The organism is Leptolyngbya sp. PL-A3 (assembly GCF_039962325.1).
Taxonomy (GTDB): domain Bacteria; phylum Cyanobacteriota; class Cyanobacteriia; order Elainellales; family Elainellaceae; genus Vacuolonema.
In genome coordinates, this window is record NZ_JAMPLB010000007.1 from 1 (window position 1) to 202554 (window position 202554).

153 protein-coding genes, 2 tRNA genes, 1 pseudogene and 2 riboswitches are annotated in these 202554 nt (G+C 50.5%); of the genes and pseudogenes, 94 read left to right on the top strand and 62 right to left on the bottom strand.

Annotation, left to right across the window (positions count from 1 at the left end):
• Positions 1–138: 138 nt before the first annotated feature.
• The 4 genes from NDI52_RS07565 to apcA all read right to left on the bottom strand — a co-directional run bounded on the left by NDI52_RS07565 (position 139) and on the right by apcA (position 3192).
• Positions 139–1320 (bottom strand): FtsW/RodA/SpoVE family cell cycle protein, encoded by a 1182-nt coding sequence (locus NDI52_RS07565; protein ID WP_190774800.1) that lies wholly within the window; start codon positions 1318–1320, stop codon positions 139–141.
• A 379-nt stretch (positions 1321–1699) separates the two neighbouring features.
• Positions 1700–1903: a phycobilisome linker polypeptide gene (locus NDI52_RS07570; RefSeq protein ID WP_190774799.1), complete on the bottom strand. Its 204-nt coding sequence runs from the start codon at positions 1901–1903 to the stop codon at positions 1700–1702.
• Positions 1904–2142: 239 nt separating this feature from the next.
• The gene (gene apcB / locus NDI52_RS07575; RefSeq protein ID WP_190774798.1) at positions 2143–2628 is read right to left on the bottom strand and encodes an allophycocyanin subunit beta; all 486 of its coding nucleotides are present in this window, start codon (positions 2626–2628) and stop codon (positions 2143–2145) included.
• Between the two features lie 78 nt (positions 2629–2706).
• Positions 2707–3192 (bottom strand): allophycocyanin subunit alpha, encoded by a 486-nt coding sequence (gene apcA, locus NDI52_RS07580; protein WP_190774797.1) that lies wholly within the window; start codon positions 3190–3192, stop codon positions 2707–2709.
• Between the two features lie 561 nt (positions 3193–3753).
• Here apcA and NDI52_RS07585 point away from each other — a divergent pair.
• From NDI52_RS07585 to NDI52_RS07595, 3 genes are all read left to right on the top strand, one after another.
• A complete protein-coding gene (locus tag NDI52_RS07585; protein WP_190789418.1) occupies positions 3754–4917 on the top strand; it encodes a GuaB3 family IMP dehydrogenase-related protein in 1164 nt (387 codons plus the stop codon).
• 775 nt (positions 4918–5692) lie between these two features.
• Complete coding sequence (trxA, locus tag NDI52_RS07590; RefSeq protein ID WP_190774795.1) at positions 5693–6016, top strand: thioredoxin; 324 nt, start codon at positions 5693–5695, stop codon at positions 6014–6016.
• 277 nt (positions 6017–6293) lie between these two features.
• Complete coding sequence (locus tag NDI52_RS07595) at positions 6294–7361, top strand: TIGR00730 family Rossman fold protein (RefSeq protein WP_190774794.1); 1068 nt, start codon at positions 6294–6296, stop codon at positions 7359–7361.
• A 418-nt stretch (positions 7362–7779) separates the two neighbouring features.
• On the opposite strand, the gene NDI52_RS07600 is transcribed toward NDI52_RS07595, so the two are convergent.
• Entirely contained in the window at positions 7780–10869 is a 3090-nt protein-coding gene (locus NDI52_RS07600) for a TIR domain-containing protein (protein ID WP_190774793.1), read from the bottom strand.
• Between the two features lie 444 nt (positions 10870–11313).
• Between NDI52_RS07600 and NDI52_RS07605 the strand changes: the two genes are divergently transcribed.
• Positions 11314–12474, top strand: coding sequence for a cysteine desulfurase family protein (locus NDI52_RS07605; RefSeq protein WP_190774808.1), 1161 nt, complete (start codon positions 11314–11316; stop codon positions 12472–12474).
• Between the two features lie 105 nt (positions 12475–12579).
• Here NDI52_RS07605 and NDI52_RS07610 read toward each other — a convergent pair whose 3' ends face one another.
• Entirely contained in the window at positions 12580–13785 is a 1206-nt protein-coding gene (locus NDI52_RS07610; RefSeq protein WP_190774792.1) for a SpoIID/LytB domain-containing protein, read from the bottom strand.
• Between the two features lie 380 nt (positions 13786–14165).
• Here NDI52_RS07610 and NDI52_RS07615 point away from each other — a divergent pair, with 380 nt between their 5' ends.
• The 9 genes from NDI52_RS07615 (at position 14166) to NDI52_RS07655 (ending at position 19604) form a co-directional block, all read left to right on the top strand.
• Positions 14166–15122, top strand: coding sequence for a ribonuclease Z (locus tag NDI52_RS07615; RefSeq protein ID WP_190774791.1), 957 nt, complete (start codon positions 14166–14168; stop codon positions 15120–15122).
• Positions 15123–15272: 150 nt separating this feature from the next.
• A complete protein-coding gene (locus tag NDI52_RS07620) occupies positions 15273–15857 on the top strand; it encodes a biotin transporter BioY (RefSeq protein WP_190774790.1) in 585 nt (194 codons plus the stop codon).
• A 375-nt stretch (positions 15858–16232) separates the two neighbouring features.
• Complete coding sequence (gene lspA, locus NDI52_RS07625; protein ID WP_190774807.1) at positions 16233–16709, top strand: signal peptidase II; 477 nt, start codon at positions 16233–16235, stop codon at positions 16707–16709.
• A gap of 382 nt (positions 16710–17091) precedes the next feature.
• Positions 17092–17427 carry a rubredoxin gene (locus NDI52_RS07630; RefSeq protein ID WP_190774806.1) on the top strand — a complete coding sequence of 112 codons (336 nt, stop codon included), beginning with the start codon at positions 17092–17094 and terminating at the stop codon, positions 17425–17427.
• A 44-nt stretch (positions 17428–17471) separates the two neighbouring features.
• The gene (locus tag NDI52_RS07635) at positions 17472–18488 is read left to right on the top strand and encodes a photosynthesis system II assembly factor Ycf48 (RefSeq protein WP_190774789.1); all 1017 of its coding nucleotides are present in this window, start codon (positions 17472–17474) and stop codon (positions 18486–18488) included.
• A 330-nt stretch (positions 18489–18818) separates the two neighbouring features.
• Positions 18819–19064, top strand: coding sequence for a cytochrome b559 subunit alpha (psbE, locus tag NDI52_RS07640; RefSeq protein WP_190774788.1), 246 nt, complete (start codon positions 18819–18821; stop codon positions 19062–19064).
• Between the two features lie 15 nt (positions 19065–19079).
• Positions 19080–19214 carry a cytochrome b559 subunit beta gene (gene psbF, locus NDI52_RS07645; protein ID WP_190774787.1) on the top strand — a complete coding sequence of 45 codons (135 nt, stop codon included), beginning with the start codon at positions 19080–19082 and terminating at the stop codon, positions 19212–19214.
• A 9-nt stretch (positions 19215–19223) separates the two neighbouring features.
• Entirely contained in the window at positions 19224–19346 is a 123-nt protein-coding gene (locus NDI52_RS07650) for a photosystem II reaction center protein L (RefSeq protein ID WP_190774786.1), read from the top strand.
• Between the two features lie 138 nt (positions 19347–19484).
• Complete coding sequence (locus NDI52_RS07655) at positions 19485–19604, top strand: photosystem II reaction center protein J (RefSeq protein WP_190774785.1); 120 nt, start codon at positions 19485–19487, stop codon at positions 19602–19604.
• Positions 19605–19848: 244 nt separating this feature from the next.
• Here NDI52_RS07655 and NDI52_RS07660 read toward each other — a convergent pair whose 3' ends face one another.
• The 4 genes from NDI52_RS07660 to NDI52_RS07675 all read right to left on the bottom strand — a co-directional run bounded on the left by NDI52_RS07660 (position 19849) and on the right by NDI52_RS07675 (position 23210).
• Complete coding sequence (locus NDI52_RS07660; protein ID WP_190774784.1) at positions 19849–20586, bottom strand: hypothetical protein; 738 nt, start codon at positions 20584–20586, stop codon at positions 19849–19851.
• On the bottom strand, positions 20579–20806 hold the full coding sequence (locus tag NDI52_RS07665) for a DNA-directed RNA polymerase subunit omega (protein ID WP_190774805.1): 228 nt from the start codon (positions 20804–20806) through the stop codon (positions 20579–20581). Before NDI52_RS07665 ends, NDI52_RS07660 begins: the two co-directional genes overlap by 8 nt.
• A gap of 344 nt (positions 20807–21150) precedes the next feature.
• The gene (locus NDI52_RS07670; RefSeq protein ID WP_190774804.1) at positions 21151–21657 is read right to left on the bottom strand and encodes a pentapeptide repeat-containing protein; all 507 of its coding nucleotides are present in this window, start codon (positions 21655–21657) and stop codon (positions 21151–21153) included.
• A 152-nt stretch (positions 21658–21809) separates the two neighbouring features.
• A complete protein-coding gene (locus NDI52_RS07675; RefSeq protein WP_347280056.1) occupies positions 21810–23210 on the bottom strand; it encodes an LCP family protein in 1401 nt (466 codons plus the stop codon).
• A 474-nt stretch (positions 23211–23684) separates the two neighbouring features.
• On the opposite strand from NDI52_RS07675, the gene NDI52_RS07680 reads away from it, so the two are divergent.
• Positions 23685–24734: a mannose-1-phosphate guanylyltransferase gene (locus tag NDI52_RS07680; protein ID WP_190774783.1), complete on the top strand. Its 1050-nt coding sequence runs from the start codon at positions 23685–23687 to the stop codon at positions 24732–24734.
• Positions 24735–25396: 662 nt separating this feature from the next.
• Here NDI52_RS07680 and NDI52_RS07685 read toward each other — a convergent pair.
• Positions 25397–26200: an E3 ubiquitin ligase family protein gene (locus NDI52_RS07685; RefSeq protein ID WP_190774782.1), complete on the bottom strand. Its 804-nt coding sequence runs from the start codon at positions 26198–26200 to the stop codon at positions 25397–25399.
• A gap of 509 nt (positions 26201–26709) precedes the next feature.
• On the opposite strand from NDI52_RS07685, the gene fni reads away from it, so the two are divergent.
• The 3 genes from fni (at position 26710) to NDI52_RS07700 (ending at position 28975) form a co-directional block, all read left to right on the top strand.
• A complete protein-coding gene (fni, locus tag NDI52_RS07690; protein WP_190774802.1) occupies positions 26710–27750 on the top strand; it encodes a type 2 isopentenyl-diphosphate Delta-isomerase in 1041 nt (346 codons plus the stop codon).
• 179 nt (positions 27751–27929) lie between these two features.
• Complete coding sequence (locus NDI52_RS07695; RefSeq protein ID WP_190774781.1) at positions 27930–28652, top strand: pyridoxine 5'-phosphate synthase; 723 nt, start codon at positions 27930–27932, stop codon at positions 28650–28652.
• Entirely contained in the window at positions 28649–28975 is a 327-nt protein-coding gene (locus NDI52_RS07700) for an MgPME-cyclase complex family protein (RefSeq protein WP_190774780.1), read from the top strand. The genes NDI52_RS07695 and NDI52_RS07700 overlap by 4 nt, the downstream gene beginning before the upstream one ends.
• Before the next feature lie 334 nt (positions 28976–29309).
• Here NDI52_RS07700 and NDI52_RS07705 read toward each other — a convergent pair whose 3' ends face one another.
• Complete coding sequence (locus NDI52_RS07705) at positions 29310–29699, bottom strand: hypothetical protein (protein WP_190774779.1); 390 nt, start codon at positions 29697–29699, stop codon at positions 29310–29312.
• A 201-nt stretch (positions 29700–29900) separates the two neighbouring features.
• Between NDI52_RS07705 and queA the strand changes: the two genes are divergently transcribed.
• On the top strand, positions 29901–31022 hold the full coding sequence (queA, locus tag NDI52_RS07710; RefSeq protein WP_190774778.1) for a tRNA preQ1(34) S-adenosylmethionine ribosyltransferase-isomerase QueA: 1122 nt from the start codon (positions 29901–29903) through the stop codon (positions 31020–31022).
• 281 nt (positions 31023–31303) lie between these two features.
• On the opposite strand, the gene NDI52_RS07715 is transcribed toward queA, so the two are convergent.
• On the bottom strand, positions 31304–31687 hold the full coding sequence (locus NDI52_RS07715) for a hypothetical protein (protein WP_190774777.1): 384 nt from the start codon (positions 31685–31687) through the stop codon (positions 31304–31306).
• A 449-nt stretch (positions 31688–32136) separates the two neighbouring features.
• Here NDI52_RS07715 and NDI52_RS07720 point away from each other — a divergent pair, with 449 nt between their 5' ends.
• Complete coding sequence (locus NDI52_RS07720) at positions 32137–32958, top strand: Cof-type HAD-IIB family hydrolase (RefSeq protein WP_190774776.1); 822 nt, start codon at positions 32137–32139, stop codon at positions 32956–32958.
• Between the two features lie 379 nt (positions 32959–33337).
• Here NDI52_RS07720 and NDI52_RS07725 read toward each other — a convergent pair whose 3' ends face one another.
• A complete protein-coding gene (locus NDI52_RS07725) occupies positions 33338–34264 on the bottom strand; it encodes a hypothetical protein (RefSeq protein ID WP_190774775.1) in 927 nt (308 codons plus the stop codon).
• Between the two features lie 490 nt (positions 34265–34754).
• On the opposite strand from NDI52_RS07725, the gene NDI52_RS07730 reads away from it, so the two are divergent.
• The 3 genes from NDI52_RS07730 (at position 34755) to NDI52_RS07740 (ending at position 37207) form a co-directional block, all read left to right on the top strand.
• Positions 34755–35456: a Crp/Fnr family transcriptional regulator gene (locus tag NDI52_RS07730; protein WP_190774774.1), complete on the top strand. Its 702-nt coding sequence runs from the start codon at positions 34755–34757 to the stop codon at positions 35454–35456.
• 146 nt (positions 35457–35602) lie between these two features.
• A complete protein-coding gene (dtd, locus tag NDI52_RS07735; protein WP_190774773.1) occupies positions 35603–36061 on the top strand; it encodes a D-aminoacyl-tRNA deacylase in 459 nt (152 codons plus the stop codon).
• Positions 36062–36481: 420 nt separating this feature from the next.
• Positions 36482–37207 carry an HAD family hydrolase gene (locus tag NDI52_RS07740; RefSeq protein WP_199307899.1) on the top strand — a complete coding sequence of 242 codons (726 nt, stop codon included), beginning with the start codon at positions 36482–36484 and terminating at the stop codon, positions 37205–37207.
• 428 nt (positions 37208–37635) lie between these two features.
• On the opposite strand, the gene mreD is transcribed toward NDI52_RS07740, so the two are convergent.
• The 3 genes from mreD to NDI52_RS07755 all read right to left on the bottom strand — a co-directional run bounded on the left by mreD (position 37636) and on the right by NDI52_RS07755 (position 40074).
• On the bottom strand, positions 37636–38211 hold the full coding sequence (gene mreD / locus NDI52_RS07745) for a rod shape-determining protein MreD (RefSeq protein WP_190774771.1): 576 nt from the start codon (positions 38209–38211) through the stop codon (positions 37636–37638).
• A gap of 15 nt (positions 38212–38226) precedes the next feature.
• A complete protein-coding gene (gene mreC, locus NDI52_RS07750) occupies positions 38227–38979 on the bottom strand; it encodes a rod shape-determining protein MreC (RefSeq protein WP_190774770.1) in 753 nt (250 codons plus the stop codon).
• Between the two features lie 90 nt (positions 38980–39069).
• Complete coding sequence (locus tag NDI52_RS07755) at positions 39070–40074, bottom strand: rod shape-determining protein (RefSeq protein ID WP_190774769.1); 1005 nt, start codon at positions 40072–40074, stop codon at positions 39070–39072.
• Positions 40075–40590: 516 nt separating this feature from the next.
• Here NDI52_RS07755 and NDI52_RS07760 point away from each other — a divergent pair.
• Positions 40591–40953: a single-stranded DNA-binding protein gene (locus NDI52_RS07760; RefSeq protein ID WP_190774768.1), complete on the top strand. Its 363-nt coding sequence runs from the start codon at positions 40591–40593 to the stop codon at positions 40951–40953.
• A gap of 456 nt (positions 40954–41409) precedes the next feature.
• On the opposite strand, the gene NDI52_RS07765 is transcribed toward NDI52_RS07760, so the two are convergent.
• The 6 genes from NDI52_RS07765 to NDI52_RS07790 all read right to left on the bottom strand — a co-directional run bounded on the left by NDI52_RS07765 (position 41410) and on the right by NDI52_RS07790 (position 47084).
• Positions 41410–42057 (bottom strand): TraX family protein, encoded by a 648-nt coding sequence (locus tag NDI52_RS07765; RefSeq protein WP_190774767.1) that lies wholly within the window; start codon positions 42055–42057, stop codon positions 41410–41412.
• A gap of 130 nt (positions 42058–42187) precedes the next feature.
• Positions 42188–43696 carry a cryptochrome/photolyase family protein gene (locus NDI52_RS07770; RefSeq protein ID WP_190774766.1) on the bottom strand — a complete coding sequence of 503 codons (1509 nt, stop codon included), beginning with the start codon at positions 43694–43696 and terminating at the stop codon, positions 42188–42190.
• A 462-nt stretch (positions 43697–44158) separates the two neighbouring features.
• Positions 44159–44503 (bottom strand): DUF3082 domain-containing protein, encoded by a 345-nt coding sequence (locus tag NDI52_RS07775; RefSeq protein WP_190774765.1) that lies wholly within the window; start codon positions 44501–44503, stop codon positions 44159–44161.
• Positions 44504–44752: 249 nt separating this feature from the next.
• Positions 44753–45700, bottom strand: a complete 948-nt coding sequence (gene ispE, locus NDI52_RS07780) for a 4-(cytidine 5'-diphospho)-2-C-methyl-D-erythritol kinase (protein WP_190789420.1) — start codon at positions 45698–45700, stop codon at positions 44753–44755.
• Positions 45701–45776: 76 nt separating this feature from the next.
• A complete protein-coding gene (gene rsmA / locus NDI52_RS07785) occupies positions 45777–46736 on the bottom strand; it encodes a 16S rRNA (adenine(1518)-N(6)/adenine(1519)-N(6))-dimethyltransferase RsmA (RefSeq protein WP_190774764.1) in 960 nt (319 codons plus the stop codon).
• Between the two features lie 12 nt (positions 46737–46748).
• Entirely contained in the window at positions 46749–47084 is a 336-nt protein-coding gene (locus tag NDI52_RS07790) for a hypothetical protein (RefSeq protein ID WP_190774763.1), read from the bottom strand.
• A gap of 298 nt (positions 47085–47382) precedes the next feature.
• Between NDI52_RS07790 and NDI52_RS07795 the strand changes: the two genes are divergently transcribed.
• Positions 47383–47775 (top strand): alr0857 family protein, encoded by a 393-nt coding sequence (locus NDI52_RS07795; RefSeq protein ID WP_190774762.1) that lies wholly within the window; start codon positions 47383–47385, stop codon positions 47773–47775.
• 33 nt (positions 47776–47808) lie between these two features.
• A riboswitch (TPP riboswitch) is annotated at positions 47809–47908 on the bottom strand.
• Positions 47909–48486: 578 nt separating this feature from the next.
• Here the strand turns inward: NDI52_RS07795 and NDI52_RS07800 are convergent.
• Positions 48487–50607, bottom strand: a complete 2121-nt coding sequence (locus tag NDI52_RS07800; RefSeq protein ID WP_190774761.1) for a TIGR00300 family protein — start codon at positions 50605–50607, stop codon at positions 48487–48489.
• A gap of 286 nt (positions 50608–50893) precedes the next feature.
• Entirely contained in the window at positions 50894–52324 is a 1431-nt protein-coding gene (locus tag NDI52_RS07805) for a hypothetical protein (RefSeq protein ID WP_190774760.1), read from the bottom strand.
• A 790-nt stretch (positions 52325–53114) separates the two neighbouring features.
• Here NDI52_RS07805 and NDI52_RS07810 point away from each other — a divergent pair.
• The 3 genes from NDI52_RS07810 (at position 53115) to NDI52_RS07820 (ending at position 56564) form a co-directional block, all read left to right on the top strand.
• Entirely contained in the window at positions 53115–55565 is a 2451-nt protein-coding gene (locus tag NDI52_RS07810) for an Ig-like domain-containing protein (RefSeq protein WP_190771675.1), read from the top strand.
• A 507-nt stretch (positions 55566–56072) separates the two neighbouring features.
• Positions 56073–56234 (top strand): hypothetical protein, encoded by a 162-nt coding sequence (locus NDI52_RS07815; protein WP_190771674.1) that lies wholly within the window; start codon positions 56073–56075, stop codon positions 56232–56234.
• Positions 56235–56309: 75 nt separating this feature from the next.
• Positions 56310–56564, top strand: coding sequence for a hypothetical protein (locus NDI52_RS07820; protein ID WP_190771678.1), 255 nt, complete (start codon positions 56310–56312; stop codon positions 56562–56564).
• Here NDI52_RS07820 and cpdA read toward each other — a convergent pair.
• Positions 56547–57323 (bottom strand): 3',5'-cyclic-AMP phosphodiesterase, encoded by a 777-nt coding sequence (cpdA, locus tag NDI52_RS07825; RefSeq protein ID WP_190771673.1) that lies wholly within the window; start codon positions 57321–57323, stop codon positions 56547–56549. The two genes, NDI52_RS07820 and cpdA, sit on opposite strands and share 18 nt — an antisense overlap.
• A gap of 336 nt (positions 57324–57659) precedes the next feature.
• Between cpdA and NDI52_RS07830 the strand changes: the two genes are divergently transcribed.
• Positions 57660–57730: transfer RNA gene (locus NDI52_RS07830), tRNA-Cys, on the top strand.
• Positions 57731–57858: 128 nt separating this feature from the next.
• On the opposite strand, the gene NDI52_RS07835 is transcribed toward NDI52_RS07830, so the two are convergent.
• Complete coding sequence (locus NDI52_RS07835; RefSeq protein ID WP_190771672.1) at positions 57859–60222, bottom strand: tetratricopeptide repeat protein; 2364 nt, start codon at positions 60220–60222, stop codon at positions 57859–57861.
• A 187-nt stretch (positions 60223–60409) separates the two neighbouring features.
• Here NDI52_RS07835 and NDI52_RS07840 point away from each other — a divergent pair, with 187 nt between their 5' ends.
• The 3 genes and pseudogenes from NDI52_RS07840 to NDI52_RS07850 form a co-directional block, all read left to right on the top strand.
• A complete protein-coding gene (locus tag NDI52_RS07840; protein WP_242035853.1) occupies positions 60410–61390 on the top strand; it encodes a ferritin-like domain-containing protein in 981 nt (326 codons plus the stop codon).
• Positions 61391–61392: 2 nt separating this feature from the next.
• Positions 61393–62043 carry a polyprenyl diphosphate synthase gene (gene uppS, locus NDI52_RS07845; protein ID WP_190771671.1) on the top strand — a complete coding sequence of 217 codons (651 nt, stop codon included), beginning with the start codon at positions 61393–61395 and terminating at the stop codon, positions 62041–62043.
• A gap of 137 nt (positions 62044–62180) precedes the next feature.
• Positions 62181–62339 (top strand): annotated as a pseudogene (locus NDI52_RS07850) (undecaprenyl diphosphate synthase family protein); the annotation flags it as partial.
• 129 nt (positions 62340–62468) lie between these two features.
• Here NDI52_RS07850 and NDI52_RS07855 read toward each other — a convergent pair.
• From NDI52_RS07855 to NDI52_RS07870, 4 genes are all read right to left on the bottom strand, one after another.
• On the bottom strand, positions 62469–62960 hold the full coding sequence (locus NDI52_RS07855; protein ID WP_190771670.1) for a metallophosphoesterase family protein: 492 nt from the start codon (positions 62958–62960) through the stop codon (positions 62469–62471).
• A gap of 143 nt (positions 62961–63103) precedes the next feature.
• The gene (locus NDI52_RS07860; RefSeq protein ID WP_190771669.1) at positions 63104–64621 is read right to left on the bottom strand and encodes a DUF1802 family protein; all 1518 of its coding nucleotides are present in this window, start codon (positions 64619–64621) and stop codon (positions 63104–63106) included.
• A complete protein-coding gene (locus NDI52_RS07865; RefSeq protein WP_190771668.1) occupies positions 64621–66549 on the bottom strand; it encodes an AAA family ATPase in 1929 nt (642 codons plus the stop codon). Before NDI52_RS07865 ends, NDI52_RS07860 begins: the two co-directional genes overlap by 1 nt.
• A gap of 56 nt (positions 66550–66605) precedes the next feature.
• Complete coding sequence (locus tag NDI52_RS07870; protein ID WP_190771667.1) at positions 66606–67283, bottom strand: hypothetical protein; 678 nt, start codon at positions 67281–67283, stop codon at positions 66606–66608.
• Between the two features lie 1129 nt (positions 67284–68412).
• Between NDI52_RS07870 and NDI52_RS07875 the strand changes: the two genes are divergently transcribed.
• The 8 genes from NDI52_RS07875 to NDI52_RS07910 all read left to right on the top strand — a co-directional run bounded on the left by NDI52_RS07875 (position 68413) and on the right by NDI52_RS07910 (position 79097).
• Positions 68413–69270 carry a class I SAM-dependent methyltransferase gene (locus NDI52_RS07875; RefSeq protein WP_190771666.1) on the top strand — a complete coding sequence of 286 codons (858 nt, stop codon included), beginning with the start codon at positions 68413–68415 and terminating at the stop codon, positions 69268–69270.
• Between the two features lie 220 nt (positions 69271–69490).
• Positions 69491–70210, top strand: a complete 720-nt coding sequence (locus tag NDI52_RS07880; RefSeq protein ID WP_190771665.1) for an HAD family phosphatase — start codon at positions 69491–69493, stop codon at positions 70208–70210.
• Positions 70211–70436: 226 nt separating this feature from the next.
• Positions 70437–70509, top strand: a tRNA-Ala gene (locus NDI52_RS07885).
• Between the two features lie 212 nt (positions 70510–70721).
• Positions 70722–74966: a DEAD/DEAH box helicase gene (locus NDI52_RS07890; protein ID WP_348256382.1), complete on the top strand. Its 4245-nt coding sequence runs from the start codon at positions 70722–70724 to the stop codon at positions 74964–74966.
• Between the two features lie 225 nt (positions 74967–75191).
• Positions 75192–75554, top strand: coding sequence for a hypothetical protein (locus NDI52_RS07895; RefSeq protein ID WP_190774820.1), 363 nt, complete (start codon positions 75192–75194; stop codon positions 75552–75554).
• On the top strand, positions 75551–76456 hold the full coding sequence (locus NDI52_RS07900) for an SPFH domain-containing protein (protein WP_190774821.1): 906 nt from the start codon (positions 75551–75553) through the stop codon (positions 76454–76456). The genes NDI52_RS07895 and NDI52_RS07900 overlap by 4 nt, the downstream gene beginning before the upstream one ends.
• 562 nt (positions 76457–77018) lie before the next feature.
• Positions 77019–78569, top strand: coding sequence for a gamma-glutamyltransferase (gene ggt / locus NDI52_RS07905; protein WP_190774822.1), 1551 nt, complete (start codon positions 77019–77021; stop codon positions 78567–78569).
• 105 nt (positions 78570–78674) lie between these two features.
• On the top strand, positions 78675–79097 hold the full coding sequence (locus tag NDI52_RS07910; RefSeq protein WP_190774823.1) for a hypothetical protein: 423 nt from the start codon (positions 78675–78677) through the stop codon (positions 79095–79097).
• A gap of 207 nt (positions 79098–79304) precedes the next feature.
• Here NDI52_RS07910 and recF read toward each other — a convergent pair whose 3' ends face one another.
• The 3 genes from recF to NDI52_RS07925 all read right to left on the bottom strand — a co-directional run bounded on the left by recF (position 79305) and on the right by NDI52_RS07925 (position 83885).
• Positions 79305–80432 (bottom strand): DNA replication/repair protein RecF, encoded by a 1128-nt coding sequence (recF, locus tag NDI52_RS07915; protein WP_190774903.1) that lies wholly within the window; start codon positions 80430–80432, stop codon positions 79305–79307.
• 155 nt (positions 80433–80587) lie between these two features.
• A complete protein-coding gene (locus tag NDI52_RS07920) occupies positions 80588–83428 on the bottom strand; it encodes a cation-translocating P-type ATPase (RefSeq protein ID WP_190774824.1) in 2841 nt (946 codons plus the stop codon).
• Positions 83429–83558: 130 nt separating this feature from the next.
• Positions 83559–83885 (bottom strand): hypothetical protein, encoded by a 327-nt coding sequence (locus NDI52_RS07925; RefSeq protein WP_190774825.1) that lies wholly within the window; start codon positions 83883–83885, stop codon positions 83559–83561.
• 143 nt (positions 83886–84028) lie between these two features.
• On the opposite strand from NDI52_RS07925, the gene NDI52_RS07930 reads away from it, so the two are divergent.
• On the top strand, positions 84029–84919 hold the full coding sequence (locus NDI52_RS07930; protein WP_190774826.1) for an NAD(P)-dependent oxidoreductase: 891 nt from the start codon (positions 84029–84031) through the stop codon (positions 84917–84919).
• Between the two features lie 134 nt (positions 84920–85053).
• Here the strand turns inward: NDI52_RS07930 and NDI52_RS07935 are convergent, their stop codons facing one another.
• Positions 85054–87234 (bottom strand): transglycosylase SLT domain-containing protein, encoded by a 2181-nt coding sequence (locus NDI52_RS07935; RefSeq protein WP_190789415.1) that lies wholly within the window; start codon positions 87232–87234, stop codon positions 85054–85056.
• Between the two features lie 190 nt (positions 87235–87424).
• Here NDI52_RS07935 and NDI52_RS07940 point away from each other — a divergent pair, with 190 nt between their 5' ends.
• Entirely contained in the window at positions 87425–88900 is a 1476-nt protein-coding gene (locus tag NDI52_RS07940; RefSeq protein WP_190774828.1) for a leucyl aminopeptidase, read from the top strand.
• A 71-nt stretch (positions 88901–88971) separates the two neighbouring features.
• Entirely contained in the window at positions 88972–89796 is an 825-nt protein-coding gene (locus NDI52_RS07945) for a PHP domain-containing protein (RefSeq protein WP_190774829.1), read from the top strand.
• 82 nt (positions 89797–89878) lie between these two features.
• Here the strand turns inward: NDI52_RS07945 and NDI52_RS07950 are convergent, their stop codons facing one another.
• Positions 89879–90406: a M23 family metallopeptidase gene (locus NDI52_RS07950; protein WP_347280057.1), complete on the bottom strand. Its 528-nt coding sequence runs from the start codon at positions 90404–90406 to the stop codon at positions 89879–89881.
• A gap of 992 nt (positions 90407–91398) precedes the next feature.
• On the opposite strand from NDI52_RS07950, the gene NDI52_RS07955 reads away from it, so the two are divergent.
• The 28 genes from NDI52_RS07955 (at position 91399) to NDI52_RS08090 (ending at position 126025) form a co-directional block, all read left to right on the top strand.
• Entirely contained in the window at positions 91399–92955 is a 1557-nt protein-coding gene (locus tag NDI52_RS07955) for an alpha-amylase family protein (protein WP_242045987.1), read from the top strand.
• A gap of 449 nt (positions 92956–93404) precedes the next feature.
• Positions 93405–94394 (top strand): UDP-N-acetylglucosamine 4,6-dehydratase (inverting), encoded by a 990-nt coding sequence (pseB, locus tag NDI52_RS07960; RefSeq protein ID WP_190774830.1) that lies wholly within the window; start codon positions 93405–93407, stop codon positions 94392–94394.
• A complete protein-coding gene (pseC, locus tag NDI52_RS07965; RefSeq protein ID WP_190774831.1) occupies positions 94391–95557 on the top strand; it encodes a UDP-4-amino-4,6-dideoxy-N-acetyl-beta-L-altrosamine transaminase in 1167 nt (388 codons plus the stop codon). Before pseB ends, pseC begins: the two co-directional genes overlap by 4 nt.
• Positions 95558–95630: 73 nt before the next feature.
• A complete protein-coding gene (locus NDI52_RS07970; protein WP_190774832.1) occupies positions 95631–96326 on the top strand; it encodes a WbqC family protein in 696 nt (231 codons plus the stop codon).
• 2 nt (positions 96327–96328) lie between these two features.
• Complete coding sequence (locus NDI52_RS07975) at positions 96329–97261, top strand: glycosyltransferase family 2 protein (RefSeq protein ID WP_190774833.1); 933 nt, start codon at positions 96329–96331, stop codon at positions 97259–97261.
• Entirely contained in the window at positions 97258–97887 is a 630-nt protein-coding gene (locus NDI52_RS07980; RefSeq protein WP_190774834.1) for a class I SAM-dependent methyltransferase, read from the top strand. The genes NDI52_RS07975 and NDI52_RS07980 overlap by 4 nt, the downstream gene beginning before the upstream one ends.
• Before the next feature lie 50 nt (positions 97888–97937).
• Entirely contained in the window at positions 97938–98600 is a 663-nt protein-coding gene (locus NDI52_RS07985; RefSeq protein WP_190774835.1) for an acetyltransferase, read from the top strand.
• Between the two features lie 10 nt (positions 98601–98610).
• Entirely contained in the window at positions 98611–99519 is a 909-nt protein-coding gene (locus NDI52_RS07990; protein ID WP_190774836.1) for a hypothetical protein, read from the top strand.
• Between the two features lie 6 nt (positions 99520–99525).
• Positions 99526–100362 carry a phytanoyl-CoA dioxygenase family protein gene (locus tag NDI52_RS07995; protein ID WP_190774837.1) on the top strand — a complete coding sequence of 279 codons (837 nt, stop codon included), beginning with the start codon at positions 99526–99528 and terminating at the stop codon, positions 100360–100362.
• A gap of 109 nt (positions 100363–100471) precedes the next feature.
• A complete protein-coding gene (locus tag NDI52_RS08000; RefSeq protein ID WP_190774838.1) occupies positions 100472–101242 on the top strand; it encodes a class I SAM-dependent methyltransferase in 771 nt (256 codons plus the stop codon).
• 21 nt (positions 101243–101263) lie between these two features.
• Positions 101264–101626, top strand: coding sequence for an EamA family transporter (locus NDI52_RS08005; RefSeq protein WP_190774839.1), 363 nt, complete (start codon positions 101264–101266; stop codon positions 101624–101626).
• A 167-nt stretch (positions 101627–101793) separates the two neighbouring features.
• A complete protein-coding gene (locus tag NDI52_RS08010) occupies positions 101794–102657 on the top strand; it encodes a class I SAM-dependent methyltransferase (RefSeq protein ID WP_190789413.1) in 864 nt (287 codons plus the stop codon).
• An 83-nt stretch (positions 102658–102740) separates the two neighbouring features.
• Complete coding sequence (locus tag NDI52_RS08015; protein WP_190774841.1) at positions 102741–103358, top strand: class I SAM-dependent methyltransferase; 618 nt, start codon at positions 102741–102743, stop codon at positions 103356–103358.
• Entirely contained in the window at positions 103346–104482 is a 1137-nt protein-coding gene (gene rffA, locus NDI52_RS08020) for a dTDP-4-amino-4,6-dideoxygalactose transaminase (protein ID WP_190774842.1), read from the top strand. The genes NDI52_RS08015 and rffA overlap by 13 nt, the downstream gene beginning before the upstream one ends.
• Positions 104475–106082 (top strand): hypothetical protein, encoded by a 1608-nt coding sequence (locus NDI52_RS08025; RefSeq protein ID WP_190774843.1) that lies wholly within the window; start codon positions 104475–104477, stop codon positions 106080–106082. Before rffA ends, NDI52_RS08025 begins: the two co-directional genes overlap by 8 nt.
• A 105-nt stretch (positions 106083–106187) precedes the next feature.
• Complete coding sequence (locus NDI52_RS08030; protein WP_190774844.1) at positions 106188–106709, top strand: hypothetical protein; 522 nt, start codon at positions 106188–106190, stop codon at positions 106707–106709.
• 71 nt (positions 106710–106780) lie between these two features.
• Positions 106781–108553 (top strand): N-acetylneuraminate synthase family protein, encoded by a 1773-nt coding sequence (locus NDI52_RS08035; RefSeq protein WP_190774845.1) that lies wholly within the window; start codon positions 106781–106783, stop codon positions 108551–108553.
• 20 nt (positions 108554–108573) lie between these two features.
• Positions 108574–109116, top strand: coding sequence for a GNAT family N-acetyltransferase (locus NDI52_RS08040; protein ID WP_190774846.1), 543 nt, complete (start codon positions 108574–108576; stop codon positions 109114–109116).
• Positions 109117–109164: 48 nt separating this feature from the next.
• The gene (gene pseI, locus NDI52_RS08045) at positions 109165–110217 is read left to right on the top strand and encodes a pseudaminic acid synthase (RefSeq protein ID WP_190774847.1); all 1053 of its coding nucleotides are present in this window, start codon (positions 109165–109167) and stop codon (positions 110215–110217) included.
• 187 nt (positions 110218–110404) lie between these two features.
• Complete coding sequence (locus NDI52_RS08050; protein WP_190774848.1) at positions 110405–111436, top strand: hypothetical protein; 1032 nt, start codon at positions 110405–110407, stop codon at positions 111434–111436.
• Positions 111437–111633: 197 nt separating this feature from the next.
• Entirely contained in the window at positions 111634–113892 is a 2259-nt protein-coding gene (locus NDI52_RS08055; RefSeq protein ID WP_190774849.1) for a hypothetical protein, read from the top strand.
• Positions 113893–113894: 2 nt separating this feature from the next.
• The gene (locus NDI52_RS08060; RefSeq protein ID WP_190774850.1) at positions 113895–115661 is read left to right on the top strand and encodes a glycosyltransferase family 4 protein; all 1767 of its coding nucleotides are present in this window, start codon (positions 113895–113897) and stop codon (positions 115659–115661) included.
• 18 nt (positions 115662–115679) lie between these two features.
• Positions 115680–117293: a glycosyltransferase family 4 protein gene (locus tag NDI52_RS08065; RefSeq protein ID WP_190774851.1), complete on the top strand. Its 1614-nt coding sequence runs from the start codon at positions 115680–115682 to the stop codon at positions 117291–117293.
• A 44-nt stretch (positions 117294–117337) separates the two neighbouring features.
• Positions 117338–118228 carry a glycosyltransferase family 2 protein gene (locus NDI52_RS08070; RefSeq protein ID WP_190774852.1) on the top strand — a complete coding sequence of 297 codons (891 nt, stop codon included), beginning with the start codon at positions 117338–117340 and terminating at the stop codon, positions 118226–118228.
• A gap of 5 nt (positions 118229–118233) precedes the next feature.
• Positions 118234–118695, top strand: a complete 462-nt coding sequence (locus NDI52_RS08075; RefSeq protein ID WP_190774853.1) for a hypothetical protein — start codon at positions 118234–118236, stop codon at positions 118693–118695.
• Between the two features lie 92 nt (positions 118696–118787).
• On the top strand, positions 118788–120560 hold the full coding sequence (locus NDI52_RS08080; RefSeq protein ID WP_190774854.1) for a hypothetical protein: 1773 nt from the start codon (positions 118788–118790) through the stop codon (positions 120558–120560).
• 137 nt (positions 120561–120697) lie between these two features.
• Positions 120698–123187 carry a glycosyltransferase gene (locus tag NDI52_RS08085; RefSeq protein WP_190774855.1) on the top strand — a complete coding sequence of 830 codons (2490 nt, stop codon included), beginning with the start codon at positions 120698–120700 and terminating at the stop codon, positions 123185–123187.
• A gap of 210 nt (positions 123188–123397) precedes the next feature.
• On the top strand, positions 123398–126025 hold the full coding sequence (locus tag NDI52_RS08090; protein WP_190774856.1) for an adenylate/guanylate cyclase domain-containing protein: 2628 nt from the start codon (positions 123398–123400) through the stop codon (positions 126023–126025).
• Between the two features lie 150 nt (positions 126026–126175).
• Here NDI52_RS08090 and glnA read toward each other — a convergent pair whose 3' ends face one another.
• Positions 126176–127597, bottom strand: coding sequence for a type I glutamate--ammonia ligase (glnA, locus tag NDI52_RS08095; RefSeq protein WP_190774857.1), 1422 nt, complete (start codon positions 127595–127597; stop codon positions 126176–126178).
• 659 nt (positions 127598–128256) lie between these two features.
• Here glnA and apcB (NDI52_RS08100) point away from each other — a divergent pair.
• Positions 128257–128766, top strand: coding sequence for an allophycocyanin subunit beta (gene apcB / locus NDI52_RS08100; protein ID WP_190774858.1), 510 nt, complete (start codon positions 128257–128259; stop codon positions 128764–128766).
• 95 nt (positions 128767–128861) lie between these two features.
• Here the strand turns inward: apcB (NDI52_RS08100) and NDI52_RS08105 are convergent, their stop codons facing one another.
• The 6 genes from NDI52_RS08105 to rpsT form a co-directional block, all read right to left on the bottom strand.
• Positions 128862–129482: a hypothetical protein gene (locus NDI52_RS08105; protein ID WP_190774859.1), complete on the bottom strand. Its 621-nt coding sequence runs from the start codon at positions 129480–129482 to the stop codon at positions 128862–128864.
• A gap of 427 nt (positions 129483–129909) precedes the next feature.
• Positions 129910–133947, bottom strand: coding sequence for a DNA-directed RNA polymerase subunit beta' (locus NDI52_RS08110; RefSeq protein ID WP_190774860.1), 4038 nt, complete (start codon positions 133945–133947; stop codon positions 129910–129912).
• A 97-nt stretch (positions 133948–134044) separates the two neighbouring features.
• Entirely contained in the window at positions 134045–135934 is a 1890-nt protein-coding gene (locus NDI52_RS08115) for a DNA-directed RNA polymerase subunit gamma (protein ID WP_190774906.1), read from the bottom strand.
• A 125-nt stretch (positions 135935–136059) separates the two neighbouring features.
• Complete coding sequence (gene rpoB, locus NDI52_RS08120; RefSeq protein WP_190774861.1) at positions 136060–139359, bottom strand: DNA-directed RNA polymerase subunit beta; 3300 nt, start codon at positions 139357–139359, stop codon at positions 136060–136062.
• A 413-nt stretch (positions 139360–139772) separates the two neighbouring features.
• Complete coding sequence (locus NDI52_RS08125; RefSeq protein ID WP_190774862.1) at positions 139773–140597, bottom strand: TatD family hydrolase; 825 nt, start codon at positions 140595–140597, stop codon at positions 139773–139775.
• Positions 140598–140820: 223 nt separating this feature from the next.
• On the bottom strand, positions 140821–141120 hold the full coding sequence (gene rpsT / locus NDI52_RS08130; RefSeq protein ID WP_190774863.1) for a 30S ribosomal protein S20: 300 nt from the start codon (positions 141118–141120) through the stop codon (positions 140821–140823).
• A gap of 653 nt (positions 141121–141773) precedes the next feature.
• Between rpsT and hisD the strand changes: the two genes are divergently transcribed.
• Positions 141774–143099, top strand: coding sequence for a histidinol dehydrogenase (hisD, locus tag NDI52_RS08135; RefSeq protein ID WP_190774864.1), 1326 nt, complete (start codon positions 141774–141776; stop codon positions 143097–143099).
• Positions 143100–143286: 187 nt separating this feature from the next.
• On the opposite strand, the gene NDI52_RS08140 is transcribed toward hisD, so the two are convergent.
• The 3 genes from NDI52_RS08140 to NDI52_RS08150 all read right to left on the bottom strand — a co-directional run bounded on the left by NDI52_RS08140 (position 143287) and on the right by NDI52_RS08150 (position 144542).
• Positions 143287–143682: a hypothetical protein gene (locus tag NDI52_RS08140; RefSeq protein ID WP_190774865.1), complete on the bottom strand. Its 396-nt coding sequence runs from the start codon at positions 143680–143682 to the stop codon at positions 143287–143289.
• A 168-nt stretch (positions 143683–143850) separates the two neighbouring features.
• Positions 143851–144132 carry an ATP-dependent Clp protease adapter ClpS gene (clpS, locus tag NDI52_RS08145; RefSeq protein ID WP_190774866.1) on the bottom strand — a complete coding sequence of 94 codons (282 nt, stop codon included), beginning with the start codon at positions 144130–144132 and terminating at the stop codon, positions 143851–143853.
• A gap of 215 nt (positions 144133–144347) precedes the next feature.
• Complete coding sequence (locus tag NDI52_RS08150) at positions 144348–144542, bottom strand: hypothetical protein (protein WP_190774867.1); 195 nt, start codon at positions 144540–144542, stop codon at positions 144348–144350.
• 406 nt (positions 144543–144948) lie between these two features.
• On the opposite strand from NDI52_RS08150, the gene NDI52_RS08155 reads away from it, so the two are divergent.
• The 4 genes from NDI52_RS08155 (at position 144949) to NDI52_RS08170 (ending at position 151368) form a co-directional block, all read left to right on the top strand.
• Positions 144949–145287: an STAS domain-containing protein gene (locus tag NDI52_RS08155; RefSeq protein ID WP_242035851.1), complete on the top strand. Its 339-nt coding sequence runs from the start codon at positions 144949–144951 to the stop codon at positions 145285–145287.
• A gap of 82 nt (positions 145288–145369) precedes the next feature.
• A complete protein-coding gene (locus NDI52_RS08160; RefSeq protein ID WP_190774868.1) occupies positions 145370–148078 on the top strand; it encodes a TIGR03960 family B12-binding radical SAM protein in 2709 nt (902 codons plus the stop codon).
• 579 nt (positions 148079–148657) lie between these two features.
• Positions 148658–150724, top strand: a complete 2067-nt coding sequence (locus tag NDI52_RS08165; RefSeq protein ID WP_190774869.1) for an Rne/Rng family ribonuclease — start codon at positions 148658–148660, stop codon at positions 150722–150724.
• Positions 150725–150729: 5 nt separating this feature from the next.
• Positions 150730–151368 carry a ribonuclease HII gene (locus NDI52_RS08170; RefSeq protein ID WP_190774870.1) on the top strand — a complete coding sequence of 213 codons (639 nt, stop codon included), beginning with the start codon at positions 150730–150732 and terminating at the stop codon, positions 151366–151368.
• A gap of 351 nt (positions 151369–151719) precedes the next feature.
• Here NDI52_RS08170 and NDI52_RS08175 read toward each other — a convergent pair whose 3' ends face one another.
• The gene (locus NDI52_RS08175) at positions 151720–152151 is read right to left on the bottom strand and encodes a hypothetical protein (RefSeq protein ID WP_190774871.1); all 432 of its coding nucleotides are present in this window, start codon (positions 152149–152151) and stop codon (positions 151720–151722) included.
• 485 nt (positions 152152–152636) lie between these two features.
• Between NDI52_RS08175 and NDI52_RS08180 the strand changes: the two genes are divergently transcribed.
• Positions 152637–154277: a CTP synthase gene (locus NDI52_RS08180; protein ID WP_190774872.1), complete on the top strand. Its 1641-nt coding sequence runs from the start codon at positions 152637–152639 to the stop codon at positions 154275–154277.
• 270 nt (positions 154278–154547) lie between these two features.
• On the opposite strand, the gene NDI52_RS08185 is transcribed toward NDI52_RS08180, so the two are convergent.
• A complete protein-coding gene (locus tag NDI52_RS08185; RefSeq protein WP_190774873.1) occupies positions 154548–155099 on the bottom strand; it encodes a DUF4278 domain-containing protein in 552 nt (183 codons plus the stop codon).
• Positions 155100–155130: 31 nt separating this feature from the next.
• Positions 155131–155211, bottom strand: a riboswitch (Glutamine riboswitch).
• Between the two features lie 459 nt (positions 155212–155670).
• Positions 155671–156858, bottom strand: coding sequence for a 2-isopropylmalate synthase (locus tag NDI52_RS08190; RefSeq protein WP_190774874.1), 1188 nt, complete (start codon positions 156856–156858; stop codon positions 155671–155673).
• 1058 nt (positions 156859–157916) lie between these two features.
• Between NDI52_RS08190 and NDI52_RS08195 the strand changes: the two genes are divergently transcribed.
• Positions 157917–166577, top strand: coding sequence for a type I polyketide synthase (locus NDI52_RS08195; RefSeq protein WP_190774875.1), 8661 nt, complete (start codon positions 157917–157919; stop codon positions 166575–166577).
• 70 nt (positions 166578–166647) lie between these two features.
• Here the strand turns inward: NDI52_RS08195 and NDI52_RS08200 are convergent, their stop codons facing one another.
• Both NDI52_RS08200 and NDI52_RS08205 read right to left on the bottom strand, forming a co-directional pair.
• Positions 166648–167571: a lysylphosphatidylglycerol synthase domain-containing protein gene (locus NDI52_RS08200; RefSeq protein ID WP_190774876.1), complete on the bottom strand. Its 924-nt coding sequence runs from the start codon at positions 167569–167571 to the stop codon at positions 166648–166650.
• 254 nt (positions 167572–167825) lie between these two features.
• Positions 167826–168842 (bottom strand): TOBE-like domain-containing protein, encoded by a 1017-nt coding sequence (locus NDI52_RS08205; RefSeq protein ID WP_190774877.1) that lies wholly within the window; start codon positions 168840–168842, stop codon positions 167826–167828.
• Positions 168843–169359: 517 nt separating this feature from the next.
• Here NDI52_RS08205 and efp point away from each other — a divergent pair.
• Both efp and accB read left to right on the top strand, forming a co-directional pair.
• Complete coding sequence (efp, locus tag NDI52_RS08210) at positions 169360–169917, top strand: elongation factor P (protein WP_190774878.1); 558 nt, start codon at positions 169360–169362, stop codon at positions 169915–169917.
• 83 nt (positions 169918–170000) lie between these two features.
• A complete protein-coding gene (gene accB / locus NDI52_RS08215) occupies positions 170001–170492 on the top strand; it encodes an acetyl-CoA carboxylase biotin carboxyl carrier protein (protein ID WP_190774879.1) in 492 nt (163 codons plus the stop codon).
• 467 nt (positions 170493–170959) lie between these two features.
• Here the strand turns inward: accB and NDI52_RS08220 are convergent, their stop codons facing one another.
• The 8 genes from NDI52_RS08220 to NDI52_RS08255 form a co-directional block, all read right to left on the bottom strand.
• Positions 170960–171826, bottom strand: coding sequence for a hypothetical protein (locus NDI52_RS08220; RefSeq protein WP_190774880.1), 867 nt, complete (start codon positions 171824–171826; stop codon positions 170960–170962).
• A gap of 123 nt (positions 171827–171949) precedes the next feature.
• A complete protein-coding gene (locus NDI52_RS08225) occupies positions 171950–173383 on the bottom strand; it encodes an MBOAT family protein (RefSeq protein ID WP_190774881.1) in 1434 nt (477 codons plus the stop codon).
• Between the two features lie 763 nt (positions 173384–174146).
• On the bottom strand, positions 174147–174572 hold the full coding sequence (locus tag NDI52_RS08230) for a hemerythrin family protein (protein WP_190774882.1): 426 nt from the start codon (positions 174570–174572) through the stop codon (positions 174147–174149).
• Positions 174573–174686: 114 nt separating this feature from the next.
• Positions 174687–174890 (bottom strand): hypothetical protein, encoded by a 204-nt coding sequence (locus tag NDI52_RS08235; RefSeq protein WP_190774883.1) that lies wholly within the window; start codon positions 174888–174890, stop codon positions 174687–174689.
• Positions 174891–174907: 17 nt separating this feature from the next.
• On the bottom strand, positions 174908–175792 hold the full coding sequence (locus tag NDI52_RS08240) for a DUF4388 domain-containing protein (protein WP_190774884.1): 885 nt from the start codon (positions 175790–175792) through the stop codon (positions 174908–174910).
• Between the two features lie 193 nt (positions 175793–175985).
• Positions 175986–176525, bottom strand: coding sequence for an ATP/GTP-binding protein (locus NDI52_RS08245; protein ID WP_190774885.1), 540 nt, complete (start codon positions 176523–176525; stop codon positions 175986–175988).
• A gap of 73 nt (positions 176526–176598) precedes the next feature.
• Positions 176599–176970 carry a roadblock/LC7 domain-containing protein gene (locus NDI52_RS08250; RefSeq protein WP_190774886.1) on the bottom strand — a complete coding sequence of 124 codons (372 nt, stop codon included), beginning with the start codon at positions 176968–176970 and terminating at the stop codon, positions 176599–176601.
• A 215-nt stretch (positions 176971–177185) separates the two neighbouring features.
• Positions 177186–177740: a protoglobin domain-containing protein gene (locus NDI52_RS08255; RefSeq protein WP_190774908.1), complete on the bottom strand. Its 555-nt coding sequence runs from the start codon at positions 177738–177740 to the stop codon at positions 177186–177188.
• Positions 177741–178419: 679 nt separating this feature from the next.
• Between NDI52_RS08255 and NDI52_RS08260 the strand changes: the two genes are divergently transcribed.
• The 4 genes from NDI52_RS08260 to NDI52_RS08275 all read left to right on the top strand — a co-directional run bounded on the left by NDI52_RS08260 (position 178420) and on the right by NDI52_RS08275 (position 183436).
• On the top strand, positions 178420–179430 hold the full coding sequence (locus tag NDI52_RS08260; RefSeq protein WP_190774887.1) for a glycosyltransferase family 2 protein: 1011 nt from the start codon (positions 178420–178422) through the stop codon (positions 179428–179430).
• Between the two features lie 654 nt (positions 179431–180084).
• Positions 180085–180804 (top strand): class I SAM-dependent methyltransferase, encoded by a 720-nt coding sequence (locus NDI52_RS08265; protein ID WP_190774888.1) that lies wholly within the window; start codon positions 180085–180087, stop codon positions 180802–180804.
• Between the two features lie 221 nt (positions 180805–181025).
• Positions 181026–181715 carry a glycosyltransferase family 2 protein gene (locus NDI52_RS08270; protein WP_190774889.1) on the top strand — a complete coding sequence of 230 codons (690 nt, stop codon included), beginning with the start codon at positions 181026–181028 and terminating at the stop codon, positions 181713–181715.
• A gap of 269 nt (positions 181716–181984) precedes the next feature.
• The gene (locus tag NDI52_RS08275) at positions 181985–183436 is read left to right on the top strand and encodes a hypothetical protein (RefSeq protein WP_190774890.1); all 1452 of its coding nucleotides are present in this window, start codon (positions 181985–181987) and stop codon (positions 183434–183436) included.
• 61 nt (positions 183437–183497) lie between these two features.
• Here the strand turns inward: NDI52_RS08275 and dacB are convergent, their stop codons facing one another.
• Both dacB and NDI52_RS08285 read right to left on the bottom strand, forming a co-directional pair.
• Positions 183498–184976 carry a D-alanyl-D-alanine carboxypeptidase/D-alanyl-D-alanine-endopeptidase gene (dacB, locus tag NDI52_RS08280; RefSeq protein WP_190774891.1) on the bottom strand — a complete coding sequence of 493 codons (1479 nt, stop codon included), beginning with the start codon at positions 184974–184976 and terminating at the stop codon, positions 183498–183500.
• Positions 184973–186208 (bottom strand): FIST N-terminal domain-containing protein, encoded by a 1236-nt coding sequence (locus tag NDI52_RS08285; RefSeq protein WP_242045988.1) that lies wholly within the window; start codon positions 186206–186208, stop codon positions 184973–184975. The genes dacB and NDI52_RS08285 overlap by 4 nt, the downstream gene beginning before the upstream one ends.
• A gap of 373 nt (positions 186209–186581) precedes the next feature.
• Between NDI52_RS08285 and NDI52_RS08290 the strand changes: the two genes are divergently transcribed.
• From NDI52_RS08290 to NDI52_RS08300, 3 genes are all read left to right on the top strand, one after another.
• Entirely contained in the window at positions 186582–186806 is a 225-nt protein-coding gene (locus NDI52_RS08290) for a Calvin cycle protein CP12 (RefSeq protein WP_190774892.1), read from the top strand.
• Positions 186807–187282: 476 nt separating this feature from the next.
• A complete protein-coding gene (gene tsaE, locus NDI52_RS08295; protein WP_190774893.1) occupies positions 187283–187795 on the top strand; it encodes a tRNA (adenosine(37)-N6)-threonylcarbamoyltransferase complex ATPase subunit type 1 TsaE in 513 nt (170 codons plus the stop codon).
• A gap of 803 nt (positions 187796–188598) precedes the next feature.
• Positions 188599–190005 (top strand): glycoside hydrolase 100 family protein, encoded by a 1407-nt coding sequence (locus NDI52_RS08300; protein ID WP_190774894.1) that lies wholly within the window; start codon positions 188599–188601, stop codon positions 190003–190005.
• Positions 190006–190084: 79 nt separating this feature from the next.
• Here NDI52_RS08300 and NDI52_RS08305 read toward each other — a convergent pair whose 3' ends face one another.
• Positions 190085–191623 (bottom strand): GGDEF domain-containing protein, encoded by a 1539-nt coding sequence (locus NDI52_RS08305; RefSeq protein ID WP_348250371.1) that lies wholly within the window; start codon positions 191621–191623, stop codon positions 190085–190087.
• A gap of 1191 nt (positions 191624–192814) precedes the next feature.
• Here NDI52_RS08305 and NDI52_RS08310 point away from each other — a divergent pair.
• From NDI52_RS08310 to NDI52_RS08340, 7 genes are all read left to right on the top strand, one after another.
• Positions 192815–193333, top strand: a complete 519-nt coding sequence (locus NDI52_RS08310; protein ID WP_348256383.1) for an outer membrane beta-barrel protein — start codon at positions 192815–192817, stop codon at positions 193331–193333.
• Positions 193334–193693: 360 nt separating this feature from the next.
• On the top strand, positions 193694–195595 hold the full coding sequence (gene sir, locus NDI52_RS08315; RefSeq protein WP_190774897.1) for a sulfite reductase, ferredoxin dependent: 1902 nt from the start codon (positions 193694–193696) through the stop codon (positions 195593–195595).
• Between the two features lie 584 nt (positions 195596–196179).
• Positions 196180–197502: an aminotransferase class I/II-fold pyridoxal phosphate-dependent enzyme gene (locus NDI52_RS08320; RefSeq protein ID WP_190774898.1), complete on the top strand. Its 1323-nt coding sequence runs from the start codon at positions 196180–196182 to the stop codon at positions 197500–197502.
• 332 nt (positions 197503–197834) lie between these two features.
• Positions 197835–199202: a GH1 family beta-glucosidase gene (locus tag NDI52_RS08325; protein ID WP_190774899.1), complete on the top strand. Its 1368-nt coding sequence runs from the start codon at positions 197835–197837 to the stop codon at positions 199200–199202.
• A 191-nt stretch (positions 199203–199393) separates the two neighbouring features.
• Positions 199394–199927: an alpha/beta hydrolase gene (locus NDI52_RS08330; protein WP_190774900.1), complete on the top strand. Its 534-nt coding sequence runs from the start codon at positions 199394–199396 to the stop codon at positions 199925–199927.
• Between the two features lie 148 nt (positions 199928–200075).
• Positions 200076–201728: an AarF/ABC1/UbiB kinase family protein gene (locus NDI52_RS08335; RefSeq protein WP_190774901.1), complete on the top strand. Its 1653-nt coding sequence runs from the start codon at positions 200076–200078 to the stop codon at positions 201726–201728.
• Between the two features lie 266 nt (positions 201729–201994).
• Positions 201995–202129, top strand: a complete 135-nt coding sequence (locus NDI52_RS08340) for a hypothetical protein (RefSeq protein WP_277874875.1) — start codon at positions 201995–201997, stop codon at positions 202127–202129.
• The last annotated feature ends 425 nt before the right edge of the window (positions 202130–202554 follow it).

The window sequence follows — 202554 nt, forward strand, 5'->3', positions numbered from 1 at the left end:
CTCTAACTGCTCCAGGCTCTCCGTCACCGTGACTTGAAAAGGACGTCCTGTCATCGCCCATCACCTCAAAGAGGACTCTTCTAGTTTGGCGCAGCTTCATATTTGTTTGGTATCAGGTTAATTTAACCTTGGTTCGGCTTAAGATTCTGGTGAGACATCCACAGCACGAGGCGATCGGGGGAAAGCCAAAACCTTTGCTTCACTACCTTCGCGAGCAACCCGAATCAACAATGCCGCAATGATCAGACTGGAAAGCATCGAACTGCCGCCATAGCTGAGAAAGGGAAAGGGCAATCCTGTCGTAGGTAATGCTCCAGTCGCTACGCCAATATTTAGCAAAGACTGTCCAACTAGTAGGATGACTGCTCCGATCGCCACTAACTGATGCACAGGCTTACGCGCTTTCAGAGCAACCTGTAAACCCAACGTTGCAAAAATCGCAAGAAACATCAGCAAGGCAATACAGCCAATAAGCCCGAACTCCTCGGCATACACCGAAAAAATGAAATCGGTATAGTGGATTGGCAAGTAGTAAAGCTTTTGCTGCGATTGCCCGAACCCGGTTCCCCACACGCCGCCCGAGCCCACAGCTAAGAGGCTTTGGATCAATTGAAAGCCATCTCCTGCGGGGTCAGCCCAGGGATGCAGGAAGGACATCACCCGCTCCCGCTGATAGTCTCGGAGACCAATACTGATGCACGCGACTAGGAAGCCGGCGATCGCCGTCCCGCCTAACTGTTGTAACGGTAGCCCCGCCGCCAGAGCAATCAGCCACAACGACATGCCACACAGTGCTGCCGTACTCAAGTTTGGCTGAAGCAGAATACTGGCCAGCAGCAGCGCAAATATTCCCAACCAGGTTAAGCGAGATGATTGCTTCAACCGATCCCACTGCCCAAAAATACGAGCACTTTGCAGAATGAGGAACGGCTTAATCAGTTCAGAGGGCTGCACGATCGCCAATGGCCCCACCGAAAGCCAACGACTGGCCCCATTAACCGATGTTCCAAGCCCCGGAACCAGGGTCAGTATCACCAGCCCCAGACATAGCAGCATGAGCCAATCTGCCATTCCCAAAATGTAGCGTAGGGGAGTATTGATCAACGTGCCAAATCCGACCAACCCGACGGCCATCCACACCAACTGCCGTTTCAGGTAGTAGAGCCCATCCCCGGTCTCAAAGTCGGCAGTTGCATAGGAGGACGAAAATAACATGATGATCCCCAGCCCCAACCAGAGAAACACTAGCCAGCGGAGAATACGGGCTTCTGTAGCCCAGCTTTTAACCGAGCCGTCAATTATGGAGAGGAGCGATCGCATGGGTTCAGCACATGCCTTTGCAAAGATTCAATGCCCCTCAGAGTAGCTCAAAAACGAAGACTGAAACAATAATAATCACAGGACTTCAGCAATTCTCATTTTGAAATCAGGCCCGAAAACCGCGCGCCTTTGGCGCGCGGTTTTCGGGCATCAAAGCCAAGAGTTCACGCCCTACGGGCGTGAACTCTTAGCTTTGATGCCCATACTGAGAATTGCTGACAGGACTTACGCTAGTTTGCTAATCAGGATATTCAGTTGATGTGTGGTGTGCCCCGTACTAAATACCTGGAAAAGCAAAAGAATGGCGTGGTACGAAGACCACGCCATTCTTTGTAAAAACCTGAGGCGGGATGGCTACCCGATCGGTCGGAGGATGAGGCTATTTCAACCCGGTGTTGGTGCCTGCTCTACCCGTAGCGAGTTCGACCTTAACAATTTTGCCGCCCATTTTCTGAATGCGTTGCTGTTCCCGGAACCAGTTATCGTAGGGAACCAGTTTTGTAAAGAAGGTATTTTGAAGCTCACGCTGCGTCCGGATGCGGGTTTGGCTCGGAACACAGGCTGTAACTTTGAACATCCTCATAGTTTTGTCTCCTGACCGGGTGAGAGCCCTTAATCGCTAAAACAACTGTAAATCGTGAGTATTCACGGAATTCTATCAAATTGCTGGGAGTCTAGAGTCAATCTAAAATCGCTCAACCTGAACAAACAAGCTTTTACCATCTAAGACTCACTCCAGACATCCCAGACTAAGGGAATGGAGATACAGACTAGAAAACGCTCAAATGATGAGGGTTTCTGCTCCGCAAACTCCGATTGAGCTTAGCTCAAGCCAGAGGAGATGTAGTCGAAGTAAACACCCATTTCCTTACCAGCATCAGCGCCCACCAGGCTAGCGGTCACTTCTTTCATGGCTTGGATAGCTTGCACGGTGGCAGCGATGGGTACACCCAGGGAGTTGTAGGTTTCCTTCAGACCATTCAGCACGCGCTCATCCAGGATGGAGGGGTCGCCAGCCAGCATGGCATAGGTGGAATAGCGGAGGTAGTAGTCGAGGTCGCGGATGCAAGCAGCATAGCGACGGGTGGTGTACATGTTACCACCGGGACGGGTGATATCCGAGTACAGCAGGGACTTAGCTACAGCTTCCTTAACGATGGCAGCAGCGTTAGCACTGATGGTGGTGGCTGCACGAACACGCAGTTCGCCAGTTGCGAAGTAGCCTTTCAGCTTATCCAGGGAAGAGGAATCCAGGTACTTACCCTGAACGTCTGAAGAGTTAATAACAGCAGTAATTGCGTCTTGCATGATTGATTTCCTTAAAACATCAAGTCAACGACAATGCTCAACGGTTGTTTTATGTAGCCTTGCAGAGGGGCGATCGCCTTACTGCATTGCACCGATGACGTAGTCGAAGTAAGAACCAGCTTCCGCTGCATCTTCACCGGACATCAGAGAGGTTGCAACGCTCTTCATAGCGCGTACACCTTCTGCAACACCATCGATGGGGGTGCCCAGGGACTTGTACATTTCGCGAACGCCAACGATACCGATTTCTTCGATGGGAGTTACGTCGCCAGAAACCACACCGTAGGTGATCAGACGCAGGTAGTAGTCCAGGTCACGCAGGCAAGTAGCGGTCATTTCTTCACCGTAGGCGTTGCCACCGGGAGAAACAACGTCAGGGCGCTTTTGGAACAGTTGGTCGCCAGCTTGCTTAACAATGCGTTCCCGAGAATCGGTCAGCACTTGAGCGATGCGGAGACGACGCTCACCAGAGGTAACAAAGGACTTGATGCGATCCAGTTCACCGGGGCTGAGATAACGAGCCTCAGCATCGGCATTCACGATGGATTTCGTGACAATACTCATTGATGGATTCCTCCAAAAGCAAGATGTACCAGAGGTAAATATAACTGGCATTCGTTATTGGGAAGACGGAGATTTCAGACTTTTCCCTGAAATAGGCCAGGTTTTCTTGTATCTCCTCTCACGGCCCTTACGCGGTTGTCCAGAAACAATGATGGACTTTGCCGTATCTAAAATCTCTCTAAGGAAAGACTATAGAACATTGCCACACCCATCCCGGGTAAGACCGGAATCGCTAGTTACGTATATCCAGCGACCTTCCGAAATTATTCTGCGGTATTCCGTTGACACTCTTAGACATGCCGCAACATTTTGTAATGTTTATCCTCATTTACAGGGATTTACAACCCTAAGGATCCTTGAAAAACCTTTTTTGGGAGAATGCGGCTCTGTCGCACTCTCCCAAAAAAAATGCAGATTTTTAGTTTTGAAAGGATTCTCAGTTGCTTTTTGAGGGGGTAATGCTGTGCCCGTTCCGAAAAACAACTCAAGCGCTTTAAGCAACGCAATGGCACCTCAAATTTGGTAGTCTAGCTCTTATTCGGTATTTGGGGTTCAAGCGCTGTGGATATTCAAATTGGCAGAGGTAAAACAGCTCGCCGAGCGTACGGATTTGACGAAATTGCACTAGTTCCGGGTCAGCGCACCCTGGATCCATCTTTGGCTGATACCCAGTGGACGATTGGTGGTATCACCCGAGAAATTCCTATCATCGCAAGTGCGATGGATGGGGTTGTCGATGTCACCATGGCAATTCGCCTTTCTCAAATGGGGGCTTTAGGGGTCCTGAACCTGGAAGGGGTTCAGACTCGCTATGAGGATCCCAATCCTATTCTCGAAAAGATCGCTTCGGTCGATAAGCACGAGTTTGTGCCCTTGATGCAGCATCTCTATTCCGAGCCCATCAAACCGGAATTGATTCAGAAGCGCATTCAAGAAATTAAGCAGGGGGGCGGTATCGCTGCTGTGAGTGCTACCCCGGCGGGTGCTGCTCGGTTTGGCAGTGCCGTTGTGGAAGCTGGAGCTGACCTGTTCTTCATTCAAGCAACTGTTGTATCGACGGATCACCTGTCACCTGAATCTATTACTCCCCTCGATTTAGCTCAGTTTTGCGAATCGATGCCGATTCCGGTTGTGTTGGGGAACTGTGTGACTTATGAGGTAGCCCTGAAGCTGATGAAAGCAGGTGCTGCTGGGGTTTTGGTCGGCATTGGACCTGGAGCTGCTTGCACCTCTCGAGGCGTTCTTGGGGTTGGTGTTCCCCAAGCTACAGCAGTAGCAGACTGTGCAGCTGCTCGGGATGACTACTTCCAGGAGACGGGGCGTTATGTTCCTGTTGTTGCAGATGGTGGCTTGGTAACTGGAGGCGACATCTGCAAATGTATTGCCTGCGGTGCTGATGCGGTCATGATTGGTTCGCCGTTTGCTCGTGCTGCTGAGGCACCCGGTCGTGGTTTCCACTGGGGGATGGCAACGCCTAGCCCCGTACTGCCTCGAGGCACTCGCATTCGGGTGGGTACCACTGGAACTTTAGAAGAAATTCTGCGAGGCCCAGCCAAGCTTGATGATGGAACCCACAATTTGTTGGGTGCGCTTCAAACCAGCATGGGCACTCTCGGAGCCAAGGACGTTCGTGAGATGCAGCAGGTGGAAGTGGTGATTGCTCCCTCGCTATTGACGGAGGGTAAGGTCTACCAGAAAGCTCAACAGTTGGGGATGGGTAAGTAGGTGTCCCAAAGTTTTGTTTGAGATGTTAATTTTCCGTGTGTAGAGTATGAAAATTAACATGGCCTCGTGTTCTTAATGGCTTTGTCCAAAGGGTCGGATCGCTGATCCCGAAAAAGGAAACCAGGCCTTACAAAACTTCACCTTTCCTGACAGGTTGATAGGTGATTTTAGCCCGTCGTGTCAGGGCAAATCTAAAGTGAGTCGCTTACAATAGGTGTAGCGGAGACGTTTGTTTCCGTTCACTCCTCACACCACACTCCGCCTGGACGTTCGTTCAGGCGGTTCCTACTTTTAAAGGAATTGTGTACCCTTGAACTTGGCGAGTACGTTTTCTATTACTACAGAGACTCACCTGGGATTTCGGAAAACTCTAGCAGCCAAATCAAAGATTAAGTGCGTTAAGTAGGTCGGCATAATTAAAACTTCGAGATAAGCCTAAGTGCCCATTTTGACGTATGCTCTGCGCACGCCAGGAAGGGCTTTTTCAAGAGGCGCAAAGGCGCGACCGTCGAAAAAGCCCTTAACCTAAACTTAGGTCACTAAGTTGAGTGGCTTATACTCAATCTTTGATCTAGCTGCTGACGTTAGTGGTTTAGATGTGGGTCATAAGAAATGGTTTGGTGTTCATGAAGTATTAAGTAAAGTAAACCTTCTCCAGGAAGAACTGTTTTCAGTGATAGCCGGAGGGGCATAGAAAGTAACCGAGCTAGAGCAGAAGTCGATTTTTGCTATGGTAAGATGGCAAGCAGATTTTTATAGGCTAAGGGTTTTAGGCATGTCATCAGCCTTGTCGGTAACAGATTCGTCCTTCAAACAAGAAGTTCTCGAAAGCGAAGTTCCCGTTCTGGTAGATTTTTGGGCTCCCTGGTGTGGACCTTGCCGAATGGTAGCCCCCGTTGTCGATGAAATTGCCGACCAGTACGCCGGTCAGGTTAAGGTCGTAAAAGTCAATACAGACGAAAATCCCAGCGTTGCGAACCAATATGGAATCCGCAGCATTCCAACTTTGATGATTTTTAAGGGCGGTCAACGCGTTGATATGGTTGTCGGTGCCGTTCCTAAGACGACGCTGGCTAGCACCCTTGAAAAGCATCTGTAAGGCTGATGAGGTCTGCTCTATCTCAGTTGTCCTGCTGCTTAGTGTAGTGTGTAGACTTTAAAGCACTTTCGAGAATCAGCTTCTTATCTGTAGAGTCCCAAGCCCTTTGGGGCTCTTTTAATATCTGTGGTCGAGCTTACGCAAGCGTGGTTTAGGAAACTCTTGAGTAATGAATGCGCTGGACAGAATGTACCATTCTCATCGTTAAGGGAGCAGGCTACAGCGCTATGGAGTCACGAATTGCTTAGAATAGGGTTCTACAACACATTTTTAATTTATGGATCCAAACTCTTCGTCGTCCTCGCTGGATGAACTTCGGGCTGAACTGGATGCTCTGATGACGGATCTGCCGAAGCTAAAGCACCGCGAACTGATCCAACAGGCACTCCGCACCCTAATTCAGATGGCCGAGGTTGAAACGGATCGTCTGGACTGGAAAATTCTAAATGGGTCCTTGCAAGATATGGGACGGGCCTTTCGGCAGTTTTATCCCTATCGCCACGTCCGTAAAGTCACAATTTTTGGCTCAGCGCGGGTTGCACCTACGACCCAGGTTTACAAAATGACGGTGGAATTTGCACGCCGTCTAACGGAGATGGGCTTTATGGTCATGACCGGTGCTGGCGGTGGTGTCATGCAAGCCGGGAATGAGGGAGCCGGTTCAGCGCACTCGTTTGGCCTAAATATTCAGTTGCCCTTTGAGCAGGGAGCCAATCCCTTTATTGCTGGCGATCGCAAACTCATCGATTTCAAGTACTTCTTCACCCGTAAGCTCTTCTTCCTGCGGGAAAGTGATGCGATCGCTCTCATGCCTGGTGGTTTTGGTACCCAGGATGAGGCTTTTGAGTGTCTGACATTGATGCAGACTGGCAAATCTTCTCCCGTACCCCTGGTACTGATTGAGCCCCCGGGTAGTGATTACTGGCAGGGATGGAACCACTATATCCAGGAGCATTTACTGAAGAATCGTTTGATTAACGCGGACGATTTGCATCTATTCACCGTTACGGACAATGTGGATGTGGCCTGTGAGGCGATCGCCAGCTTCTACCGGGTTTATCACTCCAGCCGCTATGTGGGAAATGATTTAGTTTTGCGGCTCAACAGCGAGTTAAGTGATGGTGATGTTGAATATCTCAACGATCAGTTCCACGACATCCTGGTACAAAAGAAAATCACGAAAAGCGCTGCTCTTCCTCAGGAGTATGAACCCGAGATCGAACATTTGCCACGCCTGGTCTTGGAGTTTAATCAGCGAGATTTAGGACGGCTTTACCAGATGATTGGTGTCATCAATAAGTTGGGGGCTCCTGTACCTGAGTTGACTCATCCTGAGCAAAAGTAAAAAAGTGATACGTCACACCCACTCTTTCTTACTCAACACCTAAGGAGATTTCCAGATAAGAACTTCCCCATTATTTGGAAAAAAGGCGCGGCGAAGCCGCGCCTTTTTTCCAAATAATGGGGATATTGTTTCTCAGAAATCTCCTAAAGCCTAAATTTGGTTTTGAAAAGGTAGAGCTATAAGTAACCTCAGTTCGGAATAAGCTGCAGTGCTCATTTTGGCGTGCGCTTTGCGCACGCCAAAATGAGCGTTTTCGAGTGCCGCGCAACGCGCGGCACTCGAAAACGCCCTTAACCCGAACTCAGGTTAAGTAGCTCAGCTTGATTAACCATAGATACAAAAGGTTGTACCACCAGCTTTGCTGGTGGTACAACCTTTTGTATCTATGGTTATCAGGATAACTATCCGGAAAACGAATTTATTTACAGAGACTCTGTTCTGTAACATCCAAGTCTTGATTGGACTGGAGGTAATTTTGCATCCAATCACACCCTCTCTTCAACAGGTGATCCAGGTTATTCATGTTCTTGACATCCCAAATGTAGGCTATGTCATCACTTCCGGCAGTTACTAAGCGGCTTCCATCGGGGTTGAAGTCAAGGGTGTAAACTCGCCCCCCTTGCCCCTGCAAACGAGTCATCGGCTTCCCAGTGCGGCTCCAAATTCGCAATGTGCCATCAGAACTGCCCGTAGCCAACAGTTGACTATCGGGAGTGAAGCTGAGTGCACTGATTTCATCCTGGTGCCCCTCCAGAGTGGCCATAGGAGTCCCATCCAGATTCCACAAAATGACGGTGTTATCAGCTCCCCCGGTGGCAATCAAGCTGCCGTCGGGGCTAAACCGAACCGTTTTCACCCAGCCATAATGGCCACGAAGGGTACGCAGCCGTTGCCCAAGAGTATTCCATACAATGGCCACATTATCCGCACTGGCCGAGGCTAAGGTTTCACTATCCGGCCCAAAGGTGACGTCCAGTACCCCTTTGGTATGGCCATTTAAAGCCTGCAGAAAAACGCCATCCCGGCTCCAGAGGTGAACGGTGTTATTTTGGTTGGCCGTCGCAATGTATTTGCCGTTGGGGCTAATGGCGACGGCATTGATGGGGACTGCCGTGTTGCGAGTCCAGACGATTTCACCTGAGTTTGTCCATAACACCATCTGGCGATCGCGCCCCACCGATACAAAGTATTGGCCATCCGGTGTAAACGCTACCCCCGTTACCCCAGCCCGATGGACGTTCAAGGTTTTACGCAGAGCACCATCTCGCCTCCAGATTTTGAGGGTTTTATCATCACTGGCTGTAACCAACTGGCTACCATCCGGGGAAAAGCGAACGGTATTGATAGCCCCTGTATGAGATGGGAGAAATGTCAGCAACGTTGGGTTGATCTGCCAGAGTCGGACTGTGCGATCGCCTGCTGCGGATACCAGGGTTTCGCCATCCGGATCAAATTCAATGCGGTAAATGCGGGATTGATGGGCTGGCAACGTTCGTAGAAGGGCTCCATCCGCCTTCCAAATGCGAATAGTTTTGTCCCATCCCGCAGAGGCCATCCGGGTACCATCTGGGCTGACGGCGATGCTAAAGATGGGAGTGGTGTGGGCCGCAATGCTACGAATAAGCTGCCCACCTCGTGACCAGACCCGCAGTTTTCCGTCGCTGGCACCCGAAAACACCTGTCGACCATCGGCACTAAATCGTACCGCGAATACCGCTACATCATTGTGGGGCAAAACCCGCAGGGGTGTGCCATCCAGCAGCCAAATTCGTACTGTACCATCACTGCTCGCCACCGCTACCTGCTTTCCGTCTGGACTAAACTGCACGTCGTTAACGGGGCCTCGCGATCCCCGCAGCGTTTGCGCCAGAGTTCCATCGCGCCGCCAGATCCGCACCGTATTATCTTCGCTGGCGGAAGCAAGGTACTTGCTGTCGGGCGAAAAGCTGACCCGACGAATGGCTTGCGTGTGGCCTCGGAGGGTCATCAGCAAAACCCCATCGGGCCCCCAAAGATAGATTTTGCTATCATCTCCAGCCGTGGCCAGAGTTTTGCCGTCAGGGGCGATCGCCACACTCAAAATCTGTACCCCCGGCACCTGCAAGACGGTTTTGAGGCGTCCATCCTGCCGCCAGATTCGCACCGTATTATCGGCACTAGCCGATGCAAGCCATTGTCCATCCGAACTAAAAGCCACATCCCATACGGCCCCCTGATGGCCATCCAGCCGATTGCGCTCCTGAATGCCAAAAATCGATTGCTGAAGAGCTGTGATCACCTCTGTTTGAAGGTTGGGAGGGGAATTCTTGAGTTGCTGAAACCCTACTCCTGCACTGACTGCTTGAAGCAGTGCATCGAAATACTGCCCGGAGCTGAAGAGCGCTTCCGATGCCTCTGTCAGGGTCGTCAATCGCTGAATTTCTGCATTGAATTGCGACTTTTCGGCGACTTTTCGGTTACCGCTGGCCTGGAGGTAGAGCACAAAGGAACCGATGCCGAAAGCGATCGCGAGTCCCCCCGCGATCGCCAATGTGGTTGTCCAAATCTGTTGGAGTTGGGCCGCTCGCTGTTGCTGTTCTAGTTCCTTTTGCTGCCGCCCCAACTCCGCGTTGTAGGAAGCCCAGATAAAATCTTTCTGCAACTGTAAGGATTGGGGATGCTTAGTGTGACTTTGGGACAACCATCGACGGGCATCCTCTAACTCACTCCCCCGCAGCAACAGGCTCTCATCGCGGTTGCTGTTATTCCACTCATTTGCCCGCACCAGCAGCCGGGTATGCGTGCGCACATAGGGCAAATCTGTATCTAAAACATTGAGGAGATTCCGAAGGCCGATATCAAAATCATCTTCGGGCCGCAGAAACACCCAGTTAATCTTGCTGAGTTCAGGATGAACCTCATTAGGGTTCACATCCTTGCAGACAATCGGCACCAGTCGCTTGTTGTGTTGGACGGCATGCTCAATCTCCCGAGCACAGACATCTGAAGCAACAGAATCGGGGCTGAGTACAAAGATAAAGGTATCCGCTACCTCGATACCTGTCTTAATTTCTTCCCACCAATCAGTACCAAAAGGAATGCTGTCCCAATCAACCCATACCTCGCGTCCTCGTTTTTTGAGGATATCCGCCAGGGTTTTTACAAATGTTTTGTTACGGCGGGAGTAGGAGATGAAGACATTGGCCGCTTCAGTCTGTTGATCCAGCACTTTCCAGATGTCTTTTGGCATCTGGCGACGGGACGTATGGGCCAATCTGAGGTGATAGTAAACAATGCCTTCCTTTTCAATCCGTTTAATCAGGCGCTGTGTTACTAAATCTTCCAGGCTCGTGCGAAGCTTTTCCTCATCCTGCTTGAGCCCTGTAACGGCTTCGCTCAGGGTAAACTCGCCGCGACGCATCATCCAGGAGATGAGCCCTTGGTATTCAGCTGGAATCGTGAGCAAATCGGCGACCCGAAAGCCCGTCATGTGTTGCTCCGGGAGCTTTTTGCCTGACGGCACCTCCATGAATGCACCCCTATTTGCGAGATTGGGTCAGCAGGAGAACTCACAGCTTGACCAGAAAGCAGATGACGGTTGATCCGAAGACTTACCTATATTCAAATATAAATCTCTCTGAATGCAACCCATTGGATAGTTTTTTAGAAGGGGGAATTGTGCTGCTGAGGCAGTACCGATACAAATTGTCCTTCTGAAGACGAAGCACAAAGTAAATCGAACAGGAACGCCGTTCTAAACATGTGATTGGTTGTTGTAAAGACACCTAGGACTTCGTACAAAATAAAACTCCGGATTCTTTGTGGGAGGCGCGGCTAAGCCGCGCCTCCCACAAAGAATCCGGAGTTTATTCAATTTTCATCCCTAAGCTATAGCTATTGAGATTTACTGAAGGTCATGTGCGAAGTTCACAGCCAGCACTATGCTGAAAGAGTACGCCGAGCGAGTGCACCGATGCAGGTCTATCTGGACTACAGCGCAACAACCCCTCCCCATCCTGACGCGATCGCCTACATGCAACAGGTGATGACTGAGATCTGGGGAAATCCCTCCAGTCTTCATGCTTGGGGAGAGCGAGCGTCCTTGGTTGTGGAACAGGCCCGTATGCAGGTGGGAGAGTTAATGAATGCCCCTGCAGATGCGATCGTGTTTACTGCGGGTGGAAGCGAAGCCGATAATCTTGCCATTTTTGGGGTCACTCAACACTACAGCACCCCCCGGCACATCATTATTTCCAGTGTGGAACACTCGGCTGTGTCAGAACCGGCAAAATCGCTGGAAGCCCAGGGTTGGGCCGTCACCCGCTTGCCCGTAAACCGGCAGGGACGGGTTAATCCCGCTGATCTGCAAGCCGCTCTACGTCCCGATACGGTGCTGGTTTCTATTATTTATGGGCAAAGCGAAGTAGGAACTCTACAACCCATTGAAACCCTGGGCCAAATCACGCGCGACCATGGAGCTCTATTTCACACCGACGCTGTTCAGGTGGCCGGTCGCGTTCCCTTAGATATGCAGCAGTTACCTGTCGATCTAGTGTCTCTTTCTAGCCATAAACTTTATGGCCCACAAGGCTCTGGGGCACTTTACGTGCGGCCAGGCGTGGAACTTGTGCCTTTGATCCAGGGCGGTGGTCAAGAATCCCGGCTGCGTGCGGGTACTCAGGCTGTCCCGGCGATCGCTGGCTTTGGTATCGCTGCTGCTCTGGCCCAGAAATCACTACCCACAGAAGCCGAGCGTTTACGACAATTGCGCGATCGCCTCTTCGACCAACTGGCAGATGTACCAGACTTGATTCCGACGGGCGATCGCTGGCATCGGCTTCCACATCATGTCAGCTTCTGCCTGCGTCACACCGATGAGCGGTTGAATGGTCGTACCTTGGTACGCCAGATGCATTTAGCGGGTATTGGAATTAGTGCAGGGTCCGCTTGCAATAGCGGAAAATCTGTACCAAGCCCAACATTATTAGCCATGGGATGGGGCGATCGCCAGGCCCAGGGTGGCATTCGTCTGACTCTAGGACGGCTCACCACCGAGGCAGATATTGACTGGGCAGCTCTAGTGCTCAAGCAAATTCTGGCCCGCCTCCAGCCTACTCCGGCTCTCTGTCCTTAACGAGGTCGTATCTTAAAGCGGCCTAAAGGGTTGTTTCTCGTGCACCTCGCACACGAAAAAGGCACGGTGTTTACACCGTGCCTTTTTCATTTTTGGGCTTCTGAGTTATTCAACGCGGATACGAGCCAACGTTGTGCCCTGATAGTAGTGAGACAGGATATTCCGATAATCTTGACCCTGGCTGGCCATACCATAGGCTCCATACTGGCTCATCCCAATCCCGTGACCAAAGCCACGCCCCTGAATTACAAAACCCGAAGGAGGTTGTGCCCCATCGGTCGAGGCCACTTGATTGTATTGAGGTTCTATCGAGAACAGGGTGCTACGTAGCTCAAAGGCACGTCGTACCTGATCTCCTGTCACTTGAGCCTCTCCCGCATCGCCAATCACGCGCAGGGTAACGATCCGCCCCTGAGGTGTCGTCCGTACGGGTTCAATGGCAACCACATTGCCAACACTGGGAGCCAGCTGGCCCAATTGATCCGCACTGACATTTTCTGACCAGCTAAATACTGGGGCGTTCTGGTCATAATCGGGTACTCCCCGGAGGTAAGGAAGGGGATTTTGCCACACATCCTCAACGTTTTCTGTGTGTCCACCCGAAGATGAATGGAAAACCGCATTGATAATTTGACCGTTGTAGGTCAGCACCTGGCCTTCGGTTGCCTGCACGGCTGCTTGAGTACTGGGTGCTTCTTCCTTAATTCCATCGTAGAACTGCCAACGGGTCGTATCCCCGACATCAAAAACCGTGTTGGCACTGGATTGACGTTGATACAACGCGTACGAGCGAGCCGCAACTGCCTGAGCCTTCAATGCTTCAAGAGGCCAGTTGGTGGGTACTTCCCCTCCAACTACGCTATAGAGATACTCTTCGAGATCAATATAGTTTACGGCCGTCAGACCACTGGCCGTGGGAACAACACGAACCTTCCCCCGGTACCACTTGCTGCCAATCCAGATATAGCCATCGTTTTCGGGCTCAACCCAAACAGAATCTGCCTGCCATTGCCCGAGGCGCACACCCTGACCGCCTGTTTCAGCAACCAGCCCGGTACCGCCCTGAATTTCTCCCAGGACTCGTCCTGAGCCGTCCCTCACTACAGCGTCAGTATTACCGCCAACCTCAACTTGGGAAACATCCTGCTCAATGGCGACCCGCAGTTCTAACTCAGCAGCCTGAGCCGGGTTTGCCAATGCTACTCCCAGCAGGACGGACAGGGATGCGGCTACCTGGCCTAAAGTCCGAAGACGCAGGGGAATTAAAAATTGTGGGGTTTGATTGCTCACCAGTGCCTCACTTGTTGTCATATTGGCCCGATTACTTTAGATGAAATGGGAGATGGAAAAGTGCCCAACCGTTAACCAAAAAACCTTTATTTCTTTTATCCAATCAATAGCTAGCAATAGATGTTTCATTGATTGGTTTCCTGCCTGAATCGTCTGATTCTAAAGCAGCCAGCGGCCTCAACAGGAGAACTATTGAGCCCTGATGGGAAAAGTCAATTCCTCAGGATGGTCAATGGGATGGGCGCACCCAGGTGATGACCAAAGCTCGAACTTACTATAACAGCCCCAGGAAACTTTGCTCCCCATTTATCAGGAAGGCAGCTTTTGTAATATGCAGTCAGGGGATGGGTGTGTCAGTATAAATTGGAAAGATTTCGCTGCCATTCGGAGTGAGTGACGCCTTGCAAATTACGTTTTTGGGAACCAGTTCAGGGGTGCCAACGCGATCGCGCAACGTATCCAGCATTGCCCTGCGTCTGCCCCAACGGGCCGAAGTCTGGTTATTCGATTGTGGCGAAGGAACCCAACACCAACTCCTCCGCAGCGATGTTCGTATCAGCCAGATTACCCGCATCTTTGTCACCCACATGCATGGGGACCATATTTATGGTTTGATGGGGCTCCTGGCGAGTTGTGGGTTGGCCGGTAATCCCAGCCGTATTGATATCTATGGCCCTCCTAAATTGGATGAGTATTTGAGAGCCTGTGGGCGTTACTCCCAAACTCACTTTTCCTACCCAGTTAAAGTGCATACGGTCAGTCCTGGCCTTTTGTTTGAGGATGAGAACTTTGTGGTGGAGTGTGCCCCGCTGACCCACCGGGTTCCGGCCTTTGGCTACCGGGTCACGGAAAAAGACCGCCCCGGACGGTTCAATGTAGAACGGGCTACTGAGTTGGGCATTCCTTCGGGACCAATTTACGGCAAATTGAAGCGGGGCGAAGTGGTCACGCTTCCCGATGGGCGTGTCATTAATGGAGCAGAGCTGTGTGGAGAGCCTCAGGCTGGGCGTAGCTTCGTCTACTGCACCGACACGGTATTTTGCGAAAATGCGGTAGAACTGGCCAAAGGTGCTGATGTCCTGGTGCATGAAGCCACCTTTGCTCATCAAGATGCTGAACTGGCCTATCAGCGGCTGCATTCTACCTCTACCATGGCTGCTCAGACCGCTTTGGCGGCTGGGGTCAAGCAACTTATCATGACTCACTTCAGCCCCCGTTATGCTCCGGGCAATGCCGTGGTGCTAGAAGATCTGCTGGCCGAGGCACGGGCCATCTTCCCTCAAACAGTCATGGCCTATGACTTCTATACCCATGAAATTCCACAGGCCCGCGCAGAAGAAATGGCGATCGCTCACTAAGCCCGTTTTCCGGGACTGCCATTTTTGTCTGCACTGAACTTGGGCAAACCGAACCGATCACGGGGAACGTATAATACTGGCTGACTCAAGCGTCCAATTGTGGGTGCGAAACCGAGCCAGCATCCATTTGTTGGGTTTCTATTACATGTCATGATTGCCCCCACTGATCTCCTGTGGGCGTTGATTGGTCTCATTTTGACCATCGGCGGCACGTTCCTTGAAGCATTTGTCACGAATCCGCCCTGGGCTTGGGCGCAGGATGGGCTTCATCCTCACTCCCTCGGAACTACTTACCAGATTGGGGCGGTGCTCTTGGTAGGATGCATGGGTGGCAGAAATGCGGCGGCCATTTCTCAGATGGCCTATTTGCTGTTGGGGCTGCTCTGGCTCAATATTTTTGGTCAGGGGGGCGGTCTAGATTATGTGCATGAGCCGGGTTTTGGCTATTTGCTTGGATTTATCCCGGGAGCCTGGGTTTGTGGAAATTTAGCGTTCCGGGTAGCAGTTCGATTAGAGTCTCTAGCTTTTTGTTGTTTGTGTGGTTTGTTGACGGTGCACGTCGTGGGATTGAGCTATTTGGCGATCGCCCACAGCGTTCAATGGCTGCAAGCCCCAGTTTCTCCGCTTCCCAAATTGATGATGACCTACTCGGTTTACCCCCTGCCCGGTCAACTCGTGATCCTTTGTGCCGTGACGGTCATCTCATTTGTCATGCGCCATATTTTGTTCTATTGAACCTACACCGAGCTGCAAAATGCGCTTTGCTAAAGCATTTTCAGCTTGCTTAGGCAAAGTAGTTGGATGAGTGGAGGGCGCGCCCTCCACGCTCCCACATTGCTAGGGCATGTTCTAAAGCTCGCTGAAAGAGTTGTTTTTTATGCGCTTTGCGCAAAAAACAACTCTTTCAGGCACTAGTGTCGGATTCGTTAGGGTATCAGGAGCGCGTGGGAGCAATGATCCTGATATCTCAACGAACCCGACACTAGCGCTATCGGCGAAGAAACTATGAGTTTCTTGAGAGCATATCTCATGGGAATGGGGGAGATTGATGGGAGAATGACCCTGGACTATCTATCAGCAGTTACCCTTCTAATCTTCCGCTACTCCTTTATGCGCTGGAAAAACTCCTTTTTCTGGGTTACTGCCGTGGCAGGACTGGTGATCGACCAGTTGACCAAATGGCTAGTGGTGCAGAACTTTGAACTCGATGAAAGCTGGCCCTTCTGGCGAGGGGTATTTCACCTGACTTACGTAACTAATCCTGGAGCTGCCTTTAGCCTCTTCAGCGAGAGTGGTGAGTGGTTGCGCTGGCTCTCTTTAGCGGTAAGTCTGGGGCTAGTCGCCTTAGCCGTGTTCGGTCCAACAATGCATCGATTGGAGCAGATAGGGTATGGCTGCATTCTGGCAGGGGCATTGGGTAATGGCCTCGATCGTTTTCTGGCAGGGGAAGTTGTAGACTTCTTCGATTTCCGTCTGATCAATTTCCCTATCTTTAACTTTGCCGACGTTTTCATAAACATCGGCATCTTCTGTCTGCTAGCCTCTGCCTTCTTGCCGGTCCCTCCTTCTAATCGAAAGAGCCGCTAAGAATCTCATACAAAATAAAACCCCGAATTTTTTGGGAGAGCTCGGTGGCGTCGAACCTTTCCCAAAAAATCGGGGTTTTATTAAATTCACGATCTCAAGCAGCCAGGTAAGAGAAGCATTTGCCTATGAATCCGAATTTTGCCCTCCTGACACGACAGCAATTCTCAGTATGGGCATCAAAGCCAAGAGTTCACGCCCTACGGGCGTGAACTCTTGGCTTTGATGCCCGAAAACCGCGTGGTAAAGGCGCGCGGTTTTCGGGCCTGATTTCAAAATGAGAATTGCTGCTGACGCAAAGGCAAAATTAGTCTAAAGCCCAGTTCATGGGATAATGAATAAAACAAATTGTTACGACTTCTCATCTAACGGAAAACTCCAGGCCATGAGTACAGAAGCCGTTGACTCCAAAACCCTTGACCGGTATGAATGTACCGCCTGTGGCTACGTTTATGAACCTGCTAAGGGAGACAGCCTCAGCAAGGTTGCCGTTGGCGTTCCCTTTGAAGAACTGGCCGATACTTGGCGTTGCCCCGTATGTGGTGCTCGCAAAAACCGCTTTAGCAATGTGGGGCCAGCCGGTAACCCTTCGGGTTTTAAGGAAAACTTGAACTACGGGTTTGGTTTTAATGCCATGACACCCGGTCGAAAAAACCTGGTCATTTTTGGCGCGTTGGCTGTGGCATTCCTCCTTTTCTTAAGCCTTTATGGCCTGCGTTAATGTTATTTTTCTCGTCCCTGGCGTCTAGCTCTCATCGACAGCCCATGCGTGGAACTTTTCGAAACTTAATTCAGGTCGTCGTTCTGGCGATCGCCGTCTTCTTCACCAGTGGTTGCGCTCGGGGCTTTCTCCCCTCGACGGATTACAACCCCTGGCAAGCGGTTTCCCTGCCAACTCAAGAAACACTCTCAGATGTTTCCTTTACAGGTGATCATCGCCATGGCTGGCTCGTGGGTAAAAACTCTACCCTCCTGGAAACGAAGGATGGCGGGGCTACCTGGAGCCAGCGACAGTTACAACTCGGAGATGACCAGACCTACACCTTCCGCTCTGTAAGTTTTAAGGGAAATGAAGGCTGGATTGTTGGCCAGCCCAGTATTTTGCTCCACACCACCGATGGCGGTAAATCCTGGTCACGCATTCCGCTTAGCGAGCAGTTGCCAGGTTTACCCAATACGATCATTGCTCTGGGTTCCAAGTCTGCTGAGATGACAACAGATGTAGGTGCCATCTATCAAACAAAAGATGGTGGGCGTACCTGGAAAGCAATGGTGCAGGAAGCGGTTGGAGTCCTGCGAAATATTTCCCGCTCAAACGATGGGCGGTATATTGCGGTGTCTGCCCGAGGGAATTTTTATTCCACCTGGGAACCCGGTCAGGATGCGTGGGAGCAGCATAATCGCACCAGCTCTCGACGTCTGCAAAACATGGGTTACGCACCGAATGGGCGTCTCTGGCTACTGGCGCGAGGCGGGACTGTTCAGTTCTCTTCTCCCGACAATTTAGAGGAATGGCAGGATCAAATCGCTCCGGAATTCTCTACCAGTTGGGGATTATTGGATCTAGCCTATCGCACTCCTGATGAAGTCTGGATTACGGGGGGAAGTGGGAATCTTCTGGTTAGCCGGGATGGTGGCCAGACCTGGGAAAAAGATCGAGCCGTTGAGGATACTCCGTCTAATCTTTACCGGGTCGTTTTCCTGAGTCAAGACCAGGGCTTTATTCTGGGGCAGGGAGGAACAATGCTGCGATATGTACCTGAGGGTACGGAAGCCGCTTAATCCAAAACAGTGTTCAATTTTAAGAGACCCAAAAACTGTGTTTTTTAGCGCAGTTTTTTGGGTCTTGCGGAGTTGTTTCTAAAAAGAAACTGCTCACACTTCTCTTTGTTAAGGCTGCTCTCAATTGAGGGCAAAAAAAGTCTTTGGAGAGGGGTTTGAAAAACTAGTTTTTCAGTGCTAAATATACGGAAAATCAACCCTTTAAGGGACTTTTCAAATACCCTCTAGGGAAAGGGGTTATAAATCGTCGAATTGACTTGTTTGTGATTCCCCAACTCCCGTATCATAAAGACTAATGATTGGTATATATTCCGCACTGGAGGCATCTGGATGGCCGGTACTACTGGGGAAAGACCCTTTTCAGACATTATTACCAGCATTCGTTACTGGGTAATTCATAGCATTACGATCCCTGCTCTGTTTATTGCTGGGTGGTTGTTCGTCAGCACGGGCTTGGCCTATGACGTCTTTGGCACCCCTCGCCCTAACGAGTACTATACTCAAGAGCGTCAGGAAGTGCCGATTGTGATGGATCGGTCTGCCGCTAAACAGCAAATTGAAGACTTTTTGAAATAGTGAACTAGCAGACTTATGACAAGCAATAGCCCAAATCAGCCTGTTTCTTATCCCATTTTTACGGTTCGTTGGCTGGCCGTTCACACCCTGGCCGTTCCCAGCATTTTCTTCCTGGGAGCGATCGCCGCTATGCAATTTATTCAGCGTTAGGAGTCCGCGATGCCAGAACGTCTTCCAAACCCTAACAAACAGCCTGTCGAACTTAATCGAACATCGCTGTACCTGGGGCTGTTGTTAGTTTTTGTACTGGGGATTCTATTCTCTAGCTACTTCTTTAACTAAACCCTTTGTTGATGCTTAATCACTGATTTAGCATCCCGCCCATGCAGGTTATTCAGCCCATTACAAACACTGTAATTTGCTGAATTTTTATTTCAGGCTGCTTGCTGTGTTAACCAAGTTTTAGGAGATTCATACACTATGCTATCCAGTGGCAGAATCCCCCTGTGGGTTGTGGCAACGATCGCGGGCCTCGGGGTCATCGGCATCGTTGGTTTGTTTTTCTACGGTGCTTACGCGGGCTTGGGTTCTTCGATGTAGTCTTTCCAGAGCCGCTATAGGTCAACAAAATGAGGACACTAATAGTGCCCTCATTTTTTTGCAGTATAGAAGTATAAGGGGGATGGGTGCGAGGTGTGAAATGCCCCACACCCCATCCCTGAAGAGTAAGTACCCAGGGTATCCGCTTTCCGATAGTAAGGAGCTCAAGGCTTGTACGGAAAAGGAGAAGGCCAGGCATTGCCCGGCCTTCTCCTTTTTAAGGTATCTAGCGATCGCTACAGCATCACGGCAGGAGCAGTTGTGCGTCTCCTGGCTGTGGTTCTCGGGGCGTTGCGGTAGGAACTCCTGAGTTTGGGCGACTGGGAGAAGCAGGTGATGTGTTCACTCCTGTGGGCTCTTGAGCAGAACCCGACGATGATGCCCGAGCTGCTAACGGATTGAGCAGCGTCACAATTGTATCTACCAGTTGCTCCCGTTGTTCGCGGCTCAAATTGCGAACGGCTGCAATATCGCCCTGCATAGGGTCATCTCGGAAGTTACGGGAGTTGGGGTAGGTGTCAGGGTGCATGGTCTCATTGGCACCCAGGTAATCTGCCAGCGTCAGTTTCCAATCGAGTCGGAAGTAAGGCTGACGCTGCTGAACGCCCGTGTGATAGAACATTAACCGAGTGAGCAATGTACTTTCGGGAACGGTATTCCCGTCATTGTTCACGTATTGATTTTCCAATGGCAGAAATGGAAGCCGTTCGTAGAGAACCCGAGCAGTATCGGCAATATTAACCGCAGGAAGCTGAGCCGACACAGGAGCTGTAGCAAACCAGGGCTCTATAGTGGCAAGATAACTTGGGCTGGAAACGGGACGTGAAAATGCCCATGGAAAACTAACCAGGATGCTGGTGGTCAGAGCGATCGCCAGCCAACGATAGCGTCGTAGGGAGCTACGACGAGTCAGAGAAATAGACTTTGGTTGAAATAGCTGAGGCAAGCGTACCTTCATCGCAATACCCCGGACGTTACTCACCAATAATTTCGGGTTGTGTCAATTCATCAGACATCTCAATGATGGCTCGAATGACCGGCTTCATCTTGGGGTCGTCGTAGCTATCAAATTCCTCGTAGCGGCGACGCTGGGCGCGGTTTGCTACCTGTACCGTGATCCGGTAACGGTTAGAGGCGGCATTGATCAAATCTTCGGCCCGGCGCATCAAGTGACCGGCATCGAGGGTGGAGCGCTTCAGCATAGAAGTGTGTCGCATACTTAAAAGGCTTCTCCAGTTTATAGCAATAAACTCACGAACGTCTGCCTGAGCCAGTTGATTGCCCGCGTGCGAAGCGCACAGACAATCAACTAATACTAAAAACTCACGAAAATTTACCTACAGGGCTTTTCAAGCGCTTAAAATCTGGTTGTTTTTGTGAGAGCCGCACTCCGCGCGGCTCTCACAAAAACAACCTTGGCTGATTCAAGCGCAAAGCTCTGTAAGAGTATGCTGCCATTTTTTGAAGTCCTTGACTTTGCGTGTGCAGCGCGCACGCAAAGTCAAGGACTTCAAAAAATGGCGAAGGTACTGACTGAACGTACAGTTTAAGGGCAGCCTAAACTATCTCGGGTTGCGACGTGGGTGGTTGGATTCAGGCCTTCAGCGCGATCGCACAACTTTCGCTGCTCATACCGATCCAAAATGGCATCGGTGAAATCAGCCCCGGTAATGACCACATCTTCAAAGCTGGTGCGGGTCATAGTGGCCTCTTGCAGAACTGCATTTGTCAAATCAGCCCCTAACAAAAACACCCGATCGACCAACGCACCAGTCAGGTTGGCGCCTGACATATCTGCTCTGAGCATCACAGCTTTGGTCAAAATGGCATTGGTTAGATTGGCGTTGTGCAGATTAATACCTCGCATCTCCGCTGCAACAAACGCCTTTCCCGATAGGTCGGCTCCTGAAAAATCATAGTTTTCCAGATTGGCGTTGTTGTAATTAACGGTGTCAATGGCGGCCTCAACGGGTGCCGCACCAAGCAAAACCCATAAGCATGCCATTAGGAGAATGAGCAAAACTGCTAAGCTGCGCTTTAACCAACGACCCATCGGAGAATTTGCCTGTTGCATGCCTGCGTTCCACAAACCCTACTAAACTATTGATCTTTAAAGTGCCGGGTGCCTTTCAGCTGTCTGACACTTTAAAGATTAACAGTTCAGATTTTTTTGAGGGATTCTCCATGCCTCAAAAAAATCTGATGTTACTCTACCTCCTGGCTGTGCAACTCTAGCCAGTCTTCACCGACACGAAGTGTCAGATCAGAATCGAGATCGCCCGTCGACGCTGGAATGACCTGCCCCAATTGCAGCGTAGTTTGTAGCTGCCGAGCACTGTCCAGATCGCCATTTTGGCTAATGACTTCCGTTTGAGGAAGCACTTCCGACCAATCGTGGACAACATAGACGTTGCGGAAACCTTGGTCTCGAAGATAACGGGCAACCTTATTACCCACTTCCGGGGAACCTGTTGCATTTTGGACAGCAATTCTGAGGCGATTGATATCAGTTGCTTCATAGGCTTCCCCGCCGTCAGAGGCAACCCCAAAGAACTGCTGCATGAGCCGCGCCTTCCCTTCAGGGTTCAAAATCCAATAGCTTGCAACGGATTCATCAGGACGGCTAAAGCGCCCAGGCAACAGCACCATCTGAAAGTTATCTCGCTCTAGCTGTAAGCCAAAGTTCGCCAGGGCTAACATCTCTTCCATTGACATGTTGGTGTCAATGTGGCTCTTTAGTAATTCAATAATTTGAGGGATCTTAGGGATAATTGTGGGATTTGCAACACGTTCGCGCAGGGCACGAATTAACTGCTGTTGTCGCTGTACGCGGCCAATATCACCCGTCGCATCTTTACGGAAGCGTGCAAATTGCTCAGCCTGATCACCGTTCAGCACTTGCAAGCCCGGCTCCAGATCGATGTGAAGTTTTTGAGTGTTATCGGTGTACTTCATTCGGGTGGGAACGTAAACCTCAACTCCGCCCAGCAGATCGACGAGTTCCTTAAATGCAGACGTATCTACTCGTACGTAGCGGTCAATCGTAACCCCTTCAAAATTTTCTGTGACGGTGGTAGCGGCTAGCTCTGCTCCGCCCTCCATATTGGCATGGTTGATTTTTGTGATGCCCACCCCCGGAATGCGCACTTGTGTATCACGGGGAATGGAAAGGACATTCACCTTATTGCCATCGGGGTCGACGTGAACCAGCAGCATGGTGTCACTGCGCCCAGAAAAAACCTCTGGAGAATCAGGAGGTGCTGTCAGAACCCGGTCGATACCCATCACTAAAATATTGACAGGACGGGTAACTCGGTAGCCAACTGCCCCACGCACTAACTCTTTAATGGACTGGTTGGGTGGTTCTGCTGTGGCATGAGGAGTGGGGGCAAACCACATGAGCAGCGCTGCAAGAGCTGTCGATGAGGCTGCTGTAAAGAGGAGCGCGATCGCCCAACCAATCTTTTGCGCAGTACCCACTTTGCGTTGAGTTGGCACAATTTTTGAGGAGCCGGCCAACTTTAGAGGGTCAGACGGAATCTCAGGGATTTTAGCGGTTATAGATTTATCGGACTCAAGTCCAGGGTTTTGTTTTGACCGTACCACTCCGTCTCACACCTCATTATTGCGTCTCGTGTAAATCAAATAATGATTTAACAACAGTCTATACAAATGTAAACATTAGCGCCTTGTATCTGAAGAACGAATTTCCTTAATGCGCTCATCAAACCCGGATTAACTTACCAGAATATTGCTTAACAATTGGTAGAAAGGGTGACGATTTTGAGAATGGCTAAAATGTTCCAATCTTTCCGATAACTTATTCTGAAACCTTCCAAAATAAGGGTTTATACGCAATAGCCTAAAGAGTGCCGCAGGCAACGATAAAATTACGGAAATAGCCAATCTCAATGATTTAATCCTCTAAGCAAGGCATTTGACTTCGATCTACACCTTCTGGACTCGTATTCCGTCAAATTTCGTAAAAATTTTGATAAAACCCGAGGGAAACCCCGGGTCTCCAGGCGAAACCCAGGTAGGATGTGAGGCGAACCGAATGGCAGTAGGGAAAAGGTATCCATGATTCCGATTATTCTCGCAGGCGGTAAAGGAGAACGGTTTTGGCCTTTGAGCCGGAAGCACCGCCCCAAACAGTTTTTGAGCCTTGATGGAAGTGGAACCAGCCTGATTCAGGCTACCGCAGAGCGGTTACTTCCCCTTGCTGGAGATTGGGAGCACCTCTGGGTTATTACCGCATCTCACCTCGCAGAAGGGGTACGGGAGCAATTACCCAAATTGCCAGAGGCTAACCTGTTGGTGGAAGTAGAGGGGCGAGATACCGCTCCTGCTGTAGCCTGGGCGGCTCTGGAAGCGTCTCAGCGTTATGGAGAAGATGCGGTTGTTGGTTTCTTCCCTGCTGATCATTGGATTGGAGATCAGAGTCTTTTTGAGCAAACCCTTCGAGCTGCCTCGGCTCTGGCTCAGGAGCAGGGAGCGATCGCCACCCTCGGCATTCAACCCACCTTCCCTTCCACTGGGTACGGCTACATTGAACAGGGCGACTCGATTGGTCACTACCTGGAGCTTCCGGCTTATCGCGTTCAGCGCTTTACCGAAAAGCCCGAGGTAGAAACGGCCAAAGAGTTTCTTGCAAGTGGTCGTTTCAGTTGGAATAGTGGCATGTTTATCTTCCAGGCAGGTGTAGCTCTGGAAGAGCTAAAAATCCATGCTCCCTACGTGTTGGAACCCTTGCTCAAGGAAGGCCCATCAATTTATCCAAAAATTCCCAAGCAGAGCATTGACTATGCCCTAATGGAAAAAACAGCTCGTGCTTGTGTGCTACCTGCCACATTCCCGTGGGATGATCTGGGTGATTGGAACGCTATTGAGCGATTACTCAAGAGCGATAGCCCCAATGTAGAACTGGCCCGCCATGTGGGGCTCGATACTCAGGGAGCGTTACTTTACTCCAGCGATAATGATGATCTAATTGTGACCATCGGTTTAGAAGATGTGGTTATCGTGCGAGATAACAAAGTAACCCTTGTGGTTCGTAAAGACCGCACCCAAGATATCAAAAAAGTTATTAAGACTCTGCAAGACGACCCTACCCTGGCAGACTTGCTGTAACTAATATGCTGTGCATGAAGTGCATAGCATATTAGTACAGAATAGTTAGTACATGAATAGCCTTCGCGTTAGTTAGGACATCGAGAGTCAGTAGGAGTATTGCTCCCATTCTCTCCTGATGTCCTAACTAACCTGAGTTCGGGTTAAGGGTGTTTTCGAGTGCCGCGCGCTGCGCGGCACTCGAAAACACTCATTTTGGCGTGCGCAAAGCGCACGCCAAAATGAGCACTTCAGCTTATCCCGAACTGAGGTTAACTAACGCGACACTCGCAATAAAAAGTGGGAGCGAGCCCCCCTCGCTCCCACAACTGCCTTTATCAGGCCAATCAGGAGTCAACTTCCATATCTATAGAGTAGGTGTCGACCCTTATAGCGAACCTCGCCTAGTCAGGGTACCCAAACGGGTGATTTGACTTTTGACTGGGGGAATCGTTCTTCTCTAGCGTCATGAAGCGTTGGTAGAAAGCGCTGTTTGGGTTAGGGGTATTTTTGAGGATGCATCAGTTCCTCCAGTTTGTTTGAATTGCTTTAGGAAACCAGCAATCCTCATTGTGAGCTTTAAGTGTGGGACTTTGCCCCCTTAGAGTGCGGAGTCCCACACTTAAAGCCTTGAAGCCCACCCTGGCGGGCTTCAGGGCCTCATTCCAAAATGGAAATTGCTGCTAGAAAACAGCGTTGACCAATCCAACCAGGGTCAGTACGCTCCCCAAACCAACGCAGCCAATCATAATGCGGCGCAGGAGAATCGCTTGGTCCTGTGCCGCTTTGGTGATGTCCTCAGCGGTTCTGAGGGCAACAATGAAGTGCTTATCCCGCTCTGTTGGTTTCTTCAAGACCAGGCTATTACCCTGATCCACGATGCTGGCGACGATAGTTGCCTGACGATGCAACGGCAGAATCACTTCATGATAGTGATATCCCAGGGTACGGCGGCCCATACTGGGTGTTCCCGTTGCGAGCGTGAAGCCACCAAACGAGATGAGACCCCCAGGTTGTTCGGCTCGAAACTCGTCAACAACAGTAATCGTTTCAACGTCAGCCGATTCTAAATCGACTTCAATGGTTCCGGTGCGATCGCGCAACACAAACGGTACCGATTGCTCATTCGTAGACATGGTTTCCGAACTCCGCTGCGTTTCTTCGCGGGTTTTGCCCTCGCTATCTTTGACCGTGACGCGCTCCTCGTACTCTCGGCGTACCGTCATGCGGTAGTGGGCGCAGGGCTGCTCACTGAGGGGAGCGGTGAGAGGGCGATCGCACACAATCTCTCCCGCAACTTTCACATACTCCCGCCAACTGCCGCCACCAATTTCCTGGGCAATTTCTTTCGCCATGGTTTCCAACTCCGCTACGGTAGCGGCCCGCGCCATTCGCACACAGTTCGCGCGGTTGTGCTGGTTCCGTTGGATAAAGAACAGCACTCCAGCCACAACGAATACCACAACACCTGCAACTACAAAACCCATAACCATTACCGCTCAGCGATTCAGCCTTAGCGTACCCACCTCTTTCCCAGCACCAACGGCCCTTCACAGGATGCAATGATCAGAATTTGCCCGTCGTGTGGGACTTTGCTTACAAAGCGGATAAAGTTTCACACGACGGGCCAGCAATGCTCATTTTGGAATCCAGCCCGAAAACCGCTCGCCTGAGGCGAGCGGTTTTTGGGCTTCAAAGCCGAGAGTTCGTGCCCGTAGGGCACGAACTCTCGGCTTTGAAGCTCATAATGAAAATTACTGGCGACGGGCAAATTCTGATGCAGAAATCTCCTCAGTGTGCAGTGTCAGGGCTGCACCTCAGAAGTGTGTCGCAATGTTGCCGCAATTAGTTTGGGTATCTATGCCGTGGGAGACTGACAAAGCATAATCGTATAAACCCTTGATGTAAGCCACTTATAGCTGTGTCTGACACCGTGAAGTTAAACGTTGAGGCGCTCCCTCCCCTGATTTCCCCGGAGGGGTTTGCCAATTTGCCCGTGGACTCGGAAGCCGTTACTGAAACCCAAAGCCGCAAAGCCGATCACATTCGTGTCTGCCTGGAAGACAATGTGCAGTTTCGGCAAACGACCAGTGGCTTAGAAAACTACCGCTTTCGCCATTGCGCTCTACCCGAACTGGATTGGCATGAGCTCAATATCTCCACCTCCTTTCTGGGCAAGTCACTCAAGGCTCCCCTCCTGATCTCGTCTATGACTGGGGGTACGGAGCAAGCGCGCCTGATCAACCAACGTCTGGCCGCGATCGCCCAACAGTACCGCATTGCAATGGGTGTCGGTTCCCAACGGGTTGCCCTGGAAAATCCTGAAGTCCGTCCGACCTTTGCGGTGCGGGCTATTGCCCCCGACATCCCCCTCTTTGCCAATTTAGGAGCCGTTCAACTGAACTACGGCTGCACTATCGAGTCATGCCAGCGGATCGTGGACTGGTTAGAAGCGGATGCTCTGATTCTGCACCTGAACCCCCTGCAGGAGGCGGTACAAACCGGGGGCGATCGCAACTTCCGGGGGCTATTGAGCCAAATTAAAACCCTTTGTAAGCAGCTTCCTGTTCCCGTTATTGCGAAGGAAGTGGGCAATGGTATATCGGGCTCTTTGGCTGAGAAATTGTTGGATGCCGGGATCAGCGCGATTGATGTCGCTGGAGCTGGAGGCACCTCCTGGGCAAAAGTTGAAGGGGAGCGCGCGAAAGATCCGCTTCAGCGCCGCCTGGGAAATACCTTTGGTGATTGGGGGCTACCAACTGCCGAATGCTTAACGGAAATTCGAACGGTTGCCCCCCATGTGCCGCTCATTGCTTCGGGTGGGTTGCGAGATGGTTTAGATGTGGCGAAGGCGATCGCCCTCGGAGCAACTCTGGGAGGCCTGGCCCTTCCCTTCTTGCAAGCCGCTGCGACCTCGGAAACTGCCCTCCATGAACTGATGGAAGCTCTCATTGCAGAATTGAAAACAACGCTGTTGTGTACAGGTAGTGGAACTCTGGCAGACTTGCAGCAACCTGGGGTTCTCCAGCGCATCTAGAGCTTGTCCTTCAAGACCCATGGAGAGAGTAGACGCGCTGTGCCTACTCTCTTGTGTCCTGATAGGAGTCGCGATCGCGATAAATCGCCACCCGAGTTTAAACCCAGCTTTTTCAAGCGGATCCATTGCTTCCACTGCAATGGCATCATAGAGAATGTCTTTAAAGGGGAGAGACCACTTTGCCTACTCTGGGTGTCAATATCGACCATGTGGCAACCATTCGTCAGGCCCGCCGTACGGTGGAACCTGACCCAGTGGCCGCCGCAGTTCTGGCAGAACTGGCCGGGGCCGATGGCATCACCGTTCACCTGCGGGAGGATCGCCGTCACATCCAGGAACGGGATGTGCGCATTCTGCGACAGACTGTACGCACCCACCTGAACCTGGAGATGGCTGCAACCGAGGAAATGGTGGCGATCGCCCTCGACATTCGCCCTGACTATGTCACCTTGGTGCCAGAACGGCGCGAGGAAGTGACCACTGAGGGCGGCTTAGATGTGGCTGGGCAGAAAGCTCGTATTGGCTTTGTCGTGGAGCAATTACAGGGAGCGGGGATTCCCGTAAGCCTGTTCATTGATCCCGAAGAGGTTCAAATTCAGGCCTCCGCTGCCGTTGGAGCCCAATTTGTGGAACTCCATACGGGAACCTACGCCGAAGCCCAGAACGAAGTGAGCCATGCTCATGAACTGGCCGTGTTGAGCCGGGGTTGCCAGCGGGCGATCGCCAACGGTCTACGGGTGAATGCAGGTCATGGGCTGACCTATTGGAATGTCGCCCCGGTCGCGGCTCTAGAGGGGATGGAAGAACTAAATATCGGTCATTCCATCATTAGTCGAGCGGTGCTGGTGGGGCTGGAGAGGGCTGTACGTGAAATGAAACAAGCGATTCAAGGAGCTGTATGACAACCTACTATTACCTTCTCGCAAGCGAGAAATTTCTTCTAGAGGAAGAACCTCTCGATGAGGTACTTAAGGAACGCCATCGTGATTATCAAGAAAAGGGAAAAGCCATTGACTTTTGGCTCGTGCGCCAACCAGCCTTCCTAGAAACTCCTGAGTTTGCGGCAGCTAAGGCCAAATGCCCTCAGCCCAGTGTGGCCATTGTTTCAACGAATTCTCAGTTCATCACCTGGCTACGGTTACGGCTGGAATATGTACTAACCGGGGAGTTTGAAGCCCCCAGTTCTACGATTCCTGATCCATTAGCATCCCTGGCAGCGGTGTAATTGTGTTTGCGATAGCCATTTAGGCAACGGCAAAAGGAGAGGGTGGGCGCTTAATGCCCACCCTCTCCTTTTGCTGTGGCTTGACGCGGTCTGTTTAGGACAGTGTGTTTTTGAAAAACACGCTATCTGGTTCTCAACGCGTAGCGCTATCTAGAAAATACGCTGAGGTGTTGTGCTTCCCCTGCGATCGCCGTTAATTGACAAGCAACACCGCTTATCCAATGGATAAGCGGTGTTGCTGTGGAATTCTTGAGTTGCTATTTTCTGAGAAGAAACAAATGTGGTGTGGTTTCTCCGTAACGTAGGCCTGAAGAATGGAGGGAGAAATGGCGGCTTAGGTTAATGTTTCAGGACAATATCCTAACCCTGTTACGAACTGCTTACGAAATTCTTCAATTTCCTGGCGGTTGGGTTTGCCGTGGGATACGACAGCTACCTGATAACGCCGCATGACTTCAATCGGGGATTGTCCCATCTCCAAACCCCAAAACGTCATCCGAACGCGATTTTCTGGCTCATAGGCATTGCCCAGCTCATTCAAGAAGGCTCGGAAATCACCCTCCTGCTCAGGATCCAGTAATTCTTCGAGTTTTATTTTGATGACCCAACCGTTAATCTGGTGGATTACAGTCAAAAACCGGGTCTGTAGCCAGAAGGCCTGGTGGAGGTACTCTACCACTCGCAGGGTCAAACTGGCGTTAGTGAGGTAATAGACGAATTCCATACTTCCCGATCGCTCCCAGGCCAATACTGTGCTCTACTTTTCTATTTTCTTAATAATCAAGGCAATTATGGTGAGGGGAAACACGTCACTTGTTATAGGGGATTTCACCCAATCTGCGAGAATGTTCTCCATCAAGTAAAAAATATTTTTACTTGATGGATTTCCCTTAATCTGGCTTTAAGTCTCTGTGTGTGTGTTCTGATGTTTGCTCAACCCCCTGATGATGACGACTTGAAACTGGCGGCATATCAATATCACCTGCCTCCAGAGCGCATTGCGCAAAACCCTGCTGTCCCCCGGGATAGCTCTCGGCTGCTCGTAGTTACTTCCAAAACTGAATATCAGCATCATATTTTCCGTGAACTGCCGCACCTGCTACGGCCTGGTGACCTGTTAGTGATGAACGATACCCGTGTGCTTCCAGCCCGGCTCTACGGCCGGAAAGTGGGCGGCGGGAAAGTTGAACTGTTGTTGCTCGAAGAAAAAGAGCGAAATTGCTGGCTGTGCCTGGTCCGGCCAGGACGGCGGTTAAAGCCCGGTGCCCGCATTCACTTTTTTGGCGATCGCACTCCCGTCGACGAAGAGCACGATAAGCCCCCCAAACTAGAGGCCACGGTATTAGCGGTTGACCCCGCTACATCGGGGCGAATTATCCAGTTTGAGCCACCAGCGGGGCAATCCTTGCTCTCGGTGCTGGATGAGATAGGGGTTGTCCCCCTTCCCCCCTACATCACGGGTAGCGAGGCTGCCCCTGACCAGTACCAGACGGTGTACGCAAATGAGCCAGGTTCGGCAGCCGCTCCTACTGCCGGACTACACTTTACCCCCGAGCTCCTGGAAAACTTGAAATCTCAGGGCATTGAACAGACCTTCATTACCTTGCATGTGGGAGTCGGAACGTTTCGGCCGGTCGAGGTCGACGATATTACGACCCACCGGATGCATGGTGAGTGGTTGGAGATCTCGCCCGAGGTGGTCGAAAAAATTCAGGAGACGAAAGCCCGAGGTGGGCGGGTCATTGCCGTGGGCACTACCGTAATCCGATCGCTAGAAGGGGCGGCTCAGGATGGTGGCCTTAAGCCCTTTCAGGGAAAGACTGAGTTGTATATTTACCCTGGCTATCAGTGGCAGGTCGTCGACGGTTTAATTACCAATTTCCACTTGCCCCAATCCAGCTTGATGATGCTCGTCAGTGCTTTTGTGGGGCGCAAGCGGTTGCTTAACTTATACGAGGAGGCGATCGCTCAGGAATACCGTTTTTACTCCTTTGGAGATGCCATGCTGCTTTTGCCTGAAGGCCGTTACGATTCCTCTGACACCTAAGGTAACTGCGCTTTGAGGGGGCGATCGGTTGTAGCCCCCTTCAAAAACTTAGTTAGGGCATGAGTTCGAGTTAAGGGCGTTTTCGAGTGCTGAGCAACGCGCGGCACTCGAAAACACTCATTTTAGCGTGCGCTTTGCGCATGCCAAAATGAGCACGTCAGCCTATCCTGAATTGGGGACAACTAACGCAATAAAGGCCATAGATTGCGTAAGGCTGTAGAACAAAACTGTCTAGGCCAAGGGTTTTAGCTCTGGCTTAACTTTTTGATGGGTTTTGACACCTAACTCTTCAGATCGATTCCCAAATAGGTTTTGCTGAGAAATTGGGTCAGTCGCCGCAGTGCTGAAGAATTGACCGATTGAGCTGAGGCGCTGCCTACTAACTGGGCAAAAGCCTCATCAGATAGTTCGCCAGAATGATGTCGCTGAAACGCACTAACGACGATTACTAATTCATCGACAGAGAACTGATAGCCCTTTTTAGCTGCAAATTCAGTCACAGTAGGAGCACGATCCCCAAGGAGGGCTTCGGTTTCAGCCGTATCTAATTCAGCTTCGCTGCTAATATTGCCATCGCCAACTCCAAGCAATGCTTCTAGCTCATGTTGCAGGGTAATATCTGCCGCCGTCTTGTGCATGAATTCAAGCACCTGCGTCGTACTCATGTCGGTCCCTCTGTTTGAAGTCGGCAAAATCCTAACAAGGGTTGCTTGAAAACCCTGTTAATAAAAGCTGAAATTTCCGTTCCTTATGGGTTCGCTTAAGGGCAGGCAGTCTACTTCAGGAGACCCATCGTTCGTATGACAGCGCTTTGTACCTGAATCAGCCGCGCTTGCTTTTGTGAGAACCGCGCGGAGTGCGGCTCTCACAAAAGCAACTAGATTTTAAGCGTTTGAAAGCGCTGTAGTGCTGACAGATAGTGTTCTAGACGTATGGATGGGGTGTGGTGAATGGGGCGCGAAGTATTTCCCTCACCACACCCCATCCATACGTTTGAAACATGACCAGGCTGACGTAGGCTTCTCAAAACGGGCTACAGTCATGAATGGAAAATTGAAACGTGGATGACCTAACAATTCAATTCTTCTCATTCAACTTTTTAGTTCCCAAAATAATGAAAGATATTCGGCTATTGGTCATGGATCTGGATGGCACCGTGGTCGGGCATTCCAATCAAATTGAGGCGAAAGTTTTACAAGCTATCCAGGCCGCTCAAGAGCGGGGTATACAAGTCGCGATCGCCACTGGGCGTATGTATCAATCTGCGCTTCGCTTTCATCAGGCGATCGCTTCTACCCTACCCTTGATGGCTTACCAGGGAGCCTGGATTCAAGACCCACAGACAAACGAAGTCCATCGCCACTGGACGCTTTCCCGTGAGTATGCCCATGAGCTGTTGGATTTTTTTGAGCAGCCAGAATTGCGCGATCGCCTCTCTATCCACTTCTATATCAACGACCAGCTTTACGTGCGCGAAATGTTAGAGGAAACGGAGCGCTACGTTGAGCGATCGTCTGTTGCAGCTCATGCAGTTGGCGATCTGCGCCAGCTTCTCACTGTTGATCCCACCAAAGTTCTTGTGCAAAGCTCGGATGTCGATCTGATTGATCAACTCTGGCAACTGCTCAAAAAACGCTATGCCCCAACAGATATCTACCTCACCAAGTCTGTAGATATCTTTTTGGAGGCCACGAACCCCCAAGTTAATAAGGGAACGGCGGTACGATACATCGCGGAGGAATTGCTGGGATTAGAGGCGGATCAAGTCATGACCATCGGTGATAACCTGAATGACCTGGAAATGCTGGAATATGCCGGGATTGGCGTCGCCATGGGAGATGCCCCCGAAGCTGTTAAAAGAATGGCGCAGTGGGTTGCACCCAGTGTAGAAGCGAGCGGTGCCGCCGTTGCTATTGAAAAATTCCTATTAACCTAATCTGTTTCAATAGTAGACCTCCTGCATGAATCGGTTTTGAGGGTGTGAATCGTTGCGTGGCGAAGCCACACAACGATTCACGCACGAGGTCTACTGAAGATGGGCCTAATGCTTTACGTTCCGTCTAAGCAGAACGTAAAGCATTAGGCCCATCTTCATATTGAAAAAATATTAAAGGAGCTGTTCTTTCGCCTTCTAGAGGAAGTAACCTCTTTAAATGTCAGAAAGAGCACCGACGACTGACCGTGTTTCGTCTCGGTGCTCTCGCTGGTTCGCTCCTCACACATCCGCCACTCTATCAGACGATGATTGGATTTGTCAGCTCTTATTTGAAAAAGTCATCAGAACCTGACAATAGTACACATTAGTCATGCAGGTTTCAGAGTTCACAAAGAGGCTCTATTCCCTGGATCTCCAAACTCTGCGCGAGACAGTGACGACTGAAAAGAATGAGCCCTAAACGGGCCTGAGCCAACTGAGGGGCGTGGGCTTTGATCTCGCCCAAAATGCGACAAGCTGCGTCAAATGCAAAAAAACGTTCGCTGAAATGTATTTGACTTGGGGAAAATGTGCGATCGCCCAAAACTTCAACCCCAGAGACAAGTAAGTACCGCTCACTGGGGTGAACCAGTCTCAGTTGGCCCTCTTCCTGAAGCCAGGAAAGGGGATTAGGCCAATCTATCCTCTGAGGCAAACTCTTCTCGTCTGCTGGGTAGATCTTTATAAGCCCTTCCCGCTCCCCTAGACGAAGTAATGAACAGCATCGGGCATGAGCGGCTTGCAGCGGAAATATACCCTCCAGCGACCGTCGATTGGAGGTTGCACTGTCTTCTCTACGGAAGACGGAGGGCGTAAGTTCTAGGTCTGGTAACGCAATAACTTGCTGTAACCAGCTTGCTAGAGCCCGATCGCTCACCTCAATTTGAATCAAGTGATGAGCATAGACAGTCACGCGACAATTTACCCAAATTTCAGCTCGCAGCTTGTACCCGGGATCGCTTCTTACAAGTGGTTTAGAGCCATGTGTAAGAAGGTCTACCAGCTTCTGAGCGATAGTAGCGCTAGGTATAGAGAGTAGAGGACTGAGTTGAGGGGCGATCGCCCATTGATAAATGATGGCTTCTGTTCGGCGTACACGCCTGATCGCATTAGATGCCACCAGATCAGCCATAACTTTCTCCCAAGCGCTAGCACTACTGGAAGGGAATAAGTCGCACCACTCCTGAGGCAATAGCTTCAAGGTCTCTTCCAGAATGGTGTGTACCTGCTGGTTTAGGAGAGTTTGTAATCGAATCGTGGAGTGCAAGGGGCGCTAGTACTCAATAACTTAAAGTTTGTCCATGTCAAAAAATTTTCCAGGCAAACGTAAAACATTGCCATTGCCCAATCTTGAAGTGTTGAGCATCCGCATCCGAAATTAAAAAAACTTTAAAGAGTGTTTACTCTTCATAAAGTCTTAATAAAACATTGAATTCAATCTGTGAAATTTACGTAAATTGGCGTCAATGCTGCCACAAATATCGTCAGGAATCATCCTGAGCCTGAGTTCGATTCTGTGAAAACACAGAGAAGCCTAGTATTCAACTATTAATTTTTGATGAACTGAACAGGACATATGTGTCGCAATTTATCTGGACTCCGTAATTTTCCTTACTATAGTTAAGATTAAAGGCGAATATACTGTGGTCAGTTTGGGTAAGTGTGGCTCCTTGCATATTCGGCTTCAGCTGACGAGTGTTGTTTTCAAAGTGCAGTCGCCATCGCGCACTTCTACTGATACCGACGAGTGAGTATCTATGTATCCCATCACATCCCCATCAGACTCCTCCAGACCCTTCTTGACCTGGCAACGGATCACCGATTGGGCTCAGGAGCATTATCGTTGTCGGTCTTTTACGAAAGACGAAAAAATCCCTGCTCGTCCTGGCTTGCTTTATCTAGTTGAACGGGGATCGATTCGCTTGGTGGGTGAAGCTCAGGTGAGTGCATCCAGCAGTAATTCACGCATTTCTCGTCCTTTAGAGGCTGAGGAGGCATTTTTAGGTTTTGTTGGGGCTGGGCAACCCTTTGAGATTGTGGTGCAATCGCCCTTTACCCTGCAAGCCTTCGCCCATGTTGATCAAACTTCAGTCATCTGGCTGTACTGGCACGACCTAGACCATTGGCCTCATTTTCGTCGCGAAGTGTTAGACGCCTTCCGTCATCAACACCAGCGCAAACTGCTCTGGCTTAGCACCCTAGGGCAGCGGCGGACGATTGATCGGTTGCTAGGGTTTATTACTCTGCTCATTGAAGAGTTTGGTGAGCCCTTTGACGATGGCTATTATCTTCCCTGGACTTTGACTCATGCTCAGATTGGTAGCGCGATCGGCTCCACCCGTGTTACTGTTACCCGCCTGATGGGCAAACTCCGTCAACGCGGGCTGATCTGCTCCTATGCAGATAACTTGATTGCCCTACCTTCGGATAACCCTGTCTTACAGAAGCGGCAGGCATAGGTCATCAACGAATAGCCTTATAGGGCAAAAAGAAGGTGAAAGCTTTGCTTCCACCTTCTTTTTTTGCCTGCTGCGGATTTAGTTTGATTAGAATTTAAAGTCTTTGCCGTGTGAGTTAACCTCAATTCTAAGAAGGAAATAGGACAGTGCGAGTAGTTATTCAACGGGTACGGTCATCACAAGTTGTAGTTGATGGAGAAGTCGTAGGACAGATTGGACGGGGACTAAACTTACTGGTTGGGATCGCAGAAGGGGATGCTGAGGAACAGTTGCAGTGGATGGCACGAAAGTGTCTGGATTTGCGGATATTCTCAGGAAAGGAGGGCGATCGCTTCGATTGTTCGGTTCAGGAGATTGGCGGAGAATTGCTCGTTATCAGCCAATTCACACTCTATGGCGATTGTCGCAAGGGAAGGCGGCCTTCCTTCGACCAGGCTGCTCCTCCTAGCACCGCAGAAGCACTGTACAACACCTTTGTGTTAATTCTGCGGCAGAGTGGTCTACGGGTGGAGACAGGACGATTTGGTGCAATGATGCAGGTTTCTATTGAAAATGATGGGCCTGTAACATTGCTTCTGGAACGCGAGGCGATCTTCTCATCGTAGGACTTAGCGTTGCTTACGCTACCAAGGTAGTGTTCTAGATGTGTGGATGAGATGTGGTGAAAGGGGTACGAAGTACCCCTTTCACCACATCTCATCCACACATTTGAAACAGGACCCGCTATCAGGCTCAACACGACGAGAAGGTTGGTATTGAAAAATGCTATGGCTTGCGTGTGAGAGGACGAAATTAGTGATGGAGCCAATCCTTGTGGGCCTAGGTGCTTAGGTAAAACCTGATACATAAGATTAACTTATTAGTCAAAGCAGTTAGTTTTTTTGCACCTTATGAAATTGTGATATTGTGAAGAAGTATTTAAATTTAATTCGATTCAGCGTACTCGGATGGGGAACGTAGTTGCTATTAGCCAAAGATTAATATCCATGGTTCCCGGTGCCAAGAGAACATCCACTTGCGCTCCGATGACTGTGTTCTGTGATTTTGATGGGCCAATTCTTGATGTATCTGAGCGATACTATCAGACCTATCTGTTGGCCTTGGCAGATGTTCAAGCTGACTGTCATGCTCAAGGTACCGCTCTCCCTATCCATCAATTGGATAAACAACAGTTCTGGCACATGAAACAAAATCGAGTGCCTGATCTCGAAATTGCAATGCGATCGGGTTTGCCAGCTGAGTATTTCGATGCATTTTTACAGCGGGTAACTCATATCGTTAATCAGCCTGCATTACTCCATCGAGATACTCTACAGCCTGGTGTTCGTTGGGCTCTGTCTTTACTGCACGCTCAGGGAGCGCAGCTTTTTCTAGTGACCCTGCGATGCCAACAGCAGGCTGAGCAAATTTTGCAAAGTTATGGTTTAGCTCGGCTCTTTACTGATATTCGCGGAACCCATGACAAGGATGCGGCCTATCACAATCAGGCTGAGCAGAAAAATGCTCTGCTTATGCAAGTGATGGCTGACTATGGCATTTCACCCAATGCTCATGCCTGGATGATTGGGGACACTGAGGCTGATGTACTGGCAGGCCAAGCCAACCACATTCGCACGATCGCTGTTACATCAGGCATTCGCAGCCAAACCTATCTAAATCGCTTCCAGCCAACCCGTATTCACCATGATCTGCTTTCAGCCGCTCACTACCTGGTTTACCAGACGGAAGCGTTTCCCGTGTTAGTTGGCTAAAAAATTCTCATGTATCAAAGAGAGTGTGGATAAGCCCTCACTCTCTTTGATATTGCGGAGCCATTTTGCTAATTCTTTTCAAGATAGCAACGGGCAAGCGCGGTAAGTACAGTAACGGTGGTGTGAGGCACGAGGTGCTACACCACCGTACTTAATCAATGTGCATAGCACTATAGGAATAGGATTTACGTACGCTCACCCTAGTTAAAGCATTAATGTTGTGCGGTGTACTTTGCACACCACACAACATTAATGCCAGCAATTCTCAGTATGGGCATCAAAGCCAAGAGTTCACGCCCTACGGGCGTGAACTCTTGGCTTTGATGCCCGAAAACCGCGCGCCAAAGGCGTGCGGTTTTCGGGCCTGATTTCAATAGGACAAAGGCTGAGGGGCATGCCTCACCGCCTTTAGCCTTTGCTCACGACGGTTAACCCATCTGGGCCTGTTCAATGGTCTCTATCATCTGCCACCAACGTTTCAAAGGGTAGTAGATGACCGGAGCCCACAGGCTGCTTAAAATGGCCGAACAGAGGGCAATTTGCTGATGAAACAGCCAGATTTCACCAATGGTTGGATAGGTTTCAGATACTCCCCGGATGCTGCCCAGACTGAACTGTAGAGCAACGACTGTTTCTGCGACTACAGCCATGCCAAATACAATGAGGGCAATGGAAATGAAGTCTTCCTGAATATAACGCTGCTTACGAATACGGGCTGTTAAAACAGCGACGATCGCCAGACTAACCGCATGGCTCGGATGAGGCGTTGTCATTCCGTCTTGAATCAGACCAAGAATTAGGCCTGCCAGCGCGCCTTCCCAAGCCGTGCGATTAACGCTCCAAACGACGACCCAAATTAACATCCAGTTTGGGCCAACGCCTAGCAGCTCCATGCCTGGGAACCGGGTTGGCATGATCAGCAAACAGACCAATATAGAGAAGATGGTAACAGCCCAATTGAACGATCGCCGCTGCAAAGGGGACCAGCGATAGGGGTCAAACACAGGCAGACACCTCCGCTACCAATCCTGAGATTTAGAATTTGACGTCACAATCACCCAGTCCAGATAACCAATGGGAGCTGAAAGCTCAATGACTGCTTCTGGAGCTGGGCTCTTACGCAAATCTACAGACTCTACCTGCCCAACGGGTAACCCCGCAGGCATTAAGTGACTGATAGGAGACGTTGCGACCACATCTCCCGGACGAACATCGGGCACTTTCTCAAAGAACTGCATAACCGCACGGTTGCCCGCCTGACCTCGCATAACGCCCACTACACGGGAACGGCTAATGGTTACTCCAACCTGACTTGTTGGATCTGTTACTAACAATACCCGGCTGGTATTGGGTGTCACCTGGGTTATCCGACCAACCAGGCCCCCCGTTCCAGATACCACGTCTCCAACCTTAATGCCATCATTGCTTCCACGTCCTAGAACGACTTGCTGCCACCAGTGATCCGCGCTACGGCCAATGACGGGGGCAACAATCCCCTTGGATTGGCCATCTCGATAATTAATGAGTTGGCGCAGGCTCTGGTTTTGGCTTTCCAGTTCCACAACTCGGCTTTGAAGCTCTCGAATAGTGGCATTTTCTAGAACGAGCTGTTGCGTATCTTCTTGGGGTTGAAAGGGGAGGGTCAGCAAGCGGTAAAGTTCATACACCGCTCCACCCTGAGACTGTTTCAGCCCCCAGGCAAAGGATAGCGCCAAGCCAATCAGAATTAACCGAAGCCCTTGACGACTCCACCAGCGGCGTAACGTTAACATTCCGGCATGTGCACTCTAGGGTTTGCAGATTCGAAATAAGCAGGAAGCCTGTTGGCATTAAGTTGTGTGATACCAACAGGTTTCATCAACTTACATATTGCGAGAGTGACCGCTGAATACCCGCTCCAATTGCTTGAAGTTCTCAAGAACACGACCTGTACCCAGAACTACACAGCTAAGAGGATCAGCCGCAACATGAGTCACTATTCCTGTTTCATGGCTGATGAGAGTATCTAGACCTTTGAGCAATGCACCACCCCCGGCCAGCATAATTCCGCGATCGATAATATCAGCTGCCAGTTCGGGAGGTGTACGCTCCAGGGTTCGCTTCACGGCCTCAATGATGACTGTCAATGGCTCAGCCATGGCTTCGCGAATTTCGGCGCTCTTGACAGTAATCGTGCGGGGTAACCCAGACAAAAGGTGAAGACCGCGTACCTCTAATGCAATCTCGTCTTCGTCCGTGGGGTAGGCGGAACCAATGCTAATTTTGATTTCCTCGGCCGTGCGTTCCCCAATCACCAGGTTGTGGACCTTCTTCATGTACTGAGAGATGGCTTCACTCAGTTCATCACCAGCCACTCGCACGGACTCGCTCAACACAGTACCTTGCAAACTGAGGACGGCAACTTCAGTCGTACCGCCACCAATATCAATGATCATGTTGCCTGTTGGCTCGGCAACAGGCAACCCCGCCCCAATGGCTGCCGCTACAGGTTCATCAATCAGATAAACATCACGGGCTCCTGCTTGAGAAGCCGCTTCCATAACAGCCCGACGCTCAACCCCGGTTACTCCGCTGGGAATCCCGATCACGATACGGGGTGAAACGAGGGTACGCCCTTCATGAACCCGGCGAATGAAGTGCTTCAGCATCAATTCGGCGGTATCAAAGTCGGCAATTACACCATCGCGCAAGGGGCGAAGCGCAACCACGTCACCAGGGGTACGGCCTAACATTTTCTTTGCGTCTTCACCAACAGCCAGAGGCAATTTTTTGTTTTGGTCAATGGCGACGACGGAGGGCTCTTGTAACACGATGCCCCGGCCCGAAACATAAACCAGCGTGTTAGCAGTACCGAGGTCGATACCCATGTCACGCGAAAGTGAAAAGCGATTGAAGAGTCCCACGAGTTTACCTAGCTCCTAATTGTCGTCAAATGCCTGCTCTTCAGTTTCGAGCGACCCGGCGTAAACCTTAACTGCACCACTCTACAACGTCAAGGCCCTAAAGAAGGGCAGTCGAGGTGGATTTTATTACGTTTCTTGTCAAGAGTTTACAGCACCCGATTGTCCTTTGAATGATGAATAATTGAGAAAAGTGGAAGGAACAGGGCGATCGCTCGCCCACCGGGTAATACAGCCCGTACTGAAAACTTGTCAAACCGCCGAAGTATAAATTGCTTCTCGGCTCTTCTGAATTAGTACAAATAGACTAGTATTAAAAAGAGGTAGCCTTCTAAATTTGTTGAAAGCTCTACTACGATGCCTGTGGGCAGGGCTTTGTACTATGATTCCCACAGACTTTGTACAAATCCGTAAATTTCCGCCATAATAACTGACTTTGTTGCCAGGTTTTCACCACTATTGTGCTTTTGGGGTTGAACCACGATGAGTTTGAACGTTGTAACGCTGGTGGGTCGGGCAGGTCGTGACCCAGAGGTGAAATATTTTGAGTCGGGTAGTGTGGTCTGCAATCTGACCTTGGCGGTCAACCGCCGCAGCCGCAATAATGACGAACCCGATTGGTTTAACCTCGAAATTTGGGGTAAAACCGCTCAGGTCGCTGCTGATTATGTTCGTAAGGGTAGTTTGATTGGTGTGACGGGTGCGCTGAAGTTTGACTACTGGCAAGATCGCGGCACAGGCGCTGAGCGTTCCAAGCCTGTCATTCGGGTTGATCGGTTGGAGTTGTTAGGTTCGAAGCGGGATCAGGACACTGACATGTCGGGCTACGGCAGCGACGAGTTCTAATGCAGCAGGCATCTGCACTCAACTAAGCTTTGGCAGTTCGCATTCGGGTTGGTTCTTGAGTTCCTCTCAACTGTGTCACTTAGGAGTTCAAGTTGAGGGTTATCTCACTCCTGGAGTGGAAGGTTGTATTTCAAAAGTTTGGTTGATGGTTGTGGAAAGAGCGTTTTACGTTCCCTGCCATAGCCATCAACCAAACGTCCAACGCAGTGCTAAGGATCACAAACAAAATAACCTGTAATTTTTTTGTGGAGGTGGCGAAGCCGTCTCTACAAAAAAATTACAGGTTGCGAAGTATCTGTTTCTAACAGGGCTTACGCAAGTCCGCTATATCTAGAGCATTTATGCTGTGAGTGGGGTGCAGAGCACCCCACTCACAGCATAAATGCGTAAGTCCTGTCTAAGTGAGATAACCCGAAATTTGGGGCTGAGCATCAGGCCTCAAAGTTTTTGGCGGGTCTACCCGGTTGGTTGTTGTATCTGAAGATGAATGAGACCCAATATTAATAGATGAGCTGGGTAAAACAGATAAAACCAACGGGCTTTTGCCCCTCGCTCGCCATTGGTCAGGTGAAAGATTAGGGGGGAAAGGACGGCAGGAAGTTGGTTGTACCCCCATTGGAGTTCAGTGAAGAGGTGGAGCAAAATCCAGAACAGCCACCAGAGGGCGGTAAGTTTGTAGGTGCGAATTAGGGCGATCGCTCCAATTCCATAAAACCCGTAGCTAGCATGACTAAGTTCTGCCAGCACACCTCCTCCAACCCAAATGGGTAGCTCCCATTGGGGGTATTGGCGACGCCCTCGTAGGCACAACGCACCTAAAGCCAGACTGAACAGAATGTTGAGATCGGGCTCACTAATTTCAAAAGCCCAGAGGTAAACCGGGTGTGAGATAAATCCCCAGGCAATTAAGCGCAGCAAATAGCGTGGCATGTGGTGGGTATACTGCTCGCCTTGCACCAGAAGCCAGGCAAACAGTGGAAAGCTAAATCGACCGATCACTCGCAAAATCGGCAGTTCCGGAAAGAAAATAACGCCCACATGGTCAACCACCATGAGCGCTGCCGCCAATAGCTTGATGTGGTAATTGGTTAAAGGAGGGACCATAAGGGTCTGCAGTTCCCTGTGCTGAGGAGCAAACCCGGATTGATCAAACCAAGAGGGGGTGTTGACTCAATGAGCAAAGGGTTGCTCTTCACCACGTAGTGCGAGTGGAAGACAACCATTCAAGCTCCCTCTAATGGTGTGCTGCATGCCACGCATTAGCGCGTTCCCGAATTTCTGTGAGTTCTTCAGGTGGCATTTTATCCAGGTTTTTGAGAATGAACGTCATGCGACCCTGACTGGAAAGTTTCTCGCGATGGCGAGCCAGGAAATCCCAGTAAAAGAAATTGAAGGGGCAGGTCCGATCGCCTGTCCGAGCTTTTGGATCATAGCGGCACCCTTTACAATAATCGCTCATCTTATTGACATAATTTGCCGAGGAAGCGTAAGGCTTCGATGCCAGTATGCCTCCATCAGCAAATAAGCCCATACCAATAACATTGGGCTGCATGACCCAGTCGTACGCATCAATAAAAGCGGCATGGAACCAGCTCTCTACCTCCTGGGGAGAAAACCCAGCAATCAGTGAGAAGTTGGCCAGAATCATCAAGCGTTGGATGTGGTGGGCATAGCCCATGTGCTCAATTTGCTTCAGAACCTGATGGAGGCAGTTCATATCTGCCTGGTTGGAATTCCAAAAGAATTTGGGTAAAGGTTGCGTGTGGTTGAAGAAATTGCGCTGAGGGTAATCCTCATCCATATATTGGTACAGGCCATGCATATACTCTCGCCAGCCCAGAACTTGTCGGACGAATCCTTCAACTCCATTGATGGGCAGATCATGGGTTTCCCAAACCGCCTCCACAGCCTCAATAATTTCCAAAGGGTGAAGGAGCCCAAGGTTCATGTAGGGGGACAGAAGGGCATGCCACAGAGTGTGTTCGTCAGTCACCATGGCATCTTGATAGGGGCCAAAGGTTGGTAGCCGGGTGGTAATGAAGTGATCCAGTACCCGCAGCGCGTGATCTCGGGTTACTCCCCACCGAAAGGGCTCAGCTTCTCCATAGCTAGTAAAGTCGCCGTTCTTCACCCATTCCATGACCTCCTGGGTAATGGCATCAGGCTCGAACCACAAGGGATGAGGGGTTTCTAATTTTCCCTTAGGCGGTTTGCGATTGTCTTTGTCAAAATTCCATTGCCCTCCTGCAGGTTGATCCCCACGCATGAGAACAGCAAATCGCTGTCGTCCCTCTCGATAGAAAAATTCCATCAGCAGGTTTTTGCGTTTTTTAGCCCATTCGCGAAAGGCATCGGTTGTCCAAAGAAAATGATTATTGGGTAAGTAAGTGATCGGGACCGGCAGATCCAACCCGTCCATGAGTTTGCGGAAGGGGCGATCGCTCGGCTGCATAACCTGCAGTTCCGTGATCCCCTCAGTCGCGATCCACTTCTGCAAAGGTGCTTCGAAATCCTCAGCAACCTCATAGGTTACGGGCCATCCTTGTTGGCGCAGTTCTTCTGCAAAATGGCGCATCGCTGACCAGACCAGCACCAACTTTTGCCGATGATAGGGCCGCTTTCGTACCCACTGAAGCGATTCAATGAGAATGACGGGAGTTTGGGAGGAGCGATCGCCATACTGTACTAATGCTGCCTGTTGATGGGATAGCTGATCCCCCAGAATCCAGATACCTACGGTCATACCCTTTCTGATAAGCGTTTACATATTGTAATAAGCCTTGGGCTCACGCCAATACTCCGTGGCTCTGAATTGCTTGGCATCCAAAGAAATGGTTGTGGGAAGGGGCAAAACCAGTGGTTCTCCCAGGTTCAATCAATACCTATAGCGCTGTGCATGTTGATTAACGTCAGTTCGGGATAAGCTGAACCGCCCATTATTGCGTGCGCGACGCGCACGCAATAATGGGCTTTTTCGAGTGCCGCGCGAAGCGCGGCACTCGAAAAAGCCCTTAACCCGAACTGAGGTTGATTAAGTACGGTGATGTGGGGCACTTCGTGCCCCACACCACCGTTGTTGTACTTAACGCACTTGCACATTGCTATAGAACCTATCCAAAACCGAAAACCGAATTTTGGGAGAGCGCGGTGCATACACACCGTACCCTTCCAAAATTCGGTTTTCAAATAGGCTCTGAGGTCGACTTTATTTGTCGGAGGTAGCTGGCTGGCCTTTGATCAGTAGTTGAAGTGCTAATCCAATCAGCCCCAACGTTGTGACGCTGAACGTAATAGTGCCCAAAGCTCCCATCCCAATGACCAGCGATCGCACCAATGTAGAGATCCGCACCGTTAAGTAGTTATCCGAGACGATGGGAGTTGCATCTAAGGTTTGGTGAATGGAGGTCGTTAGCATGTAAAGGCCAACGGAAAATAATGCAGAAATGACTGCCCCGGTGACGCATCGAAGCACGGTGGGAGGCTTATCAAGCGGCTCTTCCTGCGTCTTGGGCTTAGCGGTTTGCAGGTTTTGAGAAGGTTCGTTCACCATACAGCGGGGGTTCCGTTTGGTCTGCAGAATCATTCTCATCCTAGAGCAGGATGGATTCCTTGTGGGTAAATAAAAACTGGACTTATTAGCAATGTGCAAGTGCATTACGTACAGCAACGATGGTGTGGGACACTTCGTCCCCCACACCACCGTACTTAATCTGCGCAGCGCTATACCTCAGTTTGGGCTGAGAGTATTTTTGAGGGCAGCTTATGCGTCGCACTCAAAAATACCGAATTGTGGAACGTTTCAGCTTGAGGCCAACTGAATACCGGTGGGGCATAGCTCTGTGACCCAGAGTTGCAGGTCGGGGTTGGGGATGGTTTCCCGTACTCGGTCTCGAATCTGTGCAGCGGCGGCGGGGGTTGCGGCTAGGGCAAACACAGTGGGGCCAGAGCCAGACATCATACAACCTAAAGGATTGCAAGCTTGCATTGCAGCTTTTAATTCTGCAACCTGCGGGTACTCCGGGAGAACAACTTTTTCCAGGTCATTGTGAAGGTATTTGCCAATCTGGCCCGTGTCCTGGTGGCTGATGGCGCTAACCAGAGCACCGGATTGCATTGCTTGACGCTGGGTGGAAAACCGATCGCTTTCTCGAATATAAGTGTGACCAAATTGTTGGCGATAGGTTTTGTAGGCCCACGGTGTCGAAACGGAGAGGCTGCGGTATTTGCCCAGCACTACAGACAGCCCACTTAAATCCGTGAGGGGTGCTAACCTCTCACCACGCCCGGTGGCGATCGCCGTTCCCCCAGACACACAAAAAGGAATATCTGACCCCAATCGCGCCGCTAGTTCCTGCAATTCAATTTGGGTGAGACCTAAGCCCCACATCAAATCCAGACCCACCAGCACGGCGGCAGCATCCGTTGAGCCACCCGCCAGCCCCGCCCCAATGGGAATGTTCTTTTCAATAAAGATGTCTACGCCACCATATTGACTGTAGGCATCCTCAAACTCGTCTGCCATGAGTTTGGCCGCCCGATAGGCGAGATTTGAGGTGTCTGCTGGAACTTCAGGGTTATCGCATTGCACCTGGATACGAGTGGTTCCGTTGGGGCGAATCTGAATGCGATCAGCCAGGGCAATGCTCTGCATCACCATTGCGAGTTCATGGTAACCGTCAGGGCGATCGCCCAAAATTTCTAGATAAAAGTTAATTTTGGCGGGGGCGGTCAGGAGATAGGAGCGCATGGGTACTGAATCCATGACATTTTTGCAACTTTCCTATCATGCCACTGTTGGGAATGTTTATCTGAATGCTTCAGTTCTACAATGCAGGTGGGATGGGAGCGATCGCCTCTATCTCCTCCTCCGCAGGAACCTCAGGTAAAGCTGTAGAACCTTCACTTAATAAGGTATTGCTGAGATTAACCCAGTCGCTAACGCTCAGGTCCTCGGCGCGGGCCTGGGGGTTCAGGTTGAGGCGGGTGAAAAGGTCGGTGAGAGTATCGCGCTCACTCCCTTCCCCCTGAACATCCTTCACAATCCCTTTGAGGTTGTTACGAAGCATCTTACGGCGGCTGGCGAACCCCAGTTTGACGAGGGTTTCCATGTGGCGTGGATTTGTGGCCGGCGTGGGGAAGGGGCGAGGACGCAGCCGCACGACGGCGGAATCTACTTTTGGAGGTGGCTGGAACGCTCGGGCCGGGACGTCGCAAATCCAGTCTGCCTCAGCGAGGTATTGAACCCGGACGGAGAGGGCACCGAAGGTTTTCTTGCCCGGTTTAGCACAGAGGCGCTCGGCAACTTCCTTTTGCATCAGCAGCACAAGGCTATCAAAGGGGCGGGGATTGGGTTGATGAATGCTACCCAGAAGTTTTTCCAGGATGGGGCCGGTGATGTTGTAGGGAATATTGGCGACAACCTTATTGGGAGTTTGAAACGCAGGTTGGTTGGCCAGGGCTGCATCCAGATCGAGGGAGAGGAAATCCCCTTCAATCAGGTGGAATGTGGAGTGTTGAGCGAACTCTTTTTGAAGGAGTTTGACCAGATCTCGATCAATTTCGACGGAAACAACGGCCCGAGCCAGGCGAAGCAAGCGACGAGTCAGCAAGCCTGTACCCGGACCGATTTCCAGTACGATGTCGTCCGGCAACCCCTCATCGGATTGCGTAGGACGGACGAGGGCTTGACCTCCTGACAGATTCGCGGCGGAAACAATTCGCTGAAGGGCTTTCTCACTGCGTAGCCAGTGCTGAGCAAATCGTTTTCGCGGTCGGAAGGTCATGACGTAAAGTTCCTATGCAGCAAGGCTCCCTTCGCTGAGGGGCACCATCTCACCTGTCGTTGTCCACCCCAATATCATCCGTTCATGGGGCTTGATGATTTTACCTGTTAACGCGCACGTTTCTTCTTGTTGGGCGATCGCGGCCACACTGGCTCGTATTTGATCCGGCGTTAAACTGGGTCTAAACTGTCCCGATTTCTGTTGTACATAGTTCCACAACACATCTCGGATAAGGGCTTGATAACCCTGGCTGCCTGCTAATTTCTTAAGATGCTCTTTGAGATCTCGTTCCAGCCGGATGCTGGTGACTTCCATTTCGGTGGTTGGGGTGCGATTGATCGTGTACATTAGGACTCTCCTTTGTTCATTATCGACATCATTGTATTACAATTGTAGTATGATAATGAGGATATGAACAACCCAGGCAGACGAAGCAGGCCGGGAGGGCACAACCCAACAACTTGCTTCGATGATAGCGCCCTTCCCCACAAAGCGTCTCAATTTGTCCATGACCTAAACGTCAACATCTTTCGTGGATTGTCTGGAAAGACGGTGTTGAAACACGTGTCTATCTAGAACCAGATTTTGTTTGCCCGATCCCAAAACGTTGCTCTGCAAAACCGTTTTTCGGAGTCATGCCGACGTTATGTTGAAATTCACGTTTACGGAAACCGGATTCTATTTAGAGTTATTACCTGAATCGCTGGAAAGCTGGCTGCCCCCTCGCCTCACATTAATGCTGAAAGCTGGACAATCGATCACCCTGGAGCGGTGTTCAGCATCCTTTGTGTTGGCTGCTAGCACTCGCTGTCGGCGGGAGTTAGCAGCGTTGATGCGATTGGAGGATGAGGGGGCGATCGCTGTTTCCCCCTGTGATGCTGAAACTTTAGAGGTGAGCCTGCGTGGTACCTGGCTAACTTCTCGGAAGGATTTGCCTGAAGGTGTGTTTCTCGCCACACTGACCCCGCCAACTGAGGCGATGCTGTATAACCTTTGGCAGCAGGAAGCCCGCCAGAATCACATAGGGGCGCAGGGATAGAACCTGCGCCCTTTTTCGGCAGTCCAATGCAGTCCAATTGCTTAACTGCTTTCCCTTCGCCGGTACTAGCCGGTCTCAGGTTCTAAGGGTGTAATCTCAGCCTGGCGTAGCTCAGGCACCCCCAGCATTTGTCGGAATGATAGTAACACGGTACACGGTTATCTGTTCAAAAAAGTATTGGCATTGAGTGATGTGTACTGTACACATCACTCAATGCCAATACTTTTTTGAATGTTATGTACCCTGGTTGGGTGTTATGTGCCCTGCTTGGGGACGCGCCGCTCCCCAAACCCCTCGGCTGGGGGAACGGGGCGCCGTCCCCCAGACCCCCTTGCGCTAAGGGGTTATCGGTAGGAGGTGAATGTGGCGCTTCGCATCGGTGGGTGAGGATCAAGTTTGTGCACCGATGGAAAAAATGCTTTGCATCCTAATCTGATTGCGCTTTTTGTCATAACCGATCACATCACCCCAGCCTGATCAAAAACCCAACAGATGCGAAGCGGCTTGACACGACTCCTGCAAAATCTCCTTGCCTAGGGGGTCTGGGGGAGGGGCACCCCGTCCCCCAGTCGAGGGGTTTGGGGAGCGACGCGTCCCCAAGCAGGGAAAATGATACCTACCCTTATTCAAAGACAACAGAAATGCTGGACTGTGCATAAAAGCCAAACTCCCAGTGTCTTTAAAGACACCGGGAGTTGGAAAGACAGACAGTTATACCGTTTGAGCAACTTGATAAACGTGGGTAAGTTTATCGAGTTGTTGCACCAGCAGGCTCAAGAAGAGGCCAACGTCAGTAACCACGCCAACAGATTCAACAGAGCCGCGATCGCTCAATTTGGTTACCACAGCGGGGTTAATGTCAACACACACCAACTTCACACCAGCAGGGGTCATGTTGCCGACGCCGATGGAGTGCAGCATAGAAGAGAGCATCAGCACCATATCCGCACCGCGGATATGGCGAGAGTAGTCTTCCTGAGCTTTGATCAGATCCATTTGGGTATCCGGCAAGGGGCCATCATCTCGGATGGAGCCCGCCAAAGAGAAGGGCACCCCATTCTTCACGCATTCGTAGAAGATGCCGGTGGTAATCATGCCCTGCTCAACCGCATTGGCAATATTGCCGTGGCGACGAACGGAGTTGATTACCTTCAAATGGTGACGGTGACCGCCACGAACGGAGACACCCCGCTTCATATCCACACCGAGGGAGGTGCCGAGAACGGCCTGCTCGATGTCGTGGACGGCGATCGCATTTCCACCCAATAACGCCTGCACATAGCCCTCACGAATCAGGCGGGAGAGGTGCTCGGAACCACCCGTGTGAATGACGACCGGACCGGCAACCACAACGACTTTACCGCCACGATCGCGAATCTGCCGTAGTTCCCAGGCAATCTGTTCGACCACCAGTTCAACGCGGCGTTCGCTGGAGACGCCTGCGCCCATAAAGCCGAATTCCTTATCACTGCCGCTGCGCTGGTCGCGGGCTTCGGTCTTGCGAACCGTCCGAATCCCTTCGACCCCGACAACGACGCGATCGCCCTTCTTTAGATCCCGCAACAGCTTGCATTCAGCGATCAGCCCTTCTGGCGTCTCACTGACTACAATGGCCCCATCCATGCGCTGGTTCTGCACGCGCACCCACTCGCATTTGACCCGTACTTCTGTCGGGTAAATAGTCGTGACGTAGAAATCGTCAGGGGCAACGCCGTCCAGTTCTACGGTTTCCAGGGGGTTGTCGCAGACTTCCTGAGGGGGGGCAACGGCACCAACATCGATGAGTTGCGACACAATGTCTTCCATCACATTATGGTCGGGAGCCGTGACCTTAATTTCGGCCTGAGACGTACTCTGGCGTTGTTCACCCAATTGGAAGTTCAACACCTGGAAGCTACCGCCCCCTTCCACAATCAGATCCAATGCGCGATTGATCAGGCCGGAGTCAAGCAGGTGGCCTTCTAGACGAATGGTGCGGCTTTCGATGGTTGCGGCACCGTGGAGCAGGGGTTGAATGGGCTCGGTGACGCGCAGAGTCAAGCACTTCGCTGCACCACCGGCTTTCAAAAATTCTGTCAGTGGCGTTTCGACGACTTCGAAACCTGCTTGCTCCAACCGTTCACGCAATTCTGCACTGGCTTTGTTCATAATCACGGTGTGATTAATGTTCACCGTGTTGCAGGCAAAGTTTGCGGCATCGGCTTCACCCACCACAATCCGCTTAGACTCAGGAACGCGCATCTCAATCAAGCGATTGGAGTAGGCGTCAAATGCTGGGGGATAGTACATTAAGTACCCATCCGTCAGCGGGCAGAAGCAGGTATCCAGGTGATAGAAGCGCTCGTCCATCAGTCGCAGAGATAGCACTTCAATATCCAGCCACTTGGCTAGGTAGGGGTGAGAATCTAACTCAGAGCGGAAGCCGTAGCCGGCCCATAGCCAACGGCCTTCCCGATCTAATAGCGCATCCCCGGCTCCCTCAAAGGGCAAGTCTTTCGGCAGTTCATGCACCGTAAAGCCTTGTTGCAAAAACCATTCTTTGAAGAAGGGTTCTTCCCCTTGCCGTTCTTTGTGGAAGAAACGGCTGAGCACGACGGTCTTATCCAGCACTAATCCAGCGTTGGCCGTGAACACCATATCCGGCACGCCCTTTTGGGGTTGCACCAACTCCACCACGGCCCGGTCTTTGATGATGTGGTAGAGGTCTTGCCATTGTTCAACGGCGCGATCGCGCGAAGATTTGTGAATGTTGCCTTCCATCCATGGATTAATCACATAATCCACGTCGTAATGATCCGGCGCACACATGAGGAAATGAATTGAGGAAGCCATAAGGAACTTACTTGCAAGTAGATGAATTATTCAGTTGCACACCCTTCATCAGGCTCAAGCAGACTCCCGCTAAAAATGTGAGAGGATGTTCGAAAAGTCCCAGAAAGGGTATATTTCGTGTGCGTAACGCACGCAAAAATAAACTTTTCAAATATCTCTGAAGGGGCAACCTAAGAAACTATTCCAATCGAACTATTGACAGAGCCAATCTCATATTTTAGTACCCTATAACCGATACCTGGGTGGATTGCTATTTTTGTCATGAACTGCTGACATAAATATTCAATTACTTCTGTCGCATTTTTTCAGGACGAATAGCGAGCTGATGGCTTTGCGTTATTTCGTAGAAGCGATGATGGGTTTCCTGTCGCAGAGTATCTAAATCCTGCTCTGAGAGGTTTTGGATGTAATTGACTTTAAACTCTTCTAGAAGGTCAATTACTAAATTTTCCAGGTTTTCCAGCGTGTTATTTTCGTAGATCTCGCTACGGAATGTTGTTCCTACACGGTTAATCAGATTACGGGTAAGCTGTAAACCTTCGGGCTTTTCAAGGGCAGTGGTAAGACTGTCATAAGCCGTTTGTGTGAGGTCAGAAACCAGTCGCTCGCCAAGCTGGTCGGGAATGTCTTTTAGGCCCGGTACCTGAGCCAGGTTTCGGTAGAAGGGAGATTGCTCTAGTACACAACTAACACTGTAGCGAATTAAAGCTTCTAGTTCCGGACGAATATTCGGAAGGACTTGATAAACGGTAAGGGTGATCAATTGGCGGGCGATCGCTTCGGCCTCATCTACACCATTAATGTCAACGTAGCGGCGACGGTTGTTGGGGTCGAGAAGCCAGTGCGTCAGCTCTTTCTGCGATATGAGATCTTGCATTTGCTCGATCACCCGGAGCACCACTACCTCGGTTAGTTCGATGGCAAAGCTGGCGGCTAATCCACGAGTCAGACGATCGCGCACCGGAGTCAGGTTTATCAGCCGCGATTCGTGAATTCGCATCAGGGTGGATATAACTCGCAACCCACGCCAGAAGGGTAAAAACAACGGTATGTCATACCAACGCCATAGCATCGCATCGAACCAGTTTGTTCCTTTATAGCGACGGCTAAGCCGAAAGGTTCGAACTAAAAAGTCTGACGCAAAGATGACGACAAAGGGTAAATCAAGAATCCAAAACCTATTAATTAAATTTCCCCGGTTGTTGAAGCCACGGTAATAGTTGCTTGCCATTAGCGGGCGAATTTCATCGTTAAAATAGTCCAGCTCCTGATCAAATCCGGCCTGACTCAGGTAGCTTCTGCTCCAGAAGCGCTGAAAAGCATCTTTGGATGATTCCTCATCCATGTGGTCACGCATGCGATTCTTGATTCGCTCCAAAGTACCCGTCTTATCAGCGGCGGCAAACGGGTTTTCGTCGACCATGGCGACGCTGCGATCGCGCAAGTTTGTCAGAAGGGCCGCAGTTTCCTGGGCGTTCAACCCCTCCTTCTGCAACCTCTCTACCTGATTCAGGTAAGTATCTGTGTCTCGATGGGGCTCAATTCCCTTAAAAGTCGCCCCATACCATTGCGTAAACCCTGGCATATAGCGTAAATAAGAGTCTCGCCAGGGGATATAGCTCCAGTCGAAGGCGACTAACCCCAAATTGACGACGGCTAACACCGCCAACACCTTGTTAGTGGCTGTGCCTGGGGTTACTGATTTGCGCTTAAACATGGAATTTGCAGAATGTGCCATCTCCCATTGAAGTACGGAAGAGAGGAAATTTCATGGCTCTTCAGGTTCAATTCAGATCTAGGGCTTGTTTTAAGGGTTATTTTTTATTCATCCCGTGGATAAGAAATAACCCTTAGAACAAGTCCTTAGAACAGAGCAGCAATTCTCAGTATGGGTTTCAAAGCTGAGAGTTCGTGCCCTTCGGGCACGAACTCTCAGCTTTGAAACCCGAAAATAGCCCGCCGAAGGCGGGCTATTTTCGGGTTGGATTCCAAAATGAGAATTGCTGAGAACAGAGCCCAGCACTTGACCGCTTCAGTTTATTTACCTTTGAAGGTGGTAGGCGCAATCATGAAATTCTCTATTACAGGATAGGGGCTAGAAAAAAAGGACTCAACTTCTGAAATTCACAGTCTTTTTATAATTTTGAATTCTACTTACACCGAAATTCAAAACCATCAGAAGCTTCACAGCAATCCATCAATTCTTCATCAAAATCCAGGTGCTGTCTTTTCCTCTAATAGGTAACTTGGTAGAAGGAAAGTTTTGAGGGGTGTAATCACGGACTGTTGTCCTATGACGTATGACTTCTTGACAAAGCCCTCTTAAGAGCCATACGTAATTTCAGGACTCCCGATGCCCTTCATCTTGGTCTAAGACAATTTCTGCAAAGCATCTACCTTAATTGAATTGTCGCGGAGCTTTGTTCTCCCCACTATTTATTGCCATGGTTCCCTGGACGCCATTGGGCACTTTTTTTGTCATTTGATTGATCTCGGAGAAGCTAATCATGGTACTCGAAATTACGGTTACTGATCAGTCCAATTCTGCTCAACTTCCCAAAGAGCTAACGGATGTTAATGGCAAGCTATACGTTACAGCTCAAGATGCAAATGGCGATCGGGAACTTTACTTTATCGGCCCCAATGGTGCCCCTACAAAAATCAATATCAACACCGCAGGAAGCTCTTCTCCAGAATCTTTAACCAATGTCAATGGCACTTTGTTCTTTAGTGCATTGGATACATCAGGAGATAGAGAACTTTTCTATTTAGATGCTAATAACAACCCCGTCAAAGTGGGTGGTGCAAATGGCGTAAATTCGACAGGTAGCTCTTCTCCAGATTCTCTCAATAATGTGAATGGCTCGCTGTATTTCAGGGCTACAAACTCCAGCGGAGCATTGAAGCTTTTTATTGTTGACCCGGATAAAAATCTGATCGAAACACCTTTGACACTGCCGGGTGATTTCTATCAAGAGCCAGTTTTTATTGGTGATACGCCCTACTACAGCGCCCAGGATGCAACTGGTGATCAAGAACTTTATTTCCTCGGTGTAGGTTACTCGGCTAACAAAATTGACGTGAACCCAACAGGAAGTTCTTCTGCCCAATCATTAACTGAAGTCGGGTCAACTCTCTTTTTCAGAGCTAAGGATGCTGATGGAGCCTGGAAACTCTACTTCCTTGGCCCCAACAATGCACCAACTCAAGTTCCACTCAATAGTAATCTCACTCCAGAGAACTTAATTGAAGTGGATCGAACCCTTTACTTCACGGCTACAAATAGCACGACAGGTGCTCAACAGCTCTACTACTTAACCCGGAACAACGCTATTCCGGTGAGCGACAACTTTGTTGCGAATCCCATTTCATTAAATGGCATCACAGGCATAAAGGCGCTCACATCAATCAATGGGAACTTATATTTCTCCGGTACGGATGCTACGGGTGATAGCGATGTCTTCTACATCAATGACAGCAAGGTTCCCGTTAAATTGGATATCAATCCAGCCGGAAATGCTGCCCCCGATGAATTGTCTCTATTCAATGGAAACCTGTTCTTCATCGCAAATAATGGCAGCGGTGGAGGAACGTTTTATGGTCTGGTCGAACGGATCAGTGTAACGGGTGTGACCCTGCCCGACGCTAAAAGCTATGGGACAGGACAAGCCCTTAATTTCGTCGTTAACTTTGATGAGGTTGTCAATGTTGATACGACGGGTGGAGCGCCAATCTTAGGGCTTTCCCTAGATAGTGGTCCGGTCGATGCAACCTATGTTTCGGGCACCGGTACAAAACAGCTAGTCTTCAGATATACCATTACGGAAGGCAATGCTGATTTAGATGGTATTTCTGTACAGTCTCTCAATCTGAACGGTAGTGTTCTTCAAGGTAATCTCAACGGCATCCCTACTCTGACGCTTCCTGGCAACATCGATAGCAGCGGTATTCGGGTTGATACAGTAAACCCAACGCTAGCCATTGCCCCTGTTTCTTCTCTTGTTCAAGATGGACGTGTTAATCCTGCAACGGGTACCGTTACCTTCAGCTTCAGCGAGGCCATGGCAGGCTTCAACTTGTCAGATCTTCAGTTGACCCGTAATGGCGCGTCGGTGAACTTGTCGGGAGCTACGCTCTCGAATAACGGCGGTACCTATACTCTCAGTGGGTTAGCTCCTATTACAGGAGTCGATGGGAGTTACAGCCTAAGCCTGGATGTGGCGGGTTCGGGCATTACGGACGCGGCTGGCAACCCACTAACTGCTGGAGGTTCTATCTCCTGGAAACGGGGTACCACGGCTCTGCCTCCCGCTCCTCTCCGGTTTACGGGTGGATTGCGTGGCCGTACGTATAGCGGAAAGGCTAGGAATGAAACCATTCTGGGAACAACTAGAAACGATACGTTGTCGGGTGCGGGTGGTAACGATACGATTCGTGGCTATGCCAGCAACGACATTCTGAGCGGTGGCACCGGCAATGACTCGATCTATGGCGGCACTGCAAATGACCGGGTTAATGGGGGAGCTGGAAAAGATAACCTATTGGGTGAGGGGGGCAATGACCTCCTGAAGGGTGATGCTCAGAATGACAAGATTAACGGCGGCGGCGGTAACGATATGCTCGTCGGTGGTCTGGGTGTGGATACGCTGATTGGCGGAGCTGGCCGTGATACTTACAGCTATAGCCAGCTGACGGAAAGGGGCGATATCATTCGGGGCTTCCAGATCGGGCAGGATGTGATCGATCTGTCCCCCATGTTCCGGAAAGCGCCCTTTAATACGGGGGCCACAGCCTTTGCTAAGTTTGATCGGTTTGTCAAGCTAACTCAGGTTGGGGCTTCTACCGCTGTCCAAGTTGATCAGGATGGAAGTGGAGCTGGTACGACGTTTGTGACCTTAGCAACGCTAACCAACATCCAGGCTAGTGCGCTGACCAGCCGTAGTTTTGCGATCGCCTAACCTATCGCGCTGATAACGCGTTGATGGGCATAGATTGAGTGGTGTGGAGTATGAAATACCCCACACCACTTTTTTGTGTCGCACTGCGCCTTGAACCAGGAGGGCCATTTCTGGAAAGCCGAGTTCTGCGCAGCTTTTCAGAAATAATCATGAATAGACTTAGGAGGTTTCTGCATAAGAATTTACCCAGAATGTTGGTACTTTGCCCGCGAAGTGGGCAAAGTACCAACATTCTGGGGGTAATTTCATTACTGGAAATCTCCTTAGTTAGCAGATAGAAACTGCTACACGCATGCGTGTCAATATTACAGCGCTTTTCAAGCACTTAAAATCTGGTTGATTCAAACGCAAAGCGCTGTAGAACCTGGATTTTAGGCCGGAGTAGGGTGTGAGGATGACGACAATTGCCACAGTTGTGTGTGCCTCTTGGGGCCTCTGTCCTCTAACAGATGCGTCTCTAAAGACTCTCCTGATATAAGGGTAAATATTCGTTGAACGAAGAGGGAAATGCAGCCTACGCAGATCGTGCTAAAGCTGATTGCGGGTAGCTATTTTCTCTATCGCCTTAAGAGTATGGCGGGTATTGACTTGGCCCACCATTACCACGCGGTTGAGATATTCTGGCATCCTGTAGAAGTTTTACGGGATCTTATGAGGTTCTATGGGTAATTTACGAGATGGACGCTTCGCAGTAAGGGTTTATACTCTGATGTTGGGGGCTTCACCTATGTTCCAAACCCTCCGTTGAACGATTATCATAGCGACTATCTACTACCGTCAGAGGGCGGTGTTCTACGTTTCTGCAAAGGGTGCATCATGCTAGGCGATCGCGAACACTCTACGGCCAATTTGCCCATTTCAAACCCAGTTTCGACGGCTCTACGTCCAAATCCTTTCACCACCTATCGAGATCCTGATACAGGGCGCTGGGTGGTTGTTTTTCCCGCCAGTTCTCTAGGAGAAAAATCTTTAAGCCATAGTCTAAATTTGGCTCGGTAGAGCAGGAATCCGCTCAACCCGTGTGCTAAAGCGCCCATCTGGAAACAGTTCTAACAACCGAAAACCGGGCAGCACGGAGTCGGCTTCAAAGTTGTCGCTCCCTGATTTGAGCTGCACGCAGGTCGAGGGTGAGCCCAGGTAAGTAACTCCCTGGCGATCGCCCTCGAATTCCTGATGAATATGCCCAAACAGAACAATTTTGACCTGCGGGTGCTGATCGAGCACCTTATAGAAGGCATCTGCATTCTGCAACCGAATTGCATCCATGCAAGGACAATGGACCGGGCAGGGAGGATGGTGTAATACCACTAGCCCCGGCAATTCAGATGCAGCCTGCAACTGCTGATCTAGAAATGTTAGTTGGGCCTCGGCCAACTCCCCAAAAGGTTGCTCTGGAACGGCAGTATCTAATAGAACGACATTCCATCCGCCTGTCTGAAACCCTCGGGTTGTCTGAAACACTCCATCCTGCAAGATAGGCTGCATAATTGCCGGGATATCGTGGTTGCCGGGAATCCAGTAGGTGGTAGCTCCCAGCGGGGCTATGGTTTCCCGTAACCGCTCATAAGATTCAGGGGTTTCGTCCTGCGATAAGTCTCCTGTTAGCAGCACAATATCGGGCTGTCGCGGTAACGATCGCACCTGATCTGCCACGGCCTGAAGTGAGGCGGCAGACTGAATGCCCATCATGGCGCTACTCTCATCGGCAAAGAGATGGGTATCGGTTAACTGAGCAATCAAGAGGGAGTTGGAGGGCATAGGGGAACACCCATAAACAACACTTTCAGCCTACTGGATTCCGCAGCGATCTGAATTTAGTCTGTTTTAACCTCAGTTCGGGATAAGCTGAAGTGCTCATTTTGGCGTGCGCTTCGCGCACGCCAAAATGAGCGTTTTCAAGTGCCGCGCAACGCGCGGCACTTGAAAACGCCCTTAACCCGAACTCAGGTTGTTTTAGGGCTGTGGAACCTCAAGTTTTATGCCTTGTCAGGGCTCAGCGATTTTATAAAAAGAAAGGGCGATCGCTTCTATATTTTTAGGCCGCGACTTCTGATATACTAGGTAATCGTTGAGAGATACATCAATCTCCATCGCGGCGGCATAGCCAAGTGGTAAGGCAGAGGTCTGCAAAACCTTTACCCCCAGTTCGAGTCTGGGTGCCGCCTTCTGTATGTTTGTGTGCCTTTGCATGATAAATGTCGCTATTTGCGCAATCATGCCGTTTTTGGGCAATTTTTTGATGGGTTTAAATTCGCGCGATCATGTCGCTGAGACTATATAACTTCTCTGGAAATCACCTAGACTGAATCTGAAATTGAACCTTCTCAATCTGTTTTGTTGCCTGCATTTGCCCAAACAGCCGCAATGCCTGCTCGAAGGATTTCTGGCACTGTTGCAATTGACCAATCGCCCGGTAAGTGAGTCCCAGTTGAAAATAAGCATTTGCCAGATCGCAAACGGCTCCGATCGTCTCGAGTAGGGCAATCGCCTGTTGGTGGTAGCTCAGGGCAGAGTCTAAATCGTGCTGTTGGCGGCAAAATTCTGCCAGTCCATTCAGCGTCTTCGCTTTGACCTGGGTGTAATGGCTAGCTCCTGCAAATGCCAGGGCGCGATCGTACATTGCCTGTGCCCGTTCAAACTTGTGTAAATTCGTATAGGTTTGACCCAGAATTTGAATGAAATAAGCGAATCGTCCGGTTTGTTCAATCACTTTCTGGGTCAGGATGAATTGATAAGCAGTCTCCGCTAAGGAATCGGCAGTATCGAATTGTCCCAGATAGGAATGGGCGAGGGCTAAACAAACCGATGCTTTTTCTGCCCAGGGATGATGGGCGGTATTTTGCGCCAGATCGATGACCTGTTGAAAGAGTCGGGCAGCGACCTCCAGTTCCCATAAATCCATCTGATATAGCCCAATGCTGAGAAGCGAATCCACTTGCAGCATCCGCAGATAGTAAACGGTGTGCTGGTTTTGGGTGGCGGAAGAAAGCTTTTGTTGAGCAGCCTCCACAAGGCTAATGGTTTTTTCCTGGCAGGCGATCGCTTCGCTAATGCGCCCCCTGATCCAATACAAATCGCCCAGGATATTGTAAAGCTCGCTTAGTTTCGGGGGAGATTGAATGTGAGGAATGACTTGAACGATCGCAGCCAAAACAGGTTGCAGCAATCCCATGCGGTAGAGGGTGCTGCCCAGGGGTAAAAACTGCTGCCACTGATTCGTGCGGCTTTTGAGAACAACGCTGCCGGCGGCTTCAAAGTCTCCTATTTCGATGTAGTGATAGTGTGCTTCCAGGGCTTGCAGCGCATCTTGAACGGTTTCAATCGTTAACACCTGACTTGTCCAGAATTGGGCGGCTTTGCGGTGGCTAATTTCCCAGTCCAAACTGGCACGCAGTCGGACGATCGCCTCTGCTTGAATCGTAGGATGCAGCCAGTATTTGCCCTGCTCACACTCCACCAGCGATCGATCCCGCAGCGCAGTCACCACCTGTCGTCGTTGGTCGGGCGGCACATCCCAGAGTAAACACAGCACACCTTCTGAGGGAACGGCTGGCATTTCCTGATAGCGGTAGCATCCCAATCGGCAAAGCAATCGATAGGCAGCCGGATCTAAGGCTTGCAGGCGATCGATCTGACTGATCACCAAATTCCTCAAATCTCGCGTTGCCAGCAAATTCTGCTGATTTTCCTGCCAGTAGGCTGCCATGTCCCCCTGAAAATCCTCTGCAATAGCACCGCACAAAATTCCCATGGCTTTAGCATTGCCCCCATAGGCACGATGGATTTGCCCCAGGGTGAGCGGATCGATCGTCATTTGGCGGCTGAAAAACGTTTGCCATGCAGCCAGATCGAGCCGGGGCAGCTTGTAGTGTTTGACTGCCAGGTCGGGTTCACATAGTCGATCGCGACTGGTAATCAGGGTGACAGACTGGACTCTGGCATCAGACAGGACTCGCAGTAGCTCCACATAGGAGCGATGGGGCGAAATGAACCGACCTTCTGCGTCCAGCACGGGTTCCAGGTTGTCAATCAAGATGCCGATGCGTCGCTGGTGAAGCTGGCGTTTTAAGCGTCCCAGGGAAATGCCCAATTCCGTTCCTGGCTCTTGCTGGAAGTCTTGTTTTAACCACTCCTCCACAATGCGTTCTACTGAGGTAATATTTGAGGTTTCCTTTGCCATTAAGAGTTCCAGCACAGTTTCAAATCCCTGCGTCTGGAGATAGTGCTGTGCTAGCGTCGTTTTCCCTAACCCGCCTTCACCTTGAATCACAATGACTTTGCAACCCTGCTGCACCAGATGATCCAGGTGGGCGATCGCCGCTTCCCTGCCCAGGAGCGTTTCAGCTGGAGTGTGAGGCGGTAGTGCAGGAAGGACTGTTGTAGAAGCCCCAGACTGCTTGTGGAGATACCGCTCCAGAACCACGCGACAGGTACTTTTAGTAATACGTTCTCCTAATAGCCCGGACAGCACTTTCCAGAGGTGAGCACTCACGTCCTTGATGTGTCCCTCGGTATAACCAGAATGCGCTGCAATCTCCGGGTATTTTTGCCCACGCAATACCCTAGCCAAAATGTCCCTTTGTAGGGCATTAAGCTGTTTCCCAGTCTTGAAAGTAATTAACTGGTCCACCCATGCCAGCGCCGTTTCAGCTTCCATTGCGGAATCACTGCTGAAGTTTTTTGTACATTCTACTGAATCAGCCCAGTGGGTATGACTACACCGACTTTTCCGACTTTTCCGACTTCTACACCCATCTAATAGGCGACTGTTGCCGACTGACGCGAAATAGATGAATTGCTTAGGCTATGAACGATCGCACATTAATCTCGGACGAATATCCCTTATGACGATCGACCTGCCACTCATACACAACAAGTTGCATTACAATCAATCCGCTTCTTCCGATCCTTCAGGTTCTCCCACTCAGCAGGATTTAAGGAACCTACTGGACCATTATTTTTCAATCGCTCACTTAAACGATCGCCTTCAAGATTTACCCCATCAATTTCATCACCCCCAATGCCGCCCCTGGACGCCGATCGACTGGCAAGCAATTGCGCTCGATCAAATTGTGGGCATACAACCGCAAGTCTTTCTGTCAATTCTGCGGGGGGCGATTGATACTGAAGCTCCCATTCGAGGTTATACCCAAACCAGCCGCCAATATCTAGAACCGATCGATCCTCGGATGGCTCGCTTTGTTGGGGGAGTAGTGGGGGAGGACGGTCAATTGCTGGAACCGGGTCTTTGGGAAAAGGAGGAGCGGCAACATACACCAGCATTGCTCAAAGTTTATAGCCAACTCACAGGGGAGAAAGTTATTCCCCAGCCCCACCGGGTTCGAGCCTATCAAGCTGAAGCTAACCCAACCGTTGCGCTTTACCGTCATGGGCTGCACCGGGTTGCAACGGAGTATGGGGCTGCCTGCCTTTACCTCTGGTTGATGGCACATACAACTGGACCTTTGCAAGCGGTGCTACATGAACTGCTGCTGGATGAAATCAACCACATGGCAAAGTTTTGGGGCTTTGGAATTTGGGCGTATCCCAATTCATCGCTGCCTCATATTGGCTGGACTTTACTCCAAACGATGCAGGGGCGAGTTGGGTATCAGCGCGATCGCAGCAGTCTGGTCGGCACGCTCCAACGCATGACCGATGTGCTGGGATGGCAAGCCTGGTCAGCCAGAAATCGATGGACGTTTACCCTGACCTGCTTCCACGCACTAGGGCGGCTGAGTCGCTGGAACCAGCATCTCACCCCAGCTTTTTTGCAGGACTTATTGGGGGAAAGCCCCTGTCATTGCAGCAAGGAGAACTTTTAGTGATGGCGAACCAAAACTTTCTAACCTTACCGACGAATCTCGATCCGCAACGGTTGCCCTGCCACATCGCTGTGATTATGGATGGCAATGGACGTTGGGCAACGCAACGAGGATTGCCCCGGTTTGCGGGACATCGCCAGGGAGCCAAAGCGTTGAAGGAACTGCTGCGCTGCTGCAAGGATTGGGGCATTCCTACGCTCACAGCCTATGCGTTTTCTACCGAGAACTGGCAGCGCCCGCGATCGGAAGTTCAGTTTCTCATGGGTTTGTTTGAACAACTGCTCCAGCGAGAATTAGCAGAAATGCAGCGGGAGGGCGTCAGAATTGCTTTTATTGGCGATCGATCAGGGCTTTCCCCTGCTTTACAGCAAGCAATGCATCACGCCACGCAGGAAACTGCTCTGAATGACAGAATTTATTTTAATGTCGCTATTAACTATGGCAGTCGAAACGAACTGGTTAATGCCTGTCGTCAGCTAGCCCAACAGGTTCAGCAGGGAACGCTACGCCTCTCAGAAATTAATGCTGCACGGTTCGAGGAACAGCTTTATACAGCAGGACGTTCTGATCCAGATTTGCTCATTCGCACGAGCGGTGAAATGCGTCTGAGCAATTATCTGCTTTGGCAAATGGCATACTCAGAACTATATTAGACTTTATCAGTAATAGGGAAGCAAAAAGCTCAAAAGGCTTTCCTGGTAAAGCTTTCAGTCATTTTTGCCTCAAAAAGCTGGAAAAGCTCATGAGATAAGGCTTTAAGCCACTTTTTCGTCTAATTTCCGATTAAGCCTATTTTACCGATGTGTTGTTTCCCGACTTTGATCGCGAAGCACTGTATCACGCCTTGCTACATTATCAGAAACGCGATCGCCGCTTTGGAAAAGTTGCTGTGTCTATGCCGCAAAACCTTGTAAGTGACAAACAAAATGAAACGATCGGGATAGTCTAAGCAATGCTGTTGCGGTTGTCTCTTCAATAATCTGCATATCAATTGTCAGAAGGTGGAGGGTGGAAGCTCGATCGCGACTTGTCTTGAAGGCGTGCAAATTGCGCCATTTTATTGGCCCACCCACAACTGTTAAATTTCTAGTTCGACAATTTCTGCATGCACGGCTGAATCATTTAGGTGTAACTGGGCAACGGAGATTGGTAACTTAAATCTACGTGGGCCTGCACTACCTGGATTCAGAAACAAAACACCTTCGCGTTCTTCTATCAAGGGTTTGTGGGAATGGCCTGTGATGACTACCCCAATTCCTTTTTCTTTTGGGTCAAAGGTGAGTTCTTTGAGAATGTGCAGAACGTGAATGAGAACACGCCCAACTTCGATGGTTTCGTGTTCGGGGATGTGTTCGGCCCAAGCGCCTTTGTCATTGTTGCCTCGGACGGCGATGGTGGGGGCGATCGCCTGCAACCCTTCTAAAATCTCTGGTTTACCAATGTCACCCGCATGAAGGATGAGGCTAGAGCCCGCTAATGCATCGATGGCTTCTGGTCGGAGTAGGCCATGGGTATCGGATATGACGCCAATGAGCGTGTCCGTTTCTTTCGGTTGTTTGCTACTAGCCATTGTTCTGGAGGTCGCCGTTCTACTGCCACGCTAGGAAGAATACACGATGACTGGCTCACAGGTACTCGTCAGAACGGGAGACTTTTGGCTCAGTTGCTCTACAGAAATTGAGCAAGTAGTTTTGTTGTGCGCAATTGCGATGCTTACTCTACAAGTAGATCACGCAGGTAGTAGAAGCGATCGCTTTGCAGACTGGTTCCCTGAATACGGCCCAAGTAACCCACTAATGGAGAGGATAACTCAATTAGAATCTCATGCGTGGTTTCATTATCTAGAACCTTTCCATCCTGGCTGGCAAAATCTGCGTTATAGATAACACGAATTTCGGTCACTTCAAACTGTCGTCGATTCTGCTCAGTCTCGGCTAATTTTTTGACAGTTTGAATAAGATGTGAGCGAACTCTGAGTCTTTGCCAAACTTGTTGAATGTACTGATTTACCTTTTCCTCAGACTCCTCTCCAAAGGGCGTCCGTTCTAAATAAGACTTAAGCTCTAGCAAATTAATAGAGCCTGGATATTGAGACTTTAAATCAACTAAATTTTGTAATGTTTCAGGACGCATAACGTTCATTTCACTTTCAACAGCTGCTTTTTGTGCTGCTTTCGTCAATGGACCAGCCGCAAAAATAATTTTTACTGATTCTCCGAAAGTTTCTTTGCCAAGATGAGTAAGACCTAAGTTGATAAGCTGAGCTGAAACGCCATTAGGTACGCTTTCATTCTCACTGGCCTTACATTCTCCAACTAGGGAGTAAGGATAATCACAATACACATCTAATCCTCCTGCACCTCCAACCGCATCAGGGTTCAGGCTTGCTCTAGGATCATTTCGGGAATTACTAAAGCCAAGAGTAATTAAACTTTTACGTACTAACCTTTCAAATTCATTGCCATTACTCGAATTGCCAACATCAGCAATGCTCTGAATCCATTCAGCCTCAGGGTCAAATTGCTCATCATCTTGAATGCTCCATCCCAGTAACGCTCGAATCTCAGAATTAAGTTCCTGAGCGGCAGCGTTCGTTTTAGATAACAAAGCAAGACTGTTGTGTAGTTCTTCCAACTCGGGATAAGAGGGGGCTTCAAGTTCTATCAGTTGATTTTTGCGTTTCTGAAACACAGAATCTTTCAGAACAGGAAGCAGTTTGTTGATTCGTAAAGGAATGGTGGCTTCTTGCGCGATGTCTAAAGCAGGCAAGCTAACAAACTTCCCAAATTTGTCTGGGCTAACGATATTAGTGGCTACCTGTATAGGCTGAGGCAACTGATAAACTCGCAGATAAGCGAGGAAAATATGTCCCCTCTGCTTTAGTGCAGTGTGTAAAGCTGCTTCTGTCCAAACTGTTAATTGAGACAAAAGCTTTAACTCTTCTGCATCGTAAAACATTTTGTACGATTCACATTTCGCCCACACCTTCATCTCAACAGTTGCCTGTTTTCGCTCCCCTAGGGAAGCTTGGGCTAATTCTATAAAAGATGAATGATATTGTTCCTCAATCTTGAGTGAATCGTCTAGTAGCTCGCAGGGGTACAGAGCAAAGGTCCAACCCTGCTGTATCTGCATTTTTGGTATTGCAACGATCATTCGTCCATCGACCAAAGCAGCAATATCAGCAGCGGGCAGACACAATGCTCTGTCAAGTAAAACTGGTTCAGACATTAAGCAGCAGCACCATCAGTAGTCAACAATTCTGCTAAATCAGTAGCTTCGGCCTCATCAGAATCATCTGCAGGTTTACTTTCTGGTTCTGCCGGTGCTTCTGGCTCATCTTCGATGTCTTGAGGAACTTGGTAAGACGGGTCACTGAGAATTTCTAGGAGTAATTTATTGTGAATTCCCAAGCCATTAGCAGCTCCTTTTTCCTCAATAAACCTAGAGATGTCATCCTCTGTTACTCCATAGTCTGACTCGCGCTTCTGATATATGGAGCGAATAGCAAGCAGAGGCTTAATCTCCTCTTCCTTCAACTCAACAAATTCCCCACCATTCTTAACTAATGGATCAAGGTACTTCTTCTTGAAGTGGTATTTGATCGGTTTAGCTTTAGATCGTACTAAGCAGCCCCGAGTCAAATCAAACTGTTTGTCCTCATCCATCAGACGTCTGAAGCCAGCGCCTAAAGCAGCACCGCCTTCGTACTGTAAAACAGCAACTCCAATGGCAACTTCTTTGCCATTCTCCTCGCCAAGGATCTTAAAGTTAAGATAAGGATCTCTACGTCCTTTTTTCCCAACTCCTGTAGTTACGTTCTGAACTTTTACATTTTCAACAGTTTTACCAACCAAGCTTTGGAATCCTGTCAACAGAGCCTCAGCTACTACCTGGTTGTTATCTAGACCGTTTGTAATATCATCGCTGATTTCGGTAATGAAAGCCATCTCAACTGGGTTGTCCGGTTCAATAGGAACTACCGGGCCTTCTTCAAGGGGTGGCTTACAGTTTTCTCGGCACCATTTTAGAACCTCTCGAACAGTAGGCTTCTCTTTGCCAATCGTTCTAAGTTGTTCCTCATTGAAGGGATAAACAGGGTGGGGAGGAGTTATTTCCCTAGCATCGTAGTATTCCTTTAGAGAAAAGGCGATCAAATCAACTGTAGAATCGCTGTCCAAGTATTTTAATGGCAGGGCCTCGCCTGCGGTTTTCATTTTGCTGGAAAGACCTTTAGGCAATACATCTTGAATTCTTTCCTTCCAAGTGCCAGGCATCATTACACTTAAAATGACGCCTCGTTGCAAATTCTCGACTAATTCCTTGACTAGATTTGCTACGACTTGTGATTTGTGCAAACCGGCATCATTAATTTCTAAAACATCCAATTCATCAAAACAAACAACCAGCTCGTTATATTCGCTAATGAGTGATAGAATTTGAAGCACCGCATCAAAGGATTGCTTTTGTGTTGGCAATCTTAGATCATTCGCTTTGAATTGGGCTAGTTCTTTGCCTGCCAGCCAATTTGATGCGTATAAAGCTTCTTCATCTGAAAGTGTCCAGAAGATAGCCCGAACAATGTCAGGATCTTGAACAGTTTTAGCTCTACAGAATGCTTTAGTTAATTGGTTAATCCACTTTACATTCTGTTCTGTTTCACTGGCATCAAACTTTTTAACAAAATCCTTGGGGGCCATTGTTGGTAGACCAAGAGATTTAGCAGTATCGTTCGCCATTGATGCCGCAAGTTCTTGCCACTGCTTAACGCCTTGGCTTCCAATATTGCTTAAGCTTTCAGCCAGAAGCTGCTGGAATCCTTGTTTAATTTGGTTTAAGTCATTGAACTTATTCGCAAATACAAATAGAGCACCGCCTTGCGCCTGAAGACGATGGCGAATACGGCTGATAATGTGCGTTTTGCCGGTTCCATCCTGGGCAGTAATCAAAATCGAGGTTGTTGAGTAGTGCCCTGCCCGGATTTCATCCAATGCTTTAAATATGGCATCTGATGCATGGGCATTTAGGGTTTCAACATCAGGAAAACCTTTGCCCCAAACGTTATTGGCGTTTACGAAAGGGGGTTGGGCAAAAGGATTGTGGCTTTGAAGCGCAGCATTAATTTGCTCTATATCAGAGACAGCAGCAATGGCATTCATGATACTTGTTAGAAACGAGTTAAGGGATTGGGAGTCGTAGCTTAATGAACAAACGCTTACAGTCGTTTAGCGTAGTAGCGTACTCCCCCTAATGCTGTCTTGATGGAGTCTTGAGCCTTGTCAGCAGTAATATCTGGCATTTCCCCACCAATCAGCTGCAAAATGTCGCCACTTTGCATCTCCAGCAACCACTCATCAAATTGAGAGCGGGAAACCTGTTCACCAATTTCTCGACGAATTCGGTAAATAGGGACTAGATCTTCATGATTAAAGTCACGATTGAGGCGATCATATACTTCTAGTACAACAGGTTTGAAAGCCTCGTAAGAGGCGATCGCATCTTCTACAACCTTTCCGTTTGTATGCACTTTACCGTTAGTGCTAGGGCTGGTTGTACCCATTTCACGCACCCACTTCAGCAATGCATTGGCTGTTTTTGCCCCGACTTGAGACGAAAAGGCAAAATCAGCATTCTTTAAATTTTGGCTGAGTAATTCTACGCCCTTATCAGATAAAGAGATCGTGTTCTTAGTGACGGCGATCGCCCCATCGTCTGTTAGTTGATCAAGGACATTCTTATAATCCGTACTCTTCTTGCCCTTTTGAACCACCCGCTTGGTCAGTTCTCCGCGCCTAACCTCACCTCCTACTCCTCCTAACTCCCAGAGTGTGAGAAGGATGCGGGTTGTACTCTGTAACTCAGTTAGATTGACTGCTGCTGTGGTAGCTGGCATACATCAGTTATCCTAAATTTTCTGAAGAAGAGCGCTGTGGAGTGGCTCCTGATTCAGAGTACCCAAACATTTCCGTGTGATCACTATAAAAGCAATCTTTGTCGCAGAGTTTTTACATAGGTACTTGAGAACTTCACACAGATATACAGAATCCTATAGCATTACAAACTAAACCTTTAACAAGTTGAAAGGTTTACCAGTCAGTAATATGGTTCCTGGATTGATGATTCAAAATCAAATCTTCATCAAACCAGGGCGATTCTGCGATGGCTAAGTTATTTCCCCATCCACAAAATTTTAGGAAGCTGTCTGAAACATCGCCTCAAGGAATCGCGTTGATAATCCAGGACAGCAGCATATTTGCATACCCAGCTTGCAAAAAGCCAGCTTTGATTATCTCCTCTTCTCATAACGAGATCATATTCAATGAGGATAAATATCATGCTGCCAATATTGAATATTGCAACGACATATTCATTTACTTGATGTCGTTATTTTGTTTGATGTCGACATGTGTAAAGGTGATTGCATCCCCTTCTTTTTTCTCTTAAAATTTATTCCTTTCATTATCCTCTCTTATATTTCTTTGCTGTACTTCCGTATATATTTCTATTCGGCAAGTGATTAGCTGGCTAGTTTCAGTGATCGCCTATTTCATCTTTTTGCTATTTAATCTGAAGTATTGGAATGGTTTGTGGGAATGAATTTTGATGTATTGATGATTTGTGCTAAATAGTTAGACTATTGTTTTCTTGTCTCTTCCCTGGCATCAAAAAGAGTAATCTTTTAAAGAGCTTAGGGTATTGAACTGACTGGTTAACGCTGTATTGAACTCAATAACTAGATTTCTGGTTTTATGGGAAGAAGCAGAGATCTAAATCTTGTATGTCAGTGCCATTCGGTTATAGAACTACTGAATGATTTGTACATTGACCTTCCACTAAAAGTATTGCGATAGACTTACCACTCTAGTTGTTCTAATGCGCTGAACGTTACGCTTGCTTTGTGGAGTGCCTCAACTGGTCGTGCAATGAGGGGCGATCGCATCCAATGAAATAGCCTTAAACTGGCATTCCTTTCCAGAAATGTTTAAAACCAATAGAAGGTCCCTCCCACCCCTTATTTTTCTATGACAGATTCTAAAGAAACCCTCTTTGAGAAGTACCTGTCTCCGCTATTTCAGCATGTCTTGCTCGACCAGAATGCCTTAATGGCTTACTACCGGGGCAAAGATTGGGAAGCGGAGAGCGATCGCCTGCGCAATCCTACGATTCAATATCCCGATTACTACGAGTCGCAGAATTTTCATGGCATCAAAGGAGGTTATCTAAACCTTCAGGCCGCGCTCACCTACGATGCCGTTACCCAATACTTCTTGCCTCCCAACGAAGCCTGGGTACGCCAAGATCTGCTTCGCCATATTCGTTGTCAACCTCGCCGGATTGTGGATTTGGGATGTGGTACAGGCTCCACCACACTGTTGTTGAAGCAGGCATTTCCCGATGCCGAGGTAATTGGGATAGACTTGTCGCCCTACATGCTGGTTGCGGCAGCAGACAAGGCGCAAGCGGCCCAGTTGGACATCCGCTGGATTCATGGCAACGCCGAGCAGGTTCCATTCCCTGACAACAGCGTTGATCTGGTTACGGCCTCCCTGCTGTTTCACGAAACGCCCCTGGCCGCGACCCAGGCCATTTTGAAGGAAGCCTTACGACTCCTATGTTCGGGCGGAGAGATGCTGGTGCTGGATGGTAGCCAATCTACCCTCCGCAACACCCTCTGGCTAACACAGATCTTTGAGGAACCCTACATCCAGGACTATGCAGCAGGAAGCCTGGATGCCTGGATGGGAGCTGCCGGTTTCGGGGATATACGCACTGAGCCGGTGTGGATGTTGCATCAAGTGACCCGTGGCCTTAAACCTCTCTCTTATCAACGCATTCAGTTTGAAACGCCAACGATCGCGGCGGAGTGGGTTCCTGGCTAAATTTTGAATGTAGGGTTCCTACGAAGTGAGTTCAGTCAATCACGGGCAATGTCTGAAAGACCCAGTTCCTGCCTGGAATCGGCTGAGGGGTGGAGGGCGATCGCCCTCCACTCTCTCCTATATAAAAGAGAGACAAGGATCATCACTCATTTGACAAACACCCCCTAACTCGAAAAGATCAATAACAGCCCAATCGTTCCGATAGTCACCCAACAAACCCATGCTCAAGGCAGTTCTGTTTGACTTTAATGGCGTCATCATCAACGATGAACCGCTCCACGACAAACTGCTGGAGAAAATTCTCCTGGAGGAAAACCTGCGGGCCAAGCCTGGGGAGTTCTGGGAGATCTGTTTGGGACGGAGCGATCGCGCCTGTCTGGTAGAACTCCTCAATCGCCGTGGGCGCGTCGTCACAGAGGAGCAGCTCAACACGCTGATGGCCCGAAAATCCCTCTACTACCAGGCGGAGCTGGAAAAAATTGAAAAGCTTCCCACCTATCCCGGCCTGGAAGACTTTATCTATCAAATTCGCTCGGCCCATTTACCTATGGCCGTTGTCAGCGGAGCGATGCGGGCAGAAATTGAAATGGTGTTAAATCGCCTACATCTAGCCGAGCACTTTTCGGTCATTGTGGCGGGGGACGACATCACCACCAGTAAACCGGAGCCCGATGGCTACCTTCTGGCTGTAGAGCGGCTCAATGAAACGTTTCCCAACCTCAAGCTGCAACCCGCCAATTGTCTGGTCATCGAAGACACATTCCCCGGCATTGAGGCCGCCAAACGGGCAGGGATGCAGGTCGTCGGGTTAGCAACCACCTACCCTTTCCACATGATGCAGCGCCAATCCAACTGGGCGGTAGACTACTTCACAGATCTGGAGCTGGATCGCATTAAGCGGGTGTTTGCTGGAGATACAAAGGCTCCAGCCGTTGCCTAACGGCCTCTACGGCAATGGTACATGGGGTCATGGTTCAGGGTGCACCCCACTGTAAGTGAAGCGGGCAAAGCCCACTTCACTTACAGTGGGATGCACCCATGGTTCAAACCCGTGGATGGGGTGGGGTGAAAGGGGCACGTCATGCCCCTTTCACCCCACCCCATCCACAGGTCTAAAACACTACCGTACACGGGATTGGGCAAAGCTGCTAATATAGCTAGATTCCGGGGAGTTGGCGCAGCTGGTAGCGCGTTGCGATCGCACCGCAAAGGTCAGGGGTTCGAATCCCCTACTCTCCATCCACCTCAGTTCAGACTGTTTTCGGGTGCCACACCGCAGCACTTGAAAATACCCTCTGGACTCAGATTCGTGCGGCTGCACACCCCTAAAAGAATAACTGACTGCACGAATGACTGTCATAACAGGGAGAAGTACGCCACAATAGGAGATTGCGAGTTGTGAACCAGCTCGTCTGTTGTTGCTATCGGGTACAAAACCCCAGCGATCGCCCATGCCCCAGTCTTACGCTGAGATCGAAGCCATTCGTGAGCAGTTGGTCAAACAGTATCGAGCATTGTCTCCGCTTGATCAGTGCATCGTCCAGTTGTTCTCGATCGCCTACGAGCCCATGCGTCGCTCGGTGTTTACCACTTGTTTCCAAAACACAGGAATTCGAGATTCCAAAGGCAAGCCCGTCAACAAAAATCTTCTGTTAGAACGGCTGAATCAGCTATTAGCCGCTGAACTGCTCATTGACGACAAAGATCAAGATCCGCGCTGTCATCCGCTTCTGATCGAAGTGGCTACGCGAGATGCCTTGAAAGCAAAGCGGTTTGATGCTCTGGCCAACGCCGTTCAAGACAACCTGCCGATTCATGCCTACGGGAAAAACGGCCCCTACTATTTCAACAGCCCCGATCAACTGATCCGTCAGGTCCGGATTAGCTTCTATAGCCAAAATTTGAAGGTAGCTGAGCGCTATTACGAGAGTTACCTGAAATACGGCATCTATGGCAATCCGCGCCGCACGATGTTGACCCTGGAAGAGATTATTCGGCGCATTTGCAGCAATCCGTTTGACCCTGCTTGGATCAACACATTGCCAGCCGACCTGTTCAAAACGGTGATGACATCCCTGCTGAGCCAGGCGGCGTTGCAGTTGCAACCCCTGGAAGAAGCGCTACAGCTGCTACAGGCCGAGTGGGAAAAACCCGATGGCCGGAGCTCCTCTGATCTCCGGTTACAGGCGGTAGACCTGTTAGTCTTGCGAGGAGATTTGGCCGGAGCCCGGCAGGTTCTAGGCTCTGCCAGAGGGTTGCCAGGGGAGCAGGAGGCGATCGCCTACGCTACCCTCCATTTCTTTGAAGGCGAACAAGAGAAGGCGATCGCTCGCTTCGAGGAGGCCGCGCGCCGCATCAAGAAGGCGGGAACTTCCCGCACTGTAGTCTATGGAGACCCGCAGGAGTTCAGTGGCCTGGGAGATCTGGTTTACATCCTCACCCATCTGAAGGAAAATACCCCCCCATCGCTGGAGCTGGCCGCCAACCATGCCAACCTGATTACCAAATATCCGAAACATTGGCTGAAAAACGCTTGCATCTCGCTGCACCACGTCATCCAGCTACAACGGGGGAACCTGAGCCATCGGGACAGCCTTCAGAGCCAGGAAATCGAACCCTATAACCAGGGGCACAGTTTGGAAACCCTGGTGCAATGCCTGTGCCTTTACTGGGTTGACTCTGAAGGATCGAAGCGAGTCCTGACGCGTCTCCTCGAGCCGCTTTATAAGCAAGCGGCAGAGTCAGGATATACCTGGATGGCCTGGGAAGCCGCCCAAATGCTGGCTCGCCTGAAACCGAAAAGTACCTTTAAAGTTCAAGCAGAAATTCTCAAGCCCGAGCGCTATGGGCCAACCCTGGTCGAAGCCGTGCCCTTCCGGGAGTTGTGGGAATTGTCGCTGCAAGCCCTGGTCAATCTGCGATACCAACCCGTGGTCGCCGCCAAGCCTCCAGCTCCGATGAGGCTGGCCTGGTTCCTCACCTATGACTCCAGTGAAAACTATCTAATTCAGCCCCGCGAACAGAAGGTGAATGCAAAGGGTGTGTGGAGCCGAGGCCGCCCCATTGCCCTCAAGCGTTTGCGGGAAAACCGAGATATGGATTACCTGACCCCGCAGGATCATCAAGTTTGTGCTCACCTGGAGGTGGACTATTCCTACAACTACCAGGGCCAGTACCAGTTTGGAGAACGGGCGATCGTAGCTCTGGTTGGACACCCCCATGTTTATCTAGAGGAAGCACCTGAAATCCGTGTAGAAATTGTCAAGGGCGAACCCGAGCTGATTGTGAAGCGGGATGAGAAGGGTGAGCGCCTCACCCTACAATTCTCCCCGCCCATTTACGATCACGCAGCGGATGTGGCCCTGGTCAAGGAAACTCCGACGCGGTTTAAGGTGGTAGACATTACCGCTGACCATCGCCAGATTGCCACCATTATCGGCTCCCGGAATCATCTAGACGTTCCAGCGGCAGCGGAGGAGGGCGTGCTGTCGGCAATTAATGCCGTATCAAATATCGTGACCGTTCACTCGGATGTGGGCGGTGGCGTATCCGATGTTGAGTCCGTGCCTGCCGTGAGTATTCCCCACATTCACCTGTTGCCCATTGGGGAAGGGTTGAAGATGGCTTTAATGACGCGCCCCTTTGGGGAGAGCGGCCCTTACTTCCGGCCCGGAAGCGGTGGCGCAACAGTAATCGGTGAGATTGACGGCAAGCGCCTGCAAACAACCCGCGACTTAGCAGAGGAACGGGAACGAGCCGCAGAGGTGATCGCCATTTGCGCAACGCTGGAACGGTTTGAAGAGGAAAATGGGGAATGGATTCTACCCGCTCCGGAGGATTGTCTGGAGTTGCTGACGGAGCTGCATCAGGTGGGCGATCGCGCCATCCTGGAATGGCCGGAAGGCGAACGTCTGCGTGTGACCCAGACCGTCGGTTTTGGCAGCTTCAAACTCAAAATTCAGCAACAGCGGGATTGGTTTGAGGCCAGCGGTGAGTTGCAGCTACCTGATGGTCAGGTGATGGATATGAAGCGCCTGATGGAGTTGATGGCGACTACCCCTGGACGTTTCATTCCCCTGGCCGATGGGCAATTTCTCGCCCTGACGGAAGCTTTCCGTAAGCGACTGGATGAGTTTAGCCGCTTCTCAGATATGCAGGGGGATAAGGCGCGGTTTCACCCCTTGGCGGCGATCGCCCTCACCGACTTTATGGAGGAAGTGGGCGACCTCAAAACCGACAAACACTGGAAAAACCACCTTCAAAAACTCCGCGATATGCAGGAGTTTCACCCCCAACTGCCCTCGACCCTGCAAGCGGAACTGCGGGATTACCAGGTGGATGGCTTCACCTGGCTGGCGAAGTTGGCTCACTGGGGTGTTGGTGCCTGTCTTGCTGACGACATGGGCCTAGGAAAAACGCTCCAGGCTCTTGCCCTCATCCTCACTCGCGCTCCTCAAGGCCCGACACTGATTGTGGCTCCCACGTCCGTTTGCATGAACTGGATGGGGGAGGCGCAACGGTTTGCACCGACCTTGAACCCGATTCAGTTGGGCGGCGGCGATCGCCAAAAAGTTCTCAGCGACTTGCAACCCTTTGACATGCTGGTTTGCAGCTACGGCCTGTTGCAGCAGGATGATGTCGCGGAAATGCTGGCGAAAACCCAGTGGCAAACCATTGTGCTGGATGAGGCCCAGGCGATTAAGAACGTGAACACGAAGCGATCGCAGGCGGCGATGAGCCTTCAGGGTGGCTTCAAGATCATTACCACGGGTACCCCCATCGAAAACCACCTGGGGGAACTGTGGAACCTGTTCCGCTTCATCAATCCGGGTTTGTTGGGGTCGTTGGAGCGCTTCAATGAACGCTTCGCCACTCCCATCGAACGGTATCAAGATAAGGCAGCTCGCCTTCAGTTGAAAAAATTAATTCAACCGTTCATCCTGCGCCGAACCAAAAACCAGGTGTTGCAAGAACTGCCCTCTCGTACGGAAATTCTGCTCCACGTGGAGATGAGTGCTGACGAGATGGCGTTCTATGAAGCTCTCCGTCGGGAAGCAGTGGAGAAGCTCCGGGAGAGCACCGCTGAGGCCGGAGCTAAGCACTTGCAGGTTCTTGCAGAAATCATGAAGCTGCGTCGTGCTTGCTGCAACCCCCGTCTGGTGATACCCAATGCCCCCGTAAACAGTTCCAAGCTGGAGCTATTTGGCGAGGTGCTTTCGGAACTGCTCTCCAACAATCACAAAGCCCTGGTGTTCAGCCAGTTCGTCGATCACCTGCACATCATCCGCGATTATCTGCATGAGCATCAGATCTCTTACCAATACCTCGACGGCAGCACCCCGGCGAAGGAGCGCAAGAAGCGGGTGGATGCGTTCCAGGCAGGTGAAGGGGATGTGTTCCTGATTAGCCTGAAGGCGGGCGGTACAGGTCTCAACCTGACGGCCGCCGACTATGTGATTCACATGGACCCCTGGTGGAACCCGGCTGTGGAGGATCAGGCGAGCGATCGCGCCCACCGCATCGGCCAACAACGCCCGGTCACTATCTACCGCCTTGTCGCCAAGGGCACCATTGAAGACAAGATTGTGGACCTGCACCGTCAAAAACGCGACCTGGCCGACAGCTTGCTAGAAGGTGCCGACATCAGCGGCAAGATGTCTACAAACGAGTTGCTGAACCTCATCAGCGAAGGCTAAATTCAAGACACCGGGTGTTTCTTAGGATCAAAAACAAAATAACCTGTAATTCTTTTTGTGAGAGGGGCGGCTTCGCCGCCCCTCTCACAAAAAGAATTACAGGTTATTTAATACACAATCCTTAAGAACATCCGGTGTCTGCCAACTCACAGTTCGATCCAGTATCTGGTTTTACCGTCCGCAATAGCTGCCAGGGAAGGTGTAGTCATTGCCAGGAGATTACCCATGCAGCTGACGCGGATTGTCAAAAATAGAGCCTGTTTCGCCCTCAGTATTGGCCTATGGATCTGTTCCTTCTTCTATGGCAGCCAGTTAATTAATGCCACGCATCTCTGGGTCGGGCTGTTGCTATACAGCACCACCCTTGGCAGCTCTGCTCTCTGGCTCTATCTCGTGAGGAGCCACCAGATTTACGTATCTCGGCTTTCCCATCGCCTTCAACGGGCAGGCATCTCAGCTCATAAAGGCGAATTGTTAAAGCTGCCTGTTTTAGAACCATACAAAGTCGATCGCGTCTTTTCCCTCATTCAGGAGGGCGACGATTTTGAAGTTATTCAGTCTTTGTTTGCAATAGAGACAAAAGCATGAAATCAAAGTGGATGATGGTTGGTGTATCCAGCTTCTTGCTATTAAGCAGTGGATGCACAGCGGTCTTTGGTACCCGGATTGACCCTGGTTATTCAGGTTTGCTGGTGGATAACTATGGGGATGAGCGAGGGATTCAAAATGCCACTCTATACAATGGTGGACGCGTCACCTACAACCCCGTCACTCAGGATTTGTACGAGTACCCCGTTTTCTTCCGCACCTATCAGTTTGCCGATGCTGATACTGTCGCTTTTTCAGTGGGTGGTTCCAAAGCGTCGATGGATTTAGGGGTTACCTATCGCTTCCGCATTGAGCCTATCGAGGCATCCAAGCCCGATTACACTTACTTGCACCAATTCTTCCGCAACTACCGGGTAGACCCCGATGCCTTTAATGCGGGGGCGCTCCGTAATGCTTTGCGCGATTGTGCGAATGAGAGTGCTGCTGGAACGTCTCCAGTACAGATTGCAACCAATCCTTCTGGTTTTCAGGAGCCTTTGTTGACCTGTTTGCAGGGGAAGTTTCCTGAACTGGAGATTAAAGAAGTTTCGCTTCTAAATCCCCCTGTGCTGCCACCTCAAATTCAAGAATCCATCGATGCTGCTTTCAAAGCTCAGCAGGATGCTGAAACGGCACGGGCCAATGCCGCCCGTGCGGAAGCTGAAGGTAAGGCGAAAGTGGCTGAAGCTACTGCCAGCGCTAATGTGCGTCGCATCGAAGCCCAGGCTGAAGCCGAAGCCAATGCTATTCTCAGCCGCTCCATCACACCGGCATTGCTGGAACGGGAACGGCTAGAAATTGAACGGCTGCGCGCTGAAAAATGGAATGGTCAAATGGCTCCGAACATACAAACACCGAATGTTCAGCTGGGTAATCAAACAGCGACTCCCCCAGCACAGTAATCGTTTAGCTAATGTGTTGTTGAAATAAGCTCAGAAACCGGGTGTTTCTAAAAACACCCGGTTTCTTAAGTCTGCTTTCAAAGTTATTTATTCATGCGCTTCTGAGCACCTGTATAGATGCGGAAGATGCAGCAACTCGACTTTGACTAAATTGGGTTTTGCTTCGCTGAAGAGCTTGCGTAGTTAGCTTTTCAGCGAAGCAAAACCCGAAAGCCTGCTGCGCGGCAGGCAGAATTAGTCCAAACTCCAGATTCTAAGGAATGGAGCCTTCAACCTCGCGATACCTTTCCCAACCTGGCTCTATTTTTTGCGTTGATTCACCACATCCAAAACAGCTAAGGAGTCCAGAAAAGAACTTCTCCATTTTTTGGAAAAAGGACGCGGCTTCGCCGCGTCCTTTTCCAAAAAATGGGGATATTGTTTCTCATAAACCTCCTAAGTCATCTGATCCCTGGTTGAAAATTATGCTTCTTCAACCAGATTTGATATCAATGGTCATGATTCACATCGTGTCTAGACGAAGTAAGCTATTGAGACAAATCTTCAACGCCTGCCGTCTGCCATGACTCAAACCCGTGGGGCGATCGCCGCCGGACACCGCAAAACTGCCGAAGCTGGCATGGAAATTCTGGCACAGGGAGGCAATGCCTTTGATGCTGTAGTGGCAGCGGCTCTGGCAGCCTGTGTAGCTGAGTACGCGTTAATTTCTTTGGGGGGCGGTGGTTTTCTGCTGGCTCATACCAGCGACCATCACAACACATTATTCGACTTTTTCACCCAAACCCCTCAGCAACGGAATACTCTTCATCCAGACTTCTATCCAGTGGATGTCAACTTTGGAAGTGTGATCCAGGAGTTCCATATTGGGTTAGGGTCGGCAGCGGTTCCGGGTGTCGCGAAAGGCTTACTGCATGTTCATAAGAAGTTGGGACGGTTACCATTAGCGACCGTTGCTGCTCCTGCGATCCATTACGCTCGTACTGGGGTAGAGATGACCCCGTTCCAGTGTTACAGCTTTAGCATTTTGACCCCTATCCTGGCCGCCTGTCCCGAGATGGGGCCGATTCTGGTGCCGAATGGGAAGGGGCTACAGCCGGGAGATATTCTACGCATTCCAGCCCTAGCGGATACCCTGGAATTTTTGGTGGCTGAGGGCGCGCGAGGATTTTATGAAGGAGAACCCGCTCAGCAATTGGTGCGCGCCTGCCAGGAAAAAGGCGGATTCCTGACTCTGGCGGATTTGAAGGACTATGCCGTCATTGAGCGATCGCCCCTCGTTGCCGACTATCGCGGTAACACCCTTCTGACCAACCCACCCCCCAGTTCGGGTGGTACGCTGATCGCCTTCGCGCTGGGGTTACTCTCCCAGATTGATCTGGCTGCAATGCCCTTTGGCTCGCTGGAGCATCTCACCACCCTGGCCCAGGTAATGCGCCTTACCAATCAGGCCCGCGCTGATGGTTACGATCGCCAACTCTACGCCCCCGATGTCGCCGAACGCTTTCTTTCCCCCAACCACTTACACACCTACGCCCGCGCCTTGACTGGCAGCGTCAACAAGTGGGGAAGTACGACCCATATCAGCGTTATTGATGGGGAAGGTAATGCGGCCAGTCTCACCGGCTCTAATGGTGAAGGTTGCGGTTACAGCATTCCTGGAACGGGGGTAATGCTGAACAACATGCTGGGCGAAGAGGATTTGCACCCCACGGGGTTTCACCAGTGGCAGGAGAATGTGCGGATTTCCTCGATGATGTCGCCGACGATTGTGTTGCGCGATCGCCAACCCGAGCTTGTTCTTGGTTCTGGTGGCTCGAACCGCATCCGTACGGCTATTTTGCAGGTGATGAGTAACTTAGTGGATTTTGGCATGAAGGTCGAAGCCGCCGTCGAAAGCCCTCGCATTCATTGGGAGAATGGAGTATTTAGCCTGGAACCTGGCTTTGGGTTGGAGTTGGAGCCCCTTTCAGACTTTCCCTTTGACCAGGAAGTCAATGCCTGGGCTGCCAGCAATATGTTCTTTGGTGGGGTTCATGCCGTCAGTCAAGCACCCGATGGCACCCTGGAAGCCGCAGGAGATTCGCGGCGAGATGGGGCGATCGCTCTCCTGTAGCCTTACGCAATCTGATGGTGAAAGCGATCGCCCACGCTGTGCTGTCACGCTGTACTGTAAGGAAAGAACGGGAATTCTGGCTCTCCCTTCTGCCGTTGAAGCTGTATGAAATACCCTGTGCTCCGCGTCGTTCTGGTTGTGTTGCTGGCTGTGTTGCTGACCAGCTGTGGAGGGCGGTTGCCCGATAGCAGTTTGGTGGAGAAGGCGATCGCCCTTCAATTCAGCCAAACCCAGATCGAACTGGCTCAACAACTGGGCGTTCCCGCTGCTGCACAGCCTTCCTTCAACCTTGACAGCGTTAAAATTGACAGCCGCCAACCGCTCAGAATTAATGGGCTCAAAGGCTATCGCGTAGAAGGTAGCTATACCCTTAAACTCACCTATCCCGATCGCACCCTGGTGCAACGCCGCAATCCCTTCGAGGTGTATCTGCAACGCCAGGTGGAGGGCAAAACCTGGCGGTTAGCTCGTCTTCAGTTGGCTTCTGAGGAGAATGGTGACGAGTGGGTGACACAACTCATTCGTTAATTCGCTTTACAAGACTTCAGGCCTTACGTGTCGGTGTGATGCGCGCCGCACATCACATTCCATCCACACGTTTGCAACATGACCTAAACGCATAGCGCTATATATCGATGTGTAAGTGCGTTAAGTACAACAAAGGTAGGGTGGGGCACGAAGTGCCCCACCCTACCTTACTTAATCAATGCGCACAGCATTACAGAAGTCTGGAAATTAAAATTGGATGGAGACCCCACCGTGGTTGACGGTCAAGATTTGCGATGACTGGAGCCACTGCGCATCAAATGAACCCAGATGAGTTGTCGTAATCAAGGTTTGAAACCGATCTTGAATTGTATCCAGGAGTTTGTTCTGCCGATTGAGGTCGAGTTCTGCTAACACATCATCGAGCAGCAACAGCGGTGGCTCTCCAATGACAGACTCGATCAGCTTCAGTTCGGCGAGTTTGAGGGCGAGAACGAGGGTGCGTTGTTGCCCCTGAGAGCCAAACTGGCGGGCAGGCGTATGGTCGATGGAAAACTCAATTTCATCTCGATGCGGGCCCACGAGAGAGGTGCCCTGAACTTGCTCCGCGATCGCCCGCTCCTGAATGCGCTCCAGAAATGCCTGCCGAATCTGCTCGGGGTCATCGGTTTCCGCCGCTACGTTGGGCTGATACGCCACCTGGAGGTGTTCTCGCTGATCGCTGATGTTTCCATGCCAGACCGTTGCTAGCGGGGCAATGCGGGCGATCGCCCGAGCCCGGCGTCGGATCACCCGAGTGCCCAAAGTCGCGAGTTGTGCATCCCAAACGGCTAACTCTGTCGTATCAGGCTTGCGAATATCCTCGGGCTTGCTCTGCTGCTTCAAGAGAGCATTGCGCTGACGCAGCACCAGATTGTATTGCTGCAACAGATGCGCATAGACTGGCTCCAGTTGCACTAAAAGGGTATCAATCCAGTTGCGGCGATAGGTTGGCCCGCCACGGACCAATTCCAGGTCCAGGCTGGAAAATTCAACCGCACTTAAGATTCCTAAGTAGTCGATCTGACGCTTGAACGTTTGCCCATTACCGACGAGAGTACGACGACCGCTACGCCGAAACACGACCCCCAGGTCCACAGGACCCGTCTCCTTTTCCAGGGTGGCGGCAATGCGGCCCTCCTCGCACCCCTCCAGAACCAGATCACGATCGCGGCTGGCTCGGTGCGATCGCAATGTTGCCAGCAACTCCACCGACTCCAGCAGATTTGACTTCCCCTGAGCATTCTCCCCTAGGAGAATGGTTTTGGGTGCCAAAAACTGCACAAACTGATCGTGGTAGTTGCGGAACTGCCGCAGATGAAGGGTTTTCAGAAACATCCCGGGCCGAAACAGACAATATTGGGTGAGCGCAACCCTATCAGGGTACTGGAATTTGGCCTGTAATTGGTTTTTGTGAACTGTGAAGCTGGCCATTTCAATGTCGCAGCCTCATAGAAAAAGAGGGTGGAAGCAACGCTTCCACCCTCTTTGAGTTAGCTATGCTTGCGGGTGTGGTACCACCGGATGAATAACTTCTCCATCTCGACCCAAACAAACATCAGTGCGCTAAATCCAAGACAGATCATCAGCTCTGTGCCACTGAGCAAATGCGTTCCAAAGAAGTTGCGCAGGGGCTCCACGTAGATCAAGGCTAGTTGCAGGAGTGTTGTCAGGGTAACAGCCGCAAGTACATAGGGGTTCGACAAGGGATTCAACTGGATGGTCAATTGAGTATTGGAGCGAATCGCCAGGGCATGGCCCATCTGAGCAATACAAAGGGTTGTGAACACCATGGTCTTCCAGCGCTCGGGGTCGCCATCGGTTGCCAGTTGAGTGGTGTAGTAGTAGGAGATCGTCATCAAGGCGATCGCAATAATCCCCAATACAATCCCAATCCGAATCATATAAGCTCCTAACCCGCGAGCAAAAATGCTTTCCTGAGGATCGTGGGGTGGGCGGTTCATGACGTTGGGTTCGGCGGGTTCAACTGCTAGAGCGAGGGCAGGCAGACCGTCGGTCACCAGGTTCATCCAGAGAATTTGAAGTGGGGTCAGAGGCACACCGCCCGCCGCCAGAAGGGGAGAGGCGGCGATCGTTAACACTTCCCCAATGTTGGAACCCAGAATGTATTTGATGAAGCGGCGAACGTTGGTATAAACTACGCGGCCTTCTTCCACAGCCGCTACGATCGTGGCGAAGTTGTCATCCAGCAATACGGTGTCGCTGGCTTCTTTACTCACATCGGTTCCCGTAATACCCATGGCAATCCCGATGTCGGCTTGCTTTAGAGCGGGAGCGTCGTTCACCCCGTCTCCGGTCATGGCGACGATCTTGCCCTGCCGCTGGAGAGACTGCACAATCCGCAGCTTGTGTTCTGGCGAGACTCGGGCATAGATGCTGACCCGCTTCACCTCCTGATCCAGGTCTTCCGGGCTCATTTTTTCCAGTTCGCGCCCTGTCAGAACCGCATCGCCTGGTTGAGAAATGCCCAGGTCTTCCGCGATCGCCTGAGCCGTCAACTGATGGTCACCCGTAATCATGATGGGACGAATCCCGGCTGTGCGGCAGCGAGCCACCGCATCTCGCACCTCAGGACGAGGGGCGTCGAGCATATCCACCAGACCCAGCCAAACCATGCTCTGTTCTGTCTCGGCTTCAGAACCATCTGGGGGAAGTTGATTCAGGGGTTTGTAGGCAAAGCCCAATACCCGCAGACCCTTGCCAGCAAGACGGTTGTTGGTTTCGAGAATTTGTTGGCGTTGCTCCTCGGTGATGGGTTGGGGGCGATCGCCTTTAAAGATGAGTGTGCAGCGCTCCAGCACCAGTTCTGGCGAACCCTTACAGAAGAGAGTGTAAGGTGAGGGGTTATCTCGGTTGGGTAGGAGGGCCAGAGCGGCCTCTTTGCCAGTGCCCCCTGTCTCGACCATAACGCTCATGCGCTTCCGCTCGGAGGAGAAGGGAAACTCAGAAACCCGCTTCAGCTTATCGTCCAATAGATGACGATCAATTCCGGCTTTTGCGGCGGCTACCACTAAGGAACCTTCGGTCGGGTCCCCAATAATGATCCAGTTACCATTTTCTTTCTGCAATACCGCATCATTGCAGAGCATACAGGCTACCAACAGAGCGTTGAGTTCGCGATCGCTCTGAAGATCAATCCGCTGACCATCTCGCTGAAACTCGCCCTCTGGGATGTAACCGTGACCTGTGATACTGGTGGATGCGCTAATGGGGTGAGCCGCTTGCACCACCATTTTGTTCTGGGTCAAAGTACCCGTTTTGTCAGAGCAGATGGTTGTCACTGAACCCAGGGTTTCCACCGCAGGCAACTTACGAATGAGAGCATGGCGGCGCACCATGCGCTGAGTCCCAATGGCTAGAGTGACCGTGATAACAGCCGGTAAACCTTCGGGAACCACCGCCACCGCCATACTCAGAGAGACTTCTAAGAGTTCGCGGAACTGTCCCCAGCCAGAGACGAGTAAACCGACACCAAGCACCACGCCTACCAGAAGCATGGCCCCGGTCACGAGCACTTTACTGAGCTGATCCATCCGTTGTTGCAGAGGGGTCGGTTCCGTTTCGACCGACTGCAACATGGTGGCAATTTTGCCAAGCTCCGTTTTCATGCCTGTGTTGGTGACCAACACAGTGCCCCGACCATTAACAACCTCGGTGCCCTGAAACACGGCGTTGAGGCGATCGCCCACCGGAGTATCAGGCCCTAAATCTACATCGACCCGCTTGGTAACCGCATGGGCCTCACCCGTCAGGGCCGCCTCCCGGATCTGTAAACTACTGGCCTCCAGTAACCGGCCATCGGCGGCAATCTGCACTCCGGCCTCCAGTAGCATCACATCCCCGGGTACCAGATCTTTAGAGTCAATTTCAGCGAGCCGACCATCCCGGTTCACTCGCACTTTGGGCGACGACAAATTTTTCAGGGCTGCCAATGCTTTTTCGGCCCGGCTTTCCTGCATGTACCCCAAAAGACCGTTCAAGAACACGATCGCCAGAATGGCAATGGTGTCCTTAAACGGAATATCGTTGGCTTTGACATTCCCCTGACGCAGGTCAATCAAGTCCATTATCCCGGAGATGAGCGCCACCACGATCAGCATGATCAGCATGATGTTTTTGAACTGATCAATCAGAATGCTGAACGAACTACGCCCCCCGGATTCCTCGAGCTCATTCGGGCCGAAAAGTTGTTGACGCTCGGCTACTTCTGCCGATGTAAGACCCAGTTGGCGATCGCTTTGGAGTATTTCAACCGCTTTGTCGGCGGGAAGGGTGTACCAGAGCGTCGCATCATTTGGGAGAAGGGCTGTCATGAACTTAAAACCTTAATTGAGATGGATTTGGGGATACAACCTTGGATACAGGACAACCTAAAGATTTGGAGTCCGGGGTTGAAGCGTGTTGGTCGCTATTTCCTTCTTGAGGGTTGAGGTTACCTTCGACCTACTGGCGACTACCCGTCGAAAGGAATAACAATGCTTCATAGGCCCAATGATCAGGTGATACATCACTAAAAGGCAATTCTACCTGAGAAATACTGGGAGACAGGGGAACCGTAGATGAAGCAGGCTGATCAGGCGACGTGACAACGCTATTGGGAGGGGTAACTTCATCGGAGGCTGGGACGGATGCTTCTGGGACAGGTTGTAGCACTTCTATCGGGGTAGATTCGGTGTCTTGCTGGGATACTTGGGCCTCTGCTGCCATGCTGAATCCGCTCACCAGGGTGATAGCGATCGCTATCCATCCACCAAAATTCAACGCATTCATGGGATTTACCAAGTGTTGGGTGCGAAAAATAATCAAGTTCGGTCACGACTTGAACAATACTTATATTAACCTCTGGACCGATGTCCCCTGGGAGCAAGTTTACTAATGCTTACCCTGCAAAACCCTGACGCACTACCTGATCCATGCCTTCTCCTCCAACGTCCCGTCAGCTCCTGGTAACAGGGGCGAGTGGTTTTTTAGGATGGTATGTATGCCGTGCGGCGGCGGCGACCTTTCAGGTGACGGGCACTTACCATCGCCACCCGCTTTCTATCTCAGGTGTCAACAACCAATCCCTGAATCTGACAGATTTTGGGGCGATCGCGGCATTTTTCCAGACCTTACAACCGGACGGCGTGATCCATTTAGCGGCTGAGTCCAAACCTAATGCCTGTCAGATGGATCCGGAAGGAAGCCGCGCCATCAATGTTACCGCCTCCGTACAACTGGCGGAACTCTGTGCTGAAGCTGCGATCCCCTATGTCTTCACCTCAACGGATCTGGTATTTGATGGGCACCACGCCCCCTATCGAGAAGCAGATCCGGTTGCCCCGGTCAGCCTCTATGGCAAACAAAAGCTTGAGGCTGAACAAGAGATTTTGCGCCGATATCCCCAGGCGGCTATCTGTCGTATGTCGCTTATGTTTGGGGCGGCTCCAACGGCTCCCAGTTTTCTGCAAACCTTTCTGGAACAAATTCGCCGGGGGGAACCTATACGGCTGTTTACCGATGAATTTCGTTCACCGTTGAGTGGGCGCGACGCCGCCACGGGGTTGTTGCTGGCTCTGGAGAAGGCCTCGGGAATTCTGCATCTGGGTGGGGGCGATCGCCTCTCCCGCTACGAATTTGGTCTCATCATGGCAGAGGTGTTTGGCCTCCCTCAAACCCTCATTCAGCCCTGCTCCCAATCGGATGTACCCATGCCGGCTCCCCGGCCTCCAGATGTCTCGGTCGATATTAGCCGGGCACGGGCGTTAGGGTTCACACCGGGAAATGTGCGCGAGGAGTTAATCGCGATTCGAGAAGGCTGCTGATGGTTGATGCAGGCAACATCAGTCCGGGATGACACCTCTAACGAATGGAAGGAGGGCGCTGTACCCACGACCGTGCTCTCCCTCAATCGGGGTTAATCAACTTTTAGGCGTGCAACATACACATCCTATTTCGGTTACCCCTTGGCTTCCTGAATATTGATGAGTTGCTGGCCGATCGCTGGGTTGTACAACCGCAAGTAATTCCAGTAGTTGGCAAACACAGATTCTACATAGCCCTTGGTTTCTGGGTAGGGAATTTGTTCAACAAAGAGATCCGGATCATCTAAGGAGAAACGCTCGACCCAACCTGCGACGGCGCCAGGGCCAGCATTATAGCTAGCGACGGCTAGCAACGAATGCTCGTTGTAGGTGTCGTGGGTATAGTCCAAATACCAGGTGCCCAGGTTGACGTTGTCACTGGGGTTATCCAGGCGATACTCTGTAAGCCCCAGTTGGGTCGCGATCCATTCTCCAGTAGAGGGCATGACTTGCATCAACCCCATCGCTCCCGCCACAGACTCAATCTTGGGCTCGAAGCGAGATTCCTGACGGATCAGGGCTGTTACGAGCAGGGGATTAAGCTGCCGTTCCCGTGACCAGGTTCCGATCAGGTCGGCAAAGGGGAAGGGGTAGAGAGCTTCCCAGAAAGCGGGTTGTTGCTTTAGGGCCTGATACTGAGCCTGTTCTGCCGGGTCCTCCCGGTTCTGCAAGCTCGAGATCATAAAAATGCCGTTGAGGTTGTCCTGAACACCCAATCGCATCAAGCCATCGGTAAACTGCTCATCGACCGTTGGGTCTTTAGGGTTCTTAAATTCCGTTTGCCAGTAGGCGTAAGCTTCCCGATCTTGCCCCAGGCGATAAAGCTCCTTGACCACGTCTGACCCAGCGGGGGGGACGGGACGATGATCGAGGGGGCGCACTTCCGGTTGCAGGTAGCGCACAGTGGTAAAGTCGCCCACATCCCAGCCCAACATCACAGCCGATCGCCAGGCGTAGTAAGACTCGGGATAGCGCTGCAACACACGCTCGAAGGCAACCTTTGCTGCCGCCTCATTGCCCTGCTGCCGAGCCCACTTGCCTAACCAATAGGCTGCTTCTGGAGCATACTCACTGGTAGGGTTTTGCTCGACCAATTGCTGCGCCCAAATTTGGGCTCCGGCCAGGTCACCTGCTGCCATTCGACCTTCCGTCAGCACCCAGCGTAGTTCTCCCGCGGCCTCGGATGAGCTGAACTGTTTGAGCAGCGTTTCTCGTGCTTGCGTTGCGGCGTCTGGGCTGTTGAGTGCGTCTAGTAACTGTGCTTTCTTCAGCAAGGCATCCCCAGCCCGGTTCGGGAACCGCTGGATGACTTGATCCAGATAAGGCATCCCTTGCTCGGCGGGGCGAGCCAAGTCAGCCATACGCAGCAGAGCGGTGGCTGTTTCTGGAGCATCTGGAAAGGTATCAATGGTTTTCTGGTAGTAGGCCAGGGCATCGGCACGGCGATCGCCCAAGTGGGCCCCTCGTCCGGCCCGGTACAAATTCACAGCAGTTGGAGGAGCCTTGGCATACGCTTTCCCCGCTGAGTTGTAGCGCATGTTTTCCCAGTAAGCGAAGGCGATCGCCTCCCAATCTTCCGGTGTGAGCTGAGCGTTATATTCAGCCACTAACCGATCCAGAACCCCTTTGATATCGGGTAAATCTACGCCATAGCGAGCCAGGTGGAGGAGTAATGGGGGTTGGTTAGGATTTTCTGCCAGTTGGTTTAGCACCAGTTGCAGGGTGCGAGGGTGGGCCGGGAAACGGGCGATCGCTTCCTGCCAGTAGCGGCGATCGGTCTTACCCAGCACCTCCAGGGCATCCACAGTCATGGGGCTATCCGGATACTCTTTAATGAGGGTCTGCCAGGTCGCCGTAGCAGCGGCACTATCTCCGGTAGCGGTTTGGGCCTGGGCCCGGCGGGCCAGAATGACTGGTGCCAGAATTGGATAATCTTTTTCCAGCCCATCCAGGAGGGGAAGTGCGGCACCCCCACGGTTTTGAGCAATCAAATCAGCGGCTAACAAAAACTTGGCATGGGCCTGACCCACCGAGTTGGGGCGCTGGGCGATCGCCTGCAAAGTCGCTTCTCGCTCTTGAGCTTTTAGGCTTACCAGCGGTAATACCTCCGAAGGCTGACCCGAATTGTCTGCAAGTTGAGGGTTGGGTTGGGGAGCTGGCATTAGCCCTGGAAAGGGCAGTATCCCAAAACCGACAACCGTTGCAGCTACAGCCCCCAATGTCAGGGCGGAGGCACCCGCACCCGCGATAACCAGCTTGCGTCGTGATGGTGTCATGGAAGACCTGCCTAAAGACAGAGAAGCGAACCGTCAGCATTAGGGTAGCGCATGGAAAGGGCGTGTGGGTACTTGTGTAATGGCCTGATTAAGGTTGCCAACCGGACCCCGTTGTTCGTCGCCGCACATCCCCGCCGCAATGATCGATACTGGAAAGTAACAAAAGTTGAAACGGGATAGATGCAACGTTATGGAGCTACGTGGAACTGATGCCCCCCGGGCTGAGTGGCAGGGAGATTGTTTAATTGTTGGTCTGCTGGAAGATGCCGCGGAACTGACAGGCGATCTGTCAACCCTGGATGGCCGGTTGTCGGGCACGTTACAGGAATTGATCAGCGAAATTGAGTTCAAAGGCAAGCCGGAAAGCGGAGCCGTTACCCGTGTGGGTGCGAACAGCCCGGTCCGTAAAGTGGGTGTCGTTGGCCTGGGTAAAGCCGAGAAGTTGACACTGGAAGGGCTACGGCGGGCTACCGCGAAGGCCGTACGTCTGGCCCAGAAGGAAAAAGTAAAAACCTTGGGGCTGAGCCTGCCCGTATGGAATGGAGATGCGGCTGCCAGTGCGCAGGCGATCGCTGAAGCTATTGAACTCACCCTGCACCAGGACAATCGCTTCAAGTCCGGTGATGATGACAAGAAAAATCCAACGCTAGAGAGCATCGAGCTCCTGGGGTTTGCCGGACAGGAAGCCGCGTTCACCAAAGCTCGCCAGATTGCCCTCGGTGTAATTTTGGCGCGGGAACTGGTGTCGGCTCCGGCTAACATCGTGACCCCCATTACGCTGGCAGAGACGGCGGAGGCGATCGCCAAAGAATACGGCCTGGATATTGAAATCCTGGAAAAAGAGGACTGTGAGAAATTGGGTATGGGTGCCTTCCTGGGAGTCGCTCAGGCTTCCGAGCTGCCGCCCAAATTCGTCCATCTCACCTACCGGCCTGAGGGTACGCCCCGCAAGAAGGTTGCGATTGTTGGTAAAGGGCTAACCTTTGACAGCGGTGGCCTTAATTTGAAGGTGGGTGCTAGCAGCATCGAGATGATGAAAACCGACATGGGGGGAGCCGCTGCAACCTTTGGGGCTGCCAAGGCGATCGCCCAACTCAAGCCCGATGTGGAAGTCCACTTCATTAGCGCGGTCACTGAAAACATGATCAGCGGTCGTGCCATGCACCCCGGTGATATCCTCACGGCCTCCAACGGCAAGACCATTGAAATTAACAACACCGACGCAGAAGGCCGCCTCACTCTGGCCGATGCCCTGGTGTTTGCTGAGAAGCTGGGTGTAGAGGCGATCGTTGATCTGGCTACCCTTACCGGAGCTTGCATTGTTGCCCTGGGTGATGACATCGGAGGTTTGTTCAGCCCTTATCCAGAATTGGCAGAACAATTTATGGAAGCTTCCAAGTTCTCCGGCGAAAAGTTCTGGCAACTGCCCATGGAAGAAAAGTACTTCGACTCTATGAAATCGGTCGTGGCCGACATGAAGAATACAGGGTCTCGGGCCGGTGGCGCGATCTCTGCCAGCCTTTTCCTGAAGCAGTTTGTCAAGGACACCCCCTGGCTGCACCTGGATATTGCAGGCCCCGTCTGGACTGATAAGGATACCGGCTACAACAACGCTGGCGGTACGGGCTTTGGCGTGCGTACCCTGGTGAACTGGGTACTGGCGTAAACGTTTTAGTTGCATTTTCGTGTGCGTCACGCACGAAAATGCAACCCCTTCTATCTACTCTCCCCCTTCCCATGCTTGAACTGCACTGTCACACCACCTTCTCTGACGGCACATTGACTCCAACCGAATTGGTGAAGGAGGCGATCGCTTCCGGAGTCAAAGCCCTTGCCATCACGGATCACGACACCCTTTCGGGTTGGCCCGAAGCCTACGAAGCTGCTAGCGATCATGACCTGGAAATTGTGCCAGGTTTGGAGTTGAGTACGGTATGGGGGAACCGCTCTCTGCATATTTTGGGGTTTTACCCAGACCCGGAGAAGTTGGAGGGGCCGTTGGGCGATCGCCTGAATGGCCGCAAGCGCCGTGCCCAGGCCATGATCGATAAATTAGCTCAGTTAGGCTACCCCGTCACCCTACCCGAAATGGGCGAAGGCATGGCTCCCGGTCGGCCCCACGTTGCTAAGGCACTGGTGGGAGCAGGTCATGTCAAAAGCTATGAAGAGGCGTTCGATCGCTTCCTCGCTGATGGAAAAGCGGCCTATGTGCAGTACGAAAAGTTTTCAGCGATCGATGGGGTAAAGCTATTGCGCGAGTGCGGTGCGGTGCCGGTGTGGGCGCATCCCTATCTGTTTCGGGGAGGCGACGTGGCCCAGGTGCTCGGCGACCTGATGGACGCTGGCTTGATGGGGTTAGAGGTGTACCATCCAACCCACAGTCCGGGTCAGTCTGCCGTCCTGAAGGACTGGTGCAATCAGTACGGGTTGGTGAAAACGGGCGGTAGTGACTATCATGGCCCCAATACGGGCAGCAACCATGCCCCCCACCTCAATAGCTTCCATCTTCCCCTGCAACTGCTAGATGACTTGAAAGAAGCAGCGGCCAGCCTCAAAAATTAATCCAACTGAGATATAGAAAATGCGCGGCGTTTAGCGCCGCGCATTTTCTATATCGGGTTCTTCAACTGAGCGTAGTGAACGATTAGTTGGGCCGAGACGCGGTGTTTTGCTGGCTGCTGTACATAGCCCGCAAGACCATCGCAGGGTCAACCCAGTTATTGTCGTACTTCAGACCCCAATGCAGGTGGGGGCCTGTAGTACGGCCGCTCATGCCGACCCGACCGACGCGTTGCCCAGCTTGTACAGTTGATCCTTCCACAATCCGCAGGCCGCCATCTCGGTCTACCATGGCCCGCTGACCATTAGATACTTCGACACGCCCTTCCATGTGGCAGAAAATGCTGAGCCAGTTTCCGGCTTCGACGACCACGGATGTACCGCAGTTAGAGTCATCCGACACTTCGACAACCGTGCCTGTCCACCAGTTGCGGATGTAGCTGCCGCGGGGGGCTGCCATGTCCAGACCATAGTGAAACTCGTTGTAGTTGTAGCCTTCGATGGAGCGACGATAGCCAAAGGGCGAGGTGTACGCTTGAAATTGCTCCAGCGGGAAGGAAGCACCTGACCACTGGTTATCTCGGGTAACAGCGGCAATCTGGTTGGCCGACAGGTTAGACAACCCCTGACCCTGTTCATTCGGATTACCCGTGCTGACCGCCGTGCCCTGACCACCTGCAGACGGTTGAGCCTGAGCGACTTGCTGCGGCGTGGCTTGTGTGCCCTGGGGGGATTGAATTGCGCCACTGGGAGGTAGGCCCGGGGGAAGCGTTGATGGGCTTGCGCCGGTTGCTTGGGAAGTTTCATTTAGCGATCGCGCACCTACCATATCCTGATGCGCTTCCAACACCGCTACCACGGAGAGGCTTGCACCAATTGCCAACAAAATTCGGCCGAAGCGAACAGCTCGTTTGTTCATAACGCGGGTCACATCAGAAGTTGAAGAGGAAATGTCAGTAGACACCCCATACCTTCCCAAAGAAGCCAACTATCATCCGAATGATTCTGAGAATCTTGTTCGAGAAACATTGCACAGCAATGTAACGTCCCCTCGATTCCAGAAGCACTTCCATATAGTTGCACCAGGGCTGCACCTAGTTATAACGCGGTCGGTGTGCTTAGTAACGAGTTTTTTTAGGGGATAGCCGCTTTTGGGAAATCAGCACTCTCTAAGATTGCCCAACTCCCTCTAATGAAATTCACACGGGGTTCACCGAAAGATGTCAGAACTTACGCATTTGTGTTGTGGGTGGGGTACGAAGCACCTCACCCACAACACAAATGTGTAAGTTCTGGCTGTAAAACGTTACGTGCATAGAACGGGCAGCTTGCGTTTGAGAAGCCCCCTTCTGCACAGCTTTTCAAAAGCAATCTGCCCTCACCAGATTGCTCTGGGGGTCCGTAAGCCCTGTCACAAAAGTTCAGGATGCAGATACCTGTGGTCAGAGAAAACCCTGATCTCGTATAACAGAACTCTAACAGGCTATGCAGAGTACCGGGTAAGCTCACCTGACTTCAGGAAAATTTGCAGTTAGCCTGGTGCACGTTCCAGAATGGGTGGTTGAACCCCCCATGCCTGGGTGCAGTACATTTACTACCTATTCTATGGATCGTTTACCGCTGGTACACCGATTTCGCCGCGATCGCCCAGGCCTTCTGTCCCTTTGGCGCCCGTTGTCAAGCATCACACTTGTGAGTCTACTGATCACGGTGATGACCCTGGCCGGAAGCTGTAGCCTGGGCCAGGTAAATTTGGGTACAAAACACTTCTTTCGCGGGGCCACGCCTGCAGGTTTGTCAGCCGATCCATCTCCCCGTACTGTACTGGTACATCTTTTCGAATGGCGTTGGGATGACATCGCCCAGGAATGTGAAACCTTCCTGGGACCCAATGGCTATGCTGCGGTCCAAATTTCTCCACCGCAAGAACACGTGGTGTTGGCTGACGAGCAATTTCCCTGGTGGCAACGCTATCAACCCGTCAGTTACAAGCTGGTAAGCCGAAGCGGCGATCGCACCCAACTTGCTGATATGGTCCGTCGATGCCATGGTGCTGGGGTACAGGTCTATGCCGATGCTGTCATTAACCACATGGCAGGAGTTAGCTCTGGGGTTGGCAGTGCGGGTACCCGCTTTACCAAATATGACTATCCTGGCCTGTATCGGGATCCTGACTTTAATTCCTGTCGCCGTAATATCGACACTTATCAGGATTCCGACACTGTGACCCAGTGCGAACTGGTGGGTCTGGCAGACTTAAACCTGGCCTCTCCCTATGTCCAAAGCCAGATTAGCGCCTATCTCCTGGACCTCATTAACCTGGGCATTGATGGATTCCGGATCGACGCTGCTAAACACATCCGGGCAAAAGAATTGGGTATTGTTCTGGAACATCTTCGCGAACAGGTGGAACCTGACCCCTATGTGTATCAAGAAGTTATCGATCCAGGCACCGAAGCGATCAAGAAAGTAGAGTACTATCCCAACGGCGATGTGTTTGAGTTTGAGTATGGCCACATTGTTGGGGAAAGTTTTTTGGGGCTTAACAACCGAAACCTGGCCCAACTGGAAACGCTAGGAGAATCCTGGGGGTTGATGCCTGCTGATAAAGCCGTTGTTTTTATCGACAACCACGACAAACAACGAGGCCATGGCGGTGGTGGTACCTACCTGACCCACAAACAGGCCAGTCTCTACAGCCTGGCGAATGTGTTTATGCTGGCCTTTCCTTACGGCTATCCCCAGGTCATGTCTAGCTACCCCTTCACAACATCCGACCAGGGGCCGCCCGCTGATCCGGACGGTACCACCCATCGAATCTTTGCCAACGGCACGACGACCTGTGGCCAGGAGTGGGTATGTGAGCATCACTGGACAACGATTGCTCCCATGGTTCGCTTCCGCAACCGCACCGATGGTCAACCCCTGACCCACTGGTGGACTAACGGGAGCAATCAAATTGCATTTGGGCGGGGCGATCGCGGTTTTGTCGTCATTAATCGAGATGGTCGCCCCCTCACCCATCGCTTCCAAACGGGCTTACCGGCTGGCGAGTACTGCAACCTCCTAGCTGAATCTTGTACAGAGCGGCTACGAGTTGGCCGAGACGGTCAGTTCGAAGCGAGGCTGCCAGGGATGGGGGCGATCGCTCTAGTCCGCTGAGGCGGAAATCCATCACCTATGCTTTTGTGTGGGGTGCGAGGCACCCCACACAAAAGCATAGTATGCAAACTTAGGCCGCAGCCTACTAGTCCGTAGCAACTAGTACTTTGTCAAGAAATTTTCGAGGGGTCGTAGACTCCTCAAAAATTTCTTTGCAGTTGTTCCCCAGAAACCTGATGTTTGCAAAAACATTGGGCTTCTGGGTTTTTGGCTGTCTGCCAAAATAGCTGGCTGTTCATTCTCCATAACTGACCTCTTTAACCAGACTTGAGGTGCCACATAGGAGCATAATAAAACGGTTGTGCTGTGGTAGGGACAGATGACTCCTCGTCCTTAAGTAGGGCGAATAGCCATTTGCCTTCACAGCCAAATCCTTTGCCTGGTAAAGGATTCGGGACAATGTAACGGTTTGCCCCTGCATCGAGATGATCCGTTAAGGGAAGGCGCTTGTGTTTGATAATTCAGTCATTTTAATTACAGGTGGAACGGGCTCCTTTGGGAAGCAGTGCGTGAAAACGCTTCTAGAACGGTACACGCCCAAAAAGGTCATCATTTACTCGCGGGATGAGCTGAAGCAGTATGAGATGGCCCAGGAGTTCCATAGTCCCGCGATGCGGTACTTCATCGGGGATGTGCGCGATCGCGATCGCCTCATTCTCGCTATGAAGGGCGTCGATTACGTCATCCATGCCGCCGCCCTGAAGCAGATTCCCGCTGCCGAATACAACCCCATGGAGTGCATCAAAACCAACATCATGGGGGGCAATAACGTCATTGATGCTGCCCTGGAAACCGGCGTTAAAAAAGTCATCGCCCTATCCACCGATAAGGCCGTCAACCCAATCAACCTCTACGGGGCGACCAAATTAGCCGCGGACAAACTTTTTGTAGCGGCCAATAACCTCTCCGGAGAAGGTGGCCCCATCTTCTCGGTGGTGCGCTACGGCAATGTGGTGGGCTCTCGTGGCTCCGTTGTGCCGCTGTTCCAGAAGCTGGTGCAGGAAGGCGCAGCGGAAATTCCCATCACTGACCCCCGCATGACTCGCTTCTGGATTACCCTACCCCAGGGCATCGACTTCGTACTGAAAAGCTTCGAGCGGATGCGAGGCGGCGAAATTTTCGTGCCCAAAATCCCCTCCATGACCATGCTTGACCTGGCAGAAACCCTGGCCCCAGGCGTTCCCATCAAGGTCATCGGTATCCGACCTGGCGAAAAACTCCACGAGGTAATGTGTCCTCCGGAAGCCGACTATCTGACCCTGGAATTTCCCGACCACTATGTGATTCAACCCACCATTGAGTTTCCCAATCGCTTCCACTACACCGAAAATGCCCTGGGCGAACAGGGTAAGCCTGTCCCCCCAGGCTTTCAATACAGTTCGGATAATAATGATTGGTGGCTAACAGGTTCTGAATTGCTGGACATGTTGAAGTCATGACCGATTACATCCCCTACGGACGACAAGATATCAGCCCTGACGACATTGAAGCAGTGGTGCGGGTGCTGCAATCGGACTGGATTACTCAGGGGCCGGCGATCGCCCACTTTGAGCACAGGGTAGCCGACTACTGCGGTGCCAAGTATGCTGTTGCTGTCGCCAGTGCCACCGCTGCCCTCCACATCGCGTGTTTGGCGGCAGGGTTAGGGGAAGGCGATCGCCTCTGGACTTCTCCCAACACCTTTGTTGCCTCCGCCAACTGTGGCCTTTACTGCGGTGCCACCGTTGATTTTGTGGATATCGACCCCCGCACCTATAACCTTTCGGTCGCAGAACTCGAAGAGAAGCTTCAGAAAGCGGAGCAAGCCAATTCGTTGCCGAAGGTGGTCATTCCCGTTCATTTCGCGGGGCAATCCTGTGAGATGAACGCCATTCATGCTTTATCCAAACGTTATGGTTTTACCATCATTGAGGATGCGGCCCACGGCATCGGTGGTACATACAAGGGGCAACCCCTGGGTTCCTGCCAGTTTTCCGATATGACTGTCTTCAGTTTCCATCCCGTTAAAATTATCACCACCGGGGAAGGCGGAATGGTGCTGACGAATCGGGATGATCTGTACGAAAAACTGATTCGCCTGCGCACCCATGGCATTACCCGTGATCCAGCTCATCTACAAGGGGAATCCCCTGGCCCCTGGTACTACGAGCAGATTGAGTTGGGCTATCACTACCGCATGACCGATATTCAAGCTGCTTTGGGAGCCAGCCAAATGGCACGGCTGGACGAGTTTGTGGAGAGACGGAGGGAGTTGTGCGATCGCTACCAAACACTCCTCTCCGACCTCCCGATCACCCTTCCTTGGGAACATACCGATACCGAACCAAGTTGGCACCTCTACGTCATTCGCTTACATTTAGACAAAATTCAGAAAACCCACCGACAAGTATTTGAGGAACTACGAACTGCAAACATTGGTGTCAATCTCCACTACATTCCCGTTCACACCCAACCCTACTACCAACGCCTAGGCTTTACTTGGGGGAACTTTCCTCAAGCCGAGCAATACTATCGGGAAGCCATTACTTTGCCCCTTTACTTTGGCCTGAAAGAGGAGGAACAAGACAGGATTTTGCAGGTTTTGCATGCAGCGTTATCTTAATGACTTAGTGTTTCAGGTAGCTGTTAATTAGTGGATATTTGAAGTTTGACGATACAGTATTTTGACTGGAAGTATGGATAAGAAAATTGCTATTGTTCAGTCTAATTACATCCCCTGGAAAGGATATTTTGACCTGATCAACTCCGTTGATGAGTTCATCCTATTTGATGACATGCAATACACACGGCGTGACTGGCGTAATCGTAATAAAATCAAAACCTCGAAAGGAACAGAATGGCTCACAATTCCAGTCAACGTAAAAGGAAAGTATTATCAAAAAATTAATGAAACAACAGTGGCTAGTGACGATTGGGCAATGGAACATTGGAAAACGTTAACCCATAACTACAGTAAATCCAAATATTTCTTGGACATAAAAGATATGTTTTGGCAGCTTTATGAAATAGCTAGCCAGCAGCACTACTTAAGTAAAGTTAATCATCTTTTTATCACCCAGATTTGTGATTTCTTGGGTATCAAAACACAGATTTCATGGTCATCTAACTATGAAATCGTAGATGGGAAAAATGAGCGTTTGATTAGCCTTTGCAAGCAAGCAGGGGGAACCCATTATATTTCCGGCCCCTCTGCAAAAGATTATATGGATCTTAATCAGTTTACTCAGGCAAGGCTTAAGGTTACTTTTTTTGACTACTCAGGCTATCCCGAATATGATCAACGTTTTCCACCGTTTGATCACGCTGTAAGCATTCTTGATTTGCTTTTTAATGAAGGTGATCAAGCATCTAAATTTATGAAAAGTTTTTGATTATGGATCTATCAATTGTTACAACTATGTATGGTTCCGCTCCATACCTGCAGGAGTTCTATGAACGGGTTGCAGATGAAGCTCAGAAAATTACTAGTTCCTATGAAATTATTTTTGTTAATGACGGGTCCCCCGATAACTCGTTAGATATTGCTGTCAAACTTTATGAGAATGACTCAAAAGTCCGAGTTCTCGATCTTTCACGGAACTTTGGCCATCACAAGGCTATGATGACTGGCTTATCCCATGCTAGAGGAAAGCTTGTCTTTCTTATCGATTGTGATCTCGAGGAAGAACCTGAGCTGCTTGATGTGTTCTACCAAAAGCGCATGGAGCTAGACTGTGATGTTGTCTACGGAGTTCAAAAGAATAGGAAGGGCAACTGGTTTGAGAAAGTTACAGGTGCTATATACTATCGCCTTCTCAGACAACTCTCGGGTATTGATTTTCCTAAAAACGTTGTTACAGTTCGTTTAATGACCCGACGCTACGTTAAAAGCTTACTTCGGCATCGGGAACGAGAATTGGATATGGCTGGGATTTGGTACATTACTGGCTATAAACAAGTTTCCCTTACGATTATTAAACACTCGAAAGGTGAAACAACTTACAACTTTTCTAAAAAGCTTGGAATTCTGATCAATGCCGTAACATCCTTCAGTAATAGACCCCTTATCTTTATTTTCTACCTAGGTCTGCTTATCTCGTCTATTTCTGCTTATTGCATCCTAGATTTAGTTGCTCGAAAGATATTATTTGGTATCGGTCTTGAGGGATGGACATCCCTTATTGTTTCTATATGGTTTATTGGAGGTTTAATTATTTCCTTCTTAGGGATCATTGGAATTTACATCTCCAAAATTTTTATCGAGACAAAGCAACGCCCCTATTCTATTATTCGAGAAATCTATCAGCACTCCTTGAAGCAAAAATGACTAATTCTTTTGATTCTTTACAGCAGGATGTTAATACTTACTACACCGAGAAGGTACTCACCTTTGGCACAGTTCCTAAAGGCGTCGATTGGAATTCCTTAGAATCTCAAGAATTACGGTTTGATCAATTACTCAAGATTTGTGAGCAGGATTCAAGCTTTAGTCTAAATGATTTCGGATGTGGATATGGGTATTTATTTGAATACATGGCCCGACGCAATCTTTCCTTTCATTACACAGGGTTTGACCTTTCTGAAGAGATGATCAAGTTGTGCCACGCTCGCTATGGCAACTTTGAAAACTGTCAGTTTTTATCAGGAAGTGGCTTTTCTGAAATCGCTGACTACACAGTGGCTAGCGGAATCTTAAATGTCAAGCTGCAATACTCTACGCATGACTGGAAGAAGTATGTACTCTCAATTTTGCATCAACTTAATGATTTAAGTTATAAAGGTTTTTCGTTTAACGTTTTAACTAGCTACTCAGACCCAGAATATATGCGAGATAACCTCTATTACGCTGACCCTTGCTTTTACTTTGATTATTGCAAACGGAATTTTTCTAGAAACGTAGCACTTTTACACGATTACAACTTATACGAGTTTACTATTTTGGTTCGAAAGTAAAAGTGACCAAAGTTAATTATTTGTTTTCTGATCTAAAAGGGCTTTCGTAGATGAGTAAGGTTGTTATATTTGGCACTGGGGATATTGCCCAGATCGCCCATTTTTATTTAGCCCATGATAGCGAACATGAGGTTGTTGCATTTACCGTTAATCGAGAATATCTCTCGGATCGTACGTTCTGTGGTTTGCCAGTGGTTGCTTTTGAAGAGGTTGAGCAGCACTATACTCCTGGCAAATACACTATGTTTATTGCAGTCAGCTATGCAAAGCTGAACCAGGTACGAACAGAGAAGTATGAGCAAGCAAAAGCAAAAGGCTACTCACTCATCAGCTATATCAGTTCAAGGGCAACCCACTGGGGTGATACCCAAATTGGAGATAACTGCTTTATTTTTGAAGACAATACCATTCAACCTTTCGTCAAGATTGGCAATAATGTCACTCTTTGGAGCGGCAACCATATCGGACACCATGCTGAGATTGAAGATAATTGTTTCATCACATCTCATGTTGTCATTTCTGGTGGTGTAAAGGTTGGGAAAAACACATTTATTGGTGTGAACTCAACCCTCCGTGACCATATCACGGTAGGAGCCTATTGTGTCATTGGTGCAGGCTCCTTGATTCTTAAAGATACGCAGGAAAGCGAAGTTTACACAACTCCAGGGGCAGAACTTTCTAAGGTTCCAAGTCATCGCTTGCGAAAACTTTAGGAGGTCGATAATGAAGTGGAGAAAGTTGGGTTTAATATTCTGCCCAAACAATCAGTACGAGTGGATGATTTCTCATGCTGCCAATGCGGTAGCAGAACATTTAGAGGAGGATCTCTATCGCATTTACTTTAGCTGCCGAGATGCCCAAAACCGTTCTAGCATTGGCTATGTTGTTATTAACTTAAATGAACCCGATAAAATACTGGAGATTGCCAAACAACCGATTTTAAGTCCGGGCGAATTGGGCACTTTTGATGATAGTGGTGCATCTATGGGTTGCTTGGTTACGGTTGGGGAAAAGCGATATCTCTACTATCTAGGTTGGAATTTGGGCGTAACAGTTCCCTGGCGGAATAGTATTGGGTTAGCTATTAGCCCAACTTCATCAATTGCCTTTGAACGTTTTTCTCAGGCTCCTTTGCTGGATCGTCATGCCGTTGATCCCTTTTCCATTTCCTATCCCTGGGTCATCAAAGATGGTGACCTTTGGCGTATGTGGTACGGCTCTAACCTGAAGTGGGGCACCGAACAAACTGATATGGCGCACTTGCTAAAGTACGCCGAGTCTCCAGATGGCGTTAATTGGCACCGAGAAGGACGAATTGCCATTCCTTTTAAGTCGGATGATGAGTATGCCATGTCTAAACCCTGCGTCATCAAAGAGCCGGGGCTTTATCGCATGTGGTACTCCTATCGGGGAAAAAGCTATCGCATTGGATATGCTGAGTCTGAGGACGGGGTTAACTGGACGCGATTGGACGAACAGGTGGGTATTACGGTTTCTGACTCTGGGTGGGATTCAGAAACCGTTGAGTATCCAAATGTTTTTGACCATAAAGGCGATCGCTACATGGTTTACAACGGCAATGCTTATGGAAAAACAGGCATGGGTCTGGCAGTATTAGAATCCAATACATAACGTAAGATGACAGTAAATCAGCATCTAACAACAACTCAGAACTGGCTACCCGTCGCACTAGAACAAATTAGTTACGTAGGTTTTAGCGTCGTTGAAAATGTTTTAGAACCAGCTTTTGTTGAAGAGTGCCGCGATCGCCTATACACCGTTCAGCAAAAGATTTGGGCTGAGGTGGGAAAAGACAGGCTTCATCAAGCTGGGGAACTCGGCATCTTGCGTTTAATGATGCTATTTGACCCGTTTTTCCTCAAGTTTTTACAACTCCCAGAAGTTCTGTCTATTATTGATGCAACTGTATCAGAAACTTGTATCTTGCATCTCCAAAATGGATTTATTTTGCCTCCATTTCCACCAGGAGAAACGCCAAAAGTTTTCCAAAATCAGTTTCACCAGGACTTTCGGCGTGTCCTAAATGGCTACATGGCTTCCATCAACGTGATGTTTACGATTAGTGACTTTACCCATACAAATGGGGGAACATTGGTAGTTCCTGGATCCCATCAGAAACTTTCCTCTCCCGATAAGGATTATTGCCATCAAAACGCGTTACCTATCGAGTGCCCAGCAGGTTCGATGATAGTATTTGACTCAACCCTCTGGCATGCTGCGGGGATGAATGTATCAGGCCAGGATCGTTTAGGCATTAATCATCAGTTCACCCGCTCATACTTTAAGCAGCAAATTGATTACTGCCGGGCTTTAAATAACCCAGGCCTTTTTAAAGAAGGAGCATTACCCGCAAGAACCCAACAACTTTTAGGGTGGTACACCCGTGTCGTGACCAGCCTGGATGAATATTACCAACCATCTGAAAAACGCCTGTATCGTGCAGGGCAGGGATAGATCGAATCAAAAATCAGGTAAAGCCGAGCTGAAAAAAACCTTTTTCGTGTCGTTCTAATTCGACAATCAACCTTCATAAACATTCTCAAACTGCTTTCAAGAGGGATTCATGTCATCTCCCCTACCTCCCGGAACTATTCTTCAACATATGTATTTCAAGGAGCGTTTACGCTACTTGAAGCCCGGTTCTTTTATCGAGATTGGTACAGGGCATGGCATTTTATCAAGAGTGCTGTTGGAACAGGGATGGCAAGGAGTTGGGTATGATTTAAATGAGCGATCGCTCGCCATTGCCTCTCAAATTAACCAGCCATATATTAAAAGTGGTCAATATAACATTCAATGCAAAGATTGGCTCCACAGCCAACCTTTGCATACCGTTGACATGGTCATATCTTGCATGGTTCTTGAGCATTTCAATGAGGCAGATGAAAAGCGCTATTTTGACCAGTGTCGAGAGTTTCTAAACCCTCAAGGAACCGCAGTTCTATTTGTGCCATCTTCACCAAATAACTGGGGAATTGAAGATGAAATTGCAGGGCACTACAGACGATATACCTTTGAAAGACTCCATAATCGCCTGAACGAATTCGGCTGGAAGATCGAACATATAGCAGGTTTGACTTACCCACTGTCAAACCTGTTACTACCAATTTCAAACTTCCTGGTGAATCGTGCTGAGTCTCGAAAAAAAGTTTTGGATATGCAGGCAAGGACGGTGGCGTCGGGCGATCGCGATGTTCAGTTTAAAACAACCTTCCCATCCGTTCTAAACTTGCTTCTGAACGAATATACCCTTACCCCCTTCCACCTGCTTCAAAAGCTAAACCGACGCCATCCAAATTCACTGGTTACCTATGTTGAAGCAAAAGCTACTTAATCTCTTATCCAGGAGAACCTAATGAGCCACGGTTATATCTTTGCCTCAATTCTCTTTGGAGTTTTGAGTCAAATCATCGTTAAATGGCAAATGAATATGGTTGGAGCTCTGCCAGAAGGAGTGCCGGAGAAAGTTATCTTTATGCTACGTCTCCTGATTAATCCATGGATTATCCTGAGCGTATTTTTAACCTTTCTAGCAGGGCTGTCCTGGATGGCCGCAATGACTAAATTTCCGATTAGCTATGCTTACCCATTTATGAGTCTTTCCTTTGCTTTAATTCTTATCTTAGGATCTATCTTCTTCCATGAAACTCTCACCCTTTCAAAGGGTATTGGTCTTGGATTTATTATGGCAGGCATTATCATCGCCAGCCGTCAATGAATTTTGATGAGCCAGAAACCTCGAAACCTTTTGAAATCTGGAAACGAAAAATATAAAACCTTAAAAGAACATGAATTTTAAACTCATATTTTACATTGCATTAAAAACGATAGAACCATTTTTTTGATAGTCATTAAGATCGCTAGAAGCATACAAGAATTTATACTATGAAGCACTGTTGCCAATGCAGCACCCAGTTTCACAGCAAAGATTGGGAATGCCCTGAGTGTGCCTTTCGCCCCAAAAACATAGATGGGTTTTTAGCTTTCTCTCCAGAACTAGCACTATCTAGTGAAGGGTTTGAAGCTCATTTTTTTAACCTGCTTGTAACTCTTGAAAGTAATAATTTCTGGTTCCGAGCACGAAATCATCTATTAGCGTGGGCATTAGAGACCTATTTCCCAAACGCAAAGAGTTTTTTGGAAATTGGTTGCGGCACTGGTTTCGTGCTGTCAAATTTAGAGCAAACATTCCCGCACCTAAAGCTTCAGGGGAGCGAAATCTTTACCACTGGGCTGAAATTTGCGGCTCAGCGACTTTCTAGAGCCAGCTTATTTCAAATGGATGCCCGCTCAATTCCTTTCACGGAGGAGTTTGACGTGATTGGGGCATTCGATGTGCTAGAGCATATTCAGGACGATACTCGGGTTTTGAGCGAAATGTATCGAGCAAGCCAGCAAGGAATTTTACTCACAGTGCCGCAACATTCATGGCTCTGGAGCCGAGCAGATGATTATGCCCATCACGTTCGTCGTTATGAAGCGAGGGAAATCAAAACAAAAGTTGAGGCTGCCGGTTTTCGCATTGTGCGAATGACATCCTTTGTCTCCCTATTGCTACCTCTGATGCTGGTATCTCGCTTGCGAGAAAAGGGCTCAACTCAAGCCTACGATCCGGCAGCGGAATTTCGGATCGCCTCCTGGTTGAATGCTACCCTAGAGGCTGTCATGGCTATAGAGCGTCAATTAATCCAAGCCAAGCTTTCCTTGCCTTTAGGAGGTTCTCTTTTGGTTGTTGCCCAAAAGGTGTAATTTAAGCTGACGGGCCAAGCTGATATCTGGGCTTGCCAGCCTCTTCTCATACTTTGCGCAGTGCCACGTCCGCTCATAAACCTATGCCGCAAATCAACCAGGGAATTCGGGCTGTGCTTCAAGCCCCTTTCGTTTACAGCCTTTTTGGATGGTTAACGGGGGGTACCCGGGGGCGAACCATTTTGGTTCGTGACTATATTCGTCCAGAAAGTGGGGATCAAATTCTGGATATCGGTTGTGGGCCTGCCGATCTGTTGCCTTTTCTGCCAGATGTAAACTACACCGGCTTCGATATCAGCCCTGACTATATTAGTGCAGCCAGGAAACGATTTGGCGATCGCGCCACCTTCATCTGCGAGCCTGTCACTACCACTACCTTACCTAAGCAGGAGTACTTTGACCTGGTACTCGCCATCGGAATTCTGCACCATCTAAATGACGACGAAGCTATTCAGTTGTTTCATCTGGCCCATACAGCCTTGCGTCCTGGAGGCCGACTCATTACGTTTGATGGGGTCTATGTTAAAGGGCAGTCTCCCCTTGCCCGTTGGATTATTTCAAAGGATCGTGGGCAAAACGTGCGTACCACTGAAGGGTATCTTCAGTTAGCCCAACCGGTTTTTGATAGAATCTCTGTCAATATAAATCACAAACTGTTACGAATTCCTTATACCCACCTCATTCTCGAATGCACCAAATAACGATTCCCTTTAATCGTCCGTACACTGTCGGTACTGAGTTTGCTCAAATCCAGTACGCCATTGACAAAGGATGGCTATCGGGCAACGGCTATTTCACCAAGCAGTGTCATGTTTGGTTAGAGTCGCACCTTCGGTGCCGCAAAGCTTTTCTGGCCCATTCCTGCACAGCAGCATTGGAAATGGCGGCAATCCTAACGGAAGTAGAGCCGGGGGATGAGGTCATTATGCCGTCGTTTACGTTTGTTTCGACGGCGAACGCGTTTGTGCTAAGGGGGGCAATTCCCGTCTTTGTGGATATTCGCCCCGATAACCTGAATCTCGATGAGACGAAGATTGAGGCTGCCATTACGCCTAAAACTAAGGCGATCGTCCCCATCCATTATGCAGGGGTCCCCTGTGAGATGGACACGATTATGGCGATCGCCAATCACCACCGCCTCTGGGTTGTTGAAGATGCCGCACAGGCCCTCTTTGCTTCCTACAAAAACCGCCCCTTAGGCAGTATTGGGCATTTGGCAACCCTTAGTTTTCACGAAACGAAAAATATTATCTGTGGGGAAGGGGGCGCCCTTCTCGTTAACTATCCCCATTGGCTCGAACGCACGGAAATTATTTGGGAGAAGGGGACGAATCGGAGCCAATTCTTCCGAGGAGAGGTTAATAAATATAGTTGGGTTGATATTGGGTCTTCATTCTTACCCAATGAGATTAGTGCCGCGTTTCTATGGGCTCAGTTCCAGGAAGCCGAGCGCATTACCGAAGGGCGGCGTTATATCTGGCAACGTTACCATGAGGCTTTTGCAGAGCTAGAGCAAACAGAAAAATTGCGGCGACCCATCGTTCCAGAAATCTCAGAACATAACGCGCATTTGTACTATTTACTACTTCCTAGCACTGAAAAACGAAACCAATTCATTCGAGACTTGAAGACGGATGCCATTGATGCCGTCTTCCACTACGTTCCCCTCCACTCGTCTCCAGCCGGCCAGAAGTTTAGTCGTGCCCATGGAGAGCTAACCTACACCGATGACCTGAGCAGTCGCCTGGTTCGATTGCCGCTCTGGATAGGCATGACTGATGAGATGATTGATCGTGTCATTGAGGCAGTCCATCGCCATGTCTGAACCATTTAGTATGGGGGCAGCATTGCCTCCTGTACCTACCCAAGAAGTCTCCATTCAGAAGGCCCGGCTGACTACGGCAATATTTTGTGTAATGTTGGCGATCACCCTCTCCATCTGTTACACGGTGGTGCAACCCGACATACTGCGGGGCTTTGAACAGGTTCAGAATTCTGCCGCAGTCAGTGTTTGCCTACTACTGTTGCCTCAAGGTTATCGGGAATTGCGGTCTTGGTTAAAGCAATCATCCCAGACTGACGTGGGAATGGATGCAATCGTAACACTATTAGGACTGGCAGTTCTAATTGGGCTTAGTTGGCTAAGAACTTACCTGTCCGTAAACTTCATGCCGTTTTTTTGGGTTTTGGCAGTGCTTCTCCTCTGCTTGAGTCTGTGGCGATTTATGCCCACAAGGCTGGAATGGAGACACTGGGCGGTAGGGGGAATTGTTTTTGCGTTCTATACTTACATTGCCTGGGTAGTTTGGGGCTTTCGCTATATGAGTCTCCGCCCTAACGCAAGTCTTCTGGCGGCAACCCTGCATATTGACAACCTGTTCCACAGCAGTGTTGCAGCTATGATTCAAACTTATGGAGTACCGAGTACTGGAATCGATGGTCCAGTTTACCTTCCCTATCACATTGCTAGCCACTGGTTATTTGCTCAGCTTGCACCATTACTCGACTTGAGTGTTTTTCGATTCTACAATTTAGCCTATCCAATCCTGATAGTACCCATTCTCTTTCACAGCTTCTTAAACTTTGTAGTAGATTTACGCTCTTTAGATAAACTTAGTTCTTGCAAGCAAGATCTAAGAAAAGATTGGAAATTTTGGGGATTGTTGTTTCTTGGTTTTGTCGGCTTTTTACCGATTGTTCTATATTCGAAACTTAGAATTTTTCTAAGCAGCAGCATAGTTAGTCAATCTCAACTATTTGCCCTCAGCCTAGCTTTTCTTTGTCTATCCTTATGCTTAAAGTTTCTAACTTATCAGCATAAAAATAAAAATTCTATTTCAACAGGGTTACTAATACTTTGTGTTAGCTTACTTCTATGGGCTATTACGTTATCTAAAGTATCGGTTGGCTTCGTTTTGTTCAACATTGTTTTCTATAGCGTTTTACGCCTCCGGCTTTATACACATTGGCTAGTATGGGTAGGTTTAATAGCTTCCATAGGTTTACAGCTTCAGGCCTTGAGCTTTATGGGGTATTTAGGTGGTTCTCCTATGCCCTCTAACCCTGCACAACCTTTTGCCTATCTTGCTGCTATCGAGCCTGGTCTTCGAGTCTTTTGGTTTCCTATACTCTTTTTATGGTCTGTTATCTACCTCAGTCTTCGACTTCAAGCTATAGGCCTTAGCACAGTAGGTGATTTAGTCATAGCTTGTCGCACAGGTAAAATTGTTGAGGTCGAAATTATTGTTGTTGCCTGTTTCTTAGGTTTACTTCCTGGGATGTTATTGGACTTAGCGGGCGGGGCTGCTTACTACTTCATGGATTTCCAAATTTGGTTATCCCTTAGCTTTCTTTTAGGAAATCTCCATTGCTCAGATGGACTGCAAATAGTTTTGAACCCTCGCTGCAGATCTTACATATCTTAAAAGTTATGTCTTTGATAAGGGGAAACTTAGAGTAAGTTTAGTTTTTTTCGAAATTTTTTGCAGAGCTAAATCTTAACTTCAGCGGCTTGATAGTTGAGTTCACAAATGCTCAAGTACATTGGTCAGATTCCACTCAAAACTTTATTGTTTGCCTTTGTAGGGCTCCCCATCGTTATTGCTTCGATAAGTAATGTTATAGGGGCTGTAAAAGGGGTTGAAGATTCTATAGATCTTCCTAAAGCTGATCCGAAGCGAAAAGAATTGCTTGCTGCTTTGCAAAAAATTGGAACCATGCCATCTTTGGAGAAAAGAAAAACTCTTCTTTTTATTCCCCAAAGTTATAAGTTGTATTGGAAATGGTATAGGAACTGCAAGGTTTCTCCTTTTATTGCTCCTGCTATTACAGGAGTAGCATTACTTGATGGACTACCTGCAGCAAACTGTGATGCTACATTTTATGGGTATCCGTCGTATAAGTTGCGATCGCCCAATCAACCCCCTCTCAAAGCATCAGATACAAATGGTATTTGTTTGGCAGCCCAAAAACGAGGCTTTGCAAATGTTATTGTATTAGATTCTAAGAAAAACCGTGGGATTGAAGTTCGCCACTTGAATTGTAAGCAATAGAACTCACCCTAAGTTACAGAAAAGCTACCTCTTTTTCATGCCTCTACTAAATTATCAGCCTCTTGTCAAACATGCCTTATAACATTATCGAATTTGCCAATACACATGGTGGTGATCACAACTATGCAATAGAGCTAGTTAGGTCGTTTCAGAAATACACAAAAGGTTTTGGAATTAAGTTCCAGGCCTTTCATCCTGATTTTCTCGCCACAGAAAATTACCAGTGGTATGAGGTTTATAAAAAACTTTTTTTTTATGAGACCCAATGGGAACAATTAATTAGAGAAGTTGCCCAAACAAAAGATGTTTGGCTCGATATTTTTGACTCTTATAGCGTTCAAATCTTAAAAAACAATTTTCAGGCCATCTACGGTATTAAATTTCAAGCTTCGATTCTATACAACTACAGCCTGATTAAGGAAATAACAGCTCTCGATTTATCTAGTAAAAAGCTGATTCTTAATATTGCGTCATTTACCTTAGATGAAATAGATGAAATCACTCAAAGGTTCAAACGGGACTTGCAGCCTGAGGAGCTGTTGTTAGAAGTAGGATTTCAAGCATATCCTACACAAATTGAAGACTCTGGAATTGGCAAAATTAAAGCAATTAAACAATGCTTTAACTGCCGTGTTGTCTTTGCTGATCATGCAGATGGTACGACGGAGGATAGCATTTGGCTGCCTATTATGGCGATGATGCAGGGGGCTGACGTTCTTGAAAAACACGTTATGTTAGCAGACCGAGAAACTCCTTATGATTATTTCTCTAGTATCACGCCCGAAAAATATGACTCATTCATTGAAAAACAATTTGTATATGCAGGCTTAGCTGAACAGCCTTTTATTAATGCTAAAGAGAGAGAATACTTACAGAAAACGTTAATGATCCCGTTCCTAAAAACGGATGTGCCTGCGGGAAAACTACTCGCATTGAGTGAAGACTTAGTTTATAAACGCTCCGATAAAACAGGTCTTAGTGCAAGGCAAATTAAAAGCTTGCAGGACACATTTCATATCCTGGGGACAGAAAAGGTAAGTGGGGATGCTTTCTACAGCTATGACTTTAAGAAAGCAAAAATCGCGACGATCGTTGCCTGTCGGTTGAAGTCATCAAGACTACCCAAGAAAGCTTTGTTAACTTTAGGCGATCTCACCTCCGTTGAGTTTTGTCTTCGGAATGCTCTCAAATTTCAGAATGTTCATCACACTATATTGGCAACATCTGATCTAGAGAGCGATATGCCCTTAAAGGATTATTTATTTTCCTCCAGCGTTATCTTCTACCAGGGGCATCCTGAAGATGTAATTCAGCGCTACTTAGGTGTAGCACAGCAGTTAAAAATTGACATTATTATTCGGGTGACGGCTGATATGCCGTTCATTGATAATCACATCTGCCAACTATTGCTAAAATCCCATTTTGAAAATGCTGCAGACTACACTACAGCAAGTAGAGCAGCCGTCGGAACGAACTTAGAAATTATCAGTGTGCAGACCCTTGAAAAAATACATCGCCATTTCCCAACCGCTCAGCATGCTGAGTATATGACATGGTATTTTCAGAACAATCCAGAGCATTTTAGGCTCAATTTTGTTGATTTGCCTGATGAGTTAGTTAGGGATTATCGATTAACTCTAGATTATGAAGAAGATCTGCTGCTATTTAATCAGTTGCATCAGAATTTTATCGCTCAGGGCAATGTGAGCTATACCCTAACTGATATCTTTTTATTTTTAGATAACAATCCAAATGTTGCATCAATCAATAGCCATAAATCGCTTAGGTATCGCGATGACAATCAATTGATTGCTTTATTGAATGAAGAAACAAAAATTGTTTAATTACAAGGAATTGGTAAAGGATGGACTACACGGTTGATCCTGAACTTTCTCAGCCATTTCTGCAGAAAGGGCATCGGCAGGGAGTTGACTTGGACGTCTCAATCTATCTAAGACCTGCAACTGCTGAAGATGCCCGCTTGCTCTGGCAATGGACGAATGATCCTCATGTGCGAGCTGTGTCTTTTTCCACATCTCCCATTCCTTGGGAAAACCATACTCGTTGGCTGCAGCAAAAACTGACAGAGCCAGGGTGTTATTTATGGATTGCTTCCCATAACGGGAATTCAATTGGGCAGGTACGGTTTGATACAGTGTGTTCTGGGGAGGCAAATATTAGCATTAGTCTAGCGCCTGAGATGCGAGGGTATGGATATGGCAAACTCTCCCTTAAGACAGCGTGTTATCAGGTGTTCCAAGAAACGGATATTCACACTATTCATGCTTATATTAGAGTTGACAATTTAGTGTCTATTCGAGCATTTGAGGCTGCTAATTTTATACAGTCTGGTCAACTTACCATTCAAGGATGTGAAGCTTTTCACTACCGGTGTTTAAAGCCCTAGTTCCTTGTCAACCATGCCGATACTATTACTTAGTAGATTTTGCTTTTTATGAATACGGTTACTATTGGCGATCGCCCCATCGGTCCCCACTATCCTCCCTTCATCATTGCGGAGATGTCGGGGAACCACAATCAATCTCTTGAACGGGCTCTAGAAATTGTTGAGGTGGCCGCTAAAACTGGGGCTCATGCCATTAAGTTACAGACTTATACTGCCGATACCATCACGCTGGATGTGTCGGATGGAGAATTTTTTATTGATAATCCCAATAGTCTTTGGAAAGGCAGTTCACTCCATCAGCTTTATCAGCAAGCTTATACCCCCTGGGAATGGCACTTGCCCATTTTTAAGCGGTGTAAAGAGCTGGATTTAATTGTTTTTAGTACGCCCTTTGATGAGACTGCTGTTGATTTTTTGGAGGAGCTAAACGTTCCTTGCTATAAAATTGCATCTTTTGAGAATGTTCATTTGCCGCTGATTCGGAAGGTGGCCAGCACTGGCAAACCCATGATTATTTCCATCGGCATGGCTTCCATTGCCGAGCTTGATGAAACTGTCCGTACTGTGCGAGCCGCAGGATGTGAGGATATTGTCCTGCTGAAATGTACCAGCACTTATCCTGCAACTCCTGAAAATTCCAACCTCAACACGATTCCCCATCTGCGAGATTTATTCGGTGTGCAGGTGGGCTTGTCGGATCACACCATGGGTATTGGAGTGGCGGTGGCCGCGATCGCTCTGGGCGCAACGGTCGTTGAAAAACACTTCACCCTGCGGCGGGCTGATGGGGGGGTAGATTCGGCATTTTCTATGGAGCCCGAGGAAATGCAACAGCTCGTAATTGAAACGGAACGGGCGTGGCAAGCCATGGGTCAGGTTCAGTATGGGCCAACTGAAGCAGAGCAAGCGTCATTGCAGTACCGGCGATCGCTCTACATTGCTGAGAATATGGAGGCGGGCGATCGCCTCACTTCTAAAAATCTCCGAGCTGTGCGCCCTGGTTTGGGGCTTCCTCCCAAATATCTAGAAACCCTTCTCGGGAAAACCATCAATCGAGCGGTCAAAAAAGGAACACCAATGTCTTGGGACTTGATTGGCTAGTCCGGGTCTCGTAGCACCCAAGCGACTGTTTTTCCACTGCAACCATCAGTTCACCGCACCGATTGTGCCAGGGTGGATGGAGCCCGACTCATCTACCCTGGCACAATCGGTGCGGTGCAAGATGAGTCAAAAACAGCCTCTCTGCGTTCTGCGTTAGCATCAAAAACATTGCTATACAGCCCTCGTTATGTTTACCCGCCCCGTTGTTGTGCTTCAGGCTGCTGGAAATCGCCACATTGGTGTCGGTCACCTCTCCCGTACCGCCACCCTGGCCCAGGCATTGCTAAAAACAAGCTACTGGCACCGTGTTCTGGTGATCTGGGAGGCTCCACCCGAATTGGTGGAACACTTTGCCCCCAAAGGTTGTGAAGTCTTGGGCGTCGAGGATCGGGAGACGGCATTGGATTGGCGATCGCTCCTCGCTCCCCCCGGCACTTATGCCGTCCTCATCACCGACTTGATGGACCTGGAGGATAAGGATTTCCAGGCCGCCCGTGATGAAGGGTATCGGCTATTGGTGCACCTGAACGACAGCGCTAGTGGGCGTTTTTCGGCTGACATGATTGTGGACGAAGATAGCTCGAAATCCACGGCTGATCTGCCTGCATCGTTTGAGAAGGCCGCATTGATCGGATCGCCTTATCGAGTGATTCGGGAGTCAGTGCGAGACTTACGACCGGAGCAACCCTGGCAGGACGATCGCCTTCGCTGCATTCTCGTGACTCTGGGAGGCGCTGACCCTGCTAACCTGACGCTGAACTTTCTGCAGCGGCTGCGGCCCCTCTTGGACGAGGCCGATTTAGAGGTGACAGCGATCGCCGGTCCAGCATTCCATCCCAATCATCGCTATCATCTACAAAACCTGGCCCAGAAGGAGCCACGCATTCGCCTTTTGAACGCGCCATCGTCTCTAGCGGAGTTGATTGTGGAACACGACCTGACTATTACGTTAGGAGGTATCACAAGCTATGAAGTGATGTGCCTGGGGCGGCCTTGTGGAGCGATCGCTTGGGAAAACATGGCTCCTTACGTAGAACCTCTAGCGGCACTGGATTTGCTGGAGAACTTGGGAGCTGTTGAACAGGCAGCGGATACCTTACGAAGTCGTCTGATGGATCCAGCACGCTTGAGCGCGTTAGCCAGTAAAGGGTGGCAAACGATTGATGGACAGGGGGGCGATCGCATTGTTCAGCAAATTTTGCAACGGGTTCAGTCCTGATAGGATAATTCCGGGGGATGTATTCCAATTTTGCAAATTTGGAAACCCACTTGTGTGAGCGAGCTTCACCTACCTCAAACAAGTGGGATGTATTATCCTCTATGGGTTGTGAGAGAATGGTGGGGCTCAATCTGCTGAGCCTCTTGGAATCATGCTTAGCAGGATTAACTACCTATCTGTTCTTTAGCCTTTTTCCTATGTTTGAATTAACTCTGGACGAGACCCTGGCACAGCAGGAAAACCTGGAGAGTTTGTGTCAGGAATGTCCCGAGGGGAACGTTGAAATTTTTCATGGAAATGCGTTTTATGGGGGCGATCGCATTCTCAAAACCTATGCCAATCTTCCCCCGGATTACGCCTTGAAGGGAGTGGTTCCTCATGGAGTTTATTTATCAGATACTTTTATTTGGCATAAAGAAATTTTCAGTCCTTTGCCGGCTGCTTTCTACTTTTCAGAACACCTTCAGAAAAATTACGAAAATAACTTAAAGAAGCAGCATGTTCATAAACGCTTATACCCTTTAAGTTCGCCGTTTCTCTATTTACTAGATCTCTATAAAAATGCACCTAAGCCCGAGCGCGATGGCACTCTCTTTTTCCTGACGCACTCGACTCATCACATTACCACGGCATTTGATCCTCAAGTTGTTATTGATAAGCTTCATGCGTTAGAACAACGTTACCATCCTGTTACCATTTGTCTATATTGGCGAGATTTCCAGCTCGGGTGTCAAAAGCCCTTTGAAGCGGCGGGGTTTCGAGTCGTTTCGGCGGGGCATATGTACGATCCCCTCTTCATGGCGCGACTTTATCATTTGCTGTCACTGCATCGCTACGCGGCAGGCAATGATATTAGCTCTCATGTGTTTTATGCGGTTAAAACTGGGTGTCCTTATCTCTACATTGATACTGGTAATGTCACTCGTTCTGCTGCAGACCCGAAGCGTTTAGCTTTGACCTTAGCCACATTGGATGAGCCGCGTATCCAGAAAATTAAGTCCCTATTTCAGGAGCCATCCGATTCTATTACTCCGGCACAATTAGAGTTAGTAGATTATTACCTCGGAGCCCAATATTTTCAGTCTCCTGAGGGTTTAAAACAGCAATTTTTAGACCTGGAGCCCTTATACGAGTTGGGTTACAATACGCCGCATTATTTTCAGGTATCATCCCCTGAACTTTCAGCCCAATTGGATGAGGTTCCATCAGAGGTTTCTGCTAAAGAACGGCGTTTTTTATATAACTACTTTGCGAAGTTCTGGCCAGGGAATGAGGATGTTTTCGAGATTGGGCCATTTTTAGGAGGAACCTCGCGAGCGATCGCCCTCGGTATGGCGGCAAATCCTCAACGAAACCCCGAAACAAAGTTCTATACATGCGATCGTTTTGACGAGTATTACGACCCTCAACAGCTCTCCAATTTCCTTCAAACTTCATTTGAAGAAGGGCGATTACCTGCTGATTTAAAGGCAACGGTTGAAACCTCAACTAGCTTTTTGGAAGTCTTCCAACGCTTCCATGAAAATCAGCCTTACAGCGCATTCTTGGTCTCTCAAAGTCAGGCTTTGCCTGATTATCCTGAGCAGGTCGGACAGCTTGAACAAGAGTTTGAACCTCCTGATAGCCAGTTTGGTGCTGTTTTCGTAGATGGGTGCAAAAGCTGGTATGGCACCCAGTATTTCCTGCTAAAAATGGCCCCTCACGTTCATAAAGGCACCATTTTTCTATTTCAAGACTACGGATGGTACACCTGCTTTTGGATCCCCCTGGTCGTTCAACGGTTGGCTGACCATTTTGAGCCCATTGCCCATGTTGGCTCAACCTATACTTTTCGGTTAACGCAGGAGTTGCGGGTGGAAACGGTTGGCGATCGCCTCCCTGACACTTTGTCAACTATCGATAAAGGGTGGATCGATGACGCCTTTGCTGCTCTTTTCTTGCAAGCTCATGCTCGTCAAGATACGCGTGCTCTGGCCGTTTACACCTTGCAATGGGGGGCTGCACTGGCCTACCTGGGCTGTGTGGATGAAGCCAAAGCTACCCTGGTGTCCCTGCTTACCCAACCCTGGGTGAAAGAGGTTGAGCCTTTCCTGAAAAATGCGCTGATGTTTCCCACCTACACAGGGCAGCGGGATCAAATCCCGCTGTTTACCGAGCAGAACTACCATCATCTGATGCAACAATTGGGGCGTTTTACCGCTAAAAAAATTAAGGATGAGAAACTGGCCTTCAAGCAGCAACAAATTGAGAGCCTGCAAGATAAGCTGGCTCAGAAAGTGGCTCAAACCGAGAAAATAGAGCGGCAGAAACGCAATCTGGCTCGGCAGCTTCAGGAGTATCAGGATGCTCTACACGATGCTCAGACGAAGCTAGCCGCCCTGGAAAATAGTAAGTTTTTGAAAATGCAGCGACTCTGGCTTCAGGTCAAGCGATCGCTCCGAGGCGGAGACCATTAATCATGAAAGTTGCCCTACTCAGCACGAATGATGTGGACGGGGGAGCCGCTCGCGCGACCTATCGGTTACACCTTGGTCTTCAGCAAATTGGGGTGGAATCTTCATTAGTGGTGCGGAGCAAGCGATCGCCGGACCCTCAGGTTTACGCTACTGACACCGTTTACTCCGAAGAGTACGTGCGGCGAATGGGGCTGGCGGCAATTCAATCTGTTTTTATCGACCAGGATCGCTCAGACCTCACCAATACGCTCTTTTCGCTGCCTTACCCGGGTGTGGATCTAAGCCAGTTCCCCCAAGTAATGGGGGCTGATGTGATCCATCTCCATTGGGTTAGCAGATTTCAGTCTGTGACGACCCTGCAAAGGCTGCTACAGCTCGGTAAGCCCGCCGTGTGGACGCTTCATGATTGCTCAGCCTTCACAGGAGGCTGTCACTATCCGGCGGGATGCGATCGCTACCAGACCACCTGCCATGCCTGCCCTCAGCTAGCCGAAAATCCGGCAGATTTGCCAGCTTATCTGCTGCGAGATAAGCTGGCCCTGCTGCAATCTCCCATTACCGTGGTCACTCCCAGTCAATGGCTGGCCGATTGTGCCCGCCAGAGTGCTTTGTTTCGGCAGCAGCGGATAGAAGTCATTCCCTATGGGTTGGAGACCGATGTGTTTCGGCCCTGGCCTAAGGGAGAGGCAAAGCGGGCGCTGGAGTTGGATGAGGGGGCGATCGCTCTACTCATTGGAGCCAACAATGGGAACGAGCAGCGCAAGGGATTTCTGCCATTATTCAAAGCGTTGCAGCAGTGCCGTGCGAACCCGCAGTTTGAGAGCTTGATCGAGGCGGGTAAAGTAACACTGCTCTGCTTTGGGGCCCCTAGTGAAGATCTAGAAACCCTCCAAATTCCGGTGCGCTCCTTTGGCACCATTGATTCAGATGAGACCCTCAGCCAGCTCTACGCCGCAGCCGATCTGTTCATCCTGCCGTCTCTAGAAGACAACCTGCCCAACACCATGCTGGAGGCCATGGCCTGTGGGACACCCGTTATCGCCTTTGCCAGCGGAGGTATCCCTGATGCTGTTCCGGATGGGCAGACCGGAGCCCTCGTTCCACCCGGTGATTTAGAGGCCCTGGCCCAGGCAATTGTGACGTTAACCCTGGCACCTGAACAACGCCAAACCCTGGGAGAAACAGCTCGTCGTCATGTGGAAGCGAACTATGCCTTGACCCTTCAGGCCGAACGGTACCAGGCATTATATGCTGACTTACCCTCACCACCTCTGGTCGAGCGATCGCCCGCTGATCGCGATATGAGCCTCGACACGAGCATGGGGCCTCACTTTGCGACCCTGTATCCAGACCTGGCTCAAGAAGCTCTGCTGCGGGAACGACGAGCGCTAGAGAAACGCCTGGATGCTACTCAGGAACGTTGGGAAGCAGACAAGTTGCTACTCCAGCAAACCAAACAGGATCTTCACGAAACCCGTTCAGTACTCCACGAGAAGCGGCTGGAGGTGCAGAAGTTGCGGCCAGAGGTCCAAAGGTTGCAGAAATTGCGGCCGGAAGTACAAAGGCTGCGACCGGAGGTGCAAAAGCTGCGAGAGCGGTTGGCCAATCAGCGGCAGCAGGTCAGTCAGTTAGGGGAACAGTTGGTCCACACACAAGAGGAATTGGTACGATCGCAGGCTAAAATTGCGGAGATGGAAGGCAGTCGATTCTGGAAACTGCGAAATGCCTGGTTCAGGTTGAAGCAGTTGGGACGGAACTCCGAGCCGTGAAGCAGCGTTTGTGCACCAATGAAAATTGTTCAGGTCAACACCCGAGATATTCGTGGCGGAGCGGCGCTGGCGGCTTATCGCCTGCATAAATCACTTCGACAGTTGGGGCAGGATAGCCGCATGGCGGTGCGCTGGAAGGTCTCGACCGATCCCACTGTCCTGGAGGTGACCTCACAAGCGCTCGAACTGGAACTCCAGTCTCCTGAATGGCTAGCCATTCAGCGGCGTTACTTGAACCGTAATCTGACCAATCGAGCCAAAACCCTTTTTACGGCCGCATATCCAGGGTTAGATTTAACGTCGGTCGAGGCGATCGCCCAGGCCGACATTATCCATCTGCATTGGGTCAGCCAATTCATCTCCCCCACCTCTCTGAAGGCCCTGCTGGAACTAGGCAAGCCTGTCGTCTGGACGTTGCATGACATGGCTCCGTTTACTGGAGGGTGTCACTACAGCTCGGGGTGTAGTGGCTACACCGATAATTGCGCCCCCTGCCCACAATTGCAGAATGACCCCTACCATCTTCCATCCGCGGTGCTTCAAGACAAATTGGAGCTCCTAGCGCACGTCCCCAACCTGACGATTGTGACGCCGAGCCGCTGGATGGCCCAGGAGGCACGACAGAGCCGTCTCTTGGGGAACTGCCCCATTCATGTCATTCCTAACCCGATCGAAACGGATGTTTTTCGACCCCTGGGTAAACCTGCTGCCCGGCGACGTCTAGGTCTTAAACCGGGAGCGTTCACCTTCATTGCCCAGAGCAGCATCGAGTCTCGGAAGGAATTCCCCCAAGTGTTGGAGGCGATTCGCCGCGCTCTGCAGAATGGAAAGTTTAGGGCCGCTGCCAATGCTGGTAAGATTCAATTCCTCTTTTTTGGCAACATCAGCCATCCCCTGGATGCTCCTGACATTCCATATGTTCATGTGGGCTTTTGCAACTCGCCCCAAAAGCTAGCAGAACTCTACTCAGCAGCAGATGCGTTTATTCTGCCGTCGCTAGAGGATAATCTGCCCAACGTCATGTTAGAGGCTATCAGTTGTGGCACACCTCTGATTGGCTTTGATGTGGGTGGCATGCCGGATGTCATTCGGTCGGGTAAAACGGGTTGGCTTGCTCCTGTGGGCGACTTTAAGCGCATGGCAGAGCTCATCGTCGATTGTGTACTACAGCGCGAAGCCTCTGTCGCTATGCAGTCTCTCTGCCGGGAAATTGCCGAAACGGAGTACTCCATGCCCGTGATCGGGCAGCGCTTTTTAGCGTTGTATGAGTCCCTGCTCCAATCGTCTTCAAATGGGAGTTCCAGCAGTACAAGCTCTAACTCCGGGGGCACAGCGACGCTCGTGAACACAGTTCTAACGGAAACTGTCTCACCTCCGGTTCAGACTAGCCTGGCTGGCTTCAATGCCACTCTGGGTGAACACTACGAAGCAATTCATAAGCCTGTGCTGGTTCATGCGCTGCTGCACGATACTCAGGAGCTCCAAACTCAGGAACGACGCATCCAGTTTCTAGAGGCCGAAATGACTCAGAAGAACCAATTAATTGAAGCGATGGAAACCAGCAAATTTTGGAAATTGCGGGGTCTCTGGTTTCGAATTAAACGGCGTTTAGGTCTTCCTGCCGAGGAGTAATTGTATTCCCCTCTCGTGTTCGTGTTTCCCTCAACTATCCTGCTATGAAAATCACGGTTATCACGGTCTGTAAGAATGCTGAAGCTCACATTGAACAAGCCATTCAGAGCGTTGTCAATCAAACTTACCCGAATGTGGAGTATTTGATTATCGATGGGAAGTCGAGCGATCGCACCCTCGATATCGTCCAGAAATACGCCTCGAAGATTGCCCGTGTTGTCAGCGAACTTGACGGGGGAATCTATGCGGCCATGAACAAGGGTATCCGCATGGCAACGGGAGACTTTTTGTACTTCCTCAATTCTGATGATTACCTCGTTAATCATCAGGTCTTTGAGAAGTTAGCAAATTTCATCGCCCAGCAACCAAAATGTGATTTTGTGTACGGGCAAATGGAAATGCGAATTGTGCAAAATAACCGCACGATTCATCGCGTACCCCGGCCTCCTGAAGAACTGAAAGAAGCTCTTTTGTGGTTTTCGGATGGCCCTCAACATTCTGCCAGTTTCTTCGGTCGCCATTTGTTTGAGAAGCTGGGACTGTTTGATGAGACATATCGAATTTCAGCGGATTATGACTGGTTTTTACGATTGGCTCAATATCCTGAAGCTGTAGTTTGCTATTTTCCTGAAATCATTGCTTCTTTTTCGAACCAGGGCTTTTCCTGCCGCGAACAGACTCTTTCACTGACAGAGTTTTTCCGTGTTCAAAATAGTGCTCCTCTTTTCCAGCAAGACGACTGGCTTCAGCAGCGGGTTCGCTATCTTCAGCATGAAGTTATTAGCCTTCATGAGAGCTTAAGCCGAGCTGCGAAAGCTCGTCCTGTTTTTGCGAATACACCCAGAGCTAAAGCTCTTCTGGAAAAAGGTGAAGACCTTCGCAGCCAGTTAGCTGATTTGCTTCATTCCAACCGATCTAACTCTATAAATTCCTAATCGCAATGCTGAATCGCATCAAAGTTATCAAAGAGCTACTTCTAAACAAACTGGATGAGATTCTTCGTCGATTAGAACAACTCGAAGGACTCTCAAAAACGACTCAGGATATTGCGGTTTTAACCCGTCGGTTAGACAATTTTGCAGAAGCTCAATTGGAAAATGAAACGGCACTTTTAGAGGCATCAATTCGTATCTTGCAGATATTAGAAGCAAGGCCTACGCGATCCTTTCTCCTGCTAGGTAATGCTCAGGAAACAGCGGCTGCTCAGCAAACTTTAGGGATTCCATCTTCTAACCTCCAAGCGATGGGTTGGAATTGGCACGACGATCTGGAACTGTCCGTCATTTCGGATAAGACCCAGATCATTCTCTGTAAGCTTCCTACTGAACCTCACCATTGGGAAAGCCTACAAAAACTGCAACAAAAAGTTCCTGGCTCTCTCGGTATCTTTTCCCTCATGTGATTTTCTGCGCGTAAGAATTGCAGTTCTTCAAAAACTGCAATTCTTGTATCTCAAACAGTTTTCAGAAAGACGGAATGATATAGCAAAATCTTATGAAAATTGCCCTTCATTACCCCTTTGAAGAAAACTGGTTTGCTGAAGCCGAATTAGCTCGCCGTATTGAAATCGCCGCGCAACGGTTGGGCTGGCAAGCTGTCACCTGTCGCAATGCTCAGGAGATCCAGGATTTTCAACCGGATTGCGTGCTGGCGATGCACGACAACGCTCCTAAGCTGACGTCATTTCCTACATACGGGTGTATTTGGAGCCCGCCCCACTTTTTTGAAGGGGTGGATAAGGCGATCGCCCACATCCTTTCCTATGACGGCTATCTGGTTGCCGCCCCCTACATCGAGCGGTGGTTGCATCGTTTGCTGAGCAACACCCCCAAGCCGTTTCTGCGGATGCCTTTTTACACCAGCTCCCCCGCCACCGAATACCAGCAGCCTCAACTTGACAACCCACAATTGGTTTACTGTGGCTCTAATTGGGATGGACAGCGCTTCTCCGATCTGTTCCGTGAGCTGGATCAGCGGCCCTATATGGCAGTGTACGGCAATCCTGCTGGGTGGCAGTACTTGAAGAATGCGTACCGGGGTAGCCTACCCTTTGATGGCACCAGTCTTTTCAAAACCCTCCATCAAGCAGGGGTGGGCCTGTGTCTGCATCGGGATGAGCACCGACGGGCTGGGGTTGCCTCCATGCGCATTTTTGAAATTGTTGCTGCTGGAGCTGTAGCCGTTTGTAGCGATCATCCCTTTATCCGCGACGCCTTTGGGGATTCCGTGTTGTATATTGACGCGGAAGCTAGCCCGGTAGAGCAGGCCCGGCAGATTGATCAGCACATGGCCTGGATTTGTGGAAATCGGGAGGCTGCGATCGCCCTCACCCAGCAAGCCCACGCCCACTTCAACGACCATTACACCCTGGAAAAACTGCTGCAAAACCTGCCTCAGCTTCAGCAGGAGGTACTGCCTGAGAAGCAGTTTGTGGCGCACGGCCACTTGCAGATCGAGGAGGAATGCCCGGTGCAGATCCTCTTGATGGGGGTGGGAAAGTCGGCGGAAGAGGTGGGGCGATCGCTCGACAGCCTCAGCCGGCAAACGTATCCCAATCTCTCCGTTACCTTAATCCAATCCGCCACGGATTCTGAACGGGCAGAATGGCATCACACCGATGTTTCCATGATGCGGTTGGAGGTTCCCGCTGATGTTCCCTTCAGCACTGCTTTGTGGAAGGGACTGAGCCGCATCCACAGCACGTACGCTGGAGTTTTGGACGCTGGAGATGTGCTGTATCCCAATCACATTGGGACGCTCGTACAAATTCTGGAGCAAAATCCTGAAGTGGGAGTTGCCTATAGCGGAGCTGTGGGGCGATCGGGCGATCCCCTTGAGTTGTACAGCTTTCATCCCTACAGTTCTGAGCGGTTGTTGCAGCTTCAGCCCCTGGTTGCTCCCGGTAGTTTTTTGGTGCGTCAGTCTTGTCTATCATGGTTGGGGCGTGACCCGGAACTCAGCGAAGCTGCCCACACCTGCCTGTTGCTTCACCTGGCCCAACGAACCCAATTCAAATTCAGCTACGAAGTGACCGTGGAGGTGCAACCTCCCGCCCCCATTTCTGAGACAGAACAAATTGCCCTGCGCCTCGTCTTCTGGCATCAGGAGTTTACCCCTGGCCTGACGATCCAATACGCCCAACAAAACTATCGCGATCTGTATGATGCCAGAGCCCGCATCGCGGCTATGGAATCCAGCAAGTTCTGGAAACTGCGGAGTGGCTGGTTTCGGGTGAAGCGCCGCCTGGGTATTCCTACAACGGATTAGGAACAATCTTGTCGTCAGAATCGTGATGGGGAGTAGCACGGCGCATTGCACTGTGCTACTCCCCATCACGGTTCTTCAACCGGATTTGATATAAAGTTATTCCTGACCGTTCCAGTGTGACGCATCACTGAATTCCCATGCCTTTTCCCCTTGAAGACGAATTTTGGATTGAAACCCGAGACTTTCTGAAGGAGCACGCTCAGCCCACGGCGGCGATTCTAGCTCCGAACGAATTTATGGAGTTTTTTCCAGGGAACTACCACTACAACGTCACCTATGTGCTGCCTCCGGAGCAATTTGATTTTGTAGTGTTCCATAAGGGCATGGTGCATGAAGTAGAACCGCCCTTTGCGGTGGCGGTGATGCAGCAGTTTCAGCCGGTGTTCGCAAATCCGGTATTTGTGGTGTACGCGCGCCATGCTCTGGATTCGGCGCCTCCTGTGGTCAAAGGTCATGTGCAATCGTTGCTAGACCAACTGGCGGCGCTCGAAACGCTGGACCGGATGCAGGAGAGGAAGCCTACCTTCGCTAGCGTGATCACGACCTACAACCGCCCGGGAAGCTTAGCGCGATCGCTCCCCCAAATCCTCGCCCTCGGTGCCCCTGTCGTCGTCGTCGATGACGCCTCCACCGAAGAAAACTTTCACGAGAATCAACGCATTACCGACGAACACAACGTCCCACTGATTCGCGTACCCGAAAACCGAGGCTTGCCCAACGCCATGAACATCGGCATTGGCTACTGGTTAGCCGACCCCGATGTGGATTGGATCTCCTACTTCCAGGACGATGTGGATGTACACCCTGAGCTATTCCAGATCCTGGGGCAGATTCAGGATGCCAAGGAGCGGCCATTGTTGGCGGGGAAGGATGCATCGGAGCATCCCACGTTCGCAACGGGGGCGTTGGGGGGATACCAGGTGTTGTATAAGCGATCGCTCCCCGGTCAACACCTACACGCTCACCGCGGCTACTGGGCAGGGGTGCTGCCCATCCCAACTCCTTACCTGGGTGCGCCCAAACCCGTGGGCCGTAAGCATGGCCAGGGAGCCGACGAAGATTGGTGGATCACGGCATGGTCACCCAATTCCATCACCAAGCGCGGCGGCTATCTCATTGTCGTGCCGGGATTGGTACGTACCTTCCAGGGTGGGGCGGAAGGCTCTACGTGGGACAATGCCAGCGAACGCGATGCCAGTGGAGCCGCCCTCGGAGAAACGCCTCTATTGGAACTGGCTGTCCCCAAAGCCCCGGAAGCGGAGACTCCACCCCAATGGATTGAGTGTGACCAACGACCCGCTACGGGAGAATCCGCCCTGGCAGGCAAACTAGCTGGGGTCAAAATCCTGATGGATGGCTACAACCTGCAATTAACGGACGGTACCGGCATCAAAACCTATAGCACCACCCTTGTAAAAGCTCTGCAAACGATGGGAGCTCAGGTGGATGTTCTGCTCAGCCGCAATAGCAATAAAAAAGATAAGGTTCTCGACGAAATCCTGTTTTTTGATCATCAATCCCGTCGTACCAATCTTATTGCGGAGTTAATCGGGCTGTTTAAGGGGATGGCAAAGTCCTACACCGGGCCTTTCTATCGAGCCTGGCGACGGACGAGCATTGGCGATATTGTACTGAAAGAGGGAGCCTATGGAGCGGACTTTATTCGCTATGCGCAGTCCTTCAACCTGGCGAAGTGCTATGACATTGCCAATTTCTCTTTCTCCCTGACCGGGCGTGTCACCGACATCCACGTGCCCGAAAAGATGGATATTTGGCACGTGACCTATCCGCTGCCCATTCGGATCAAAGGCACTAAAAAAATCACCACGGTTCACGACCTGATCCCGTTGCGATTGCCCTACACCACGCTGGATAACAAAAAGGATTTCTACGGCAAAATCCGCAATGCCATTGAGGATTCTGAGGTCATCATCACCGTTTCCGAGAATACCAAGAAGGATTTGCTCACTTACTTTGATGCTGACCCCGATCGCATCGTGGTTACGTACCAACCTGTGACTCTGCAACCATTGCAGGCGAATGAGCAGGCGATCGCCAACTACCTCCGTCGCTACGGCCTCACCCCCGACAACTATCTCCTGTTTGTGGGGGCGATCGAGCCCAAAAAGAACATCGGTCGTTTGCTGGAAGCTTACGCTACGGTAGATACAGATATGCCCCTAGTGATTGTGGGTAAGAAAGCCTGGTCCTGGGAACAGGAGTTGGGGAAACTCAACTACCTGTTTGATCGTGACTCCAAACGCCAGGTCAAACTGCTGGAGTACGTCCCGCTAGAGGCGTTGAAATACCTCTATAAGGGCGCCTATTCCCTGGTCTTCCCCTCCCTCTACGAGGGGTTCGGCCTGCCCCCTGTGGAAGCCATGACCCTGGGATGTCCAGTCATTACCTCCAGCGTTTCTTGCTTGCCCGAGATCTGTGGCTCAGCAGCGCTCTATGCCAATCCTTATGATGTAAATGACATCAAGAACAAAATTGAGAAGCTGTTGGGCGATCGCCCCCTCCGCGATCAAATGATTGAGCGCGGCTACGAAATGGCCCAAACCTACAGCCTTGAAAACTATCTCCAACGCCTCTATGGTGCCTATGCCAAAGCATTAGGGCAGTAGTAGGCAGCCCAAAAATATAGCCAAGGAATAGGTTCAGAGAGGAGGCTGACACCTTCATGAAAACTTCATCTCGAGTGGTAGTCTATCGGTGGAGTAGGTTAGCTTAGAGATCGGGCCGTACGCCCTAGGGTGCTCTATCGGAAATGCTTCTACCAGATTTTTGCTGGTGTGGTTGCTTTGCATTGTTCAGACCCCTAACCCTGCAAAACCATGGCCGATTCAAATGGGAATATGTTGGCGATCTTCTCTCAGGGCGATCGCCAAAGTGCCCTTATTCCCCTTGTTAAAGATTTACCCGCCCCTCAATTTGTCAAACTGCTTGACCAGATTACTCAAGAGTTTGACCAGTGCCGCCGCGCCATCGATCTCATCAATAACGATGGCCTGGAAACAGCACTCGAGCAGATTTTAGAAGCGTTCACCTTAAAGATTGGACAAATTTTGAAGGCTGATCGTACCACAATCTTTCTCGTGGACGAAGAGAAAGAGCAGCTCTGGTCTAAGGTTGCCAGCGGCGAGAATGGTCAGATCAAGGAACTTCGCATTCCCCTATCCGTAGGTATCGCCGGGCACGTGGCTAGCACGGGCAGTCCCCTCAATATTCCCGATGCCTACAGCCACCCAATGTTCAACCCCGAGGTGGACATCAACACTGGCTATCGCACCTCTAATATTCTGTGCATGCCCATATTCGATGGCCAGCATCGAGTTGTTGCAGTGGCGCAGTTGTTGAATAAGCAGGGCGATCGCCCCTTCGATGTCACCGACGAGATCCAATTCGAAGAGTTTGCTGCTGCTATGGGAGTCATTCTTGAAAGCTGTACGGCTTTCTACATGGCTTCTCGCAATCAACGGGGAGCTACTGCCCTACTCAATGCCACCACATTTCTGGCCCAGAGCCTTGATCTGGAACGCACCCTCCAGGCGGTGATGAATGAAGCCCGGAAGCTGATGCAAGCCGATCGCAGCACCTTATTTTTACTAGACCGAGAACGCGGTGAACTGTGGTCTAAAATTGCCACAGCCGATGGCAAAGAGCTACTTGAAATTCGTATTCCAGCGAACCGAGGAATTGCTGGCTTTGTCGCTTCGACCGGGCAAACCCTCAATATTCCCAATGCCTACGAAGACCCCCGTTTTGACCCTTCGACCGATCAGCGAACGCGCTACCTCACGCGCAATATCCTGTGTATGCCGGTTTACAACTCAGAGGGGAAACTGATTGGTGTCACCCAATTAATCAATAAATATCAGGGCACGTTTAACCGCTCGGACGAAGAATTCATGCGGGCCTTCAATATTCAGGCAGGTATTGCGCTCGAAAATGCCCAACTCTTCGAACGGGTGTTACTGGAAAAGCAATACCAGAAGGACATTCTGCAAAGCCTTTCTGATGCTGTTATTTCCACCGACCTGGAAGGTCGCATTGTCACCATTAATGACGCAGCTCTGGCGTTACTGGGATGCCCCCTACAACGGGACGGGGGACGGCAGCAACAAACCTGGATTCGCAAACTCACCGGGCGCTGGGTCTGGGATGTGGTCCCCGTCGATAACCTGCGGATGCGCCTGGAGGACAGTCTGAAGCATGGTGCACGGCACTATGTACCAGAGCAAACCCTAACCGTTGGCAGTTACTTATTAGGCCAGGAAAAGTCGCAGCAGTCCCACGCTCTCTCTGACAAAGCCACGACTTTGGATGTGAAACCTGCCGAGGATGCCCCCATTGTGCGGCTGGAGGATACGGATGGGTTGACCCATGTGCTGGCAGTGCGATCGCCCACGCATCCCAACCACTACCTCCCCTGGAACCAAGAGACATCTGACGCTTCCCCCATTCCGGCTGAGCATGTTCAAGAGATTGAGCGCAGCATCAACCTCACCGTTAATCCACTCACGAACCCCGAAGGGCGGGTGCGAGGTGGTCTAGTTGTCTTGGAAGACATTAGCCAGGAAAAACGGATGAAGGCCACCATGTACCGCTACATGACACCCGGTGTCGCTGAGCGGGTCATGGCCCTGGGCGAAGATGCCCTCATGGTAGGCGAACGCAAGGACGTTACCATCCTCTTTTCTGATATTCGCGGCTACACAAACCTGACGGAGCACATGGAAGCGGCCGATGTCGTAACCCTGCTGAACAATTACTTCGAGACGATGGTGGAGGCAGTCTTCAACTTTGAAGGCACCCTCGACAAATTCATTGGTGATGCCTTAATGGCCGTTTTCGGGGCACCTCTCCCTCTCCAAAATCATGCTGTTATGGCGGTGCGCTCTGCCTTAGATATGCGACGACGCTTGGCCGAGTTTAACGCCGAGCGACAACTCATTAACCAACCAATGATTCGCATCGGCATCGGCATCAGCTCCGGCGAGGTCGTTTCTGGCAATATCGGTTCCCAAAAACGCATGGATTACACCGTGATTGGAAATGGTGTAGACATTAGCTCTCGTTTGGAAGGCGTCACGAAGGAATATGGTTGTGACATTATTCTTAGCGAGTTTACCTATCAGCTTTGTAAGGATGAGGTGTGGGTAAGGGAACTGGACCGTATTCGAGTGAAGGGTAAAACCCAGCCGATCGCCATTTATGAATTGATAGGCGATCGCCAATCTCCCCCCGACGACGAGACCCAAGAATTCCTCGACCTGTACTACAAAGCTCGTATTGCTTACACCCATATGGATTTCAAAACCGCCATTCAACGGTTTGAGCAAGCGCAGCAGCTGCGACCCACGGATCGCGCGATCGCCGTTCACCTGGAGCGTGCCCACACCTACCTCCTGACTCCCCCATCAGCGCATTGGGATGGCGTTCACACGATGACCACCAAATAAGCAATTTTTGTATGCACGCTGTGCTTGCAAAATTTCAAACACCCAAGAAAAAAGGGAAGGACTAACCCTTCCCTTTTTTTAACCAACACAGATACTTAGACAAAGAACGAACCGGTCACGCCTTTTGTTTTCTGTCTTATACCTTCTGCTTTAGCAATCGTAGTAGAGTGCGAACTCGTAGGGGTGAGGACGCAGACGCATCGGGTTCACTTCGTTGTCCAACTTGTAGTTGATCCAGTTGCCAATGAAGTCCTCGGTGAACACGCCACCGGTGATCAAGAACTCGTGGTCCTTCTCCAGGCTGCTCAGCGCATCTTCCAGAGAACCGGGGGTTGAAGGCACCTTCGCCAATTCTTCAGGGCTGAGGTCATAGATGTCCACATCCAGAGGCTCACCAGGATCAATCTGGTTCTTGATCCCGTCGATACCGGCGCAGAGCATTGCTGCGAACGCCAGGTAAGGGTTGGAGGTTGCGTCGGGGCAACGGAACTCCAGACGCTTCGCCTTGGGATTGGTACCCGAGAGAGGAATTCGCACGGAAGCGGAACGGTTACCCTGAGAGTAAGCCAGGTTTACGGGAGCTTCAAAACCAGGCACCAGACGCTTGTAGGAGTTGGTGGTGGGGTTGGTGAAAGCCAACAGCGCAGGTGCATGCTTCAGGATACCGCCGATGTACCACAAAGCCATGTCGCTCAGACCGGCATACTTGTCGCCCGCAAACAGAGGCTGACCATCGCGCCAGATGGACTGGTGGGTATGCATCCCAGAACCGTTGTCATTAAAGACCGGCTTGGGCATGAAGGTAACCGTCTTACCGTGACGTACACCCACGTTTTTGATGCAGTACTTGTAGGTCATGAGCCAGTCAGCTGCTTCAACCAGAGTACCGAACTTAAAGCCCAGTTCGCACTGACCGCCGGTTGCTACTTCGTGGTGATGCTTTTCAATGGGTACACCGCAGTCTGCCATGGTTAGCAGCATTTCCGTCCGGATGTCTTGCAGCGTATCCGTGGGAGCTACAGGGAAGTAGCCTTCTTTGTAGCGAGGCTTGTAACCCTTATTGCCGCCCTCTTCAACGCGACCGGAGTTCCAACGACCTTCTACCGAGTCAACGTAGTAGAAGCCTTGGCTCTCGGTTTGATCGAAGCGCACATCTTCAAAAATAAAGAATTCAGCTTCAGGGCCAAAGAACGCAGTGTCACCGATACCCGAAGCTTTCAGGTAATCGATCGCCTTATGCGCGATTACACGAGGGCAACGGGAGTACCATTCGCCCGTCCGGGGCTCTTTAATGCTGCAAATAATGCTAAGGGTCGGCTCCTTCATGAAAGGATCCTTCCAAGCGGTGGTGGGATCCAACACCATCGTCATGTCAGATTCGTTGATGGCTTTCCATCCCCGAATACTAGAACCATCGAAGGGAACCCCATCTGTAAAGCTGGATTCATCAATCTGGTTCTCAAAAACCGTCAGGTGCTGCCAGGTACCTGGCATATCGATGAACTTCAGATCGATCATCTTGTAACCTTCGTCTTTAATTAGACGAAGGACGTCTTCAGCGGTCTTGGTCATGAACTACTCCTTAGTTCCGGCAAATATTCAAAGAAATGTGACGCATGATGCACATGGAAGGCAACCCTCTGAGCTGCCCAAGGATGGCTCGCCTACTGACCCACGCTTCCCCTGCCCACACAGATCTCTGAATCCAAACATCTTGATCAGGTAATTGGGCTTAACTGCACCTGCATAATCGTAGGAACTGCGATGCACGCATTTTGTATAAAGAACTACAAAATGCGTGAGTTCTCTAAAGAAATTAGATTCCTCTTAAACGAGGCAATTCTACGGATTAAACCCCTCCTCAGAGAATCCTTCAAATTGATCCCCAAGGAGCGATCGCCCTCAAAGAAGTGCTTGTATGTAACACTTAACTTTTCTGAAATTGGAAGCTCTAACTGCCCAAAAAACAACATTTTTCCCAGAAAAATACGGCGATGGTCCCTAATCTTTAGAAAAATGTTGAGATTTGATAGTTGTCCGATCCTTAGTCATAAAACTTAATCAGGCCAGCTCCGATAGAGGCAGTAGAAGCCTCATTCCGCACAATGTCCCGTGATAAACTTAGCTTCATTGCGGCATAGAAGCCAGTTTTATCAGAGACGACGCAGGGCTCGTACAATCCCCTGTAACATCTGAACTATCAATAAACCTGTGTTGGGAGACTTTATTTTATGCGGGACGCAGTCACAAAGCTGATTGAAAACTACGATATCAAAGGCCAATACCTGGATCGGGACGCCATGGATAGCCTGAAGTCCTACTTCACAACAGGTATGGAGCGGGTTCAAGCAGCCGCTGTGATCAATTCGAACGCCGCAGCCATTGTGAAGCAAGCAGGCTCCCGACTGTTCGAGGAAGTACCTGAACTGATTCGTCCCGGTGGTAATGCTTATACCACTCGTCGCTACGCCGCCTGTCTCCGGGATATGGACTATTACCTGCGTTACGCCAGCTATGCCATCATTGCAGGCAGCATGGATGTATTGGATGAGCGTGTACTCCAGGGTCTGCGGGAAACCTACAACTCTCTGAGCGTACCCATCGCTCCGACCGTTCGTGGTATCCAAATTATGAAGGAACTGGTGAAGGAACAGGTAGCTGCTGCGGGTATTAGCTCCACTGCTTTTGTGGATCAGCCCTTTGATTACATGACGCTTGAACTGAGCGAGCAAAGCGTCTAATTCTCAAATATTTTCTGAAAAAGCAGAAGGGACGTTCTTAGAACGTCCCTTTTGCTTTTTGGCTCACTATTATGTTTACCTGGCATGTCAACAAATCAAATGCGAGCAGCCAAAAAACCATCCGGTTCCAAAATCCATAAGCTCATGCCCTCGGCTGATTGAATGATGACGGTTTCATCACCTCGGTAGCTGAGCCGGTTGATAATTTGGCATGCTTGCTGAAGATCATCAACTGTCTTGAATAAGCTATAGAAGCGGCCTTCATAGAGGATGGCGGAGAGGCGTTTATCGAGATCAGGAACAGAAATCTCGCACGTTTGATAACTATCCGTTGATGTCAGGAGACGGTAGGACGAATCCAACTCGTCATAGGAGGAATCCGCATCAGTAAAGCTTTGAGCGATCGCCTGTTGAGACGCTAAAAGGGCATCTGGCTCAAAGACCCAAATCGCGAATCCCTTGGGGGTTTGGGTGAGTAGGGGAAGGTGATCCCGCTGGCGCAGTTTAGTCGCTAATTCTAAAGCTCGCGCTCTATCTCGCTCAGAGCGGAAGAAGCTATAAAACTGATTCCCATAATTAATTGCAGGCATACGCTCACCCGTTTCTGTCAAAACAATATGACAGGAACGGTAGAGGGTACGTGACTCTAGAATCAATGGCTGATCAGTATCAGCCTGACCAATCCCATCAGAAAGATCAGATAAAAAGGATTGCATAACGTGAGAGGCCAGGAGTGAAATGTTATGAAGTGTGTTTTTATCATCCGTCGAAATGGGACAGTTGCCATCCGGCAAAGTACGGGACTGGCAAGGGATTGCAGCGTTTTTCCAGGCCAAAAACAACCCAACTCTTAGGGAAAACCCCATTACCCGATAGGGAACTTGTTAGACCCATAAATCGTCGGCCTTGAGCTTAATTTCCCCTGTCTATACAGCTCTAGCAGAGTGGCCGTGAAGTAGACCCAGGCTCAACGTGCAGGGATATTTTGTGCGAGTTATATAGCGATTATTCAAGTTGATTCTGCGCAGAATCAATCCAACGGCGCTGTATGGTTGAGCCCTATAACACCCAAAAAAAAGATGGTGTAGAACACGAGTGTTCTACACCATCTTACTTAAGCTGCACAGAGTGCCCTAGAGGTCTTTAATCCTCATCATCGTCGTCCATGTCATCGTCGACGTCTTCATAGTCATCGTCGTCAACTTCCGACGCGGTACCGCCAATCAACTCATCGGCATCCTCATCATCCAGGATGGGAGAAGCGCCTCCAAAGCTAAAGGGCCGGTTGAAGTCTGCCCCGCCGCTCTTGGGCCGATCAATGGGGAAGATGTCGAGGCCACCGTCGAGATCATAGCTACGGGCAATGCGATCGTCGAGAACCACATCTCCCAGCGTCATCTCGTCCTCAAACACGCCACCGTCGTAGCTCAGGTCTACATCAATGTTCGTGTTGGCTTCTTCGTAAGCATTGAAGCCTGTCCCTGCCGGGATGAGACGACCAATGATCACGTTCTCCTTCAGACCACGCAGCCAGTCCGATTTCCCTTCGATCGCCGCTTCCGTCAGAACCCGAGTGGTTTCCTGGAAACTGGCCGCCGAGATGAAGCTGTCGGTATTGAGTGACGCCTTGGTAATACCCAACAGCATCGGGGTATAGTCTGCCGGAGCCCCACCTGTGATAGCCATAGCCTCGTTTACCTGCTGAATCTGGCGCAGTTCAACAAGTTCGCCAGGCAGCATGGTGGTGTCACCTCCGTCATCTACCCGTACCTTCGAGGTCATCTGCCGCACAATCACTTCGATGTGCTTGTCAGAAATCTCAATCCCCTGGGATTGATACACGGACTGCACCTCGTTTACCAGGAAGGTCTGTACTTTCTCCAGGCTTAGCAGAGCTGCCTCATAGGTGCCCATGCTTTCGCGGTAATAGCGGAAGAACACTTCCAAGATTTCGTGGGGGTTGGCAGGGCCATCGGTCAATGGTTCAGCGGTATCAATTTCTTGGCCATCGATCACGATCACGTTTTGACCAGGGCCAATGACGTATTCAGTAATAACGCCATCAGTTTCAACCACCTTCACTTCGACGTTGTCATCGTCGCCGTAAATCACCTGAGCTGTACCCGGACGAGCCGCCAGAATACAAGCTTCTTTGGGCTTCCGGGCTTCCAGGAGTTCCTCAATACGAGGTAGACCCTGAATGATGTCTCCGGTCTTGGCTCGTTCAAATACCAGCAGTACCAGGTTGTCACCCCGTTGTACCAGGTCCCCATCGCTGATATGCAGCACGGCACCCGCAGATACCCGGTAAGGACGTGCCAGTCGAATAACCACTTGGCTAGGCTCAACCGAGATAACCTGACCCGATTCTGGAATTTCTTGTCCAGGGGCAATGGTGCTTCCAGCCACCACCAGATCACCCGATTTCACGGTAGGTATTTGGCCCTGGGTGTCAATCGTCATCAGGTCTGCATCGCGCACGATGAGCAGACGACGAATGGTTTCCCCCTGGCGAATACCGCGCACTTCACCGCCTTCCTTAGACTGAATTTCAGTCCGAGCAATCACGGCTCCAGGAGCGATTTGGTCGCCATCTTTCACGAGCAGGCGGGTCTGGGTACTGCCCTGGGTTTGATCCGCAACCACATCGCGACGAATCACCAGGGATTCTAGAATCACCAGTTGCAGACGCATGATGCCGTCTTCGGTTTCATCGGGAACCAGCTCGATGTCTGCTGCCAATTGGGGAGCTTCTTGGTCAATTTCCAGCACCAGCTGGGTGCGTACCAGTTCAACCCCTTCAACAGATTTGACGCGATCGCCATCCTTATACAGCACACGCTGTAATGCCCGCAGTTGGATGGAACGGCTCATGTCTTCGCTAGAAGACGCCTGGCTGGGAACCGGAGGCTCATCGGGTACCGCGAACTCGGTCACAGGGCGCAGCAGAATTGCGGGGCCTTCGGGAGTCTCAACATACTCCAGGTAGCGCAGTTCGTTGACGACCAGCCCAGGGATCACTTCTTCTCCGGGGAGAACAATGTTGTCTTCCCGGTTGGCGATCGCCTCGGGGTTATCCAACATGTGCAGTTCACCGGGCTTGACCACGATTTCCCGCAGAATGTCGTTCTTCTGAGTGACTTCAATGACACCGTTGCTCTGGCAGAAGATGTCCTTCACCACTTCGGTTCCGGCTTCAACGTATTGACCGTCCTCCACCAACAACAAGGAGATATCCTTGTTGACTTCATGGGATTCTTCAGGAATCCACAGAATGGTTCCACCCTTGACGACTTCGTAACCGAGCTTCGCCTTCCCTTTCTTCGCCGTCTCCAAACCCGAGAAGCGAACGATACCGCCAGTCTGAGTGTGGTAGCGATCGTCGATCAGTTCAGCAACGACCTGGCCGTTGGTCACTTTGGTCCCGGGAGTCGCAATCAGCGAGAACCGTTGGTTGTTAGGGGTCTCGATCATGTAATGCTCTCGGCCCTGGTAGCTCTCGGCCCGTACTCGTGCCTGGTCGAGCTGCACAGAAGCTGTGATAATTTCGACTTCGCGGTTGGTTTTGCCTTCGCTATCCGGAGGAATCCGAACCGAACCACCGTTTTCGGTGATTAGCTTGGTTTCAGCGAGGATATCTCCAGCCGTGATGCGATCGCCGTTCTTCACAACAGGCTCTGCACCCGGTGGCAGGTTGTAAACCTCACCTGAAAGAACCCAGATCAAACCACCCCGCTGAGCGCTGCGAGTGGTGTTGCCCTGACGGTCCTTCTTCTCTTCCGGAATTACATCGGCGAATTTCACTTCACCGGCCAAGTCGGAAGCCACGTCCTTGGTAGCCTTTTCTGTAACCTTACGAACACGACCAGCCGCAGGCATTTCTGCCACCATCTGTCCAGCTCGTACAGATTCGCCATCCTTTGCAAACAGAATGGAACCCGGTGGCAGGTTATGGGTTTCCTGCTTCGAACCCGATACGATGGTGAGATCAACACCCACTTCTAGAATTTGTGCGTCTTCCCCATGACGGGTGCGGAAGGCTCGTGCCCGAATCTGCTTCGGCTTGATTTGCACGATACCGTCGGCAGCAGGCCGAACTTGGGGCACTTGCTCCCCAGTAAACGTACCTCCTGTGTGGAAGGTACGCATGGTGAGCTGGGTCCCCGGTTCACCGATAGATTGAGCGGCGATAATCCCAACCGCTTCACCCAGATCTACCAGGGAAGCATGAGCCAAGCTCCAGCCGTAGCAGGTTTGGCACACAGAACGGGTAGCTTCACAGGTGAGGGGCGATCGCGCTCTCAAGGAAGGTAGATTGGCCTTACCCACAGCTTTAGCCATCTCAGCCGAAATAGGCTGATTGCGTTGTACCAACACTTCACCAGTAGCAGGGTCAATAATATCCTCTGCTGCCGCTCGACCGAGCAGTCGATCCTGGAGGGGAATCAGTACGCGTTCCCCGTCAGTCATGGGGCGAATCGTAATACCGCGATCGGTGCCGCAATCTTGCTCGCGGATAATCACGTCCTGGGATACGTCCACCAGACGACGGGTCAGGTAGCCAGAGTCGGCGGTACGAAGCGCCGTGTCTACCAGACCTTTCCGTGCACCGTAAGAGGAGATGATGTATTCCGTTACAGTCAGACCTTCCCGGAAGTTGGTTTTAATTGGCAAGTCAATGATGGCCCCTTGTGGGTTTGCCATCAGACCTCGCATCCCCACCAACTGACGAACCTGAGAGATGTTTCCTCGGGCACCAGAGAACGCCATCATGTAAACGGAGTTCAGTGGATTGTTTTTCTTGAAGTTTCGCACCACTTCGTCTTTCAGTTCTTCACTGGTGCTGTTCCAGGTGTCGATTACCTTCTGGAAACGTTCCACTTCGGTAATGTCGCCCCGGCTGTAGCGCTCTTCGGTGAGGCGAATTTCTTCTTCGGCTTCCTGCAATAGTTGGCGCTTGCTAGGGGGGACCTGCAAGTCATCCACACTAATGGAAACTCCAGCGCGAGTCGCAAACTTAAAGCCCAGATCCTTCAGTTCGTCGGCAATTTGAGCGGTGCGAGCGGTGCCGTAGTTGGTAAATGCCCAAGAAATTAGATTGCGTAACTGTTTCTTATCAACCACTCGGTTACGAAACACAATCTTTTCTTCAGGCTTCTGCGTTGCGTTTTGCTCCGTCATCGTAGTCTCTGCCCTCAATTAACGATTAGCGAGTTCTGCAAATCTATTCCGCCTGATTTGCGATTTATAGGCATCGCCTATAAATCGCAACCATTAATTAGACTGACAGCACATCCAGAATGGTCTTGTTGTAGATAATGCGGCCCGGCGTGGTGTAGATGTATTGGGAAATCAGATTTCCTTCGCCATCTGTCCGTACTCGGCGGGACTTATAGCGACGCGTGATACTCCGAACATTACCCGCATCGTCTTTATCCACAAGTTCTTCGAGTGGTTTTGTGTCAGAGTCATCCTGCTCAACTTCACCATCGAACCGAACCCATACATAAGCGTGCAGATCCACCTGCCTTTGCTCGTAGGCCATAATGGCGTCCTCCAGGTTCGCGAAGTAGCGATCCTTACCCAGAGATGCATCCGGGTTCTCAGCCGTCAGGTAATAGCAACCCAGCACCATATCCTGGCTAGGGGTCACAATAGGACGCCCCGTTGCAGGAGACAGGATGTTGTTAGAGGCCAGCATCAACAAGCGGGCTTCCGCCTGAGCTTCTAACGACAACGGAACGTGAACCGCCATCTGGTCACCGTCAAAGTCTGCGTTAAACGCAGGACATACCAGCGGGTGTAGCTGAATGGCGCGACCTTCTACCAACATGGGTTCAAAGGCCTGAATACCGAGACGGTGCAACGTCGGTGCGCGGTTCAGCATGACGGGGTGTCCTTCGATCACCTCTTCCAGCACGTCCCAAACCTGGGGATCGTTGCGCTGAATCATCTTCTTAGCCGCTTTGATGTTGTTCACCAGGCCCTGGCGGATCAGACGGTGAATCACAAACGGCTGGAACAGTTCGATCGCCATTTCCTTGGGCAGACCACACTGGTGAATCTTCAGGCGAGGGCCAACCACAATAACGGAACGGCCAGAGTAGTCAACCCGCTTACCTAGAAGGTTTTGCCGGAAACGACCCTGCTTACCTTCAATAATGTCGGAGAGGGACTTCAGCGGACGGTTGTTGGCGCCCACTACGGTACGACCACGACGACCGTTATCGATCAGCGCGTCAACCGCTTCCTGAAGCATCCGCTTTTCGTTCCGGACGATGATTTCCGGAGCCAGGATTTCCTGAAGACGAGCCAGACGGTTGTTCCGGTTGATAACGCGACGATACAGGTCGTTCAAGTCGGAGGTTGCGAATCGGCCCCCATCCAGCTGCACCATCGGGCGCAGGTCGGGAGGGATAACAGGGATGACCGACAGTACCATCCACTCAGGCTTCGAGCCGGTGGCAATGAAGTTATCGATAACCCGCAAGCGCTTGATTAGCTTGGCGCGCTTCTGACCTTTTGCCGTAGCAATTTCTTCCCGCAGTTGCTCCGCTTCTTTTTCTAAAGCCAGATCTTGCAGGAGTTGCTGAAGGGCCTCTGCACCAATGCCGACCTCAACCCCAGCCAGTTGCGAGTCTTCGCTATAAAGCTGGTCTTCAATTTCAATCCACTGATCTTCCGTCAGCAGTTGCTTATAGGAGAGGTTGTCAGCATTACCAGGATTTAGAACGACATAGGCGTTGAAGTAAACAATCTGCTCAACATCCCGTAGGGGCATATCCAACAGAATTGCCATGTAGCTGGGGATGCCCTTCAGATACCAAACGTGGGTAACGGGGGCAGCCAACTTGATATAACCCATACGGTGACGACGAACACGGGATTCAGTAACTTCCACCCCACATCGTTCGCACACAATACCTCTGTGCCGTACCCGTTTGTACTTGCCACAGTGGCATTCCCAGTCCTTTGCAGGCCCAAAAATTCGTTCACAAAACAGCCCGTCCATTTCGGGCTTTAACGTCCGGTAGTTAATGGTTTCGGGTTTGGTCACTTCCCCGACTACCATGCCATTCGGCAGGGTTCTCTCTCCCCACTGACGAATGCGCTCCGGGGATGCCAGACCAATTTTGACGTAGTCAAAGCGCTGTTCTAGCTTAGGCATTACGGATGATTCCTTGTAGTGATGTAAGGCGGAAGCAAAGAAATGGGTCGGCTCTACCGCCCCAATGAAAGTCACCGACTGATCCGGTTGGGGCACTAATTCCCCAAACCGGATCGGCGACGGTGTTACTCTTCTACCTCTTCTAGCTCTTCGCGAGAGATGGATTCGTAGGTGGGACGGGATGGAGTGCGTCGGTTGCCGACATCCGCCATCAGGTCAACTTCGATGTCGCGGCTGGTACCATCATCCTGGGTTTGCAACTTGTGAGCCGCAATGTCGAGACAGAGGGATTGCAACTCACGCATCAACACCTTGAAGGATTCTGGTGTACCCGGTCTAGGAATTGGTTTGCCTTTGACGATCGCATTCAGAGCTTCGTTGCGCCCCTGCATATCGTCAGACTTCACCGTCAGCAGCTCTTGCAAAATGTAGGCAGCACCGAAAGCTTCCAGTGCCCACACCTCCATTTCCCCGAAGCGCTGTCCACCCTGCTGAGCTTTACCACCCAGAGGCTGCTGGGTAACCAGCGAGTATGGGCCCGTGGAGCGAGCGTGGATCTTATCGTCAACCAGGTGAACCAGTTTCAGCATGTAGGCTTTACCCACGGTAACCGGACGATCGAACGCTTCCCCAGTCCGTCCGTCATAGACCTCGATTTTGCCAGGATTCTCGGGGTCATATACCCAGTTATTACCGGTGCGATCGCGCGCTTCCTGCAACTTGGAGTGAGTGGTTAGACGAGATGCCTCTTCGCCATACATTTCGTCGAAGGGGGTCATCTTGAAACGCATACCAAGGTTCTCAGCAGCCCAACCCAATAGACATTCGAACACCTGACCCACGTTCATACGGGAAGGTACACCCAGGGGGTTCAATACAATGTCTACAGGTCGACCGTCGGGTAGGTATGGCATGTCTTCCAGCGGCAGAATCCGGGAAATAATTCCCTTGTTGCCGTGGCGTCCCGCCATCTTGTCGCCCACCTGGATCTTCCGTTTCTGAGCTACGTAAACGCGCACCACCATGTTTGCACCGGGAGGCAGTTCATCACCCTGTTCCCGAGTAAACACCCGCACGTCTACTACGCGGCCTTTTTCACCGTTCGGTACGCGCAGGGAGTTGTCTCGTACATCCCGAGCCTTTTCACCAAAGATGGCTCGCAGCAGTTTTTCTTCGGGGGGCTGGTCTGATTCCCCTTTTGGAGTCACCTTGCCCACGAGAATGTCACCGGATTCTACCCAGGCACCGATACGGATGATGCCGTTTTCGTCGAGTTGGCGCAGCGCGTCTTCACCGACGTTGGGAATTTCCCGAGTGATTTCCTCAGGACCAAGCTTGGTTTGACGGGCCTCAATCTCGTATTTTTCGACGTGAATGGAGGTGTAAACGTCTTCGTAAACCAGACGCTCACTAATCAGGATGGCGTCCTCGTAGTTATAGCCTTCCCATGGCATGTAAGCGACGAGGATGTTCTGGCCAAGTGCGAGTTCACCACCTTCGGTTGCAGAACCATCCGCAAGGATTTGACCGGCGATGACGCGATCGCCCACGTTTACAATGGGCCGCTGATTCAAACAAGTGTCCTGGTTAGAGCGCTGATACTTTTGCAAGTAATAATTGCGCTCACTACCATCATCGCTAAGCACCTGAATGCGGTTCGCATCCACATAGGACACCTCACCACTGGTGCGGCTCACAATTACCATCCCCGAGTCACGGGCTGCCTGGCCTTCCAGCCCTGTTCCAACTAAAGGACGTTCGGGACGGAGGAGAGGCACCGCCTGCCGTTGCATGTTTGAACCCATCAGAGCTCGGTTCGCGTCATCGTGCTCCAGGAACGGAATCAGTGATGTTGCAACGGAGATAATCTGTACGGGAGAAATGGCGACGTAGTCCACTTCTTTAGGAGTCGTAGTGGTGAAATCCTGACGGTAACGTACAGGCACCTGATCCCCAAGAATGATGCCCTCTTCATCCACAGGAATGTCTCCGGGAGCAACCCGCAGATCATCTTCTTCGTCGGCGGTCATGTAGATGGGAGTGATGTCGCGCCGCACTCGACCGTTTTCTACGGGATAGTAAGGGGTTTCGATGAAACCGTAGGCATTTACACGAGCGTGGGTTGCCAAAGAACCGATCAGACCGGCGTTGGGACCTTCTGGTGTTTCAATGGGGCAGATCCGACCGTAGTGGGAGGGGTGAATGTCTCGCACCGCGAAGCCTGCACGCTCCCGAGTCAGGCCACCAGGGCCAAGGGCACTGAGACGACGCTTGTGAGTCAGTTCTGCCAGAGGGTTGGTCTGGTCCATGAACTGCGAGAGCTGAGATGAACCGAAGAACTCTTTAATAGCCGCGACGAGAGGCTTCGGGTTCACCAGGGAGGCGGGTGTCAGTGCATCTGCATCAGACACGGTCATCCGTTCCCGGATAATCCGCTCCAAACGGTTCAAACCCACGCGCACCTGGTTTTGCAACAGTTCACCCACGGAGCGCACACGGCGGTTCCCCAGGTGGTCGATATCATCGACGTTGCCGATGTCATATTCCAGGTTGATTAGGTAGTCGATGGAGGCCAGGATGTCCTGAGGTGTCAGTACCCGAACGTTTTCTGCAACGTTGAGGCGCAGCTTTTTGTTGAGCTTGTAACGGCCCACTCGTCCCAGGTCATAACGCTTGGGATCGAAGAAGCGGGAGTCTAGCAACTGCTGACCACCCGATACCGTGGGAGGTTCACCGGGACGCAGCTTCCGGTACAGTTCCATCAACGCTTCTTCTTCAGAGAATTGGCCTTCTTTTTCGATGGTTTTCTCGAAGTATTCGGGGTGACGGAGGGCATCGAAGATTTCGCCGTCGCTCAGACCCAGTGCCTTGAGCAGCACTTGAGCGGAGAGCTTACGGGTTTTGTCGATACGAACCCAAACCAGGTCATTCTTGTCGGTTTCAAACTTCAACCAGGCACCCCGGTTGGGAATCAGGCTGGCGTTGTAAGTGCGTCGTCCGTTTTTGTCGGTTTCTGCCTTGTAGTAAACCCCAGGGCTCCGAACGATCTGGTTAACGATAACCCGCTCGGCCCCGTTAATGATGAAGGTCCCCCGGTCCGTCATCAGGGGTAAATCCCCGATGAACACTTCCTGTTCTTTAATTTCGCCGGTTTCCTTGTTGATCAGACGGGTTGGCACATACATCTGTACGGCATAGGTCGCATCCCGCCGCTTCGCATCATCCACATCATATTTAGGGCGTTTGAGCTTATAGTCCCGTCCGAGGAAGTGAAGCTCAAGCTTTCCGGTGTAGTCAGTAATGGGGGAGAAACTATCGAGTTCCTCAATTAACCCCTCTTCCAAAAACCAGCGAAAACTGGACCGTTGGATCTCAACCAGGTCAGGCAACGTAAAGTTGATGGCGGTTTGGAGTGAGTTAGTCATGCGTCTCCTCAGAACGGGTCGGCTTGTCGGGAAAATCGAAATGAGGCTGAAGGCGCCACGACCCCTATTTCATCAGGGGGATGAAATAGGGGTATGAGCTACCCAGGAGGCCTGAAATGTACTGCGGCTATGAACAAAGGGAGAGGCGGTGTTCGTTTAATTAGCACAGGATATATAAGTAGAGCGGGCAGACTCAAAATAGGCAGGAGCGGAAAGACAGAGGGTGGCCACACATCCGACACTCCTGTTTCAGTCAGGGGCAGAGCGTTAAAACGCAGGAGGGCCACCGCACAGAATGCGATCGCCCAGAGGCCAGCAAAGTTGTAAAGCGCAACGAATGATGTTCAATGTGAATCGACTCATCGCTATTCTAGCTAAAGATTTTAGCTAAGTACTTGACAAATTTAATTTGTCTAGCTAATTGCCAGGGATTCGTTTGCTGGAGTAGCCTCCGGTAAATCGGGCAACTTAAACAAGTGGCGAGCGTTTGCGGTTGTTTGCGTCGCGATCGTCTCTACAGATTCTTGACGCAGTTCCGCCACACGTTCTGCCACATGACGAACGTAGGCGGGTTGGTTACGCCGTTCACCTCGGTGAGGCACCGGAGCTAGAAATGGACAATCGGTTTCAATCAGCAAACGATTGGCCGGAACCATCTGCGCTGAGGCATGAACTGCCTGAGCATTTTTGAAGGTTACAATTCCGCTAAAGCTGACATAAAAACCCAGATCAAGAAACCATTGTGTTTCCTCAGGCGTACCACTCCAACAGTGCATGACGCCGCACACCGTTTCGCCCCTCTGCTGGCGCGATCGCAATAACTCTGCCATCTCCGCTGCTGCATCGCGACAATGGATGATAACGGGGAGGTCAAGTGTATGGGCGATCGCTAACTGAGCCTCAAATACCTGAATTTGATGCTCGTGGTTCTCGGCCTTGTAAAAGTCCAGCCCTATCTCACCGATTGCCACAATTCGAGCATCGGATCGCGCTAAATCAAAAATTTGCTCGGCAGAGTTTGCCATCCACTTTTCTGCATCCAACGGATGCAAGCCGACCGCAAAGGAGATCTCCGGAAAGCGGTCAGCAATACCTTTGATTACGGAAAATTCTGCTGGCTCTACACAGGAGTGAACCAGTTGAACAACCCCAGCTTCCCGCCATTGCCGAGCCACATCGTCCAGATCCGGCTGAAAGCTATCAAAGTTCAAATGAACGTGGGTATCAATTAGCTGCATAGGTTCAGACCGTAAACGCTCCGTTCGGTTTCTGTCCCTCTAACCTGGCCAGGGAGGCTGAATCCTCACCACGTCGTTGCTCCATCAGCTTCATCTGGCTCTTATTTGTATCGTTCTTTCTATCGCCTACGCTCAGGAGCGAAGAGCGAGAGAAACCCACATTTGAACCTTGGCAGGTTTAGCCTCCGGGTCAGGGCTTGCCCTGACCTTTGAAGACTCAAACCTAGGATGCGCTAGCCGTAGCAGATTTCTTCAAGAAGCGAGCCAAGCGAGCTTTCTTACGAGCTGCGTTGTTGGGATGGTAAACACCACGCTTCACAGCTTTGTCGATCTTGCTGTAGGCATTAGCCATCCGCTGCTTCACTTCCGCCTCCAACTCAGGAGAGGGATTGGCGGCGTACTGCTCAGCAACGGTGAAGTACCGTTTCATCAGGGTCTTGACCGCAGATTTGTAGGATTTGTTTTCGAGGCGATTGCGCTCTGCAATCTGAACCCGCTTAATTGCAGATTTAATGTTAGCCACAGCGACTCTCTGAGTTAATTGTAAAACTTTCAGCAGTTGCTTATCATAACGAACCTGTCGAGCAATTGCAACCCCTCTCTGAAAAATACTATTTCATCCATCGTCTGTGCCGTTGTGGTGACTACGCATGGATAGGTGTCTTGCTGTACAGCTCAAATGAAGGCAAAAGTTCCCGTGAATAAAGCTTTAAGGCTCGAATGATAGTGATCATCTGTAGAGCTGATTTTGGCCTTCTCACGATAAAATCGAGAGTGTAGTTCAAAGCCGTTTCGTTTATTGACCACAATGGCTGTGAGGGGAGGTTTTGCCAAGTGAGTCTTGATACAGGCAAAAATCGTCCGCTCATCCATCCTCACATGTACTTTCTTGCTCTGGTTGAGTTTCGACATGCCGGCTCATCAATTTATAAAGCTTATCCGGAGTATTATCCAGACAGGTTGGTGATGTGATTCAGGTGGCATTACGCCTCATAATCTAAATAGTCGGGATACTTGAGATGGGCAGGGCAATAAATCTTTTGTAGAGTTCGCCATGTCTTCATCCACGATACGGAATCCTCAGGAAATACAAGCTAATCTAGATAGGTGGGCTGCACAGATTTCTGAAGCAGTCTGCCGGGTGAACCCGAATTAGCATTTTTACCCCAAGTGGCGATGCTGCGCATTATCAATCAACGGTCGGACGCGCTAACTGAACTGCGACGGATTTGCGATCGCACTCATGATGACCAAATCCTTCACAAAGAGGCGACGGTTCAGCAAGTGATCCAGGCCGTCAGACGGCAAGGGGATCTGGCTGTCCTGCACTACACGGAAGAATTTGACCAGGTCACGCTGAAACCAGAAGAATTGCGGGTAAGCGGAGCAGATTTGGAAGCTGCTTACCATCAGGTCGATCAAAAGCTGTTGGAGGCAATCCAATTGGCGGCCCGAAACATTGAGGCATTCCATCGGCAACGGATGCCTAAGAGTTGGGTTGAGTTTGGACGGCATGAGACAGTTTTGGGCAAACGATATACTCCCGTGGACCGGGCCGGGCTTTATGTGCCAGGGGGTCGGGCCTCTTATCCCAGTACTGTGTTGATGAATGCGATTCCTGCCAAGGTGGCGGGAGTGCCGCGCATTGTGATGGTGACGCCGCCTGGAGAGAATGGAATCAGTCCATCAGTGCTGGTAGCGGCTCAGGAAGCTGGAGTTGCCGAGATTTATCGGGTAGGTGGGGCGCAGGCGGTTGCCGCTCTTGCCTTTGGTACTGAAAGCATTCCGAAAGTGGATGTGATCACGGGCCCTGGAAATATATATGTCACCCTCGCGAAAAAGCTGGTGTATGGAACAGTAGGGATTGATTCTCTGGCTGGCCCTTCCGAAGTTTTGGTAATCGCGGATACCTCTGCTAACCCAACCCACGTAGCCGCTGACCTTTTGGCTCAAGCGGAGCATGATCCGTTGGCGGCGGCTATCTTGCTAACTCCCAGTACCGCTTTGGCAAACGCGGTGGTCGCAGAAGTCGATCGAATGTTAGTGAATCATCCGCGACGGATGTTGACGGAGAAGGCGATCGCCCACTACGGCTTAGTAGTCGTTGTAGATTCCTTGGAAACTGCTGCAGAACTCTCTAATGAGTTTGCACCGGAGCACTTAGAGTTGGAAGTGGAAGATCCCTGGAGCTTGATGGAGAAAATCCGTCATGCTGGAGCTATTTTCTTAGGTAGTTCTACTCCGGAAGCCGTTGGTGATTACCTGGCTGGCCCTAACCATACGCTGCCGACATCCGGATCTGCTCGTTATGCTTCGGCTTTGGGGGTCGAAACCTTTATGAAGCATTCCAGCATTATTCATTATTCTCCGGCAGCTCTGCAGGAAGTGGCAGATGCGATTATTACCTTGGCTACTGCGGAAGGCTTGCCGTCCCACGCAGATTCTGTAAAGTTGCGGACTCAGGTGCCAACGGAGCAAAAAGAACAGGAATTGCATCCCTAATTATTGGAGCATTAGGTGGTGCAAGAACTTTAGAAGTGCTGGTTCTTCAAACATTTCAACTTCTTAGATGCGACACGTTCGTTAATTTGCTGTGCCGCTAGCCTGTTCAGGGTAAGTTGTTAGATATCAGAAACCCGGTGCTTTGAAGACACCGGGTTTTCTGCTGTGGCAGGGATGGCGCAAAGCCTTAACTTTTAAGAACGGCTTGGTTCGTCAGGTAGCGCTTCAAGCTCAGAAGGCTAATGGTGTGCCCCAAACCCAATGGCAGGGGAGAGACGCCCTCAAGGCAGGACTGGATCCATCCATCACCCCAGTGCCAGCGATGGAATCCGTCTATTCCCTGGCTGAGCAGTAACTCTAGAGTATTGGCTTCAACAGATTGAACATAATGGCAAACGGCGATCGGGCCAATCCACCGGGTGAAGGTAGTTCCTTCGGTTAATTCGTCGGGTAGTCCTTGGGAGAAGCCTGATGGGAGCATCCATTGTTTGAGCTGAGCCACATTCAGGAGGCTTTTGCGAATAGCTGCCTCTGTTGCCTCAATTTCGATACGGATATTGGTCTGTTGAAATTGCCCTAGCATGGCTCAAACGACCTCAAGAAATTAAATACAGCTTGAGAGAAAGAGATTGTAGCCCTTGCTGTAAGCATGGCTGTTAGACCATAGCTTTCACAACAAGAGCCCTATCCTGCTTCGTTCAAAATTCCCAAGACCTAATTAGACAAAATAGCCATTACTGCTCTGTCTTTATTATTCGTCGGGTTCGATAGTACTGGTTAGTCCCTGGCTTTTTAGACTCTCGCTATAAAACTCTGCATGTTCTTGAGCGCACGTGATGACCAAGGCAACGCCACTGCTATGAGCTTCCATCATGATGCTGACGGCCTGAGGGACTGTCAGACTAGCGACGGTTTTCAGGAGAGACTGCACCACATGTTCCATTGAGTTGAAGTCGTCGTTATGCAGCAGAACCTTGTATCGAGGTGCGTGCCTAGTAGTGGTTGAACTCTGTTCAATCGTTTGGACGGACACTGCTGAAATCCTCTTGGCTAGCGACAAACCAATGGCGAATGGAGAGGGATGAACTGAACCCACGCCAACAAACTGCGTAGTTACACAGGTCGCCATTCATCTTTCTCAACATTCTAGAACACGGTTATCAGAGCAGCAACGTTCCGAGAGGCGATTCGGCATATTGACATCCCAGTCCGTCCTCATCCTAGAGATTGTAGGTTTTATGCACAGGCCTAAAGACTGGGCACTAGCTGTACTCTCCCGGCGTCCATCTCCTCCATCAGCAATTCAAGAGCTTCATAATCTACTTCTGATACGTATCCCAACCGGGTTAATTCGTAGTTAATTTCGTTTTCGATGTCAGGAGTGAGCTTTTTGATGTAGAGCGCTTTTTCGACAAGGTGACGAATCGGATGAGTAGATTTCATTAGTGCTAGGTCCTGAGGAGAGCGTCATCTTTGCTTATTCTCCGCGTATTTCCAGGCAGGACAGGTGATCTAACCCAGGATAGGTGTGTGATTAAGATCACGGCATGCAAAATAAAAGTTACGTTTTCCTAAGTATTAGGGAACTTAATGCCTTCGTCTCGATTCAAGCTATCCGTAAACCGAAGGAAATTAAGGATGATTGTTGTCAATCCGTATACTCTCATACCTTATTGCTGAAATGTTTAGCATGAAAATGCGAGTATTCGTAACGTTTCCTTGAAGATTCGGTGAAACTAACGAGATGATTGGCTCGTATTGAGATGAAGCAGTTATAGTCCATGGTATTTCTACTGAGTAATCCAACGGGATTTGCTCATCGTGCGTACCAAACCACAGCAGGATGGTCATGATGCAAGAACTGTTAGCAAAATCTTCTATTACTTGTGTGCAGCCTACTGGGCACATTAATGCTTCTAACTCCAGTGCATTTCAGCAAAATTTAGAGGCTGCTTTGAGTCAACAGCCTCTCCAGTGTCTTTTGGTGGATCTAAGTCAAGTTGAATCTCTTGATAGTGCTGGTTTGATGGCCCTTGTCTCAGCGCACTCGCTGGCTCAACAATCCAACGTAGATCTGCATCTTTGTGGAATTTCACCCACGATTCAAATTATTTTTGAAGTGACCCAACTGGATCGGGTTTTCCGAATTCACCCCGATCGCTCTTCTGTTGAGGCTGTACTGGCCTAGATTCTCTTGTTATTTCTCCCCGACGGTTGCCAGACTCCGTATACTAGGTAGTTGATCTGGTCTGGTAACTTGAGGTTTTGCTGTGGCGATCGCAATCGATCAACTCCTGACAACGGATATTTCCCGTCCGGCCCGCTACTTGGGTAATGAGTTAGGAGCCGTTCGTAAGCCTTGGCAGACGGCTTCGGTGCGTTGGGTGTTGACCTATCCTGAGGTCTACGAGGTGGGTGCGTCCAATTTAGGACACATTATCCTTTACAGCATTCTGAATACTCAGCCGCGTCAGTTGTGCGATCGCGCCTATCTGCCTGCTCCCGACCTGACAAGCAAACTGCGGGAATCCCAAACACCTTTATTTGCGGTGGAGTCCCGCCGTCCCCTGACGAACTTCGACATTTTGGGCTTCAGCCTCAGTTATGAGCTGGGAGCCACTAACATTCTGGAGATGCTCGACCTGGCTCAGATTCCGTTGACTTGGCGAGAGCGACAAGATCACTCTCCCTGGCCTGACGAGCACTCCACAAGTTTTCCCCTAATTTTTGCGGGCGGTCAAACCGCCACCTCCAACCCCGAACCCTATGCCGATTTCTTCGACTTCATTGTGCTGGGGGATGGGGAAGAATTGCTGCCCGAAATTGGCCTGGTGCTTGAAGAAGGAAAAGCGGCGGGGATGAGCCGTGAAGAAATTCTTCTGGATCTGGCTCAAGTTCCGGGGGTTTATGTTCCTCAGTTTTACGATATGCGGCCTGATGGTTCGGTAGAACCCAATCGGCCTGATGTGCCCAAGCGAATTCTCCGGCGTGTTGCAACCCCAATGCCTGCCTACTCGATCGGACTGGTGCCGTTTGTAGAGACAGTGCACGATCGCCTGGTGATTGAGATCCGTCGAGGTTGCACACGAGGTTGTCGGTTCTGCCAGCCGGGAATGCTAACTCGCCCGGCGAGGGATGTAGAGCCTGCCGCGGTGGTGGATGCTATTGAGCGAGGTATTCGAGAAACGGGGTACAACGAGTTTTCGTTGCTGTCTCTAAGTTGCTCTGATTATCTGGCTTTACCGGCCGTTGGTATTGAAATTAAGAACCGCTTGCAGGGGGAGAATGTATCCCTCAGTCTTCCCAGCCAGCGGGTAGACCGGTTTGACGAAGATATTGCCAATATCATAGGCGGGATGCGTCCTGGTACGCTGACCTTTGCACCAGAAGCTGGAACTCAGCGCCTACGAGACATCGTTAACAAGGGTTTGACTAACGAGGAGCTGCTACGGGGTGTCAAAACGGCCTCCGAGCAGGGATGGGACCGGGTCAAGCTGTACTTTATGATTGGCCTTCCGGGTGAAACAGACGCCGATGTACTAGGCATTGCGGAAACGATGCGCTGGTTGCAGCAGGAATGCCGCATCAAGGGCCGCAAGCCGTTAGGATTTAACGTCACCATTTCTAATTTCACCCCCAAACCCCACACGCCATTCCAATGGCATTCGGTATCAACGGCTGAATTTGAGCGGAAGCAACAGTTGTTGCGGCAGGAGTTTCGCACCATTCGTGGGGTGAAGGCCAACTTCACCGATGTGCGGATCTCGGCTATGGAGGATTTTGTGGGGCGGGGCGATCGCCGCCTCTCCACAGTCATCCGTCGCGCCTGGGAATTGGGAGCGGGGATGGATGCCTGGTGGGAAAGCCTGGATCGGGCCTTTGCTGCCTGGACAACGGCGATCGCAGAAGCTGACCTGACCTGGAAGTATCGCAAGGTGGATGCCGGAGAATGGAACGTCTTTGATGTCCCCGAAGGTTCGGAGCGTGAAGCCCATCGTAAATTGAACCCTTCAATCTACGATGCACCGTTGCCATGGGATCACCTCGATACAGGCATCGATAAGGGTTGGCTTAAAACGGATTTGCAGAAGGCATTGGAAGCGGCTGTTGTTCCAGATTGCTCCTTTGATGGCTGCTCCCACTGCGGAGTTTGTGGCACTGACTTCGGCCACAATATCGTGGTGCCACCCCCCCCAATTCCCCAGTTCACTGGACACTTTGTCCCGCCCATCGAACGAGTACAGCGGCTCCGGGTCGTGTTTGGCAAGTTGAACGATTTGCGTCTGACCGGCCACTTGGATCTGGTACGTCTTCTGGATCGAGCGGTGCGGCGGGCGGCGCTACCCATTGCGTTTAGTGGAGGATTTCACCCAAATCCTCGGATTATGCCAACGATGGCACTGTCGCTGGGCCTAACCAGCTCAGGCGAAATTGTGGAATTCGATTTGACGGAGAAAGTGGATCCAGAGGAATTCCGTCAGCGATTAGCGGTTCAGTTGCCGGATGACATGCCCCTCTATAAAGTTGAGGATGTTCCATTGGGTGGTGGGCCGAATACTCCCGAGACACCCCCAGCAACGCGATTGTTGGAGCGAGCCGAGTATGTAGCTGCGATCGCCCCTTCCGAAGACGCCCCGGCAGACCTGACCCCTGAGCAAGTGGCAGAGTGCGTGGCAGAACTTTGGGCAGCAGCGGAAATTAATCTGGAGCAGACAACGAAATCGGGCAAGGCTTATATCGTCAATATGCGCGATCGCCTTTACGCCCTGGAAGTTGTTCCCAAGTTTCCCGTGCCTCTCCCTACCTTGTCACCGCTACCAGCAAATACCCTCTTTGTGAGATTTACAGGGGTTTGCCGCAACGATGGCACCTTCCTGCGACCCGAACATGTGGCACAAATGCTAGAAGTGGTATCTGAGTTCCCCTGGCAACTGATCCATGCCCATCGGCAGCAGTTACATTTGGCCAGCGCTGAGTAATCTCAAATTTCCTGGAATCAGCGAGCACGGCTGTATTTGCGGTACTCGCTAGATGTTGGAGGGTACATATTTCCTTGATTTCTCTGGCAGGGCGGGGAATGACAAGCTATGCTGGATGCAAGGTTGTGGGCGGAAGCAAACCTTGCCGAAAATTGACTTGCTCCACAGCGATTGTCAATTTTTGCAGCACATCTTCAGACACGCGCTATAATTCCAGTCAAAAGTACGCTGATGCGAATTGAACGCCCCTGAAGTGCCAGCGGCACCAATCGGCGACAAGCGTCGGGTGATTCTTCGCTTCCGCAGGAATTTTTACAACCTCCATGGGCAGTTTGGGTGCCTGGTTCCCGCAGACATTTCTCTGTGTGGTCAGACTTGGTTATACAAACCGTCAATGTTTGGATTGAGCTAGCGGCTGGGTATTCGGTCGATCGCTCCCCTTGCTGAGTGAGAGCTATACCCATCTTCAGAAGCCCGATTATTCTCTAGGCGAACCATGCAGGTTTTACATCGTATCAGGCAGGTGCCCAAACCGTATGCGCTACCTCCTGTACCCCCCCTACGTATTGAGGAAACTGAATGTCAAAGCAAATCATCATCGCAGAGCAGCACCGCATAGCCGCGGTCTTCTCTGAAGATCAGATACAAGAGCTGATCGTTGCAACGGGCAGTCATCAGGTCAGTGACATCTATTTAGGCATTGTTGAAAACGTTCTCCCCGGTATTGATGCTGCTTTTGTCAACATTGGGGATAGTGAGCGCAATGGCTTTATTCATGTCTCCGATTTGGGGCCTCTCCGTCTGAAGCGCGCCGCCGCTCCCATCACCGAGCTGCTTGTTCCCCAGCAGAAGGTGCTGGTGCAAATTATGAAAGAGCCGACGGGTAACAAAGGCCCCCGGCTCACTGGAAATATCACCCTGCCCGGACGCTACCTGGTGCTGATGCCCTTCGGGCGAGGTGTGAACCTTTCCCGTCGGATTCGTAATGAAAATGAACGCAACCGTCTTCGGGCTCTGGCCATCCTGGTAAAACCCGCCGGTATGGGTTTGTTAGTGCGAACCGAAGCGGAAAGTGTTCCGGAAGAAGCCATCATCGAGGATCTGGAAGCACTGCAACGGCAGTGGGAAACCATCCAGCAGGAAGCCCTAACCAGCCGTGCCCCCAGCCTGTTGAACCGGGACGATGACTTTATCCAAAAAGTATTGCGGGATGTGCATAGTGCGGAAGTAAACCGGATCGTGGTGGATTCCCCCAATGGCACGAAGCGGGTGAAGCAACATCTGTTGAACTGGAGCGGTGGTAAAGCTCCTCAGGGTGTGCTGATTGACCATCACCGGGAAAAAGCTCCGATTCTTGAATATTTCCGAGTGAATGCGGCTATTCGAGAAGCGCTCAAGCCCCGTGTTGATCTGCCCTCCGGTGGCTACATCATTATCGAGCGTACTGAAGCTCTGACGGTTATCGACGTTAACTCTGGATCCTTTACCCGTTCGGCAACAGCCCGGGAGACAGTACTCTGGACGAACTGCGAAGCAGCGGCAGAAATTGCCCGGCAACTGCGTCTACGCAACATCGCCGGGGTGATTGTGGTGGACTTCATTGATATGGATTCCCACCGTGACAAGTTGCAGGTACTGGAGCAATTCACGAAGGCTCTGCGTGCAGATAAAGCCCGTCCTCAGGTCGCCCAGTTGACGGAGTTGGGTCTGGTGGAACTGACCCGCAAACGTCAGGGACAAAATATCTATGAACTCTTTGGGCGGCCCTGTCCAACGTGTGGTGGGATGGGGCATTTGGTGCATCTGCCCAGTGAATCGGACGACGTCGTGCATGCCCTGGATACGGGAGGTAGTGGGCGATCGATCGCTCCACCTCGCGAAGTGACTCCTGCGGAACCTCGCATCATTCCCCGAGAGCCTCGCGAATCCTGGGATAGTGGCGTGGATTATGGCTCTGATGGGATGGCTGAGCCTTTGGCCGCTAGCCTGATTAGCCATCCAAGCTATCAGGATCGGGGTAAAGGCGATCGCCGTCGTCGTCGTGGACGGCCTGCTCGCAATGGAGACAGTATTCCTCGGCCCGTTTTGGGAGGAGGGCGTCCTCTGGAACTGGCCCCGAGTTTGCCGGAGCCTGTGTCACCCCTGGATGACATTGCGCCCGAACTCCCTGCCCCACCCATTGAACGGGAGCGGGTCGTGAAAGAACCGCGTCCTGAACGAGGTCGAGGCCGTCGTGAAAAACCTCCGGCTGAGCCACCCGAAGTGGTTATGGTTGAGATGACCGCAGAGGAGCAGGAACTGTACGCCATGATGGGAATTTCTCCTCTGGTACTGGCTCCAGATACAGTAAAAAATCCCAAATCGGCAGTGGTATCTGTTTACTTACCCGGTATGGCTCCGGCAACCGCACCGACCGTGTCTGTAATGAACGACACAGAAGGTGATGACGATAGCTATAACTACAGGGGAGCGGTGGCTCTGGCAGATGAGGATAATGGTTGGGAGCCCGGCCCCGTAACTCCGGAACCTGTACGATTGCCTGAACCCGCCGCCGACTCTGAAGCATCTGATGCGAGTGAGCAGAATGGTGCTCCGAACCGTCGTCGTCGTCGTCGTTCGTCCGCGTCCGGCGGATCGGATGATTAAGGCCCATGCGCCGAACTCGCCGTCAGGCTGACGGGTTTTTGCAACTGACGATCGCTCCTGCCACAGAAGGTATCAACTGGGTGGCGGGAGTCGATGAGGTTGGACGAGGAGCTTTATTTGGGCCAGTAGTCGCCGCCGCCATCATTTTGTCAGATGCGGCGGCGATCGCCCTTCAGCAAGCCGGAGTCACCGACAGCAAGTTGCTAACTCCCGCTCGACGCGAGAGCCTGGCCCGAGAAATTCTTTCCCAGGCAACAGCGTGCCACATTGGGTATGCATCGGTTCGTGAAATTGATCGGATGAATATTCTCAGAGCTTCTCTGTTGGCGATGCAGCGAGCGATCGCCCGACTCAGTCCCACTCCCGACCTGTGTCGTATAGATGGTAATCAAACGATTCCCCAACTTCTACTTGCTCAGGAAGCGGTGGTGAAAGGCGATCAGCACCATGTGGAGATTGCAGCGGCGAGTATTGTGGCGAAAGTATGGCGCGATCGCCTAATTACTCGGTTAGACCGGCGCTATCCCGGCTATGACCTGGCTCAAAACAAGGGCTACGGAACTCAGAAGCATCGGCAGGCGATCGCTACTCTAGGGCTAACCCCTCAGCATCGCCGTTCTTTCACCCGTAGTTTTCAACCATAGTTGATGTAGCCCTACGGGTTCAAAGCCCTGTAGTTTATGTTTGAGAAGCCGCACGAAGCGCGGCTTCTCAAACATAAACTAGTACGCTGAGGCGGAAATCCATCACCTATGTTTTTGTGTGGGGTGCTTCGCACCCCACACAAAAACATAGTATGCAAACTTAGGCCGCAGCGTACTAGTAATTTTCATTGCGGCTCTAAAGCCACAATAGGATGAAGTTTTTTGTTCAAAAGAATTGTGGGCAACGCTTTGCGCTGCCCACAATTGGTGTTTGGATTTTATGAACAGATGTGGGTTGTGAGCAATACTTTACGGAGCCCACAACCCATATAACAAGTAACCGGAGTTGGACTACTCGCCTGTGCTAGCTTCCCCAGTGCTGACTTCCAGGGTGTAAGCGCCTCGGCTAGTGCTGTCCATCCCATTGGCGATAACCAGAAACTGACCATCGCGAGGTAGCACGATTTCCAGGCGGGAGCTTTGGGTACCCGGAACGTTGCCGCCTTCTCCCAGAACAAAGGAATCTGGGTTTTGGGGATCCAGAACAGCTAAATAGGGAGTGAATGTCTCACTCTCCATGTTGACGACAATGGTTTGTCCCTGTTGTCCTTCAATGGTGTATTCGTCGTACAGGCTATTGTCACTAGGCAGTACCTTGTCGCCTTCTTCTAAAGCGCCGTCCTGGGTTAGCAGGGTTTCTGCGAGGGCGCTATGAACCCAGCCACCCCCCAGCAGAACCGCTGTGCTGAGCACTGCTCCTGCGATTCGTGCGTAAGCCTTCATGATCGTTACTCCTCTAAATGAGAACAAGTTGATAAACGCCCCGGGCAGGAGCGTGGCATGCATCATTTCTACATCACCCGTAGGTGATGGATGTACCCCGCCAGGCATAGATTGACGATTAATACACAGTAAAGTGCCCGCCTCCCGGGTAAAACTTTAATTCTTGAAAGTTTTAAGAATTGTTGTTTTGTTTCCTTTCAAACTGTTCTGAAATCCCTGATTTTAGGTCTATGTAGCGTATGTAAAGTCAGGAGCGTACACAAAGCCAAGGACTTTAGAAGAAAAGCCCGGACGGATAGGAGTGAACATGGATTTGTGTGGCCTACCCCCATTCAACCTATAATAGTTAATGATTTTAAGGTTTATGACGATCGCCATGACTGTGGCAGAATGTATGGGTTGTGGTTTGTGACTGAATCTCGGTCATGGTTCAGAGATAAACCGCACAGAACCACCATGGGCGATCGCACTCCAAGTTAGCTTTTATGACGAAATTTATTTTTGTGACCGGTGGGGTAGTCTCCAGTATCGGTAAAGGTATTGTTGCGGCCAGTTTGGGGAGGCTGCTCAAGTCTCGGGACTATTCCGTTTCGATCCTCAAGCTCGACCCCTATATCAACGTTGATCCTGGCACCATGAGCCCTTTCCAGCATGGGGAAGTGTTTGTGACCGAGGATGGAGCCGAGACGGATCTGGATTTGGGTCACTATGAGCGCTTCACCGATACCTCCATGTCGCGGCTGAATAGCGTGACCACGGGTTCGATCTATCAAGCCGTTATTAATAAAGAGCGGCGAGGCGATTACCAGGGGGGAACCGTACAGGTGATTCCTCACATCACCAACGAGATTAAAGAACGTGTGCATCGGGTGGCCCAGAATACCAACCCCGATGTGGTCATCACCGAAATTGGTGGCACCGTTGGGGATATTGAATCGCTACCCTTTCTAGAAGCTATTCGTCAGTTCCGCAAAGATGTGGGTCGGCGGGATGTGCTCTATATGCATGTCACTCTGTTGCCGTGGATTCCCTCAGCCGGGGAGATGAAGACAAAGCCCACCCAGCACTCGGTGAAGGAACTGCGTTCCATTGGGATTCAGCCAGATATTCTGGTGTGTCGGTGCGATCGCCCCCTCGCCTCCAGCATTAAGGAAAAAATCTCTGGCTTCTGTGACGTTCCTGTATCCTGCGTTGTTACCTGTCAGGATGCCAGCAGCATCTATGAAGTACCGACGAATCTGGAACGGGAAGGCTTGGCACACCAAGTGCTCGATATTTTGCAGATGGAGCAGCGACAGCCTGACTTGAGGCAGTGGCAGGCCCTGGTAGAGCAACTGCACCGCCCTAGTCAGCCCTTCGAAGTGGCGATCGTGGGTAAGTATGTGCAACTGACCGACGCCTACCTTTCGGTAGTGGAATCGTTGAAACATGCGGCCCTCAGTGAAGGCGGTGACCTAAAAATTCGTTGGATTAACTCTGAGGATCTGGAACCCCTGACGGTGGAGCATCACCTGCGAGGTGTCCAGGCTATTCTTGTCCCGGGTGGTTTTGGTCCCCGAGGTATTGATGGCAAAATTGCCGCTATCCGATACGCCCGTGAAAACCAGATCCCCTTCCTGGGGCTGTGTCTGGGGATGCAGTGCGCGGTTATTGAGTGGGCACGCAATATGGCTGGGCTACAGGATGCAACCAGTTCTGAGTTTGACAAAGAGACTACTAACCCGGTCATTAACCTGTTACCCGAACAACATGATGTGGTAGACCTGGGCGGTACTATGCGCCTTGGGCTGTACCCCTGCCGTATTGCTCCTAATTCCCTGGCAGATCGGCTGTACGGTGATGAGGTAGTGTATGAGCGGCATCGGCATCGCTATGAGTTTAACAACGCCTACCGCACCTTGTTCTTGGAGTCGGGATATCTGGTGAGTGGTACGTCGCCGGATGGCCGTCTGGTGGAAATGGTAGAACTGCCGGGGCATCCTTTCTTTATTGCCTGCCAATTCCATCCAGAGTTTCAGTCCCATCCCAACAAGCCTCATCCATTGTTCCGAGGCCTGGTGCAGGCGGCGATCGCCCGTGCCCAACATTCCCAACCGGAACTACAGTTGGAACCGACTAACGCCTAAACGTCTCGGCCTGTGTCTGCACGTTTCTGGTGCAGAGACAAACTCATACAATCTGGTTAGGACAGTTTATTTTTGAAAAGCGCCGCTTTTCAAAAATAAACTGTCTGGTTCTGTGTACGTAGTGCGCAAGATTAAGAAAACGGGCCAGTGTGTGGAAACACACTGGCCCGATTCACTATCGCGGCAAGCTCAAAATCCGTTGTTCAGGGAAGGTTGAAATCGGCTGGAGTGTTTCGCTTACAGCGATAGTGTTTGTCTCACCACAGACACTTAACTCATGGCTCGATGGCTACTTTCATAACCACCGAAGTCATGGGGGATTTTTCCCTGGATCTGGCTTTCGTAGCCCGTTACCTGCTCAATGGGTAGACCAATCTTCTCGGCAAGGCGTACCATCATGTCCTGTTCGCGACGACGCATGCTCTTGTGGCGTTGGATAAACAGATTGCGGGAGCGATCATTAATAGACATGGTAGGTACAGCAGCTTCGACTGCGGGCGTAGGAACAACTTCAGGAACAGCACCGAGCGCGATAGGGGCAGCGGGTGCCATGACTGGGGCCGCTTCAAAGACGGGAACCGTTGCAGGAATAGGAACTGTTGCAGGGACAGGAACCGGGCTTGTAATAGGAGTCGGGCGACCGCTGTGGTACGTAGCGCCACGCCACTTCAGTTCGTAGCTGGGCATTTCAGGAACATTTTCAGCTCTCCGAAACATAACGGATAAGCCACGGTACAGGCCTTTCGCAAGGACTGGGCCAATTTTAAGTAGTGTAGAGTTGGGCGAACTATCATAGCTAACGCCGCGATACTTGAGTTTCATGTTGCCTCCTTGAAGCGATGAAGCATGGTGCGGCGCGTTCCTTCGGGAGGATTCCCTACTTCCGTCTCTCCGCGACTGCTCAGAGCCTCAGCCCAGCGGAGAGATGAACGATTTATTGGTTTATATTCGTATCATAGGCTACGGTTTTGAGAGGTGCCGGCTTTTTTGATACTTCGATACAAAGGGCTCGGCCTGCTTTACTTTTCTTCATCAAGATCTCATTTTTTAGTCTTGGCTATGTCTTTGTCGTTCTTAGTCTCTCCAGGGTTTACACATTAGACCTCCTGCATGAATCGATTTCTGAGAGCGTGAATTGTTGCGCAGCCGCGCAACAATTCACGCAGGAGGTCTATTCTTGTTGTGTGTGGTGTGCAAAGTACACCACACACAACAAGAATGCACCGGGCTAAGGACTTTTGGGATCGTTGTGCGTTGCACACGCATAGGCGTTTTGGAGTACCCCGTATCATGTGGTACTCCAAAACGCTCTTAATCCGAACTTGGGTTGTTTAGATTTCTAAAGTGTTTTCAGAAATCTGGAAATTGCATTGGAAATTGCATGTGCCTTCTTTCAAGCCATCTGGAGTTTCAACGTGCCATTCTCCAAAAGTTCCAGAACCTCACTGGCAGAAAAGGATCGCTTTTGCTGCATGGCGATCGCTTTCAAATCTGCTCTTAAGCTCTCGTACTGGTGGCGACTGAGCGATTGCCCCAACTGCTGCTCGAATAGGTGCTGGAGATTGCTGATACCGCTGCATTTGCCAAACCAAATTTCAGGTTCGACGTGGGGAAAGATGCAGTAGCTGTGGCGATCGCGCAATAACGAGTGAACGTGGACGCCGCTTTCGTGGCGTTGCGCCTGCGGGGAGTAGGGGGCATGAGCTCGGGCTCCGAGGCTGTGCAGGTATTCTGTGACGTGATTGAGGGCATCGTAATCGATGCCGGCGACTTCCCACCCAAAGCGCCACTTTAGGCCGTGGAGAACTTGTTCCAGCGCAACATTGCCAGCCCGTTCACCAATGCCGCCGAAGGTGCCTGAGATGCCACAGGCTCCGGCTCGAACGGCCTGAATGGTATTTTCTAGAGCCATGCCCATGTCGTTGTGAAAGTGGACGGCCAGAGGTGCTTGTCGGGTGTGAGCGAGGAGGTTAGAAATCCACTGATAAGTTGTTTCCGGTGTAAGAATGCCGACGGTATCGCACAGCAGAAAATGCTCAATATAGGGCTGGAATTTGCAGATGCAATCCACCAGAAAATCAAAGTCGGTGCGGCTAGCATCCTCGGCAGCAAAGCAGATTTTCAGACCGCGCTCGTCGGCGTAGCGTAAGTGTTCCACCACTTTATTGAGCATGGCCTGGCGGATCTGTTCCAGCACAGATTCTGGGATACCGTCTTCCAGGGTTTTGTCGCGGTAGGCGGGGTGCTGTCGCAGGTCGGGGTCACGGAGGAGAAGGAGGCGATCGCTCACGGCATGGAATAGGATAATTTGCCGCACTCCACAGGCAACGGATTGATCAATAGCCGTTTTTGTCAGCATGGTGGAGGCAATAATTTGTTGCCCCAACCCTTCATGAATCAGGGAGCGAACCAGGGTTGCTTCGCTCGCGTGGACAGCGGGCATCAATGCAATTTGGTGAACCCCAGTGCGGGCAATGGCGTGGGCCAGGGTATGCTCGATGTCGGGGTCGAAAAAGAGCCCAACCTGCTGTTGGCCATCGCGTAGAGTTTCGTCTGATATTGTCAGAGTCAGCGTTTCCATAGGGTTTAGAGCAATCTTCAGGGAACAGCGCTGCCACGAGCGCCATTACAGAGTGAGTTCCCCTCGCATCGCTGGGGAACTGACCCTGTATTGAGAAAGAGTGAGAGTCTCTCTTGAATAAAAACGGGACAAAAACGGGTTTAAGCCATGATTGAAATGCGATAGGCAAACTGGCTCGTTCCAGTCACCACGGCAGACCCTACGTTTCTGTCCTGATTAATGGCTTTTGAAGATTGCAGCAATCGCCACCTGATAGGGGTTCCTGTCTCCCCCTAAAATTCCAATTTTGGATGTCTTGTATCACAACCATGCCTCCTTACACCACACGTTTTCCCTTTTGCCGATGCCCCTCAAATAGACTGGAAATGGCTTGCCGATGAGCCTAGCATTCCTTGTGGGCACTGTTAACTAGTTTCTTCAATTCCTCACAGTCCTTTTTCAAAAAGTTGAACTTTTTTCCTGAAAGGGCTGATTTTAGAACTGGACTTACAATTTCGATCGCCTAGTAATGCCAGCGGGAATTAACTATGGTTGACGGCCAACTTCAGCTACTGATACTAGGCTTACACAAGCTCGCGCCACGTAACCTACAGTTGTCGAGGGCACAAACACACCCAATCATGCGTCAGTACAATGTCTGTTGATTTATCAACCAGGAATTAACCGTTCCAGAAAAAACTGTCTGCACAATGGCTATTCTCGGTATTGCAGAATGAGCATGAATTTTGGGTGGCAGACCTGTATTTTTTTACGCGAGATTTCTATCTATTCAGCTGTTTTCTTTTTGTTCCATTATCAAATAGAGGAACGCATGGAACGTAGAATCGTGATTCCATATTTCGTTTCATCTCTCTACAGTATTTAGGACAGTTTTTCTGAGGTCCTCCAATGTTGTATGTATGAAGTGCACACAACGTTCAGCTCTACTAATGCATTCAGCAATGTATTTTTTGGCGTTAAAGTTGCTTTTGAGCAAGCGCAGGGAGTGCTATAAAACTACTGATAAAGGCGTTTTCACAACGTAAAATTGGCTGACTGGGAAAATATAGGAAACCGTGATGGAAAAGGGCGATCGCAATCAGAACACGACATCATCACCCATTGCTAACCCGTCGCTGCACCCCGGTATTCCCCTTCCCTCAACGTTTGATTGGACGTTGACCTTGCCCGATTTGCTCCTGCGCGCGGCGAAGTCATCTCGGGGCATCACTTATTTGGGTGCTGATGGGCAAGAACGACGTCAAACGTACCGTGAATTGTTGCTACGGGCTCAATGCATCCTGAGAGGACTGCAGGCCAGGGGGGTACAACCCCAAACAAAAGTGATTGTGCTATGCCCTCAAAGTGCTGATTTTTTGGCTGCTCTGTGGGCCTGCTTTCTGGGGGGCTTTGTACCTGTACCTGTACCCGTGGCACCGGATTATATGACGGACAATAGTAAGTCCGCGATCCTGCGTGGCGCATTAGCGCTGTTGGATGATCCAGTCATTGTGACCGAGCGACAGTTAGAGAGGGAAATTCGGGAGTTTTGCGATCGCACCCTTGTCCCATCAGCCCAAAACACCGTTGGGGAGAGTGAAGGATCGCGCCAAGGAGCTTCCAAGGTTCTGCCCAAATCCCAGCATACGGCTTCTCTGGTACGGGGTGAATGGATCTGTTCCATTGAAGATTTGGAGAGCTATGCTCCCCATGAGGATTTTTATCGCCCTGATTTAGATGCATTGGCTCTGCTGATCTTGACCTCAGGGAGTACCGGTTTGCCAAAAGGCGTGATGCTGAGTACCCGAAACTTGCGGGTCAGCACCTACGGTATGGCTACGGTCAACGGGTTAACGGCAAATTCCATCCAGCTCAACTGGATGCCTTTAGAGCATGTAGCCAGTATCGTTATGTTCCACCTCACCCCCATCATGCTGGGGTGCGAGCAGATTCAGGTGGCCAATGAGTGGGTGTTGCAGGATCCATTGCGGTGGCTGGATGTGCTGGAGCGCTACCGGGTAACTGCCACCTGGGCCCCTAATTTTGCCTATGGATTGATCAACGATCGCGCAGAAGCTTTAAGTCAGCGGCAGTGGAATTTGTCGACGATACGTTGGATGGGCAATGGGGCGGAAGCTGTCGTAGGCAAGACGACTCGTCGGTTTCTGGAGTTGCTGGCTCCCCATGGTTTGAGCAAAACCGCTGTTAGCCCCGGCTATGGTATGTCAGAAACCTGCTCCGGCATTGTTCACTCCCACAACTTTGCCGAAACCATTGCTCAGGATGAAAATGCTCTGGTGGATTTAGGCGAGCCAATTCCTGGTGTGGCGCTGCGGATTGTGAATCACCAAAATGTTGTGGTTCCTGAAGGTACTATCGGAGCCCTGCAAGTGAAGGGAGCAACGGTTACCCAGGGATATTACAACCGACCGGATGCGAATGCAGAGGTTTTTACGGCAGACGGATGGTTCAACACAGGAGATTTAGGCTTTTTGCAACAGGGGCGGCTGACCCTAACCGGGCGCCAGAAGGACGTCATCATCATTAATGGGGCCAACTTCTATAATCACGAAATTGAGGCAGCCGTTGAGGAACTACCGGAAATTGACGTATCGTTCACGGCGGCCTGCGGGGTACGGCGATCGCACGACACAACCGATCGCGTCGCTATCTTCTTCCACCCCATCGATTCCACTCAAGTCACGGCAGATTTATTGGGCCGTATCCGTCGCCAGGTGATCGAGACGATTGGTGTCAATCCAGACTTCTTGATTCCCGTAGAAAGATCTGCCATTCCCAAAACCAGTATTGGTAAAATCCAGCGCAGTCAGCTCAGCCAGCGATTTGCCGCCGGAAAGTTTGATCGCATCGTGGAGGAGATGGCCCAGCTTTGGCGCGATCGCCCCACGTCCACTCAATCTCTGCCCCAGAGCAGGCTGCAACAGGAAATTGCCGCTATCTGGCAGGCAGTTCTGAACCTGCCATCGGTGGGGCTGGATGAAAACTTTTTTGAATTGGGGGGAACGTCTCTAGCGCTCATGCAGGTGATGGCCCAGATTCTGGAGCGGTTGGAACGATCGGTAACAACGGTAGATTTGTTCCAGCATTCAACGGTGCGATCGCTGGCTACTTTTCTAGAACAGGATTCGTCTTCGAACACCACGCTTCAAGAGGCGCAGCAACGTGCCCAACGTCGTAAACCCCAGGTGCGTACAACAGATATTGCCGTCATTGGCATGGCAGGCCGTTTCCCCGGTGCGAAAAACCTGACGGAGTTCTGGCAAAACCTGTGTGATGGAGTGGAATCGATTGCTTTCTTCAGCGATGAAGAATTGCTAGCCTCCGGGGTGCCACCGGAGTTAGTCAACCATCCCAACTACGTCAAAGCCAGCCCCATTCTGGATGATGTGGAATCTTTTGATGCAGAATTTTTTGGGCTGAATCCCCGTGAGGCAGAACTGCTCGACCCCCAGCAACGGCTTATGCTGGAGTGCGCCTGGGAAAGCCTGGAGGATGCCGGGTACGATCCGTTGAGCTATGGGGGGGCGATCGCCATCTACGCGGGGGCCTCGATGAACACGTACCTGCTCAACCACGTTTACCCCAATCGCCATCGCCTCGATCCCCACGAACCTCTGGATACGCTGACCCTCGGTTCTCTGGGAGGGTTTCAACTGACGGTGGCGAATGATAAGGATTATCTGACGACGCGGGTGTCTTATAAGCTGAACCTTCGCGGCCCCAGTGTCAATGTGCAGACGGCTTGCTCCACATCGCTGGTAGCCATACACATGGCCTGTCAAAGTTTGCTGGCAGGCGAGTGCGATATGGCGTTGGCCGGGGGGGTCTCAGTCCATACTCCACAAAAAGCCGGGCATTTGTTCCAGGAAGGAATGATTTTGACGCCGGATGGTCACTGCCGCGCCTTTGATGCCAACGCTCGGGGGACGCTGTTTGGCAGTGGAGTTGGGATGGTGGTGCTGAAGCCGTTGGAAGCCGCGATCGCTGACCACGACCACATTTACGCGGTGGTCAAAGGCTCTGCCATGGGCAACGATGGTAGCCAGAAAGTTGGCTACCTGGCTCCCCGAGGAGAAGGGCAAACCTCTGTGGCGACAGAGGCGATCGCCCTCTCAGATATTGACCCGGAAACCATCACTTATCTAGAAGCCCACGGCACTGGCACCTCGATGGGTGACCCCATCGAGGTGGCCGCCCTGAGTCAGGCTTTCCGCGCCAGCACTCAGAAGAAGCAATTTTGTGCGATCGGCTCCGTTAAAACTAATGTGGGGCACCTCAACATTGCCTCTGGGGTAGTCGGCTTCATCAAAGCGGCCCTCAGCGTACACTACGGCAAGATACCTCCCAGCCTTCATTTCGAGGCACCCAATCCGCAAATTGATTTTCCCAATAGCCCCTTCTTCGTCAATACGCAACTGCGAGATTGGCACCCCGAAGGTCATCCCCGCCGGGCCGGTGTCAACTCTCTCGGTATCGGCGGCACCAATGTACACGTCATTCTTGAAGAGGCAACAACCCAACAAAAGAAGGCAGAAGAGAAACTATCTACCCATCCCCATCTCCTCCCTCTCTCCGCCCGCACCCCACAGGCCCTGACGGAGCTGGCCCAGCGCTATCTGCAATTTCTCCAAACTCACCTCAGCACTAGCCTGGAGGATATTTGCTGGACGGCAGCTGTTGGGCGATCGCCCAACAGCTGCCGTCTTGCTCTCGTTGCCGACTCCACCGAACACCTCCATCGCCAACTTCAATCTCTTCTCTCCTCTGCTCTACCGCCCTGCTCCCCTACCGCCCTGCCCTCTCAAGTTGCCTTTCTCTTCACGGGCCAGGGTTCTCAATATTCTGGTATGGGTCGTGAACTGTACGATCGCTATCCCCTGTTCCGTGCGGCAATTGATCAGTGTGCTGAAATTCTTCAATTCCATCTAGATCAACCCTTGGTGAGCCTCCTCTATCCCTCACGTCCCGAAATAGCGGGGGAGTTGGCTTCTTCTGACGTGTTGAATCAGACGGCTTACACCCAGCCTGCCCTATTTGCGTTGGAGTATGCCCTGGCCCAGCTTTGGAAATCCTGGGGAATTCAGCCTGCTGTGGTAATGGGGCATAGTGTTGGAGAGTACGTCGCCGCCTGTATTGCCGGAGTTTTTACTCTGGAGGATGCGTTGACGCTGATCGCCGCTCGTGGACGCCTGATGCAAGCTCTCCCCAGCAATGGTGGAATGCTAGCGGTGATGGCCGCTGCGGATGTTCTCCAGCCCTGGCTAAAACGGTATCCGGGAGTGGCGATCGCCGCCCTGAATAGCCCTGAGAACTCGGTTCTCTCGGGGCCTTTGGAGAAACTGGAAGCCTTTGCCCACCACCTGAGTGTTGCAGGAATTAAAACAACGCCTCTGTCCGTGTCTCATGCCTTTCATTCGCCGTTGATGCAGCCCATGGTGGCCGAGTTCCGGGCGATCGCCACTCGGATTGCCTACCGTGTGCCCACCCTGCCATTGGTTTCGAACGTTACCGGAGAGTTCGTTGGCCCTGAAATTGCCACAGCCGAGTACTGGTGCGATCACATTTGCCAGCCCGTACAGTTTGCTCGCAGTGTCGAAACGTTGTGCCGAGCCAACTACCGGTTTCTACTAGAGTGCGGCCCCAAGCCGGTGCTGTTGGGTATGGCGCGATCGGTTCTAGCTCACCGATCGGATGCTCAACTACTTGAAGTCGAGGACCTTAGCCCAGATGACCTCCCGAATCCACAGCTTCTTGGGGCGGCTGAGGATTTAGCGATGCAATACCTGCCCAGCTTGCGGCCTGCTCAATCGGAAATTCAGACTCTCCTGCAAAGCCTGGGGACGTTATATGAAGCTGGGGAGGCGATTGAATGGTCTGCTGTGCTGGATGGCATAGAGGCTCAACGGATCTCTCTGCCGACCTACCCGTTTCAACGCCAACGTTACTGGTTAGATGCTCCAGGGACTGTCCGTTCTACCCATCCACACTCTCAGCCTCAAGGGCTTGGGGGGCACCCATTGCTGGGGGGTCGCTTGTCTCTGGCACTCGATACCGTTGTGTTTCAAAGTGAGCTGCGAGATACACAACCGGCCTGGCTAACGGATCACCAGGTCAACGAGACCGTTATTATGCCAGGAACCGCATATGTGGAGATGGCGATCGCCGCTGCCAAAACCCTCTGGCCTGATCAGCCGATAACTCTAAAGAATGTCACAATTTCACAACCGCTGCGGCTATCGGATGCTCCTCAAACTCTCCAAACTCTACTCAATCGTCAGGCTCAAGGTGCAACCTTCCAGATCCTGAGTGGCACTGGGGATGAATGGACATTGCATTGCTCTGGGGAGCTGGCGTTGGAGCCAGGTCAAGCAGAACCGATAGATTTGCCTGCACTCCAACGGCGCTTGATGGACATGCAGGTTAGCCCATCTTCCAGGGGGCCTAGGTCTGAGGAAGTTGTGCAACATTACCAAACTTGTCAAAAACTGGGGTTGAATTATGGCCCTTCGTTTCAAGGAATTCAACAATTTGCATCTCACGATGGCGAAGTCTTGGGTTGGGTAAAAGGGCCAATTAACTCATCTGTTCCCCCAGAAGACCTTCGAAACCAAAGCCATAGAGGGGAGTATCACATTCACCCGGCTTTATTGGATGCTTGCTTCCAAATGGTTCTGGCGGTGTTGCCAGAAAGCGAACGCGCGACCTATCTGCCTGTGGGTATTGATCAACTTCAGTACTTCCATCCCATCCCTGAAGCCGTATGGAGTTATATCCAGCTTCAGCCGTTACGAGAGGATAAAGCCTTTGTCACGGCTACTGTGTATCTATTAGATGAGCGGGGGCAGGTGCTCATCAAGGTGGATGGCTTAACAGCCCAGCGAGTTGAGGCTGGAGCCTTGAGTACTTCCATGACTCCTGTTGCGGAACCTAACCCGGCGGATTGGCTGTATGAGGTGGTTTGGCAATTGCAGCCTCTTTCCTCTACAACCTCCCTATCACCTGCCCAATGGTTACTGGTACCCGGTGCCCCCTCTCCCCTCACCGATGCCCTGGCCCATGCACTAACGGCCCAACAACAAACGGTATGGACCCAAACAGGAGATCCCGCAACCTGGCAGATGGCTCCTAAGGCTCTGTCCAATATTCAACATGTTCTGTACCTGGCAGATGGAGGAGAATCCAGCCCAGCGCAGGCCCTGCGCCATACCCAAACGGTGTTGCAACTGGTACAGAAATTGGTTGCGGCTACGAATCCACCCCGGTTGTGGATCGTTACTCAGGGCAGCCAATCCGTTTCATCCATTGACCCGATCGATCCCAGTGCTTCTCCGCTGTGGGGGTTGGGGCGTGTTATTGCTCTGGAGCATCCAGAACTGCGCTGTACCCGAATCGACTTAGAGCACGATAATTTCGATCCTGCTCAGTTCTTTCAAGAACTGACCAACACCCCCCTGGAAGATCAGGTTGCGTTTCGGCGGGGGCAGCGTTATGTTGCACGTCTGGCTTCCCCGATCGAAAAGCCCACGATTGCAACAGACCGACTGGGACGGCAGCTCCACATTTCCCAACGGGGTACTCTTGAAAATTTGACGTGGCAGCCCGTGGCTCGCAGGGCTCCAGCGGCGGGCGAGGTAGAAATTCGGGTGCGAGCTACGGGGCTGAACTTTCGGGATGTGCTGAACGCGCTGGGATTGTACCCGGGTGAAGCTGGACCGTTGGGGCTGGAGTGTGCTGGAACAGTGGTGCAGGTTGGCGAGGGTGTTGCTGATCTGCACGTTGGGGATGCGGTTGTCGCGATCGCCCCCGCCAGCTTCAGCGATTTTGTCACCGTTGATGCCCGGCTGGTTGCCCCCAAACCCGAATTTCTTAGCTTTGCAGAAGCGGCTACGATCCCTGTGGTGTTTCTCACAGCCTATTACACCCTCTTTAAGGTGGGGCAGTTAAAGCAGGGCGATCGCGTTCTCATTCACGCGGCTGCCGGAGGTGTCGGACAAGCCGCAATTCAGCTCGCACAGCTGGTTGGTGCAGAGATTTTTGCGACAGCCTCTCCCAGTAAATGGGAGTTCTTGCGATCGCTCGGTATCCAACACCTCTACAACTCACGCACCCTGGAGTTTGCCGATCAGATCCGTGCTGCGACCCAGGGTGAAGGGGTTGACCTGATACTTAATTCTCTAAATGGAGACTTCATTCCCAAGAGCCTGTCTCTCTTGAAATCAGGTGGACATTTTTTGGAGATTGGGAAGGCTGGAATCTGGCGATCGCAACAGGTCGCTGAGGTTCGGCCCGATGTCGCTTATACCGTAGTGGATTTAATGGAGATGACCCAAGCTGATCCTGGGCAGATCCAGTCTCTCCTACAGGATGTGCTGCGTCTGCTGCAGGCTGGGAAGCTTCACCCCATTCACCACCAAGTACTGGCAGCCAAAGATACTATCGAAGCTTTCCGCACCATGCAGCAGGGGCGGCATTTAGGGAAACTGGTAGTGACCCCTACTTTCAGCCCACGGCCCGATGGTTCCTACCTCATCACGGGTGGTCTGGGAGCCTTAGGGTTACAGGTGGCCCAGTGGCTTGTCGGCCTGGGTGCTCGTTATGTGTTGTTGATGGGTCGCTCCGCCCCGTCGGTAGAGGTAGAACGGGCGATCGCCACCCTTCGCCAGACGGGAGCTACCATTCACATCCTGACAGGAGATGTCGCTGATGCAGATGGATTAGCCATGCTTCTACAACCCTACCTGCATTTCTCCTGGGGCAGCGCAACTCCACCTCTGTGCGGAATCTTCCATGCTGCGGGTGTTTTGGATGATGGTAGTTTGCTTCAGCAAACTCCAGAGCGGCTGGCTCAGGTGTTGCTTCCAAAGGTGCAAGGGGCCTGGAATCTTCACACCCTGACCCATGCGCAACCATTGGATTGCTTTGTGCTGTTCTCCTCAGCGGCGGCTTTGCTCGGGTCCGCTGGACAGGGGAGCTATGCTGCTGCCAATGCCTTCCTCGATGCCCTGGCCCATTTCCGGCAAAGCCAGGGATTGCCCGCCCTCAGCATCAATTGGGGAGCCTGGGAGGGCAGTGGTATGGCGAATGATCCGGTGGTGCGAAAAAACTTGGGCGATCGCGGTATCCAATTCCTTGCCCCAGAAACGGCCCTCACAGTCCTGGAACATCTGCTCAGTTCCTCATCGGCACAAATCAGTGTATTGCCGATTGATTGGGCTCAATGGACGAAAGCGGAGGGGGTTCCTGCTTTTCTAAAGGACATCGTGACCTCCCATGCCCGTCCTGCTGTCTCTGTGCAGCCAGCAACAACCTCTGCTCTAACTCAGCAACTCGAACAGACTGAGCTGTCGGCTCGTCCTGCTTTGATCACCCAGTACGTGCAAACTCAGGTGGCCACCGTTCTCGGAATTTCAGTGACTCGGCTCGACTCCACTCTTGGCTTCACAGAATTGGGGTTGGATTCTCTGACCTCTGTTGAGTTGCGTAATCGCCTACAAACGGAGTTGGGTCGCCCTTTACCCATCACTCTACTGTTTGATCACCCTACTCCTGATGCTCTCGGTACCTATCTCATCAGCCTGCTTGTTCCGGAGCTTACTTCCGTGTCACCAACTGACCCTTCACCCAACGCCACTGGGGATTCCCTCCAAACCCTGAACGAAATTTCTGATGAGGAAGCCGAAGCTTTACTGCTGGAGGAATTGAGCCGCCTTAATCTTTGAGTTGGGGATGTAGCAAAGCGATATAAGTAAAAACTGCCACTATATAGCCTTTGTCGCGTTTGTCAGGGCATCAAGGTTGCTTGGCGAGTTTACCGACACCCCATCCGGCGATCGCCCCTAACGCTTCTGCCAGGGTACTTACCAGGCGATAACAGGCAACGGCACTTAGGATCACAGCTGGGGTGAGCTGAGCTGGCAGGAGGGCGATCGCCGTCGCCTCAAATACGCCAATTCCCCCAGGAGCGCCGGGTACCACTAACCCTAACAACCAGGCAAAACTAAAGGCACTAAACACCGGTAACACTTGCTCAGGAGGAATTGGGGCAAATGCCAACACAATCCAGATAAAACCTAGACTCCGCAACCCGAGAAAAATCAACTCTCCGATGAGTGGCCAAACCGGGTAGCGCTGCAACCCAATCTGCTCGACTTGCTGTGCTTCCACTGCCATACCTTCATCGGTGCTGGCTTTTTTACGACTGAGCTTGTGCAACACCGGATTCAAAATGCGGGGATGCACCAGGGCCAGAGCGATCGCCAAACTCAAGGCTTGTAGGCCCCATCCAGCCTGTCGAATTCCCAGGAGCCCGACCAGGAGGGCCGAGGCCGCCATGAGCAACGGTTCTAAGACAACGCTAACGATGGCGATCGCTAATGGAACCCCCACTTTTTGGGCTGCCCACACCCGACCATAAAAATGCCAGACATTTCCCGGCAGATATTTGGCAATGTTTGTGGTGAGATAGGTACGGATGCTCCAGGAGGCAGAGGTAGACTGGCCCAGGGCCTTCAAGATCCAACCCCATACCCACCCTGTCCAAACATGCGCCAAGAGGGTTGTGAGTAGGGCGATCGCTAACAACTGCCAGCCTCGTTTGTCCAACCGAATTGCCGCTACTTCATGCCAGTGCTGCCGCACCGTACTGGCCAGGAAGAACAGCGCTGCCCCTAAAATGAGCCAGCGTAGAAGGGGTTTGAGCCGTGCGATCGTCAATTACGTTCTCCATTTCTCCATTCTGGACTTTAGACGAATAACACTGACTTGTACCAGATTCAATAGGAAGCTGTGCCTTTTGCGTCCTGATGCGCCAGGGCGTAGAAGGCACAGCTTCCTACTAATTCAATTGGCTTGCATAGTTAGAGACGCCAACCTGCGTATTCATCTCACATGCGCTGAAACGCTTGTAGTAGTAGCATTGCGTGCAAGGCACATACCACAAGCGTTTCAGCGCATCATGAATAGGCGATCTAGATGGAGTAGTAAAGCGGGAAGGCGCGAGCTTCCTTGGGCTTAACGTACACCCGTTGTTGAGGGGCGAGTTGTAGCTCATCAAAGCGATCGCGCGTCAAATGTGCCGTCACCACTTGACCATCATCTAGAATCAGCTCGGCCTGCACTTCCCAACCCAGGTGGATAACGCGATTCACCCGAGCCGATACCGTTGAGCCGTTGGGCTCTACTTCTACTACCACATCCTGAGGTCGTACAAAGACTTCTGGATGGGGTGACTCAAACCCATTCCCTTCAAAAATCCGGGATGTGCCCGGTAACACGTTCACTGGGCCGATGAAGCTCATGACAAATGCCGTTGCAGGGTTGTCATATATCTCTGCGGGGGTGCCCACCTGTTCCACGCGCCCCTTATTCATCACCACAATTTTGTCGGCAACTTCCATGGCCTCTTCCTGGTCATGGGTGACAAACACTGTGGTTACATGCACCTCATCATGCATCCGGCGCAACCAGGCTCGCAAGTCCTTGCGAACTTTGGCATCCAGAGCGCCAAAGGGTTCGTCGAGCAGCAATACTTTGGGTTCTACTGCCAGAGCACGAGCTAGAGCCACACGCTGCCGCTGGCCCCCGGAGAGTTGGGAGGGGTAGCGATCGCCCAGCCCTTTCAACTGCACCAACTCCAACAATTCTTCCACCCGTCTCTGGGCCGCTTTCTTGGGTGTTTTGCGCAGACTCAGGCCGAACGCAATATTTTCCCGCACGTTCATGTGCTTAAACAGCGCATAATGCTGAAACACGAACCCGATATTGCGCTCCTGCACAGTCTCGTAGGTCGCATCTCGTCCTGTCAGGATGATTCGCCCGGCGTCTGGAGTTTCTAGCCCTGCAATGAGACGTAGCAGAGTAGACTTCCCAGACCCCGATGGTCCCAACAATGCCACCAATGACCCAGTCTCTACTTCCAAGTTGACCTGGTCAACCGCCTGGAATGAACCAAAGCCCTTGGAAACCTCCTGAACAACGATGCCCACAACAATTACCTCGTGAGATAAGCGAGAATATGCTTCACCAACCCACACTGCTGTCTACGGCGGAGACAAACTTTAGGGTTTAGATGAGCTCATACTCCAGTTTATCGATGTATTTTTTGTAGATTAGTTGGATTTGGAGCTCTCCGTCAATTGGCACTTGCAAATTCTCACGAAAATATGTGTAGTGTCAGCGTCTCTTGAAATTCGCAAAATTCGAACATTTTCGTTCTGGCGCAGGGAAGCTCAATCGTTCCTATTGTCAGAGCTTAACTGAGTAAAAGCACAAAGTCTGAATGAAAGCCAGCAATTCTCAGTATGGGCATCAAAGCCAAGAGTTCACGCCCGTAGGGCGTGAACTCTTGGCTTTGATGCCCGAAAACCGCGCGCCTTTGGCGCGCGGTTTTCGGGCCTAATTTCAAAATGAGAATTGCTGAATGAAAGCGATCGTTCATGTCTCAAGCGCACAACAAGCGGTAAAATTAGATGCCGATTGTTCTCCCACAAATCAAAGAGATTCATGATTTCCAGCAACGACTTTCGTCCCGGTGTCAGCATCGTGCTAGATGGTAACGTCTGGCGGGTAGTTGAATTCCTGCACGTAAAACCGGGGAAGGGCTCTGCATTTGTACGCACGAAACTGAAAAATGCACAGTCGGGCAGCGTGATTGAGCGTACATTCCGGGCTGGTGAAACCGTACCCCAAGCCATCCTCGAAAAGAGTGTGATGCAACACACTTATAAGGAAGGTGATGATTACGTTTTTATGGATATGGAAACCTACGAAGAGGGACGACTGACGGCGGCGCAAATCGGCGATCGTGTCAAGTACCTCAAAGAGGGCATGGAAGTCAGCGTGGTTCGTTGGGACACCCAGGTGATGGAAGTGGAACTACCCAACTCCGTTGTTTTGGAGGTTACTGAGACTGATCCCGGCGTTAAGGGAGACACCGCAACGGGCGGTACCAAGCCTGCTAAGGTTGAAACTGGAGCTCAAGTTATGGTGCCCCTGTTTATCTCCGTTGGCGAACGCATTAAGATTGATACCCGGAACGACTCCTACCTGGGCCGAGAATAGGCAACGGTGTGGGAGACCCATGATGGCTTGTTGAAGCAAGTCGTCTCTTATAAAACTGCACGATTAGATTGAGCGGATAGGACGTGGAATTGAACTGGAACGAACTGCGCGAGCTGCTGTCTACCCTGAGTCAGACCGATATTGCGGAGCTGAACTTAAAAAGTGGCGATTTTGAACTGACGGTACGCAAGGGAGGTGTTTTTAGCGATCGCTCCCTCCCCGTCGAACCTGATCGGGGTAGTGTCGTTCCTGCCTCCCTACCCGCTCCTGTTCCTGTCCCTTTGCCTGCTGCTACTTCAGCCCCTGCTCCAGCTCCCCATGCCAACGATCGGCTTATCGATATCGTTGCTCCGGTAGTCGGTACGTTCTATCGAGCTCCCGGCCCTGACGAGGCGTCCTTTGTGGAGGTGGGCGATCGGATTCGTCTGGGCCAAACTGTCTGTATTATTGAAGCTATGAAGATCATGAACGAGATCGAGGCCGAAGTAGTCGGAGAAGTTGTCGAAATCCTTGTGCAAAATGCTCAGCCTGTGGAGTTTGGCCAGGTTCTAATGCGTGTTAACCCAGGGTCATAATTTATAGGCCTGGATCTTGCACCAGAACCCAGAAGTGTAATTCTTCAGCCACGTTGTTGTGGAAGAATTATACTTCTGGGTTTTAGTTTTAGAAATGTGCAAAATATAAGCTATATCTATCCACTCAACATGAAGATATCTCTCATGTCCTAGCTTTGTCTGGTTAAGGTATGGAACGGAGGCATCTTCATGTCGAGTTGATTAGACCTTGCGCATTGTTGTTGTATGTGGTGGCTCGCACACTGTATACAACAAAACTGTTGAGTTCGGGTTAAGGGTTCTTTCGAGGGCGTGCCTTGCACATCCCTGAAAAAACATTTTGATGGGCGCTCTGCGAATACCAAAATGGGCACTTGAGCTTTCCTCAAATTGAGGTTAAATATAGCAGACGGTGGTATAAGGCACAAAGTGTCCTATACCACCATACTTAATGCACTTGCCCATTGCTATCTATGAAAAATGTAATATTAAAGCGGCAAAGCTGCAGCTTTTCTTTTGAAGTACAGAGAATACCGATTGCCACTTGCTTCTGTTAGATGAATGCCATCTGTTGTCTGATAGTTACCGCAATTTGGCTGTTTGATATAAAGGTACTGTTTCTGAGGAAATTCGACGTAGAAGCGCTTCCTAATGGTTGTAGCGCGTGGCATAGTACAGAGTTCTTGATGCACTGGCATCTCGAAGAAAACAACTGTTGTACCTTCTTTTTCAAGCTTCTCAACAGATTGCTTTAATCTTTGAAATAGTGGATCTAATCTCTGCTTCGAAGGTTTCGTCTTGTAAGCTTCCCTTTGTTGGTTGAGAACAGCCTTATAAGCATCTGTTTCATCTATCTGATCTTCAGCCATCTTAAAATTCACAGCAGTTTTCTGCCTTGGTCGGGTAAAGCCTCTAAGGACCCCTACAGGCTTATTCCTATCTCTGAGCAAGGGTACGTACTTCTTCAAGTTATACGTAGCTGGTCCAAATAAAGCCTCTGTAAACAGGTCTCCCTCTACCTTCAAAATGTTGTTGATTTCTATAAAAACTACCCTTGGCTTCTCCTTGGGATAATTCACAACATCCAAACCATCGAATATTCCCTGGCCACCAAAGGCAAGATTATAAAAATTTTTAGATAGGAGGGATTCAGAAATTTTTTGTGAAAGAGAAGTACCTAAAATGACATTCTCTTCCTGAATGTTAGGAACGCTATAAAGGTAGTCTTGTGCACGAATTAAATTATTGTCTCGCTGGCTCTGATAAGTATCCAAATCCTGTGGTAGAAAATTGACGATGATAGACCACAACAGAATCAAAGCAATTGTTACCGTCAACGTTTTACGTATCATCATGGCCAGTGCTTCTCGCTCAATGCTTCGGGAGAAATTGACAAGATACCAGGGTCCGTTTTAGTTATTTCTTTCATGCATTTTCTGCACGAAAAATAACTTTTTCAGTGAGCTTTAAAGCATTCTTTAGAACTGGAAGTAGATAAAATCTCCAGAAGAACCACTATTTGAAATCAACATAAAAAGCATCGTTCCATAAATGATAGGCTCAAGTCTCTGTAAGCTCTTGTAGCCAGAACTATTCTTTCCTTCCTTATAAAGATATAGAAAATGATAAATCACTACAGGAAGTGAATAAATTGCAACGAAGAACATAATGTCTATATCCTGATTTAGAAAAAAAACATTATGAATCATTGCTTGTAGGTACTTGATTACATGGTCAAAATTGGGTAGCTTAAATAGTAACCATCCAAAGCTGACCGCTGTAAATACTAAAATTCCTTTGATGATAAGAATAACGTTTTTTGGAAGATTCAAAGGTTTTGGATTAAAGCTTTCCTTTAAAAAACGTTCAGAAGCGAGTAATGCGCCATGGTATGTTCCCCACACTGCATAGCTCCAAGCTGCACCATGCCATAGTCCTCCTAGCATCATCGTAATCATTAAGTTGATATAGGTTCTGACTCGACCTTTCCGATTACCTCCCAGGGGTATATACAAATACTCCTTGAGAAAATTAGATAGGGAAATATGCCACCGCCGCCAGAATTCAGAGAAAGATGTGGAGATATAGGGGAACAAGAAGTTGTCCATTAGCCTATATCCAAACAATGCGGCAAGGCCAATAGCGATGAGGGAATACCCTGCAAAATCGGCAAAGATTTGCATTGAGTATCCAAACAAAAGTGTTAGCAACCCAGATAAGGAAACGTTAGAAAACCAGGGATAGGTGATCCAATAGGTTTGCTCTTTGAGGTTGTCTGCAACAACCATCTTCAGAAAATACCCGGCCACGAGATTCCTAAAGCAGAATTCCCATTCAATATTGGATAAGAACTTAGATTTTATCTGAGGTAAAAATTCATGGGCTTTGACAATAGGCCCAGCAACCAGCTGTGGAAAGAAGGCTTTAAATAGCGTTACTTTAGCCAGATGTGTACTAAATTTGTTTCCATGGCTTTCTGTTAAAACTAATTCCTTGCCCGTGAAAGTATCAATAACGAGGCTAATTCCCTGGAAGGTGAAAAACGAAATACCAATTGGTAGAGGAATTGATACTAAAAATTGCCCAATTGTTGATTTGTCCTCAAAAAAAGTATGGCCAATTAAAGGGCTATACTTAAAGAAACCTAAAATTGCAAGGTTGAGCACAACTCCTAGCGTTGCATATATCTTCCTGAGGTTTTTATCCCCTGTAGTTGTAATGCCATAGCTGGAAATAGCATTAATAGCAATTGATAGGAGTAGAAGCAAAAGGAGTGCAGGAAAATTCCAAGCATAAAAAATAAAGCTTGCAATGATTAGTATAAGGATTTGCAACTTTTGCTTCTTTGTCGAGTAGTACAACCCGAAGGCGATCGCAACCAATACAAAAAAATTAAAACTCGTAAAAAGCATTCTTTTTTTGACCGCCTAGCCTAGACAAATTGATCCGCTTCAACAGAAAATTTGGCTCGAGGATGTTTCAGATCTGAAATCAACGTTCTGAAATAGCCTTGAAATAAGGAGTTGTACCTAACGGCGTAGATACTCTAGGAAATTTAACATAAAAGTGAACAGCCTATATTCTTGTCCTCTAAAGCCAATGCTTTTCAAAGACACTATCACTTCAGGAAATCAGAATAGAGGAGAGTGTTTAGATGCATGGATGGGGTGTGGTGAAAGGAACACGAAATGCCCCTTTCACCACACCCCATCCACATGTTTGAAACCTGACCAGAACAAAGGTATTATTTCAGCCTTAAATCCCCTTATAGCGGCGTGTAAGGGGATAGCCGAGTGTTGTGAATGGATTTGCCTGCTTATATAAGGTGAAATGCACCTGTTACAAGTAGGTTGATTACAAAGGAGGAGTGGCGTGCGACGCACGCCACTCCTCCTTTGTAATCAACGCCTGTGGTGCTACGCGCTTAGAAACAGGAAATTCATTGTTGAAAAGCTTTCCGTGGCCTTTCAACAATGAACCGTTCTGGCTAGGAGTAAACAGCAAAGAGCAACCTATATTTGAAGGTGGGCAGGCTTCAGCCGTCGATTACTAAGGATCACGAACAAAATAACCTGTAATTCTTGTTGTGAGAAGGGCGGCTTTGCCGCCCCTCTCACAACAAGAATTACAGGTTAATAAATACGCGATCCTAAGTTGCGTCAGGCTATAAGCCCTCTATGACGTAGGAAGAACCGTTTTTGGCTGCCTGAGGCATCGGCCAATCTCTGTATCAATATTCATAATGTGTCCTACCAGCCAGCGGGACAGCTCATCGTAAATCTGCTGGGCAACGGCTTCGCTGGCGTTGCTCTGGCGATATTGCTCGTGTAAATTACCAAAGGTTTCAATGAAAGCGGCATGCGCCTTCTCATTGGTGTCGGCCATAGGGCATTGGTGCTTGGCTGCGCATTTTTCTTCGTGATCAAAATGCCACTCAGCATAGTACTTAAGAAACATAATCAGCTTTTTAATAGCATTTGACCCCTGGCCCTGTTCAATCGCCTGAGCCAGATCATTCACTGCCGCGATCAGTTCCTTGTGATGGGCATCAATCATTGGGACGCCAGTGCTGAGGGAATCGTTCCAGGCAAACCGTTGCATAAACACTCCTTGAATCGCAGAGAGGAAGAAAGCATGCCTAATCTAGGGAGGTGATGGAACACCAGAGCCGTTATCCCTAGATTGCGCAATGGTGAGAGAGGCATAGCCGAAGGGCTAACGGCATGCCAATCTATCCAGGTAGATGTAGAGGTAGAAGGCCGGAATGAGTGGCAGCCACAGAGCCGAGGGAACGCTGACGTGCCAGAGTTGGAGCAAAATCCAGTAAGCGCTTCCCCAAAGGCTGGTAGATAGACCCAGCGGGCTGGCAAGAAACTCTACAAATTCGAACAACCCGAGTAAGAAATCGAAGATGAGCATAAGACCTTTGGGAAAACTTAGAGTTTGCCTTTCAAGAAGCCAACCAAATTCTGTAGAAAGGATTGGCTAACCCCGTGGCCTGCTGGTACTGCTTCAGTTTGTGCCGAGTGGGATCCAAAGCCACTGATGGGAGCATCTACGAGAGGTTCTGGATCTGGCATGGCTACCAGGGGCTCCGAAACCATCGGCACTTCTTCCGCCAAACCCACTACCGTTAGCCGAAAAGCCACCTGCTGTACTTTTTCGACGGAAATCTGAAGCTGTTTGGCGATCGCCCCCAACGCCACTGTTCCCTTAGCAAATTCCCAGACCTGCCACTCTGTTGGGCTGAGCTTGAACTGTGGCTGACCATGAATCACACTAACCAGGGCTGAGGAGGGATCGGGTAGCTTGTCCAGTAAGGCTGACCAATCTTTTAGCGCTCGCAGTCCTGCTAGCGTCACTTCGGTTGCTGATGCATTTAATCCTGTCAATTCAGCTACGGGAATTGGTGCTTGTGGATCAAACTGAAACCAGCCATTTTCTAGTTCAAACAGGGCACAGACCTGACGCATGACCTGGGAGTAGAACAACAACTTGAGTTGTTCAACAGTTAATGCTCCCTGGGTTTTTAGGCAAACTCCGGCAGGAGTTCCCACTGTGCAGTTTTGAGTGAGCCGGTTAGCCGCTCGCTCTCCCAACCAGCCTCGCTGATTAATCAAGCGCATTAAGCCTTGCTGGTCGAGAGTATTGGAGGCAGCAACAATGCGCCCCTGCTTAAACCAGATGTAGTGATTGCCTTGTTTCGGTGCTTGCGGTTCCAACAGGGAGCAGATGGTCAACAACCCCGATTTCGTTCCCTGTTCCAAAATTTGGAAGAGTTCTGCTAAGGAAAACTCTGATAGATAGCCGGTAATGGTCATGACACATCTCACCTAGGTAGTCGCTGCAATGGATTTGAGAGAGATTTGAGATGTTGATTTTGCGTGGCTGATTAATCTACAAAAAATCAACATTTCAAATGGGGGCTGATGGACAGGGCTGGGCTTATGCGCTGACCTGTAGATGCGACGCTCTGAGAAAGGTTGGTTTGGGCCGCGCACGCAACATCAACTATTAGACAAGACAGCCCTGCATAGAATGTTGGACGAGGGTAATGATGGCTTCGGCAACGGAAGCAGATTCCGTGGGATTAACCGTAATCATTAGGGGACGGGTTTCAGGGAGGACGTAGCCCAGGGCGATCGCCACGTTCTCGGCTTCCCAGGCTCCCTCGCAGTCTGTATGGGTGAGGCCGATGATCATGGGAATTTGCGATCGCTGTTTCATAAAAGCCAGAATGCGGCGCGAGTGGCGAAACTCCATGGGACGGTGGGCCGCAATCAGCAAGATATACGCGTGAGCTTTGCGGATCAAAATGTCCCACATAAAGTCGAAGCGCGATTGTCCAGGAGTTCCGTAGAGGTGCAATGCCATTTCTGGCCCAAACTGGAGGCGGCCAAAGTCAAAGGCAACGGTGGTGCGTTTTTTGATGAGTAGAGTTTCGTCGGTGGCGTGGCGATCAGTATCGACGACCTCAATTTCGCTAACAGAGCGAATAAACGTGGACTTGCCCGACCCAACCGGGCCAGTCACCACAAGCCGCATGATTTCCATGGAAGAGACCGATGAAGGGATAGGGGTGAAGAAGGTGGCGGAGCCTGGGACTCCGCCACAGCGAATCGGAACTTTACATCATGAGTAACTTCAATTCCCCCAGGGTGCGCTTGATCTCAAGCATCAGTACACCCTGCTTGGCCGCTTTGCTGGCCAACACTAGGAATACGGCGTCTTCGCCGCAGCTGGTCAGCACGCCGTAGCCCTGATCTCCTTCTACGTAGATTCGATCAACACCACCCCGTGCCAACTCTGAACCAATCCGCTCGCCCAGGGACAACATAGCGGCAGACATCGCTGAAACCCGTTCTTCATCCATACCTGCGGGTAGGCTCGTAGCCAAAGGCAGACCATCGGGGGTTACCAGGGCTGCCCCTTGAACGTCACTGGTAGCTGTGACGAACTGCTGCAAAACCATATTCAACTTTTCGGTGCTAATAGCCATTGTGATTTCCTTTGTTAGTGGGAGTGAACGGAAGTCAGGAGAAATAGAGGGTCAACAACTTCTGGAAAATTAACGAAATAGATAGTGTTGGATCATAAGCCTGGTAGGGTGTTTGAAACGTTCATTTTTCGTATGCTGTGTACGGAAAATAAAACCCTCATTAAAACGTTTCAAACATCCTCTAAAAGAGATTTTCAAGGATGAGCCTGGTGCTCTTACATTGCTCCAGCACCTGTTGTAATTAAGCGCCGGAATAGGCCCTCAGTCCAGCCTGTTTCTTTCAACACAGCCGTTGAAGAAACTTCAATGTAAGCCTGTTCAATAAATGCCAGGTCGATCATGCAGATCTTACCCAGGGCATCGCGTAAATTTTCAGATTTACCATCAGCGATCGCTCGCTTACCAGCCTCATGAACAACCGTTGCCATGGCTGGAACGACGTGCTGAGGACCAATGCCAATCTTGACGTGAACTAGACCGATTTTCCAGCGGCGATCGGCGTACTCGTCTCCCCAATTATCCATGCCGGTAAACATTTCGTGAAACCACAGAACGAAGGTTTCTTTCAGCCGATGAACCCGACCTTCAGAGGCGTTGAGGATGACGCCCATTTCCGGGTCACGTCCCATATAGCTGTAGAAGTGATCGGACATGTCAGAGGCAATTTCTAATCCCCAATTTGCATTACTTAATAGAAGCTCTTTATCAGCGGTAGAAAAGTCCATTCGAGCTTCCATCTTTGCCATGAAAGTGTGAGGATCTAAAACCATGATGACTCCTGTAGAGCGGATAGATTGGATTGCATTGAATTGATTTAAGCTCATCCTAGTCAGCTGCACCAAGATAGCTGTAGGGAATATCCACGGATTTTTCTGAGCGTTGTGTTTCGGCTTTATTCTGAAGAAAAATAAAATAAATTACTAACAAATTGATTTAGTTTGCGAGTTATAAAGTTATCTGAAGAAGTAGCTTTGAGCAAATCTTAGAGGCCAGCAAACTAACGCTAACTTATGCCTAAATCTATGAAAGTCCTTTGCTGGTAGCTTTTGCCGATGTATTAGAGATTTGATCGGCCTTGAGAGAATGACTTCTTGTAATAATTAAATGAATTCTGTTTACATAAGTTAGCCAAATAAAATGGAAATAGATTGGGTAGGCCTTCCCCAAAATATGAAAGCTGCGTTAAGCAAATTTGATCTGGACTGAATAAAATTCAAACTCGCCCCATGAAATATAGAAAGGTTTACATCCTAGCTCTTGAAAAGGCTCCGTATCTTTGCTGACCATATTGGCAACTTAAAGTTATGACAGACTGTTCTACATTTTCTGTTAGGGCAAAAGATGAAAGCAAAGCCCCCACCTTCTGCCCTGACAAAATCTGGCTAACTGACTCATCCATCGAAACCGCTTCTCCGGTTTAATGGTGGTTAGCTCATGAGTCGCCGTGCTATGGATACTTCTCTCATCCCTAAAGGTCAACCCCAACCGTCCCTTGATGAAGCAACTCGCCCGCTAAGGCTGTCGGTGGTGGTACCCGTTTACAACGAGGTGGAAAGCTTGCCCCGATTAGTGGAGGCGATCGCCACAGCCGTCCAACCCACCGACTTCGACTATGAAATTATCTGTGTAGACGATGGCTCCCGAGACGGTACTACGGCACTGCTGCGGGAGCTGGCCCTGAGCCGAAGCGACCTGCGAGGTGTGCTGTTGCGCCGGAACTATGGCCAGACCGCTGCGATGGCTGCAGGTTTCAACCATGCCCGGGGAGATGTAATTGTTACTCTGGATGGTGACCTGCAGAACGACCCCTCTGACATTCCTATGCTGGTTGAGAAGTTGGAGGAGGGGTATGACCTGGTGAGCGGTTGGCGTAAGAATCGGCAGGACGCTGCTCTAACTCGCCTCCTACCATCAAAGTTGGCCAATGGCTTAATCGGTTGGGTCACCGGGGTAAAGCTACATGACTACGGTTGCTCCCTCAAGGCATACCGTTCTGAGTTGGTCATGGATATGAATCTGTACGGTGAACTGCACCGTTTCCTGCCGGCCCTGGCTTTCATTGAAGGGGCACGAATTACGGAAGTGCCTGTGAAGCATCACGCCCGTCAATTTGGTCAAAGCAAATATGGGCTGGGGCGTACCTTTCGGGTGTTGATGGATCTGTTCACCATCGCCTTTATGAAAAAGTTCCTTACCCGACCCATGCATGTGTTTGGTGGCTTTGGGTTGGCGTCGCTAGCGTTGGGAATTCTGCTGGGTAGCTATCTCACCTTCTTGAAGCTGGTATTGGGGCAAAGTATTGGCGATCGCCCCCTCCTCATTCTGGCGGTAGTACTTTTCCTAACAGGGGTACAGCTGTTCAGTTTGGGCCTGCTGGCCGAGGTTGCTATGCGCACTTATCATGAATCCCAGGGGCGGCCCATTTACCGGGTGCGTGAAGTCGTTGAGCAAGACCGTTGAAAAACGGCTACTTTTAGTAGAGATTGACCTTAGTTATTTTTGTAGAGATAGGAGAAGAGGTTGGGTGCGTCGCACTCAACCTCTTCTCCTATTTAGAGCCTTTTTGTTGTGTGTTGTGCTTCGCACAACACACAACAAAAAGGCTCTAGTCCTGAGCGTATCAGAAGTGCCTGATGGAGATTATGACCTGTGATACTTCCAACATAGGTCGATTATTATGACCGCTAAGTTATTCCTCATAGTATAATCACTTCAATTTTTGCTCCCCATGGTTCTGTGTGGCAGCAGAAATAAATGTAGATCTGGCTTGGTTATGAGGATTTTGCTTTAAGCAATGCTCTTGTATAAGACATTGCAGTTGATGCGTCAAATTTGCAGGATTAAATCACTCATGCTTGAAACTTTGATGACGGATCTTTCTGCCAGAAATCAATCAGGTGCTTATTCTTTTCTCGTGTAAGAAATTGCTTCTAGTCCGGTAGCCAGGTGCTAAAGGTATGCCTAGAAACGCCAATACAGAATACTTGGGCTAACCTGATGCCCCCTTCCTAGTTCAAAGAGATTGTTTTGCAGCCCTGCTGATCGTCATTGACTTCGCACTAGATTCCTATTTCCGTTCCTATCTGTCGTGTCGAGTGAAACGCGCCGAAGCCTATGAACAGCAAAACTAGCCTGTCTTTATATTCATCTTCTGAAGGGCAAAGTGACTATGTACAACCTAATGTGGGTGGTATAGTCAGCAAAATTTCTTTGAAAGTCCGGCTGGAGATGTTGAACACTCTGATGCAGTTGGTTCAACCGACCCCGACCATGCAAGTTCTCGATGTGGGTGTTACGTCTGATCGACGAGAAGATTGCAACTTTTTTGAAAGGTATTATCCTTACCCCCAAAGCATCACGGCTGTTGGTATGGAAGATGCCAAGTTTTTAGAAAAAGAATTTCCTGGCTTAACCTACGTTCAAGCCGATGGGCTTAATCTGCCGTTTCCTGACAAGAGCTTTGATCTTGTAGTGAGCTCTGCAGTGATTGAGCATGTAGGCGATCGCCAGCGCCAACAAGCTTTTGTTAACGAACTCTGCCGAGTAGGTAAGCGCTGCTTTATCACCACACCTAACCGCTGGTATCCTGTAGAGTTTCACACCATTCTTCCACTAATACACTGGTTACCTGCCACATGGTTTCGCCGAATTCTTCGTTTGCTAGGCCATGACTTCTGGGCTAGAGAGGAAAACTTAAATCTGCTGACTGCTCAGGAACTGCAACAGATGTGCCCTCCAACGATGCAGGTTTATATGCGGCCACATCGGTTATTAGGTCTCGTTTCCAACATTGTCTTCTATGCTGTAGATGCTAACAGCGTAAAGCACATTTAAAACTCTTCTAGATATGGCAGGTGGAGTGTCAAGCACCTAACGATCAGATGTACAATTGCCATCGAAATTTATGCGGGCTGCCAGCATTCGGTAAATAATAGTTTATTCTGTCAGCTTCTCTAGACAGGGATATGGCAATAACTATTCAGTCCTATGTCCCGGTACCACGAGTAACCACTCTGTCAGTTATTGTTGTTCTCATCCAATGTTCGGCTTTGTCTATGAAATTATCGATTGTTATTCCCTGCTACAACGAGTTAGGTACGATTGGAAAAGTCGTGGCTGCCGTTAAAGAATCACCTGTCAAAGACAAAGAAATCATTATTGTTGATGATTGTTCAACAGATGGCACTCAAAATCTATTGCGCTCGACAATCGAGCCATACGTAGACAAGGTTATATACCATCCTCGAAACAAAGGAAAAGGAGCGGCGCTACGTACAGGTTTTGCAGAAGCCACGGGTGATATTGTTATTGTTCAAGATGCGGATTTAGAGTACGACCCTCAAGAGTATCCGCTTATGATTGCACCCATTCTGGCAGATCGGGCAGATGTGGTATTTGGCTCTCGGTTCATTGGTAGCCATCCTCACCGGGTTGTTTACTATTGGCACATGGTTGGTAACCAGTTCTTGACTACTCTCTCCAACATGATGACCAATATTAACCTGACGGATATGGAAACTTGTTACAAAGCTTTCCGTCGGGAAATTATTCAATCCATTCAAATTCGGGAAAATCGATTTGGTTTCGAGCCTGAAATTACGGCCAAGGTTTCTAAGCTCGACTGTCGTATCTATGAGGTGGGTATTTCCTATTATGGTCGTACCTATAAAGAAGGGAAAAAGATTGGTTGGAAGGACGGCGTTCGAGCTATCTACTGCATTCTTAGATATAACCTGTTCCCTTAGAAAATAGATGAGTGCCGAAGCTCCTATTTATCACATCCATAGGGTATAAACTCACCAGGTTTTGCTAATAGCTGGAGGCAATGGATCAGCTTTATAGATTTACGCTTGGAAACTTAAATTCTCTTTAGTAAGGAAAGATAGGTTTGCTGTCCACGTCTAACTCTCTTAAATCAATCCGTTCGCTGATTTCTAAATCCTTAATAGTCCTCATTTTTCTGCTTTCATTTCGGAGATTCGCAGCTGATCGCATCCCTAATCTGAACTCAGATATGGCCGTTCATATCTTAATGGCCTACCATCTCAAACTCCCTGAAGATTTGTACTATTGGGGCCAAAATCGCCTTGGGAGTGCCGTTCCAATTCTAAGCAATCTTCTACTAAAGATTACGTCCTTATCGCCCGTTGAAGCCATTTCCTATGTACAGTATGGGCTTCTACTGGCTGGTTTTATCTGTCTTAGTACTCTATTTAAAACATACTTCTCTCGCTTAATTTTTGCCCTGGCCTGGTTTCTTCCAATCCCACACTTTCACGAGCTCGTTTTTCCTGCCCACCCCTATGGGCCCCAGTTTGCTTTTACAGGAATAGCTCTTTTCATTATCAACTACCTGCTGGAACAGAAGCATCTGAAGCAATGGAGGCGTCAGGTTCTCATTTCTAGCGCAACCCTTTGCCTATTTACCTCACTCTGGATATCCGACCTGCACTTTGTGTTTATGGCTATCCTGGCAGCCATTACCGTACAGCACGTTGATAAAACTGTTAATCAGGGTACTGATATTTCCTGGCGCGATCGCCTGCGAAACCTCCTAATACCTGATGTAATTAATATCATCATTACTTCTATTGTAGGCTTTTCATTTATCTTATTTGCCAAGCATGAAGCCTCTGGAACTTCTCCTTATGGAGGGTTCAGCAGCTTTTCGCAAATCCTTGAGGTACTCAATCGTCTTATAACATCGGCCATTCAAACATTAACATTTCAAGTTGATAGCCCAATCCTTTCAATTTATGCTGTTTTGTTTGTGCTGCTGGTGGGCTATGCCATCTACTGGTGGAGTACCGAAAGAAGCTTTCTGCTTGAGAGCCGTTTTCCTCATTGGGCAATGCTCTTCTTCTTGAATGCTATTTTTTCCTTCGGGCTAATCCTGGTATCTAACTGGCTCTATATCAACGATGTAAGTCTGCGATATTTCTCAGTCGTTTACATCTCAGCCTGGATGGCATTTCTGTTGTTGGTAGAACAGGTATCGGGTGCCTATGGGCGTCGTATGAAACTCGGCCTATTTCTGATGGCTATTGCTTCTATTTTTCTTCAAGCTACTCCAGTCCTGGCTCTGAAAGTGGCACCACCCTATGTGTTGCGTCTACAGCCATTTGAGAATCTTGCTCCTGCGGGATTTATTGGAGAATACTGGTCCTCTTACGTGCTGTGCAGCGCAGATCCTGCCAATCTTAATTGCACGCCTTATGACCAGAAAGGGCGTACCCCCTGTCCTGATAAAGCTCCCGAAAAAGTTCCCGTTCGAACCCGTCGTGTTCGCTGTTCTCGCTGTGTTCGCCGGGTTCTTAAATCGCCCAATCTTTATCTTGTAAAGAATGACTGGTTAGAGGATTTCCCTCGTGAAATTGAGCAATTTGGGGTTTGTCTGATCCGTAGTGGTAAGCCCCGAAAAATACAAAGGTATGAGATTGCTCGTTATCAGGTACAAACAAGATGATTCGGCTGTCATGAATACGGTTATGACAAATGTGTCATGCACACTTCATCTATCCAGTTCGTTAATTGCTGGAGCAAGAAGAGAGGTCTGCTAATAACACTACAATTTGATCGATTGTGGGACGGATTGTTCGCACAGGCTGGTCAAAATGATTGACTAAGATACTGAAGGCCAGAGGGGGGTGATGGTCTGGCTCAAGGTAACCGGATAGGGCTGCAATCCCACTAATGGCCCCTGTTTTACCCCATAAATGGCCTTCCACAGGAGTTCCTTGAAAGCGGTTTTGGAGGGTTCCTGAGACACCAGCGACAGACAGAGAGTTCTGATACATCTGAGCCGCAGGACCACGGTGCATAGCCTGGAGAGTTTGTACAAAGGCCTCGGGTGTCGCTAAGTTACGGCGAGCTAACCCAGAACCGTCCGTCTGGTCAATGCTATCTGGATCAACACCTAGAGGAGCCAAAATAGCTTCAACCCCTTCTAAGCCGGCTACTAGCGTCGAGGGTTGCGATAAGGTGTGGCGAACTCCAATCTGGCGCAGCAAGGTTTCCGCATAGAGGTTTTCACTTTCGGTATTGGCCTGGGTTATCAGGTAGGAGAGGGGCGGGGAGAGCGTAAAGGCAATCTCTGATGCCGAGCTGGGGAGGGGGGGAAAGGTGGCTGTATTTGGCGTTGTCCCTCGCTCGACCGTTATTCCCACAGCCCTTAAGGCTGACTGAAAATGGCGTAGAAAACGCCCATTTGGATCTGGGGTAGCGATCGCCTCCTCCACAGCCTCGCTACCTGCTTGCAGTTGCCCCTCAATCCGGAGTACCCGTCGCTGTCCATCCTGCTGAACTTGGGTGAATTCCTCTTCGTTGCTTCCGGCGGGCAGCGTGCGGCTGAGGTTAATAATTTGCCAGTTGCCAGCATCGACGGGGTTATTAAAGGCTACATGCAAAGGCTGGCCAGAGGATTGGGGGGTTAGTTGAAGGGCGATCGCATTGCCATCTAGCATCAAGCTGCTAACCGGAGCTCCATAGCCTGCCTGTAAGTCTTCCCACTCCCAGTTCGGGTTGATGGGGTCGCCTGTGAAGTAGGAATCATCGACTTCTAGCCGATCTATACGGCGAACGCCCTGGTTATAAATTTGCTGTGCTAAATTTTGTAGCGATTCTGCTGTAAACGTTGGATCGCCTCGCCCTACGACTCGCAGCACGGTTTCCCCGGCTGCGGATGGCAACTGATAAACCGACGTGCGAATTTGGTAGTCAGGCCCTAATTCTGTCAGAGCCGCTGCTGTGGTTAACAGCTTTATATTTGAGGCAGGAATAAAAAACTGTTGGGCATCTCGCGTGTAGAGGGGCTCACCTCCGGTTATGGGACTGACCTGAATACCCCAACGGGCACGGCGGCTGATGGATTGTTGTTGGAGGATAGTCTCAATTGCCTGGGGAAGGTCAGCCGGGCAGATGGATGCCAGAAGGGGCGATCGCCATCCTCCCGCTCCAACCAATGCCAGAGCCAGAGCCAGGGACCGCCAACGTTTTCTTTCGGTCATGGTTCGCGGCAAATTCCAAAGACGGAGGTATAGCCATGCAAGAAAGTGGAACCTCCCACAGGGCCAATTTCGCCACCACAGAAAAAGCCGCTGAGGGGAATGCGGTTAATATACTGACGAAACAAACCCGAGTCGAAGTTGGGCTGGTCGTACAACCCCTCTCCCCGGCCAGCACAGGCAAAGAGTAACGCCCCAACAGGTTGAACGCCGTGATGTTCTTTCTGATAACGCTCCAGCAAAGCCTCCAGGTCATCGGCAGAGGCTTGTGAGTCGCGCAGATGGAACTGAATACGTTGGCCTGGGCGGACGCGATCGCCAATGGCAATGGCTCCAATACGGGGATCTACGCCCAGCATATTCCGGATTAGAAAATCCCCTGGTTCCAAATTCTGCTTGAATTCAGACTGGGCCACTCCGACGAACAGCGAATGCTGGGCCAGTTCTTGATCCGCAGCATCCAGGTCTTGATAGAGCTCCTGTAATGCCTCCAGCGGCGTACAAACGCTGGCTCCTGCTTCCTGGGCTTCCAGTTTGATGAGAATGTTGCGCTCGCCTTCTACGACTCGGAAGGGCTTGCCAATGGGGCGGCATCCTTGGGCCACGATTGCCTCCAGCACGACCCGCCCGCTCAGCGCTAACCCTACGGTTCCTTCACGGTACAGCTCAAAGTTGCAGAAGAGCCCGGTGCCAAAGGGGGATGGTCCCGTAGACATGCCACCAACCTTCACGGCACCTGGGTAAGCAAAATCCATTCCTTGCAGTAGATCATTGATGCCCGATGACATCGCATCTGAGAGCAGAATGAAGCTGGGATTTTCTTCGGGGGGGACGCCGATTAACTCTGCCCACCGCTGAGGCGGACCATCCAAATCAGGGAGGTCATCGCTGTCAATGTGGAAGGGGTGAAGGTTCACTCCAGGTAAGCGGGCTAGGGTCAAACTCAGGGCAGGAGCATCCTCTATTTCGCGGACTTGGCCGCTAACCTCAACGCCGATAGTGCCGCCACCACTACAACCTATAAGCACGGAAACTGACAGCTTTGCCTTTAGTAACGGCATCAACCGGGAATACTCGCTGGCAAAGGCAGAGGAGATGAACACCATGGCCAGATCCGCCGGAGCCTGGAGTTGGCTTAGGGCTTGCTCAACGACTTCATTCACTGCCGCCTCTAAGGAAGGCTGCGTTGATAGCGCATTAACCCACTGCATCGGGTCGGTTTGGGGGTCTGCCATTGCGTCCATCCTGTGCGTCTTTGTCACCACCAGCGGAAGCTGAACTGGGTTTACCGGAATTATACGGGGCCAGTATAATTTTCCACTTTTCTTTAAGTCTCCATTTTGACATACTGCCAGAAGCCCGAAGTGCCCGGAATTGGTGAAGATTGAGTGGTTTTCAAAAGCTACATCCTTTGGTAATAGCTGAGCTTGGCCGATAGGCGCAAGTCGTGCTGACAATCGCACGTTACAATATAGAAGAGTAGAAATACTCACTCACCCATTTTGATAGCCTGACTGGGTGACTTGACGAAACCGTCCGTCGAGTTACTCTATTCTGAGGGCACTATCGATACAATCGTCCGTATATCAACCTCTGAGTGTTATAGCTATGAGCGACATCCACCAAAAAATTCAAGAAGAGCGTGACCAAGCTCGCGAAGTTTGCGAAATCAAGGGCGATGGTTCGGCAGAATGTGCCGCTGCCTGGGACGCTGTTGAAGAACTGCAAGCAGAAGCGTCCCACCAACGGGAGCGGGGCGATGAGAAGACTAGTTTTGAGCAGTACTGCGATGCGAACCCCGAAGCTGATGAGTGCCGCGTTTACGACAACTAAATCAACCCGTTGAAGAGCGATCGCCAGTATGACCTGTCTTGGGCAGTTTTGAGTAGGCGAATTTCTCTAAATAGGCATCAAGGGGGGATGCGGTTGCGTCCCCCTTTGCTTTGAGATGACGAGCGATCGCCCGCTGCCTGTCTAAGCAGGTATTGTGAAGCGAATTTCTCTAAGCAGGCTGTCAAAGGGGGATGCAGTTGCATCCCCCTTTGTTTTCAACCAGAACAGTGCATTTTCATTGCGTGTGACTACACCCAATGGAAGTGCACTGTCTTGACTTGATTAGTCTAAAAAACAGCCAGGATGTGAGTATAGAATAAGTGCGGCTTATAAGCTAATACCCGTCATGGTTGGGGGTTAGACCTTGTAAGGTAGCCACTTTACTTAAATCCGGTGGGTAAAATACCTATCCTTAAGGAAAATGGCAAAGTTGCACCGCAATCTAGATGAATGAAACAGGTAGGGGCGCAGAGGGCATGAGCACAACGGCATCGGTGATATCTCTGGCAGACGCTGACGCGACTCTGGCCCTGGGCGAATTTTTGGGGCGATCGCTTCCACCTGGTACTGTTCTGTTGCTCCATGGCAATCTGGGCAGCGGCAAGACGACTCTGGTGCAAGGAATTGGTCGAGCGCTAGGCATCACCGACCCTATTTTGAGCCCAACTTTTACGCTGATCAGCGAATACTACGAAGGCCGTATTCCCCTCTATCATCTGGATTTGTATCGGCTCACTTCAGAAGAAGCCGCAAACCTATATCTAGAAACCTATTGGGATGGAAATGAGTATCCTCCTGGCTTAGTCGCAATTGAGTGGGCAGAGCGGTTAGCAGAGCGGCCTGAATCCTACGGCGAGATTGAGCTGGTGATTTCTTCAGAAGCGGCAAAATCTACCACTTCTGCAGGGCGGCAGGCCACGCTCATCAACAATGGGCCAACTCCTACTTTTACCAACCTCCCAAGTGTTTCAAAACTTCATAAAGCTTGACCGCACCCAAGTTTCGGCAGGCTCTGGCTTTGCCGCTAGAAATCCACAATCCTAAGGCCAATAATTTGCCTGCCGAGGCCGTTAAGTAACGGGAGGTCGAAATCTTTATCAATGTGTATGGATTCCATAACTTGCGTAATTAAAACCTGACGCAATCCCAAGCACTGCGCGTAAGCTAGTAGTAGAGGATGCTTCAAAGAGCAGTCGGGCGATCGCATCCATCCCGGGTTAGATTTCCTGCCCACGGTGGAATTCTGATCGCAAGTTGTTGTATTTTTATGCATTCTGGGTGTGGCTACATAGGAGGAAGTTAGGGCAATGATTGTCCTTTTATCTCCTTGGACTGAGTCTTGTTCTTTGCTAACCTAGGCTTGCCTGGGTTTGCTATCCGCTCTGTCCAAAAAAATGTCCCTATTGGGCTACAAGCGGTCGAGCGACACACTCGCTGTTCCCCACCGGTTCGTTTAGGAGTTTACTTTCCCGCGTTTCCGGTTGCCCTGGATACATCTACAAGCCGAGCTCCTCCTTTGGGCTCAGGCTAGATCCAGGTAAAGCACCCAGAGTCTTATCCCTCGCACCTAATCCTCGCTTCATTTAATCCTGTGTTTGAGTGCATCCTGCCAGCTAGGGGGATGCTTCCTTCGCAGATACCTATCAAACTGTAGTAGCGTTGGCGATCGCCATTGCTTCGTTCCTGTTTGAGATGGGTGGGCTCCAAATCCTGGCGTATTGTACGGGGTTGGATAGCCACAACTTTTTAGTTTTCCTTATCTGCCCCTTACCCGTTATCCTCAGATTGCGCAATGGAGACTCAGATCAAGACTACAACGGATTCCTGGCAACTACTTGAACGATCCATCATTTACTATGGCGATCGTCCCGTTGGTACCGTGGCTGCCTCAGACCCTAGCGTCGAAGCCCTGAACTACGATCAGTGCTTCGTACGAGATTTTGTATCCTCGGCCCTCGTGTTCTTGCTAAATGGTCGAGCTGACATCGTTCGTAATTTCTTGATTGAAACTCTGGCGTTGCAAAGTAGTGACAAGCAAATGGACTACAGCCACGCCGGACGGGGACTGATGCCAGCCAGCTTTAAGGTGATGAATGAGGGTAGCCATCACTACTTGGTAGCTGATTTTGGCGAACACGCCATTGGCCGCGTTACCCCAGTAGATTCCTGCTTATGGTGGCTCATTGTGCTGCGAGCCTACGTGAAGGCGACAGGCGACCTGGATCTGGCTTACCAGCCTGATTTCCAACAGGGCATTGTATGGATTCTGAAACTATGCCTGGCCGATCGCTTCGACATGTACCCCACCATCCTGGTACCCGATGGTGCCTTCATGATTGACCGCCGTATGGGGGTAGACGGTCACCCGTTGGAAATTCAAGCCCTCTTCTATGCGGCCCTGCAGTCGGCTCGGGAAATGCTCCTACCCGGCTACAAGCGCGACATTTATTTGGAGGTCATCAACCAGCGTCTGGGAGCTTTAAGCTACCACCTGCGGCAGTACTACTGGCTCGATCTGAAGCGGCTCAACAATATCTATCGCTACCGCTCTGAGGAATTTGGTACCTCTGCCATCAATAAATTCAACATCTACCCTGACTCTATTCCTGAGTGGGTACATGATTGGATGCCGGAGCAGGGCGGTTATCTGGTGGGCAACCTCAGCCCTGCCCGAATGGACTTCCGCTTTTTTGCCCTGGGGAATTTAATGGCAATTATGTCTTCCCTGGTGACAGCTCAAGAAGCACAGCTCATCATGAGCCTGATTGAGCAGCGCTGGCAGGATTTGGTGGGTCATATGCCGATGAAGATTTGTTACCCGGCGATCGCTGACCAGGAATGGAAGATTCTCACCGGTTGCGACCCCAAAAATGTGCCCTGGTCATATCACAACGGTGGCAACTGGCCTGTGCTGCTGTGGTTCCTGGTCGGAGCTGCTATTAAAACCGGGCGTATGGAATTAGCTCAACGGGCCATGGAAATCGCGGAGCGACGTTTGGCCGATGACGGCTGGCCTGAATACTACGACGGGCGCTATGGGCGTCTGGTGGGCAAAGCGTCTCGGAAATACCAGACCTGGACGATCGCCGGCTTCCTGCTGGCAAAATCCATGCTGGAAAATCCTGAACAAGCTGACCTCATCAGCTTTCGCGAAGATCCCGGTACCCTCGATTGGCTGTACAAGCTTCAGGAGTTTTAGCGCAATTTGAAATTTGACTGGTCTTTCAAGCTGAGGTGTTCTATGGAGGTGTCCGCTTGAGATGCTCGGCCCAGCGAAGTTAATGGGATGGCTCAAATACAGTTACCCTATCGCGCCCATTCAGCTTCGATTGATACAGTGCCTTGTCCGCAGCTGCGATTAATATATCTGCCGTGTCGCCGTGCCGTGGAAAGGTGGCAACTCCGGCAGAGAGAGTGACATTGCCCATATTTTTTCCGGCATAGTGCATGGAAATATAGTGGAGTCCCTGGCGAATGCGCTCGGCTCGCTCCTGGGCCTTTTCAAGAGGGGCTTGCGGCAAGATTAGAATGAACTCTTCCCCCCCGTATCGGCAGGCAATATCCGTTCCCCGTACAAATCCTTTCAGAAACAGGCTGAAATCCCTTAATACCTGATCTCCTGCCAGGTGCCCAAACTGGTCATTGAGGCGCTTAAAGTGATCCAAGTCTAGAAGAATGATACTGACGAGGTGTTGCCCTCGGAGGGCGCGATGTAGCAGATGGGGTAGTGTCTCTGCCAGGTAGCGGCGATTAAACAAACCTGTCAGGGGGTCACGAATACTACGCTGCTGCAATTCATCAATATGCTGAAGTCGCCATAGGGTTAAGGCTAGCTGTTGGGCGATCGCCTCCCCCATAGGTAACAACTCGGCGGGCAGTTTATCCGTCTGAGGTTGCCAGAATGCTAATGCCCCTAAGACCACCTGATCCATCGTCGTAATAGGGACACAATATTGTGATCCTGACGGGGGGGGCAGGGCTGTGGGTGTGTTTGGGTGCGCAAGGTTGATGGGGCGATCGCGGCAGGGCCGAGAACACTTAAACTGAGCCTGCTCTGTTCTCATGACAGGGCAAAAGACGGTTACACAACTCTCTGCTGAGGAAGGCCACTCTCCCCACTCAACGGCAACGGTCATGTGAACGTCTAACGCATGCGAGAGTAAAATGCGGCCGGAGCAGTCGGGTATCAGAGGCTGAACCCACTCCGCCAGGGACTGAAACAATTCTGCCTGGGTAATGCAGGACTGCATCCAGCAACTCATAGCATTCAGGTGATGGAGCTGTTCGAGGGTGTTTTTAGGAGTCGTGCCGGACGGAGGTTCCGGGGAGATCCGATATGCAGGGGCGATCGGTGCTATCAGCCTGGTCAGCTTTTCTGCAATCAGACTCAGCATATCCAGCTGATCAGCGTTCAGGGTTCGAGGCTGAGTGTCGAGCACCAGCAAAGCACCCATCATCTGCCCATCTACCCCCAACCCGATGCCTGCCCAGGTCCGAAAATGAGACAACCGCTGAATTTTGCTGGTTCGGCTGGCAGCGGTCTGAACCGTACCCTGGATGGCTCGAGCTTCCCCAGAAAAATGAGATTCGACCCGCTCAAATAGGGGTCGGGCTAGAGGCTCGGCACTCCGCACAAAGGGCCAGCCAATTTGGCTAGCAATTGAATATCGAGGGGTGGTGCCTAGCTTCAGCACCAACAGGACAGTGGGTACCTGACAAGTCGCCTGAGCCAACTGCATCAGACGATTGACATCAAACTGTTGTAACGGTTGGTTCACACCCGACCACGCTCCTGGCTTCGATAGGCTTGAGCCCATAGGATTGGGATAAATGTCACGGGTATGATTTGAGGACGGCAGAGCAGGGAAAGGGAAATCAGACGACCCATAACCCATAATGAAATTTGGCTTAGTGAGTGAGAGCCAGCCAGCAATATGTAGCGCGAGTTGCTCGATACCTCCATATAAACGCCCTGACTATAGGCGAGCAGATGAAAGGTTCTAAGTGAAAACCCCAATGCTGTCTGTAGGCTTCACTCTATAAGGTTCCCCAGAATACCCTGAGATAGCCCATAAATTTGTTGCGATTGGTGAATTCTCAAGGGCTTAACGAAGTAGCTCAGTTTCATTGAACATAAGACCCAGAAGACTCAGCATTGTACAGGCAGCATTTTCGAATGGGTGAGGTACGAGGTATAGATGTGGGTTAAGGTTCTACAGCCATTTCTCGTATCTCGCCTAATTGGAAAGGGATATACAGCGCCTTGCGCTTGAGTTAGACACGGTTGTTTTTGTGAGAGCCGCGCTCCGCGCGGCTCTCACAAAAACAACCAGGTTTTAAGCGGTTGAAAAACGCTGTATACTCCCACATGATTTGTGAAACAGTTTTTGCCAGTAAAACCAACTATGCCCATCTTATCTTGCAAAAACTATTCAGGATTTCTATCACGATATTGAAGAGCTATTTGGAAAGTCTGGTTTTTGCATTTAAAGACCCTTGAAAAAATCACGCTTTTTAGAGAAGTTCTAATTGGGTTAGCTATTTCGGTTAGAAGATGCTCATCCAGATGGGTGATTCTTCTTGTTCCTTGGAACCAAACTGCAATTTCTTGCGTCTTGCGAAGACCTTGAAAACACAATTTAAGACATAGTTGCTATCCTTCTAATAGCCACTTTTCAAAGCCTTTGCCTCATTGGCTACCGCATAATTGTCATTATAAAGACCCACCACATTGTGTGACAGTTGTAGAAAGAGGCTATGGCAAAATCCAAGTTCTTCAGGCTATCGATACAACTGTAATAGGTTCTTGAACAGGTGAAAGTTATCAGCAAAAATGATGGTCTTCCACTAATCAAGTATCAATAGAGAGGGGTGAAATCTTCCTTCTATTACTTTAGTTTTTTATAACTAAAGCAAGCCCTAATAGAAGCTTTGATGTACTCCCCCAATTCATTTTCTATGCCGTCGCATTGAAGCCTTCACTATTTGATTGAGGAGAGATTGAAACCATGAAAAACGTACTGAAATCCCTTGCTGTGGGGTCTGTAATGACCGCTGCGATCGCTGCCCCCATGCTGCTGTCTGCAGGTCCTGCCTCAGCTCAACCCTTTGTGGGTGGTATGAGTGGTAGTTACCTGGGTGGTGGTATTTCCGCAGGTGTTGCCGAAGATGGCACCTTTGGCGGGAACGTGCAGGGGCGTTTCGATGTGCCCGTTGCGCCTGTCTCTGTACGGGGTGCTGCCCTGTTCTCTGATGATGGCGTTGCTCTGATGCCCCTCGTAACCTACGATCTGCCCGTCGCCCCCCGCACCAACCTCTATGTGGGTGGTGGCTACTCCTTCGTAACTGAGGAAGGTGGTGATACCCCTCTGGGTAACCAGAACGCCCCTGTGGTGATGGCGGGTGCTGAAACAGCGGTGACCCGGAATGTCGTCGTTTACGGTGACGCGAAAGTGGGCATTGATGCTTATCAAGACAGCAATGATGCTGCCATTAGCCTACAACTCGGTGCGGCCTACCGCTTCTAAGTCTTCTCCTGATTGATACACAGGAAATCTACGCGGCTTCTGGATATCCCAGGAGCCGCGTTTCTTGTACAGAACGTATCTCAAAACCCTAAACATGGAAGGTGCCCAAGTTTGCGCCAAGTACTTCCCTACCTTATATATATGGGCTCGGTTTAATACACCACACTCAACAGAAGCATGGTATGAGGAGAACGTAGATTCTTACCTCCGGGTTCTCCCTACAACGTAAGTGAACATCGTATTAAGTCGTAACCAGGATCCACAGAACAGGTGCTACAATCAATTTCGAACTAATTTTCCATAATCCCGGTAGGAATACTGGGAATTCCCCCATCAGTCCAGCGTACTAACCGAATTCTTATGTCTCCCACTTCTGCACCGTCTGCCTCACAAGTATCAAAGGTCGAAGGCATTAAGGAGCGCAGTCAGCAGTTACGAGAGCCAATTGCGACTGAGTTGCTGCAAGACACGACCCACTTCAGCGAAGACGGCACTCAAATTCTGAAGTTTCACGGGTCTTACCAGCAAGACAATCGTGATAACCGCGTTAAGGGCCAAGAGAAAGACTATCAGTTTATGCTACGGACGCGTAGTCCGGGGGGCATTATTCCATCGCAACTCTACACGGCGTTGGATCAACTTTCTGAGGAGTATGGCAACGGTACTCTGCGGGCAACCACTCGGCAAGGTTTTCAGATTCACGGCATCCTCAAGAAGAACCTGAAAACCGTCATGGCTGCCATTGTGCGGAACATGGGATCTACCCTTGGGGCCTGCGGTGACTTGAACCGTAACGTCATGGCTCCTCCGGCTCCCTATGCCAACCACCCGGAGTACATCTATGCTTGGGAATACGCTAACAACATTGCAGATTTGCTAGCTCCGCAAACCGGAGCCTACTACGAAATCTGGCTGGATGGAGAAAAATTTATTTCTGGGGAAGAGCATCCCGATGTGGTTGCGGCCCGTCAAGCGAACGGCAACCGCACTATCTTCCACGATGGCGAAGAGCCTATTTACGGGCAACATTACATGCCCCGTAAGTTCAAGATCGCTGTTACGGTGCCAGGGGATAACTCTGTAGACCTGTTCTCCCAGGATGTGAGCTTGGTGGTGATTACCGACGACCAGAAGCAATTGCTGGGCTTTAACGTTTACGCCGGTGGCGGTCTGGGTCGGACTCACAATAAGGAAGAAACCTTTGCCCGTGTAGCTGACCCCATTGGCTATGTAGATAAAGAGGATGTATATAGCCTGGTGAAGGCGATCGTGGCAACCCAGCGGGATTATGGCGATCGCAAAGACCGTCGTCACGCCCGGATGAAGTACCTACTGAATGATTGGGGGGTGGACAAGTTCCGTAGCGTTGTTGAAGGTTACTTTGGTAAGGCCATTCAACCTCTCAAACCGCTGCCTCCCTTCGAGTACAAGGACTTTCTCGGCTGGCATGACCAGGGCGACGGCAAATTCTTCCTGGGTATCTCTGTGGAGAATGGCCGCATTAAAGACGAAGGCGATTTCCGGCTGAAAACTGCGATGCGTCTGATTAACCAGAAGTTCGCGCTGCCTATCCGCCTGACTCCGCATCAAAATGTTCTGTTCCACGACATTGAACCGGCGGATAAGCTGGAAATTCAAGAAATTTTAAGCAGCCACGGCATTAAAGCTGTCGAAGAAATTGACACTCTGGTGCGCTACTCCATGGCCTGCCCTGCGCTGCCTACCTGTGGCCTCGCCGTCACCGAGTCCGAGCGGGCACTCCCCGGCATCCTCGATCGAATTCGTGCCCTGCTGACCAAAGTAGGTCTGGAAGACGAGCATTTCGTTATCCGCATGACGGGGTGCCCCAACGGTTGCGCCCGTCCCTATCTGGCGGAGTTGGGTTTTGTGGGTCAATCCCCTGAGTCTTACCAGATTTGGTTGGGTGCTGATCCCCACCAAAATCGGTTGGCTCAAATTTATGCTGACAAGAGCCACATCAACGATCTGGAAGTCACGCTGGAGCCACTGTTTGTGTACTTTAAGCGCGATCGCCATCCCGGTGAGAGCTTTGGAGATTTCTGCGATCGTGTGGGTCTGCAAAGTTTGCGGGAGTATGCAGCCCGTTACACGTCGGGGATGGTTGCCAAGGCCACGAAAGTACGTCACCGCATTGGTGTTCGCGATGATCTGTACGATCGCCTGAAGACTGCTGCAACGACTGAGGGTATCTCCATGAGTGAGGTGGTTGCCAAGGCGTTAGAAGCTTATCTGAACGGCTAATCTATGTGAGGTGAGTTTCACTCACCTCACATAGATTCCTTTAAACTTCTGAAGATAAAGGAACTCAGACACCCGGTGTTTTTAGGAACACCGGGTGTCTTATATTTTGGCGTTGCTGAAGGTATGAAATGGGATATGGAACCACAGTTCCACATCCCATTTCATACCTTCAGCAACGTACACATTTTAGCTTTGTATATCGCAATTTTTGAAATACTCAAGTAATAAAGATTTCGCTAATTGTAAATGTGTGGTGAGAAGGGAAATAGCCGTTGGAATATCACTCTTTTTACATGCGTCCAGGATGGCATAATGCTCTAGCTGAGAACGAGCCTGAGATTTTGTAAGAGATAGATGTAAGCGTACATAGCGATCGGAATGAATATGAATCTTCTCCTAGTTCGGCCTCCCCAATGATGGCTTCGGCTTGATGCAAGGCTTTGGAGGTTACGTGGGGGATGGCGAGAGGTATACGATTTGTACGGGTTAATCGTATACGATTTATGGCTATGGATTGCAGGCCGCTTCTCCGGGGTGGGGAAGGTGGATGCGATCGCTCGCTTATTTTCCTAGGAGACAGGCTGATGCAAACCCTGGCAAAGCGGTCATGGGTGCCTACCCATTCTGAAAACTACATTCAATCCCTGGCAGAACAGTATGCGGCGCTCAATGCCGATGCACTGGAGGCCGAACTTGATCGCCTGATCACTGAAAATCGTGACATTCACGAGCAACGCTGCATTAATCTCAATCCTGCAACTAATGTGATGAACCCCAAGGCAGAAGCCGTACTGGGTCGCGGATTAGGCTCCCGTCCTTCATTGGGTTACCCGGGGGATAAGTATGAGATGGGGTTAGAGGCGATCGAGAAAATTGAGGTGATCGCTACTGAACTCGCCTGTGAAGTATTTAATGCCCGGTTTGCGGAAATCCGTGTCGCTTCGGGAGCGATGGCCAACCTGTACGCATTCATGGCAACCTGTCAGGCAGGCAGCAAAATTATTGCGCAGTCGCCTGACATTGGAGGGCATATTACCCATCACCAACCCGGTGCTGCTGGGCTGTTTGGTCTAGAAATTCATACAGCACCTGTGGATATTCCAAGCTACACCATTGATGTCGAAGCATTGCGGCAACAGGCCCATCAGATAAAACCTCAACTGATTACGGTTGGTGGCAGCTTAAATCTGTGCCCCCACCCGATTCGCCAGATACGCCAAATTGCCGATGAAGTGGGAGCCTACGTCCTTTTCGATGCGGCTCATCTGTCGGGGATGATTGCCGGTCGTGCCTGGCAACAACCCCTGGAGGAAGGGGCACACCTGATGACCATGAGTACCTACAAGAGTTTGGGTGGCCCTCCGTCTGGGCTACTGGTGACCAACGAGCCAGAGTTGGCTCAACGACTTGACCAGATTGCGTATCCAGGATTGACCGCTAATTTTGATGCGGCAAAATCTGCATCCCTGGCAATTACGTTGTTGGATTGGAAGGTTTACGGACAGGCTTACGCCGCTCAGATGGCAGAAACTGCGATCGCTTTGGCTCAGGAGTTGGCGATCGCCCAAATCCCCGTCTTTAAAACCAAGGACGGATATACTCACTCGCATCAATTTGCGATTATTGCCGAAGTTTTTGGCGGCGGCCAACAGGCGGCAAAACTTCTCCGTCGCGCCAATCTGCTCACGTCGGGTATTGGCCTTCCTATAGAACCCATCGAAGGGGATCTCAATGGCCTACGCATCGGTACCCCCGAAATTGTGCGCTGGGGTATGACCACTGCCGATATGGGCGAACTGGCTACGTTGATTAGCCGTGTCTTAATTGACAAAGAACCACCAGAAACCGTTGCGCTGGATGTTCTCAAGTTCCGCCAACGTTTTCAAACATTGCACTTTATGCGGTGATGCTATTTTGATAAAACTCAGAATGGCTTTCACAAGGCTTATGCAAGTTCTCTATATGAAATCTTTGTTGTGTAGGGTGCTTTGCACCCTACACAACAAAGATTCGTTGCGGGAAAGTGCAGCTTAACCGCATTCTCCCGAAAAAGTTACGAGTTTTAATTTTGTAAGAATCCTTATTATCCAAGATATTCATCCTCCAACAAGATTGCATTTTGTGTAGAGAATGTACATCAATCCTTGAGATAGTATTGTCGCTCGGTTGACTGAATTATGCTGGACTAAAGGCAAACAGCTTCAATCTTGCCTGGTCGCGATCGCAATCTCCTAACATTATGAATTACGTTTTTCCCCCAACCTTTCAATGGGGTGTTTCAACAGCTTCCTATCAAATTGAAGGCGCAGTGGAGGCAGATGGGCGGCGGCCCAGCGTGTGGGATACCTTCAGTGCCACCCGAGGACGTACGCTGCAAGGTGCTACCGGAAAAATTGCCTGTGATCATTACCATCGCTACGAAGATGATGTTCGATTAATGGCGGAACTGGGAGTCAAGCATTACCGCTTTAGCGTGGCATGGCCTCGCATCGTACCGGAAGGACGAGGGGAAACCAATCAGGCCGGCTTAGATTTTTACAATCGTTTAGTGGATTGCTTGTTAGCTAACGGCATCACGCCCCACGTCACTCTATTCCACTGGGACAGCCCTCAGGCTTTGGAAAAACGGTATGGGTCATGGCGCAGTCGAGAAATGGCCCAGGACTTTGCCGATTATGTGACCGTCGTGGTGAAAGGGTTGGGCGATCGCGTCACCCACTGGATGACCATCAACGAAATCTTCTGCTTTACCCACATGGGTTATGGCGTGCAGCAACCTCCCCATGCGCCAGGGACAAAAGTGCGATCGTCCAAAGACGTTTGGCAAACCTCTCACCATGCATTGCTGGCCCACGGTTTGGGTTGTCAGGCCATTCGCGCCGCCACTCCCCAACCTTGCCAGGTAGCCTTGGTGGACAACTTCCTGGCAACCGTGCCTTTGACGGAAACTCCCGAAGATATTGCCGCTGCCAAAGCCGCCTTTCCGAGAACCGGAACCAACGGTGGCATTATTGTGCCGGCTCTCACCGGACAATACAGCCCTGCATTGCTTGCAGACCTGGGCAAGGATTCTCCTGACATTGCTCCCGGCGATTTGGAAATTATTAACCAACCTCTCGACGCCTTGGGTTTGAATATCTATACAGGAGTGTATGTGCGGGCAGCAGCCACGCCTCGAGGGTACGAAAAAGTACCTTTTCCTAAAAGCTACCCGCGCTTGCATATGCCCTGGTTACACATTCTGCCAGACAGCCTCTATTGGGCCGTTCGCCACATCAGCGAAACCCTTCAGCACCCCGAGTTACCCGTTTTTATTAGTGAAAACGGCTGTGCTGTTGAAGATGAAGTGACAAAGTCTGGCGAAGTATTGGATATAGACCGCATTCATTACCTGCGGCACTACCTGCGATCGCTACATCGTGCCACGGCAGAAGGCTTCCCCTTAACCGGTTACTTCCTCTGGAGCTTCATGGATAACTTTGAGTGGGCCTATGGATACGATCGCCGTTTTGGTATCACCTACGTTGATTACGCCACACAAAAACGTATCCCAAAAGCTAGCTTTTATTGGTACCAAAAGTGTGTGACCGAGAATCAGATTTTGTAATCGATTCTTCATAAGTCTAAGGATAATATTTTCTCAAATAGTTGATCTTTTGTGTATCCTATCTGCTCCATCCCAATCGTTTGAGGATCATTATCGTTAACTTCAAAATGAAGCAGAAAAGTCAACGACGTTTGCTTTTTTGCTTCATTTTGAAAAATTTGTTTGGCTCAGTTTATAGATGTCGCGATCGCATGCCTCCAACTGTTCTCCTCGTTCCTGGCTACCTCAATTCTGCTCCCGATCATTGGCAAAGCCTCTGGGAGAAAGAACATCCCAACTTTCGCCGGGTCGAACAACGAGATTGGGAAAACCTCGATCGCACGGAATGGGTGCAAACCCTGGATCACGCCATTCGTGCGATCGCCGATCCCATTCTCCTGGTCGGGCACAGCTGCGGGTCAGTGTTGATCCCCCTATGGGCTGAACAATGCCCTCCCCACACGGTCATCGGTGCTCTGCTTGTCGCCCCCGCGGATTGCGAAGCACCCGATGCCATTCCCGCCATCACAGCTCTGGCTCCCATGCCGCGATCGCCCCTCCCCTTTCCCAGTATCCTCGTCGCTGGCACCGATGATCCCTACATGGCTTTCCACCGCTCCAAAGAGTTTGCCCAAGCCTGGGGCAGTCGGTTTGAGGCGATCGAAGGTGGCGGTCATATCACAGCAACGTCAGGGTTTGGGCCTTGGCTTGAGGGAAAACGTTTTTTGGAGGAGTTGGGTGGGTGAGAGAGCAGAGATGCTGTACCTTTCTATCCCCAGTGTCCTCTTGGGCTTCTACTCTTATTCCTGTCCTCCTGTAGACACAGAAACCCTTATTCCCTTGCTAGGCTAAGGCAAAGGGGCCTTCCTTGTTCGACCCCCGGAGCGATCGCCCATGTTTGCCAGTCTTGTAAAGAGCAGCTCTCGTCAGGCCGAAATTGCCGAGGTCGTCTTTCGGAACGGATGGGATTATATGCGGGGCTTGCTGACTGTAGGCCGCGCTGAGGAACCTAAATTGCCTACTCCGGCAGTTTTACGAAAGATCCTGATTGAGCTGGGGCCTGTTTTTGTGAAGCTGGGGCAGTTGCTTAGCACCCGCCCTGACTTGTTGCCGCCTGCCTATATCGAATCCCTCAGCACCTTACAGGGAGATGTGCCGCCCGAGCCCTGGAGCGAAATTGAAAAAGTGCTTCAGGAAAGTTTGTCTCAATCCCTGACGGAAACCTTTTCCAGCTTTGACGCTGTGCCCGTGGCCGCGGGTTCTATTGCCCAAACCCACCGGGCTACCCTCCAGGATGGACGAGCGGTAGCGGTCAAGGTGCAACGCCCTGGCCTATCCGTTGCGGTGGAACGGGATATTAGCCTGATTCAATTTTTGGCGGCATTGGTCGCCCAGACTGACTTTGGCCAGTATTACGACATTGTCTCTCTGGCGGAGGAATTTGTTCAAGCCCTCCGAGCCGAGTTGGATTTCATGAAAGAAGCCCGTGCCACGGAGCAACTGCGACAAAATCTCTCTACCAGCCATTGGTTTGACCCCACCCAAATCACCATTCCCGAAATTATCTGGCCCCTCACCTCGGAGCAGGTGTTGGTGATGGAATGGATTGAGGGGAAGCCGTTGCTGAATGCGTTGCGGGATGAGTCAACGGAACTGCATGAAAGTGCAGAGGAGCAGCGGGCGATCGCCGACCTCCTCCTCCGTGCTTTCTTCCAGCAAGTCTGTCTGGATGGCTTCTTCCACGCTGACCCTCACCCTGGCAACCTGTTTTACATGACCGATGGGCGAGTGTGCCTGCTGGATTGCGGCATGGTCGGACGCCTCGACCCTCGCACCCAGGAAGTGCTGCTAGAACTCATCCTCTCCATCGTCAGCATGGATGCTCGCCGCTGTGCCCAGCTCACCTTAAATCTGGCTCCCTCTTCCCACCCCGTCAGTCTTGCCAAACTGGAGACGGATTACGATCGCCTGCTCCGCACCTACTACAGCACCAACCTCTCAGAGGTGAACTTTAGCCTGTTGTTCTATGAGGTGCTGCAAGCTGCGCGCGATAACCGCATCCGCATTCCAGGGAATTTGGGATTGTGTGCGAAAGCGATCGCCAACCTGGAGGGCGTTGCCCGTATTCTAGATCCTGACTTCAATTTCACCGAACAGGTGCGTCCCCTGATGGCTGACGTGTTCCGGCAACAACTCCAGGGCAATGCACCGCTTCCCTCTTTATTGCGGGCGGTGCTTGACCTGAAAAGTTTGACGCTGCAATCTCCCCGTCAAGTAGAACTATTCCTCGAACGGCTCACCTCCGAGACATTGCAATGGAACATTAACGTACAGGAATTGGACTCGGTGCGGCGGGCTATGGATACCGCTGCGAATCGCCTCTCTTTCAGTATCCTTGTCGGTTCGCTGATTATGGGAGCGGCAATTATTTCGGCCAACTCACAGTTTAGTCAGGTGTCGTGGTTGAGTGATGCGTTATTTGCGATCGCCAGCTTCTTAGGCTTGTGGCTAATTGTGGGAATTTTGCGATCGGGACGCTTACGATGAACGGATGTAATTTGTTCTTGAAAAGTGATGCCAATATTCAGGATATTGAACGTGGAGTAGACGTTAATGCGATCACCAACTCAAACAAACAAATAAAGACAACGAATTCTCGATTGCTGGTAGTCAGACTAAGTTTGGAATGAAGAAATCATGTCTATCAGTCCTCTAGGAGAATCCATAGATATGCATGAGATGCGCAGTTTCGCTTGACGGCAGGGTCATAGGAATTGCGAATGCTGTCTGTCCAGCGGCTTTAACGCACTCCTATGGCACGTAAACAGGCAAACGAGGCTAAGTTTTCCTTCCCCCTTGATTTAAGCCGAAGACAGTTTTTGCGAACCCTTGGGTTTATTGCTGGAGCTGGAGCCTCCTTCGCAAGCGGATTTTTGCGTCGTCCTTAACGGGTTGGGACCACTGAACTCCCTAGGTTGGCGGAGGCGAGGCAAACCCAAAACCGTATTAAGGATATTTGGGGCGATCGCCCGAGTTCAACGCCGCTGCCCCCGATGCCTTTGTCTAACTCTCCGCAATTGTTAGGGCTTACCAAGTCCACCATCTGTAGAGCATTTTTGCTGTGTGGTGTGCAAAGCACACCACACAGCAAAAATGCCTAAGCCTAAGCTTTTGAATGTCTTGCTGAATCGTGTTGAATGGGTATAAGCCGGGAAAAGTCTCCTTCATCTCTAAACTGGGCAAATTTAAACTGTCGAGTACTAGTGGTCTGTCAGCTTTATTTTGAGGGGTAACTAAACGATAATGGATGAAAGCTCGTCTCCCCCTTTAACAGCATGGCAAAAAAGAAATACATCGTAGCTCTGACTGAGCA

Coding starts and splice junctions, on each gene's coding strand:
- NDI52_RS07565 (WP_190774800.1), bottom strand. CDS start 1,320: ATGCGATCGCTCCTCTCCATAATTGACGGCTCGGTTAAAAGCTGGGCT.
- NDI52_RS07570 (WP_190774799.1), bottom strand. CDS start 1,903: ATGAGGATGTTCAAAGTTACAGCCTGTGTTCCGAGCCAAACCCGCATC.
- apcB (WP_190774798.1), bottom strand. CDS start 2,628: ATGCAAGACGCAATTACTGCTGTTATTAACTCTTCAGACGTTCAGGGT.
- apcA (WP_190774797.1), bottom strand. CDS start 3,192: ATGAGTATTGTCACGAAATCCATCGTGAATGCCGATGCTGAGGCTCGT.
- trxA (WP_190774795.1), top strand. CDS start 5,693: ATGTCATCAGCCTTGTCGGTAACAGATTCGTCCTTCAAACAAGAAGTT.
- NDI52_RS07595 (WP_190774794.1), top strand. CDS start 6,294: ATGGATCCAAACTCTTCGTCGTCCTCGCTGGATGAACTTCGGGCTGAA.
- NDI52_RS07600 (WP_190774793.1), bottom strand. CDS start 10,869: ATGGAGGTGCCGTCAGGCAAAAAGCTCCCGGAGCAACACATGACGGGC.
- NDI52_RS07605 (WP_190774808.1), top strand. CDS start 11,314: ATGCAGGTCTATCTGGACTACAGCGCAACAACCCCTCCCCATCCTGAC.
- NDI52_RS07610 (WP_190774792.1), bottom strand. CDS start 13,785: ATGACAACAAGTGAGGCACTGGTGAGCAATCAAACCCCACAATTTTTA.
- NDI52_RS07620 (WP_190774790.1), top strand. CDS start 15,273: ATGATTGCCCCCACTGATCTCCTGTGGGCGTTGATTGGTCTCATTTTG.
- lspA (WP_190774807.1), top strand. CDS start 16,233: ATGCGCTGGAAAAACTCCTTTTTCTGGGTTACTGCCGTGGCAGGACTG.
- NDI52_RS07630 (WP_190774806.1), top strand. CDS start 17,092: ATGAGTACAGAAGCCGTTGACTCCAAAACCCTTGACCGGTATGAATGT.
- NDI52_RS07635 (WP_190774789.1), top strand. CDS start 17,472: ATGCGTGGAACTTTTCGAAACTTAATTCAGGTCGTCGTTCTGGCGATC.
- psbE (WP_190774788.1), top strand. CDS start 18,819: ATGGCCGGTACTACTGGGGAAAGACCCTTTTCAGACATTATTACCAGC.
- psbF (WP_190774787.1), top strand. CDS start 19,080: ATGACAAGCAATAGCCCAAATCAGCCTGTTTCTTATCCCATTTTTACG.
- NDI52_RS07650 (WP_190774786.1), top strand. CDS start 19,224: ATGCCAGAACGTCTTCCAAACCCTAACAAACAGCCTGTCGAACTTAAT.
- NDI52_RS07655 (WP_190774785.1), top strand. CDS start 19,485: ATGCTATCCAGTGGCAGAATCCCCCTGTGGGTTGTGGCAACGATCGCG.
- NDI52_RS07665 (WP_190774805.1), bottom strand. CDS start 20,806: ATGCTGAAGCGCTCCACCCTCGATGCCGGTCACTTGATGCGCCGGGCC.
- NDI52_RS07670 (WP_190774804.1), bottom strand. CDS start 21,657: ATGGGTCGTTGGTTAAAGCGCAGCTTAGCAGTTTTGCTCATTCTCCTA.
- NDI52_RS07680 (WP_190774783.1), top strand. CDS start 23,685: ATGATTCCGATTATTCTCGCAGGCGGTAAAGGAGAACGGTTTTGGCCT.
- NDI52_RS07685 (WP_190774782.1), bottom strand. CDS start 26,200: ATGGGTTTTGTAGTTGCAGGTGTTGTGGTATTCGTTGTGGCTGGAGTG.
- NDI52_RS07700 (WP_190774780.1), top strand. CDS start 28,649: ATGACAACCTACTATTACCTTCTCGCAAGCGAGAAATTTCTTCTAGAG.
- NDI52_RS07705 (WP_190774779.1), bottom strand. CDS start 29,699: ATGGAATTCGTCTATTACCTCACTAACGCCAGTTTGACCCTGCGAGTG.
- queA (WP_190774778.1), top strand. CDS start 29,901: ATGTTTGCTCAACCCCCTGATGATGACGACTTGAAACTGGCGGCATAT.
- NDI52_RS07715 (WP_190774777.1), bottom strand. CDS start 31,687: ATGAGTACGACGCAGGTGCTTGAATTCATGCACAAGACGGCGGCAGAT.
- NDI52_RS07720 (WP_190774776.1), top strand. CDS start 32,137: ATGAAAGATATTCGGCTATTGGTCATGGATCTGGATGGCACCGTGGTC.
- NDI52_RS07730 (WP_190774774.1), top strand. CDS start 34,755: ATGTATCCCATCACATCCCCATCAGACTCCTCCAGACCCTTCTTGACC.
- NDI52_RS07740 (WP_199307899.1), top strand. CDS start 36,482: ATGACTGTGTTCTGTGATTTTGATGGGCCAATTCTTGATGTATCTGAG.
- mreC (WP_190774770.1), bottom strand. CDS start 38,979: ATGTTAACGTTACGCCGCTGGTGGAGTCGTCAAGGGCTTCGGTTAATT.
- NDI52_RS07755 (WP_190774769.1), bottom strand. CDS start 40,074: ATGGGTATCGACCTCGGTACTGCTAACACGCTGGTTTATGTTTCGGGC.
- NDI52_RS07760 (WP_190774768.1), top strand. CDS start 40,591: ATGAGTTTGAACGTTGTAACGCTGGTGGGTCGGGCAGGTCGTGACCCA.
- NDI52_RS07765 (WP_190774767.1), bottom strand. CDS start 42,057: ATGGTCCCTCCTTTAACCAATTACCACATCAAGCTATTGGCGGCAGCG.
- NDI52_RS07770 (WP_190774766.1), bottom strand. CDS start 43,696: ATGACCGTAGGTATCTGGATTCTGGGGGATCAGCTATCCCATCAACAG.
- NDI52_RS07775 (WP_190774765.1), bottom strand. CDS start 44,503: ATGGTGAACGAACCTTCTCAAAACCTGCAAACCGCTAAGCCCAAGACG.
- ispE (WP_190789420.1), bottom strand. CDS start 45,700: ATGCGCTCCTATCTCCTGACCGCCCCCGCCAAAATTAACTTTTATCTA.
- rsmA (WP_190774764.1), bottom strand. CDS start 46,736: ATGACCTTCCGACCGCGAAAACGATTTGCTCAGCACTGGCTACGCAGT.
- NDI52_RS07790 (WP_190774763.1), bottom strand. CDS start 47,084: ATGTACACGATCAATCGCACCCCAACCACCGAAATGGAAGTCACCAGC.
- NDI52_RS07795 (WP_190774762.1), top strand. CDS start 47,383: ATGTTGAAATTCACGTTTACGGAAACCGGATTCTATTTAGAGTTATTA.
- NDI52_RS07800 (WP_190774761.1), bottom strand. CDS start 50,607: ATGGCTTCCTCAATTCATTTCCTCATGTGTGCGCCGGATCATTACGAC.
- NDI52_RS07805 (WP_190774760.1), bottom strand. CDS start 52,324: ATGTTTAAGCGCAAATCAGTAACCCCAGGCACAGCCACTAACAAGGTG.
- NDI52_RS07810 (WP_190771675.1), top strand. CDS start 53,115: ATGGTACTCGAAATTACGGTTACTGATCAGTCCAATTCTGCTCAACTT.
- NDI52_RS07815 (WP_190771674.1), top strand. CDS start 56,073: ATGCAGCCTACGCAGATCGTGCTAAAGCTGATTGCGGGTAGCTATTTT.
- cpdA (WP_190771673.1), bottom strand. CDS start 57,323: ATGCCCTCCAACTCCCTCTTGATTGCTCAGTTAACCGATACCCATCTC.
- NDI52_RS07835 (WP_190771672.1), bottom strand. CDS start 60,222: ATGGAAGCTGAAACGGCGCTGGCATGGGTGGACCAGTTAATTACTTTC.
- NDI52_RS07840 (WP_242035853.1), top strand. CDS start 60,410: ATGACGATCGACCTGCCACTCATACACAACAAGTTGCATTACAATCAA.
- uppS (WP_190771671.1), top strand. CDS start 61,393: ATGGCGAACCAAAACTTTCTAACCTTACCGACGAATCTCGATCCGCAA.
- NDI52_RS07855 (WP_190771670.1), bottom strand. CDS start 62,960: ATGGCTAGTAGCAAACAACCGAAAGAAACGGACACGCTCATTGGCGTC.
- NDI52_RS07860 (WP_190771669.1), bottom strand. CDS start 64,621: ATGTCTGAACCAGTTTTACTTGACAGAGCATTGTGTCTGCCCGCTGCT.
- NDI52_RS07865 (WP_190771668.1), bottom strand. CDS start 66,549: ATGAATGCCATTGCTGCTGTCTCTGATATAGAGCAAATTAATGCTGCG.
- NDI52_RS07870 (WP_190771667.1), bottom strand. CDS start 67,283: ATGCCAGCTACCACAGCAGCAGTCAATCTAACTGAGTTACAGAGTACA.
- NDI52_RS07875 (WP_190771666.1), top strand. CDS start 68,413: ATGACAGATTCTAAAGAAACCCTCTTTGAGAAGTACCTGTCTCCGCTA.
- NDI52_RS07880 (WP_190771665.1), top strand. CDS start 69,491: ATGCTCAAGGCAGTTCTGTTTGACTTTAATGGCGTCATCATCAACGAT.
- NDI52_RS07890 (WP_348256382.1), top strand. CDS start 70,722: ATGCCCCAGTCTTACGCTGAGATCGAAGCCATTCGTGAGCAGTTGGTC.
- NDI52_RS07895 (WP_190774820.1), top strand. CDS start 75,192: ATGCAGCTGACGCGGATTGTCAAAAATAGAGCCTGTTTCGCCCTCAGT.
- NDI52_RS07900 (WP_190774821.1), top strand. CDS start 75,551: ATGAAATCAAAGTGGATGATGGTTGGTGTATCCAGCTTCTTGCTATTA.
- ggt (WP_190774822.1), top strand. CDS start 77,019: ATGACTCAAACCCGTGGGGCGATCGCCGCCGGACACCGCAAAACTGCC.
- NDI52_RS07910 (WP_190774823.1), top strand. CDS start 78,675: ATGAAATACCCTGTGCTCCGCGTCGTTCTGGTTGTGTTGCTGGCTGTG.
- recF (WP_190774903.1), bottom strand. CDS start 80,432: ATGTTTCTGAAAACCCTTCATCTGCGGCAGTTCCGCAACTACCACGAT.
- NDI52_RS07920 (WP_190774824.1), bottom strand. CDS start 83,428: ATGACAGCCCTTCTCCCAAATGATGCGACGCTCTGGTACACCCTTCCC.
- NDI52_RS07925 (WP_190774825.1), bottom strand. CDS start 83,885: ATGAATGCGTTGAATTTTGGTGGATGGATAGCGATCGCTATCACCCTG.
- NDI52_RS07930 (WP_190774826.1), top strand. CDS start 84,029: ATGCCTTCTCCTCCAACGTCCCGTCAGCTCCTGGTAACAGGGGCGAGT.
- NDI52_RS07935 (WP_190789415.1), bottom strand. CDS start 87,234: ATGACACCATCACGACGCAAGCTGGTTATCGCGGGTGCGGGTGCCTCC.
- NDI52_RS07940 (WP_190774828.1), top strand. CDS start 87,425: ATGGAGCTACGTGGAACTGATGCCCCCCGGGCTGAGTGGCAGGGAGAT.
- NDI52_RS07945 (WP_190774829.1), top strand. CDS start 88,972: ATGCTTGAACTGCACTGTCACACCACCTTCTCTGACGGCACATTGACT.
- NDI52_RS07955 (WP_242045987.1), top strand. CDS start 91,399: ATGGATCGTTTACCGCTGGTACACCGATTTCGCCGCGATCGCCCAGGC.
- pseC (WP_190774831.1), top strand. CDS start 94,391: ATGACCGATTACATCCCCTACGGACGACAAGATATCAGCCCTGACGAC.
- NDI52_RS07970 (WP_190774832.1), top strand. CDS start 95,631: ATGGATAAGAAAATTGCTATTGTTCAGTCTAATTACATCCCCTGGAAA.
- NDI52_RS07975 (WP_190774833.1), top strand. CDS start 96,329: ATGGATCTATCAATTGTTACAACTATGTATGGTTCCGCTCCATACCTG.
- NDI52_RS07980 (WP_190774834.1), top strand. CDS start 97,258: ATGACTAATTCTTTTGATTCTTTACAGCAGGATGTTAATACTTACTAC.
- NDI52_RS07985 (WP_190774835.1), top strand. CDS start 97,938: ATGAGTAAGGTTGTTATATTTGGCACTGGGGATATTGCCCAGATCGCC.
- NDI52_RS07990 (WP_190774836.1), top strand. CDS start 98,611: ATGAAGTGGAGAAAGTTGGGTTTAATATTCTGCCCAAACAATCAGTAC.
- NDI52_RS07995 (WP_190774837.1), top strand. CDS start 99,526: ATGACAGTAAATCAGCATCTAACAACAACTCAGAACTGGCTACCCGTC.
- NDI52_RS08000 (WP_190774838.1), top strand. CDS start 100,472: ATGTCATCTCCCCTACCTCCCGGAACTATTCTTCAACATATGTATTTC.
- NDI52_RS08005 (WP_190774839.1), top strand. CDS start 101,264: ATGAGCCACGGTTATATCTTTGCCTCAATTCTCTTTGGAGTTTTGAGT.
- NDI52_RS08010 (WP_190789413.1), top strand. CDS start 101,794: ATGAAGCACTGTTGCCAATGCAGCACCCAGTTTCACAGCAAAGATTGG.
- NDI52_RS08015 (WP_190774841.1), top strand. CDS start 102,741: ATGCCGCAAATCAACCAGGGAATTCGGGCTGTGCTTCAAGCCCCTTTC.
- rffA (WP_190774842.1), top strand. CDS start 103,346: ATGCACCAAATAACGATTCCCTTTAATCGTCCGTACACTGTCGGTACT.
- NDI52_RS08025 (WP_190774843.1), top strand. CDS start 104,475: ATGTCTGAACCATTTAGTATGGGGGCAGCATTGCCTCCTGTACCTACC.
- NDI52_RS08030 (WP_190774844.1), top strand. CDS start 106,188: ATGCTCAAGTACATTGGTCAGATTCCACTCAAAACTTTATTGTTTGCC.
- NDI52_RS08035 (WP_190774845.1), top strand. CDS start 106,781: ATGCCTTATAACATTATCGAATTTGCCAATACACATGGTGGTGATCAC.
- NDI52_RS08040 (WP_190774846.1), top strand. CDS start 108,574: ATGGACTACACGGTTGATCCTGAACTTTCTCAGCCATTTCTGCAGAAA.
- pseI (WP_190774847.1), top strand. CDS start 109,165: ATGAATACGGTTACTATTGGCGATCGCCCCATCGGTCCCCACTATCCT.
- NDI52_RS08050 (WP_190774848.1), top strand. CDS start 110,405: ATGTTTACCCGCCCCGTTGTTGTGCTTCAGGCTGCTGGAAATCGCCAC.
- NDI52_RS08055 (WP_190774849.1), top strand. CDS start 111,634: ATGTTTGAATTAACTCTGGACGAGACCCTGGCACAGCAGGAAAACCTG.
- NDI52_RS08060 (WP_190774850.1), top strand. CDS start 113,895: ATGAAAGTTGCCCTACTCAGCACGAATGATGTGGACGGGGGAGCCGCT.
- NDI52_RS08065 (WP_190774851.1), top strand. CDS start 115,680: ATGAAAATTGTTCAGGTCAACACCCGAGATATTCGTGGCGGAGCGGCG.
- NDI52_RS08070 (WP_190774852.1), top strand. CDS start 117,338: ATGAAAATCACGGTTATCACGGTCTGTAAGAATGCTGAAGCTCACATT.
- NDI52_RS08075 (WP_190774853.1), top strand. CDS start 118,234: ATGCTGAATCGCATCAAAGTTATCAAAGAGCTACTTCTAAACAAACTG.
- NDI52_RS08080 (WP_190774854.1), top strand. CDS start 118,788: ATGAAAATTGCCCTTCATTACCCCTTTGAAGAAAACTGGTTTGCTGAA.
- NDI52_RS08085 (WP_190774855.1), top strand. CDS start 120,698: ATGCCTTTTCCCCTTGAAGACGAATTTTGGATTGAAACCCGAGACTTT.
- NDI52_RS08090 (WP_190774856.1), top strand. CDS start 123,398: ATGGCCGATTCAAATGGGAATATGTTGGCGATCTTCTCTCAGGGCGAT.
- glnA (WP_190774857.1), bottom strand. CDS start 127,597: ATGACCAAGACCGCTGAAGACGTCCTTCGTCTAATTAAAGACGAAGGT.
- apcB (WP_190774858.1), top strand. CDS start 128,257: ATGCGGGACGCAGTCACAAAGCTGATTGAAAACTACGATATCAAAGGC.
- NDI52_RS08105 (WP_190774859.1), bottom strand. CDS start 129,482: ATGCAATCCTTTTTATCTGATCTTTCTGATGGGATTGGTCAGGCTGAT.
- NDI52_RS08110 (WP_190774860.1), bottom strand. CDS start 133,947: ATGACGGAGCAAAACGCAACGCAGAAGCCTGAAGAAAAGATTGTGTTT.
- NDI52_RS08115 (WP_190774906.1), bottom strand. CDS start 135,934: ATGCCTAAGCTAGAACAGCGCTTTGACTACGTCAAAATTGGTCTGGCA.
- rpoB (WP_190774861.1), bottom strand. CDS start 139,359: ATGACTAACTCACTCCAAACCGCCATCAACTTTACGTTGCCTGACCTG.
- NDI52_RS08125 (WP_190774862.1), bottom strand. CDS start 140,597: ATGCAGCTAATTGATACCCACGTTCATTTGAACTTTGATAGCTTTCAG.
- hisD (WP_190774864.1), top strand. CDS start 141,774: ATGCTGCGCATTATCAATCAACGGTCGGACGCGCTAACTGAACTGCGA.
- NDI52_RS08140 (WP_190774865.1), bottom strand. CDS start 143,682: ATGCTAGGGCAATTTCAACAGACCAATATCCGTATCGAAATTGAGGCA.
- NDI52_RS08150 (WP_190774867.1), bottom strand. CDS start 144,542: ATGAAATCTACTCATCCGATTCGTCACCTTGTCGAAAAAGCGCTCTAC.
- NDI52_RS08155 (WP_242035851.1), top strand. CDS start 144,949: ATGATGCAAGAACTGTTAGCAAAATCTTCTATTACTTGTGTGCAGCCT.
- NDI52_RS08165 (WP_190774869.1), top strand. CDS start 148,658: ATGTCAAAGCAAATCATCATCGCAGAGCAGCACCGCATAGCCGCGGTC.
- NDI52_RS08170 (WP_190774870.1), top strand. CDS start 150,730: ATGCGCCGAACTCGCCGTCAGGCTGACGGGTTTTTGCAACTGACGATC.
- NDI52_RS08175 (WP_190774871.1), bottom strand. CDS start 152,151: ATGAAGGCTTACGCACGAATCGCAGGAGCAGTGCTCAGCACAGCGGTT.
- NDI52_RS08180 (WP_190774872.1), top strand. CDS start 152,637: ATGACGAAATTTATTTTTGTGACCGGTGGGGTAGTCTCCAGTATCGGT.
- NDI52_RS08185 (WP_190774873.1), bottom strand. CDS start 155,099: ATGAAACTCAAGTATCGCGGCGTTAGCTATGATAGTTCGCCCAACTCT.
- NDI52_RS08190 (WP_190774874.1), bottom strand. CDS start 156,858: ATGGAAACGCTGACTCTGACAATATCAGACGAAACTCTACGCGATGGC.
- NDI52_RS08195 (WP_190774875.1), top strand. CDS start 157,917: ATGGAAAAGGGCGATCGCAATCAGAACACGACATCATCACCCATTGCT.
- efp (WP_190774878.1), top strand. CDS start 169,360: ATGATTTCCAGCAACGACTTTCGTCCCGGTGTCAGCATCGTGCTAGAT.
- NDI52_RS08220 (WP_190774880.1), bottom strand. CDS start 171,826: ATGATGATACGTAAAACGTTGACGGTAACAATTGCTTTGATTCTGTTG.
- NDI52_RS08225 (WP_190774881.1), bottom strand. CDS start 173,383: ATGCTTTTTACGAGTTTTAATTTTTTTGTATTGGTTGCGATCGCCTTC.
- NDI52_RS08230 (WP_190774882.1), bottom strand. CDS start 174,572: ATGCAACGGTTTGCCTGGAACGATTCCCTCAGCACTGGCGTCCCAATG.
- NDI52_RS08235 (WP_190774883.1), bottom strand. CDS start 174,890: ATGCTCATCTTCGATTTCTTACTCGGGTTGTTCGAATTTGTAGAGTTT.
- NDI52_RS08240 (WP_190774884.1), bottom strand. CDS start 175,792: ATGACCATTACCGGCTATCTATCAGAGTTTTCCTTAGCAGAACTCTTC.
- NDI52_RS08245 (WP_190774885.1), bottom strand. CDS start 176,525: ATGGAAATCATGCGGCTTGTGGTGACTGGCCCGGTTGGGTCGGGCAAG.
- NDI52_RS08250 (WP_190774886.1), bottom strand. CDS start 176,970: ATGGCTATTAGCACCGAAAAGTTGAATATGGTTTTGCAGCAGTTCGTC.
- NDI52_RS08255 (WP_190774908.1), bottom strand. CDS start 177,740: ATGGTTTTAGATCCTCACACTTTCATGGCAAAGATGGAAGCTCGAATG.
- NDI52_RS08260 (WP_190774887.1), top strand. CDS start 178,420: ATGGATACTTCTCTCATCCCTAAAGGTCAACCCCAACCGTCCCTTGAT.
- NDI52_RS08265 (WP_190774888.1), top strand. CDS start 180,085: ATGAACAGCAAAACTAGCCTGTCTTTATATTCATCTTCTGAAGGGCAA.
- NDI52_RS08270 (WP_190774889.1), top strand. CDS start 181,026: ATGAAATTATCGATTGTTATTCCCTGCTACAACGAGTTAGGTACGATT.
- NDI52_RS08275 (WP_190774890.1), top strand. CDS start 181,985: ATGGCCGTTCATATCTTAATGGCCTACCATCTCAAACTCCCTGAAGAT.
- dacB (WP_190774891.1), bottom strand. CDS start 184,976: ATGACCGAAAGAAAACGTTGGCGGTCCCTGGCTCTGGCTCTGGCATTG.
- NDI52_RS08285 (WP_242045988.1), bottom strand. CDS start 186,208: ATGGCAGACCCCCAAACCGACCCGATGCAGTGGGTTAATGCGCTATCA.
- NDI52_RS08290 (WP_190774892.1), top strand. CDS start 186,582: ATGAGCGACATCCACCAAAAAATTCAAGAAGAGCGTGACCAAGCTCGC.
- tsaE (WP_190774893.1), top strand. CDS start 187,283: ATGAGCACAACGGCATCGGTGATATCTCTGGCAGACGCTGACGCGACT.
- NDI52_RS08300 (WP_190774894.1), top strand. CDS start 188,599: ATGGAGACTCAGATCAAGACTACAACGGATTCCTGGCAACTACTTGAA.
- NDI52_RS08305 (WP_348250371.1), bottom strand. CDS start 191,623: ATGGGCTCAAGCCTATCGAAGCCAGGAGCGTGGTCGGGTGTGAACCAA.
- NDI52_RS08310 (WP_348256383.1), top strand. CDS start 192,815: ATGAAAAACGTACTGAAATCCCTTGCTGTGGGGTCTGTAATGACCGCT.
- sir (WP_190774897.1), top strand. CDS start 193,694: ATGTCTCCCACTTCTGCACCGTCTGCCTCACAAGTATCAAAGGTCGAA.
- NDI52_RS08320 (WP_190774898.1), top strand. CDS start 196,180: ATGCAAACCCTGGCAAAGCGGTCATGGGTGCCTACCCATTCTGAAAAC.
- NDI52_RS08325 (WP_190774899.1), top strand. CDS start 197,835: ATGAATTACGTTTTTCCCCCAACCTTTCAATGGGGTGTTTCAACAGCT.
- NDI52_RS08330 (WP_190774900.1), top strand. CDS start 199,394: ATGCCTCCAACTGTTCTCCTCGTTCCTGGCTACCTCAATTCTGCTCCC.
- NDI52_RS08335 (WP_190774901.1), top strand. CDS start 200,076: ATGTTTGCCAGTCTTGTAAAGAGCAGCTCTCGTCAGGCCGAAATTGCC.
- NDI52_RS08340 (WP_277874875.1), top strand. CDS start 201,995: ATGGCACGTAAACAGGCAAACGAGGCTAAGTTTTCCTTCCCCCTTGAT.